This is a genomic window from Rhizobium sp. P28RR-XV (assembly GCF_012641385.1).
In the GTDB taxonomy this organism is placed as follows: Bacteria; Pseudomonadota; Alphaproteobacteria; order Rhizobiales; family Rhizobiaceae; genus Rhizobium.
Window position 1 is genome coordinate 225,261 of the sequence record NZ_JABAIG010000004.1, and the last position, 230,686, is coordinate 455,946.

Annotated in this window: 196 protein-coding genes, 1 tRNA gene, 1 pseudogene and 2 riboswitches (1 of these 200 running past the window's edge); of the genes and pseudogenes, 90 read left to right on the forward strand and 108 right to left on the reverse strand. The window is 61.2% G+C overall.

Translation table 11 applies throughout. The features are described 5' to 3' along the window. Positions 1-33 precede the first annotated feature (33 nt). Positions 34-168: a hypothetical protein gene (locus HGP12_RS34435; protein ID WP_281408222.1), complete on the forward strand. Its 135-nt coding sequence runs from the start codon at positions 34-36 to the stop codon at positions 166-168. A 69-nt stretch (positions 169-237) separates the two neighbouring features. Beyond that, complete coding sequence (gene leuC / locus HGP12_RS10510) at positions 238-1,647, forward strand: 3-isopropylmalate dehydratase large subunit (protein ID WP_168839865.1); 1,410 nt, start codon at positions 238-240, stop codon at positions 1,645-1,647. Between the two features lie 73 nt (positions 1,648-1,720). On the opposite strand, the gene HGP12_RS10515 is transcribed toward leuC, so the two are convergent. Then, positions 1,721-2,623 carry an EamA family transporter gene (locus HGP12_RS10515; RefSeq protein WP_168878741.1) on the reverse strand — a complete coding sequence of 301 codons (903 nt, stop codon included), beginning with the start codon at positions 2,621-2,623 and terminating at the stop codon, positions 1,721-1,723. An 83-nt stretch (positions 2,624-2,706) separates the two neighbouring features. Between HGP12_RS10515 and HGP12_RS10520 the strand changes: the two genes are divergently transcribed. After that, entirely contained in the window at positions 2,707-3,198 is a 492-nt protein-coding gene (locus tag HGP12_RS10520) for a MarR family winged helix-turn-helix transcriptional regulator (RefSeq protein WP_168839863.1), read from the forward strand. On the opposite strand, the gene HGP12_RS10525 is transcribed toward HGP12_RS10520, so the two are convergent. Further along, positions 3,172-4,098: a LysR family transcriptional regulator gene (locus tag HGP12_RS10525; protein WP_168839862.1), complete on the reverse strand. Its 927-nt coding sequence runs from the start codon at positions 4,096-4,098 to the stop codon at positions 3,172-3,174. The genes HGP12_RS10520 and HGP12_RS10525 overlap by 27 nt on opposite strands. A 137-nt stretch (positions 4,099-4,235) precedes the next feature. Between HGP12_RS10525 and HGP12_RS10530 the strand changes: the two genes are divergently transcribed. After that, the gene (locus HGP12_RS10530; RefSeq protein WP_168839861.1) at positions 4,236-5,696 is read left to right on the forward strand and encodes an MFS transporter; all 1,461 of its coding nucleotides are present in this window, start codon (positions 4,236-4,238) and stop codon (positions 5,694-5,696) included. 200 nt (positions 5,697-5,896) lie between these two features. On the opposite strand, the gene HGP12_RS10535 is transcribed toward HGP12_RS10530, so the two are convergent. Then, complete coding sequence (locus HGP12_RS10535) at positions 5,897-6,607, reverse strand: glutathione S-transferase family protein (RefSeq protein ID WP_168839860.1); 711 nt, start codon at positions 6,605-6,607, stop codon at positions 5,897-5,899. Between the two features lie 114 nt (positions 6,608-6,721). On the opposite strand from HGP12_RS10535, the gene HGP12_RS10540 reads away from it, so the two are divergent. After that, positions 6,722-7,645, forward strand: coding sequence for a LysR substrate-binding domain-containing protein (locus HGP12_RS10540; RefSeq protein WP_168839859.1), 924 nt, complete (start codon positions 6,722-6,724; stop codon positions 7,643-7,645). Positions 7,646-7,723: 78 nt separating this feature from the next. Here the strand turns inward: HGP12_RS10540 and HGP12_RS10545 are convergent, their stop codons facing one another. Further along, positions 7,724-8,554 (reverse strand): aldo/keto reductase, encoded by an 831-nt coding sequence (locus HGP12_RS10545; RefSeq protein WP_168839858.1) that lies wholly within the window; start codon positions 8,552-8,554, stop codon positions 7,724-7,726. Positions 8,555-8,697: 143 nt separating this feature from the next. Then, positions 8,698-9,246 carry a L,D-transpeptidase gene (locus HGP12_RS10550; RefSeq protein ID WP_168839857.1) on the reverse strand — a complete coding sequence of 183 codons (549 nt, stop codon included), beginning with the start codon at positions 9,244-9,246 and terminating at the stop codon, positions 8,698-8,700. A 148-nt stretch (positions 9,247-9,394) separates the two neighbouring features. Between HGP12_RS10550 and HGP12_RS10555 the strand changes: the two genes are divergently transcribed. Both HGP12_RS10555 and HGP12_RS10560 read left to right on the forward strand, forming a co-directional pair. Then, entirely contained in the window at positions 9,395-10,078 is a 684-nt protein-coding gene (locus tag HGP12_RS10555; protein WP_092717256.1) for a response regulator transcription factor, read from the forward strand. 9 nt (positions 10,079-10,087) lie between these two features. Continuing rightward, complete coding sequence (locus HGP12_RS10560; RefSeq protein ID WP_168839856.1) at positions 10,088-10,543, forward strand: cyclic nucleotide-binding domain-containing protein; 456 nt, start codon at positions 10,088-10,090, stop codon at positions 10,541-10,543. Between the two features lie 116 nt (positions 10,544-10,659). Here the strand turns inward: HGP12_RS10560 and HGP12_RS10565 are convergent, their stop codons facing one another. From HGP12_RS10565 to tesB, 6 genes are all read right to left on the reverse strand, one after another. Continuing rightward, entirely contained in the window at positions 10,660-11,463 is an 804-nt protein-coding gene (locus HGP12_RS10565) for an exodeoxyribonuclease III (protein ID WP_168839855.1), read from the reverse strand. A gap of 196 nt (positions 11,464-11,659) precedes the next feature. Continuing rightward, complete coding sequence (locus HGP12_RS10570; protein ID WP_168839854.1) at positions 11,660-12,322, reverse strand: outer-membrane lipoprotein carrier protein LolA; 663 nt, start codon at positions 12,320-12,322, stop codon at positions 11,660-11,662. A gap of 137 nt (positions 12,323-12,459) precedes the next feature. After that, a complete protein-coding gene (locus tag HGP12_RS10575) occupies positions 12,460-15,132 on the reverse strand; it encodes a DNA translocase FtsK (RefSeq protein WP_168839853.1) in 2,673 nt (890 codons plus the stop codon). A 274-nt stretch (positions 15,133-15,406) separates the two neighbouring features. Then, the gene (locus HGP12_RS10580; protein WP_168839852.1) at positions 15,407-16,774 is read right to left on the reverse strand and encodes an ammonium transporter; all 1,368 of its coding nucleotides are present in this window, start codon (positions 16,772-16,774) and stop codon (positions 15,407-15,409) included. 27 nt (positions 16,775-16,801) lie between these two features. Then, the gene (locus tag HGP12_RS10585; RefSeq protein WP_034509110.1) at positions 16,802-17,152 is read right to left on the reverse strand and encodes a P-II family nitrogen regulator; all 351 of its coding nucleotides are present in this window, start codon (positions 17,150-17,152) and stop codon (positions 16,802-16,804) included. Positions 17,153-17,366: 214 nt separating this feature from the next. Next, a complete protein-coding gene (gene tesB / locus HGP12_RS10590; RefSeq protein ID WP_168878742.1) occupies positions 17,367-18,251 on the reverse strand; it encodes an acyl-CoA thioesterase II in 885 nt (294 codons plus the stop codon). An 80-nt stretch (positions 18,252-18,331) separates the two neighbouring features. Here tesB and HGP12_RS10595 point away from each other — a divergent pair. After that, a pseudogene (locus HGP12_RS10595) lies at positions 18,332-19,549 on the forward strand (ubiquinone biosynthesis hydroxylase); the annotation flags it as partial. 44 nt (positions 19,550-19,593) lie between these two features. On the opposite strand, the gene HGP12_RS10600 reads toward HGP12_RS10595, so the two are convergent. Next, positions 19,594-20,536 (reverse strand): IS630 family transposase gene (locus tag HGP12_RS10600; protein ID WP_168843334.1). Its coding sequence is split into 2 segments (ribosomal slippage): positions 19,594-20,199 and positions 20,201-20,536, totalling 942 coding nucleotides; the frame shifts between segments, so codons are not numbered across the junction. 134 nt (positions 20,537-20,670) lie between these two features. Here HGP12_RS10600 and HGP12_RS10605 point away from each other — a divergent pair. Together HGP12_RS10605 and HGP12_RS34440 are read left to right on the forward strand one after the other, a co-directional pair. Beyond that, the gene (locus tag HGP12_RS10605) at positions 20,671-21,069 is read left to right on the forward strand and encodes a hypothetical protein (protein ID WP_246703314.1); all 399 of its coding nucleotides are present in this window, start codon (positions 20,671-20,673) and stop codon (positions 21,067-21,069) included. Further along, positions 21,066-21,191 (forward strand): hypothetical protein, encoded by a 126-nt coding sequence (locus HGP12_RS34440; protein WP_281408215.1) that lies wholly within the window; start codon positions 21,066-21,068, stop codon positions 21,189-21,191. The genes HGP12_RS10605 and HGP12_RS34440 overlap by 4 nt, the downstream gene beginning before the upstream one ends. 44 nt (positions 21,192-21,235) lie before the next feature. Here HGP12_RS34440 and HGP12_RS10610 read toward each other — a convergent pair whose 3' ends face one another. The 4 genes from HGP12_RS10610 to HGP12_RS10625 form a co-directional block, all read right to left on the reverse strand. Continuing rightward, positions 21,236-21,424, reverse strand: a complete 189-nt coding sequence (locus HGP12_RS10610; RefSeq protein WP_069614795.1) for a Trm112 family protein — start codon at positions 21,422-21,424, stop codon at positions 21,236-21,238. Positions 21,425-21,434: 10 nt separating this feature from the next. After that, the gene (locus HGP12_RS10615) at positions 21,435-22,094 is read right to left on the reverse strand and encodes an LON peptidase substrate-binding domain-containing protein (protein WP_168839849.1); all 660 of its coding nucleotides are present in this window, start codon (positions 22,092-22,094) and stop codon (positions 21,435-21,437) included. Between the two features lie 237 nt (positions 22,095-22,331). Next, on the reverse strand, positions 22,332-23,306 hold the full coding sequence (gene trxA, locus HGP12_RS10620; protein WP_168839848.1) for a thioredoxin: 975 nt from the start codon (positions 23,304-23,306) through the stop codon (positions 22,332-22,334). Positions 23,307-23,465: 159 nt separating this feature from the next. After that, on the reverse strand, positions 23,466-23,975 hold the full coding sequence (locus HGP12_RS10625; RefSeq protein WP_168839847.1) for a prolyl-tRNA synthetase associated domain-containing protein: 510 nt from the start codon (positions 23,973-23,975) through the stop codon (positions 23,466-23,468). 244 nt (positions 23,976-24,219) lie between these two features. Here HGP12_RS10625 and HGP12_RS10630 point away from each other — a divergent pair. Both HGP12_RS10630 and HGP12_RS10635 read left to right on the forward strand, forming a co-directional pair. Then, a tRNA-Gly gene (locus tag HGP12_RS10630) sits at positions 24,220-24,294 on the forward strand. A gap of 199 nt (positions 24,295-24,493) precedes the next feature. Further along, on the forward strand, positions 24,494-25,135 hold the full coding sequence (locus HGP12_RS10635) for a DUF1007 family protein (RefSeq protein ID WP_168839846.1): 642 nt from the start codon (positions 24,494-24,496) through the stop codon (positions 25,133-25,135). 36 nt (positions 25,136-25,171) lie between these two features. On the opposite strand, the gene HGP12_RS10640 is transcribed toward HGP12_RS10635, so the two are convergent. Continuing rightward, on the reverse strand, positions 25,172-25,915 hold the full coding sequence (locus tag HGP12_RS10640) for a phosphatase PAP2 family protein (RefSeq protein ID WP_168839845.1): 744 nt from the start codon (positions 25,913-25,915) through the stop codon (positions 25,172-25,174). Between the two features lie 410 nt (positions 25,916-26,325). Here HGP12_RS10640 and HGP12_RS10645 point away from each other — a divergent pair, with 410 nt between their 5' ends. Continuing rightward, positions 26,326-27,123, forward strand: a complete 798-nt coding sequence (locus HGP12_RS10645; RefSeq protein WP_246703315.1) for a MipA/OmpV family protein — start codon at positions 26,326-26,328, stop codon at positions 27,121-27,123. On the opposite strand, the gene HGP12_RS10650 is transcribed toward HGP12_RS10645, so the two are convergent. The 12 genes from HGP12_RS10650 to HGP12_RS10705 all read right to left on the reverse strand — a co-directional run bounded on the left by HGP12_RS10650 (position 27,064) and on the right by HGP12_RS10705 (position 38,216). Continuing rightward, on the reverse strand, positions 27,064-28,398 hold the full coding sequence (locus tag HGP12_RS10650; RefSeq protein WP_168839843.1) for an SAM-dependent methyltransferase: 1,335 nt from the start codon (positions 28,396-28,398) through the stop codon (positions 27,064-27,066). The two genes, HGP12_RS10645 and HGP12_RS10650, sit on opposite strands and share 60 nt — an antisense overlap. Further along, positions 28,398-28,823 carry an EamA family transporter gene (locus tag HGP12_RS10655; RefSeq protein WP_205926411.1) on the reverse strand — a complete coding sequence of 142 codons (426 nt, stop codon included), beginning with the start codon at positions 28,821-28,823 and terminating at the stop codon, positions 28,398-28,400. The genes HGP12_RS10650 and HGP12_RS10655 overlap by 1 nt, the downstream gene beginning before the upstream one ends. After that, complete coding sequence (locus HGP12_RS10660; RefSeq protein WP_168839841.1) at positions 28,823-29,971, reverse strand: GNAT family N-acetyltransferase; 1,149 nt, start codon at positions 29,969-29,971, stop codon at positions 28,823-28,825. Before HGP12_RS10660 ends, HGP12_RS10655 begins: the two co-directional genes overlap by 1 nt. Beyond that, positions 29,952-30,764, reverse strand: coding sequence for an alpha/beta hydrolase (locus HGP12_RS10665; RefSeq protein WP_168839840.1), 813 nt, complete (start codon positions 30,762-30,764; stop codon positions 29,952-29,954). Before HGP12_RS10665 ends, HGP12_RS10660 begins: the two co-directional genes overlap by 20 nt. Further along, positions 30,754-31,626, reverse strand: coding sequence for a fatty acid desaturase family protein (locus tag HGP12_RS10670; protein WP_168839839.1), 873 nt, complete (start codon positions 31,624-31,626; stop codon positions 30,754-30,756). The genes HGP12_RS10665 and HGP12_RS10670 overlap by 11 nt, the downstream gene beginning before the upstream one ends. After that, the gene (locus tag HGP12_RS10675) at positions 31,623-31,976 is read right to left on the reverse strand and encodes an EamA family transporter (RefSeq protein ID WP_168839838.1); all 354 of its coding nucleotides are present in this window, start codon (positions 31,974-31,976) and stop codon (positions 31,623-31,625) included. The genes HGP12_RS10670 and HGP12_RS10675 overlap by 4 nt, the downstream gene beginning before the upstream one ends. Then, positions 31,973-32,926 carry an arginase family protein gene (locus tag HGP12_RS10680; RefSeq protein WP_168878743.1) on the reverse strand — a complete coding sequence of 318 codons (954 nt, stop codon included), beginning with the start codon at positions 32,924-32,926 and terminating at the stop codon, positions 31,973-31,975. Before HGP12_RS10680 ends, HGP12_RS10675 begins: the two co-directional genes overlap by 4 nt. 4 nt (positions 32,927-32,930) lie before the next feature. Further along, positions 32,931-34,349 carry an aspartate aminotransferase family protein gene (locus HGP12_RS10685; RefSeq protein WP_168839836.1) on the reverse strand — a complete coding sequence of 473 codons (1,419 nt, stop codon included), beginning with the start codon at positions 34,347-34,349 and terminating at the stop codon, positions 32,931-32,933. Positions 34,350-34,369: 20 nt separating this feature from the next. After that, positions 34,370-35,053 carry an MtnX-like HAD-IB family phosphatase gene (locus tag HGP12_RS10690; protein WP_168839835.1) on the reverse strand — a complete coding sequence of 228 codons (684 nt, stop codon included), beginning with the start codon at positions 35,051-35,053 and terminating at the stop codon, positions 34,370-34,372. A 103-nt stretch (positions 35,054-35,156) separates the two neighbouring features. Then, positions 35,157-36,533 (reverse strand): sensor histidine kinase, encoded by a 1,377-nt coding sequence (locus tag HGP12_RS10695; RefSeq protein WP_168839834.1) that lies wholly within the window; start codon positions 36,531-36,533, stop codon positions 35,157-35,159. Beyond that, complete coding sequence (locus HGP12_RS10700) at positions 36,530-37,186, reverse strand: response regulator transcription factor (RefSeq protein ID WP_168839833.1); 657 nt, start codon at positions 37,184-37,186, stop codon at positions 36,530-36,532. Before HGP12_RS10700 ends, HGP12_RS10695 begins: the two co-directional genes overlap by 4 nt. Positions 37,187-37,358: 172 nt before the next feature. Further along, positions 37,359-38,216 (reverse strand): LysR substrate-binding domain-containing protein, encoded by an 858-nt coding sequence (locus HGP12_RS10705; RefSeq protein ID WP_168839832.1) that lies wholly within the window; start codon positions 38,214-38,216, stop codon positions 37,359-37,361. Positions 38,217-38,322: 106 nt separating this feature from the next. Here HGP12_RS10705 and HGP12_RS10710 point away from each other — a divergent pair, with 106 nt between their 5' ends. After that, the gene (locus tag HGP12_RS10710; protein WP_168839831.1) at positions 38,323-38,751 is read left to right on the forward strand and encodes a VOC family protein; all 429 of its coding nucleotides are present in this window, start codon (positions 38,323-38,325) and stop codon (positions 38,749-38,751) included. Positions 38,752-38,828: 77 nt separating this feature from the next. On the opposite strand, the gene HGP12_RS10715 is transcribed toward HGP12_RS10710, so the two are convergent. Then, positions 38,829-40,289, reverse strand: coding sequence for a PLP-dependent aminotransferase family protein (locus tag HGP12_RS10715; RefSeq protein WP_246703316.1), 1,461 nt, complete (start codon positions 40,287-40,289; stop codon positions 38,829-38,831). A 109-nt stretch (positions 40,290-40,398) separates the two neighbouring features. Between HGP12_RS10715 and HGP12_RS10720 the strand changes: the two genes are divergently transcribed. The 4 genes from HGP12_RS10720 (at position 40,399) to HGP12_RS10735 (ending at position 43,950) form a co-directional block, all read left to right on the forward strand. Further along, entirely contained in the window at positions 40,399-41,262 is an 864-nt protein-coding gene (locus HGP12_RS10720) for a DMT family transporter (protein ID WP_168839829.1), read from the forward strand. Positions 41,263-41,348: 86 nt separating this feature from the next. After that, positions 41,349-41,813, forward strand: a complete 465-nt coding sequence (locus tag HGP12_RS10725) for a nuclear transport factor 2 family protein (protein WP_168878745.1) — start codon at positions 41,349-41,351, stop codon at positions 41,811-41,813. 1 nt (position 41,814) lies between these two features. Further along, on the forward strand, positions 41,815-42,378 hold the full coding sequence (locus tag HGP12_RS10730; RefSeq protein ID WP_168839827.1) for a TetR/AcrR family transcriptional regulator: 564 nt from the start codon (positions 41,815-41,817) through the stop codon (positions 42,376-42,378). Between the two features lie 246 nt (positions 42,379-42,624). Then, entirely contained in the window at positions 42,625-43,950 is a 1,326-nt protein-coding gene (locus tag HGP12_RS10735) for a glucoamylase family protein (protein WP_168878746.1), read from the forward strand. A gap of 329 nt (positions 43,951-44,279) precedes the next feature. On the opposite strand, the gene HGP12_RS10740 is transcribed toward HGP12_RS10735, so the two are convergent. The 3 genes from HGP12_RS10740 to HGP12_RS10750 form a co-directional block, all read right to left on the reverse strand. Continuing rightward, the gene (locus HGP12_RS10740; RefSeq protein ID WP_168878747.1) at positions 44,280-45,269 is read right to left on the reverse strand and encodes an Ldh family oxidoreductase; all 990 of its coding nucleotides are present in this window, start codon (positions 45,267-45,269) and stop codon (positions 44,280-44,282) included. 86 nt (positions 45,270-45,355) lie between these two features. Next, positions 45,356-46,891, reverse strand: a complete 1,536-nt coding sequence (locus tag HGP12_RS10745; RefSeq protein ID WP_168878748.1) for an aldehyde dehydrogenase family protein — start codon at positions 46,889-46,891, stop codon at positions 45,356-45,358. 36 nt (positions 46,892-46,927) lie between these two features. Continuing rightward, entirely contained in the window at positions 46,928-48,211 is a 1,284-nt protein-coding gene (locus tag HGP12_RS10750) for an NAD(P)/FAD-dependent oxidoreductase (protein ID WP_168839823.1), read from the reverse strand. A gap of 318 nt (positions 48,212-48,529) precedes the next feature. Between HGP12_RS10750 and HGP12_RS10755 the strand changes: the two genes are divergently transcribed. Then, positions 48,530-48,766: an Lrp/AsnC ligand binding domain-containing protein gene (locus HGP12_RS10755; protein ID WP_069614817.1), complete on the forward strand. Its 237-nt coding sequence runs from the start codon at positions 48,530-48,532 to the stop codon at positions 48,764-48,766. 436 nt (positions 48,767-49,202) lie between these two features. Beyond that, positions 49,203-50,405: a glycosyltransferase family 4 protein gene (locus HGP12_RS10760; protein ID WP_168839822.1), complete on the forward strand. Its 1,203-nt coding sequence runs from the start codon at positions 49,203-49,205 to the stop codon at positions 50,403-50,405. Here HGP12_RS10760 and HGP12_RS10765 read toward each other — a convergent pair. After that, on the reverse strand, positions 50,372-51,226 hold the full coding sequence (locus tag HGP12_RS10765) for a glycosyltransferase family 2 protein (protein WP_168839821.1): 855 nt from the start codon (positions 51,224-51,226) through the stop codon (positions 50,372-50,374). The genes HGP12_RS10760 and HGP12_RS10765 overlap by 34 nt on opposite strands. 186 nt (positions 51,227-51,412) lie before the next feature. Between HGP12_RS10765 and HGP12_RS10770 the strand changes: the two genes are divergently transcribed. The 4 genes from HGP12_RS10770 to HGP12_RS10785 all read left to right on the forward strand — a co-directional run bounded on the left by HGP12_RS10770 (position 51,413) and on the right by HGP12_RS10785 (position 56,868). After that, entirely contained in the window at positions 51,413-52,927 is a 1,515-nt protein-coding gene (locus tag HGP12_RS10770; protein WP_168839820.1) for a lipopolysaccharide biosynthesis protein, read from the forward strand. A 10-nt stretch (positions 52,928-52,937) separates the two neighbouring features. Continuing rightward, a complete protein-coding gene (locus HGP12_RS10775) occupies positions 52,938-54,731 on the forward strand; it encodes an alpha/beta fold hydrolase (protein WP_168878749.1) in 1,794 nt (597 codons plus the stop codon). 63 nt (positions 54,732-54,794) lie between these two features. Further along, complete coding sequence (locus tag HGP12_RS10780) at positions 54,795-55,463, forward strand: response regulator (protein WP_168839818.1); 669 nt, start codon at positions 54,795-54,797, stop codon at positions 55,461-55,463. Then, positions 55,453-56,868 (forward strand): sensor histidine kinase, encoded by a 1,416-nt coding sequence (locus HGP12_RS10785; protein WP_168839817.1) that lies wholly within the window; start codon positions 55,453-55,455, stop codon positions 56,866-56,868. The genes HGP12_RS10780 and HGP12_RS10785 overlap by 11 nt, the downstream gene beginning before the upstream one ends. A gap of 136 nt (positions 56,869-57,004) precedes the next feature. Here HGP12_RS10785 and HGP12_RS10790 read toward each other — a convergent pair whose 3' ends face one another. From HGP12_RS10790 to HGP12_RS10805, 4 genes are all read right to left on the reverse strand, one after another. Next, a complete protein-coding gene (locus tag HGP12_RS10790; protein WP_168839816.1) occupies positions 57,005-57,886 on the reverse strand; it encodes an ABC transporter permease in 882 nt (293 codons plus the stop codon). 13 nt (positions 57,887-57,899) lie between these two features. Continuing rightward, positions 57,900-58,718: an ABC transporter ATP-binding protein gene (locus HGP12_RS10795; RefSeq protein WP_168839815.1), complete on the reverse strand. Its 819-nt coding sequence runs from the start codon at positions 58,716-58,718 to the stop codon at positions 57,900-57,902. 109 nt (positions 58,719-58,827) lie between these two features. After that, complete coding sequence (locus tag HGP12_RS10800; protein ID WP_149636032.1) at positions 58,828-59,841, reverse strand: ABC transporter substrate-binding protein; 1,014 nt, start codon at positions 59,839-59,841, stop codon at positions 58,828-58,830. Between the two features lie 250 nt (positions 59,842-60,091). Further along, positions 60,092-61,105 (reverse strand): ABC transporter substrate-binding protein, encoded by a 1,014-nt coding sequence (locus HGP12_RS10805; RefSeq protein WP_168839814.1) that lies wholly within the window; start codon positions 61,103-61,105, stop codon positions 60,092-60,094. A gap of 253 nt (positions 61,106-61,358) precedes the next feature. On the opposite strand from HGP12_RS10805, the gene HGP12_RS10810 reads away from it, so the two are divergent. From HGP12_RS10810 to HGP12_RS10820, 3 genes are all read left to right on the forward strand, one after another. After that, on the forward strand, positions 61,359-61,667 hold the full coding sequence (locus HGP12_RS10810; RefSeq protein WP_168839813.1) for a hypothetical protein: 309 nt from the start codon (positions 61,359-61,361) through the stop codon (positions 61,665-61,667). 207 nt (positions 61,668-61,874) lie between these two features. Continuing rightward, positions 61,875-62,333 carry a helix-turn-helix domain-containing protein gene (locus HGP12_RS10815; RefSeq protein ID WP_168839812.1) on the forward strand — a complete coding sequence of 153 codons (459 nt, stop codon included), beginning with the start codon at positions 61,875-61,877 and terminating at the stop codon, positions 62,331-62,333. A gap of 350 nt (positions 62,334-62,683) precedes the next feature. Next, positions 62,684-62,923 carry a hypothetical protein gene (locus HGP12_RS10820; RefSeq protein WP_168878750.1) on the forward strand — a complete coding sequence of 80 codons (240 nt, stop codon included), beginning with the start codon at positions 62,684-62,686 and terminating at the stop codon, positions 62,921-62,923. A 105-nt stretch (positions 62,924-63,028) separates the two neighbouring features. Here the strand turns inward: HGP12_RS10820 and HGP12_RS34445 are convergent, their stop codons facing one another. Continuing rightward, a complete protein-coding gene (locus tag HGP12_RS34445; RefSeq protein WP_281408214.1) occupies positions 63,029-64,000 on the reverse strand; it encodes a TetR/AcrR family transcriptional regulator in 972 nt (323 codons plus the stop codon). Here HGP12_RS34445 and HGP12_RS10830 point away from each other — a divergent pair. Together HGP12_RS10830 and HGP12_RS10835 are read left to right on the forward strand one after the other, a co-directional pair. After that, entirely contained in the window at positions 63,914-65,110 is a 1,197-nt protein-coding gene (locus tag HGP12_RS10830) for an efflux RND transporter periplasmic adaptor subunit (RefSeq protein ID WP_168839810.1), read from the forward strand. The genes HGP12_RS34445 and HGP12_RS10830 overlap by 87 nt on opposite strands. A 9-nt stretch (positions 65,111-65,119) precedes the next feature. Continuing rightward, positions 65,120-68,266: an efflux RND transporter permease subunit gene (locus HGP12_RS10835; protein ID WP_168878751.1), complete on the forward strand. Its 3,147-nt coding sequence runs from the start codon at positions 65,120-65,122 to the stop codon at positions 68,264-68,266. A 241-nt stretch (positions 68,267-68,507) separates the two neighbouring features. On the opposite strand, the gene HGP12_RS10840 is transcribed toward HGP12_RS10835, so the two are convergent. From HGP12_RS10840 to HGP12_RS10855, 4 genes are all read right to left on the reverse strand, one after another. Further along, complete coding sequence (locus HGP12_RS10840; protein WP_168839808.1) at positions 68,508-71,615, reverse strand: efflux RND transporter permease subunit; 3,108 nt, start codon at positions 71,613-71,615, stop codon at positions 68,508-68,510. Then, on the reverse strand, positions 71,612-74,731 hold the full coding sequence (locus HGP12_RS10845) for an efflux RND transporter permease subunit (protein WP_168839807.1): 3,120 nt from the start codon (positions 74,729-74,731) through the stop codon (positions 71,612-71,614). The genes HGP12_RS10840 and HGP12_RS10845 overlap by 4 nt, the downstream gene beginning before the upstream one ends. Beyond that, positions 74,728-76,236 (reverse strand): efflux RND transporter periplasmic adaptor subunit, encoded by a 1,509-nt coding sequence (locus tag HGP12_RS10850; protein ID WP_168839806.1) that lies wholly within the window; start codon positions 76,234-76,236, stop codon positions 74,728-74,730. The genes HGP12_RS10845 and HGP12_RS10850 overlap by 4 nt, the downstream gene beginning before the upstream one ends. Before the next feature lie 211 nt (positions 76,237-76,447). Beyond that, positions 76,448-77,557 (reverse strand): RHE_PE00001 family protein, encoded by a 1,110-nt coding sequence (locus HGP12_RS10855; RefSeq protein WP_168839805.1) that lies wholly within the window; start codon positions 77,555-77,557, stop codon positions 76,448-76,450. A gap of 173 nt (positions 77,558-77,730) precedes the next feature. Between HGP12_RS10855 and HGP12_RS10860 the strand changes: the two genes are divergently transcribed. Both HGP12_RS10860 and cueR read left to right on the forward strand, forming a co-directional pair. Further along, positions 77,731-80,229: a heavy metal translocating P-type ATPase gene (locus HGP12_RS10860; RefSeq protein WP_205926412.1), complete on the forward strand. Its 2,499-nt coding sequence runs from the start codon at positions 77,731-77,733 to the stop codon at positions 80,227-80,229. An 11-nt stretch (positions 80,230-80,240) separates the two neighbouring features. Next, a complete protein-coding gene (gene cueR, locus HGP12_RS10865) occupies positions 80,241-80,627 on the forward strand; it encodes a Cu(I)-responsive transcriptional regulator (RefSeq protein ID WP_168839804.1) in 387 nt (128 codons plus the stop codon). 258 nt (positions 80,628-80,885) lie between these two features. Here cueR and HGP12_RS10870 read toward each other — a convergent pair whose 3' ends face one another. Next, positions 80,886-82,076: an acetyl-CoA C-acyltransferase gene (locus HGP12_RS10870; protein ID WP_168839803.1), complete on the reverse strand. Its 1,191-nt coding sequence runs from the start codon at positions 82,074-82,076 to the stop codon at positions 80,886-80,888. A 172-nt stretch (positions 82,077-82,248) separates the two neighbouring features. Here HGP12_RS10870 and HGP12_RS10875 point away from each other — a divergent pair, with 172 nt between their 5' ends. Together HGP12_RS10875 and HGP12_RS10880 are read left to right on the forward strand one after the other, a co-directional pair. Further along, a complete protein-coding gene (locus HGP12_RS10875) occupies positions 82,249-82,476 on the forward strand; it encodes a type II toxin-antitoxin system VapB family antitoxin (RefSeq protein WP_168839802.1) in 228 nt (75 codons plus the stop codon). Further along, the gene (locus HGP12_RS10880) at positions 82,476-82,871 is read left to right on the forward strand and encodes a type II toxin-antitoxin system VapC family toxin (protein WP_168878752.1); all 396 of its coding nucleotides are present in this window, start codon (positions 82,476-82,478) and stop codon (positions 82,869-82,871) included. The genes HGP12_RS10875 and HGP12_RS10880 overlap by 1 nt, the downstream gene beginning before the upstream one ends. 123 nt (positions 82,872-82,994) lie before the next feature. Here the strand turns inward: HGP12_RS10880 and HGP12_RS10885 are convergent, their stop codons facing one another. The 3 genes from HGP12_RS10885 to HGP12_RS10895 all read right to left on the reverse strand — a co-directional run bounded on the left by HGP12_RS10885 (position 82,995) and on the right by HGP12_RS10895 (position 85,710). Further along, positions 82,995-83,300, reverse strand: coding sequence for a hypothetical protein (locus tag HGP12_RS10885; RefSeq protein ID WP_168839800.1), 306 nt, complete (start codon positions 83,298-83,300; stop codon positions 82,995-82,997). A gap of 103 nt (positions 83,301-83,403) precedes the next feature. Beyond that, a complete protein-coding gene (locus HGP12_RS10890; protein ID WP_168839799.1) occupies positions 83,404-84,843 on the reverse strand; it encodes an MFS transporter in 1,440 nt (479 codons plus the stop codon). 204 nt (positions 84,844-85,047) lie between these two features. Further along, positions 85,048-85,710, reverse strand: a complete 663-nt coding sequence (locus HGP12_RS10895; RefSeq protein WP_168839798.1) for a sulfite oxidase-like oxidoreductase — start codon at positions 85,708-85,710, stop codon at positions 85,048-85,050. A 138-nt stretch (positions 85,711-85,848) separates the two neighbouring features. On the opposite strand from HGP12_RS10895, the gene HGP12_RS10900 reads away from it, so the two are divergent. Next, positions 85,849-86,403, forward strand: a complete 555-nt coding sequence (locus HGP12_RS10900) for a hypothetical protein (protein ID WP_168839797.1) — start codon at positions 85,849-85,851, stop codon at positions 86,401-86,403. A gap of 170 nt (positions 86,404-86,573) precedes the next feature. Here the strand turns inward: HGP12_RS10900 and HGP12_RS10905 are convergent, their stop codons facing one another. The 4 genes from HGP12_RS10905 to hutI are packed head-to-tail and all read right to left on the reverse strand — an operon-like array spanning position 86,574 to position 91,620. Beyond that, positions 86,574-87,143 carry a HutD family protein gene (locus HGP12_RS10905; protein ID WP_168839796.1) on the reverse strand — a complete coding sequence of 190 codons (570 nt, stop codon included), beginning with the start codon at positions 87,141-87,143 and terminating at the stop codon, positions 86,574-86,576. Position 87,144: 1 nt separating this feature from the next. Next, entirely contained in the window at positions 87,145-88,830 is a 1,686-nt protein-coding gene (gene hutU / locus HGP12_RS10910) for a urocanate hydratase (RefSeq protein WP_168839795.1), read from the reverse strand. Between the two features lies 1 nt (position 88,831). After that, on the reverse strand, positions 88,832-90,367 hold the full coding sequence (gene hutH / locus HGP12_RS10915; RefSeq protein WP_168839794.1) for a histidine ammonia-lyase: 1,536 nt from the start codon (positions 90,365-90,367) through the stop codon (positions 88,832-88,834). Next, positions 90,364-91,620 (reverse strand): imidazolonepropionase, encoded by a 1,257-nt coding sequence (gene hutI / locus HGP12_RS10920; RefSeq protein ID WP_168839793.1) that lies wholly within the window; start codon positions 91,618-91,620, stop codon positions 90,364-90,366. The genes hutH and hutI overlap by 4 nt, the downstream gene beginning before the upstream one ends. Positions 91,621-91,721: 101 nt before the next feature. Here hutI and HGP12_RS10925 point away from each other — a divergent pair, with 101 nt between their 5' ends. Both HGP12_RS10925 and hutC read left to right on the forward strand, forming a co-directional pair. Next, entirely contained in the window at positions 91,722-93,065 is a 1,344-nt protein-coding gene (locus tag HGP12_RS10925; protein WP_168839792.1) for a formimidoylglutamate deiminase, read from the forward strand. 79 nt (positions 93,066-93,144) lie between these two features. After that, positions 93,145-93,864: a histidine utilization repressor gene (hutC, locus tag HGP12_RS10930; RefSeq protein ID WP_168840075.1), complete on the forward strand. Its 720-nt coding sequence runs from the start codon at positions 93,145-93,147 to the stop codon at positions 93,862-93,864. 21 nt (positions 93,865-93,885) lie between these two features. Here hutC and HGP12_RS10935 read toward each other — a convergent pair whose 3' ends face one another. After that, positions 93,886-94,038, reverse strand: coding sequence for a hypothetical protein (locus HGP12_RS10935; protein ID WP_168839791.1), 153 nt, complete (start codon positions 94,036-94,038; stop codon positions 93,886-93,888). A 323-nt stretch (positions 94,039-94,361) separates the two neighbouring features. Here HGP12_RS10935 and HGP12_RS10940 point away from each other — a divergent pair, with 323 nt between their 5' ends. Then, positions 94,362-94,976, forward strand: coding sequence for a hypothetical protein (locus tag HGP12_RS10940; protein ID WP_168839790.1), 615 nt, complete (start codon positions 94,362-94,364; stop codon positions 94,974-94,976). 104 nt (positions 94,977-95,080) lie between these two features. Here the strand turns inward: HGP12_RS10940 and HGP12_RS10945 are convergent, their stop codons facing one another. Next, complete coding sequence (locus HGP12_RS10945) at positions 95,081-98,239, reverse strand: efflux RND transporter permease subunit (protein WP_168839789.1); 3,159 nt, start codon at positions 98,237-98,239, stop codon at positions 95,081-95,083. Next, entirely contained in the window at positions 98,239-99,408 is a 1,170-nt protein-coding gene (locus tag HGP12_RS10950) for an efflux RND transporter periplasmic adaptor subunit (RefSeq protein WP_168839788.1), read from the reverse strand. Before HGP12_RS10950 ends, HGP12_RS10945 begins: the two co-directional genes overlap by 1 nt. A gap of 201 nt (positions 99,409-99,609) precedes the next feature. Here HGP12_RS10950 and HGP12_RS10955 point away from each other — a divergent pair, with 201 nt between their 5' ends. Further along, entirely contained in the window at positions 99,610-100,233 is a 624-nt protein-coding gene (locus HGP12_RS10955) for a TetR family transcriptional regulator (protein WP_168839787.1), read from the forward strand. On the opposite strand, the gene HGP12_RS10960 is transcribed toward HGP12_RS10955, so the two are convergent. Beyond that, a complete protein-coding gene (locus tag HGP12_RS10960) occupies positions 100,230-100,700 on the reverse strand; it encodes an Lrp/AsnC family transcriptional regulator (protein WP_168839786.1) in 471 nt (156 codons plus the stop codon). The two genes, HGP12_RS10955 and HGP12_RS10960, sit on opposite strands and share 4 nt — an antisense overlap. Before the next feature lie 150 nt (positions 100,701-100,850). On the opposite strand from HGP12_RS10960, the gene HGP12_RS10965 reads away from it, so the two are divergent. The 5 genes from HGP12_RS10965 to HGP12_RS10985 all read left to right on the forward strand — a co-directional run bounded on the left by HGP12_RS10965 (position 100,851) and on the right by HGP12_RS10985 (position 106,648). Next, a complete protein-coding gene (locus HGP12_RS10965) occupies positions 100,851-101,600 on the forward strand; it encodes a tryptophan 2,3-dioxygenase family protein (protein WP_168839785.1) in 750 nt (249 codons plus the stop codon). A 417-nt stretch (positions 101,601-102,017) separates the two neighbouring features. Further along, entirely contained in the window at positions 102,018-103,376 is a 1,359-nt protein-coding gene (locus HGP12_RS10970; protein WP_168878753.1) for an Nramp family divalent metal transporter, read from the forward strand. 147 nt (positions 103,377-103,523) lie between these two features. Continuing rightward, on the forward strand, positions 103,524-105,350 hold the full coding sequence (locus tag HGP12_RS10975) for a M23 family metallopeptidase (RefSeq protein WP_246703318.1): 1,827 nt from the start codon (positions 103,524-103,526) through the stop codon (positions 105,348-105,350). Between the two features lie 25 nt (positions 105,351-105,375). Continuing rightward, positions 105,376-106,155 carry a TetR/AcrR family transcriptional regulator gene (locus HGP12_RS10980; RefSeq protein ID WP_312862869.1) on the forward strand — a complete coding sequence of 260 codons (780 nt, stop codon included), beginning with the start codon at positions 105,376-105,378 and terminating at the stop codon, positions 106,153-106,155. A gap of 115 nt (positions 106,156-106,270) precedes the next feature. Beyond that, complete coding sequence (locus HGP12_RS10985) at positions 106,271-106,648, forward strand: DUF427 domain-containing protein (protein WP_168839782.1); 378 nt, start codon at positions 106,271-106,273, stop codon at positions 106,646-106,648. On the opposite strand, the gene HGP12_RS10990 is transcribed toward HGP12_RS10985, so the two are convergent. The 4 genes from HGP12_RS10990 to HGP12_RS11005 form a co-directional block, all read right to left on the reverse strand. After that, on the reverse strand, positions 106,645-107,715 hold the full coding sequence (locus HGP12_RS10990; RefSeq protein ID WP_168839781.1) for an ABC transporter ATP-binding protein: 1,071 nt from the start codon (positions 107,713-107,715) through the stop codon (positions 106,645-106,647). The two genes, HGP12_RS10985 and HGP12_RS10990, sit on opposite strands and share 4 nt — an antisense overlap. 21 nt (positions 107,716-107,736) lie before the next feature. Continuing rightward, on the reverse strand, positions 107,737-108,585 hold the full coding sequence (locus HGP12_RS10995) for a carbohydrate ABC transporter permease (protein WP_168839780.1): 849 nt from the start codon (positions 108,583-108,585) through the stop codon (positions 107,737-107,739). Next, positions 108,578-109,516, reverse strand: a complete 939-nt coding sequence (locus HGP12_RS11000; protein WP_168839779.1) for a carbohydrate ABC transporter permease — start codon at positions 109,514-109,516, stop codon at positions 108,578-108,580. Before HGP12_RS11000 ends, HGP12_RS10995 begins: the two co-directional genes overlap by 8 nt. A gap of 72 nt (positions 109,517-109,588) precedes the next feature. Then, entirely contained in the window at positions 109,589-110,890 is a 1,302-nt protein-coding gene (locus HGP12_RS11005) for an ABC transporter substrate-binding protein (RefSeq protein ID WP_168839778.1), read from the reverse strand. A gap of 220 nt (positions 110,891-111,110) precedes the next feature. On the opposite strand from HGP12_RS11005, the gene HGP12_RS11010 reads away from it, so the two are divergent. From HGP12_RS11010 to HGP12_RS11055, 10 genes are all read left to right on the forward strand, one after another. Beyond that, positions 111,111-112,313 carry an ROK family transcriptional regulator gene (locus tag HGP12_RS11010; protein ID WP_168839777.1) on the forward strand — a complete coding sequence of 401 codons (1,203 nt, stop codon included), beginning with the start codon at positions 111,111-111,113 and terminating at the stop codon, positions 112,311-112,313. A gap of 102 nt (positions 112,314-112,415) precedes the next feature. After that, positions 112,416-113,516: a Gfo/Idh/MocA family protein gene (locus tag HGP12_RS11015; RefSeq protein ID WP_168878754.1), complete on the forward strand. Its 1,101-nt coding sequence runs from the start codon at positions 112,416-112,418 to the stop codon at positions 113,514-113,516. Positions 113,517-113,540: 24 nt separating this feature from the next. Further along, on the forward strand, positions 113,541-114,182 hold the full coding sequence (locus HGP12_RS11020; RefSeq protein WP_068389995.1) for a ThuA domain-containing protein: 642 nt from the start codon (positions 113,541-113,543) through the stop codon (positions 114,180-114,182). A 755-nt stretch (positions 114,183-114,937) separates the two neighbouring features. After that, on the forward strand, positions 114,938-116,020 hold the full coding sequence (locus HGP12_RS11025) for an ABC transporter ATP-binding protein (RefSeq protein ID WP_168878755.1): 1,083 nt from the start codon (positions 114,938-114,940) through the stop codon (positions 116,018-116,020). A gap of 9 nt (positions 116,021-116,029) precedes the next feature. Beyond that, a complete protein-coding gene (locus HGP12_RS11030; protein WP_168839774.1) occupies positions 116,030-117,100 on the forward strand; it encodes an ABC transporter ATP-binding protein in 1,071 nt (356 codons plus the stop codon). Between the two features lie 2 nt (positions 117,101-117,102). Continuing rightward, positions 117,103-117,975, forward strand: coding sequence for a carbohydrate ABC transporter permease (locus HGP12_RS11035; protein WP_168839773.1), 873 nt, complete (start codon positions 117,103-117,105; stop codon positions 117,973-117,975). A 47-nt stretch (positions 117,976-118,022) separates the two neighbouring features. After that, a complete protein-coding gene (locus HGP12_RS11040; RefSeq protein ID WP_246703326.1) occupies positions 118,023-118,895 on the forward strand; it encodes a carbohydrate ABC transporter permease in 873 nt (290 codons plus the stop codon). 32 nt (positions 118,896-118,927) lie between these two features. Beyond that, positions 118,928-119,194: a DUF2160 domain-containing protein gene (locus tag HGP12_RS11045; RefSeq protein WP_168840073.1), complete on the forward strand. Its 267-nt coding sequence runs from the start codon at positions 118,928-118,930 to the stop codon at positions 119,192-119,194. Between the two features lie 68 nt (positions 119,195-119,262). Continuing rightward, positions 119,263-120,993, forward strand: coding sequence for an ABC transporter substrate-binding protein (locus HGP12_RS11050; protein ID WP_168878756.1), 1,731 nt, complete (start codon positions 119,263-119,265; stop codon positions 120,991-120,993). 212 nt (positions 120,994-121,205) lie between these two features. Next, the gene (locus HGP12_RS11055) at positions 121,206-122,066 is read left to right on the forward strand and encodes an HAD family acid phosphatase (protein WP_168878757.1); all 861 of its coding nucleotides are present in this window, start codon (positions 121,206-121,208) and stop codon (positions 122,064-122,066) included. A 243-nt stretch (positions 122,067-122,309) separates the two neighbouring features. On the opposite strand, the gene HGP12_RS11060 is transcribed toward HGP12_RS11055, so the two are convergent. Continuing rightward, positions 122,310-123,605, reverse strand: a complete 1,296-nt coding sequence (locus tag HGP12_RS11060; protein ID WP_168878758.1) for an ABC transporter substrate-binding protein — start codon at positions 123,603-123,605, stop codon at positions 122,310-122,312. A gap of 151 nt (positions 123,606-123,756) precedes the next feature. Here HGP12_RS11060 and HGP12_RS11065 point away from each other — a divergent pair, with 151 nt between their 5' ends. From HGP12_RS11065 to HGP12_RS11080, 4 genes are all read left to right on the forward strand, one after another. Then, the gene (locus HGP12_RS11065) at positions 123,757-124,779 is read left to right on the forward strand and encodes a LacI family DNA-binding transcriptional regulator (protein ID WP_168839768.1); all 1,023 of its coding nucleotides are present in this window, start codon (positions 123,757-123,759) and stop codon (positions 124,777-124,779) included. Between the two features lie 42 nt (positions 124,780-124,821). Next, entirely contained in the window at positions 124,822-126,678 is a 1,857-nt protein-coding gene (locus tag HGP12_RS11070; protein ID WP_168878759.1) for a DUF2264 domain-containing protein, read from the forward strand. Further along, entirely contained in the window at positions 126,675-127,700 is a 1,026-nt protein-coding gene (locus tag HGP12_RS11075) for a hydroxyacid dehydrogenase (protein WP_168878760.1), read from the forward strand. The genes HGP12_RS11070 and HGP12_RS11075 overlap by 4 nt, the downstream gene beginning before the upstream one ends. Before the next feature lie 217 nt (positions 127,701-127,917). Then, positions 127,918-128,505 carry a transglycosylase SLT domain-containing protein gene (locus tag HGP12_RS11080; RefSeq protein ID WP_168878761.1) on the forward strand — a complete coding sequence of 196 codons (588 nt, stop codon included), beginning with the start codon at positions 127,918-127,920 and terminating at the stop codon, positions 128,503-128,505. Positions 128,506-128,536: 31 nt separating this feature from the next. Here the strand turns inward: HGP12_RS11080 and HGP12_RS11085 are convergent, their stop codons facing one another. The 4 genes from HGP12_RS11085 to HGP12_RS34450 form a co-directional block, all read right to left on the reverse strand. Beyond that, positions 128,537-129,802 (reverse strand): Gfo/Idh/MocA family protein, encoded by a 1,266-nt coding sequence (locus tag HGP12_RS11085; protein WP_168878762.1) that lies wholly within the window; start codon positions 129,800-129,802, stop codon positions 128,537-128,539. 244 nt (positions 129,803-130,046) lie between these two features. Beyond that, a complete protein-coding gene (locus tag HGP12_RS11090) occupies positions 130,047-131,468 on the reverse strand; it encodes a mandelate racemase (protein ID WP_168878763.1) in 1,422 nt (473 codons plus the stop codon). 377 nt (positions 131,469-131,845) lie between these two features. Further along, a complete protein-coding gene (locus HGP12_RS11095; RefSeq protein ID WP_168878764.1) occupies positions 131,846-132,541 on the reverse strand; it encodes a TetR/AcrR family transcriptional regulator in 696 nt (231 codons plus the stop codon). After that, positions 132,513-132,641: a hypothetical protein gene (locus HGP12_RS34450; protein WP_281408213.1), complete on the reverse strand. Its 129-nt coding sequence runs from the start codon at positions 132,639-132,641 to the stop codon at positions 132,513-132,515. Before HGP12_RS34450 ends, HGP12_RS11095 begins: the two co-directional genes overlap by 29 nt. Before the next feature lie 81 nt (positions 132,642-132,722). Here HGP12_RS34450 and HGP12_RS11100 point away from each other — a divergent pair, with 81 nt between their 5' ends. The 6 genes from HGP12_RS11100 (at position 132,723) to HGP12_RS11125 (ending at position 139,157) form a co-directional block, all read left to right on the forward strand. Beyond that, entirely contained in the window at positions 132,723-134,006 is a 1,284-nt protein-coding gene (locus tag HGP12_RS11100; RefSeq protein WP_168839761.1) for an ABC transporter substrate-binding protein, read from the forward strand. A 61-nt stretch (positions 134,007-134,067) separates the two neighbouring features. Further along, complete coding sequence (locus HGP12_RS11105) at positions 134,068-134,979, forward strand: carbohydrate ABC transporter permease (RefSeq protein WP_205926429.1); 912 nt, start codon at positions 134,068-134,070, stop codon at positions 134,977-134,979. Further along, positions 134,972-135,856 carry a carbohydrate ABC transporter permease gene (locus tag HGP12_RS11110; RefSeq protein WP_168878766.1) on the forward strand — a complete coding sequence of 295 codons (885 nt, stop codon included), beginning with the start codon at positions 134,972-134,974 and terminating at the stop codon, positions 135,854-135,856. Before HGP12_RS11105 ends, HGP12_RS11110 begins: the two co-directional genes overlap by 8 nt. A 73-nt stretch (positions 135,857-135,929) precedes the next feature. After that, positions 135,930-136,955: a Gfo/Idh/MocA family protein gene (locus HGP12_RS11115; RefSeq protein ID WP_168839758.1), complete on the forward strand. Its 1,026-nt coding sequence runs from the start codon at positions 135,930-135,932 to the stop codon at positions 136,953-136,955. 7 nt (positions 136,956-136,962) lie between these two features. Continuing rightward, on the forward strand, positions 136,963-138,033 hold the full coding sequence (locus HGP12_RS11120) for a Gfo/Idh/MocA family protein (RefSeq protein ID WP_168839757.1): 1,071 nt from the start codon (positions 136,963-136,965) through the stop codon (positions 138,031-138,033). A gap of 44 nt (positions 138,034-138,077) precedes the next feature. After that, positions 138,078-139,157 (forward strand): ABC transporter ATP-binding protein, encoded by a 1,080-nt coding sequence (locus tag HGP12_RS11125; RefSeq protein WP_168839756.1) that lies wholly within the window; start codon positions 138,078-138,080, stop codon positions 139,155-139,157. Between the two features lie 32 nt (positions 139,158-139,189). On the opposite strand, the gene HGP12_RS11130 is transcribed toward HGP12_RS11125, so the two are convergent. From HGP12_RS11130 to epmA, 7 genes are all read right to left on the reverse strand, one after another. Then, positions 139,190-141,661, reverse strand: coding sequence for a glycoside hydrolase family 2 protein (locus HGP12_RS11130; protein WP_168878767.1), 2,472 nt, complete (start codon positions 141,659-141,661; stop codon positions 139,190-139,192). Between the two features lie 76 nt (positions 141,662-141,737). After that, complete coding sequence (locus HGP12_RS11135) at positions 141,738-142,697, reverse strand: DUF1839 family protein (RefSeq protein WP_168878826.1); 960 nt, start codon at positions 142,695-142,697, stop codon at positions 141,738-141,740. An 8-nt stretch (positions 142,698-142,705) separates the two neighbouring features. After that, positions 142,706-143,614: an amino acid--[acyl-carrier-protein] ligase gene (locus HGP12_RS11140; protein ID WP_168878768.1), complete on the reverse strand. Its 909-nt coding sequence runs from the start codon at positions 143,612-143,614 to the stop codon at positions 142,706-142,708. A gap of 5 nt (positions 143,615-143,619) precedes the next feature. Continuing rightward, positions 143,620-144,813 (reverse strand): acyl-CoA dehydrogenase family protein, encoded by a 1,194-nt coding sequence (locus HGP12_RS11145; RefSeq protein WP_168878827.1) that lies wholly within the window; start codon positions 144,811-144,813, stop codon positions 143,620-143,622. Then, positions 144,813-145,064: an acyl carrier protein gene (locus tag HGP12_RS11150; RefSeq protein ID WP_112336202.1), complete on the reverse strand. Its 252-nt coding sequence runs from the start codon at positions 145,062-145,064 to the stop codon at positions 144,813-144,815. The genes HGP12_RS11145 and HGP12_RS11150 overlap by 1 nt, the downstream gene beginning before the upstream one ends. 356 nt (positions 145,065-145,420) lie before the next feature. Beyond that, the gene (locus tag HGP12_RS11155) at positions 145,421-146,473 is read right to left on the reverse strand and encodes a lysine-2,3-aminomutase-like protein (RefSeq protein WP_168878769.1); all 1,053 of its coding nucleotides are present in this window, start codon (positions 146,471-146,473) and stop codon (positions 145,421-145,423) included. Beyond that, complete coding sequence (gene epmA, locus HGP12_RS11160) at positions 146,470-147,534, reverse strand: EF-P lysine aminoacylase EpmA (protein ID WP_168878770.1); 1,065 nt, start codon at positions 147,532-147,534, stop codon at positions 146,470-146,472. Before epmA ends, HGP12_RS11155 begins: the two co-directional genes overlap by 4 nt. Positions 147,535-147,685: 151 nt before the next feature. On the opposite strand from epmA, the gene efp reads away from it, so the two are divergent. Continuing rightward, the gene (gene efp / locus HGP12_RS11165; protein ID WP_168839751.1) at positions 147,686-148,255 is read left to right on the forward strand and encodes an elongation factor P; all 570 of its coding nucleotides are present in this window, start codon (positions 147,686-147,688) and stop codon (positions 148,253-148,255) included. Positions 148,256-148,362: 107 nt separating this feature from the next. On the opposite strand, the gene HGP12_RS11170 is transcribed toward efp, so the two are convergent. After that, positions 148,363-150,213 (reverse strand): ABC transporter ATP-binding protein/permease, encoded by a 1,851-nt coding sequence (locus HGP12_RS11170; RefSeq protein ID WP_168878771.1) that lies wholly within the window; start codon positions 150,211-150,213, stop codon positions 148,363-148,365. 165 nt (positions 150,214-150,378) lie between these two features. On the opposite strand from HGP12_RS11170, the gene HGP12_RS11175 reads away from it, so the two are divergent. The 8 genes from HGP12_RS11175 to HGP12_RS11210 all read left to right on the forward strand — a co-directional run bounded on the left by HGP12_RS11175 (position 150,379) and on the right by HGP12_RS11210 (position 158,850). After that, positions 150,379-151,224 (forward strand): MoxR family ATPase, encoded by an 846-nt coding sequence (locus tag HGP12_RS11175; RefSeq protein WP_168878772.1) that lies wholly within the window; start codon positions 150,379-150,381, stop codon positions 151,222-151,224. 158 nt (positions 151,225-151,382) lie between these two features. Then, positions 151,383-151,460: riboswitch (SAM riboswitch) on the forward strand. Between the two features lie 50 nt (positions 151,461-151,510). Continuing rightward, entirely contained in the window at positions 151,511-152,437 is a 927-nt protein-coding gene (gene metA, locus HGP12_RS11180) for a homoserine O-succinyltransferase (protein ID WP_168839748.1), read from the forward strand. 3 nt (positions 152,438-152,440) lie between these two features. Continuing rightward, positions 152,441-153,634 carry a VWA domain-containing protein gene (locus HGP12_RS11185; protein WP_168839747.1) on the forward strand — a complete coding sequence of 398 codons (1,194 nt, stop codon included), beginning with the start codon at positions 152,441-152,443 and terminating at the stop codon, positions 153,632-153,634. A 357-nt stretch (positions 153,635-153,991) separates the two neighbouring features. Next, positions 153,992-155,017 carry an aldose epimerase family protein gene (locus HGP12_RS11190; RefSeq protein WP_168839746.1) on the forward strand — a complete coding sequence of 342 codons (1,026 nt, stop codon included), beginning with the start codon at positions 153,992-153,994 and terminating at the stop codon, positions 155,015-155,017. Positions 155,018-155,139: 122 nt separating this feature from the next. Beyond that, complete coding sequence (locus HGP12_RS11195; RefSeq protein ID WP_168839744.1) at positions 155,140-155,913, forward strand: GntR family transcriptional regulator; 774 nt, start codon at positions 155,140-155,142, stop codon at positions 155,911-155,913. After that, a complete protein-coding gene (locus HGP12_RS11200) occupies positions 155,910-156,941 on the forward strand; it encodes an SIS domain-containing protein (RefSeq protein WP_168878773.1) in 1,032 nt (343 codons plus the stop codon). The genes HGP12_RS11195 and HGP12_RS11200 overlap by 4 nt, the downstream gene beginning before the upstream one ends. Then, complete coding sequence (nagA, locus tag HGP12_RS11205; protein ID WP_168839742.1) at positions 156,941-158,098, forward strand: N-acetylglucosamine-6-phosphate deacetylase; 1,158 nt, start codon at positions 156,941-156,943, stop codon at positions 158,096-158,098. The genes HGP12_RS11200 and nagA overlap by 1 nt, the downstream gene beginning before the upstream one ends. Positions 158,099-158,121: 23 nt before the next feature. Continuing rightward, on the forward strand, positions 158,122-158,850 hold the full coding sequence (locus HGP12_RS11210; RefSeq protein ID WP_168839741.1) for an SIS domain-containing protein: 729 nt from the start codon (positions 158,122-158,124) through the stop codon (positions 158,848-158,850). A gap of 94 nt (positions 158,851-158,944) precedes the next feature. Here HGP12_RS11210 and HGP12_RS11215 read toward each other — a convergent pair whose 3' ends face one another. The 5 genes from HGP12_RS11215 to HGP12_RS11235 form a co-directional block, all read right to left on the reverse strand. Next, positions 158,945-162,121, reverse strand: coding sequence for an efflux RND transporter permease subunit (locus tag HGP12_RS11215; RefSeq protein WP_168878774.1), 3,177 nt, complete (start codon positions 162,119-162,121; stop codon positions 158,945-158,947). Next, positions 162,118-163,299 (reverse strand): efflux RND transporter periplasmic adaptor subunit, encoded by a 1,182-nt coding sequence (locus tag HGP12_RS11220; protein WP_168839739.1) that lies wholly within the window; start codon positions 163,297-163,299, stop codon positions 162,118-162,120. The genes HGP12_RS11215 and HGP12_RS11220 overlap by 4 nt, the downstream gene beginning before the upstream one ends. Positions 163,300-163,614: 315 nt before the next feature. After that, the gene (locus HGP12_RS11225) at positions 163,615-165,444 is read right to left on the reverse strand and encodes an ABC-F family ATP-binding cassette domain-containing protein (RefSeq protein WP_168878775.1); all 1,830 of its coding nucleotides are present in this window, start codon (positions 165,442-165,444) and stop codon (positions 163,615-163,617) included. 2 nt (positions 165,445-165,446) lie between these two features. Next, positions 165,447-166,100, reverse strand: a complete 654-nt coding sequence (locus HGP12_RS11230) for a thiamine diphosphokinase (RefSeq protein WP_168878776.1) — start codon at positions 166,098-166,100, stop codon at positions 165,447-165,449. A gap of 72 nt (positions 166,101-166,172) precedes the next feature. Next, positions 166,173-166,700, reverse strand: a complete 528-nt coding sequence (locus tag HGP12_RS11235; RefSeq protein ID WP_168839736.1) for a MarR family winged helix-turn-helix transcriptional regulator — start codon at positions 166,698-166,700, stop codon at positions 166,173-166,175. Positions 166,701-166,867: 167 nt separating this feature from the next. Between HGP12_RS11235 and HGP12_RS11240 the strand changes: the two genes are divergently transcribed. The 5 genes from HGP12_RS11240 to HGP12_RS11260 all read left to right on the forward strand — a co-directional run bounded on the left by HGP12_RS11240 (position 166,868) and on the right by HGP12_RS11260 (position 173,956). Further along, on the forward strand, positions 166,868-168,406 hold the full coding sequence (locus HGP12_RS11240) for an MFS transporter (RefSeq protein ID WP_168878777.1): 1,539 nt from the start codon (positions 166,868-166,870) through the stop codon (positions 168,404-168,406). A gap of 70 nt (positions 168,407-168,476) precedes the next feature. Then, positions 168,477-168,594, forward strand: a riboswitch (TPP riboswitch). Positions 168,595-168,755: 161 nt separating this feature from the next. Further along, the gene (thiB, locus tag HGP12_RS11245) at positions 168,756-169,784 is read left to right on the forward strand and encodes a thiamine ABC transporter substrate binding subunit (RefSeq protein WP_168839734.1); all 1,029 of its coding nucleotides are present in this window, start codon (positions 168,756-168,758) and stop codon (positions 169,782-169,784) included. Between the two features lie 10 nt (positions 169,785-169,794). Then, positions 169,795-171,432, forward strand: a complete 1,638-nt coding sequence (gene thiP / locus HGP12_RS11250) for a thiamine/thiamine pyrophosphate ABC transporter permease ThiP (RefSeq protein WP_205926413.1) — start codon at positions 169,795-169,797, stop codon at positions 171,430-171,432. Next, a complete protein-coding gene (locus HGP12_RS11255) occupies positions 171,425-172,153 on the forward strand; it encodes an ATP-binding cassette domain-containing protein (RefSeq protein WP_168839733.1) in 729 nt (242 codons plus the stop codon). Before thiP ends, HGP12_RS11255 begins: the two co-directional genes overlap by 8 nt. Before the next feature lie 375 nt (positions 172,154-172,528). Further along, on the forward strand, positions 172,529-173,956 hold the full coding sequence (locus HGP12_RS11260; RefSeq protein WP_168878828.1) for a M48 family metalloprotease: 1,428 nt from the start codon (positions 172,529-172,531) through the stop codon (positions 173,954-173,956). 39 nt (positions 173,957-173,995) lie between these two features. On the opposite strand, the gene HGP12_RS11265 is transcribed toward HGP12_RS11260, so the two are convergent. The 5 genes from HGP12_RS11265 to HGP12_RS11285 all read right to left on the reverse strand — a co-directional run bounded on the left by HGP12_RS11265 (position 173,996) and on the right by HGP12_RS11285 (position 180,316). Beyond that, positions 173,996-174,859, reverse strand: coding sequence for an RNA polymerase factor sigma-32 (locus tag HGP12_RS11265; RefSeq protein WP_168839732.1), 864 nt, complete (start codon positions 174,857-174,859; stop codon positions 173,996-173,998). Positions 174,860-175,270: 411 nt separating this feature from the next. Further along, positions 175,271-175,843, reverse strand: coding sequence for a CarD family transcriptional regulator (locus HGP12_RS11270; RefSeq protein ID WP_168839731.1), 573 nt, complete (start codon positions 175,841-175,843; stop codon positions 175,271-175,273). A 397-nt stretch (positions 175,844-176,240) separates the two neighbouring features. Next, positions 176,241-176,579, reverse strand: a complete 339-nt coding sequence (fdxA, locus tag HGP12_RS11275; protein WP_149636119.1) for a ferredoxin FdxA — start codon at positions 176,577-176,579, stop codon at positions 176,241-176,243. A 206-nt stretch (positions 176,580-176,785) separates the two neighbouring features. Then, a complete protein-coding gene (locus tag HGP12_RS11280; protein WP_168878778.1) occupies positions 176,786-177,190 on the reverse strand; it encodes an RNA-binding S4 domain-containing protein in 405 nt (134 codons plus the stop codon). 3 nt (positions 177,191-177,193) lie between these two features. Beyond that, positions 177,194-180,316 (reverse strand): helicase-related protein, encoded by a 3,123-nt coding sequence (locus HGP12_RS11285; RefSeq protein WP_168878779.1) that lies wholly within the window; start codon positions 180,314-180,316, stop codon positions 177,194-177,196. Between the two features lie 1,232 nt (positions 180,317-181,548). Here HGP12_RS11285 and HGP12_RS11290 point away from each other — a divergent pair. From HGP12_RS11290 to HGP12_RS11300, 3 genes are all read left to right on the forward strand, one after another. Then, entirely contained in the window at positions 181,549-181,704 is a 156-nt protein-coding gene (locus HGP12_RS11290) for a DUF3309 family protein (RefSeq protein WP_075853478.1), read from the forward strand. 46 nt (positions 181,705-181,750) lie between these two features. After that, positions 181,751-182,005 (forward strand): YMGG-like glycine zipper-containing protein, encoded by a 255-nt coding sequence (locus HGP12_RS11295; RefSeq protein WP_112341591.1) that lies wholly within the window; start codon positions 181,751-181,753, stop codon positions 182,003-182,005. A gap of 148 nt (positions 182,006-182,153) precedes the next feature. After that, positions 182,154-182,327: a hypothetical protein gene (locus tag HGP12_RS11300; protein ID WP_168878780.1), complete on the forward strand. Its 174-nt coding sequence runs from the start codon at positions 182,154-182,156 to the stop codon at positions 182,325-182,327. 154 nt (positions 182,328-182,481) lie between these two features. Here the strand turns inward: HGP12_RS11300 and phbB are convergent, their stop codons facing one another. Next, the gene (phbB, locus tag HGP12_RS11305; RefSeq protein ID WP_168839727.1) at positions 182,482-183,207 is read right to left on the reverse strand and encodes an acetoacetyl-CoA reductase; all 726 of its coding nucleotides are present in this window, start codon (positions 183,205-183,207) and stop codon (positions 182,482-182,484) included. Between the two features lie 99 nt (positions 183,208-183,306). After that, positions 183,307-184,488 carry an acetyl-CoA C-acetyltransferase gene (locus tag HGP12_RS11310; RefSeq protein WP_168878781.1) on the reverse strand — a complete coding sequence of 394 codons (1,182 nt, stop codon included), beginning with the start codon at positions 184,486-184,488 and terminating at the stop codon, positions 183,307-183,309. A gap of 240 nt (positions 184,489-184,728) precedes the next feature. Here HGP12_RS11310 and phaR point away from each other — a divergent pair, with 240 nt between their 5' ends. Further along, complete coding sequence (phaR, locus tag HGP12_RS11315) at positions 184,729-185,301, forward strand: polyhydroxyalkanoate synthesis repressor PhaR (RefSeq protein WP_168839725.1); 573 nt, start codon at positions 184,729-184,731, stop codon at positions 185,299-185,301. Positions 185,302-185,477: 176 nt separating this feature from the next. On the opposite strand, the gene rpmF is transcribed toward phaR, so the two are convergent. The 3 genes from rpmF to mtgA all read right to left on the reverse strand — a co-directional run bounded on the left by rpmF (position 185,478) and on the right by mtgA (position 187,393). Continuing rightward, complete coding sequence (gene rpmF, locus HGP12_RS11320) at positions 185,478-185,663, reverse strand: 50S ribosomal protein L32 (protein ID WP_006724402.1); 186 nt, start codon at positions 185,661-185,663, stop codon at positions 185,478-185,480. Between the two features lie 178 nt (positions 185,664-185,841). Beyond that, the gene (locus HGP12_RS11325; protein WP_168878782.1) at positions 185,842-186,489 is read right to left on the reverse strand and encodes a glutathione S-transferase family protein; all 648 of its coding nucleotides are present in this window, start codon (positions 186,487-186,489) and stop codon (positions 185,842-185,844) included. A gap of 154 nt (positions 186,490-186,643) precedes the next feature. Next, positions 186,644-187,393: a monofunctional biosynthetic peptidoglycan transglycosylase gene (mtgA, locus tag HGP12_RS11330; protein ID WP_409527206.1), complete on the reverse strand. Its 750-nt coding sequence runs from the start codon at positions 187,391-187,393 to the stop codon at positions 186,644-186,646. A gap of 179 nt (positions 187,394-187,572) precedes the next feature. On the opposite strand from mtgA, the gene HGP12_RS11335 reads away from it, so the two are divergent. Together HGP12_RS11335 and HGP12_RS11340 are read left to right on the forward strand one after the other, a co-directional pair. Next, the gene (locus HGP12_RS11335; protein WP_168878783.1) at positions 187,573-188,487 is read left to right on the forward strand and encodes a polyprenyl synthetase family protein; all 915 of its coding nucleotides are present in this window, start codon (positions 187,573-187,575) and stop codon (positions 188,485-188,487) included. 276 nt (positions 188,488-188,763) lie between these two features. Beyond that, positions 188,764-189,405: a LysE family translocator gene (locus HGP12_RS11340; protein WP_168878784.1), complete on the forward strand. Its 642-nt coding sequence runs from the start codon at positions 188,764-188,766 to the stop codon at positions 189,403-189,405. Positions 189,406-189,455: 50 nt separating this feature from the next. Here HGP12_RS11340 and ispG read toward each other — a convergent pair whose 3' ends face one another. After that, positions 189,456-190,709, reverse strand: a complete 1,254-nt coding sequence (gene ispG / locus HGP12_RS11345) for a flavodoxin-dependent (E)-4-hydroxy-3-methylbut-2-enyl-diphosphate synthase (RefSeq protein WP_168839721.1) — start codon at positions 190,707-190,709, stop codon at positions 189,456-189,458. Positions 190,710-190,836: 127 nt separating this feature from the next. Further along, complete coding sequence (locus tag HGP12_RS11350) at positions 190,837-192,036, reverse strand: MFS transporter (RefSeq protein WP_168878785.1); 1,200 nt, start codon at positions 192,034-192,036, stop codon at positions 190,837-190,839. Positions 192,037-192,291: 255 nt separating this feature from the next. On the opposite strand from HGP12_RS11350, the gene HGP12_RS11355 reads away from it, so the two are divergent. After that, a complete protein-coding gene (locus HGP12_RS11355) occupies positions 192,292-193,164 on the forward strand; it encodes a DMT family transporter (protein WP_168878786.1) in 873 nt (290 codons plus the stop codon). A gap of 81 nt (positions 193,165-193,245) precedes the next feature. Here the strand turns inward: HGP12_RS11355 and HGP12_RS11360 are convergent, their stop codons facing one another. Both HGP12_RS11360 and HGP12_RS11365 read right to left on the reverse strand, forming a co-directional pair. Continuing rightward, the gene (locus HGP12_RS11360; RefSeq protein ID WP_168839718.1) at positions 193,246-194,280 is read right to left on the reverse strand and encodes an acyltransferase; all 1,035 of its coding nucleotides are present in this window, start codon (positions 194,278-194,280) and stop codon (positions 193,246-193,248) included. A 31-nt stretch (positions 194,281-194,311) separates the two neighbouring features. After that, on the reverse strand, positions 194,312-195,292 hold the full coding sequence (locus HGP12_RS11365; protein ID WP_168878787.1) for an SGNH/GDSL hydrolase family protein: 981 nt from the start codon (positions 195,290-195,292) through the stop codon (positions 194,312-194,314). A 491-nt stretch (positions 195,293-195,783) separates the two neighbouring features. Between HGP12_RS11365 and HGP12_RS11370 the strand changes: the two genes are divergently transcribed. From HGP12_RS11370 to HGP12_RS11385, 4 genes are all read left to right on the forward strand, one after another. After that, positions 195,784-196,557: an amino acid ABC transporter substrate-binding protein gene (locus HGP12_RS11370; protein WP_168839716.1), complete on the forward strand. Its 774-nt coding sequence runs from the start codon at positions 195,784-195,786 to the stop codon at positions 196,555-196,557. A gap of 85 nt (positions 196,558-196,642) precedes the next feature. After that, positions 196,643-197,323 (forward strand): amino acid ABC transporter permease, encoded by a 681-nt coding sequence (locus HGP12_RS11375; RefSeq protein WP_168839715.1) that lies wholly within the window; start codon positions 196,643-196,645, stop codon positions 197,321-197,323. Beyond that, on the forward strand, positions 197,320-198,081 hold the full coding sequence (locus tag HGP12_RS11380) for an amino acid ABC transporter ATP-binding protein (RefSeq protein ID WP_168878788.1): 762 nt from the start codon (positions 197,320-197,322) through the stop codon (positions 198,079-198,081). The genes HGP12_RS11375 and HGP12_RS11380 overlap by 4 nt, the downstream gene beginning before the upstream one ends. Before the next feature lie 256 nt (positions 198,082-198,337). Continuing rightward, positions 198,338-199,591: an MFS transporter gene (locus HGP12_RS11385; RefSeq protein WP_168878789.1), complete on the forward strand. Its 1,254-nt coding sequence runs from the start codon at positions 198,338-198,340 to the stop codon at positions 199,589-199,591. A 203-nt stretch (positions 199,592-199,794) separates the two neighbouring features. On the opposite strand, the gene pyc is transcribed toward HGP12_RS11385, so the two are convergent. Together pyc and HGP12_RS11395 are read right to left on the reverse strand one after the other, a co-directional pair. Continuing rightward, entirely contained in the window at positions 199,795-203,256 is a 3,462-nt protein-coding gene (gene pyc / locus HGP12_RS11390; RefSeq protein ID WP_168839712.1) for a pyruvate carboxylase, read from the reverse strand. 117 nt (positions 203,257-203,373) lie between these two features. Then, entirely contained in the window at positions 203,374-204,114 is a 741-nt protein-coding gene (locus tag HGP12_RS11395; RefSeq protein ID WP_168878790.1) for a helix-turn-helix transcriptional regulator, read from the reverse strand. 377 nt (positions 204,115-204,491) lie between these two features. Here HGP12_RS11395 and HGP12_RS11400 point away from each other — a divergent pair, with 377 nt between their 5' ends. Next, positions 204,492-206,261 carry a glucan ABC transporter ATP-binding protein/ permease gene (locus HGP12_RS11400; protein ID WP_168878791.1) on the forward strand — a complete coding sequence of 590 codons (1,770 nt, stop codon included), beginning with the start codon at positions 204,492-204,494 and terminating at the stop codon, positions 206,259-206,261. A gap of 507 nt (positions 206,262-206,768) precedes the next feature. On the opposite strand, the gene HGP12_RS11405 is transcribed toward HGP12_RS11400, so the two are convergent. The 14 genes from HGP12_RS11405 to HGP12_RS11470 all read right to left on the reverse strand — a co-directional run bounded on the left by HGP12_RS11405 (position 206,769) and on the right by HGP12_RS11470 (position 229,706). Further along, a complete protein-coding gene (locus HGP12_RS11405; protein ID WP_168878792.1) occupies positions 206,769-207,860 on the reverse strand; it encodes a porin in 1,092 nt (363 codons plus the stop codon). Positions 207,861-208,201: 341 nt separating this feature from the next. After that, the gene (locus HGP12_RS11410) at positions 208,202-209,419 is read right to left on the reverse strand and encodes an OpgC family protein (RefSeq protein ID WP_168878793.1); all 1,218 of its coding nucleotides are present in this window, start codon (positions 209,417-209,419) and stop codon (positions 208,202-208,204) included. Positions 209,420-209,510: 91 nt separating this feature from the next. After that, complete coding sequence (locus HGP12_RS11415) at positions 209,511-218,021, reverse strand: GH36-type glycosyl hydrolase domain-containing protein (RefSeq protein ID WP_168878794.1); 8,511 nt, start codon at positions 218,019-218,021, stop codon at positions 209,511-209,513. A gap of 882 nt (positions 218,022-218,903) precedes the next feature. Further along, positions 218,904-219,062 carry a hypothetical protein gene (locus HGP12_RS11420; RefSeq protein WP_168839706.1) on the reverse strand — a complete coding sequence of 53 codons (159 nt, stop codon included), beginning with the start codon at positions 219,060-219,062 and terminating at the stop codon, positions 218,904-218,906. 162 nt (positions 219,063-219,224) lie between these two features. Continuing rightward, positions 219,225-219,413, reverse strand: a complete 189-nt coding sequence (locus HGP12_RS11425) for a hypothetical protein (RefSeq protein ID WP_168839705.1) — start codon at positions 219,411-219,413, stop codon at positions 219,225-219,227. 161 nt (positions 219,414-219,574) lie between these two features. After that, complete coding sequence (locus HGP12_RS11430) at positions 219,575-220,324, reverse strand: ABC transporter ATP-binding protein (protein WP_168839704.1); 750 nt, start codon at positions 220,322-220,324, stop codon at positions 219,575-219,577. Next, positions 220,321-221,154 (reverse strand): ABC transporter ATP-binding protein, encoded by an 834-nt coding sequence (locus HGP12_RS11435; protein WP_168839703.1) that lies wholly within the window; start codon positions 221,152-221,154, stop codon positions 220,321-220,323. The genes HGP12_RS11430 and HGP12_RS11435 overlap by 4 nt, the downstream gene beginning before the upstream one ends. Further along, positions 221,151-222,083, reverse strand: a complete 933-nt coding sequence (locus tag HGP12_RS11440) for an ABC transporter permease (protein ID WP_168878795.1) — start codon at positions 222,081-222,083, stop codon at positions 221,151-221,153. Before HGP12_RS11440 ends, HGP12_RS11435 begins: the two co-directional genes overlap by 4 nt. Continuing rightward, on the reverse strand, positions 222,080-223,147 hold the full coding sequence (locus HGP12_RS11445) for an ABC transporter permease (RefSeq protein ID WP_168878796.1): 1,068 nt from the start codon (positions 223,145-223,147) through the stop codon (positions 222,080-222,082). The genes HGP12_RS11440 and HGP12_RS11445 overlap by 4 nt, the downstream gene beginning before the upstream one ends. A gap of 21 nt (positions 223,148-223,168) precedes the next feature. After that, positions 223,169-224,809, reverse strand: coding sequence for an ABC transporter substrate-binding protein (locus tag HGP12_RS11450; protein WP_168839700.1), 1,641 nt, complete (start codon positions 224,807-224,809; stop codon positions 223,169-223,171). Between the two features lie 48 nt (positions 224,810-224,857). Continuing rightward, a complete protein-coding gene (locus HGP12_RS11455) occupies positions 224,858-225,916 on the reverse strand; it encodes a dipeptidase (RefSeq protein ID WP_168878797.1) in 1,059 nt (352 codons plus the stop codon). A gap of 189 nt (positions 225,917-226,105) precedes the next feature. Further along, positions 226,106-227,131, reverse strand: coding sequence for an ABC transporter permease (locus tag HGP12_RS11460; protein ID WP_168839698.1), 1,026 nt, complete (start codon positions 227,129-227,131; stop codon positions 226,106-226,108). Positions 227,132-227,163: 32 nt separating this feature from the next. Next, positions 227,164-228,705, reverse strand: coding sequence for a sugar ABC transporter ATP-binding protein (locus tag HGP12_RS11465; RefSeq protein WP_168839697.1), 1,542 nt, complete (start codon positions 228,703-228,705; stop codon positions 227,164-227,166). 71 nt (positions 228,706-228,776) lie between these two features. Next, positions 228,777-229,706 carry a sugar ABC transporter substrate-binding protein gene (locus HGP12_RS11470; RefSeq protein ID WP_168839696.1) on the reverse strand — a complete coding sequence of 310 codons (930 nt, stop codon included), beginning with the start codon at positions 229,704-229,706 and terminating at the stop codon, positions 228,777-228,779. 372 nt (positions 229,707-230,078) lie between these two features. Here HGP12_RS11470 and HGP12_RS11475 point away from each other — a divergent pair, with 372 nt between their 5' ends. Continuing rightward, positions 230,079-230,585 (forward strand): DUF1993 family protein, encoded by a 507-nt coding sequence (locus tag HGP12_RS11475; protein ID WP_168878830.1) that lies wholly within the window; start codon positions 230,079-230,081, stop codon positions 230,583-230,585. A gap of 69 nt (positions 230,586-230,654) precedes the next feature. Here the strand turns inward: HGP12_RS11475 and HGP12_RS11480 are convergent, their stop codons facing one another. Further along, a protein-coding gene (locus HGP12_RS11480) for an alkaline phosphatase family protein (protein ID WP_168878798.1) crosses the window boundary here: on the reverse strand, positions 230,655-230,686 show its 3' end. Its footprint extends 1,537 nt past the window's final position; only the last 32 of its 1,569 coding nucleotides appear in the window; its start codon lies off the right edge, out of view — the gene reads right to left on this strand; it ends in the stop codon at positions 230,655-230,657.

A 230,686-nucleotide genomic window follows, 5' to 3' on the forward strand; every position in this document is an offset into this window, starting at 1 on the left:
TCGTCACCATTGCCGAGACTTCGGAAAATTGATATGAGCATCGCCATGAATAAGATCATGAGCAAAGACGGACGATACGTCACGGCTTTCGTGCTGCAGGACCACAAGCGCCTGCCGGCACGTTTCTTTGCGATGATTTCGGGCGCGCTCAACAGCCGACTTCGCTGATCACACCCGAGGCCGGCGGTCCTGATCCGCCAATCCCCATTTTCGCAATGCCAATATGGATCTATAGCCATGAGCGCTCCACGCACACTGTACGACAAAATCTGGGATGACCACCTGGTCGACGCCCAGGATGACGGCACCTGTCTTCTCTATATCGACCGTCACCTCGTTCACGAGGTGACATCGCCGCAGGCCTTCGAAGGCTTGCGCATGACCGGCCGCAAGGTTCATGCCCCGCAGAAGACGCTGGCTGTCGTCGACCACAACGTGCCCACCTCGCCGGATCGCCATCTCGGCATCAAGAACGAGGAAAGCCGCATCCAGGTCGAGCAGCTCGCCAAGAATGCCGCCGAATTCGGCGTCGAATATTACTCCGAAAACGACAAGCGTCAGGGCATCGTCCACATCATCGGCCCCGAGCAGGGCTTCACCCTGCCCGGCATGACCATCGTCTGCGGCGACAGCCATACCTCGACGCACGGCGCCTTCGGCTCGCTGGCCCATGGTATCGGCACCTCCGAGGTCGAGCATGTGCTCGCCACGCAGACGCTGATTCAGAAGAAGGCGAAGAACATGCTGGTGCAGGTCGACGGCCAGTTGCCACCGGGCGTCACCGCCAAGGACATCATCCTTGCCATCATCGGCGAGATCGGCACCGCCGGCGGTACCGGCTATGTCATCGAATATGCCGGCGAAGCCATTCGCTCGCTGTCGATGGAAGGCCGCATGACCATCTGCAACATGTCGATCGAAGGCGGCGCCCGCGCCGGCCTGATCGCTCCGGATGAGACCACCTTCGAATACATCAAGGGCAAGCCGCGCGCGCCGAAGGGCGAAGCGCTGGAACAGGCGATCGCTTACTGGAAGACGCTGCAGTCCGACGAAGGCGCGCATTACGACCGCATCGTCAAGCTCGATGCCGCAAGCCTGCCGCCGATCGTCTCCTGGGGCTCCTCGCCGGAAGACGTCGTCTCCATCCAGGGCATCGTTCCGAACCCGGATGAAATCCAGGACGAGACCAAGCGTGCCTCCAAGTGGCGCGCGCTCGACTATATGGGCCTGAAGCCCGGCACGCCGATGACCGAGATCAACGTCGATCGCGTCTTTATCGGCTCCTGCACCAACGGCCGCATCGAAGACCTGCGCGCCGTCGCCAAGGTCGTCGAAGGCAAGACCGTCGCTTCAACCGTCGACGCCATGATCGTTCCGGGCTCCGGCCTCGTGAAGGAACAGGCGGAAGCCGAAGGCCTCGACAAGATCTTCAAGGCTGCCGGCTTCGATTGGCGCGAGCCTGGCTGTTCGATGTGCCTCGCCATGAACGACGACCGCCTGAAGCCCGGCGAACGCTGCGCTTCGACCTCGAACCGCAACTTCGAAGGCCGCCAGGGCTTCAAGGGCCGCACCCATCTGGTCTCGCCCGCCATGGCCGCAGCCGCCGCAATCACCGGTCACTTCGTCGATATCCGCGAGTGGAACTGATCCGTTCGAATACATGAATGACAAAGGGCGGCTCGATGGCCGCCCTTTTTGTTTGTGGACGTACTCGCTCATCCTATCGCTTCGATAGGACGGGCTGGCTCCCGGTCTGTGCCGAACTTCCCACCTGCGGAACCTGCTGCGCCCGCTGGCTGAGCCAGACGCTGCCGATGACGACGATGATGCCGAACATCTGCATCGGGCTCAGCTGCTGGCCGAGCACCGCCCAACCCAGGATCACGGCAGTCGTCGGGCTGAGGAAGCCGAGCGGTGAGACCACCGAGGGCTCAAGCCGCGACAGGCCCCGGAACCAGAGAATGTAAGTCAGCGCCGCGCCGATCAGCCCGAGATAGATGAAGCCAAGAAGATTTGCGCCGGTCAGATGCGGCAGCGGCGGCTCGAGCAGCAGCGCGAACGGCAGCAACAGCATGCCGCCCGCCGTCAGCTGCCATGCCGTAAAGGTCAGCGGCGAAACATCCGGCCGCCAGCGGCGGCTGAGCACGGTCCCGGCCGCCATGGAGAAGGCGCCGGCGATACCGGCGGCGATGCCGATCGGATCGAGCGTCGCCTTTGGCGTCAGGATCAGCAGGGCGACGCCGCCGATACCCGTAACGGCGGCGACAATGGAAAGACTGCGGATCGGCGAACCCAGCAGCAATCGCGCCAGCACGATGACGATCAGCGGCTGAACGGCGCCGACAGTCGCCGCCACGCTACCCGGCAGCCGGTAGGCGGAAATGAACAGCAGCCACCAGAAGACGGAGAAATTCAGCGCGCCGAGGACCAGCGACTTCAGCCACCAGACGCCGTGCGGCAGCCGCCGCACGATGGCAAGCAGCAGCAGCCCGGCAGGCAGGGCGCGCAGCATGGCGACCGTAAGAGGGTAGCCGGCCGGCAATAACTGCGTCGTCACCAGATAGGTGCTGCCCCAGATCGCCGGCGCGATGGCGGTCAGCAACAGGTCGAAATTGCGATTCATGGTCTTGATTCCGAAATTTATCTTGACCTCAAGATAATCCGAAATGCCTTGACGTCAAGATAAATTCATGGCGAGGTCTCGCCATGGATCGCATCGACAAAATTCTCGCCCAATGGCGCCGCGAACGGCCGGAACTCGACACAACGGCCATGGGCCTCTTCGGGCGCATGCGTAATCTCACGCTTCATCTATCCCGCGAGATGGACAAGACCTTCGCCCGCTTCGACCTGAATTCGGCGAACTTCGATATGCTGGCAACGCTGCGCCGCTCGGGCGAGCCCTATTCTCTCTCCCCTAGCGACCTGATGGAGACGATGATGGTGACATCGGGCACGATGACCAATCGCATCGACCAGCTGGAAAAAGCCGGCCTCGTCGCCCGCAGCCAGAACCCGAATGACGGTCGCAGCTTCCTGATATCCCTGACGCCGAAGGGCTTCGAGCTGATCGATGCAGCGGTAACGGCGCATGTGGAAACGCAGACGCGGCTGGTTTCGACCCTCTCGGACAAGGAGCGAACGGCGCTTGACGGCCTGCTGCGCAACTACTTAGCCGACTTCGAGCCCCATTCCTGAGCTTGCGCGCCGCTCGGCGCAGACATCGCGGATAGAGCCGCGCAGCCAGCGATGCGCCGGATCCGCATCCAGCCGGGGATGCCAGAGCAGCGAAATCGTCACATCCGACGCCGGCACTGGCAGCGCGAAACTATGCATGCCGACGCGCAAATTGCCCGTATACCGCTCCGGCACGCTGACGATCAGATCGGAAGCGCGCGCCAAGGCCAGCGCCGCCGAAAAGCTGCCGACGATCGTCGCGATCTGCCGCTCCAGTCCCAGCGCGTCGAGCGCCTCGTCGATCTGGCCCTTCTGCAATCCGCGCCGAGAGACGAGGATATGCCGGCCGGCGGCATAACGCTCCGGCGTCATCAACCCTTCGCTCAACGGGTGCCCGCTTCGCACCACTCCGATGAAGCGATCATGGAACAGCGCCTGCGTCCGCAGCTCCGGCCCGGTATCGTCGCCCACCACGCCGGTCTCGAGATCGATCGTGCCGTCCCGCAGCGGCGTGCTGTCCTTGTCCAGTTTCTGCGTGAAATTGAGCCGCACGCCGGGTGCCTGCTCGGCGATGCGGGCGATCAGCGCAGGCCCGAAATTCTCCACGAAACCCTCGCGGGTACGGATGGTGAAGGTCCGGGCGAGCTGTTTCAAACTCAAGGTCTCCGCCGGGCGCAAGGCCGCTTCCACCTCCTGCACGAGCCGGCCGACGCTTTCGCGCAACTCCAGCGCCCGCGGCGTCGGCACAAGCCCGCGCCCGGCCCTGACCAGTAGCGGATCTCCCGTCGTCTCGCGCAGGCGGGCGAGCTGCCGGCTCATCGCGGATGGGCTCAGCCGCAGTCGCCGGGCGGCGCGCGCAACGCTGCCTTCGGCAAGCAGGACATTCAGGGTGACGAGCAGATTGAGATCGGGCGTGGACATGGCGTGACCATAGCACGGCTTTTCCAATATATGGCGGCAAACGCACGAATGAAGTGCAAACGATGCGCCTTCCGCCACATCAGCAGCAAAGCTACCTTCTGCCGAGACCTTTTAAGATATCGCCAGAAACGGAGTTCATGTTGAAACCGATCATTGAAAAGCCGGACGGGACCGGATCCGAACCCATCAAAGCCACTGCCTCGGTTCGCTGGGCGCTCGCCAGCCTCTCGCTCTCCATGCTGATGCCATCGCTCGATACCAGCATCGCCAATGTCGGCCTGCCGACGCTCGCCGAGACATTCGGCGCCTCCTTCCAGCAGGTGCAGTGGGTCGTGCTCGCCTATCTGCTCGCCATCACCACGCTGATCGTCAGCGTCGGGCGGCTCGGCGACATTTTCGGCCGACGGCGCCTGCTGCTGATCGGCATAAGCCTCTTTACGCTCGCCTCGTTCTTCTGCGGCACAGCCCCAACGCTTTCGCTCCTGCTCATCGCCAGAGGCCTGCAGGGCCTCGGCGCCGCCATGATGATGGCGCTGACGGTGGCGATGGTCGGAGAGACCGTGCCGAAGGAAAGGACGGGCAGCGCCATGGGCCTGCTCGGCACCATGTCCGCGATCGGCACCACGCTCGGCCCGTCGCTCGGCGGCGTCCTGATTGCGAGCTTCGGCTGGGAAAGCATCTTCCTGGTCAACGTGCCGCTCGGAATTGCGAACGTCCTGCTCGCCGCCCGTTTCCTGCCGGCGGACCGTCCGCGCGGGAAAGCTGCCCAGGGACGCCCCGATGCGATCGGCACCTTGCTGCTGGCCCTGACGCTGGCCGCCTATGCCCTCGCCATGACCACGGGATACGGCCGCTTCGGCGCGCTGAATTTCGGCCTGTTGCTGGCCGCCGCCTTCGGTATCGCCCTCTTCGTCTTCACCGAGGCGAAGGTGAAGTCGCCGCTGCTGCGCCTCTCCATGTTCCGCGAAACCTCGCTGAGCGCGGGCCTTGCCATGAGCACCCTCGTTTCCACCGTCATCATGACGACACTCGTGGTTGGCCCCTTTTATCTCTCCCGTGCCCTCGGGTTCGATGCTCTCCATGTCGGCGCCATCATGTCGGCTGGCCCATTGGTCTCCGCGCTGACAGGCGTGCCAGCCGGCGGCATCGTCGACTGCTTCGGCGCCCATCGCATGACCGTGACAGGTCTTGTCGGTATGATTATCGGCCTGTCCCTGGTAGCTGCGCTGCAAGGCAGATTTGGTGCTGCCGGCTATATCGGTCCGCTCGTTATCGTCACCGCGAACTACGCGCTCTTTCAAGCGTCCAACAACACCACAATCATGAAGGACATCAGCCCCGATCAACGCGGCGTGATTTCCGGCATGCTGAGCCTGTCGCGAAATCTCGGACTCATCACCGGCGCCTCCGTCATGGGTGCGATCTTCACATTCGCCTCTGGAACTGCCGACATCAAGGCGGCACATCCGGAGGCGGTGGCGGCGGGGATGCAGATAACCTTCATCGCCGCCGCTCTGCTGATCGCCGTGACGCTTGGCGTCGCGCTGACAAGCCTTGCCTTTGCCCGGCGCGCCAATCTCCTTAAAGACATGCCATGAGAGAATGGGCAGTTGGACGGCGAGAGCAGCCTCGCCGTCCCGCTTAAGCTTAGGCCCGACTATCGATCGACGGCGTCAGGGAGCGTGCGACAGCCCGCCAAGACGACTGAGCCCGGCGGGCTGGAATGAACGCCCTCCTCCAACCCGGATCGACAAGCGGAAAAAAAGCCTGCAGTATCGACTTCAGGCTTTCAGAAAGCTCAAGCGTTCGGCCGGACGCGCTTCAGCGCGTCGTCGACGCTGATGCCGCCGAGATAACCGCCGGCCGAGGTCGCCGGCTTTCCGTCCTCGATGGCATGGGCGAATTTCACGGCCGAATCATCCTCCAGCTGCCGGTATAGCCGGGCGATATTGGGATAATCGACGCGATCCACTACGTCGTGGTAGTCGACCCAGCGGGCAATACCGACGAAATAAGCGTCAGCCAGCGACTTGCGATCCCCCAGCAGCCATTGCCTGTCACCGAGCATCCGGTCGAGATCCGCATGAGCCTTGCGCACCTTGAAGCCTCCATATTCGCGCAATGCCGTCTTTGCCGCTTCGTCTCCGCCATGCTCATACACATACCAAAGCGGAGCAAACGAGCTGAAGAAGCTGGTGTTGAGATAGGCAAGCATCCGGTTGAGCCGGTCGAACTCCTCGGTTCCCTGCGCAAAAGCCAAACCCGTATCGATGCCGCCTGCCCCTAAATGGTTGAGGATCGCCATGCTTTCCGTCAGCACTGCGCCGCTGCTGGTGATCAACGCAGGCGTCTCGCCAACGGAATTGATGAAGCGATAGCCGCCGCTCATGAAGTCCTCTTTGACCATCTCGACGCGTGATAGCTTGTAGGGCTTTTTCAGCCATTCGAGTGCGACGATCGATCCGAAGGAGCATCCCGAGGGGACACCGTAAAACAGTACCGGTTCCATATTTTTCTCCTGATGTAACGAGGCACAACCTCGATGCCAGCAATATGGATTTGTGGACTTTGATCGAGTAGACCGTTAATTTTGAACCAAAAGTCTCATTACATGGACATTGCGATGTCGCTTAACCTCAATGATCTGCAGATCTTCGTCCAAGCCGTCGATAATGGTGGTTTCGCCGCGACGGCACGGCGGCTGGGCATGCCGAAATCGACGATCAGCAAGCGCATCGCCGCGCTGGAAGCCGATCTCGACACGCGCCTGCTGCATCGCACCTCGCGCAGCTTCATGCTGACCGATCCGGGGCGGGCCTTTTATGAGCACGCGACGGCCGCGCTGGTCGAAGCTGAGGCGGCTGAAAGCGCAGTGCGGCAACGTCATGCGGAGCCGAGCGGCATCGTTCGCATCACCGCCTCCGTACCTGCCGCGCAATTCGTCCTCTCCGATCACCTTCCGTCGCTCGCCGCTGCCTATCCCAAGCTGACATTGCAGCTTCATGCCACCGACCGATTCGTGGACTTGGTCCAGGAAGGCTTCGATATCGCCGTGCGCAGTCACTTCTCGCCCCTGCCGGATTCCGAACTGCTTCAAAGACAGGTTTCGATCGACGACGTGATTCTGGTGGCCGCCCCTGCCTATCGTGAAAGGCATGGATCACCGGCCGATCCGCAGGCACTGCAGGATCATGACGGCCTGCTCGTTTCGCAGACGGCGAAGACCTGGCAGCTTCAGCACCCGGAACGTGGTTCACTCGCCGTTTCACCCCGCCGCCGCTTCGTCGCCGACGAGACGCTTGTCCTGCTCCGGGCCGCGATCTCCGGCCTTGGCATCGCCTGCTTGCCGGGAGCGAGCTGCAAGGCGGCAATCGAAGCCGGACAGATCGTTCGGGTTCTGCCAGGCTGGACAGCAGGCAGCGTCACCACCACGATCCTGACCACCCACCGCCGCGGCCAGCTACCGGGTGTGCGTGCCGTCGTCGAGTTTCTCGCAAGAGGTTTGCAGGCTAACCGCAACGACAGAGATGGCCCTGGTAGAGCGTGATACCGAAAAGACAAAAGCCCGATGCTGCGCACCGGGCTTTCTTTTGAAATCGCGGATTATCTGAGTCTGAGCCCGATATCAGAAGCTTGCGGTCATCGGGTCCGGGCCGATGCGTCCGCCGGCCGAATCGAGCTTGGCGATCTCAGCCAGATCGTCGCTGTCGAGCTTGAAATCGAAAACCCTAAGGTTTTCCTCGATACGGCTCGGCGTCACCGATTTCGGGATGACGATCAGGCCGTTATCGATATGCCAGCGGATGATGACCTGTGCCGGCGTGCGGCCGTGCTTGGCGGCGACCTTGCCGATGACGGCATTGGTGAGGAGCTTGCCCTGCCCGAGCGGGCTCCAGGATTCCGTCTTGATCCCCAGCTTGTCATGCACTTCGCGAAGCGCCTTCTGCTGGAAGGTCGGATGCAGCTCGATCTGGTTGAGAACGGGCGTCACGCCGGTTTCGCCGATGATGCGGTCCAGATGCTCCTTGGCGAAGTTGGAAACGCCGATCGAATGGGCGCGGCCTTCTTCCTTGAGGCGGACGAAGGCCTTCCAGGTGTCGAGGTAGCGGTTGCGATGCGGCGACGGCCAGTGGATGAGGTAAAGATCGACATAGTCAGTGCCGAGACGCTTCAGGCTTTCGTCGAAGGCCTTCAGCGTCGAGTCGAAGCCCTGCGCCTCGTTCCAGAGCTTGGTGGTGAGATAAATGTCCTTGCGGGCGACGCCGGACTGGCGCATGCCCTCGCCGACACCGTCCTCATTGGCATAAATGGCTGCGGTATCGACATGGCGGTAGCCGGCTTTCAAAGCCGTGCTGACGGCCATCGGCGCGACGTTTTCCGGCGTCTGCCAGACGCCGAGGCCGACCTGCGGAATGGAATTGCCGTCATTGAAAGTGATTGTTGGTTGCGTGGTCACGATAAGTCTCCAAAGGATGAAAAGCGGGCGGAGTGAAGGCGTAATTTAAATTCGGAAAGGAAGGATCCGGGCCAAGCCCCGCGCGGGCGGCCGGTAAAACCCATATAGTGGAGGATGCTGGCATTTTAACCCCCGGCAACCGCTCAGACAACCCGGATAGTCGTTCCCTTGTGCAGCAGGGGGAGGATACGCCGCATATCGCGAAAGCTGATCGCGACGCATCCCGCCGTCGGCTCGTAGCCCGGCCTGATCAGATGGAAGAAGATCGCCGAACCGCGATGACGCCGACGCGAACGCACGTTCCAATCCATCACCAGGCAGACATCGTAGAGACTGTCCTCCCGCCGCATTTCCTCATGGCTCGGCTTGAACGGAGCCTTCACCAGCCTGTTGTAGTTGGCATTGTCGGGCTGGTCGCACCAGAGCATGTCCTTGCGGATGCGCTGCATCGGCAGGGAGGTCCGCAGGGAGCGGACTTGATCGCCCCGCGTGAAGCCGTAAAGCAGCTTCATGTCAGCAATCGGCGTCGCGCCGTCCCCTTCCCGCTTCAAGATGCTGCGCCCCGATCTGCCGATTGCCGCCGGCATGATGAGTGGCCCCACCTGCACCAGCGCCCGCGTTTTCTTACCCGGCGCAGGGCGCACGACGATGGTGGAAGCGGTCCGCCTCGCCGCCGCCCTTGTCTTTTGCATTTTTCTCACATGTTTTTGCTTTGCGTGTGATTTCATTTGAAATCATAGCAGTTTCAGCCAAACGACCAAGCCTGGGCTGCGGCGCGACTTGCTAAAAATGCAATTTGGCGTAGGACTTAGGTGGGATTAGAACGAGGACCCGAACGGCATGACCGCACGCACCATTCTCCTGGTGGATGATGACAACGACCTTCGCGAGATGCTGGTCGAGCAATTGTCGCTTTACGAGGAATTCAACGTCCTGCAGGAAGCGACCGCCGGGAAAGGCGTGCAGACCGCGCGCACCGTGCCTGTCGATCTCCTCATCATGGATGTCGGGCTGCCCGATATGGACGGCCGCGAAGCCGTGAAGCTGCTGCGCAAGAACGGCTTCAAGGCGCCGATCATCATGCTGACGGGCCATGACACCGATTCCGACACTATCCTCGGCCTCGAAGCCGGCGCAAACGACTATGTGACGAAGCCCTTCCGCTTCGCCGTGCTGTTGGCGCGCATCCGCGCGCAGCTGCGCCAGCACGAGCAAAGCGAGGACGCGACGTTTACCGTCGGCCGCTATCTCTTCAAGCCGAGCCAGAAGCTGCTGACCACGGAAGACGGACAGAAGATCCGCCTGACGGAGAAGGAAGCGGCCATCATCCGCTATCTCTATCGCGCCGACCAGAAGGTCGTGACCCGCGATATCCTTCTCGAAGAAGTCTGGGGCTATAATTCCGGCGTGACCACCCATACGCTCGAAACCCACGTTTACCGTCTCCGCCAGAAAATCGAGCGCGACCCTTCCAATGCCGAGATCCTGGTGACGGAAAACGGCGGCTACAAGATCATTCCGTAGGCCGCACATATGGCACTGAACGACGATATCCGACTGCTATCGCAACTGCCGCTGTTTCACGGCATGGGCGATGAGCCGCTGCGGCTGATCGCCTTCGGTGCCGATCGCCGCCATGTGAACGAAGGCCAGACGCTGTTCAGGGAAAAATCCCCCGCCGAATGCGCCTATGTCGTAACACGCGGCAGTTTTGAGCTGAGCACCATCGATGCGGGCGGGCAGAAGCAGGTCGAAGCCGTCGTCCAGGCCGGCACAATGCTTTCGGAACTCGCGCTGGTGACACTGGTGGAGCGGAAATATACGGCTGTTGCCGCCGAGGATTCCGACGTGATCCGCATCACGCGCGCCCTCTTCCACCGGTTGATCGAGGAATACCCCGATGCCGGCCTGCTGATCCAGAATCGCATTCGCGAAAACTTTGCAGCACTTGCCCGGCAAGCGGCCGCATTGCTCGGCCGCTTCTCCTAGAGCAATTTCAGGAAAAGTGCATAGCGGTTTCCCGTCCGGAATTGCGAGGAAACAAAAGGCTAAAGCGTTTTCGCGATTCGAAGAAAAGCGGAAACATCTAGCCCGCGCCCAATCCCCTAGAGATTGAAATGCGCCGTGACAGGCACATGGTCGGACGGACGATCCCAGCCGCGCGCCGCCTTCAGGATCTCGATCCGCTGCAGATGCGGACCGAGATCGGAGGATGACCAGATATGGTCGAGGCGGCGGCCACGGTCGGCGGCCTCCCAATCCTTGGCGCGATAGCTCCACCACGTATAGAGCTTTTCGTTTTCCGGCACGTGCTGCCGCATCAGGTCGAGCCAGGCGCCGCGCTTCATCACCTCGATCAGCCCGTCGGTCTCGACCGGCGTATGGCTGACGATCTTCAATAGCTGCTTGTGCGACCAGACGTCATGCTCCAGCGGCGCGATATTGAGATCGCCGACGAGGATCGCGGAGGTGTTCTGCTCGGCATTGGCATGCAGCCGCTTCATTTCCTCGATGAAATCGAGCTTGTGGCCGAACTTCGGATTGATGGCCCGATCCGGTTCGTCGCCGCCAGCCGGAACATAGAAATTATGCAGGCGGACGCGCCGGCCGCCGCGCTCGAAGATCGCCGAAATATGTCTGCTATCGCCGACATTGCAATAATCCTGCCGGTGATCCTCGCTCAGCGGGATGCGCGATGCGATCGCAACGCCATGGTAGCCCTTCTGGCCGTGAACGATAATGTGTTCGTAGCCGAGGGCGCGGAGGGGAGCATAGGGAAAAAGCTCGTTCGGAACCTTGGTTTCCTGCAGGCAGAGGATGTCGGGCCGGGCTTGCAAGACGAACTGCTCGACGATGGGCATGCGCAGCCGCACCGAGTTGATGTTCCAGGTCGCAATCGATAAACCCATGCCCAAAGCCTTTCCCCAAGAACAATTCCAGGAAAAGTGCGCAGCGGTTTTCCGTCCGGAATTGCGTCAAAACAGACAGCTGGAGCGGTTCGGCGATTCCGCGAAACGCCCCAGTCAGGCTAAGGCTTTAGACCGGCGGCAACGGAAAGGAAAGCACCATTCGGCACTTACCCGCGGCAGAATGTAGAGAGGGCGATCAGCGGGTATAATCGATGCGGAAAACGCTGTCGTCGAAAGCGACATTGGTCTTCACGTTGTTGATGATCACATCGGTCGTCTTGCCCTGCGGATCGATCACGGTCCATTGGCGCAAGTCGTAGGACTTCGAATCGAAGATCATCGTGATGGTGGAATCGCCGAAGACGGTGCGGTTGCCGAGCGTGATCTTGGTGAGATCCGGCTTCGAATCGACATCGCGGACCATGTCGGCGGAAAGATCGATCTTGTTGGCAAGCAGCAGGCTCAGAGGCGTCTTCGACAGCTGATACATGTTTCTCGTCTGCGTCTGGTCGTTGATGACCTGCACGTTGTTGCCGTCACAGATAACGCGCATGCGGGACGGCGGATCGTAGTTGAAGCGCATCTTGCCCGGCCGCTGGATGAAGAATGTGCCGCTCATCTGATCGCCGCGCGGACCGATCTGCAGAAAGCCGCCCTTCATCGATTTGATGGACGAGAAATGATCGGCAATGGCCTGGGCGATACCGGGATTGAGGGTGGCTGCAGCCGCCTCGGCCTGGGCCTGGGCAAGGGCCGAAACCGGTAGAGCGCCTGCCGCGCCGACCGCGACCACGGCGCCGAGGAAATGCCGGCGGGTCAGGGAAAATCGGCTGGACGGCTGCGCATCGAACTTTGTCATCGAATTCTCCTTCATGCTGTGTCCATGGCGCGCAAAATCGGCGTCTTCATGGCGCAACGGCCCATGTTCGGTTGTGGGCCGCGATCAAATTTCCCTGAGCATAGCCGGGACATGCGACGCGAAAAGGACCTGTGGCCTCAGCGATCCAGAATATCGGCCTTGGTGGGAACGAGAATCTCGCGCTTGCCGGCATGATTGGCCGGACCGATCACACCTTCCTCCTCCATGCGCTCGATCAGCGAAGCGGCGCGGTTGTAGCCGATGCCGAGACGGCGCTGGATGTAGGAGGTCGAGGCCTTGCCGTCGTTAAGAACGATCGCGACCGCCTGATCGTAAGGGTCTTCCGAATCAGCGAGATTCGCGGTGCCTGCCGGACCATGGCCGTCATCGTCTTCATCGTCATCGGCGGTGATGGCATCGAGATATTGCGGCGCGCCCTGCGTCTTCAGATAGGCGACGATATCTTCCACCTCTCCATCGGCGACGAAGGGGCCGTGGACGCGCTGGATGCGGCCACCGCCGGCCATGTAGAGCATGTCGCCCATGCCGAGCAGCTGTTCCGCGCCCTGCTCACCGAGGATGGTGCGGCTGTCGATCTTCGACGTCACCTGGAAGGAAATGCGGGTCGGGAAGTTCGCCTTGATCGTGCCGGTGATGACATCGACCGACGGACGCTGCGTTGCCATGATAACATGGATGCCGGCAGCACGCGCCATCTGCGCCAGGCGCTGCACCGCGCCTTCGATATCCTTGCCGGCGACCATCATCAGGTCGGCCATTTCATCGATGATGACGACGATATAGGGCATCGGCTTCAGGTCGAATTCTTCCGTCTCGTAGATCGCCTCGCCGGTCTGGCGGTCGAAGCCGGTCTGCACCGTGCGGCTGATCGCCTCGCCCTTGGCAACGGCCTGCTCGACGCGGGAATTGAAGCCGTCGATGTTGCGCACACCGATCTTCGACATCTTCTTGTAGCGCTCTTCCATCTCGCGGACGGTCCATTTGAGCGCGACGACGGCCTTCTTCGGATCGGTGACGACGGGCGACAAGAGGTGCGGAATGCCGTCATAGACGGAGAGTTCCAGCATCTTCGGGTCGATCATGATCAGGCGGCACTGTTCAGGCGTCATGCGGTAGAGCAGCGACAGGATCATGGTGTTGATGGCAACGGATTTGCCCGAGCCGGTGGTGCCGGCGACAAGCAGATGCGGCATCTTGGCAAGATCGGCGATGACGGGCTCGCCGCCGATCGTCTTGCCGAGCGCCATGGCCAGCTTGGCCTTCGAGCTTTCAAAATCGCGGCTGGCGATGAGCTCCCGCAGATAGACCGTTTCGCGCGTCGAGTTCGGCAGCTCGATGCCGATTGCATTGCGGCCGGGAACGACGGCGACGCGGGCGGCGATCGCGCTCATCGAGCGGGCGATATCGTCGGCAAGGCCGATGACGCGCGAGGACTTGATGCCGGGCGCCGGCTCCAGCTCGTAAAGCGTGACGACCGGGCCGGGACGGACATGGATGATCTCGCCCTTGACGCCGAAATCCTCCAGCACACCTTCGAGCATGCGGGCATTCTGCTCCAGCGCATCGGCCGAAAGCGTCGCATCGCGGGCGACGGCCTTCGGTTCGGCCAGCAGGTGGACGGCCGGAAGTTGGAAGCCATAGGGACGGATGAAGGAGGTCTGTGCCTCGCGCTCGGCCCGCGCGCCGGGCTTCGGCCGCGGCGCGGTCGGAGTGACGCGATGACCGGCGGCAGCTTCCCTCGGTGAGGTCGCAGTCAACGGCCAGTCATCATCCTCGTCGTCGGGCAGGATGCCGGCCGGACGCGGCGGATCACGATCATAGATCGAATCCTCGTCTTCATCCTCGTCATCGCCGAGGCTGATCGACGGCGCGGAAACCACGCGGCGTGCCGCCGGACCATCCATGGACGGCTCGAGACGATCGCCGCGAGCAACCGGCGCCTTGGCGCGCACAGGCTCGTTCAACGTCCCGAATTCGTCGTCGTTGAAATCATAGGGCGCATCGAAGGCGTGGTCGCGGCGCTTGCGCGGACCCATGCCGAACAGGCGGCGAAGGCGGGCCTGGGTATTGTACCAGGCATGCATGACGGCACCGAAGGCCAGGAAATTGCTGAGGAAGCCGCCGCGATCGTCGTCCTCGTCTTCATCGCCCACCCGGCGGGCGCGGCTGCGCGTTTCCTCGTAATCCTCCTCGCCCTCTTCATCCTCGACCAGGCTTTCGCCGATCACGCCGGAGGCGAAGAGCATAAGCCAGAGGGCCGGAACGGCGAGAAGCGAGCCGATGATCGTGGCCACGACGCCGCTCGGATAGGTACCGATGAACAAGGCGGGAAAACGCAGGAGAAGATCGCCGACCACACCGCCGATGCCGTTCGGGATCGGCCAGGTCGGCGGAGCCGGAAAGCAGGCGATCGAGCCGGCCGCGACGATGCAGCCGCCGAACCAGGCGCCGAGCCGCGACGGCACGCGGTGAAGCTTGCGATTGGAAATCAGCGCGAAGGCCCAGGCAACGGTCGGCAGCAGCGCCAGCACCGAGGCAAGGCCGAGCGACTGCATCATGATGTCGGCAAAGGCAGCACCAGGAAAACCGAGAAGATTGGTCGGCGCATTGGCCGTTGCGTAGGAATAGCTGGGATCCATGACGTTCCAGGTCGCCAGCGCCGCCACGGCGAGCGCCGATAGGAACAGCAATGCGAAGCCCGCCAGGCCCTTGACCTGACGCCAAACCACACTCGATAGCGATAAACGGTCAGGCCGACCGCTCAACGCCGCCGAATTGCTTCTGCCCATGATATCCAGCCCCGTTCCTTGTCGATAGCGCAAGCGAATCGGTCTAATGCCCACTCGCCGGCAGGTTAGAGCTACCTAATCAGAGGAGGGTTAATGGCATGTTAACCATGCGCTCCAGCTCGATATATCGCCGATTTTTTACCGCCCGCTGAGCTCTACAAACAAAAAAGGCCCGAACCGGGGTTCGGGCCAAAAGCGGCCTATTTGCAATGAAACAGGTCGCGACGGGACGTTTAGCGATGCCGGAGCCTTGCCCCGGCATCGCAAGCTCCGATCAGGAATTGTGGTAGGCGGCTTCGCCGTGCGAGGCGAGATCGAGACCCTCGCGCTCGGCTTCCGGAGCGACACGCAGGCCGATGATGACGTCGACGACCTTATAGAGGATTGCGGAGCCGATGCCGCACCACAGGATGGTGGTGACGACGGCGGTCAGCTGGACCATGACCTGGCTGCTCATGGTGACACCTTCGGCATAGCCGACACCGCCGAGCGAGGCGCTGGCGAAGATGCCGGTTGCGATGGCGCCGAAGATGCCGCCGATGCAGTGTACGCCGAAGACATCAGCCGTATCGTCGTAGCCGAACTTGTTCTTCACGACCGAGACGAAGAAGTAGCACAGCGGCGAAACGATGAGGCCCATGACGATCGCACCCATCGGGCCGGCGATGCCGGCGGCAGGCGTGATGGCGACGAGGCCGGCAACCATGCCCGAAGCGCCGCCGAGCATGGAGGCCTTGCCGCGGGTGAAGGTTTCAACCAGCGACCAGGAAATGATGGCGGCGGCTGTTGCGATGAAGGTGTTGACGGTCGCGAGCATCGCGCCGCCTGACGCTTCGAGGTTCGAGCCGGCGTTGAAGCCGAACCAGCCGACCCAGAGCATGGATGCGCCGACCATGGTCAGCGTCATGGAGTGCGGAGCCATCATGTCCTTGCCGAAGCCGACGCGCTTGCCCACGAGAATGGCGCCGACGATGCCTGCAATACCGGCATTGATGTGAACGACGGTGCCGCCTGCGAAGTCGAGAGCGCCCATCTTGAAGAGCATGCCGTTGGAATCCCAGACCATGTGAGCGATCGGGAAGTAGACGAAGGTCGCCCACAGCGCGCAGAAGAGCACGGCCGCGCCAAACTTGATGCGCTCGGCAAAGGCGCCGATGATCAGGGCCGGCGTGATGGCGGCAAAGGTCATCTGGAACAGCATGAAGATGAATTCAGGGATGACGACGCCCTTGGAGAAGGTCGCAGCCGTCGTCGAGGTCGAAACGCCCGACAGGAACATCTTGGCCGTGCCGCCCCAATAGGGGCTGGTGCCGCCGCCGAAGGCGAAGGAGTAGCCGTAGAGAACCCAAATGATCATCACGACGGCGCCGATCATCGTGCATTGCATGAGGACCGAGAGCATGTTCTTCGCACGGACGAGACCGCCGTAGAACAGCGCAAGACCCGGCACGAGCATGAAGAGCACGAGAATGGTGGAGATGAACATGAAGGCGGTGTCGCCCTTATCGGGAACCGGAGTGGCAGCAGTCGCAGCGGCTGCGGCCGGAGCGGCCTCCTGCGCGAAGGCGATCGCCGGCGCAAGCAGCGCCGCAGAAAGCGCGCCCACCCGTGCGAAGGTGGAGGAAAGCTTAGAAAATGACATGCAAATAACTCCCTGATCGGCCGTGTCTTACAGCGCTTCTGAATCGGTTTCGCCCGTACGGATGCGCACGGCATGGTCAATGGAATAGACAAAGATCTTGCCGTCGCCGATCTGGCCTGTCTTGGCGGCCGACGCGATGGCCTCGACGGCCTTGTCGACGATTTCGGATGCGACTGCGACCTCGATCTTCAGCTTCGGCAGGAAGCTGACGGCATATTCGGTGCCGCGATAGATCTCGGTATGCCCCTTCTGGCGCCCGTAGCCCTTCACTTCGGTCACAGTCAGGCCCTGGATGCCGACAGCCGTGAGGGCCTCACGGACCTCATCGAGCTTGAACGGCTTGATAATGGCCATCACAATTTTCATCTGGTTTCCCATCCTTTGTTTACCCTCGGCACGGAGCCGACTCTCCTTGCCGCCGACGAGTGTTTCTGCAGCGACTGGGCATACACATTCAAAGGACGTGCCAGATTCGTGACACATTTATAACCTGTTGAAATATAATGGATTTATTACACAAAGCCAATAAAGCGGCAATTTGCGCGACGTCAATCGCACAAATAAGGTGCAAATTTATAAATTTGCCTTTTATTTAATCATTTGCCTTTTTACGAATCAGGCCTTCCTGCGCCACCGACGCAATCAGGACACCGGAGCGCGTAAACAGGCTGCCGCGGGTAAATCCGCGCGCGCCGGAAGCGCTGGGGCTTTCCTGGCTATACAGCAGCCAGTCGTCGAGCTTGAACGGGCGATGAAACCACATGGCATGGTCGAGGCTCGCCACCTGGATGCTTGGATCGAGAACCGATGTGCCATGCGCATTGAGGGCAACGTCGAGCAGCGTCATGTCGGAGAGATAGGCAAGCACGGCATTCTGGTTGAGCCGGTCGTCCGGCACCGGCCCGGTCGGGCGGATCCAGATATTCTGCCACTGGCTTGGCTGCGAGCGGGAGAAATAGCTCTCGATCGAAACGGGCCTGATTTCGATCGCCCGCTTGCGCTCCCAGTAACGGCGCACGTTCTCGGGCGCGTGGGCGAGATAACGCTGCTTCACCTGCTCCTCGTCCATCAGTTCCTCCGGCATCGGCACATCAGGCATGTCGCCCTGGTGATCGAAACCGGGCTCGTCGAGCTGGAAGGAAGCCGTCAGCGCAAAGATCGCCTTGCCGTGCTGGATTGCGAGGACGCGCCGCGTATTGAAGCTGGAACCGTCGCGCAGGCGGTCGACCTGATAGAGGATTGGAACCGAAGGGTCGCCCGGCAGCATGAAATAGGCATGCAGCGAATGCGCGAAGCGATCGCCATCCACGGTTCTCTGCGCCGCCATCAGCGCCTGGCCGATGACCTGCCCGCCGAAGACGCGCTGCCAGCCAACCTGCGGACTATTGCCGCGAAACAGGTTCATCTCGATCGTTTCCAGATCGAGCGTCGCAAGCACGGTTTCCATCGGGGTGGGCTTCTCGCTCTCTCGCGACATTTTGCTTGAACTCCAATGGTAGGAACCACGAATAGGATGTTCTATATAGAGCAGGAAGTGACAGTAAGACACGGGGAAGCGTCATGTTGGACATGCTGGTAGTGGGTGGCGGATATGTGGGTCTTGCCGCGGCGGTCGCAGTCAAGCAGGCAGCCCCCCACCTCGACGTGATGATCGTGGAGGCGGCGCCCGAAACCGCCTGGAAGAAGGACATGCGGGCATCGGCGGTCATTGCGGCCGCCTCGAAGATGCTGGCTGTTCTCGGCGTCTGGGACGAGATCGCGCCGGAGGCCGAACCGATCACCCGCATGATCGTCACCGATTCGCGCACCGGCGATCCCGTACGCCCGGTCTTCCTCACCTTCGACGGCGAAGTGGCCGAAGGTGAGCCCTTCGCCCATATGGTGCCGAATCTGACCATGGTCGGGGCGCTCCGCGGCGCCTGCGAGCGTCTCGGCATCCCGATCCAGCATGGCCTCAGCGCCACCGGATTCGTCACCGACGACGCCAAGACCACCCTCACCCTATCCGATGGCAGCACGCTGGAAACGCGGCTCCTGGTCGCCTGCGACGGCGTGCGTTCCAAGCTGCGCGACATGGCGGGCATCAAGACCGTCAACTGGGAATACGGCCAGTCTGGCATCGTCGTCACCGTCGAGCATGAGCGGCCGCACGGTGGCTGTGCCGAGGAGCATTTCCTGCCCTCCGGCCCTTTCGCCATCCTGCCGCTGAAGAACAACCGCTCCTCGCTGGTCTGGACGGAGCGCACGCCGGACGCCGAACGGCTGATCGCCTCCGACGACCTCCTTTTCGAGGAGGAACTGGAACGCCGCTTCGGCCATAAGCTCGGCGCGCTGCGCACGGTCGGCGAGCGCCGCGCCTTCCCGCTCGGCCTGACGCTTGCCCGCGCCTTCGTCGCGCCGCGCTTTGCGCTGGCGGGCGACGCCGCCCACGGCATCCACCCGATCTCCGGCCAGGGCCTCAATCTCGGCTTCAAGGATGTGGCGGCGCTTGCCGAAACCATCGTCGAGGCCGATCGCCTCGGCCTCGATATCGGCTCGATCAATATCCTCGAGCGCTACCAGACCTGGCGCCGCTTCGACACCTTCCGCATGGGGGTGACGACCGACGTGCTGAACCGGCTGTTCTCCAACGATAACACGCCCCTGCGCATCGCCCGCGACTTCGGGCTCGGGATCGTCGACCGCCTGCCGAACCTCAAATCCTTCTTCATCGGCCAGGCAGCCGGGACCACTGCCAAGGATAATCCGCGACTGCTTGCGGGCGAGGCGATTTGAGGGGCGAGGACCGAAATCGACTGATTCGCTAGAGCCTGCTGCTTTCATACGGAAGCATATCCTGAGTTTGTGAGATAGTTAGCGCATTCGGCTGGCGAGAAGCAGTCGAGCATTTCACCAGCCTTGCGCCATGTCGCTTCGACTGTGCGAGGTTGTTCTCTCCTGATCAGGTGCTTGAGCTTCGCAAAGACTTGCTCGATGGGATTGAGATCCGGGCTGTAAGGCGGCAGGAAGAAGAGGTGGGCGCCTGCGGCCCGGACGGCACGACGGACGGCTTGGCCCTTATGGCTGCCGAGATTGTCGAGGATGACGATGTCGCCCTTGGCGAGCGTGGGTACGAGGATCCTCTGGATATAGAGGGTAAAGAGCTCGCCGTTGATCGGCCCATCGATGACCCAAGGGGCATCGATGCGATCGCAGCGCAAGGCGGCAATGAAGGTCAGGGTTTTCCAATGCCCGTGCGGGACCGCAGCACATAGGCGTTGGCCACGCGGTGCCCACCCCCTGAGGGGCGCCATGTTGGTCTTGATCCAGGTCTCATCGAGAAAGACCAGCCGCCGCGCTTCGATCCGCCGTTGATGGATCTTCCAACGCAACCGTTTCCTGGCGATATCCACCCGCGTCTGCTCGGCCGGCAGAACCGTTTTTTTTGAAGCTCAGGCCCTCGGCCCGGACGAACACCCAAACGGCGCGTCGCTCGGTCTTGATGCCGCGTTCGGCCAGTTCCGCCACAAGGCCCCGCGTCGTGAACGGGCCGGATCGACAGCGTTGGCGCAGCCAGTCGGCCCGCTCGCCGGACAAGGTCCGCTGCTTGCGCCCGCCGACGCGGCCTGGAGTGAGAGCGCCGGTCTCTGCAAGGCGCTTCTTCCACTTCGAAACACACGAGGGAGCGATCGCAAGTGCTGCTGCGATCGATCGTATCGTTTCTCCGGCATTCAAGCGCGCCATCGCCCGTTCGCGAAGATCTTCGGAATATGGTTGGGTCATCCCTGCCGACCGTCCTTTCCCGGTAGGAACAGAGAATCATATCTCAGCTGATTTGCGAACCTGCGATTCTGAGAAATCGAAGCGTGCTCTAGGCACGTATTTCAGCGGTCCACTGCGATCATGGCCGTTGCAAGATGGCAGCGAATGCCCTGACGGTCATCATTCTGTTTGAGGCCGCGGGTCTCGATCACGCCAATGCGCTGACAGCCGCGGCCTTCATCGGGATTGCACAATGGGCGGGGCGGATGGCCGATTTCCTCGGCGGCCGGCGCTGGTCAGGCTTCGTCACCGGCCTTGCCGCCGCGGCCCTTTTTCCGCTGAGCTTCATCGTTCTTCTGCTGACCGGCAGCTTCGGCGGCGCCATGCTTTTCGCTATGCTCTCCGGCATTGCTAGCGGCATCACCGCCGTCACCCGCGCCACGCTGCCGCTGCAGATTTTCCCTGCCGGCGCCTATGCTCGCGCATCGGCGCAGCTGGCCGTCCCCTCAACCTCTCCTTTGCCGTCGCACCGCCTGTATTCAGCGCCATCATGACGTCTGCCGGTCCCGGTGCCGCCCTATGGCTGGCCTTTGCGATCTCGATCTTCGCCTTCTGCGCGCTTCTCGGCCTCTTGCTGCGACAACGCCGCATGCATCGCGACAAAACTGATCTCTGAGAAAATGGGTAACCTCTGCTTCGAATTCCAAAAGAAAACCAGCCTCAATCCTCGATGCGGCGCGCTTCTGAAATCAGCATGATCGGAATGCCATCGCGGATCGGATAGGCGAGCCGCCCCTTTTCCGAGATCAGCTCGTTCTTTTCCCGGTCATAGCTCAGCCGCCCCTTGGTGAGCGGGCAGACGAGCAGATCGAGCAGTTTCGGATCCACCTTGCTGACCGTGACATCCATCGCCAGGCTCCTATTGCATCACGGAATCGGTGTCGCCGGCGCCGGCCAGCACGATCTTGACGATGGCGATGAAGGTTTCGGCGCGGGTCTTCAGGTCCGGCGCCTCCAGTAGAGCCTGCTTTTCCGCCGGATCGAAGGGCGCCATGATCGACAGCGAATTGACCAGCATCATATTGTCGGCCCGTTCGACGCTTTCCCAATCCGCCTCGAGCTTGTTGGCTTCTAGATAGGCCCGGAAAGCCGAAAGCAGCGCCGTGCGATCCACCGTATCCTCCTCGTGATGGGATTTGAGGTCGGAGATGAAGGGCGTGATGCGGAATGTGCGATAGGGCTGGTGTCCGGTGATTTCATCCATCAGGCGGAAGCGGCATATGCCGGTCAGCGCGGCGATATAGCGTCCGTCGCCGGTTTCAGCGATGGACGTGATGCGCCCGAGACAACCGACATGCGAGAGATTGGAGGACTCGGCCGGTTCGGAAAGAGCGGGCTGAACCATGCCGATCAGCCTGTTGCCGGCGATGGCGGCATCGAACATGGCGAGATAGCGCGGCTCGAAGATATTGAGCGGGAGTTGCGCGCCGGGCAGCAGCAGCGCACCGGACAGGGGAAAAACAACCACCGATTCCGGCAGATCGCTCGGCTTCAGATATCTGGCATTACCGACTTGCATCTCTTCCATCCCGCTAGATCACTGCGCTGCCCGCCGCAGTGGGCCGCACAGGAACGACACACTCGCGGTCGCGCCTATCCCGCGCCGCGTCAGCTGACAATGTGGGCTCATCTGCCGAAAACACAAGAGCATTCTAGCCGCGCCGCGACCGATGACGCCTCCGGGTTGCTTTCGTCTAACAAGCGATCGCGCGAAAGGTTTCGCGCGATCGTCATGGTCATCCGCAAAATAGGCCTATCAGGAAAAAAGGATCGAAGACAGCTTGCGGCGAGCCGCGATCGTGGCCGGATCCTTCGGACCCCAAACCTCGAAGAATTCCAGGAGCTGGCGCCGCGCGCCGTCATCGTCGAAGCCTCGGTCCCTCCGCATGATCGTCAGAAGGTGCTCTGCCGCCTCTTCGTGCTTGCCTTCGACATTGCGGATCTTGGCGAGCTTGACGCGCTGCTCGTGATTGTCGGGATTGGCGGCCAGTTCCTGCTCGATCGCGACGGGATCGCCGAGCTTGCGGGCCTCGTCGATCTGGTCGAGCTTTTTGACCACGGCCTGGATGCCGGCATCGTTGGCGAGCGTCTCCGGCAGATCGGCAAGCGCCTCGCGGGCGCGCTGGTTCTGGCCGGCGGCGATCATGCATTCCGCCATGCCGGCAAGCGCCTTGGCATTTTCGGGGTCGGCCTGCAGCACCGCGCCGAAGAGTTCGGCAGCGCCATTGACGTCGCCGGCGGCGAGCAGGCCGCTTGCCTCTTCGAGAACAGCGGCAATCTCCGCCGCCTGATCGTCGGCACCGCCGGCGGGACCGCCGAGACGATCGATGAACTGGCGGACCTGGCTTTCGGGAACCGCACCCATGAAGCCGTCGGCCGGACGGCCGTCGACGAAGGCGATAACAGCCGGGATCGACTGGATGCCGAGCTGGCCGGCGATCGACGGATGGTCATCGATGTTCATCTTGACCAGCTTGACGCGGCCCTGGGCTTCGGTGACGACCTTTTCGAGAACTGGCGTCAGCTGCTTGCATGGACCGCACCAGGGCGCCCAGAAATCGACGAGCACCGGCTGCTTGCGCGACTCTTCGATGACGTCCTTGGCGAAGGTCGCCGTCGTGGTATCCTTGATCGGCGCAGCGCCGCCTGCGGCGGGCGTGGCGCCGTAGGATGCCGTGGCCGACATCTGTCCGCCGAAGGAAGCGTTATAGGGGTTGTTCGGACCGCTCATGAGTGTCTCCCGCCTGCCGGCATCCTTGATCTTATGAATGGCATGCTTCCCAAACGGTCCCGCAAGGTCCGCCCGGCAGCACGCCCGATGGAATGGTCAAGACGATCGGACAATCCGAGGAGAAGCCGCCCGCCATGATCTTAGCGCTAAAATCGTACGTTAGTTCGTCACTTTCAAGACTAGCGGCGCATGACCCGTCGCCTCCATGAAGCGAAGCAGATCGGCGCTGGCAATCGACGTCGTCGCATCGTTCGACAGGGGATGGCAATTGACGATGTCATGCGCCATCAGATCGGCATCGAGGACGAAGGTCACGTTGCTCGCCGTATCGTTGATCGCGCCGAAGGCCGTCACAGAACCAGGGATGACGCCGAGATATTCCATCAGCTTTTCCGGCTTGCCGAAGGATACCTTGCTCGCCGCGCCGATCAGCGTATGCACGGTCTTCAGATCGACACTGGCGTTTTCCTCGACGGTCAACAGGAAGAAATTGTCCTTCTTGTCCTTCACGAACAGGTTCTTCGTATGGCCGCCGGGGATCTCGTCACGCAGCGACACCGATTCGGCGACGGTGAAGACGGGAGCGTGGTCCTTGGTCGTATGGGCAATGCCGAGTCCATCCAGGAATCGGAGAAGATCGTCGCGGGTTTTCGGGCTGGTCTCGGTCATGACGTCTCGCAATCAAAAATGGTTCGCCCCTGATACGTCGCCCACAATTTCATTGCAATCTTCCAGACGACAAAGCCCGGCGTTTCCGGGCTTTCAGGCAATCGCGGCAAGGGCATCGGAATTTTTCTTCGCGAACTCGTCATTTCCCTGTTGCATTTGAAAAACGGTTAGGCCATATAGCGCCCGTCGCCGCAAGACGACGCCCAGCGGTCCAACACACTACCCCGGATCGCGACGGGAATGAGCGGGTGTAGCTCAGGGGTAGAGCACAACCTTGCCAAGGTTGGGGTCGAGGGTTCGAATCCCTTCGCCCGCTCCAGTTTTCCAAAACGCCGTATTTGAAAAGAAGAGGCCACAGCCCAGGCTAAAGGCTGCCTGTTCCGAAAAGACAGGTTTCGATATTCCTGTTTCCTTCCCGAATCCATGCCTTGCCCAACGCGCGCCGGGGTCTCAAATCAGTCTCATTTGGCGTTCAGGTCTGAGCATCAAATGGGCTGATGGAGCGTGGTATTGCGCGCATGAAAACAAAGATTTCCCTGCTGATTGCGATGCTGTCGCTTCTGCCGGCGCCTGTGCTTGCCCATCCGCATATTTTCATCGACGCCAAATTCGAGGTCATCGCCGCGCCTGACGGCTCGCTCAGCGAATTGCGCAACGTCTGGAACTTCGACGAGGTATTCTCCTCCTCCGTGCTTATGGATTACGACAAGGGCGGCAACCAGACGCTCACCGCAAGCGAACTCAAGGCCGTGGGCAAGACGGTCAGGGATTCGCTGGCGCAATACGGTTACTATACAAACGTCACCAGCAACGGCAAAGCCGTGCCGATGGCCAAGCCGGACGTGGTTGAGGCCGACTACAAGAATGGTTCGCTGATCCTCACCTTTTCGCTGAAGCCGCAGCAGAAGACCTTCCTCAAGGGGACGACGATCTTCGGAATCTACGACAAGACGCTTTACACAGCGGTCGATTTCGCCACCGACAACGATATGACCATGTCGGGACCGGCCCTCGGCCGCTGCAAGCGCAAGGTGATCAGGCCCAATCCCAAGGAAGTCATGGCGGAGAACCAGGCCGCTCTCACCAGCATGTTCTTCAGCGATCCGAAGGGCACGGACTATTCGCTGCTCGTGGCGACGCGGCTGGAAGTCGACTGCTGATCCCGCGTTACGGCGCGCCGGAAGCGCCGCCTTCCCTCATTCCGGCGGCGGCGCATCGCTTCGCGTGCCCTCACCGTTTCGTGAGGGCGATATGGAGCGGCGGGCGATGATCCAGCAGCCGAGCGCCCAGGTAGCGCCGGCGCACCAGCCGCCGAGAACATCGGTCGGATAATGCACGCCGAGATAGACCCGGCTCGCGCCGATCATCAATGTCAGCAGGATGCCGGCCGCGACGGTGAAGGTGCGCGTCGACCGATTGGTGCGCGTGCTTGAGATCAAGGCGGCAAGGGTCAGATAGGTCACCGCCGACACCATCGCATGGCCGCTTGGAAAGCTCAGGTCGTGAACCTCGACCAGATGCGGCACGATATCGGGCCGAGACCGCGCGACATCGATCTTCAAGGCCCTGCTCAGCGCCCATCCGCCCAGCACCGAAGCGAGGATGAAGATGGCAATCGCCCGCTGGCGGTCCAGCAGCAGATAGATCGTCACCAAAACCGTCATCAGCGCCAGCACGGTCGTACCACCGAGGCTGGTAATGTCCCTGACGGCATGGGTGAGCCATCCCGGCCCGATCGGCACGGAAAGGTTGCCGGGCTGGCGAAGCGCCAGCAGTATCGCCTCGTCGAACCCCCTCGTGCTTCCTTCGAGAACCTCGTCCGTCAGATAGATGAACAGAAGAATTCCGCCCGAAAGAGCAGCGAACATTAAGAGCAGAAAAGGCTCGTAGCGGTTCAGCCACCCAGGTATGCCCGACGTGTCAAATGGCCGATTCTTCATGCGCTGAAACCTGCCTGTCGTGCTTTCACATCGCCTCTTTCACGGGTCAAAGTCCAAAATGGGACAAAGCCTATCTAGGAATAAAATTTGTCGCTTCCAAGCTTGGTGAAAACGAACGTCGGGCGTTGGCGCGGCAAGCGCTTCAGGTTCATGAAATGTTTTTCATCTATCCCAGCACGTATTTCTCGCTCACGTGGCAGCGGGCCGAAGGAGCGCAGCACCCACGCCTGCACAAGCGGTGCAAAAACCCTCGGGCCGCAAGCTGAGCGTAATATTTGCTCGTTAATTTTCTGCTGTTTTCGGAAGCTTGAGCTGTGTTAGTAGTGCGTGAGGGCGATCAGAGATCAGGTGTGGTCAGAGTGTTAAGTGTTGGGACATCTTTCTCCGCTCGCTTGTCGATGCTGGCCGGAATGGGGCTGCTGGCCGCGTCCGTAGCCGCGGCATTTCCTGCATCGTCCAAGGCGGAAGACGCCGCGAAATCCTCATCCGATACATGGGTCGTCACCCTTGGGGCGACGGTGGAATACGGTCCCAATTATGAGGGATCGAAGCGCTATTCCTTCAGTGCCCTGCCGTCCTTCGATTTCCACCGCCTCGGGGAAGCCCAGGAATACAGCGCCCCGGATGATAATTTCGACTATCAGCTCTTCGATCTCGGCGGCCTCGAAATCGGTCCCGTGGTGGGCCTGCGCGATGACCGCTTCGACCTCAACGACCTGCACCTGCAGAGCCAGCGAAAAGTGCGTTGGAATTTCGATGCCGGCGGCTTCGCCCAATATTGGCTGATGGAAAACAAGCTGCGGTTTCGCACGGAACTGCGCCAGTCGCTTTGGGGCGGAGATGGCCTGGTCGGCGATTTCGCACTCGACTGGTTTCAGCCGGTCGGCGACAAATGGCTCCTGTCGGCCGGACCTCGGCTGTCGATGGCAAACGACGTCTATATGCACGCCAACTTTGGTATCTCGCCGAGCGAGGCTGCGAGACATGGCCATGTCAACGCCTTCAACGCTGGGGCCGGCGTGAAATCCGTCGGCTTCACGGTGGCGGCGACCTACACCATCTCGCCCGAATGGAACGTGCAGGTCTATGAGAAGTATAATCGCCTGGTCGGCGACGCAGCCGATAGTCCGATCACCTCGCGGTTCGGCTCACCCAATCAGAACATCATCGGCTTTACGCTGAACCGAAGCTTCAACGTCAACTTCTGAGGCGCCGCGCGCTTCATTCTCGGCTATGTAGTTGCGCGTCAGCGGAATGATGTTGTTTCGCTTGGTCATCTGGATCTGGAAGACGACGAGATCCTCATAGCGGAAGGCGGCTTCCGCCGTCGAAAGATAATATTCCCACATTCGGCAGAAGCGCTCGTCATAGAGCTTGGCGGCATCGTCCCAGCGCGCCATGAAGCGCTCCCGCCAGTTCTCCAGCGTTATTGCGTAATGCAGCCTGAGCACTTCGACATCGGTGATGGCAAGCCCCGCCGCCTCGATCTCGGGCACGATTTCGGAAAGTGCCGGAATATAACCGCCGGGGAAGATATATTTGTCGAGCCACGGTGTCGTGAAGCCGGGCGTCGCCGAACAGCCGATGGTATGCAGCACCATGATGCCGTCATCCTCGAGCAATTCAGCGCATTTGCGGAAGAAGGTGCGATAGGATGCCAGCCCGACATGCTCGAACATGCCGACGGAGACGATCCTGTCGAAAAGTCCGGTGAGGCTGCGATAGTCCCTCAGCGCGAACTGAACCTCTGCCGGCGTTCCCCCGATCTTGCCGGCCAGGCGCTTCGAAGCATAGTCGTGCTGTTCCTCGGAGAGGGTGACGCCAAGCACGTAACCGCCCGGCGCGTGCTCGGCCATATGCAGCGCTAGGCCACCCCAGCCGCAGCCGATGTCGAGGATGCTGTTGTTCGGCTCGATCAGGAGCTTGGCGGCGAGATGGCGTTTCTTGGCAATCTGCGCGTCATCGAGCGATTGGCCGGCATGTTCGAAATAGGCGCAGGAATATTGCCGGTCCGGATCGAGGAAGAGTTCATAGAGCCGCCCGTCGAGATCGTAGTGATGGGCGACATTGGCCTTGGAACGTCCCGGCAGATTGCGGTGGCGGAAAATCCGCAGCTTCGTTCGGGCATGATCGATGAGGCGGGCGATCAGCGGGTGGCTGCTGTTCTGTGCCTCGCGCAGCATCATCGCCACGAAATCGTAGAGCGTGCCCCGCTCGACGATGAAGCGCTCATCCATATAGAGTTCACCAAGCCGCATATCGGCATCGATGAGCAACGCCCATTGCGCGCGGTCATCGGCAAAGCGGACGTGGACCGGCTCGCCGGTGCCATCACCGAATGTCAGCACCCGGCCGCTCGCCGTCGTCACGGTCAGAGCGCCCCGCGTGACGATCGAAGACAGTGCGCGCTTCACGCACCAGTCCACCAGGCCGGAGAAAACAGCATTGCCCCTGGGGCGATTTTCAGCGTGAGAATTGGACATTATCGATCCTTACCGGCACCGCTGTGCAGGCCACCCTGTTTGGCCTGCCAGTCGTCTTGCTCCTCCGGCGCCGCATCGGCGCCTGCAATCAGCCAGACCCCCAGGAGGATCAAGCCGCTGCCGATCACCTGCAGGGCGACGATCCGCTCGCCGAAAACGAACCAGCCCGTCGCGATGATCAGCACGTAGCTGACGCCGGAAAGCGGAAAGGCGCGGCTGAGGTCGAGCTCCGCAAGCACGTTCATCCAGATGAAGAAACAGGCGATCTCGACGGCGATGGCTGCCAGAATCCAGTAGGACGAGAGCGCCTGCCAGAGCCAGCCATCAATGCTGCCGTCGGCCAGTTGCTCCGCCCCATGCTTGATGAAGAATTGAAAGAGGGTGTTCAGCACCGGCACCACAAGCCAGGAAAAGCGCATCGGCATCACGCGTCCGCCTCGTCTGTCGAGAACATCGGCGACACCAGCCGCAGCAATCCCTGGAGGAAGGGATTGCGATGGCGGAAATACATCGCATTGGCGGTCAGCTTGCTGCCGAGACGCACCTTGTTCTCATAATAGGCTTGACCACTCTGGTAACGGCTCAAGCCATTGTCTAGGCAATAGCGCAGATTGGTGAACCAGCTCAGGAAATAGAGATTGTAGGGCCGGCCCTTCTCTCCATCCATGCAGAAGAACTTGTCGATCGCCGCGCGCTTATCGTGGACGATGAGATTGGCGGCCAACAGTCTGTCTTCGACGAAATAGAAGGCGCAGAACGAGCGGCCGCCCATGCCGCTGAGAATACCCTGGAAATAGTCCGGCGTCAGTTCTTCGAACTGCCATTCGCTGCGATTGCGCGTGTCGTGATAAAGCGCCATGACCTCTGGCAGGAACTCGCCGAAATCGGTGCGGATCTCCACCCTCACCTGTTCGAAGGACTTCATCTTGCGGCGCATGTCCTTGCGGGTGCCGGAGGAAAGCCTGGCGAGATATTCGTCGATCGTCTTGAAATCGATGTCGAGCCAGGCCGTCGGAAGGCCGCTGATCGACGCATAGCCACGGGCGGCAAACAGCGCCCCGAATTCGGCAGATACCGGTTCGGGAATGTCCTTGAGACCGATCAGCCCGCAATGCTCCGTTGCGGCGACCTGCTCGAAAAAGGACAGCATCTCCGCCAGCAAAGCACCACGGCGCTCGCCTTCGACATCGGGATGGAAGCCGATCGCTCCCGTCTCCGTGCAGGGCGATCCGAGGCAGGCAAGGCGCAGCTTCAGGAACTTCGGAAAATAGCGCTGGACCTTGCGCACGGATCTCCGCAGAAATCCCTCCTCCAGCGTCGTATCGAGCGCATAGAGGCAGAGAAAAGCCGGCATGGCGGCGCTGACCCGCCCATCTTCGACGATGGTGATATAGCGCCATTCAAAGCCTTCGAGGCCGGCCTCTTCGATGGCGAGCAGGCAATCATAATCCTCGACCTGGCCCTGGAAGCAGGCATTCCATGTATCGCGGCCGATGGCGCGGATGCTGACATGAACCTCGGCCACCGGCTTGCCGACCAGCTGCGGCATCACTTTAAGCAGCGGCTGCGACATGGCGCGCCTCAAAGAAATCTGCCGTGAAATCGGCGACCTGGCGATGCTGACGGTCGACATGGATCATGTGATAGCTGTCCGTGATCCACTTCAGTTCGTGCGGAGCGCCGATATGCTCGGAAATGTAACGGGCATGTTTCGGACTGGCGAGATCGTCCTCCTCCGCATGGAGGATCAGCGTCGGCGTCTGCATTTTCGGCAGCATGCCGCGAAGGGTGTGGCCCAGCCGATGCATCTCGACCAGACCCTTGCCGGGGAATTTTTCCAGAATGCCCTCGCCCGCCATACCCTCGACAAGCCGGCGCATCCGCTCGTCCTTGATCCCCAGCGACGTCGTCTCGCTGAAGCTCAGACGGTCGAGGAAGGGAATGCGCGACAGCCATCCGATCTGCGATGCCAGCAGCGGATAGTAGAAGGGAACATCCCAGCCGTCATAGCTGAAGCAAGGAGAATAGATCGCCACGGCGTTGATCGCCCTCTTCTGCTCGGCAGCCAGCATCGCCAGCTTGCCGCCGACGCAGATGCCGGCCGCAAAGACTTCCTGCGTTCTCGATGCCAGCAGCGCCGACGCCTCGACGACCGAACCGAGCCAATCCTCCCAGCGTGTCCCGCGCAACGTCTTCGCATCGACACCATGACCGGCCAGCAGCGGCGCATAGATGCTGTAGCCCCTGCGGTTGAGGTGGCGGGCAACCAGCTTCATTTCGGCGGGCGCCCCTGTCAGGCCATGGATCAGAAGAACGCCTTTGCCGTTTGAGCCCTCCATGAAGAAGCTCAATTCGTCATGCTTCATGAGTGAGCTCCGACTGCCGGTTTTCCTTGGCCATGAAGCCAAGCGCATGGCAGGTGCTGATCACATGCGTACCGTTCTTCTCCTGCTCGTCCTTGATCTGTTCGTGCAGCGCCTGCAGCTTCGTCCAGTGCGTGCGCGGCCGGTAATGATGTTCGGCATGATAGCCGTTGCCGAACCAGAGCCAGTTGTAGAAGGACTTGTGGCTGGAAACGCCCCAGGCGATCGGCTCGTCGGGATCGCCGTTCAGATGCTCGTAATACCCGTTCAGCGACGATAGGCAGTTGCCGATATAATAGAACGGCACGAAGAACAGCACCGCCTTCCAGTCGTAAAGCAGCGCGAGCGCCGCAAGACCGAGGAAGAAGTAGAGTTCGAACCGCCCCCAGGCCGCATCGAACGGACGATTGCGGGCAATCGCCTTGTGAATATCGCCCAGGCTGTCGCGGAAGAAGCTCAGGAACGTGTAGGACCAGACGTTTTCGGGTTGACCATCACGTCCGTGGCGATAGATCGACAGCAGATCGATGGTATCGCCTTTTTCATCCGGCCGGTCGCTGTTGCCCGAATGATGGCGCATATGCACCCAATGATAATAGGTCTGCGAGAAGCCGATCGCGACCGACTCCAGCAGACTGAATGCATAATTCATCCAGCGCGGCTTGAAGTAGGGCGTATGGATGAAATTGTGCGATATGCTATTGATGTTCCAGGAGATCGAAACGGCATAAAGGCAGCCGAGAACGGCCGAGAGCCAAAGCGGCCGGCTTTCGAAGCCGACGATCAGATAGACGTCGAAGGCGAGATGAGCGACGGCCGCCAGAACCGGCGCGAGATCCCATCGGGTGTGCGCGAAGATTTTCATAATCCTGTAACTCCCACACAAGCCACGCCGGCGGTCACGAGAAACACGCCGGTCGCATGGCGCAGGTTGATGTTTTCCTTGAAGATGACGGCGCCGGCGAGCACGATGACGACATAGCTCAGCGCCATCAGCGGGAAGGCGATGGTCAGGGGGACGCGCTCCAGAACGGCCGTCCACGCGAAAAGCTCCACAGCCCAGAACAGAATGCCGAGCCAGGTGATCGGCTTGGCCAGCGTCGAAAGCAGAGCGCCCTCGCTGGCCGATTGCTTGAAGCAGACCTCGCGGGCGGTCTCCGCGAGTACGCAGAACAGGATGAGCCCAAGCATGGGAAGTGTCAGGCTGCCGGTCATTCCATATACTCCGCCAGAACTTCCAGCAGCGCGTGATTGGCGGCGCTGTTGATGTTCCTCGTCGTTTCCGCGCCCTGACGCATGCGCGGCTGATCGATGAAGATCTCCGCGCGCTTCATGAACTGGGTCCGCAGGCTGCCAGCATAGCTCGGGGTCGAATAATCCCCGATGACATCGGCGCCGATGATACGGTAGCGGCTGCCGATTTCGCTGAGCAGAGCCAGCAGATAGGGCAGCCGCATGCGGCCCTGATCCCAATTGGTCACGGCATCGTCGACCGCCAGCACATCCTTGTCGATGGTGACATAGACGGCCTCGGTGCGAATGCGGCTGAGCATGCGGTCGATGAAATTTTCCTCGCCGATCTCGGCGATCGATTTCCAGTGCAGCGCGCCCTTTTCCTGCTGATAGCTGGCGCCGTTGCCGTAATCAGCCAGCACGCGGCTCGGCGGATGTTCGTAAGGGTAGAGTTCCAGCTTGCCTTCACCGAGCCAGTGCAGGTTCGCTCCCTTGCGCTCCGGGCTGCGAAGATCGCTGCTGCAGACCCCGATCGTGATGACCTTCTGGATATTGCGATTGGCAAGCGCCCTGTTGACCCAGGAGCCGCAATGCATGCCGCCGTCGAATTTCACCCAATCCGGATGATTGTCGAAATGGATCAGCGTCGCCGGACCGGGCTGCCGTTCCAGCGCGCTTTCAAGCAGCAGTGCCGTGATGTGATGGAAATCGCCGGAGCCCATGAAGCACAGCTGCGGGGCCTTGCCCATCGCCGGCCCATTCCTGACGATCTCCCGGCTGAGGTTATCAAGGGCGCTCTGCTTGCCCCATAGCCGGACCAGCTGCCCGGCATCCTTGCCGAAATACTGATGCGCGCCCGCAAATTTGCAGGCACGCACGAAGTCTGGCTGCAACTCCAATGCATCGTCGAGATGGAGAAGCAGGAGCTGCACGGTCTTATCTCCGGGCAGCGCGCGTCAGGAGCTGGTCGAGCAGGGCAAGCGCCAGATCGATCTCCTCGCGGGTGATGAGCAGGTTGGGCGCAAAGGTGATGACGTTCTTGTGATAGCCGCCGACGTCGAGCACGAGACCGTAGGTCTTGGAGCCGACCTGCATGTCGCCCTTCATGCCTTCGTCGCACATCCAGTCCATCGTCGCCTTGTCGGGCGTATAGCTGTCGTCCTTGCAGATCTCCATGCGCAGCGCCAGGCCGAGACCGTCGACTTCGCCGACGATGGCATGGCGCTTCTGCAGCTGCTTCAGTCCGTCGAGGAAATGCGCGCCCTTCTCCATGATCGCAGCACCGAAATCCTGCTCTTCCAGCATCTTCATCGCTTCGAGCGCGACGGCAGTCCCCATTGGGTTGCTGGCGAAGGTCGAATGCGTGGAGCCGGGCGGGAAAATCTCCGGATTGATCATCTCTTCGCGGGCCCAGACGCCGGAAAGCGGATTGAGGCCGTTGGTGATCGCCTTGCCGAAGATCAGCGCATCGGGCGAAACGCCGAAATGCTCGATCGACCAGAGCTTGCCGGTACGGTAGACGCCCATCTGGATTTCATCGACGATGAGCAGGATGCCGTGATCATCAAGCACCTTCTTCAGCTCGACGAAGAAGTTCATCGGCGGGATGACGTAGCCGCCGGTACCCTGGATCGGCTCGATGTAGAAGGCGGCATATTCGGACTTGCCGGCCTTCGGATCCCAGACGCCGTTATATTCGCTCTCGAACAGGCGGGCGAACTTCTGGACGCAATAGTGCCCGTATTCTTCCTTCGACATGCCCTTCGGGCCGCGGAAGTAATAGGGAAACTCGACGAACTGCGCCCGGTCGCCGAAATGGCCGTAGCGGCGGCGATAGCGATAGCTCGACGTGATCGCGGAAGCGCCGAGCGTACGGCCGTGGTAGCCGCCTTCGAAGGCGAACATCAGGCTCTTGCCGCCGGTGTAATTGCGCACGAGCTTCAGCGAATCCTCGACCGCCTGCGAGCCGCCGACGTTGAAGTGGACGCGGCCCTTGTGGCCGAACTTGCGCTCGGCGTCCTGGGCGATCATCGCGGCAAGCTCCACCTTTTCACGATGCAGATACTGCGAGGCGACCTGCGGGAGACGGTCGAGCTGGCGATGCGCGGCCTCGTTCAGGCGCTCGTTGCGATAGCCGAAATTGACGGCGGAGTACCACATCTGAAGATCGAGGAATGGCGTGCCGGTCCGATCGTAGACGTAGGAACCTTCGCATTCCTCGAAGAACTTGGGCTTGTCCGTGTAGTGAACCGTGTCGCCGTGGGAGCAATAGGCTTCCTCGAGGGCGCGCAATTCTTCTTCCGAGCGGACGGACTCGGTCTCGCCGGTGAAGGCTTCGGCTACATTCGTTTTCATTCAATGCCTCTCGGTCTGTTTCACGCCGTCTTGAACTGCGGCAGTGCACGGGAGCGTCGCTCGACGCTCGGGAGAACGGCTTCCATCTTCGGAAGCAGGTCGGAAAAATCGTCGAAACCGACATAGGGAATGCCGTTTTCCTCGCAGTAATCGACAAGCTTGGCCTTGGCGAAAACGAGGTCGACCTTGTCGGAAACGCAGAAGTCGCTGCGCCCGTCGCCGATATAGACCTGCAGGTCATTGCTATCGACAACGCGGCATTTGCAGACGCCGGCACCGGACACGCAGCCGGTTGCCGTAAATGGCGGAAACAGCGAATAGGACTCGCGGCCCTGAGAGACGCTGCAGGTGAGCACATTGGCGACGATAGGCAGGCCGTCTATGCCATGACGCGCCAGAATGCGGCGGATGAAGTAATCGACGCCATCGCTGACGATGGTGACAGGCAGGTCGCTGCGGCGGCAAAAGGACAGGAAGCCTTCGAAACCCGGATCGATCGACAGCGTGTCGAGAAACCGGTCGAGTTCGGGTCTGGCGGCTTCAATGAGAGCGATCTGCCGACGCATGCATTCGCCGGAGCCGATCAGCCCCTGCTTCCACAGCCGTTCTATGTCTTCCCATTCGGAACCGGCGAAACGGGACAACACCATATCCGTCGCGTCTTCGATGGATATGGTTCCATCAAAATCGCAAAACACCCGCATGAACTACCCTTTCGCCTTATCCCAAGTTGCGTCTAACAACCTCAGATGAGCCGTGCATGAGGGGAAAATGATGCGAAAATGAAAAACGGGGTTGTGTTGGTTTTTAGCTCAATGGCAATCTTAGATCGACCTGAAGGCCATTGCCCCAACGCGGCGTGGAAAGCTCCACCGCGGCCGCGAGGCGATCGGCCGTATCCGCGACGATGGCAAGGCCGAGTCCCGCCCCTTCGGTATGAAGGGTGTTGAGGCGATAGAAGCGCTGGAAAACAGCCTCCCTCTCATGCGGCGGAATGCCGGGTCCGCTGTCGCTGATCGAGATGCGGCCGAAGCTCTCCTCCGATGAAATCGAAACTCTGATCTCGCCGCCGACCGGCGTGTATTTGATGGCATTATCAAGCAGATTCGTCACCATCATGCGCATCAGCGATTCATCGGTCCTGACCTGGATCTTTTCGTCCCCTTCCAGCACCACGTCGAGCTCGCGATCGGTGATAATGTTGCCGAATTCGGCGATCAGCGACGCGACCCAATGGTAAAGCGTCACGGACGTCAGATTGAGAGGGTGATGGCTGACCCTGGCAAGCCGCAGCAACTGTTCGATCAGGTGAATGGCGCGGTTGTTGCTGGCGACGAGATCGGAAATGATCGCTTGCCGCTCATGGTCGCTGTCGCTGTTTTCGAGCATGCGCAGCAGAAGCTTCACGCTTGCCTGGGGCGTACGCAATTGATGCGCGGCAAGATCGGAGAAGCGGCGCTCCAGCGTCAGAGACTGACCGAGCTTTTCCAATAGCTGGTTGATCGACCGGCCGAGCGGCAGGAGATCGCGTGGCAGCGCGTCCACCGGAATGGCCGAGAGATCGTCCGGCGATCGCGTGCGAATCTGCCGCACCAGCCCATGGATCGTGCGCAGGCCGCTGTTGATGCCGAGCCAGATGAGAAAGGCGATGACGGGCACCAGCATCAGCAGCGGAAAGAAGAGATTAAGGAGTATGTTGGAGACGAGCGTTTCGCGAAGCGCGATCTTCTCGCCAAGCTCGATCACGATGGTGGTGTTCGGGATCGGCAGCGAATAGACGCGCCACTCGTCCCCGCCATAGGTCAGGGTCGTGAAGCCCACCTTCTGCTGCGGGACGTCGGACAGGAAGGCCGTGCTGCTGTAGAAACGGATATTACCGTCGACCCAGGCCCGAAACATGTGGGCATCGGCATAATCGTCGGCATCCTCGTTGAAGGCCAGCTGGTTGTCCATGTTGAAATCGATGTCGTCGATCTGCTTGGCCGTACGGTCCGGCGTCTTTTCCAGAGGGTGTCGCAGCAGGCTCCAGATCACGTTCGCATCGTCGATCAACTGGGCGTCGTAGATATTGTTGATCTCCCGCGTCGCGCTGTTGAAGGCGAAGGCGGCGATGACGACGATCGTCACCACGACAACAGGCGCGATGCGCAGAAAAAGCTTGCGGGTAAGCGTGGAATTGTTCATCGCTCGATCATGTAGCCGACGCCGCGGATCGACTTGATGAAATCGGTGCCGAGCTTCTTGCGCAGATTGTAGATCGTCACTTCGATCGTGTTGCTCTCGACGGTGTTTTCGGCGTCATAGAGCGCATATTCGATATCGTTCTTCGTCACGTAGCGGCCGCTGCGCTCCATCAGAAGCTTCAGCAGATGGAATTCCTTGGCCGTCGTGTGCACCTGGGCACTGCCCTTGCGGGCGACCATGGCCGATGGATCGACCTCGACATCGCCGCAGCGGATGACGCTTTCGGTCCGTCCGTCGCGGCGGCGGATGAGCGCGCGCAGGCGCGCCAGCAGCTCATCCAGATCGAAGGGCTTCACGAGGTAATCGTCGGCGCCCTCGTCGAGGCCCTCGACCTTCTGGCGCACGGAATCCATCGCCGTCAGCAGCAGCACGGGCACGGAATTCCCCCGCTGACGGATGCGCCGCAACACTTCCATGCCGCTCAGCTGTGGCAGATTGATATCGAGGACGATCGCCGCGAAATGCGAATTCTCCGCCGCCTCCAGGCCGGATTCGCCGTCGCGCATCCAGTCGACGCCATAGGCGTGCTTTTCCAAGGCCTTCTTGAGCGATGATCCGAGGATATTGTCATCTTCAACAAGCAGAACCCGCACGACCAACCTCACTTAACCGAATTTCATAGCCGATGTGAGCCGCAATTGAAGCGGCCATGTGGCAAAGCTATGACGGATCATTTCCACCTGGCAAGAGCCGCGGGAAAAGCCCGCCGGCCCGTCGGATATCGCACTGCCAAGCCGGAAGGGCGAAACCGCCTGGCCGGCAACGTCAAGGCTGCGCATCGATCAGGCATTCGGCGAGGTGCATTTTGGCTGGATTTCGATCGGGCGACTGCAATATGCCGATCTCGCGATAGAAGGTTTCCCCGGCGAGCGACACCATGCGCACCGGCGTGGCGGAAGGCGGGCTGCCATCGACGATCGGCAGGAGCGCCACCCCAAGCCCGCATGCGACCAGAGCCGATATCCCGGCGATGTCGTCGATCTCGATCGCCTCGTTGGGATCGATCGAATGTGCCCGCAGAAACCGGTCAACCTGCCGCCCTCCAAAGGAGCCGCGGTCATAACGGATGAAGGATTGCTCTTTCAACAATGTCCGCCAATCGTCGCCCTCCAGCCATTCGGGAACCGCCAGTCCATAGGGCTCGCGCAGCAGCGGCTGCCATTCGAGGTTCTTCGGCAAACCAAAAGGAGGCTCGATAAGGACCGCCAGATCGAGCTCGCCCGCATCGATCAAATCGAGCAAGTGAAGGGAAACGCCGGGAACGATACGAACGCGGGTGTTCGGAAACCGCTGCCGAAACGGCACGAGCGCACGCGCAAGGATCGCCGACTGAACCGAGGCGATGGCGCCAATATGCAGCTGGCCGCCGGATGCGTCATCGGCGGGATCAGCGAGATGGTCGAACATCGCGATAATGGTCTTGGCGCGTTCGAGCGTTCTCAAGCCGGCGGCGTTTAACATCGCGGAACGGCCTGTCCGCTCGAACAGCGTCATGCCGAGCCTTTCTTCGAGCCGTTTCATCTGGCCGCTGACCGCTGCCTGGGTGAGTCCGATCCGCTCTCCCGCGGCGGCAAATGTCCCAAAGCGAGCGACCGCAACCAGGGTTTTAAGTTCCGGAATCATGATTCATAATTTTTCCTATGCCTCAGCCTAACGATATACAGTTTTTCATAGGAAAAAATGTACCTTATTCATGACTGCATCGAGTTCGCACTTCAGGGAGACGATCATGAGCGCAGCACCCCTTCACCCGTTTCATCTTGCATTCCCCGTCAACGATCTTGCCGCGGCCCGAACCTTCTACGGCGGCCTTCTTGGCTGCCCCGAGGGCCGGAGCTCGCCCGACTGGATCGATTTCAACTTCTATGGCCATCAGATCGTTGCCCATCTGGCGCCGAGCGAAACCGGGGAAGTGGCCGCAAATGCCGTCGATGGCCATGGTGTCCCCGTCCGCCATTTCGGCGTGGTTCTATCGATGGAGGAATGGGAAGCAGCGGCCGAGAAGCTGACGAAGGCCAACATTGATTTCGTCATCAAGCCCTATATCCGCTTCCGCGGCGAGCCCGGAGAACAGGCGACCATGTTCTTCAAGGATCCCAGCGGCAATGCCATCGAGATGAAGGCCTTTGCCGACATCAACAGCCTGTTTGCAAAATAGCGCCGAGCGCTGAGGATAGGAGCATCATCCGGCGACGATAAGCGGCCGCCGACAGGGCGCGATGCTCATATTCTCCATTAATTGCCTAAACCGCGGTCGAAACTGATGGCGTCGGCTGCCTGATCACGCATCCTCAACTTGCCCATGGCCGCCTGCAGCACGGCAAAGATGCGTGCATCCGTCGATTGGGCGACATTGAAGCGCATGAAGCGACCCGCTGTGTCGGAAACGCTGAAGGCATTGCCGGGCGCGAGAATGATGCCTTCGGCAAGGCAGGCGCGGGCGACATCGGCCGCATCCAGCCCCTCCGGTAATCGGCACCAGAGAAACATGCCCGCCTGGGGCTTGAGCCAGGGAACGATGCCAATGGCCTCAAGACGGGCTGCCACCTCGGCCATGGTCTTTGCAAGCCGGACACGCAGCGCTTCGACATGCTTGCGATAGCTGCCGTCCTTCAATGCAAGGTAAACGAGCTCCGCCGACAATTGCCCGCAGCTGAAACTGCTTGCGACCTTGAGATCGACGAGACCGTCGATCCAGTCCGGCTTGGTGGCGATAAAGCCGCAGCGCACGGAGGCAGAGAGCGTCTTCGAAAAACTGCCGATATGGATCACCCGGTCGAGCCCGTCATAGGCTGCGAGACGCGGCACCGGCACAGCCTCGAAATCGGCGAAGATATCGTCCTCGATGATGATCAGCCCGAAAGCATCCGCCAGCTTCAATAGCCGATGCGCTGTCACCGGCGAAAGCGCGGCACCGGTCGGGTTATGAATAGCCGAATTGGTGATGTAGAGCCGAGGCTTATGTCGTTCGAGGGCCTGACCGAACAGCTCGATATCCGGCCCCGTGGGCGTGAAGGGCACGGAGACGACATTGGCGCGATGAGCCCGCAGCAGCGCATGGAAATTGAAATAGCAGGGGTCGTCCACCAGCACGGTATCGCCGCGTTCAAGCAGAAAGCGGCAGAGGAGGTCGATCGCCTGCGTACCGGACTCCGTCAACATGATCTGGTCCGGAGGCGCATTGATGCCATGCTCGCCGAGACGCCTGGCAAGAAGCTGCCGCAGCGGCGGCAGGCCGAGCGGCGTCCCGTAATTGGCGAGCACGCCGATATCGCCCCGCGCCAATGTCCGCATCGCGCGGCGCAGGGCCGCCTGCGGCAGCCAGGACGGCGGAAGCCAGCCGCAGCCTGGCTTCAAAGCATCATCACCGACCTCCAGCGATTGCCGCGAGATCCATAGCGGATCGACATTGCGATCCGACGTTGCTCCGGTTTCGGTGAGCGACAACGGCGGCAACTGCCCGCAGACATAAAAGCCGGATCCCGGGCGCGAACGGATCGTGCCCTCGGCGGCAAGCCGCTCATAGGCCTCGACCACGGTGGAAACCGAGACCTGCATCGTCTTGGCGAAGCTGCGCACCGAAGGAAGCCGCGCACCCGGCGCCAGGCTGCGACTGGCAATGCGGTCGGAAATCGCCGCCATCACCCCTTCGATCCGCGTACTCCCGCCAATGCCGGCCGTCGAGAGATCGCTCATCCGTACTGCACCTTCAACCATAACAGTTTGCGCAAATTGTACTGTACCGTATCTGGCTTGACCAGACAAATGCACCGATATCTGCGAGCATCAAGAAGGAGCATGCACGATGGATAAAACGACGACGGGATGGATCTACGGTTTGACCGGAGTAGTGATTTTCAGCGGCTCCCTGCCGGCGACGCGGGTGGCCGTCATGGATTTCGATCCGCTGTTCCTGACCGTCGCGCGCGCCGTGATCGCCGGTCTGCTGGGTCTCTGCCTTCTGCTTGCCTTTCGCGAGAAGCGCCCGGCCCGCGGCGATATCACCGCGCTCGCCATCGTCGCGCTTGGCTGCGTGGTCGGCTTTCCGCTGCTGACGGCGCTGGCGCTCAAGCACGTCACCTCTGCCCATTCGATCGTCTTCATCGGCCTGCTGCCGCTGGCAACGGCCATCTTCGGCGTGCTGCGCGGCGGCGAGCGGCCACGGCCGGCCTTCTGGATATTCTCCGCCCTCGGCAGCGCGCTCGTCAGTGGCTATGCCTTGGCACAGGGCGTATCGGCCTCGCCGGTCGGCGATCTCCTGATGCTTGCAGCCGTTCTCGTCTGCGGCCTCGGCTATGCCGAAGGCGCGGTGCTCTCGCGCCGGCTCGGCGGCTGGCAGGTCATCTGCTGGGCACTGGTCCTGTCCCTGCCAGTCACGGTCGCGCTCTGCGTCATGACCATGCCGCACAGTATTGACGGCATCGGCCGCCCGGCCTGGCTCGGCCTCACCTATGTCTCGCTCTTCAGCATGCTGATCGGCTTCGTCTTCTGGTATCGCGGCCTGGCGCAGGGCGGCATCGCAGCCGTCGGCCAGCTGCAATTCCTGCAGCCCTTCTTCGGCTTCGCGCTTGCGGCAGCACTGCTCAAGGAAAGCGTCAGCTGGTCGATGCTCGCCGTCACGATCGCTGTCGTCGGCTGCGTCGCCGGCGCCAGGAAATTCGCGCACTGAGCCATCGAGCCGAGCAAGGGCCTTGCCGCTTGACCTCCTAAACTGATCGGTCTATTAAAAACCCATCGGTTTAGAAGGAGTTTATCATGCCGACCCCTCTCGTCCCACCTTTCACCCGCGAAACCGCCATCGCCAAGGTCCGCTTGGCCGAGGACGGCTGGAACAGCCGCGATCCGGAGCGTGTTTCCAAGGTCTACACGGAAGACAGCCAATGGCGGAACCGCGCCGAATTCCCGCGCGGCCGCAAGGAGATCGTCGAATTCCTGACGCGCAAATGGGCAAGGGAACTGGATTATCGGCTGATCAAGGAACTCTGGGCCTTCGACGGCAATCGCATTGCGGTGCGCTTTGCCTATGAATGGCACGACGACAGTGGCCACTGGTTCCGCTCCTACGGCAACGAGAACTGGGAGTTCGATGCCGACGGCCTGATGCAGCGCCGTTTCGCCTCCATCAACGACATGCCGATCAGGCAAGAGGACCGGAAATTCCATTGGCCGCTCGGCCGCCGGCCCGACGATCATCCAGGCCTCTCCGAACTCGGCCTTTGAGATGGTGCGCACCGTCTTCGAAAAGCCCGACGCCATAGCCCTTGTCGCCGAGGTCTTCCGCGAACTCGGCTACGAGGGTGCGTCGATGAGCAAGATCACCGCCCGCACGAAACTGTCCAAGGGCAGCCTCTATCACTTCTTTCCTGGCGGCAAGGAGCAGATGGCGGCCGAGATCATGGCCCATATCGACGCCTGGTTCGTGACGGAAATGTTCGAGCCGCTCGAGGGGGAGAAACCGCGCGCGGCAATCGCCCGCATGTGGGAGACGACGGATAGCTATTTCCGCTCCGGCCGCCGCGTCTGCCTGATCGGCGCCTTCGCGCTGGATGAAACGCGCGATCGCTTCTCCGCCGCCATCCGCGGCTATTTCCATCGCTGGATCGAGGCGCTCGCTGGCGCTTTGCTCAAGGCGGGGCTGTCGGGCACGAAGGCAAGAGCGCTTGCGGAAGAAGCCGTCATCGGCATTCAGGGCGCATTGACGCTTGCCAGGGCACTTGGCGATGAGACGATTTTCGGCAGATCCCTTGCGCGGTTGAAGCAAAGGCTTGAAACTGCGCTCGATTAGCCTCTTTGGCCGGTGCGAATCACTGGCAGTCGCTCGACAGTCCGGACGGATGATGCGCTCGCTCCGACGACGGAAAGCCGCCGAAACCGGTATTTCTGGTGGCGGGAATGGGCACGCAGGCATGATAATGCCCTGATCTTAAACAATCCTCCATAAATGCACGGCATTGTTAACCATGTTTGATTTGCAACTATCCAGGCTCCTGTGCTCAGCAGGGAACGGGAGCGCCGAGGAGACGGATAGAAGATGCTGCAACAGGTACACGACATCGATGACGCGCTGATCGATCAACTGCAACGGTCGGCGTTCGAGTATTTCATGCTTTACACCAATCCGGAAAACGGACTGGTGGCGGACACGTCCATCAAGACGAGCCATTGCAGCATTGCCGCAGTCGGCTTTGCGCTGTCGAGCTACCCTGTCGCCGTCGAGCGTGGATGGATCAGCCGTGCCGATGCCGCCAAACGAGTGCTCGCCGCACTCGATTTCTTCGCCGACAGCCAGCAGGGCGACGAGCGCGGCGCCACCGGCCATCGCGGCTTCTACTACCATTTTCTTTATATGGCGACCGGCAAGCGCGCCTGGAACAGCGAGCTTTCGACCATCGATACCGGTCTGTTGTTGCTCGGCGTCCTGACGGCTGCCGCCTATTTCAATGGCGCCAGCCAGGCCGAGCGCGATATCCGCAAGCAGGCAAAATTCCTCTACGAACGGTGCGACTGGCATTGGGCTTTGAACAAGGGCCAAACCATGAGCATGGGCTGGAAGCCGGCGAGCGGCTTCCTGCGCTGGCGCTATCAGGGCTATGACGAGGCGATCTTCCTCTATGTGCTGGCGCTCGCCTCGCCCACGCACGCGGTCCCGTCATCGAGCTACGATGCCTTCGCCTCGACCTATACCTGGATGATGTTCAAGGACACGCCCTTTCTCTATGCGGGGCCGCTGTTCATCCACCTTTTCTCGCATGCCTGGATCGATTTCCGCGGCATCCGCGACAAGCATGTGACCGATAAGGACACCGACTACTTCCGCAACACGCAGACCGCAATTGCCGTGCAGCGCGACTACACGGAACGCAATCCCGGCCATTTCACCGGCTATACGAAGGATATCTGGGGTCTTTCCGCCTGTGATGGCCCGAACCCCACAGGCACCAAACATAGCCTTCGCTATGCCCCGAAGGTCTTCGGCTATGCAGCCCGCGGCGCTCCGCTCGGCCCCGATGACGGCACCATCGCCCCCTGGGGACCACTGTCCTGCCTGGCTTTCGACCGCCAGGCTGCGCTCGACGGCACGAGGGCGCTGCTGTCAACCTATCCCAACCTGCTGCTCGACGGCCGTTTCCCCGGCGGCTTCAATCCGAGCATCAAGGGATCCGGTCCGGAAGGCTGGGTGGATGACCGCTCGGTCGCCATCGATCAGGGGCTACTGGTCATGATGATCGAAAACGCCCGCACGGGCATGATCTGGGACCTGATGCGTCGATCTCCGATTCTCCGCAACGGCCTGGAACGCGCCGGCTTCACCGGCGGCTGGCTGGACGAGAAGAAGACAACGCCGGCCATCGCTTGATTTCATATCGTGAGTGACCGTCAGGCGTCATCGTCAACGTAGCGACTGCCTGCCTTGTCCCTCACCCTAGCCCTCTCCCCGCAAGCGGGGCGAGGGGACGACCGAGCGGACCAACTAGCCTCTCACCCCCACAGCGTCTTGTTTTGCACGATCATTCCCCGTCTCTGCTTGCGGGACAAAGGAATAATCGAACCGAGCAACTATCCTGGATTTTCTACGGCAATGCATTGCTCTGCGCCCTCTCTACCCGCTTGCGGGGAGAGGGCTGGGGTGAGGAGCCGTGCACAAGGACGCGGCGAAAACACACTCCCCCGACAATCTTCAGCACCTCAAACCTTCTCTATCGCCGCAATCACCTCATCCTCGACGGAGATGCCCTCCGTTAGCGCAAGGCGCCGTGCACTCTGGCCACGCCGGCCCGGCAGGCGGACATTGGGATCGCGGGTGATTTCCCCCGCCAGCAAAGCCAGCCGCTGCGCCGTATCCGTCGCACTGGTCGCGGCGGGATTGATGGCGATGATCGTATGACCGAGCGCCGGCGGCGCGCCCTTGTCGTCGAAGAGCGAAGAGGATTCGAAGGCGTAGTTGGCACCGGTCAGGCCCGCCGCCAGTATTTCGACCATGAGGGCGAGCGCCGCGCCTTTCGAATCGCCGGCCGGGATCATCGTGCCGGCGAGAGCCTCTTCGGCATTGGTGGTTGGCTTTCCCTCGCGGTCGAAAGCCCAGTCGGCGGGTATCAAGGCGCCCTGCTGCCGCGCGGCCATCACCTTGCCGCGCGCCACTTTCGAAAGCGCCAGATCGATCACGATCGGCTCGTCATCCGGAAGCGGCGCGGCAAAGGCGATTGGATTGGTGCCGAAGATCGGCGTCTTGCCGCCCCAGGGCGCCATCGCCGCCGGCGCATTGGCGACCATCAGTGCCACCAGTCCCTGATCGGCGAAACGTTCCACGGTCAGGCCCATGACGCCGGCATGATGCGAGCGGCTGATGGCAACAAGCGCAATTCCCTGCTCGCGGGCGACACCCGGAATCTCGGCAACAGCAAGGTCGAGGGCGGGATAGGCATAACCATTGCCGGCATCGATGCGCAGCACGGCCGGAAAAGGCCGGCTCATCCGCGGCGTGGCGAAACCGTCGGTCTTGCCGGCCTTGGCCTGTCCGGCGTATGCGGGCACGCGGCGCAGACCGTGGCCGCTTTGCCCGGCAGCCTCCGCCGCGACAAGCGCCACCGCGACCGAGCGGGCATTCTCAGCGCTCACCTTGCTTCGCCGCAACGCCTCCACGACCAGCGTTTCGGCTTCGGCGAGCGACAGGTGCATGAGGCGGAACCTTGAAACATACGTAGAGGATAAAGGCTTTCTACGCCTTCATCCCTCCCATCGCAATGCAGCAAGGCTCTGGTGTTTTACGCCACGTCGAACTTGACACCCTGGGCCAATGGCAGCGTGCGTCCGTAGTTGATCGTGTTGGTCGCCCGACGCATATAGGCCTTCCAGGCATCGGAACCGGATTCGCGGCCGCCGCCCGTTTCCTTCTCGCCACCGAAAGCGCCGCCGATCTCGGCGCCGGAGGGACCGAGATTGACGTTGGCAATGCCGCAATCCGAACCGCGCGCGGAGACGAACGTCTCGGCTTCCCGCATGTCGTTGGTGAAGATCGAGGACGACAGGCCCTGCGGCACGGCATTATGCAGCGCAAGCGCCCTGTCGAAATCGCTGTACTTCATGACATAGAGGATCGGCGCAAAGGTTTCCTGCTCGACCGGACCGGTCTGCGCGGGCATTTCGACGAGCGCCGGGCGAACGTAAAAAGCGTCGGCGGAGCCGTTTTCGACTCGCTCGCCACCGGTGATCGTGCCGCCGGCCGACTTCGCCGCGGCAAGCGCTGCCTGCATGCGCTCGAAAGCCTGCCGGTCGATCAGCGGCCCGACAAGGGTTCCCGCCTCAAGCGGATTGCCGATCGTCACAGAACCATAGGCATTCTGCAGACGGGGAACGAGCTGGTCGTAGACGCTGTCGTGAACGAAGAGACGGCGCAGCGTCGTGCAGCGCTGGCCGGCCGTGCCCATCGCGGAAAAGGCGACTCCGCGCAAGGTGAGGTCGAGATCGGCCGTCGGGCAGACGATCGCCGCATTGTTGCCGCCGAGCTCGAGGATGGCACGGGCGAAACGACCAGCGAGGCGCGGACCGACGGCGCGGCCCATGGCCGTCGAGCCGGTCGCCGAGACCAGCGGCACCTGTGGATGATCGACCAGCAACTCGCCGAGATCGCGGCCGCCGATCAACAGCGTCGAGAGATTGGCCGGTGCTTCGCCACCCTCGGCGACATAGCGCTTCAGCGCCTTTTCGAACAGAGCCTGTACGGCGAGCGCCGTCAGCGGCGTCTTTTCCGACGGCTTCCAGATGGTGGAATTGCCGCAGACGATGGCGAGCGCCGCATTCCACGACCACACGGCAACGGGGAAATTGAAGGCCGAAATGATGCCGATCGCCCCCAGCGGGTGCCAGCTTTCCATCATTCGATGTTCGGAGCGCTCGGTGGCGATGGTCAGGCCGTAAAGCTGGCGGGAAAGGCCGACTGCGAAATCGCAGATATCGATCATCTCCTGCACTTCGCCGAGACCTTCGGACGTAATCTTGCCCACTTCAATGGACACGAGGCGGCCAAGGCCGGCCTTGCCGGCGCGCAGCTCCTCGCCGAGCAGGCGGATCAATTCGCCGCGCTTCGGCGCCGGCACGCTGCGCCATGCGAGAAACGCCTCGTGCGCCGCCGCGATCGCCCCCTTCGCCTCTTCGGCCGAATGCTCCTTCAGCCGCCCGATTTCGGCGCCTGTCACCGGGGACCTGACCACGAGCGTTCCGCCGGTATAGCGATCGGCCGATACGCCAAGCTCCGTCAGTATTGCCTTGGTTTCGGCAGCAAGATCTGATGTCGCGGTCATCCTGTTTCCTCTTCCCGTAATGCTGGTTCGATGTTTTCAGACTCTAGCGCCAACGAAATGCGCGGCCTGGGCGCCGGCCTCGTACCACATTTCCTTCGCTGCCCTGAAACTCGGCTCGACGATGTCGGTCACCGGCAGCGGCAGGTCGGCCTCGGAAATCTGCCCCAAGATATGGCCGGCAAGCACCTTACCGAACACGGTGCCCGGCGCGATGCCACGACCATTATAGCCCGAGAAGCCGACGACGTTCTGCTCGAGCTTGTGGAAGCGCGGCAGCGCATTGTCTGTCATGCCGATCTTGCCATACCATTCGCATTCGAACGGAATATCGCCAAGCTGTGGAAAAAGCTTCCTGATCGACCGCCGCGCCCAGTTTTTGTGAATGGCAAGACCAGTGTTGCGCAACGCACCGACACTGCCGAAGACGAGCCGGCCAGCCTGATCCATGCGGAAGGACGAGAGCACCTCCTTGGTGTCCCAAGCGCCCTCGCGCCCGGGCAGCACGGAATTCTTGAGGTTGTCGCCGAGCGGGATGGTGGCAAAATTGAAATAGGGCAGATGCACCTGTTCGTTTCGCACCGCCTCCCAAGGACCTGTACTATAGGCATCGGTCGCAACGACGATCCAGTCGGCGCTGACCTTGCCGCCATCGGTCGTAACAACCCATTTCGCACCGTTTCTTTCCGTCGACGTCACGCGGCTGCCGGTATGAACGACAACGCCGACTTTCACCACGGCATGGGCAAGTCCGCGCGCATAGGCAAGCGGCTGCAGCGTGCCGGCGCGCATGTCGAGCAGCGCGCCGGCATAAGCCGAGCTGCCGACCCTGCGTTCCGTCTCCCGCGCGTCGAGCACCGTGACCGGCGCGCCGCGCTTGCTCCATTGCCGGGCGCGCTCCTCGATTTCCTTCAGCCCCTCGGGGCCAACGGCGCAATGCAGCGTGCCGTTGCGCTCGAGTTCGCAGGCAATGCCATGCTTTTCGATCAACTCCATGACCAGCTTCGGTCCATTGCCGAGCAGTTCGAGAAGCCGCTCGCCATGGACGGCACCGAGTTCGCCCGGCAGATCGTCCGGCATCACCCACATGCCGGCATTGATCAGGCCGACATTGCGTCCCGCGCCGCCAAAGCCGATTTCATTGGCTTCGAGCAGCACGACACTGGTGCCGGCCTCGGCCAGATGCAGCGCCGTCGAAAGACCGGTATAGCCGCCGCCGACCACCACGACATCGGCTGATGCCGCGCCGGAAAGCGGCTTCGTTGCCGGCGGCGGGGGAGCGGTCTTTTCCCAAAGACCATGGGAGCGCGGGTCATTCAGCATGAAATCGGTCCAATCGACAGAGATAATCGTGCCAATCTAGCGCTATGCTCTAAATTGCGGAAGCGGCAAGAACGACATCCGGTGGACAGAGCATGATGCCGAAAAGTGTGATCGGTTTTCGGACGACATCATGCTCCACTTCTTTGGTTCCAGAGCGGATTCAGATTCTAGGTCGAACAGACCTAAAATCATCCGCTCTGGAGAAAAACTTGCATGGCGACGGCGCTTTCGACCATTATAGAGGAAACGCCGGTCGCCATCGTGGCCGCAGACAAAGTACGCCGCCATCGCGGCCGCGGATAAAAGCAGGACACTCTCATGAAGCCCATTTTCGTTCAGCTCCAATGCGCCCCCGGCAAGACCTACGAGGTCGCCGACGCCATCTACCAGACGGAGCTGGTTTCGGAGCTGTATTCCACCAGCGGCGACTACGACCTGCTGATGAAGGTCTACATCGCCGAAGAGCAGGATATCGGCAAGTTCATCAACGACCACATCGCCAACATCCCCGGCATCATCCGCTCGCTGACGACGCTGACCTTCCGCGCGTTTTAAGATATCCGGATCTCGGGTCGATACATCATCGCTAAGGCCAAGTTCCTGGGATTGCCCCTCACCCCAACCCTCTCCCCGTTTTTGACGGGGAGAGGGAGTCTATTGAGTCTTGTGAGCGGGACAAAAAGCGCGCAACAAACACCGGACCAGTCCCCTCTCCCCGCAATGCGGGGAGAGGGTTGGGGTGAGGGGCCAGGCACGAGAGTGACGGCCGGACAAAACCGCCCGGCGTCAACCACACTCCCCTGACAAGCTCATACCTCCCTCGCAAATCGCTCCGACATTAACCCTTTTGTCCGAAACATAACGCTCGCCGACCCGCGATTAAGCCCTTTTTAACCGCCCCGATGATCTGCTTTGCCAACTGATCAACGGGAGGCGCGCTGTAGCGCCTGATTGCCGACGCGTGGTGCGGCATAGGGTCGAGGGTGGATCGATGACATCGGCGGTTGCGGATATTCAGGCAAACAAGCAGGCCGGGCCGCTGATCGTACATGTCGTGCGCCAGTTCCTGCCGAACAAGGGCGGCCTGGAAGACGTTGTTGCCAATCTCTGCCGTCAACTGGTCTCTCGCGGCTATCGCGTGCGCGTCGTCACCTGCAACAGCCTGTTTTCCGATCCTGGCCGAAAACTCGCGGAACACGAAACCATCGACGGCATCGAGATCGTGCGCATTCCCTGGTCCGGCTCCAGCCGCTACCCGCTGGCTCCAAAAGTCTTCCGCCATTTGGCCGATGCCGATCTCGTTCATGTCCACGCGGTCGATTTCTTCTTCGACGCGCTGGCCTGGGGCAAGCTGATGCATGGGCGCCCCATGGTCGCCACCACGCATGGCGGCTTCTTCCACACGCAGAAATATGCCGCCATCAAGAAGGTCTGGTTCAATACGGCAACGCGGCTTTCGGCGCTTGGCTATGCTTCTCTCATCTGCTGCAGCCAGTCCGATGCGCGGCTCTTCTCCCAGATCGCCGACAGCCGCGTGCGCCTGATCGAGAACGGCGCCGACGTCAGCAAGTTTTCCAATTGCGCAGCGCTGGAAGCCCGCCGCCGCGTCGTCACCATCGGCCGCTTCTCAGTCAACAAGCGGCTCGACCACCTGCTCGATGCCATGAAGGTGCTGGCCGCCCGCGATACTGAATGGCATCTCGATATCATCGGCGCCGAGTCGGATCTCGATCGCGCGACGTTGGAAAAGGAAATCGCCGCGCGCGGCCTGGAACACAATGTCGCGCTGCATGTCTCGATCGACGACGGCTCGATCCGCAATATCATCGCCCGCGCCTCGCTCTTCGCGTCGGCCTCCGAATATGAAGGCTTTGGCCTGGTGGCGATCGAAGCCATGAGCGCTGGCCTGCTGCCGGTGCTGAATGCCAACGAAGCCTATAAGGCGATGGCAGAAACCCATCCGGCTCTCATGCTCTCGGATTTTTCCGATCCGGAAGCAGCCGCCGATACCCTGACCGCAGCGTTCAAACGCCTAGAGGCCGACGACCTGACCTTGCGGGAGGAGCTGCTGCGCGATGCCCGTGCTTACGCGTGGGACGAAGTCGCCCAGCGTTACATGGAGGTCTATGCGGAGACCCTGACCCCGAAAGGCAAATCGCCTCAGTTCCTGCGCCAGCGCGGCCAGGTGGCATAACCTTCCAGAATGCCCATGAGCCAGGCCCGCTTGTAGCGAGCTGCATCGCGGTTGAAGCGCGCCAGCGCCGCCAGCCAGCCGGCGACCGGCCGCAGCAAACGATAACAGACATAATACAAGGGAAAGGCCTGCTTGCGCATCAGCGCGCCGAAACCGCGCCCGTATTTGCGTGCACGCTCCACCTGCCGTGGGCCATATTCGCTGGTGACCTGATCGTGATGGACGATGAGCTCGGGAAAAAACATCGCTTGTCTGCCGGCGGCAAGGGCGCGCAGCAGAAAATCCGCCTCCTCGCCGCTCTGGAACGGTGATCCTGAGCCGACGCCGAGATCCTCGTCGAAACCGCCGATATCGGCCAGTGCGGCCCGGCGCACGAAGATGCCGTTGGAATTGCCGCATTTCAGATAATTCCAGCGCGTCAGCGCAAGCCGCCTTTCGCCGGTCGGGCTGACCGAGGCCAGGCCTTCGGCATCGAGCGTGCGCCCCGTGACGATCGCCAGCTCAGGATGGGCTGAAAACAGCGCCTCGGCAGTCGCAAGCGTCTCGGCCTCGTACCAGCAATCGTCATCGGGAAAGCAGACATAGTCGCCCCCGGCAACCGCCATGCCGTTGTTGCGTGCCCGCGAAAGCCCTTTTGGCGAACGGATATGACGGATGGCGAAGTGAGGCGAAAAACGGTCGATGAGTTCGCATAGCCGGTCATCCGCATTTTGGTCGACGACAACGGCCTCGAAATCCCGGTGACGCTGTTCGACGAGCGACCGGAACAAACGCTCGAGCTGATCAAAGCGATCGACCGTACAGACGATCAGGCTGAACAATGAAACCCTCCGGACAAGCCCCAGACGACCAACATCCGAAGGAATGAATATTAGCCGAAGTAAAAAATGAACTTATGGCAGCATTAAACTCTAAATATTAAGGCATATGAAATAGAGCTGACGGTATCCCACGAAGAGCCGGATATGTGCGGTAAATTCCGGCAATTTGAGGAGCGGTCTACCTTCATGACCAAGGGCATAATGGCGAATTCGGTGTTGAACGCGGCGGCGGGATTGACCCTGCTCGCGACCGGTTTTGCCTGTTCGATCATTGCTGCCCGCCTGCTCGGACCCGAGGCCAACGGCATCATCGCCTTCTCGCTCTGGCTGACGACGACGGGCGCGCTCATCGCCGAGCTCGGCGCCGGCGTCACGCTGCTGCGCATCCTGCCGCAATTGAAAGGCAACGGCTATTCGGCCGAAGAACGACTTGGCTTTGCCGCCTATCTCCTGCAGCCGACGATCCTCGCAACAGTGATCCTGCTTGCCGGCTATGCCGCCTATTATTGGGATGCGGAGCGTTTGCATTGGGCGGGCGACGCGTCTGAAGTCATTGCCATAACTGGCGTATTCTTCGTACTTCAGTCTCTCGGCGCCTACAGCAAGAACTATCTGATCGGCGAGCAGCAAGTCGGCGCCTTCCTGCGCATCACCGTGGCAAGTTCGGTGCTGCAGCTCGCGACCGTGCTCGCAGGCGCCATTTTCTTCGGCGTCAGCGGCGCGCTTGCCGGCTTTGCAATCGGCCAACTGCCGATGTTCATCGCAACCCTCAGGATCGCGATCGCGCGTAAAAACAGCTGCGGCGTCGGCCTTTCCGCCCTCATCAGCTCATCGCTCGTTCTCTCGATCGAGCTCATCAACAGCTCGATCTTCCTCAATCGCATCGAGCTCCTGTTCCTGCAGCGTTACTGGGGTATCGAAGCGGTCGGCTTTTACGCCGTCGGCCTGTCGCTCGCCAATCTGGCGCTGCAGTTGCCCGTACAATTGAGCGGCAGCCTGCTTCCCTATTATTCCGAACAGATGCATGCGCGCGCATCCGACAAGCTGCCCGTCGAAGTCTTTGCCGGCGTGGCGCGCAGCATAGCCTATATCACGCTGCCGATGAGCTTCGGCCTTGCGGCGATCGCGCCCGAGCTTGTCGTGACGATTTTCGGCCAGCCCTTCGCCCCGAGCGGCGGCATGGTGGCGCTGCTGTCCCTGACCGCGGCGCCCTACGTCTTCATGCAGATCTGCACGCAATATCTCTATTCGCTCGATCGCGCGCGCGAGCGTACCGTCATCGGTGTCATCGCCAGCTTTATCATGGTTGTCGGCTGCCTGGTCGCAGTACCCCTTTACGGAGGTGAAGGTGCTGCACTGGTGCGTTTCCTGGCTTTTACGGCCATGTGCCTTCTGATGGTCCGCCGCATGGAATTCGAGGGCTCGACGCGGGGCATGCTCATCAACCTTGCAAAAGTTACGGTTGCCGCCATTCTCTGCGCGATTACAGCCTATGGTTTCGTTCAGGCATTGAACGGCGTCGCCGGCCTCGTAAGCGCCATCATTGCCGGCGCCCTGGCCTACGGCGTCGCGCTCAGACTGCTGAAAGCCGTTCCAGCCGAGGATATCGAGGTGTTGCAGAAGATCGCGGCGCGGCTGCCCGCACGTATCAATCCGATTGCCACTCAGGCTCTGGCTCTACTGGCGCCACGCCGAATGTGAGGAGACTATCATGGCTGGTTGGGGAGCCGCCGAAGAAGAACGGAACGAAGGCAAACAGATAAGATCGGCGGCGATGCCGGTAACCTTCGCCGGCACGGTCGGCCTGTTTACATCGGCTGAGGTATCCTCGCGCAATATTGCGGTGCTGTTTCTCAGCCCGTGGGGTTTCGAGGAAATGTGCGTCCGCAAGTTCTGGCGGATCTTGGCTGAGGATCTTGCCGATATCGGCATACCAAGCCTCCGTTTCGACTATGCCGGCACCGGCGATGCGCTTGATATCGCGGACGAAGGCGATGGCCTGACACCATGGCAGGAGACCGCATTTGCCGCCGCTGCCGAGCTCAAGAGGCTTTCCGGCTGCGAGCGCCTGATCCTCGTCAGCCAGGGTCTCGGCGGCACGATCGCTGCCACGCTCGCCGAACGGCTGCCCGACATCGACGGCATCGCCTTTCTTGCGCCCGTCATCTCCGGCCGGGCCTACCTGCGCGAACTGACCGTCTGGTCGAAGATGATCGATGAAAGCATGGGGCTGCCCGAGGCGCAGCGCCAGACGGAAGGCGTCACCGTCGCCAGCCTGCGCATGCCGGATCGCGCCGCCGATGCGGTCAAGAAGCTGAACCTGATGACGCGCGACCGGCTCGGCGCTGCGAACTGCCTTGTGCTGACGCGGCCCGGCCGCCCGGGAGATGCGGACTTCGCGCGTCATCTCGAAACGCTCGTCCCGCATGTCGAGCAGTCCGCCTATGACGGCTATGACGATCTTGTATCGAACCCCACCATCGCCGTCATGCCAGCCGCAGCCGGCCGAAAAATCGTCGCCTGGGTGCAGTCAATCGCCACCCAGCCCGGCACGGTAGCATCAGCGGGGCTTACCCCGCCTGTTGCGGAACCCCTCTCCGGCGACGGCTTTAGCGAGTTGCCGCTGCGGTTTGGCGCTGGAAACCGCTTGTTCGGCGTTCTCTGTGAACCCGAGGGTGCCCGCACCGGGGCAACCGCGCTGCTGCTGACAACAGCCTATGACAGACATGCCGGCTGGGGCCGGATGTCGGTCACCATGGCGCGTGCGCTCGCTCGCGACGGCATCGCATCGCTGCGTTTCGATACGGCCAACGTCGGTGACAGCCCACCGCTTTCCGGCGCTCCCGAGCAGGTGCTCTATTCTCGCGAACAGCACCGGGATGTCGAAGAGGCGCTGGACCTTCTGGAGCAGCGAAATCTACTGCCGGCCTATGCCGTGGGACGTTGCAGCGGCGGCTACCTCGCATTCCAGGTGGCCGTGCGCGATGCGCGGTGCCGGGGCCTGATCACCGTCAACCCCTACAGCTTCCATTGGGATGAGAGCCGATCGGTCGATGAGTCACTGCGCTTTGCGCCCCGATCGCTGGAAACCTATGGCCGAAAGCTCCTGCAGATGGAGACGCTGAAGCGGCTCCTCGACGGCCAGATCGACGCGAAAAGCGCCGTCCTCAACATGGCGACGGGCATCGGCCGGCGCATGGTGCGCGCGAGCCGCCAGCTGCTCGGCGCCCTTCCCTTGTTCGCCGCCGCGCAAGGACCTGTGCTCGGCGGTTTCCGCGCACTCGCCAAGCGCGGCGTCGACATGTCGCTGATTTACAGCGCCCATGATATCGGCCTCGATCATCTGCATGATCAGTTCGGCGAGAACGGCGCCGGCTTGAAATACTTCCCGGACATACGCCTGATCATCATTCCCGAGGCGGACCACAACCTGACTCCCCCCTATGCCCGCAAGGTCTATCTGAGAGAGGTCAGGGAGATGGGTCTGAGGCTCGCCAATCGATGACGCCCTGACTGGAAAGCTGCCGGAAATGTTCGCCCTGTCCGATACTTGCTGTATAGTCGCTTCATGAGGCTCCTGATCGTCGAAGACAACCGCGAACTGGCGTCCTGGCTCGGCAAGGCGCTGCGTCAGGCGCAATATGCCGTCGACATCGCCTATGACGGCGAGGACGCCGAACATATGCTGAAGGTTGCGGGCTACGCCGTCGTCATTTTGGATCTGTCACTGCCGAAGATGGATGGCTTGACGCTGCTGAAACATCTGCGCCAGGGCGGCAACAAGGTGCCTGTCATCATTTTGACGGCCAATGCCAGCCTCGACGGACGGGTTGCCGGGCTCGACAGCGGCGCTGACGACTATCTCGCCAAACCCTTCGAGATTGCCGAACTCGAGGCGCGTATCCGCGCCGCCGTGCGCCGCGGCCATGACCGTGCCGCCCCCGAGATCGCAGTCGGCGACCTGCTGTTCGACGGCGGAACGCGGCAGTTCTATCTGGCCGGAGAATCCCTGGCGCTGACGCCCCGCGAACACGCCGTGCTCGAACATCTCATCATGAAGGCGGGTACGACCGTCACCAAGACGACGCTGTCGGAAAGCGTCTTCGGCTTCGACGATCTCGCCGATACCAGTGCCATCGAAATCTATGTGCATCGCGTGCGCAAGAAACTCGAAGGCAGCACGGTACAGATCGCCACGCTGCGCGGCCTGGGCTATCTCCTTCGCCATGCGCAGTGATGAAGCCTCCCCGTCCGAAGGGGTGTTGGGTCGCGTCGCCGGCGCGCTGACGACCAGCCTTCGGGCGCAATTGTTCGCCTGGGTGGTGCTGACGCTGATCGGCGCGATCTGCATCAATCTTTATCTCAGCTTTCGCTCGGCCGATGCGACGGCCAATCTCGTCACCGATCGCACGCTGCTCGCCTCCGCCCGCGTGATCGCGGAGGCCGTGCATGTCGACGCCAGCGGCACGGTTCAGATCGACATTCCGCCGGCCGCCCTGGAAATGTTCGATACCGGCTATGGCGACCGCGTCTTCTACCAGGTCGTGACCGCATGGGGAAATCTCGTCGCCGGCTTCCCCGATCTGCCGCGGCCGAAGCGGGATCTGATCGGAGAAGACAGGACCTTCCGGACCGACGGCGTCCGCGTGCTCATGCTGAGCCATCCGGTGGTCGGCCTCGATCAGGACAGCACGATCTCGGTAACCGTCGCCGTCACGCACAACAGCCAATACGCCATGCGCCGCAGGCTTTGGCTCTCGGACTTCACCAAGCAGCTCGCCCTTGTCCTCCTTGCCGGCGTGGTGACCATCATCGGCCTGCAGCGTGGCCTCGCCCCTGTGCTGAGGCTGCGCGATGCCGTGCGCGAGCGCGGCCGACAGCGCCTGGATCCGCTGGATCCCCACATGGTGCAGAACGAGCTTAGGCCACTCGTCCATGCGCTGAACGATCACATGGAGCGCGTGCAGAACCAGATGGCGGCGCAACGACGCTTCGTCTCGAATGCCGCCCATCAGTTGCGCACGCCGCTTGCACTGATTTCGACACAGGCGAGCGTGGCCGCACGCGAAGCCGACAACGGCAAGCGCGACGAGGCGCTGACCGCATTGCGCTCGAGCACGCGGCAGGTGACGCGTCTTGCGAGCCAGCTCCTGACGCTTTCGCGCGCCGAGCCCGGCAGCCGCCGGCCACGAAGCGATACGATCGATCTGGCGGAAACCGCCCGGCGGGTCCTGGAAACGCTCGCCGAGGAAGCCTTGCGCCGCAATATCGACCTTGGGCTGGAAGCGGACGAAACGCCGGTGCATGTCGAAGGCGACGGCACCATGCTGCGCGAGATGCTGGTCAATCTCGTCGACAATGCTCTGCGCTACACGCAGGCGGGCGGCCGAGTGACGGTCGGCGTCGGCCGGGACGACGATACGGCCCTTTTATGGGTCGAAGACAACGGCCCGGGCATTCCCGAAGCGGAACGCGCCCAGGTCTTCGAACGCTTCTATCGTGTCATGGGGACAGAGTCGGAGGGCAGCGGCCTGGGGCTCGCCATCGTCCGCGAAGTCGTCGACGGCGCCGGCGGCTCGGTCACGCTGGGCGAGGCGGCGGGCGGCGGACTGCTGGTCAGCGTGCGGCTGCCGGCTGTTTGAAGATGGAGAGTGCAGTTGTTGCGAGATAGTCCCCTCTCTCCGCGTGCGGGGAGTGGGGACTTCCTGCATCCGTAAAACAAAAGGGCCGGGCAAAATGCCCGGCCCCTGGCCTTGGGAGGTACCAGAAAACCAACGCTTAATGCGTATCGAGGCTCTGCTGCGGGCGCCAGCGGGTGATGCGGTTCTCTATGAGCGTCATCACGTATTCGGCGCCGAGCGTCACCAGCATCACCAGGATGATCGCGGCATAGAGGCCGGCTGCGTCATAGGTGCCCTTGGCGATCGAGATCAGGTAGCCGATACCAGCCAGCGATCCGACGAATTCGCCGACGATGGCGCCGATGATGGCGAAGGAGAAGGAGATGTGCAGGCTTGCAAAAATCCAGCTCATCGCCGACGGCAGGATGACGTTCCGGGTCACCTTCCAATTGGAAGCGCCGAGAATACGGGCATTGGCGATCATGTTCCGGTCGGCTTCGCGAACGCCCTGGAAGGCATTGGCGAACACGACGAAGAACACCATGATGAAGGCGAGCGCGACCTTGGAGGCGAGGCCGAGACCCATGATCATTACGAAGATCGGCGCGAGAACGACGCGCGGGATCGAGTTGATCGCCTTGATGTAGATCGACAGGATATCGGAGGCGAGCTTGTTGCGGCCGAGGGCGACGCCGACAAGAACGCCGGTCACCGAGCCGATGACGAAGCCGATCAGCGCTTCTTCCATGGTGACGCCGAGATGATACCAGAGCGAGCCGCTCTCGGTGCCCTCGGTGATCCAGTCCCACAGGCGCAGCGCAATGCCGTAGGGGCTCGAATAAAAGAACGGATCGATCCAGTGCAGGTCGGAGGCGAGCTGCCAGAGGCCGAGAATGGCAAGGAGAATGCCGATCTGCCAGGCCACGACGACGTACTTGCGGCGGGTAAGCGCCTTCAGCGCTGCGGCTTCGATTTCCGCGTCCGAGGTGCCGGCACGGAAAATCGGGGCATTGCCTGCTTCGAGAGCTGTGTTTGCCATGATCAATCCTCCCTTATGCCGCTTCCGCGGCACGGCGATAGCTGGTTTCGACCTCTTCGCGCAGGTCGTCCCAGATCGTCTTGCAATAATCGATGAAATTCTGCTCGTAACGGATTTCCGAGACGACGCGCGGGCGCGGCAGGTCGATGGTATAGACCGATTTCACCGTGGCCGGGCCGGCGGTGAGAACATAGACCTTGTCGGCAAGGGCGACGGCTTCTTCGAGATCGTGCGTCACGAAGACGACGGACGCCTGGCGTTCAGCCCAGAGCTTCAGCAGCTCTTCATGCATGACCGTGCGGGTCTGCACGTCGAGGGCCGAGAACGGTTCGTCCATCAAGAGGATTTCCGGCTCGTTGATGAAGGTTTGCGCCAGCGAGACGCGCTTGCGCATGCCACCCGAGAGCTGATGCGGATAGTGATGCAGGAACTTCGAAAGGCCGACGCGGGCAAGCCAGTCCTTGGCGATCTTTTCAGCCTCGGCGTTCGACTTGCCGCGGAACAGCGGGCCGGACATGACGTTTTCGATGACATTCTTCCAGGGGAAGAGCGCATCCGTCTGGAAGACGAAGCCGACGCGCGGGTCGATGCCGTTGACCGGGCCGCCCATCAGACGGACTTCGCCGGCGCTGGGCTTGGCAAGGCCGGTGACCAGGTTGAGCGTCGTCGATTTGCCGCAGCCCGTCGGTCCGACAACGGCGACGAATTCGCCGCGCTCGACGGTCATGTTGAAATCGCGCAGTGCGGTCAGCGATTTGCCTGTCGGCGATACGAAACGGCGGCTGACATTGATGAGCTCGATCGCCGGAGTGCGGCGTTCATCCTGTTGCATGGTGCTGATCCTGACGCGTGCCTTCAGGGCGTGCACGCAAAGCCCAGTGAACTGCAAAGTCTCTTGAACTGCCGCTTCCGGAACCGGCCGGAAGCGGCGTTATGACTGCTTACTTGACGTTCTTGACGAACTCCGTCGTGTAGGTCTTCGACAGGTCGATGGTCTTGCCCTTGACGTTCTTAGAGAACTGCGAGAGCACGGCGAGAACGGTCTTCGGGCCATCTTCCGGCATCACGCCGTCGGCCGTGAACATTTCCTTGCCCGCGTCGAGAGCCTTGATGTAGCCGTCCTTGTCGCCGACGTAGAAGTCCTTCGGCATCTTGTCGGCGATCTCGGCGCCGGAATGGGTGTTGATGAAGCGCAGCGTCTTGACGAAGGCGTTTGCAAGCTTCTGCACTTCTTCCTTATGGGCGTCGACCCATGCGGCATCCATGTAGAGCGAAGCGGCCGGATAGGTGCCGCCGAGCGCTTCCTCTGTGCCCTTCAGCGTGCGCAGATCGACAAGGATCTTGGCTTCGCCCGTCTTCAGCAGGCGCGAGATCGTCGGTTCGGTGGTCATGCCCACCTGGATAGCGTCCTGCTGCATGGCGGCGATGAAGGTCTGGCCGGCGCCGACCGGAACCGGCGTGACGTCGGCAGGCGAGAGCCCAGCCTTCGATGCCATGTAGAGCGTCAGGAAGTTGGTGGAGGAACCGAGGCCGGTGACGCCGGCACGCTTGCCCTTGAGATCGGCGAAGGACTTGATATCAGGATACTTGGCCGAGACCAGCTCGACTTCGCCGGGCGCCTGGCTGAACTGCACGACCGACTTAATGAACTTGCCCTTGGCCTGCAGGTCGACGCAGTGATCGTAGAAGCCGACGACGCCCTGAACGGCGCCTGCCAGCAGCTGGTTTTCGGCGTCGACACCGGCGGATTCGTTGAGAAGCTCGACGTCGAGGCCTTCGTCCTTGAAGTATCCGAGGGATTCGGCGAGCTTGGCCGGCAGATAGATCTGCTTTTCGTAGCCGCCCACCATGATGGAAATCTTGTCAGCGGCATTGGCTGCCGTGGCTGCAAGCGAAGCAGCGGTCATGACGAGGGAAAGGGCTACGGTATGAAAAAACGCGCGCGATGGACGCATCAATGTCTCCTCCTGTTTTATTTCTTGCGCCACATGACGCTTTAGAAAGGCGCTTCCTCCACGAAGCTCAGCAAATCTAGCGTGGGCAACCTTTCAGCCAGCTTTCAGTGCGCGATTTCCGTAAGGCGACATTGCAATTTTATTTTATCGGTGCCGGCAGCACCAATATGGCCGCCGGCACTTCTCTTCTACTTCGGGATCGGAAGTGAAACCCGAAGTGCCCGGTCAATGCCGGGAACGATACTGCACGCTATTTGGCGTTCTTCACGAACTCAGTCGTATAGGTCTTCGACAGGTCGATCGACTTGCCCTGGACGTTCTTGGAAAACTCGGAGAGAACGGCGAGAACGGTTTTCGGGCCATCTTCCGGCATAACACCGTCAGGCGTGAACATGGCCTTGCCGTTTTCGAGCGCCTTCACATAGCCTTCCTTGTCGCCGACATAGAAATCTTTCGGCATCTTGTCGGCGATCTCGGCGGCCGAATGGGTGTTGATGAAATGCAGCGTCTTGACGAAGGCGTTCGCGAGCTTCTGGACCTCCTCCTTGTGGGCATCGACCCAGTCGGCACTCATATAAAGCGACGCGGCCGGATAAGTGCCACCAAGGACGGCCTTCGTGCCCGCCATCGTGCGCATGTCAATGAGAACGTTGGCTTCGCCCGTCTTCACCATTCGCGAGATTGTCGGCTCCGTCGTCATGCCGGCCTGGATGGCGTCCTGCTGCATGGCGGCGATGAAGGTCTGGCCGGCGCCGACAGGAACGGACGTGAATTCCCCGAGCTTCAGGCCGCTCTTGACGGCCAGATACTGCGTCAGGAAATTGGTCGAGGAACCGAGGCCGGTGACGCCGAGGTTCTTGCCCTTGAAATCAGCCGGGGATTTGATTTCCGGGTGCTTGGAGGACACCAGCTCGACCTCGCCCGGCGCCTGGCTGAATTGCACGACGGATTCCACGAACTTGCCTTTGCCCTGCAGGTCGATGCAGTGATCGTAAAAGCCGACGACGCCCTGAACGGCGCCGGCGAGCATTTCGTTCTCCGCATCGACCCCCGCAGGCTCGTTGAGAAGTTCGACGTTGAGACCCTCGTCCTTGAAATACCCGAGCCCTTCCGCAAGCTTGGCCGGCAGGTAGATTTGCTTTTCGTAACCGCCCACCATGATCGATATCTTGCCTGCTGCTTGTGCGGCCGTTGCCGCAAACGCGGCTGCAGCCATCGCAAGGGACAAGGCCGTCGAATATCTTAGAATGCTCGATGCACGCATGAAGTCCTCCTCTCCATTATGTATCGCGCCGATTGATGACAGCACGGCACGCGCTTCCTCTTGAAGCGGGAAAGACATGCACATCCAACCTTTCATTGAGCTGAAAGCAGCTTCCTTCCCGGTCCACAAATCGCAAGGAGGAGCATTTGCGGATGGGAAGCCGGATCATCCTACAACGAGAAGCGTCGCCGCATCTTGGCATTTCCCGTAGCGCCACTATTTTGGATTGAGCGCTGTCACCGGGGGACCATCCATGAGGATCATTGCCACAGCCTTAGTTCTGGCGACCATCTCGATGGCCGGACCCGCTTCGGCCATCTCGCGCTACGAATCGTCGAGCAAAACTTGCACGTCCGTGCAGCAGCTGATCGCCGGCGAGCGCGCCGCAATATTTCGCTATCCTTCGCGAGGCGGACGTATCGTGCTGTATGACCGATATGTCGCCGATGACGGCCAATGTGGTTTGGGCGATTATGCAGCGCGCGCCTACATTCCCGCGAAAGACAATCCGCTTTGCCCGGTCCGCAACTGCAAATCGTCTTCCGTTTTCAATCCGCATTAACACGTTGATCTGCATTGACGCGCATCGGTTTTTTCTGTGGTCATGTAACAGTGGGATTACAATATATTACAGAAAATGACTCTTGGTTGAATTCTACTCATATTTAACGCACATTTTGCGGGCAGATAGAGCTCGCGAACTTGACTCCCGAGTCTCGGGAGCGGGGCCATGTCCGCCAGGTCCCCTATTTGATAAGGAGATTGCGCAGTGAGTGCAAAAGTACCTAACCCGATCGATGCCTATGTTGGCTCTCGCGTGCGCACGCGCCGACTTATGCTCGGCATGAGTCAGGAGCGACTCGCTGAGCAGATTGGCGTCACCTTTCAACAGGTACAGAAATACGAAAAAGGCACCAATCGCATCGGTGCCAGCCGGCTGCAGGCGATAGCTGGCGTGCTGGCTGTGCCGGTCGCCTTCTTCTTCCAGCAGGACAATACGCAGCCGCTGAACACGGACGGCCTCGGCGCATTCAACGGCCTCGAGGATCTATCGGATTTCCTGACCTCGAAAGAGGGCCTGAATCTCAACAAGGCGTTCATGAAGATCAACGATCCCGGCGTTCGCCAGTCCGTGCTGACGTTGGTGAAGTCGCTGGCGAATGCGTCCGATTCCCTGCCGGACCATGTACCGCAGACAACGAACGTGTCGGCAAGCCTTCGCAACTGACCTGTAGCCTCCCGGAAATCGGGCTGACGGCATAGTGCTGGCGCTAGCCCGAAACATGCCGCAAGGCCCGACATCCTCACCCGATAATGCCGAACCGACCTGTGGACGGCAGCATGGGCCGAGGTCGGGCCGGGCATCCAGCGCGGGGATATTGCTTGCCCACCCTTTCACCGATCGCATTTCAAGCCGTTTCGCGTCCTGAAGTTGCAAAGGCAAGATTCTGCCGCAGTCAAGCCTCGTGTCACGCTGCATGTCACGCGCCAAGCTGTAAAACATCCGTTACGGTTTGCTCATGTTCCTGAGCCAGACACGATTCGTCTGCCGGGAACGGGGGCAATAGAGGGCATGAAATGACAGCGGCACTTCCGATCGGAGCAACACACCAGGATCCAGATTCGCTCAAGGAACTGGCGTCAATCGCTCGGCTCATTACCTATGCGCGGCAGAGCGCCAAGAACCTGAATGCGGAATTCCCGGTCTGGTGTCTGGATCTGGCGCTTGGGGCCGTGCTGCAGGAAATGTATGCAAATGGCCTGCGGAATCTCTTTTTCGACGAGGGTACGGACGTAGCAAACGTGGTGGCACACTGAGCTAATCGATTCCGGCTTCTGTCGGGATCCCGAACGATGCCGATATGGGTCGACGGACCATATCGGCATTGTCGTTTTGCGCAGGAAGGTGGCCGGACAAGCAGGCTAACGAGCATCCTTGCGCGGCTGCACGCCCGCGACAAAAATCGAGATGCATTGGCGCAGATGGCGCAGCCGTGTTTCACGGTCCGGCCAGTCGCTCGGACGACCCGGTTTGGAAATCATGGCACCGAAGATCACGGTCATCAGCATGCGCGCCCCGCTAGCAACATCGGCAATCTCGATCAGGCCACGTCTTTGCTGCTGGCTTAGCCAGTCGGCAAGCATCTGTTGCGATTGCTTTGCGCCATAGGTGTGCATCAATGTTGCCACCTCCGGAAATTGCTGCGATTCGCTGATCGAGAGATGGATAAAAGCCTCGCGTTCGCGCTCCTGGGCTTCATCCATATTGATCATGAAGATCTGCTCAAGCGCCTCGGCAAGGGGTAGATTCTCGTCAGGATCGCGCGGGAGGGCCAGCATGGACGAGCGATGCTCAGCAATGATCGCCGTGAACAAATCAGCCTTGCTCGGAAACAACTTGTAGAGGGTCTGCTTTGAAATCCGGCATCGGGCGGCAACGAGATCCATCGTCGTACCGCCGTAGCCAAGTTCATAGAAAGTGGTGCGTGCCACACTGACGATCTCCGCGCGGCGCGCGGCGTCATTCGCGGTTTTGGGGCGTCCTCGCGGCCGTCGCTTGGCGGCCTGATCAGCCCTGCCTGCTCGTTCTTTTGTCAGCACTTCCGTCTTGACCCCAACAGCCGAATGCGATTGACATTTGAAGCAGTATAAATATTTTCTGTACGACTTGGTACTGTAAATAAGGCAACAGGAAATAGCAACGTGCGAAAGCTCGCCATCCCCACTTCTGCGCCCACATATACGATAGTATCCAACCGCTTTTCGGCCGGCCGCGCGTCGATAACCGTCGCGGGGATTGCACTCGCGATGTTGCTGGCCGGCTGCAACCAGCAGAATACCGCCCAGAACAATGCGCCGGCCGTCAAGACGGAAGTCAGCGCGATGTCGCTGCATCCGCAATCCGTCGCGATCACCGCGGAACTGCCGGGCCGCACCAGCGCCTATCTCGTTGCTGAAGTGCGGCCGCAGGTCGGCGGCATTATTCGCAGCCGCAATTTCAAGGAAGGCAGCGAGGTCAAAGCGGGCGATGTGCTCTATGAAATCGATCCTGCCTCCTATCAGGCATCCTATGACAGCGCCACCGCAGCCCTGCAGAAGGCGGAAGGGGCCGTTCCGAGCGCACAGTCGAAAGTAGATCGCTATAAGAGCCTGACGGCGCAGGATGCGGTCAGCAAGCAAAATCTGGATGACGCACTTTCCACTTTGGCTCAGGCGACCGCCGACGTGGCGTCCGCAAAAGCGGCCCTTGAAACAGCGCGCATCAATCTCGACTATACCAAGATGCGCGCGCCGATCGGCGGCCGCGTCGACGCTTCGGCGGTTACCGTCGGCGCCCTCGTCACCGCCGAACAAACGACAGCACTGACCACCATTCGTCAGCTCGATCCGATCAATGTCGACGTCACGCAGTCGAGCACCAACCTGCTCGAATTCCGTCGTGCCGTTGCCGACGGTCGGCTGAAGACCAGCGGCGACAATGTCTCCGTGCATCTGACGCTCGAAGACGGCAGCCAGTACAAGGAAACCGGCAAGCTGGAATTTGCGGAATCCTCCGTCGCTGAAACCGTCGGCACCATCACGGTGCGCGCCGTCTTCCCCAATTCCGATCGTGTTCTGTTGCCCGGCATGTATGTGCGTGCAACTATTCAGGAAGGCATTGCCGAAAACAGCTTCCTGGTGCCGCAGCGCGCCGTGACGCGCAACACGAAGGGCGAACCGATCGCCATGTTCGTGACCACCGACGGCAAGGTGCAGCAGCGGGTGCTGAAAGTTCAGCGCAGCATCGGCAACAGCTGGCTCATCGCCGAAGGCGTCAAGGATGGTGATCGCGTCATCGTCGAAGGCATCCAGCGCGTCCGCGACGGGCAGGAAGTCACTGTTTCTCCGGTGACGATCGACGATGCCACCGGCGAGGTGAAGCAGGCTGCCGCCGACGGCAAGTCTACGGAGCAAGCCGAATTGGAAAAGACAGATACCAAAGCCGCCTCCGGCGCTCAGAAGTGAGGTGGTTTAATGTCTCGTTTCTTCATTGACCGGCCGATCTTTGCCTGGGTTATCGCCATCGTCATCATGCTGGCGGGTGCGCTTTCGATCCTCACGCTGTCGATCTCGCAATATCCGCAGATCGCACCGACCACGGTCAGCATCTCGGCCAGCTATTCCGGTGCAGATGCCGCAACCGTCGAAAACTCGGTGACCAAGGTCATCGAACAGGGCATGACGGGTATCGACAACCTCGATTACATGACGTCGACCTCGACCTCCACGGGCCAGGCCTCGATCTCGCTGACCTTCAACAACAAGGCGGATTCCGACGTCGCGCAGATGCAGGTGCAGAACAAGCTGCAGCTCGTCACCGCGCAATTGCCGACAACAGTCCAGACCAGCGGTATCGTCGTTTCCAAGTCGACGTCGAACTTCCTGATGGTCGTCGGCTTCGTATCGACGGATGGCAAACTCAACTCGAACGACCTTGCCGACTATGTTTCGAGCACGCTCAACGATACGCTGAAGCGTATCGAAGGCGTCGGCAATACGCAGATCTTCGGTTCCGGCTATGCCATGCGCATCTGGGTGGATCCGGACAAACTCGCCAAGTACCAGCTGATGGTGAGCGATGTCACGACCGCGATCCAGGCACAGAATTCGCAGGTTTCCGCCGGTCAGCTCGGCGCTCTGCCCCAGCGCAAGGGTCAGCAGCTCAACGCGACGGTGACGGCCAAAAGCCGCCTGCAGACACCTGAGCAATTCGAAAACATCATCCTGAAGAGCCAGTCCAATGGCTCGCTGGTACGGCTCAACGATGTCGCCACCGTCGAGCTCGGGGCAGAAAGCTACACGACGTCGAGCACTTACAACGGTCATCCTTCGGCCGGTCTTGCCGTCATGCTCGCCTCGGGCGCCAATGCCATCAACACGGCGGAGGCGGTGCGGACCACCATCAACAATCTGAGCCAGACCCTGCCACCGAATGTCGAGGTGGTCTATCCCTACGACACGACGCCGTTCGTGAAGCTGTCGATCGAGGACGTGGTCAAGACGCTGTTCGAAGCCATCGTGCTCGTCTTCATCGTCATGTTCGTCTTCCTGCAGAACATCCGCGCCACGCTGATCCCGACGCTCGCCGTCCCCGTCGTCCTGCTTGGCACTTTCGGCGTGCTCTCCCTGTTCGGCTATTCGATCAATACGCTCACCATGTTCGGCATGGTGCTCGCCATCGGCCTTTTGGTCGACGATGCCATCGTCGTCGTCGAAAACGTCGAGCGCGTGATGGAGGAAGAGGGATTGTCGCCGCGCGAGGCGACGATCAAGTCGATGCAGGAAATCACCGGCGCGCTGATCGGCATCGCGACGGTCCTGTCGGCCGTGTTCATTCCGATGGCCTTCTTCTCCGGTTCGGTCGGCGTCATCTATCGCCAGTTCTCTGTGACGATCGTCTCGGCGATGGTCCTCTCGGTCATCGTTGCCTTGATCCTGACGCCGGCTCTTTGCGCGACCATTCTGAAAAACCCCGAACACGGATCGAAGGAAAAGGGTGTTTTCGGCTGGTTCAACCGCAACTTCGAACGGGCGACGCATCGCTATCAGCGCAGCGTCCACGGCATGATACGTCTCACCATGGTTTTCCTGCTGGTGTTCGTCCTGATCGGCGTCGGTGTCGGCTATCTCTTCAACCGCCTGCCGAGTTCCTTCCTGCCGGAAGAGGACCAGGGTATCCTGTTGACCGCGATCCAGCTCCCTCCGGGTGCGACGGACTCCCGTACCTGGACCGTGCTCAACCGGGTGAAGGACTACTATCTCAACAACGAGAAGGATTATGTGGAAGGCGCGTTCGCGGTTGCCGGTTTCGGCTTCAGCGGTCAGGGCCAGAATGTCGGTATCGTCTTCGTCAGGCTGAAGGACTTCGACCAGCGCAAGACGCCGCAATCGAAAGCGCAGGCAATTGCCGGTCGCGCCATGAGTGCCTTCTCGAAGATCAAGGACGGCAGCGTCTTCGCGCTGGCGCCTCCGGCGATCCCCGGCTTCGGCAGTTCGAGCGGCTTTGACTTCTTCATCAAGGATATCAACGGCGCCGGCCATGCCGCATTGATCCAGGCCCGCAACCAACTGCTTGGCGCCGCGGCAAAGAACCCGAAGCTGTTCGGCACCCGTCCGAACGGCCAGGAAGACACGCCGCAATATTCCTTGAACATCGACCAAGAAAAAGCGAGTGCATTGAATATCGCCCTTTCCGACATCGACACGACCTTGTCGACGGCCTGGGGCGGCACATACGTTAACGACTTCATCGATCGCGGTCGCGTGAAGAAGGTTTACGTGCAGGCGGACAAGAATTTCCGCATGCAGCCGGAGGATTTCGGCCGCTGGTACGTGCGCAACTCCGGTGGCGACATGGTGCCGTTCTCGGCCTTCTCGAACGGCGAATGGAACTACGGTTCGCCGCGCCTCGAACGCTATAACGGCTCGTCCGCCGTCGAAATCCAGGGTTCGGCCGCGCCGGGCGTCTCCTCGGGCGATGCCATGAACGAGATCGACAAGATCATGGCGGGCCTACCGCCGGGCTTCAGCCACGAATGGACCAGCCTGTCCGCTCAGGAAAAACTGTCAGGCAACCAGGCAAGCCAGCTCTATGCCATCTCCATCCTGGTCGTCTTCCTGGCGCTTGCTGCCCTCTACGAGAGCTGGTCGATCCCGCTTGCCGTCATGCTGTCGGTGCCGATCGGCATCTTCGGCGCTTTGCTGGCCGCAACCCTGTTCGGCCAGTCGAACGATGTCTACTTCAAGGTCGGTCTGCTGACGACCATCGGACTGGCCGCCAAGAACGCCATCCTGATCGTCGAATTCGCCATCGAGCAGCAAAATCAGGGCAAGAACCTGATCGACGCGACATTGGTGGCATCCCGCCAGCGCCTGCGACCGATCCTGATGACCTCGCTCGCCTTCATCCTCGGCGTCATGCCGCTGGCGATCGCCAACGGTGCCGGCTCAGGCAGCCAGAACTCGATCGGCATCGGCGTGATGGGCGGCATGATCTCTGCAACGGTGCTCGGCATCTTCTTCATCCCGCTGCTCTTCGTCTCGGTGCGCCGCATCTTCAAGGGCAAGGTCGTATCGACAGCATCGGACACTCCAGCGACGGATGCCGGGCCTACGCACTGACGAACGATCCATCCGCTCTCGATTGAATCAAAGGGCTGCCGTGATAACGCGGGAGCCCTTTAGCTTTATAAGTTCCTCTCCGCGCTAGCGGCATGGCAATCGCATTGGAGGCACATCGGGGCCGCACATTCCTTCTTCCCTCGGGGAGAAGGTGGCCCACCCTTCGACAAACTCAGGGGGCGGATCAGGGGGCTGACGGTTTGAAGATCGCGATCTGCGATCCGTGAAACAGAGTTTCTCGTCAGCTCGACGAAGCTGGAACTGGCGCCGCGGTCTGCGCCTTCGGCGACCATCTTGCATGCAGCTTGGCAAGCATCAGGTAGATGATCGGCGTGGTATAGAGCGTCAGCACCTGCGACACGACAAGGCCGCCGACGATGGTGATGCCGAGGGGGCGGCGCAGCTCCGAGCCCGGGCCGGTGGCGATGATCAGCGGGATGGCGCCCATCAGCGCCGCCAGCGTCGTCATCAGGATCGGCCGAAAACGCTTGAGGCATGCCTGATAGATGGCCTCCTCCGAAGACAGGCCGAGTGTCCGCTCGCCATGCAGGGCGAAGTCCACCATCATGATGCCGTTCTTCTTGACGATGCCGATCAACAGGATGATGCCGATGAAGGCGATAAGCGTCAGCTCCGTGCCGCTGATGGCGAGCGCCAGCAGCGCGCCGAGACCGGCTGATGGTAACGTTGAAATGATCGTCAGCGGGTGTGCGAGGCTTTCATAGAGAATGCCGAGAACGATATAGACCGTCAGCAGCGCCGCGAGCAGCAGCAGTGGCTGACCGCCGGACGATTGAGTGACGCTCGCCGCATCGCCGGCGAAATCCGCATGCAGCGTGTCGGGCAGATGCATGTCCAGAACCGCTTTCTGGATGGCATCGTTCGCCACCTGCAACGGCGTATTGAGCGCCAGATTGTAGGAGATGGTCACGGACGGATACTGACCCTGATGATTGACCACCAGCGGCGCAAGCGTTCGATCGATCGACGCGACGGCGCTCAGCGGCACCTGCGTGCCACCGGAGGCCGGCACATAGAGCTTGGAAATATCATGGGGGTCGAGCGCATAGTTCGGATCCGCCTCCAGCACGACGCGATACTGGTTTCGCTGCGTATAGATCGTCGAGATCTGCCGCTGCGCGAAGGCGTTGTTCAGGGCGGCATCGATGGACTGGATGTTGACGCCAAGCTGCGAGGCTATGCTGCGGTCGATATTGACGGTCGCCTGCAAGCCGTTGGGCTGCCTGTCAGTCGCGACATCGGTGAGCTCGTGAAGGGCCTGCAGGCGCTGCATCACCTTGGGCGCCCATTCGACCAGCTCATCATAATTCGCGCCCCAGACCGTGAACTGGTACTGCGATTGCGACTGGCGCGCACCGGCGCGGATATCACCGGGCGAAAACAGGAAGGTGCTGAGGCCCGGGACGGCCGTCAGCTGCTTGCGGAGGCGGTCTATGACTTCGGCCGTCGGCGCACGCTCAGACTCCGGTTTCAGCGAGATAAAGAGCTGCCCGCGATTGACGGAGCTGGAGAAGCCTCCACCACCGACGGAGGAGCCGAGACCCGAAACCGCCGGATCCTTCGCCGCAATATCGGCCGCCTGCTGCTGCAGCTTCACCATGGCCGGATAGGAGATGTCGGTCGCCGCCTGCGTGCCGCCCTGGATGAAGCCGGTATCGTCCTGCGGAAGGAAGCCCTTCGGCACCTTGACGTAGAGATAGCCCGACATGACCACGCAGGCGACGATGACAAGCACCGAAAGAACCCGATGGTGCAGCACCGCTTTCAGCGTGCGGCCGTAAAATCCGATAATCGCGCCCAACGTGCCCTCGACGAAGCGGCCGAATGGACCAGGCTTCGCGTCGATATCATGCGAACGCAGGCGATGGCCGCAGATCATCGGCGTCAGCGTCAGCGACACCAGCGTCGAAACGACGATGGTAAAGCCGAGCGTCAGCGAGAAGGTCTGGAAGAAGCGACCGACGATACCACCCATGAAGAACAGGGGTATGAAGGCGGCAAGCAGCGACAGGCTGATCGAGATGACCGTGAAGCCGATCTGTTTCGCGCCTTCGAGCGCCGCCCGCATTGGCTTCATGCCGGTTTCCAGATTGGCATAGATATTCTCGATCATGACAATGGCGTCATCGACGACGAAGCCGACGGAGACGGCAAGCGCCATGAGGGAGAGATTGTCGATCGACAGCCCGAAGAGCCACATCGCCGCAAAGGTTCCGGCAAGCGAGAGCGGCACGGTGACGCCGGCGGCAAAGGTCGGCGTCGCGCGTCGCAGGAAGATAAAGACCACGGCCATGACCAGGCAGATGGTGGCGAGCAGTGTCCATTGCATGTCGTTGACGCTGGCGTGAATCGTCGTAGTGCGGTCGGAGAGGATTGATATTTTCACCCCGGCAGGGATCAGCCGCTGCAGCTCGGGGATCAGCTGCTTGACGCCGTCGACGGTGGCGATGACGTTCGCATCCGCCTGCTTGGTGATGTTGAGCAGCACGGCCGGCTTGCCATCATACCAGGCATCGGAGCGGCTGTTGCGCACGCCCGGCTCGACGGTGGCGATATCGGAAAGGCGAACGGCCGTCCCGTCGCCGCTTTGCACGATGATCCGTCCATAGGCTTCCGGCGTACGAAGCTGGCTGTTTACCGCAACGGAGAAAGCGCCGCTGGCGCCATCGATCGAGCCGAAGGGACCGAGCACATTGGCGTTGACGATCGCCGTGCGCACGGCATCGAGCGACAGGCCCATTGCGGCGAGCCTGTCAGGATCCAGGCGAACACGTATCGCCGGCTGATCGGCACCGCTCACCGTTACGCCGCCGACGCCATCCACCTGGGAGATGCGCTGCAACACCACCGTGTCGGCGGCATCATAGATGGCACTTGCAGGGACATTGTCGGACGTCAGCGCCAGGATGATGACGGGCGCCGCGGCCGGATTGATCTTGCGGAAAGACGGCAAGGTCGGCAGATCGCCCGGCAGATCGGTCGCCGCCGCGTTCAGTGCCGCTTGCACGTCCTGGGCGGCGCCATCGACGCTGCGCGAGAGGTCGAATTGCGCGATGATGGTGCTGGATCCGAGCGAGCTGACGGAGGTCAGTTGCGTGATGCCGGCAATCGTGCCGAGATGACGTTCGAGAGGGGCGGCAACGCTTGCCGCCATGCTGGCGGGATCGGCGCCGGGACGGCTGGCGGAGACGACGATCGTCGGCAGGTCCACGGTCGGCAGGCTTGCGACCGGCAGGAAGCGATAGGCGACGATGCCGAGGATCATCAGCCCGATCGCCAGAAGCGTCGTCCCGACCGGGCGTTTGACGAACGGCTCGGAGATGTTCATGTCTCGCCACCCGCCATTTCGTCCATCTCGGGACTTGGCGTTCCACTGGTACGGCCGACGACGCGGGCACGCAGCCGTTCGAAAGCCAGGTAGATCACCGGCGTCGTATAGAGCGTCAGAAGCTGCGAAAGCACGAGGCCGCCGATAATGGTGATCCCAAGCGGAATGCGCAGCTCGGCGCCCGTGCCCTGCGCCAGTGCCAGCGGCAAGGCGCCGAAGAGCGCCGCCAGCGTCGTCATCATGATCGGCCGGAAACGCAGGATCGAGGCCTTAAGGATCGCCTCGCGCGGTTCGAAACCTTCCTTGCGCTCCGCCTCCAGCGCGAAGTCGATCATCATGATCGCATTCTTCTTCACGATGCCCATCAAGAGCACGATGCCGATCAGGGCGATGATCGACAGATCCTGCCCGAACAGCATCAGCGCCAGTAGTGCGCCGACACCGGCGGAAGGCAGCGTCGAAAGGATCGTCACCGGATGAACGGCGCTCTCGTAGAGCAGGCCGAGCACGATGTAGATCGTCACGACCGCCGCCAGGATCAGCCAGGGCTCGCCCGCAAGCGACGAGGCAAATTCCTCGGCATCGCCGGAATATTTGCGCTGGATGGTGTCAGGCATGCCGATGTCCAGCTCCGCCGCCTTGATCTCGGCCACGGCGTCGCTGAGCGACGCGCCCTTGGCGAGATCGAAGCTGAGCGTCACGGCCGGAAACTGCTCGTCATGGCTGATGACCAGCGGCGCGGTCGTGAAGCTCGCCGAGGTGAAGGCGTTGAGCGGTACCTGCGTGTCGCTGGCGCCGGCGACATAGAGCTTGTCGAGCGATTTCGGATCGGATTGATATTCCGGTGCAGCCTCCAGGATGACGCGATATTGGTTGGCCTGGCCATAGATCGTCGCGATCTGGCGCTGACCGAAGGCATCGTTCAGCGTATCGCCGACGGCCTGCATCGATACGCCGAGCCGCGAGGCGGTCTCGCGGTCGACATCGACGAAGATGCGGCCGCCGCCCATTTCGACTTCGGAGGCGACATCGATGAGCTTCGGACTCCGTTGCAGACGCTGCGCCAGCTTTGCCGACCACTCGACCACGGTCGCCGTATCCGTCGCCGTCAAGGTGTACTGATAGGGCGCGCGGCTTGCCCGGGTGCTGATCGAGATGTCGCGCACGCTCTGGAAGGTGACGTGGATGCCTGGCATGCCGGCGACCTCGTCGCGCAAGCGGTCGATGATCTGATCTGCGGAAGCGTCACGCCGGTTTCTCGGCTTCAGTACGAGGCTGAGATTGCCCGTGTTCAGCGTCAGATTGCTGGCGCTGGTGCCGATGACGGAGACGACGCCGCTGACATCCGGGTCCTTGCGCAGCCGGTCGGCGACATTGGCCTGTATCTGCTTCATCGTCTCGAAGGACGTCGTCGGCTCGGCCTCGATGACGGCGGTGATCAGCCCTGTATCCTGAGCCGGCAGGAAGCCCTTGGGGATGACGACATAGAGCGCGATCGTCGCGGCCAGCGTCACGACCGTGATCATGAGCATCAGCGCGCTGCGATCCACCGCCCAGACAAGGCTGCGCCGATAGCCCTCGATCAGCCATTCCGTGAAACGATCGGCACCGGCAAGGAAACCGCCTTGTCGTTCCCTAGGCTTGCGCAGGATACGCGCGCACATCATCGGCGTCAGCGTCAACGAAACCACGGCCGACACGACGACGGCAATGGTGAGCGTCAGCGCGAATTCGCGGAACATGCGCCCAACGATCCCGGTCATGAATAGCAGCGGAATGAATACAGCAACCAGCGAGACGGTGAGCGAAATAATGGTGAAGCCAATCTCGCCGGCGCCCTTCAGCGCCGCCTGCATCGGGTTCTCGCCTTCTTCGATATGGCGGGCGATGTTCTCGATCATCACGATGGCATCGTCGACGACGAAGCCGGTGCCGATGGTCAGCGCCATCAGCGAGAGATTGTCGAGGCTGAAGCCGGCGAACCACATGACGCCGAAGGTCGCGATCAGCGACAGCGGCAGCGCCACACCGGCAATGAAGGTCGCCGTCATCGTTCGCAGGAACAGCAGAACCACAAGGATGACGAGACCAATACTGATGACCAGCGTCCATTGCACATCATGGATCGAAGCCCGGATGGTCTCGGTGCGGTCATTGACGATATCAAGCGAAATACCGGCCGGCATCGCCTGCTTCAGCTTCGGAAGCTGCTTCAGCACGTTCTCGACCGTCTGGATGACGTTGGCGCCCGGCTGGCGCATGATGTCAAGAATGACGGCCGGTTGCCCCTGATACCAGGCGCCGACGCGGTTGTTTTCCAAGCCCTCGACGACGGTTGCCACATCCTTCAACTGCACCGGCGCACTGTTGCGATAGGCGACGATGACGGACTTATAGACGTTCGGATCGACGATCTGGTCGTTGGCGGCAAGCGTGAAGCTCTGTTGCGTGCCGTCGAGCGCCCCCTTGGCGCCGGCGACGCTCGCATTCGTGATCGCCGAGCGTATGTCTTCCAGCGCAAGACCATAGGAGGCGAGACGCGGCAGGTCTACCTGGATGCGGATGGCGGGCTTGACCCCGCCCTGGATATTGACGTCGCCGACTCCGGAAACTTCACTGAGGCGCTGGGCCATCATCGTATCGGCGAAATCGCTGAGCTCGCGGATCGAATAGCTGTTGGAGCGCAGGGCGAGCGTCACGATCGGCGTATCGGCCGGGTTCACCTTCGAATAGGTCGGCGGATATGGAAGCGTGCGTGGCAGGGTCGAGCCGGCGGCATTGATCGCCGCCTGCACGTCTTGCGCGGCGCCATCGATATCGCGGCCGAGATCGAACTGCAGCGTGATCTGGCTGATGCCGAAGGCGCTCGATGAGGTCATGGAGGCGAGCGACGGGATCTGGCCGAGCGGCCGTTCCAGAGGCGCGGTCACCAGGGCGGCCATCGTATCGGGATCGGCCCCCGGAAGCTGCGTCGTCACCTGGATCGTCGGAAAATCCACCTGCGGCAGCGGCGCGACCGGCAGGAAGAGAAAACCGAGAATGCCGCCCAAGAGAACCGCCACCCCGAGAAGCGAGGTGGCGATGGGCCGGCCGATAAAGAGCGACGAAACGTTCATTGTTGCTGTGTCGGCGCGGCGGACGAATTATTGGATGCCGAGCCGCCGCTCGTATCCGCACCCTGCTCGGTGCCGGCGGCAGGCTGGCCATCTTGACCGCGATGGCCGCTATGACCACCGGCACCGCCCTGACCATCTTGGCCGCCTTGATCACCTTGGCCGTTGTGCCGGCGGTGCGGCCGCTCGCCGCCATTGGCATTGTCCTGGCCCTTCTGCGGGTCGTTCTCCGCAACCGGCTGTCCTTGATCCTTCGATGCGGGCGCGCTTGGCGCCACCTGATCCGGGTTGGCCGAAATCTGCACTTTCGACCCATCCTGTAGCCGCGCGAAGCCCGTGGTCACCACCTTGTCACCCGGGGATACGCCATCGGCAATGACGGCCAGCGTGTCGTCCTGCTGACGCACCTTCACCGACTTCATGGCCACGGTCTGACCCTGACTGACGATGTAGACGAACGTGCCGTTCGGCCCGCGCTGCACCGCCCCGCTCGGAATGACGGTGACGCCCTTCAGCGTCTCCACCAGCAGGCGGGCATTGATGAAGGCTCCCGGCCAAAGTGCCAGCTTCTCGTTCGGAAAATTCGCCTTCAGCTTGACCGTACCGGTGGTCGGATCGACCTGATTGTCGACCACCGCCAGCGTGCCGTTGTCGACCACCGTCTGGCCATCGCTTCCCATGGCCTGGACGGCGAGCGTTCCGGCCGAACTTGCTGTATTGATGCGGGCAAGCTGCTGCTGCGGAATGGAAAACAGCACGGAGATCGGCCTGATCTGCGATAGCGTCACGATGCCTGTCGCATCCGACGAGCTGACGAGGTTGCCGATATCGACGTTGCGGATACCGGTGCGCCCGTCGATGGGCGCCTTGATGGTCGTATAGTCGAGCGTTGCCTGCGCGCTTTCGATGGCAGCCACATCGACCTGGATCTGCGCGGTATACTGCGCCACCAGCGAGATCTGGGTGTCGACCTGCTGCTGCGTGCCCGAAGCGCTTTTCACCATGAGCTGAAAGCGGGCAAGGTCACGTTGAGCGCCGGCAAGCAGGGCTTCGTCCTGCGCCTTCTTGGCAACCGCCTGATCACGCTGTGCCTTGTAGACGCCATCATCGATGCGGGCGATGACATCGCCCTTCTTTATATCCTGGCCTTCCACGAAGTCGATTTCGACGATCTTGCCGCTGACCTGCGCCCGCACGGTGACGGTGTTCAGGGCCTTTACCGAACCCACGCCATCGATATAGACGGGCACATCGGCGGCCTTGGCATCGGCGACCAGCACCGGAACGGGGCCGCTGAACTCCGAAAGGCTACGCCGTCCTCCGCCACCGCCTTGACCTCGTCCGCCGCCCCGGCGCTCGCCTTGCGCCTGCTCGGCAGGTGCTGCGGCATTCTGATAGCCGAGCAGCTTCTCCGCCGGCCCAAGCCAGCGATCACGGGTCGCATAGGCGACGTATCCAACCGCGCCGATGACCGCCAACCACACTGCGACCCGAAACGTCCGAGCCATCAACATACCTTCCTTCAAAGCCTTCGGTGATCTGCGATCCCGATATCGATGGCGCGACTCTAGCTTGCATCGTGCCGCTTAGGAATTTGGTATGGCCATTAAATTTTGTCCATTTTAGCGCGACTTAGCGTAACAAACTGTTACATTGGACAAAAACCAGGGTTGTAGTGGCAAAGATGAGATATGTACGCGTGCTGCCCGGCGGAACGGGTCAAAGCACGCCCCAGCCGCGGTAACGCCCGCGACCCGTCATCTCGCGCAGGCCGAGTTCGGCTACCAGATTGAGTGCCCCTCTCGAGGTAACGCCGACATGCCGTGCGATCATCTTCGCTGAAACGATCGGCCTCGACAGCACGATATCGATGACCTCGGGCAGGCTGCTGTTCGACCGCCGGTCCTTGAGCCTCAACTGCATTTGGAGCTTGGCGAGCGACAGGCGATCGAGCTCCTTCAGGCCTGAATCGGCCGAAAGCGCCATCGCCTCCAGGAACGCCGTCAGGCGCGTGATGCGGTCCGACGCGCGCCGCCGGTCATGCCGGACCGCTTTCAGGCCGACATTCAGGCAGAAGAGATGCGAGGTGATCTTGCCGCGGCTGCGCAGATAGGCACTCACCAGCAAGCCGCCGAGCCAGTGCTGCCGCCGCAGCGGTTCGATCCGCTCCCAGGCATCGAAAAGCACGGCGGCGCCGAGAACCGGCGGCAGCTGATCCGCATCGCGAATAGTGGCGCGCCACCGTTCCAGGCGCTCGTCCTCATCCCAATCCTCGTCGCGAACGAGCGCAAGCGGATCATGGACATCGACCGTCGCTTGACGGGCTTCCGGGACACCGCCATTCAGGACCTTGTCGGATCGGGCGAGGATGGCGTCGATCTCAGCGAAATCGACGCCAAAATCGTCTTCCTCATCCTCCTGCACCGCGGGCTCCAATGTTTCAGCGGGTGTCGGACGTAGTACAATCGCGTCTTCCGCCTCCCCCACATCACCACGCAGGACCGCAAGGCCCATCGCCTCCAGCCCCCAGGAAGGATCGGCGGTCCAAAGACGGCGCCGCGTCCGTAGCACGGCATGAGCGATGGTCAACTCGTGGGTCGGCGTGCGCGTATCCATGCGCGCATCATGCAATACGAGATCCTCGATATGTACCAGTTCGCCGCTGACCCAAAGCGCGCCCGCGGCATCGAAGAAATGCCCGCGCTCGCGAAAACCATCTGCCACGCCATGCCGCAGAACACGCTCGTCGAGACGCGCCAGCATGTCCTCCGCCTTGATGATGGCGGGCAGAAGCGTCGGTATCGGGAGTGTGGTCAAATCATATCGCATTGGAATCGCTTCATTGAATCGGCCTTACGGAACTTATCACCGCCCAGTGCGATGCGATAGGAAAGGAACCCTGTGAACTGTGGACGACAATCATTATTTTTCATCTTGACCTTCCAGTAACAGGAAGGTTCATAAACCTATCCAACGCCCTATCCCGGGCAATGGAGTTTGATATGGCATTGCATGACAAAAATGATCACAGCCATCACGGTCACGATCATCATCACGATCACTCGCAAGAGGCGGTGACGCGCGATCCCGTTTGCGGCATGACGGTTGATCCGAACGCTGGCAAACCGTCGCTGGACTATCAGGGCCGTACCTTCCATTTTTGCTGCAATGGCTGCCGCACGAAGTTCGAAGCCTCGCCGGAAAGCTATCTCACCGCCACGGACCCGACCTGCGGCATGACGGTGGATCGAGCCACCGCGCGCCATTTCCTGAAGCACGAGGGCGAGAAATTCTATTTCTGCTCGGCCGGCTGCAAGGCGAAGTTCGAAGCGGAGCCGTCGGCCTATCTCGACGGCAACAAGCCCACGCCGAAGCCAGTGCCGAAGGGCACGCTCTACACCTGCCCGATGCACCCGGAGGTCGTCAGCGATCATCCAGGCGATTGCCCGAAATGCGGCATGGCGCTGGAGCCCATGGGCGTGCCCGCCGCCGATGAAGGCCCGAACCCGGAATTAGTCGATTTCACGCGCCGGCTCTGGATCAGCGCCGCGCTGTCGCTGCCGCTGCTTGTCATCAGCATGGGGCCGATGCTCGGCCTGCCCTTCCGCGACTGGATCGGCGAACCGATCGCCACATGGATCGAACTCGTGCTCGCGACCCCGGTCGTGCTTTGGGCCGCCCTGCCCTTCTTCCGCCGTGCCTGGAATTCGCTCGTCAATCGCAGCCCGAATATGTGGACGCTGATCGGCCTCGGCGTCGGTACCGCCTATATCTACAGCATCGTCGCCACGCTGGCGCCCGGCCTCTTTCCCATGAGCTTCCGTGGGCATGGCGAGAGCGTGCCCGTCTATTTCGAAGCGGCTTCCGTCATCGTCGCGCTGGTCTTCGTTGGCCAGGTGCTTGAATTGAAGGCGCGCGAACGCACCGGCTCGGCCATCCGCGCGCTTCTCGATCTTGCGCCGAAAACGGCGCGGCGCCTCGGCGCCGACGGCAGCGAGACCGATGTACCCGTCGATGAAATCCAGGCCGGCGATCGGCTGCGCGTCCGCCCCGGCGAGCGCGTTCCGGTGGACGGTTCCGTTGTCGAAGGGCAATCCACCATCGATGAATCGATGATCACAGGCGAGCCCCTGCCGGTCGAAAAGACCAATGGCGACGCCTTGACCGGCGGCACGATCAACAGGAACGGCACGCTCATCATGCAGGCCGAAAAAGTCGGCGCCGACACGACGCTGTCGCGCATCGTCGAGCTCGTTGCCAAGGCACAGCGCTCGCGCGCGCCGATCCAGACGATGGTCGATGGCGTCTCCGCCGTCTTCGTGCCCGCCGTCGTCGCGGCCGCCATCATCGCCTTTGCCGTTTGGGCCTTTGTCGGGCCGGAGCCGCGCCTTGCGCATGCGCTGCTGGCCGCCGTCGCCGTGCTGATCATCGCCTGCCCCTGCGCGCTCGGCCTGGCAACGCCCATGTCCATCATGATCGCCACGGGCCGCGGCGCGCAGGAAGGCGTGCTGGTGCGCGACGCAGAAGCATTGGAACGCTTCGCGAAGGTCGACACGCTGATCGTCGACAAAACAGGCACGCTGACCGAGGGCAAGCCAAACCTCACCGACATCGTCACCGTAACGGGCGCCGATGAGGCACGCCTGCTCTCGCTCGCCGCCAGCCTGGAGCGCGGCTCCGAACACCCTCTCGCCGAAGCGATCGTTGCCGGCGCCGAGGAGCGCGGCGCGCAGTTCGTCGAGATCTCCGGCTTCTCGGCGGTAACAGGCAAGGGCGTCGAAGGCCGCAGCGGTGATGCCGCGATCGCACTCGGCAATGCCGCGATGATGGCCGATCTTGGCGTCGCGACCGACGCCTTGAAGGCGGAGACCGAGCGCCTGCGCGGCGAAGGCAAGACCGTCATGTTCGTCGCCGTCGACAGGAAGCTCGCCGGCCTCGTCGCCGTTGCGGACAGGATCAAGCCGACGACGGCCGCCGCCATTAAGGCGCTGCACGGGAGTGGCCTGAAGATCGTCATGGCGACCGGCGACAATGGCAAGACCGCCGCCGCCGTCGCCGGAAAGCTCGGCATCGACGAGGTGCGCGCCGACATGCTGCCCGAAGGCAAGAAGGCGCTAATCGACGAACTGCGCGCCAAGGGCCGCGTCGTCGCCATGGCCGGCGACGGCGTCAACGATGCACCGGCACTCGCATCAGCCGATGTCGGCATTGCCATGGGCACGGGCGCCGATGTCGCCATGGAGAGCGCCGGCATTACGCTGGTCAAGGGCGATCTCAACGGCATCGTGCGGGCACGCCACCTGTCGGAAGCAACCATCCGCAACATCAAACAGAACCTCGCCTTCGCCTTCGGCTACAATGCCCTCGGCGTACCGCTGGCGGCCGGCGTCCTCTATCCGGTCTTCGGCCTGCTGTTGTCACCGATGATCGCGGCGGCGGCCATGAGCCTGTCCTCGGTCTCGGTCATCGGCAACGCCCTCCGGCTGCGGCTGGCAAAATAGGGAGAACAGAGATGAATATCGGCGAAGCATCGGGCCGTTCCGGCCTGCCGGCCAAGACGATCCGCTACTACGAGGATATCGGCCTGATCCGCCCGGACCGCAGCGACAACGGCTACCGCGATTACGGCGCCGACGACGTGCACAAGCTGCGCTTCCTGCACCGCTCGCGCAGCCTCGGCTTCTCGGTGGAGGAGTGCCGGCAGTTGCTGGCACTCTACGAGGACAAGAGCCGCGCCAGCGCCGACGTCAAGGACATCGCCGCCACGAAACTCACGGAGATCGACCGCAAGATCCGCGAATTGACGGAACTGCGCCGCACGCTGGAGCATCTCGTCCACGCCTGCCACGGCAACGAGCGGCCGGACTGCCCGATTTTGGAGGAGTTGTCGGAGGGGTGAGGACGCTGCCTCGGTAGGTCGGGCGAATGCCTTGATGCCGGAACGATGTGCCTGACCCCTCACCCCAGCCCTCTCCCCGTAAGCGGGGTGAGGAAGCTCAAAGTGCCCCTGCACGGCCCTCGAGTAAAATGAAGAGGCTGGTTGTTTTGCGCGGTTGTCCCTTCTCCCCGCATAAGCGGGAAGAAGGCCAGGATGAGGGGCCATGCCCACAACCACGGCATCAACAGGCCCGCCTGACCAGCCCTTATATCGCTCCAGTTACCCTACCCGTTCCACAGCAATCGCCGTCGCCTCGCCGCCGCCGATGCAAAGTGCTGCAACACCGCGCTTCGCGCCCCGGCGCTCTAGGGCATGCAGCAAGGTGACGATCAACCGTGCCCCGGTGGCGCCGATCGGATGGCCAAGCGCGCATGCGCCGCCATTGACGTTGAGCCGATCGCGCGCAATGCCGAGTTCCTTCGCGGCCGCCATGGCGACGACGGCGAAGGCCTCGTTGATCTCGAAGAGATCGACATCGCCGATCTTCCAGCCGGTCTTGTCGAGCACCTTGCGGATCGCCGGGATCGGCGCGGTGGTGTACCACGCCGGCTCCTGGGAGTGCGTGGCATGCGCCTTGATCTCAGCGAGAATGGGCAATCCCTCGCGCTCGGCCACCGAGCGGCGCGTCAGGATCAGGGCCGCGGCACCATCGGCATTGGCCGAGGCGCTGGCAGCCGTGATCGTTCCGTCCTTGCGGAAGGCGGGCTTGAGCGTCGGGATCTTTTCCGGCGAAACCTTCTGCGGATGCTCGTCCTTGGAGACCGTGACCGCGCCGCCCTTGGCCATCACCGAAACCGGGGTGATCTCAGCCTCGAAAGCGCCGGTCTCAAGAGCGTTCCGCGCGCGCAATAGGGTCTCCACTGCATAGGCATCCTGATCGTCGCGGCTGAATTGATAGGCCTCGACCGCCATCTCACCGAAATCGCCCATCGAGCGACCCTTCTCATAAGCATCCTCGAGCCCATCAAGCATCATATGGTCGAAGATGCGGTCATGACCCATGCGATAGCCGCCGCGCGCCTTGGCAAGCAGGTAAGGCGCATTCGACATGGATTCCATGCCACCGGCAACCGCGATGGAGGCCGAACCGGCGAGAAGCAAGTCATGCGCCAGCATGGTCGCCTTCATGCCCGAACCGCAGACCTTGTTGATCGTCGTGGCGCCGACGGCATCCGGCAGACCAGCCCCGCGGGCAGCCTGCCGCGCCGGCGCCTGCCCCTGCCCCGCGGGCAGGACGCAGCCGAACAGAACCTCATCCACCTTCTCTGCCGAAAGACCGGCACGCTCAAGCGCGGCGCGGATGACATTCGCGCCAAGCTCCGATGCCTGCAATGACGAGAGCTCTCCCTGGAAACGGCCAAGCGGCGTGCGCGTGGCGGAAACGATAACGACGGGATCGATAGTGGGCATGACATCTCCTCGCGGTCAGCAAACAGTATCTTCAGCTGTCATTGCTAGCACGTTAGATGATGTTCGTCATCTAAATATCGCGCGCGCGGGGAACACAAAACTGCCAGCGAATGCAATTGCCATCACGATAGATGCGTCCTAAGGATATCCAAAACACCAAGAGGGATATTCCATGCCGCTTTATATCAAGGACGACGCCATCGATCGATTGGCACGGCGCTATCAGGCGCTGACTAGGGCCTCCACCAAAACCGAAGCCGTCCGTCTCGCCTTGCAAAAAGCACTTGATGAGGAGCTGACGAAACCAGCCCTGGCCGACGTCGCCGTCGCCTTCTGCCGCAATCTCAAGCAGAAAGCTACCGACAAGGGCGCAAGCGCCGGCACGGCGGGAGAGGCTTGATGTTTATCGATGCTTCGGTGCTGTCGGCAATGATGACCGACGAGGAGGAGGCGCGTGGCTTCGCCATCCGCATGCAGCCGTCAACGGCACGAATGACCTCGCCGCTTGTAGCGGCAAACGCCGCAATCCAGATTTCAGACATCTTGGAATTATCGCCGACCGAGGCCGGCGACGCCGTCCGCACGTTTCTGCAGCTCATGAACATTCAGCTGCTTGCCGTACCGCCCCGCGCCGCCGCCTTAGCTACCGAAGCCTACGAGCGCTATGGCCAAGGCGGCCATCCGGCGCGCCTAAGCCTTGACGATTGCGTGACCTATGCCTGCGCTCGCTATTATCGCCACCCGCTATTGTCGAAAAGCGACCGGTTCAAGCAGACGGATATCGAGCTGGCCTGAGCATGTCGCGTAAAAGTGTGCAGCGGTTTGCGACAACGACATGCACGAGATCAAAGACCTAAAGCGCGGCAGCGAATCTGAAAGATCGCGACGCGCTTTAGGCCGGCTTTAGCCATCAAGCCGTTACGGGCAAAGCGAAGCGGAGCCCGCACTATACGTGCTCGAACGAGCGCCCACGGAATTGGGGGCAGCGGCGCATTGCAGGCGGGAAATGGAGTCGCCGGCGCGGATCGGGCCGGTCACCGACGGGTCAGTGTTGATGGTGCCATCCGGGAGGATTGCGTCCTTGGAATGATCGACGCTGCCAACATCGGCCTGGAACGCCTCGACATTGACGCGCTTGGGATGATGCTTGTGAGCCTGCTCCGCCATGGCGGCGCTGGACATGCCGACGACGAGAGCGGAGATGGCGAGGGTTCTGAGCAGCATAAGACTGCCTCCTATGGGAGTTGAAGCAACATTCATATGGGAAGGACGAGCCATTTTTACAGCGGCTAGCGTCTCGATATCGTTAAGAATTTGAAGGTTTTGATCAGGTCTTCACTTTATGGCGGGACACCTCTGCGCCGGCATCGTGCGGCAGGCTGACAAAACGCAACGCGGAGATGGCACCGATAAGCCCAACGACGAGGAAAGCCCAGCGAAAATCGACAAGCGAGAGCGTTTCCCCACCATGAATGGTGCGCGAGAGATTGAGAACGGCAGCGGCAACGGCAACGCCGAGCAGCAGCGAAACCTGCTGCAGCATGCTCGACAATGTCGAGGCGGAACTGCGCTGTGCGGCATGGATGTCGGCAAACCCCAGCGTATTCAGCGCCGTGAAGTTCATCGACCGCGAAAGACCGGCGATGAATAGCAGGCAATATATCAGGAGGTCCGGCGTTGCCGGGGACAGGAACGCGCATCCGCCGATGGCGGCCGACGAGATCAGGCCATTGATGACGAGCACGTTGCGGAAGCCGAAGACCTTCAGCATCTGCGTCGTGATCGCCTTCATGCCGAGATTGCCGGCGAAATAAAACAGCAGATAGGTGCCGGCGTCGATCGCCGTGCGGCCGAAACCGACCTGGAAGAGCAACGGGATCAGGAAGGGAGTGGCGTTGATCGCGACCCGGCTCGCAGTGCCTGCCGAAAGCGTCGACATTGCGAAGGTCTGTACCTTGAAGGCGGAGAGATCGAGCAAGGGCGCATCGACCCTCATGAAGTGCCGGGTGGCAATGACGGAGAAAACCACGCCGGCAGTAATAAGTGCAATGCTGGGCGCCAGCCCCGTTGTCCCCTGGACGACGAATTCCAGACCGGCGAGCAGGAAGGTCAACCCAGCCGCCGATTGCAGGAAACCGATGAAATCGAGCCGCACGACCTTTTCCTCCCGCTGATCCGGCACGAAGCGCAGAACGAGCCCGAGGCCGATAATGCCGATCGGGATATTGATCAGGAAGTTCCAGTGCCAGCTGAGATAGGTGGTGATGAAGCTGCCGAGCACCGGACCGATGACGGGCGCCGTCAGCGCCGGCCAGGTGATCATCGACATGGCATGCACCAGATCGGACTTGCGTGCGTTTTTCAGCACGATGATGCGTCCGACGGGCGTCATCAGCGCGCTACCGACGCCCTGAACAGCACGGGCAATGATGAACTCGGTCAAGTTGCCCGAGAGACCGCAAAACAGCGATGCCACGGTGAAGATGGTGATCGACGCCAGGAACACCCGCCGCGCGCCGTAGCGATCGCCCATCCAACCGGCCAGCGGCACGAAGGCCGCCATGGTCAGCAGATAGACCGTGATGCCGATGCTCATCGACACCGGCTCGACGCCGAATGTCCTGGCCATCTGCGGCAGCGACGTGGTGACGATGGTGCCGTCCAGGATCTGCATGAAGAAAGAGACGGCGACGACCAGGGCGATGATGCGGGACTGCCGGCCGAAGCTTGCTTCGGAAGGCTGATCTGTGGTCCGGGCAACGGTCATGACATGAAATTTCAGAGAATGGCGTTCAAGGAAACCGAGCGCGCCCGGCAACAATCATACGATCATTGAATACGCCTATGATGCCGGCTTGCAAAGCCGTAAACCTACGCCGGCCCCATCAAAAATTGGCACGGTGACATAAGAAATCGCGATCTCCCCCGGATTGCTTTGGCGGCATCCTACGCCCGCAACGACCTGTCGGCGTCAATCGTCCGAGTAGCGCTGTTCTCGCCAGGGATCGCCGTACATATGATAGCCGTTCTTCTCCCAGAAGCCGGCTCTGTCGGCGCCGATGAGCTCGATGCGGTTCAGCCACTTGGCACTCTTCCAGAAATAAAGATGCGGCACGACGAGACGCATAGGCCCGCCATGCTCGCCCGACAGCGGCTGGCCTTCCCAGGCAGTGGCGAGGATCGCGTCTTCGGCCGCGAAATCCGCAAGCGGCAGGTTGGTGGTATAGCCGTCATAGCTCGTCAGCAGCACATGATGCGCCTCGGCCATCGGCATGGCGAGATCAAGGAGATCGCGCGTCGAAACCCCTTCCCAGCGATTGTCGTAGCGCGACCAGGTCGTGACACAATGAATATCGCTGACGCGGGTGCCTCGCTCGATCGCCTGGAAAGCGGCCCAATCGAGGCTGAGCCGCGTTTCTACGAAGCCAATCACATCGAGCCGCCAGCTCGACAGGGACACCTGCGGCTGCACGCCGAGATCGAGCACCGGCCAGTTCTTGACGAGATGCTGCCCCGGCGGCAGCCGCTCGGTCTCGGACCGGCTAATGCGCCCCGTCAAAAACTTGCCCTCCGCCGCCCAGCGGCGCTTGGAGGTGGTGAGCTTGCTATCGGCGGGGATCTGGTCGTCGCTCATACAGGTATCCTCTCTGCTGCGCAGAAATAGGATAGTCGAGTCGGGTGAGTGTCAAGCCAGAGATACGCTGATCAATCGGCTGATGGCATCTTGCCAAACACAATGCTATGGCTCGGCAAATCACGATGAGGGGCAAGCTTGAATACCGATATCACATCCATTCGCGAAATCAGGTACTCCAGATCCAGCTTCAAAATCATACTGGTAACCTATTGCTTCCTTGCCGCAGGGCTTGCGGCCATGTTGACAATGGAAGGCCCAGCACGCGTCCTGGCGATGATCCTGTTGCCGATGCTGATTTTCTTCATCGCCTTTGCCGTATACGAGTATTTTCGCCGCGACTTTGTAACTCCAGTGATAACGATAGGCCCCCAAGGCATTCAGGACATCCGGATTGCCGTCGGTTTCATTCCTTGGGAACACATGGATGGTGTGATCTTCGCTACCATGGATCCAAGAACGGCGAAGGCCGCTACCATATTCGTCAATATGGAAAGCAAGAGCAGCCTGAGCGAAGGCCTAGTCGCAAAGATTTGGAAGCGATCAAAGCGCCCGCGGCCAGTTTTGATCAGGCGCGGCCAGTTCGATACTCAGTTCAGGGAAATAGCTGCTGCCATCGATCTCTACTATCGCGCATACAAGACAAGGGCTGGGAATACCGAAAACGGCTCCCCACAACGCATGCCCGCGTAAATTGCCACGATCTCGATCGGAAAAATCGAGTCGATCGCTTCGGCAGGCTGTCTTTGCCTAGAGCGTGATGCCGAAAAGTGCAGGCGGTTTTCCGACGACATCACGCTCTACTTCTTTGATTCTAGAGCGGATTCAGATTTTAGGTCGACTCGACCTAAAGTCATCCGGCTCTAGCGTCGACCATTGGGATGAATATCAATCTGAAACAGCTCGGCTTTTCCGGAAACGGCTATGTCAGTCCAGACCGCTTCCAGAAGCAGGCAATCGCCTGCCGAAAGCGAAAGCCTGGCAGTTTTGGCGTGGCCGCGATGACAAAGGATAAGGCTCACACCACCACGAGGCGCAAGCTGGACTGTCCCATCGACCGAAACGCGCCGTACCGAATGCGTGAAGCTTCCACGCCGCGTCATCACGTTGAGATCGGTGATCGTACCGTCGATCAAAGTCGCTGATGTCGGCGCATCGGCGGCAAAGGGTAGCGGCTCGCTCGCCTGCGTCAGGCGTTCGGGCGCGCGCCCCTCGATGAAGAGGGTCATGCCCTCGCCATCGAGAATGGATAGCGTACGATCGATGCCCGGAAAGACCGAGAAGGGTCCGTCCGTGGCAACGGTCGCCATGCTGACGCGCCAGTCGAAGTCGGCAAGCCCCACGCCGTCGGGCGAAACGGCGATTTCCACCGTCTCCCCGCCGCCGTTTTTCCAGGGCATGCGCTTGTGATCACTGGCGCGCAGCAGCTTCATCTCAGTTCCCCAGGATGGCCGGCAAGCGCAAGCCCTGCTTCTTGGCCCAATCGAGGGCGATATCATAGCCGGCATCGGCGTGGCGCATGACGCCGGTTGCCGGGTCGTTCCAGAGAACGCGCTCCAGGCGTCGTGCCGCATCATCCGTGCCGTCGGCGCAGATGACCATGCCGGAGTGTTGGGAAAAGCCCATGCCGACGCCGCCACCGTGGTGCAGCGATACCCAGGTGGCACCCGATGCGGTGTTGAGCAGCGCGTTGAGCAGCGGCCAGTCGGAAACGGCATCAGAGCCGTCCTTCATGGCTTCCGTCTCGCGGTTGGGCGACGCGACCGAGCCGGAGTCGAGATGGTCGCGGCCGATGACGACAGGCGCCTTCAGCTCGCCATTCCTGACCATTTCGTTGAAGGCCAGGCCGAGGCGGTGGCGATCACCGAGACCGACCCAGCAAATGCGGGCCGGCAGGCCCTGGAAGGCGATGCGCTCGCGCGCCATGTCCAGCCAGTTGTGCAGATGGGTGTTGCCGGGAGTGAGTTCCTTCACCTTGGCGTCGGTCTTGTAGATATCTTCCGCATCGCCAGAAAGTGCGGCCCAGCGGAAAGGACCGATGCCGCGGCAAAACAGCGGGCGGATGTAGGCGGGTACGAAGCCGGGGAAGGCGAAGGCATTTTCAAAACCTTCATCCTTGGCGACCTGGCGGATGTTGTTGCCGTAGTCAAGCGTCGGTACGCCGGCATCCCAGAAGGCGACCATGGCTTCCACATGCACCTTCATCGAGGCGCGAGCAGCAGCTTCAACGGCCTTCGGGTCGCTCTCGCGCTTTGCCTTGGCTTCTTCCACGGTCCAGCCGAGCGGCAGATAGCCATTCAGCGGATCATGCGCCGAGGTCTGGTCGGTGACGATATCGGGGCGCGGGCCACCGGCCTTCATGCGCTTGACCAGTTCCGGGAAGATCTCGGCGGCATTGCCGAGCAGGCCGACGGACTTGACTTCGCCAGCCTTCGTCCACTTGTCGATCATGGCAAGCGCTTCATCGAGCGTCTTGGCCTTCTCGTCGACATAGCGGGTGCGCAGGCGGAAATCGATGCGGGTCTCGTCGCTCTCAACAGCGAGGCAGCAGGCGCCGGCCATGACGGCCGCCAGCGGCTGTGCGCCACCCATGCCGCCGAGGCCGCCAGTCAGGATCCACTTGCCCTTGAGGTTGCCGTTATAATGCTGGCGACCAGCTTCGACGAAGGTTTCGTAGGTACCCTGCACAATGCCCTGGGTGCCGATGTAGATCCACGAGCCGGCCGTCATCTGGCCGTACATGGCAAGGCCCTTCTTATCCAGCTCGTTGAAATGATCCCAGGTCGCCCAGTGCGGTACGAGGTTGGAATTGGCGATCAGCACGCGCGGCGCATCCTTATGGGTGCGGAACACGGCGACGGGCTTGCCGGACTGTACCAGCAGCGTCTCGTCTTCGTTGAGTGTCTTCAGCGTCGCGGCGATACGGTCGAAATCGTCCCAGGTGCGGGCGGCGCGGCCGATGCCGCCATAGACGACCAGCTCGTTCGGGTTCTCCGCAACGTCCGGATCGAGGTTGTTCATCAGCATGCGCAGCGGCGCTTCGGTCAACCAGCTCTTGGCGTTGAGCTCTGGACCACGAGGAGCGCGGATTTCGCGGATATTATGGCGTGGGTTGGTCATGTCACATCTCCAGGGAGGGCAGGATGTCGGTTGAAATCGAGGCATTGAGTGCGCCGGAGGCAATGAGGTCTGCGGCGGCTTTCAGGTCGTTTGCCATGTAGCGGTCCTCTTCCAGCGAAGAGACGGCGGCGCGGATCGAAGCAATGGCCAGGGTCAGTTCCGGGCTGGTCGTCAGCGGTGCGCGCAGCTCGACGCCCTGCGCGGCGGTCAGCGCCTCGATGCCGATAATGCCGAAGAGGTTTTCAGTCATTTGAAGCAGGCGACGTGCACCGTGGCAGGCCATGGACACATGGTCTTCCTGGTTGGCGGAGGTCGGCGTCGAGTCGACCGAAGCCGGGTGCGACATCTGCTTGTTTTCGGACATCAGGGCCGCCGAGGTCACTTCGGCAATCATCAGGCCGGAGTTCAGGCCCGGCTTCTTAGCGAGGAAGGCGGGGAGGCCATAGCTCAGCGCCGGATCGACCAGCAGTGCGATACGACGCTGTGCGATCGCGCCGATTTCGCAGACGGCGATGGCGATCTGGTCGGCGGCGAAAGCGACGGGCTCGGCATGGAAGTTGCCGCCGGAAACGACGGAATTGTCCGAAAGCACGAGCGGATTGTCGGTGACGGCATTGGCTTCGATTTCGAGGGTGCGGCCGACGGAACGCAGAAGGTCGAGGCAAGCGCCATCCACCTGCGGCTGGCAGCGAATGCAATAGGGATCCTGCACGCGCTCGTCGCCTTCTATATGGCTCTGGCGAATCACGGAGCCGGCGAGCAGGCCGCGAAGGGCGGCGGCAGTATCGATCTGGCCCTTGTGGCCACGCAATGTATGAATGTCGGGATGGAACGGCGCCGAGGAGCCCATGGCCGCATCCGTCGACATGGCGCCGGTGATGAGGGCGGACTGGGCGGCGCGATGGGCGCGGAAGAGACCGGCAAGCGCAAGGCCGGTCGACACCTGCGTACCGTTGATCAGCGCAAGCCCTTCCTTGGCGGCAAGCACGACCGGCGTCAGGCCGGCCTTTTCGAGCGCTGCCGCGCCGGAGAGCTGCTCTCCGGCGTAGAAGGCCTCGCCATGGCCCATCATCACGGCGGTCATATGGGCGAGCGGCGCGAGATCGCCCGATGCGCCGACGGAGCCCTTTTCGGGGATGACGGGCACGACGCCCTTTTCGAGCATGCCTTCGATCAGCCGCACCAGCTCCAGCCGCACGCCGGACGCACCCCGACCGAGCGAAACGAGCTTCAGCGACATGATCAAACGAACGACATTCTCAGGCAGCGGCTGGCCGACACCGCAGCAATGCGAGAGGATGAGATTGCGCTGAAGCGTGGCGACATCGGCGCTGTCGATCTTGATCGACGCCAGTTTGCCGAAGCCGGTATTGATCCCATAGACCGGCGCGTTACCAGCCGCGATTTCAGCAATGCGGGCTGCGGCCTTAGCGATACCAGCGTCGAAAGAAGCGTCAAGTTTAGCCGGCTCACCAGTCCAATAGATTGTCGCCAGTTGCTGCAGCGTCACGGAGCCGGGATGGAGAACGATAGTCATCGGTTGAACCTTTTTCCCTTGAAGACATGAGCATGAAGGGGATTGAAGCCGATGCGGTAGACGAGCTCCGCAATGCTTTCGACATCCCAGATGGCGAAATCAGCCGACTTGCCGGCTACGAGCGTGCCTGTCTCGGCGAGCTGCCCAAGTGCACGCGCGCCTTCACGCGTTGCGCCGGCAATGCATTCTTCCACGGTCAGACCAAAGAGCGTCGCGGCCATGTTCATGGTCAGAAGCATCGAGGTCAGCGGCGACGTGCCGGGATTGCAGTCCGTCGCGATCGCGATCGGCACGCCGGCATCGCGCAACGCCTGGACCGGCGGCTTCTGTTTTTCATGGATAGCGTAGAAGGCACCGGGAAGAAGCACGGCAACCGTGCCGGAAGCAGCCATTGCCTTGACGCCATCCTCGTCGAGATACTCGACGTGATCGGCCGATAGCGCGCCATAGGAGGCAGCAAGCTTGGCGCCGCCGAGATTGGAGAGCTGCTCGGCGTGCAGTTTCATGGGGATGCCGAGGGACTTGGCCAGATCGAAGACGCGGGCGATCTCCGCCGTCGAAAAGGCAATGCCCTCACAGAAGCCGTCGACGGCATCGACGAGCCCTTCAGCATGGGCTTGGCTGAGACCGGGCAGCACGACATCAGTAATATAGTCGCCGTTGCGGCCCTTGTAGTCGCCCGGCGTGGCGTGCGCGCCGAGATAGGAGGTGATGACGCGAACCGGGCGAGCTTCGCCGAGCTTGCGCGCGGCGCGCAGCATTTTCAGTTCGGATTCGATGCTGAGACCATAACCCGACTTCACTTCGATGGTCGTCACACCTTCCGAAAGCAGTGTATCGAGACGCGGCAGCGCAACGGCGACGAGTTCGTCCAAAGAGAGCGCGCGGGTCGCATTGACAGAGGAGACGATGCCACCGCCGGCACGGGCGATTTCTTCATAAGTGGCACCCTCCAGCCGCATTTCGAATTCGCGGGCACGATTGCCGCCATAGACGATATGCGTATGGCAGTCGACGAGCCCCGGCGTCACCCAGCGTCCCTCGAGATCGATCGTTTCGGCACCGGAGGTATCGGGCAGGTCGGCTTCATGGCCGGCGAAGACGATACGGCCGTCCTTGGTCACGATCGCACCCGTCTCGATCGTGCCCAGCCGGACCTCGCCCTCTTTCAAGGTTGCGAGGCGGGCATTGCGCCACACGCAGCTTACCGCGCCGCTTTCCCTGCCGTCTTCGGAAAAATTGTTCCCACCCATCAGCTTTACGCCTTTCCTCGCTGGCTCATAATGTATATACATAATCGAAAGGCTGACAAGAGGGATTTTGGACTCCGTGTCCGAAAGGAAAGAGTGAGACCATGACGATACTTCATGCACGCACGGCTTTGCTTGGCGACGGATGGCACGAGAATGTGCGATTGACCCTCGAGGGCGGCCGGATCGCCGAGATCGCAACCGACGTCGCACCCGCAAGCGGCGACAATAGACAAGATATTCTCGTCCCCGCCATGCCGAACCTGCACAGTCACGCCTTCCAGCGCGCCATGGCCGGCCTTGCCGAAGTCCGCGGCCCGGCCAACGACAGCTTCTGGAGCTGGCGCACCGTCATGTACAAATTCGCCCTGTCGATGACCCCCGATCATGTCGAGGCTGTCGCCGCGCAGCTTTATATGGAGATGCTGGAAGCTGGTTTCTCTCGCGTCGGCGAATTCCACTATCTGCACCATGACAAGGACGGCAGCCATTATGCCAATATCGCCGAACTGGCGGAACGCATCGGCGCCGCCAGCGCCGAAACCGGCATTGCGCTGACGCTGCTGCCCGTCTTCTACGCTCACTCCGGCTTCGGTGGTGCCGCTCCTATCGACGGCCAACGCCGCTTCATCAATTCGATCGAAAGCTTCGAAGCGCTGATGGCCGGCTGCCGTACGGTCACCAGCCGCTTGCCCGGCGCAGAGCTCGGCATTGCGCCGCACAGCCTGCGTGCAGTCACGCCGGAAGAGCTCGCAAAGCTCGTGCCGATCGCCGGCGACGGGCCGATCCATATCCATGTCGCCGAGCAGGTGAAGGAAGTGGAAGACTGCATCGCCTGGTCGGGTGCCCGCCCGGTGCAATGGCTGCTCGATAACGCGCCGATGAATGAGCGCTGGTGCCTGATCCACGCCACGCACATGACCGAGGACGAAACCCGGCGCATGGCCAGAAGTGGCGCGATTGCCGGCCTCTGCCCGATCACTGAAGCCAATCTCGGCGACGGCGTCTTCGCGGCACCTCTCTTCCTGGAAGAAGGCGGCCGCTATGGCGTCGGCTCGGATTCCAACATCCTGATTTCGGTGCCGGAAGAGTTGCGGCAGCTCGAATATTCGCAGCGCCTGGCGCTGCGCGCCCGCAACGTCATCGCAACGACCGGCGGCTCCACCGCCCGCATGCTGTTCGACGGCGCATTGGCTGGTGGCGGCGCGGCTCTGAAAGCGCCAACGGGCCTTGCCGTCGGCAATCATGCCGACATCGTTTCGCTCGATGCGAGTGCGGCACCCTATCTCTCCGGCGACCGCATTCTCGATCACTGGACATTTGCCGGCGGCGTCAAGGTCGATGGAGTCTGGGCGCTAGGTCGCAAGCATGTCGAAGGCGGTCGTCATATCAAGCGCGAGGCAATCTCGGCGCAATTCCGCAAGACGATGGCTGAACTCATTGCGTAAATACCGCTTTTCCTCCCATTGATTGCCCCCTAAATAACTTGCGGGAAATTCCATGTCTTTCACGGAACAGATGGGCGGTATGACCACGAGCAAAGATGCGACCCTGCATCAGCGCATCCTCACCGATATCGAGGGCCAGATCGTCTCCGGCGCCTGGCCGCCGGGACATCGCATTCCATTCGAACTGGAATTGGCGGATCAATATGATTGCTCGCGCATGACGGTGAACAAGGTGCTGACCCAGCTTGCGCGCGCCGGCTTGATCGAGCGGCGCAAGCGTTCGGGCAGTTTCGTCACGCATCCGCAGGCCCAATCCGCCGTGCTTGAGATCCACGACATCGAATCCGAGGTCCTGTCGCTCGGCCTGCCCTATTCGCATCGGCTGATAAAGCTAGCGGAGCGGCGCGGACGGCCTGAAGACGCGCATCGGCTGCAATTCGTCGGCTCAGTCTCCGTGGTGGAGATCACCTGCATCCATTACGCCGGCCCACGCCCCTTCTGCCTGGAAGATCGCGTTATCAATCTCGATGCTGTGCCGGATGCGACGAAGGCGGATTTCCAGACCCTGCCCCCCGGTCCCTGGCTGTTGAACCAGGTGCCGTGGAGCACCGCCGAACACCAGATCCGCGCCATATCGGTCGAGGGCGACGCTGCCGCAAACCTTGACGTTCAGAAAGGCACGGCCTGTCTCGTGGTCGAACGACGCACCTGGAGCGCGGCCGGCCCGATCACCCATGTCCGCCTCACCTATCCCGGTGACCGTCACAGCCTGGTCGCTCGGTTTACGCCGGCAAGCTGACCCTTTTTCCCGGCATTGCCCTTAAGGGCGCGGCGGGGATTCCGTCGGCGGCGGAATGAGGCTTTCGGATTGACGGACGGGCTGGGCGGGATCGACCAGCAGGATGCTGAGCGCAATCAGAACCAGTGCCAGAATCAGGAGGATTCCGATCAAAAGTGGACGAATCGCGGTCATTTCGTTCTCCAATCTCCCCAGCCCAGCGCAAAAGCGCGATAGGGAATTCGAGATAACCAGCGCAGTCTAACGGTAAATGTTAAGCAATGCTTGATGTTCCGGGAAATATCCGGCCTTTTCCAAGAATTTCTGGCCGCGCCGGAGGACATGACCATCTCACGCTTGTTTGAGTGGCGAGTGATGAAAGCGGCGCCTAGCATCGTGATGCAGATGGCGCAATCTCATTGCGCAGCCTGCTGCCGATCAATTTCAACCCTCCATAGTCTCCATACCAAAGACGACCGATAGATCGCTCGGCCGGTATATCAAGGGAGTTAATACCCATGCATCGCAAACGTCTGATCACGGCTGCGCTGACGCTTTCCGTCGCCATGCTTGCCGCGCTGCAAAGTGCCAATGCCGCCGAGCGCGTGAAAGTGCGCGGCACCGTGGAAAGCCTCGATGGCGACACTCTCAAGGTGAGGTCTCGAGATGGTAGCGACGTGACGGTCGCGCTGAAATCCGGTGGCAACGTCGGCGGCGTCGTCCAGGCGGCCGTCGGCGACATCAAGCCCGGCGATTTCGTCGGCATCGCCTCGCAGCCGACCGACAGCGGCATCAACGGCGCCATAGAAGTGGTTATCTTCCCGGCCTCGATGAAGGGAACCGGCGAAGGCGACCGCCCCTGGGATTCGGCGCCGAACGGCTCGATGACCAATGCCACGGTCGCCAATGCCGTGACCTCCGTCGACGGTCCGACATTGACGCTCACCTACAAGGGCGGCGAACGCAAGATCAACATTCCCAAGGGCACGCCCGTCGTGACGCTGACATCGGCGACGAAAGCCGATCTGAAGCTCGGCGCCGGCGTCTTCATAACAGGCGAACGCAACGCCGATTCCACAGTCTCTGCCGACCGCATCGCCGTCGGCCTCAACGGCACCGTGCCGCCGATGTGATGGCCGCAGGGTCATTGGCTGACTTTATCACTTAACGAAAACAGGCGGACCGCAATGCTGCGATCCGCCTGTTTTCTTGATACGTGGCGAATGGTCGGGAAACCCTATTCTGCCGCCTGCGCATGCGGGCGATGATCGATCGCATCATCCTCGTCATCTTCCACCGGCTTCGGCTGCTTCCAGGCGATCAGGCGATAAAACATCGGAATGAAGAAGGTGGCGATGAAGGTCGCCGCCAGCATGCCGCCGATGACGCCGGTGCCGATCGCATGGCGGCTGGCCGAGCCGGCGCCGGTGCTGATCGCCAGTGGCACGACACCGAGGATGAAGGCGAGCGAGGTCATGACGATCGGGCGGAAGCGCAGCCGCGCCGCCTCGAGCGCCGCCTCGGCCGCACTCATGCCATCCTTGCGCTTCAGCACGGCGAACTCGACGATCAGGATGGCGTTCTTTGCCGCCAGGCCGATCAGCGTCACCATACCGATCTGGAAATAGACGTCGTTGGTGAGCCCGCGCAGATAGGTGGCAAGCAATGCACCGAACAGCGCAAACGGGATCGCGGTGATGACGGCAAGTGGCAGGCTCCACTTTTCATACTGCGCGGCGAGGATCAGGAACACCATGATGATGCCGAAGATCATCGCCTGCGTGCCGGCGCCGCTGGTTTCCAGCTCCTGGTAGGCGGAGCCAGTCCAGGCGATCTGGAAGCCCTCCGGCAAGGTCTCGGCCGCCACCTGCTGCATGGCCTTGATCGCATCGCCTGACGTATAGCCGGGCGCCGGGTTGCCGGTGACCTTGGCGGCGTTGAAGGCGTTATAGCGTTCGAGCTGATCGGGACCGATGGTGCGCGTCACCTTGATGAGCGTATCGAGCGGAATCATCTTACCGCTGTCCGAGCGCACGAAGACCTGGCGCAGATCGTCAGGCGATTCGCGGAACGGCGCTTCCGACTGCAGGTTGACCTGATAGTTACGGCCGTAGAGCGTGAAGTCGTTGACGTAGAGGCTGCCGAAGGTCGCTTGCATGGCATCGAAGACCGAGTTGATCGGCACGCCGAGCGCCTTGGCCTTCTCGCGGTCGAGATCGGCGCGGAACTGCGGCACGTTGGTGTCGAGCGTGGTGCGCACACCCGCAAGCTCCGGCCGCTTGGAAGCGGCCGCCACAAGCTTCTGCGCCTGTTCGGAAAGCCCTGCGACGCCCTTGCCGCTGCGATCCTGCACATAGACTTCGAAACCGCCCGTTGTCGACAGACCCTGGATCGGCGGCGGGTTAAAGGCAAGCACCATGGCATCCTTGATGCCCATATTGGCGCCGATCATCGGGCCTGCGAGATTGCGGGCGTCGAGCTCGGGCGTCTTGCGCTCGCTCCAGTCCTTCAGCGTCACGAAGGCGACGCCGGCGCTGCTCTTCAGGCCCCCCGACAGCAGGTCGAAGCCAGAGACCGCAAAGACGTTCTCGACGCCGGGCAGCTTCTCGGTGTTGACGAGCGCCTCATCCATGACGGCCTGCGTGCGCGTCAGCGAAGCGGCCGGCGGCAGGATGGCGATCTGGAACAGCGAGCCCTGGTCCTCGTCCGGCACCAGCGATCCCGGCAGCGTATAGAAGAGATAGCCGGTCACGCCGAGCAGGCCGGCAACCAGCACGCAGCCGACGATGACGCGCTTCAGGAAGAAAGCGACGCCTGCGGCATACCCCTCCGTCAGCCGCTCGAAGGCGCGGTTGAAGATGCGGAACGGCAAGGCTGGCTCATGATGGCCGGGCTTCAGGATCAGCGCGCAGAGCGCCGGTGTCAGCGTCAGCGCCACGATGCCGGACAGAATGACCGAGATCGCGATGGTGACGGCGAACTGCTTGTACATCTGGCCCGCCAGCCCGCCCATGAAGGAGACCGGGATGAAGACGGCGCAAAGCACCAGCACGATGGCGATGACCGGACCAGTCACTTCGCCCATCGCCTTGATGGCCGCCTTTCTTGGCGACAGTTTCTCGGTCGACATCAGGCGCTCGACGTTTTCAAGCACCACGATGGCGTCGTCGACGACGATACCGATCGCGAGCACCAGCCCGAACAGCGTCAGCAGGTTGATCGAGAAGCCGAGTATATACATTCCGGCAAAGGTGCCGATGATCGAGATCGGCACGGCGATGACGGGGATCAGCGTCGCCCGCCAGTTCTGCAGGAAGACGAAGACGACGATGATGACGAGCAGGATAGCTTCGATGAAGGTCTTGACCACTTCCTCGATCGATACCTGGATGAACTTCGTCGTGTCATAGGGGATCTGGTAGGCGACACCCTGCGGGAAGGACTTCTGCAGCTCGTCGAGGCGCGACTTCAGCGCAGCCATCGTATTCAAGGCATTGGCGCCCGGCTGCAGATAGACGGCGATCGGGATCGCCGGCGTGCCGTTCAGGCTGCTCTGCACCGAATAGCTCTTGGTGCCGAGCTCGATGCGCGCCACGTCCTTCAGCCGGAGCGTCGCGGCGTTGGCGGTCGAACGCAGGATGATTTCGCCGAAGGCATCGACATCGGGCAGGCGCCCTTGTGTCGTCACCGTATAGGTAAAGGCCTGCGGATTGTTGCTGGGCTGATCACCAAAACGGCCGGCGGCGAACTGCGAATTCTGCTCCTGAATGGCGGTCGCGACATCGCTTGGCGTCAGATTGTATTGCGCCAGCTTGTCCGGCCGCAGCCAGATGCGCATCGAATAGTCAACATCGCCGAGCAGGTTGACGTCGCCGATGCCGGGAATGCGCTTAAGGTCGTCGATGACGTTGAGCAGGGCGTAATTGCCGACATAGGCGCGGTCATAGCGGCTGTCGGTCGAATACATCGCCACGAAGCCGAGGATCGAGGTCGAACGCTTGGTGACGACGACGCCGAGGCGCGTCACGTCCTGCGGCAGGGTCGAAACCGCCCGCTGCACGCGGTTGTTGACGTTGATCGCCGCCTGGTCAGGATCCGTGCCGAGCGCGAAGGTCACCGTGATCTGCATCGCGCCGCTGTTGGAGTTCGTCGACTGCATGTAGAGCATGTTTTCGACGCCGTTGATCTGCTGCTCGAGCGGAGCGGCAACGGTCTGCGCCACGGTCTCGGCGCTGGCGCCCGGATAGGTCGCGGTGACCACGACCTGCGGCGGCGTCAGTTCCGGATATTGTGCGATCGGCAGGATGCGCAGGCAGACGGCGCCTGCGAGCAGAATGACGATCGAGATCACCGCCGCGAAAACGGGGCGGTCGATGAAGAATCTGTTGCCCAACATCAGTTCTGCGCCACCTTCTTCGCGTCCTTAGGCGTTGCATCCGCCGTCGCCTGCACCGGGGCGCCGGGGCGCACCTTGATGATGCCTTCGGTGATCAGTCTGTCGCCGGCCTTGAGACCGGACAGCACCAGCCAGCTGCTGCCGATCTTCTGGCCGAGCGTCACCGGATTGACGTGCGCCTTGCCTTCCTGATCGATCGTATAGACGAACTGTCCCTGCGGGCTCTGCATCAGCGCCACTTCGGGGATCGTGATGGCGTTATCGAGCGAAACGCCCGTCACCTTCGCACGCACGAACTGGCCCGGCAGCAGCCGGCGGTCGGGATTGTCGACCACGGCGCGGGCCTGCAGCGTGCCGGTCGACACGTCGATCGTGGAGGAGGTGAAGTCGACGACGCCGTCATGATCATAGGACGTGCCGTCGCCGAAAGAGATCTTGACGCCGAGATTGGGCGCCTCGCCCTTGGCCTTTTTCATGTCGATCAATCGGCGCACTTCTGCCGCCTCGGAATCCGAGAACGAGAAATTGACGTAGACCGGATCGAGCTGCGTGATGCTGGTGAGCAGGCCGGTATCGCCCGTCGTGCCGATCAGGCTTCCCTCGGACACCTGCTCGAGGCTGGTGATGCCGCCGACCGGTGCGGTGACCTTGGTATAGTCGAGATTGAGCTGCGCCGTCTGGACCTGCGCCTGCGCGGCGGCAACGGCCGCCTCCGCCAGCTGCCGCGTGGAAATCGCGTCGTCGCGCGCCTTCTGCGTGACCGCGTTCTGCTCGAACAGCGTGACGTTGCGCTTTTCCTCGCGCTGCCCTTGCGCCAACTGAGCCTGGCTTTGCTGCAATTGTGCCTGAGCCTGGGCCAGCGCTGCCTGGTAGGTCGCCGGATCGATCAGGAAGAGCACATCGCCCGCCTTGACCTCGGCGCCCTCAATAAAGTTCCTTTTCAACAGGATACCGCCGACACGTGCCCGCACATCGACTTGCCTAAAGGCGGAGATGCGCGCAGCATATTCGTAGGTCAGCGATACGGTCTGCGGCTTGACGTCAATGGCTGTCACCTGCGGCGGCGGCATCTGTGCGGCCTGTTGCGCGAGGGAGGGGAATGCGCTGAAGATAAGCAGTCCGGCGACAACGAGGCTGCTGCGCAGGAGGAGGGAACGATGCGTCGTCATGGGAAAATCACCGCGAGATTCAACATTTTTTATTGCGCCGCAATATACAAACATACATGAATGATTGTAAACATCAAATCGACGTGACTTTCGTGCCGAATATCGCGAACCGCATGCAGGTTTCAGATATTACCGCATGAAATCAGATATATAGCGCGCGGCGAAATACCCCTTTTCGCCCGCGGAAGTTCGAGGAGGCGCATGCGCAGAACCAAGGAAGATGCGGCCAGGACCCGCGAGGAAGTCCTCGCCGCCGCCGCCGAGATTTTCTACGAAAACGGCGTCAGCGGCTCGAGCCTCGAAAAGATCGCCCAGCGCGCAGGCGTAACGCGCGGTGCGATCTACTGGCATTTCAAGGACAAGGCCGAGGTCCTGACGGCACTGCATAGGGAGATCCGCCTGCCGCAGGAGACGATCGTCGATTATGCGATTGCTCATGGCCATGACGATCCCCTCGGCCTGATCGAGAACGCCACAATCGAAGTCCTGCAGATTCTGGTGAATGATGAGCATCAGCAGCGCGTCTTCGCCATCATGATCCTCGGCTGCGAGTTTACGGAACACCTGTCCGACGCGGCCCAGCGGATCGTCACGGCCAATGCCGAAATGTTCGGCAAGTTGCAGAAACTGATCGAGATGGCGGATGAACGGAGCCGGCTTGCGCCGCTATGGACCGCCGATGCCGCCGCCCGGGCCATCCAGTGCTCGATGAATGGCCTTCTTGCCGAATGGCTTCGCTCGGGGAAATCCTTCCCGCTGGTCGACGTGGGCGAGCGGCTAGTCCGCAGCCTGATCCACTCCATGCGCGGTGAAACCTCTAATTAGGCGCCTGCGTGCCGCGTGGCCTCGGCCAGAGAAATGTCCGACTTGATTTCCCGCGTCGACATCGAGGTCACCGTATGCCTGACGCCGGGCAGCCTGTTCAGCTCCTGCCGCAACAGCCGATCGAGGGCAGCCATGTCTGTGGCCAGGATATGAAGGAGATAATCCGCCTCCCCCGTCGTCGCATGGCAGCGCCAGATCAGTGGATGTCGGCGGACGGCGGCTTCGAAAACATCGAAGCGCTCGACATCGATCGAAACCTGCACGAAAGCCTCCAGGCCGAAGCCGAGACGGGCGGGGTCGAGAAGCGCCCTGTACCCCCTGATCACGCCAGCCTCCTCCAGCGCCTTCACCCGTTTCCAGCAAGGCGTCTTGCTGAGACCGGCGAGATCGGCAAGCGCCGCGAACGAAATGCGGGCATCGGCCTCGAGGGCGGCGATGATCTTGTGATCCAAAGCGTCTAAATCCATCGTTCTCTCCGTCGCGTAAAAACTTGTCGATCGTACTCTATTTCCGCGATTTTGGATGACAAATAGGAACAATGTTCAAGCCGAAATTTCGTATCCTGCAGGAAGAGCAAACATGCTTGGCGGTCGAGGGCCGGAACAAAGGGAACGAGGATGCAGAAGAAAGACTATTACGCGCGCATCGAAGCGCCCGAAATGCGCGACTATGGCGTTTACCTGCAATGCGACAAGCTGCTCGCCTGCCAGAAGCCGCTCGGCGGCATGGTCAACGGCGACGAACTGCAGTTCCAGATCGTGCATCAGGTGGAAGAGCTCTGGATGAAGCTCATGGCCTACACGCTGGTCGACGTCATCGCCTTCATGGAGGAGCGCAACACGCATCGCGTCGTCACGCTGATGGGCCGCGTGCACCGGATCATGCGCATGATGACGGCGCAGCTCGACCTTCTGGAAACCATGTCGCCGAAGGAATATCAGCAAATCCGTCTGCAGCTCGGCAATGGCAGCGGACAGGAATCGCCGGGATTCAAATTCCTGCTGCGCATGCCGCCCGATCTCTGGCACGCCTTCAAGGCGAACTATCTCGACGCCGCCGGCCTGACGGTCGCGGACATCTATGATGGGAAATACGATCATGGCGACAGCTACGTGGTCGCCGAGGCGCTGGTGGAATATGACGAGCTGTTCCAGAAATTCCGCGCCAACCATATCTACCTGATCCAGCGCTCCATCGGCCTCGGCTCGAAATCGCTGAAAGGCCGCCCGGTCGACCTTTTGCAGGCCGGCACGCGCCATCGCTTCTTTCCGGATCTCTGGGACATCCGCGCCGAAATGACCGATCGCTGGGGCAGCGAATACGGTGTCGTCCGCGATTCCATTTCCAACCACGACGCCGCCGAATAGGCGCTGAATGGAAACTGCCTTCCGCTGCCGCCGATTTCAAGCGGAAGGCCTTCGATGACTGGTAGACCCAGGTTCCTCGGATAGCCCCATGGTCACTATCCGCTCGGCAAACGCTGCCGAGGATGTTGCGATCCCGATCCCTTGCAAGCATTCGGCCCGCAATCGGTTGATGCGCGGGGCGACCGGGGCACCGTCTTCCCCGTCGTAACGGTCAAGCCGGACGGACTCCTTTCCCCATCGAGCAAATCACCCGGTTGCCTCCGACACTGGCCCCGACGCCCTGCCACAAGGGCCAGGAAATTGGCATTTTGGTCCTATGAAATGTAAAAACCATGAAATATAGCCTATTGCATAAATTTGTTACCTGGCATATTTAATTAGTAACTTCAAAATCCGATCCTCCCCCCGGAGCCCCGCATGACGCAATTTCAGGAAGCCGCCACGCAGGAACGCACATGGAAGTTCGCGAGCCGTGACGAGGACGACCGCCCGAGCCTTCCGGAAGTCAATTCGACTGTTAAGGTTCCTGATGCCGGCAGCTGGATCCGGCGCCTGATCGCCTTCCTCGGCCCAGGCTATATGATCTCCGTCGGGTACATGGACCCCGGCAACTGGGCGACGGATCTCACCGGCGGGGCGCAGTTCGGCTATACGCTGCTTGCCGTCATCATGCTGTCGAACCTGATGGCGATCCTGCTGCAGGCACTGTCGGCCAGGCTCGGCATCGCCACCGGCCGCGACCTCGCCCAGGCCTGTCGCGATCACTATCCGCGACCCGTCAACCTGGCGCTCTGGTTCGCCTGCGAACTCGCCATCATCGCTTGCGACCTTGCGGAAGTCATCGGCACGGCAATCGCGCTGCAGCTGCTTTTCGGAATTCCGCTGATCGGCGGCGCGCTGATCACCGCGCTTGACGCCTTCCTGCTGCTCCTCCTGATGAACAAGGGCTTCCGCTACCTCGAAGCCTTCGTCATCGCGTTGCTGATCGTCATTGCCACCTGTTTTGCCATCCAGATTGCCGCCGCCGCCCCGCCGGTTGCAGCGATCCTCGACGGCTTCATCCCCTCGCCCGAAATCGTCACCAATCACCAAATGCTCTATATTGCCATGGGCATCATCGGCGCGACAGTCATGCCGCATAACCTCTACCTGCACTCCTCGATCGTGCAGACGCGGGCCTACAAGCGCACGGAAGAAGGACGCCGCGACGCCATCAAATGGGCAACCGTCGACAGCACCGTCGCACTGATGCTGGCGCTGTTCGTCAATGCCGCCATCCTGATCGTTGCAGCAGCCGCCTTCCACACCACCGGCCACTCCGATGTCGCCGAGATCGGTCAGGCATATGAGCTGCTGTCGCCACTGCTCGGCCTCGGCATCGCATCGACACTGTTTGCTGTGGCGCTGCTGGCCTCCGGCCTCAACTCGACCGTCACGGCGACGCTTGCCGGCCAGATCGTCATGGAAGGCTTTCTCCGGCTGCGAATTCCGCACTGGGCAAGACGGCTTTTGACGCGCGGCCTCGCAATTATTCCGGTTGTGTTCGTAACCGCCATCTATGGTGAAAAGGGCACCGCGAATCTCCTCGTGCTGAGCCAGGTTGTCCTGTCCATGCAGCTGCCTTTCGCGGTCATCCCGCTGGTCCAGTTCGTCACGAACCGTGAGAAAATGGGCAGTTTCACCGTATCCAGAAACATTGCCGTCCTTTCCTGGGCGGTCGCGGCAATCATCCTGCTGCTGAACTTCAAGCTGCTCTACGACACCATCTTCGGTTGACGAATCATTTTGAACGCGCGAATCTGGATCTGTGGATGATCACGACAATTAACTGACTCGTAATACTTGCCTAGATTTCGCCACGATTTGCCCTAGTTTGGGCCCACCGCAGTCTGCAGGGTTCCTCACTTCATGGCCGAAAGTCCATTGCGCGTTCAATTTCCTGCAGAGGCTGCCATCCAGGCGCGGCCGCATCATGATTTTCACATTCCATTTCTGCCGCGCTCCGCCCATCTGCGCCATCTGATCGCCATCGGCCTGGCGGGCACCGCATCCTTTGGGCTGCTTGCCACCGTGCTCTATCCGCTGCTGGCGCGTCATACGATCGAACAAGCCGTGCCCATGCGCACGGCGGAGCTCGCCCATCCCCAGCCTGCAATGCCCAAGGGCAGCCGGTTGGCGGCAAAACAGCGTTTCGACGGCGCTCGCTTCGCTCAGGTTGCGGAAAAGCTCTCCAGCGGCGAAACCCGCATCTTCACCTACCATCGCACCACGCTCGTCTTCAAATCCGACGAGTCCGAAAGTGCGCGCAACGGTGCCGAAGCGATCAATGTCGCCTATGGCGGCGAGCGTGCCGACAATGAGATGTTCTCGCCACCGTCGCTTTCGGATATCCGCGACGGCATCTACCCGCAAACGACGCATTACGACACCGTGCGCCGCTCGCGCTTCCCCGTTCGCGGCGTCCCGCTGAACGTCAGCGTATCGAAGGCGACGACCGGCGAGCAGGGCCGTGAATTCCACCGACTGGTCTCCATGCCGAAGGACAAGCAGGATCTGCAGGACATCCTGGCTTCCGCGGGCCTCGGCAGCGACGCCGGCGACGAGCTGCAGCGCGCCCTGGAGACCGATACGGTTTCGCCCGGCGACAGCCTGGAACTGCTGCTCGAGAAGACGGGTCCGCACGCACGCCCGAAACTGATCATGGCCCGCCTCAGCGGCGACAAAACGCCGGAGCGGGTCGTTGCCCGCGACGATGCCAACGGCTTCGTGCCGATGGCCAACGACAGCCTGTTTTCGACCCTCTATAGCGAAAGTCAGGCCGAGGCGCCGTCCTCTTCGGAAGTAGCGGCGGTCGATCTCAGGAACGTCGACGGCAATGACGAGGCTGCGGTCAGCGCCAAGCTGGAGAGATCCGGCCTGAGCAAGGAATATGCCTTGCAGCTCATCAAGCTCGCCAAGACCAAAGGCGTTTCGCTGACGAGCATCGAGGACGCTCCCGACAGCGTCGACCTCCTCTTCCGAAAGTCGGATGACGGCCGCAACGAGCTTATGTTCATCGAATTCCATGCCGATGGCGACACGCATCGCTTCTATCTGCATAGGGACGGAGGCGACGGTTCCTCGGAATTCTACGATGAAAGCGGTCACTCGGTCGCTAAGTCACTCGTACACCGCCCCGTGCCGAACGGCACGCTCGGCGATGGTTTTGCCTGGCGCATCCATCCCATTCTCGGCGTGAAGAAATTCCACAACGGCGTCGATTTCCGCGCGCCGATGGGTAGCCCCATTCAGGCGGCCGGCGACGGCATCGTCGAGAAGATTTCCTGGGAAACCGGCTACGGCAAATATGTCCGCATCCGTCATGACGGCGGCTATGAAACCACCTATGCCCATATCTCCGCAACGCCGCAGTCTTTACGCGTCGGCCAGCGCGTCACGCAGGGGCAAGTCATCGCCTATGTCGGGTCGACCGGCTACTCCACCGGCCCGCATCTCTATTATGAACTGCGCGTCAACGGCCGCTATGAAAACCCGCTGACGGCGCAATTGCCGGCCGGCACGAATCTCACCGGCAAGTCGCTCGACAGCCTGCGCTCGCAGGTCAGCCACGTCGAAAACATCATGAGCTATCTCGATGTTCCGCCGGCCCGCGACAATCCGCCCGAACCCTTTTCCAGCTTCGATCAGGGGCCGAATTTGGGCGCGAGCCTCGGACCCAGTTTCGGGCCGAACCATTTCGGCACGCCGTAACCGTAAACCAGCCAGAAGCCGGTCTATGCGCCGCCATTTCGCGCTCCGCGCGGGTGGCAATGGCGCGTCGGTGCCGAATGCGATAACAATCCTCCGATACATCGCCATAGAGACGGTATCGCCGCGTGCCTATGACAGGCATGCCGAAATCGTCCACAAGACAATCTGTAAGGAGCAGACATTGGCGCGCAAGCCGTTGCCGGAACCGAAGGATCGCTTGCCAAGCGAAAGCAGGCGTCTGCGCGCCGATGCGCAACGCAACCGCGACATGCTGATCGAAGTCGCGGCGCATGCCTTCGCGAGCCACGGCACCGCCGCCTCGCTGGAGGATATAGCACGACAGGCGAATGTCGGGATCGGAACGCTCTATCGCCATTTCCCCAGCCGCGAGCATCTCGTGGAGGTGGTCTATCGTCACGAAGTCGAGGCGCTATGCGCGGCGGCCGAGACGCTCTCCGGCGAACTTGCCCCCGATCAGGCCCTGGAGGAATGGATGCATCGCTTCGTCGGATATCTTGCCACCAAGCGTGGCATGGCCGATAGCCTGCGCATTCTTGTCAACAGCAACTCCAAGCTCTTCGCCGACAGCTACGGCAAGGTGCCCGTCGCACTTGCCGGCCTGATCGAAAGAGCGGTCGCCGCCGGTTCGATCCGCGCCGATGTCGACAGCACGGACGTGCTGCATGCCCTGACGGGGGCCTATTCCATGCCCAATTCGCCGGAATGGCACGATCGCGCCCGGCGTCTCGTGCGCCTGTTGATGGATGGATTGCGCTGGGGTGCGCCGAAATTGCCGACGCCATAGGGCCTGATAATCGGCGGGATGCTTCCTATATGTTTTTTTGAACGCGAATCGTCAGGCGCGTCTACCGCCGTCGTAGCCTTGTGCCTGGCCATTATCAAAGCTGCGGAGAGCAAAAATGTCCGAAAAGCTGGTCAAAATCCCCGGTCCAGATCACCCCATCACGATCGAAGAGAAGTATGCCCATGTCACCGTCTCCGTCGCCGGCAAGATGATTGCCGACACGCATGAGGCGCTGTCGCTCAAGGAGGCATCCTATCCGGCCGTCCTCTACATTCCCCGTAGCGATGTCGACATGTCCTTGCTGCAAAGGACCAGCCACAAGACCTACTGCCCCTACAAGGGCGAATGCTCGTATTACAGCATCCCGGCCGGCGGCGAGCGTTCGGTGAACGCGATCTGGACCTATGAAAATCCCTATGCGTCCGTCAGCCGGATCAAGGACCACATGGCCTTCTATCCGGATCGCGTCGATTCGATCGATATCATCACCTAAAGAGCAAGGCCGCTCGACGCGTCGAAGACATAGACCTGCTCCGGGCTCACCGAGACATTCAGCGGCTGCCCGTAGCGCACCGGCGCCTCGCCATCGACCACGGCCGTCACCTGCTCGCCCGCGAGGTCGAAGAGCACATGCATCTGCGCGCCCGTCGGCTCGACCAGCAAAGTCTGGCCGGTGAGCGGCGAGCCGTTGCTGGCAAGGCTCAGATGCTCCGGCCTGAGGCCGATCTTCACGCTCTGGCCCGCCTTCACCTTGCGTTCTCCGGCAATGCGCACCGGCGTACTGTCCTTCAGCCGCACGGCAGGGGAGCCCTCGATACCTTCGACCACGCCGTCGAGGAAATTCATGGCCGGCGAGCCGATGAAGCCGGCGACGAAGAGATTGGCCGGTTTGCGGTAAAGTTCGATCGGCGTGCCCTGCTGCTCGATCCGGCCCTGGTTCAGCACGACGATGCGGTCTGCCAGCGTCATCGCCTCGATCTGGTCATGGGTGACGTAGATCGAGGTGGTCTGCACCTTCTGATGCAGCGCCTTGATTTCCGAGCGCATCTGTACACGCAGTTTCGCATCGAGGTTGGAGAGCGGCTCGTCGAACAGGAAGACGGCGGGATTGCGCACGATGGCGCGGCCCATGGCGACACGCTGGCGCTGGCCGCCGGAAAGCTGCGCCGGCTTGCGGTCGAGCAGCTTGGTGAGATCGAGCATGCGCGCAGCTTCGTTGACCCGCTGCTCGATGACCGGCTTGGTCTCGCCCGAGAGCTTCAGGTTGAAGCCCATATTCTCGGCGACCGTCATATGCGGATAAAGTGCGTAGGACTGGAAGACCATGGCGATGTTGCGCTCGCGCGGCGTCATGGCGTTAACCACCTGCCCGCCGATCGACACGTCGCCATCGGTGATTTCCTCAAGCCCGGCGATCATCCGCAGCAGGGTGGACTTGCCACAGCCGGAGGGACCGACGAGCGCGATGAACTCGCCGTCCTCGATCGCCAGTGAGATATCGTGGATGACGGTCAGCGCCCCATAGGCCTTGTGGATGTTGTGCAGTTCGACGGATGCCATTTGTTTGTGCTCCAATAAGGCTCAGGATTTCACCGCGCCGGCGGTGAGGCCGGCAATGATGTGCTTCTGCGCCAGGAAGAAGACGATGACGGTGGGCAGGATGGTCAGCGTGATGAAGGCGAGCACCAGCTCCCATTCCGTGCCGAATTCGCCGCTATAGACCATCATGCCGAGCGGCCAGGGATAGATCGAGTCCGAGTTCAGCATGATCAGCGGCAGGATGTAGCTGTTCCAGCTGCCGACGAAGGAAATGATGCTGACGGTCGCGATGATCGGCCGCGAGAGCGGCAATGAAATATGCCAGAAGAAACGGATATAGCCGCAACCATCGACAAAGGCCGCCTGGAACAATTCTTCCGGAAGGTTTCGAAAATAGTTCCGGAAGAGAAGGATGCTCATGCCGAGACCGAAAGCCACCTGCGGCAGCACTACGCCCCAATAGGTGTTGAGCAGGCCGAGATCGCGGATGCGGATGAAGAGCGGCAGGATGGCGGTGGCGGCCGGGAACATCAGGCCGATGAGGAAATAGTTCAAGAGGAAGTTCGAGCCGAAGAATTTTACATGCGCGAAGGCGAAGGCGGCCATGGCCGAGACCGACAGCGTCAGGAACACGGTGAGAACGGCGATGATCAGGGAATTCATCATCTGCCGCCAATAGCGGTCGCCGAACAGGATGCCGGTATAATTCTCGAAATGCCACTCGACCGGCAGGCCGAACGGATTGGTGCGGAGATCGCCGAGCGTCTTGAAGCCGCCGAGCGCAGTCGTCAGCAGCGGGATCAGCACGATGGCGGCAATGAGGGTCAGCGACACATAAAGATAGATCTTCGTGCCGGTGGTCAGTCGAACGGATGAAGCGATATCAGTCATTGCGCATAAATATCCGTTTGTAGCCGAAGGCGAGGGTGACGCAGATCACGAACAGCACGACGCCGACGGCGCTGCCGAGGCCGACCTGCATGCGCGTAACGCCGAAATTGTAGAGGAAGGTCACCATCGTCTGCGTCGAGTTGAACGGGCCGCCGCCGGTGAGCGGCATGATCATGTCGAAAAGCTGCAGCGATCCCACGACTGCGAAGAAGACGGAAAGACGCAGCGTCGAGCCGAGCAGCGGCAGCGTCACGTAACGGAACTTCTGCCAGCCGGTCGCGCCGTCGATCTCGGCCGCCTCCAGCACGCTCTTGTCCAGCGACTGCATGCCGGCGATGAACAGCATCATATGGAAGCCGAAATATTTCCACACGATCACGCCGAGCACGGCATACATCGCCAGGTCCTTGTCGGCGAGTACATAGGGCGTCGGCGTGCCGAGGAATTGCGCGATCGCGGCAAACAGGCCGTAATCGCCGTCATAGACGAAGCGCCAGATCAGGCCGGCGGCCACTTCGGCCAGCACGTAAGGCAAGAAGAAGATCAGCCGGAAGAGCACGACGCCGCGAATGCGGTGCGCCAGCATCGTCGCGAGCCAGATGGCAAGCGGCACCTGGATGGCGATCGAAATCAGGATGATGAGCGCATTGTTCTTCAGCGACGTCAGGAAGGCGCCGTTCTTGAAGAGCACCTGGAAATTGCGCAAGCCCACGAACTCCGTCGGCGGGCCGTAGCCGTTCCAGCGATAAAGGCTGTACCAGGCCGCCTCCCCCATCGGCAGGATGACGAAGATGGTAAAGAGCAGCAGCGCCGGCGGCAGGAACAGCAGGATGACGGGCAGGCGGCCGCGCGCGGCCGGCGATTTTCGTTTTGCAGCCGGCCTCGCTCTTGCGACGGAAGGCATGGCGGTCGTGGCGCTGACATCGGTCATGGGCGGTCTCGACAGTTACAATTCAAGGAAAAACCGGCGCCGGCACAAGGGAGCGGCCGGCGCCGGATGCCGCTAGAGCTGGTCCTGTTCGAAGGCGTCCTGGACCTGCTGCGCGCCATCCTTCGGCGAAATCTGGCCGGAGACGATGCCGACGGCCACATCGTTGACGACGCGGCCGACCGAGGGGCCGAGATCCTGGTCGAAGAAATTCTGGTGCCAGGTCGAATGCGCCAGCTGGTCGGCAGCTTCGTGCATCAGCGGACCCTTGACGCCATCTTCGGCGCCGACGGCGACCGGGATGATCATGCCGGCCTGCGCCATGGTGCGCTCGTTTTCGGCATTGGTCAGATAGGCAAGGAAATCCAGCGCCTCGGGCGGGGCCTTCTTGGTGACGGCCCAGCCGTTCAGGCCACCGAGCGTATCGGTCGGAAGGCCAGCGCCGCCGGTCACGGCCGGGAAGGCGAAGCGGCCGATATTGTCATTCGTCAGACCCTTGCCGTCGCCGGAATTGGTGCGCTGGTTGGCAACCGTATTTTCGAAGCCGAGGATCATCGCGGCCTTGCCGTCGCCGAAGACGCCGAGCGCCTGCGGCCAGGTGGTGCCGAGATAGCCGGGCTGGAAGGGTTCGAGCTTGCCAAGCTCGGCAAGCTGTTCGCCGGCCTTGATGATGGCCGGGTCGTTGAAACCGTTGCCCTTGCCGTTCTTGGCGTCGCTGAAGACCTGCTGACCGCCGTCGCGCATCACCAGATAGCTCCAGTAGAAATGGATCGGCCATTTCTCGCCGCCACCGCCCGCGATCGGCGCGATGCCGGCAGCCTTGATCTTCTTGACGGCGGCCAGATAATCGTCCCAGCTCTTGATGGCATTGGCGTCGACGCCGGCCTTGGCGAACAGCGCCTTGTTATAGAAGAAGGAAACCGTGCCGAGCTTGTAGGGTACAGCGCTGATCTTGTTGTCGAAGGTCAGGCCCTTGACGGCCGCCTGATTGTAGCTTTTCAGCCAGGCGCCATCCTTGGCGTTCATCGCCGCGGTCAGATCCAGCAGCGTGCCGGTCTGCTGCTGCTGCTTCAAGACGCCGCCGCCCCAGCTGAAGAAGAAATCGGGCGCGTCCTTCGATTGCAAGAGCGTCGGCAGCTTCGCCTTGAAGGCCTCGTTGGCCAGAAACTGCATCTCGATCTTCGTGCCGGGATGCTTGGCCTCATACTGATCCGCGATCTTGCGCCAGACGGCGACATAGTTCGGATCGGTTTCCAGATGCAGCCATTTGACGACGGTGTCGGCGGCAGCGCCCGTCGCGCCGGCCAGGATCGCCAAGCCGGTCGTGGCGGCGACAGCTGCGATGCGAAGGGCCTTGGCCCCACGTAGATGGATCATGATTTTCTCCTCCCAAGGGAACCAAGAGCCTCAATATTTTTTCCCTTATGCGGAATAATTCAACGGAGCTTTGCTGAAATGTCAACCACCATCGCTAAATTTTCGGCATATTGCTGGCAAAATGGCTTGACATTGGGCGATGACCATAGGTTATTTAATTCGCATTCCGTCAAAAATACCAGGCCGCAGCCGAGCGGGTCCGTCATTCGGCGCCATTCTCATGAAAACAGCAGATCCCGAGCTTATGCGGGCGATAAACCGCTTCAACGTGCTGGATACGATCCGGCGGGCGGGCTCGATCGCACGTATCGAAATCAGCGACCGCACGCAGCTTTCGACCACCACCGTGTCGGCGATCACAGCCTCATTGCTGGATGACGGCTTGATCCTAGCGCGGACGGAGGGCGACCTGCGCGAGGCGGCCACTCGAGGCCGGCCGCGCGTCATGCTGGAGCTCAATCCGGATGCCGCCCGCGTCGTCGGCGCTAAAATCGCCGCCAACCGCATGGTTTTCGTCGTGACGGACTTTCGCGGCGAGGTTCTTTCCACGCTGACGCTGGCGCTACGCGTCGACCGACAGCCGATCGGTGTCATTGCCGATCTGATCGAGGATGGCGTGCGCCGCTGCGTTGTCGACGCCAATCTGGCTTTGGACGAGATCGATTCCGTCTGCCTCGGCCTGCCCGGCGTCATCGAACATCGCACCGGCCATGTGCGCACCAGCCCGATCTTTCGCGAAACCGGCGTCGATTTCGCCAAGGAAATGTCCGAGCGGTTGGGCGTGATCACCATCGTCGAAAGCGACGCGCATGCGATCACGCTCGCCCATCACTGGTTCGGCAAGGCGAGAGACCTGGACGACATGGTGCTGGTGTCGCTGGAACAGACGCTGGGGCTCGGCGTGCTGCATGGCGGCCAGCTCTTTCGTGGCGCCGGCGGCCTCAGCCACAATCTCGGCGATCTCGTGCTCGGCATGGGTCCGCAAGGCATCATCCGCCTGGCAAGTCTTGCCGGCGAAAGCGCCATTCTCGGCGATCAGCCAAGCGGCCGTTTTGCCGAAGCCATCCGTCTCGGTCGGGGCATGGCGCATGCCAAGACGCTGATAGACGCCGAAGACATCTCGCTGATCAATGCGGCAATCCGCGCCGGCGAAGCCTGCGGCATGGCGCTTGCCAATATCGTCACGCTGTTTGCCCCACCGCGCGTCATTCTTGTGGGATCGAGCCTGGCGCTCGGCCAGCCCTTCCTCGACAGCCTGCGGGAGGCCTATTCGCTGGCCATTCCGCCATCGATCAAAGGGGTAACCGAACTCGTTTTCGACCAGTCCACCGACGAGACCTGGGCACAGGGCGCCGCGGTCGTCGCGCTGCGCGAACTCTACGAATCGCCCTGGGGGACGACGGGACCGGCACCGGCCCTCTGATCACTGGAATTGCGTCGAAACAACAGGATAGAGCGGCTCAGCGATTCCGTGAAACGCTGAGCCGCTCCAGGACAGCAAAGACAATTCATCTGGAGGAAATCTATGAACAAGGTCGGCATCGGCATTATCGGCTGCGGAAACATTTCCGGCGCCTATCTCACCGCCATGAAATCCTTTCCCGTTCTCGACATCAAAGGCGTGGCCGATCTCAATCGCGAGCTCGCCGAGGCGAAGGCTGCCGAATTCGGCCTGAAGGCCGTGGATATCGCAACCCTGCTTGCTGATCCCTCGGTCGAGATTATCGTCAACCTGACCATTCCCAAAGCGCATGTTGCCGTGGGCCTGCAGGCGCTGGACGCCGGCAAGCACACCTATTCGGAAAAGCCGCTCGGCATCAATTTTGCCGAAGGCAAGAAACTCGCGGATGCCGCGGCGGTCAAGGGCCTGCGCATCGGCGCGGCCCCCGACACCTTCCTTGGCGGCGGCCATCAGACGGCGCGCGCCATCATCGACGAGGGCGCGATCGGCATCCCGGTCGGCGGCACCGCCACCTTCATGTGCCCCGGCCACGAGCGCTGGCATCCGAATCCGGCTTTCTATTATGAAGTCGGCGGCGGCCCGATGCTCGACATGGGTCCCTATTACATCACCGACCTCGTTAACCTGCTCGGTCCCGTCTCCCAGGTCGCCGGCTTTGCCGTCACGCCGCGCAAGGAGCGCATCATCACCAGCGAGCCGCGCAACGGCGAGCACATTCCGGTGCACGTGCCGACGCATGTTGCCGGCGTCATGGCCTTTGCCAATGGCGCTGTCGTCCAGATCGGCATGAGCTTCGATGTCGCCGGCCACAAGCATGTGCCGCTCGAAGTCTATGGCACGGAAGGCACGCTGATCGTGCCTGATCCGAACCATTTCGGTGGCGCTGTCGAATATCTGAAAAAGGGCGGCCAGTTCGAGGGGCGCGAGGTCACCGCCCCCTATGCCGACGGCAACTACCGCTCGCTCGGTGTCGCCGATCTGGCGCACGCCATCCGCTCCAACCGGCCCCACCGCGCCGATGGCAGCCTAGCGCTGCATGTGCTCGAGGTCATGGAAGCCTTCCAGACGGCCTCCGACACCGGCCGCACGGTCACGATTACTACCAAAACCGAACGTCCGGCCCCTCTGTCCGAATCCCTGGTGGACGGAAAAATCGGCCGCTAATCGAAAGAGTTCAGGAGATACATCATGCGTGAAGCACTTATTGTCTGGGGCGGCTGGAGCGGCCACGAACCGCAGGAATGCGCCCATATCATCCGCGATATGCTGGAAGAGGACGGCTTCAAGGTCTACCTCGAAAACAGCACCGAAGCCTTCGCCGACCCCTCGATCCACGATCTCAGCCTGATCGTGCCGATCGTCACCATGTCGAAGATCGAGAAGGAAGAGGTGAAGAACCTTGCCGATGCGATCGAAAGCGGCGTCGGCATCGCCGGCTATCATGGCGGCGCTGGCGACTCGTTCCGCGAAAGCGTCGAGTATCAGTTCATCATCGGCGGCCAGTGGGTCGCCCATCCCGGCAACATCATCGACTATACGGTCAACATCACACGACCGGACGATCCGATCATGGAGGGGATCACCGATTTCCCCTATACGTCGGAACAATATTACATGCATGTCGATCCGTCGAACGAGGTGCTGGCGACCACGACCTTTACCGGTGACCACGCCTACTGGATCGACGGCGTCGTCATGCCGGTCGCCTGGAAGCGCAAATACGGCAAGGGCCGCGTCTTCTATTCCTCGCTCGGCCACCAGGCCAAGGAATTCGACGTGCCGCAGATGAAAACCATCTTCCGCCGCGGCGCCAATTGGGCGGCACGCTGAGCGCTGCCCCTTTCGAAAAAACCGCTCCTCATATCATTTGAGGGGCGGCTGATTATCGGGCTCGGCCGCCGCCGCAGCCTCATTGCTTCGAGCAAATCGCAGCCGGAGCAGCCCGGACGGGCCGCCGCTGGAATCTCCCGCGAAAACGCGGTGCAGCCTTCACTCTTTCGGCCGTTTGCCAGCCCATTCCCAGACATTCCAAATTTTCGTCTCATAGTCGGCGGCAAACCCGATGCCGGATCGCACGCGCCGCCGACGCCAAGGAGCGGCCGCGGGCCTCAAGAGACGCGGAGCGCGAGACCTCGCCGGGAGGCCTGTTGGGTTTCATTTCCAATGCCGATCAATCGGTTACCGGTTTTGTTATTTATCCCTGAAATAGGCCTCCAGCGAGATTCATGAAGCGAAACTGAAACGCGACCAGTTTTCGTTTGACATTCCTTTATCTTCATTTATCGTCATTCTTGTTTCGGTTTTCGCGTGAGGGATGCAAATCGAAACAAGGGGAGGAATAATTGTCCGAAAATCAGATCAACACGGAAAACGGCATGGTTTGCGGCATCGGCCGCACCGCCACTGACGTCGCGCGACGCAATTCTTGCCGACGCGATGTTTCCGCAGGCAAATCGGCACAATCCACCTCCCGACAACCATAATCTCAGCAACAGACACCGCCCGGCGACGGCATTTCCGGACGGATCAGTCTCTTCGCGATCCTCGCGGCAGCATCGATATGCGACGCATGGAAGGAATTTATCGTGCTTGAACTTAGAGGCGTATCGAAGTCGGTCGGCGGCGAGACGCATATCGCAGAAACGAACCTGACGCTGCAGCGTGGCACGCTGAATGTGCTGCTGGGACCGACGCTTTCGGGCAAGACATCACTGATGCGGCTGATGGCCGGGCTCGACAAGCCGACCGCGGGAACCATTCATGTCGACGGCGCCGACGTCACCGGCCAGCCGGTGCAGCGCCGCAACGTCGCGATGGTCTACCAGCAATTCATCAATTATCCCGCGATGACCGTCTACGACAATATCGCCTCGCCGATGCGGCTGGGCGGCAAAAGCGCCGCGACCATCGACAAGGAGGTCAAAAAGGCAGCCGACCTTCTGCGCCTTGGCCCCTTCCTCGACCGCCTCCCGTTGAGCCTTTCCGGCGGCCAGCAGCAGCGCACGGCACTCGCGCGAGCCATCGTGAAGAATGCGGGGCTGGTGCTGCTCGACGAGCCGCTTGCCAATCTCGACTACAAGCTGCGCGAGGAGCTGCGCGCCGAATTGCCGAAAATCTTCGCCGAATCCGGCGCGATCTTCGTCTACGCCACGACGGAACCGTCCGAGGCCCTGCTCCTCGGCGGCAATACCGCAACCTTGGCGGAAGGCCGCATCACCCAGTTCGGACCGACGATCGAGGTTTTCCGCAACCCGAAGGACCTGATCACCGCCACCACTTTCGCCGATCCGCCGCTGAACACAATTACGCTCGACAAGCGCGGCGGCGAATTCGTGCTCGATGGCAATATCCGCCTGCCCGTGCCGAAGGATCTCCAAAGTCAGCCGGATGCCCGCTACACGATCGCCTTCCAGCCGCATCATCTGGCGCTTGCGCCGCAGACGCCGGAAGCCGTCGCCGCGTCGGCAACAGTGAGCGTCTCCGAGATCACCGGTTCGGAAAGCTTCATCCATATCGACGTTTCCGGCCGGCGCTGGGTGATGCTGACCCAGGGCGTGCAGGATATCGATGTCGACGATGCGATCGATGTCTATATCGATCCGCGCCATATCATGGTCTTCGACACTGAAGGCGCCGCCGTCACTCCCGCCCTGCAACAAGCCGCCTGAGGAGAGACAATGGCCCGCATCGATCTTGATCACATCAGGCACGCCTACAACGACCATCCGAAATCCGACGCCGACTATGCGCTGAAGGAAGTCAACCATAGCTGGGAAGACGGCAGCGCCTATGCGCTGCTCGGTCCCTCGGGCTGCGGCAAGACCACCCTGTTGAACATCGTGTCCGGTCTGGTGCAAGCCTCCGAGGGACGCATCCTCTTCGACGGCAAGGACGTGACCCGGCTGTCGACCCAGGAGCGCAACATCGCGCAGGTCTTCCAGTTCCCCGTCGTCTACGACACGATGACCGTCTACGACAATCTCGCCTTCCCGCTGCGCAACCGGCATGTTCCGGAAGCCGAGGTCAAGCGCAAGGTCGATGAGATCATCGAGATGATCGGCCTTTCCGACAGTGCCCATCGCAAGGCGCGCGGGCTCACCGCCGATGCCAAGCAGAAGATCTCGCTCGGCCGCGGCCTCGTGCGCTCCGATGTCAACGCCATCCTGTTCGACGAGCCGCTGACCGTCATCGATCCGCATATGAAATGGGTGCTGCGCTCGCAGCTGAAGCAGCTGCACCGCCGCTTCGGCTTCACCATGGTCTATGTGACCCACGACCAGACGGAGGCGCTGACCTTCGCCGACAAGGTGGTGGTCATGTACAATGGCGAAGTGGTGCAGATCGGCACGCCGAACGACCTGTTTGAGCGCCCGCGCCATACCTTCGTCGGCTATTTCATCGGCTCGCCCGGCATGAACGTCATGCCCGTCGAAATCGAAGGCAGCAGCGCGCGCATCGGCAGCCGCACGATCGCGTTGCCCGGCGCGCCGCTGGAAAAGCGCACCGGCCGCTCCGAACTCGGCATCCGCCCCGAATTTGTCCGCATCGGCCGCGAGGGCATGCCCGCGACAGTGACCAAGGTCGAAGATCTCGGCCGCCGCAAGGTGGTCCGCGCCAAGCTGGACGGCCAGGATATCGTCGCCGTCATCGGCGAGGACCAGACGGTGCCGGCCGAGCCGCACATCGCTTTCGACCCGGCCGGCATCAATATCTACGCCGACTCCTGGCGCATCGAGATGGGAGCCTGACGATGGAGAAGACCTGGAACAACAAAGCCTGGTTCATGCTCATTCCGGTTCTGCTGCTGGTCGGCTTTTCCGCCGTCATTCCGCTGATGACGGTGGTGAACTACTCGGTGCAGGACACGTTCGGCAACAACGTCTTCTTCTGGGCGGGCACGCAGTGGTTCGAAGAGATCCTCCATTCCGGCCGCTTCTGGGATTCGATGATCCGCAACCTGATCTTCTCCTTCGTCATCCTGGCGATCGAAGTGCCGCTCGGCATCTTCATCGCCCTCAACATGCCGAAGAAGGGCATCGGCGTTCCCGTCTGCCTCGTGCTGATGGCCTTGCCGCTGCTGATCCCGTGGAACGTCGTCGGCACGATCTGGCAGGTCTTCGGGCGCAGCGACATCGGTTTGATGGGCTATGTCCTCGTCAATCTCGGCATCGACTATAATTACGTCTCCGATCCCGCCGACGCCTGGGCGACGATCATCATCATGGACGTCTGGCATTGGACGAGCCTTGTCGTACTGCTCTGCTATGCCGGCCTCGCCTCCATCCCCGACGCCTTCTACCAGGCCGCCAAGATCGACGGCGCCTCGCGCTGGTCCGTCTTCCGCTACATTCAGCTGCCGAAGATGAACCGCGTCCTGCTGATCGCCGTGCTGCTGCGCTTCATGGATAGCTTCATGATCTATACCGAACCCTTCGTCGTGACCGGCGGCGGCCCCGGCAATTCGACGACCTTCCTGTCGATCGATCTCGTGAAGGTGGCGCTCGGCCAGTTCGACCTCGGCCCGGCGGCAGCCATGTCGCTGATCTACTTCCTGATCGTGCTCCTGCTGTCCTGGGTCTTCTACACCGTCATGACCAATTACGATGCGGGAGAACGCCGATGAGCGGCAAATCCTTCTCCACCACGGCCGATGACGCCGCGATGCACAAGATGGCAGCGTCGGATGCCGCCGCAAATGTCGTTGCCGCGGCGGGCGCGCAGGTCAGCCGCCGCCAGGGCGAAAAAGGGCGCTGGTCCTGGCTGGTGCCGGCAATCTACATCGTCTTCCTGCTGCTGCCGATCTACTGGCTCGTCAATATGAGCTTCAAGACGAATGAGGAGATCATCGGCGGGTTGACGCTCTATCCGCATGAGCCGACGCTGCGCAACTACGCGATCATCTTCACCGATCCGTCCTGGTACAAGGGCTACATCAACTCGATTACCTATGTCGTCATGAACATGGTGATCTCGGTTGCGTGCGCTCTTCCGGCGGCCTACGCCTTCTCGCGCTACCGCTTCCTCGGCGACAAGCATGTCTTCTTCTGGCTGCTGACGAACCGCATGGCGCCACCGGCGGTCTTCGCCCTGCCGTTCTTCCAGCTCTATTCGGCCTTCGGCCTGATCGACACCCATATCGCCGTAGCGCTGGCGCATTGCCTGTTCAACGTGCCGCTGGCGGTCTGGATCCTCGAAGGCTTCATGTCCGGCGTGCCGAAGGAGATCGACGAGACGGCCTATATCGACGGCTATTCGTTCCCGCGCTTCTTCATCAAGATCTTCATTCCGCTGATCGCAAGCGGCATCGGCGTCGCCGCCTTCTTCTGCTTCATGTTCTCCTGGGTGGAGCTGCTGATCGCCCGCACCTTGACGACGACCGACGCCAAGCCGATCGCCGCCATCATGACGCGCACGGTCTCGGCTGCCGGCATGGACTGGGGCCTGCTTGCCGCCGCCGGCGTGCTGACGCTGATCCCAGGCGCGCTCGTGATCTATTTCGTCCGCAACTACATCGCCAAGGGCTTCGCGCTCGGCCGCGTCTGAAGGAAACCGCTGTGAATACTGACTTTTCCTGGATGGCCTGGACACTGCCGACGGCGCTCTTTTTCGCGACGATCCTGCTGCTTTTGATCGGCATGGCGGTCTGGGAATATTTTTCGCCCGGCGGCAATCCGCGCCTCGGCATCCTGCGCTTCGAAACAACGCGCGGCGACCGGCTGTTCATCTCGCTGCTCGGCGCCGCCTTCATCCATCTCGCTTGGCTGGGCCTGGGAGGCCCCAGCCTGTGGTGGGCTCTTGCTCTCTCCGTGGTCTACGCCGCCGGCGTTTTCCGTCTGGTCTGAAGCAACCGATACGGCGGCCGGTAATCCGGCTGTTCCGAAATGCACTCGCAACCTGTAGGGAGGAATATATGCGAAGACATCTCTTGACGACGACGGCTGTCGCCCTGCTGGCCTTGGCCGGCACGGCCAACGCCGGCATGAACGAGGCCAAGACATTCCTGGACAAGGAGATCGGCGATCTTTCGACGCTCTCGCGCGCCGACCAGGAAAAGGAAATGCAATGGTTCGTCGATGCGGCCAAGCCTTTCCAGGGCATGGAAATCAAGGTCGCTTCGGAAACGCTGACGACCCACCAGTATGAATCGCAGGTTCTCGCGCCGGCCTTCACCGCCATCACCGGCATCAAGGTCACCCACGACGTCATCCAGGAAGGCGACGTCGTCGAGAAGATCCAGACGCAGATGCAGACCGGTCAGAACCTCTATGACGGCTGGGTCAACGATTCCGACCTGATCGGTACGCATTGGCGCTACAAGCAGGTGCGCAACCTGACGGATTGGATGGCTGGCGAGGGCAAGGACGTCACCAATCCCAATCTCGATGTCGCCGATTTCATCGGCACCAGCTTCACCACCGCTCCCGACAAGAAGCTCTATCAGCTCCCGGACCAGCAGTTCGCCAACCTCTACTGGTTCCGCTACGACTGGTTCAACGACCCGAAGAACAAGGCGGACTTCAAGGCGAAATACGGCTACGAACTCGGCGTGCCGGTCAACTGGTCGGCCTATGAGGATATCGCGCAATTCTTCACCGGCCGCGATGTCGACGGCAAGAAGGTCTTCGGCCATATGGACTATGGCAAGAAGGACCCGTCGCTCGGCTGGCGCTTCACCGACGCCTGGCTTTCCATGGCCGGCAACGGCGACAAGGGCCTGCCGAACGGTCTGCCGGTCGACGAATGGGGCATCAAGGTCGATGCCAATTCGCGTCCTGTCGGCTCCTGCGTCGCACGTGGCGGCGATACCAACGGACCAGCCGCCGTCTATTCGATCCAGAAGTATCTCGACTGGCTGAAGGCTTACGCTCCGGCGGAAGCACAGGGCATGACCTTCTCGGAATCCGGTCCGGTTCCGTCGCAGGGCAATATCGCCCAGCAGATCTTCTGGTACACGGCCTTCACCGCCGACATGGTCAAGCCCGGCCTGCCGGTCATGAACGCCGATGGCACGCCGAAATGGCGCATGGCGCCGTCTCCGCATGGCGTCTACTGGAAGGACGGCATGAAGCTCGGCTATCAGGACGTCGGTTCCTGGACGCTGATGAAGTCGACCCCGGTCGACCGCGCCAAGGCCGCGTGGCTCTATGCGCAGTTCGTGACGTCGAAGACGGTGGATGTGAAGAAGAGCCATGTCGGCCTCACCTTCATCCGCGAATCCACCATCCGCGACAAGAGCTTCACCAAGCGCGCGCCTGAACTCGGCGGCCTGATCGAGTTCTATCGCTCGCCGGCCCGCGTGCAGTGGTCGCCGACCGGCACCAACGTTCCTGACTATCCGAAGCTGGCTCAGCTCTGGTGGCAGGCGATCGGCGATGCCGCATCGGGCGCCAAGGACGCCCAGGGCGCCATGGATGCACTCTGCGCCGACCAGGAAAAGGTAATGCAGCGCATCGAACGCGCGGGCGTTCAGGGCGATATCGGCCCGAAGCTCGCCGAAGAGCACGATCTTGCCTACTGGAACGCCGATGCCGTCAAGAACGGTCATCTCGCTCCGCAGCTGAAGATCGCCAACGAGAAGGAAAAACCGGTCACCGTCAACTACGACGAGCTGGTCAAGAGCTGGGCTGACGCGGCGAAATAAACCAGGCTCATCGACGCTATACGAATGCCGGGGCTCGAAGGAGCTCCGGCATTTTTCGTCAGAATCAAGACTCCGCAAAAATAAAGCCGCGATGATTGTCACAGCCTTGACACATTTCCCGCGAGCGCGAACTATCCTTATCCGGGTCACAACACCTGCGTACGTCAGAACTCATTGATATACTTCGTGGATTTCTGGATAAGGAGAGCAACGTGAGAAACGGATTTTTTGGGCGCCGAACGCTCGTCACCGCCATTGGCCTTGTCGCCGCCCTGCCGGCCCTGGGCGCCGATCTGCCGGCACCGTCGCCCGACGACAATCTCAATGCGGTTCTCTGGGACCAAACCTCGGTCGAGGCGCAGGCCAACGCGCTCGGCGCCTATACGCTCGGTCGCATCAGGCTCGACGAAGCATTGGCCGACAAGAGCTGGACCGCCGCACCCGTGGAGCAGACGGGCAGTTTCCAGGACTTCCCGCCAGCCATCATCCTCGATGTCGATGACACCATCCTCAACACCTCGCCCTACCAGGCGCACAATATTACGGGGGGCACCAGCTTCACCCCGCAGAGCTGGACGCAATACGTCAATGCCCAGCAGGACAAGCCGATCGCTGGTGCGGTAGAATTTACCCAATATGCGGCTTCGAAAGGCGTGAAGGTCTTCTACGTCACCAATCGCACCGCCGATGAGGAAGGCCCGACCGTCGAGGAAATGAAGCGCTTCGGCTTTCCGATGGGCGACAATGTCGACACCTTCCTGAGCGCCAAGGAACAGCCGGATTGGGGCTCCGCCAAGGGCACGCGCCGCGCCTTCATCGCCAAGAACTATCGCGTTCTCCTGATGTTTGGCGATAATTTCGGCGACTTCACCGACGACTACAAGGGTACCGTCGAGGAGCGCCAGAAGGTCTTCGAAGCCAACGCCGCCCATTTCGGCCACGACTGGATCGCCATCGCCAACCCGACCTATGGCTCATTCGAGAGCGCACCGTACAAGGGCGATTACAAGCTTCCGCCGGAAGAACAGCGCAAGATGAAGCAGGATGCTTTGACGCCTTGGGATGGGAAGTGACTCTCTTCGACAAAAGACTGTCAGGCGAATTCGCGCTTATGGCAATTCTTTGCCTCGCCCCTCACCCCGCAGAGCGGGGGAGGGAGCTCTGCATGCCAAACGCTGCTGCTAGACGAGGCCAATTACGTTGCGCAGTCATCCCTCGCCCCGCTTGGCGGGGAGAGGGCTAGGGTGAGGAGCCAGGCACAGGAGTTGCCGCAAAGCCGAGCTCACTTGGTCTTCACCCATATAGCCAACTATCAATCAACTCTTCCGCTTCAGCTTCGTCGCACCCTCTTCCACGAGCCGCTTCGCCGCTTCGGCGACCGTGATCTTGCCGAAGGCGAGCTGGTCGGCGACGGGGCGGGCGACGTTCTGATCGAATTCTCCGGAGCCGAGCGGCGCCGGCACGGGATAGGTACCGACCTGATCCTTCAGCAGCTCGATATAGTGCACCGTCTGCTGCTCCACCGGATTGAGCGTGGGCAGGAGGGCGGCGCGCACGGTAGGCGACATCGGCACACCACGTTCCACACCGAGGATCTTGCCGGCATCGATGTCGTTGACGAAGAAATTGATGAATTTCGCCGCCGCTTCGCCGTTCTTGCTGGTGGCGCCGACACTCCAGATCAGCGCCGGACGATAGTAATGACCGGAGGGACCGTCCTTCTTCTCGCGCGGCAGCATGGTGACGGCAAGCTTGCTCTTGACCACGAGCTGGTAGCCGACGAGCTGGTTGGAATAGGCCATGCCGATGGCCGATTTGCCAAGCGCCAGGCAGTTGCTCTCGATGACGTTCTGGTCGAGCGTCTGCACATCGGCTGAGACCGTGCCGCCGCGTTTGCGCAGGTCTTCCCAGTAGCTATACCATTCCTTGGCATCGTCGACGCCGAAGCCGAGCCCACCCTCCTCCGTAAAGAGGCTCTTGCCGCGCTGGCGCAGCCAGACGTCGAGCACATAATTGTAGCGTGCGCCATAAGGACCACCCCAATAGCCGCGCTTGCCGGCGGCCTTGGTCATTTCCACCGCGAGATCGGCATATTCGGCCCATGTCGTGGTCGGACCGGGCGGCGTCAAGCCGGTCTTCTTGAACATGTCCTCGTCATAGAACATCGCAAAGGAGTTAAGCCCGAGGCCAACGCCATAGAGCTTGTTGTCGACCGTGGTCAGCTTCAGCACGTCCTTGCCGAAACTGTCGATATTCAGCGTCGAGGGCACGAACTGGTCGAGCGGCATGCAGGCGCCGCGTTTGGAATAATCCGAGATCGTGCTCGGTTCGAGCTGGAAAACGTCCGCGATATTCTGGCTCGCCATTCCCGTCGCGAGCTTGGCCCAGTAGCCGTCGCCGCTGATGCTCTCGCCGACGATGGAAATATCCGGGTTCTTGCCGTGGAACAGCTCGGCGACGGCGACCGTGCGCTTGCCACGATCGGGCGAGCCCCACCACATTGCCCTGAGCTGCGTCGCATCGGCAAACGCCGGCATCGCTCCTCCGCCGAAGGCAAGCCCGGCCGCGGCCCCAGTGGCCCCGATCATGAATGAACGGCGATTCATGCGCATGAGATTCCTCCTTCTCTTGCGTTGCCATCCGCGGCGATCTCCCCGACGCTTTTCGCGGATGAAGTGGGTCGAAGATATGCAACTTCATTGCACTGCGCAATAAAAAATCTTTCTATTGCAAATTTGCATAATTTTGCATAGCGTTTGCACCATGAACGATATTCGCTCCAAACGCATCCGGCAGGCTGATATTGCCACAGCCGCCGGCGTCTCCGTTTCGACGGTGTCGCGGGTTCTCACCAACGAGCCCGGCATCAGCGAGACGATCCGTCAGCATATCTTCAAGGTCGCGAGCGATCTCGGCTATCCGCTGAAAACGGCGACCGAGACGATCTCAGGTGGACTGGCGCTGATTGCAAGCGACAGCGTCACCGGAGGCTTGAGCGTTTTCTATGAAGGCATTCTGGAAGGCCTGCGCGCAGGCGCCGCCGAGCGCGGCATGCGCTTCGACATCCGTCTCATCCGCGAGGCAAGGACCGAGCCGGAGCTGGTAAAGGAATATCTGCAGGCCGCCGGCGCCGAAGGCCTCTTTCTCGTCGGCATCGACCCTTCGGAAGAGCTATGCCGCTGGCTTGAGGCAAGCGGCACGCCAACGGTGCTCGTCAACGGCACCGACCCGAAGCTGCGCTTCGACGGCGTTTCGCCCGCGAATTTCTTCGGCGCCTACAACGCAACCCGGCGCCTGCTCGATGCCGGCCACCGCCGCATTCTGCATCTGACCGGCTCGCATCGCCAGACGATCCGCGAACGCATCCGCGGCTTCGAGGCGGCGATCGCTTCAGTGGAGGGTGCTGACGGCCGCATCGTGCCGATGAACTTTCGCGGCAGCTCCAGCCAGGAAGCCCACGACACCACGACTGCGATCCTAGCCGAGAAAGGCGGCTATACCGCCGCCTTCTGCATGAACGATTTCATTGCCGTCGGCGTGCTCGACGCCGTGACCGAAGCTGGCCTGCGCGTACCGGAAGATTTCGCCATCGTTGGCTTCGACGACCTTCCCTGCGCCCTGATGACCAATCCCCGGCTGGCAACCATGCGCGTCGACCGCGCAGCGCTCGGCCGGGAAGCCATCGGCCTGATGATCGCGCGCTTCCGCGACCGCGATGCGCCGGCACGCCAGATTTGCCACGGCGTTCCGCCGGTCGTTGGGGGCACGCTGCCACCCGAAACCTAAAGTCCAATCCCGCCGCGGAAAACGATCGAGAAAGCCGAACCGATGATCTATGACCCCGCCAGCACCAATCCGCTCGCCGGCAACCCGCTGAAGACCCCTCCGGACATGCGTCGGGCGCTGACTGACCTGTTCGATCCGCTGCTGCCCTATTTTTCGCAAGGCAATGCCCGCGTCCGCATCGATGCCGCCGGCGCGCATTTCGATCGCGCCGCCGCCGATCTCGAAGGTTTCGCCCGTCCGCTCTGGGGCCTCGCGCCGCTCGGCGCCGGCGGCGGCGACTTCCGCCATTGGGACCGCTACGCCGAAGGCCTCGCAAACGGCGTCGATCCGAAACATCCGGAATATTGGGGCACGGTCAACGGCCGCGATCAGCGCATGGTCGAGCTTGCAGCCCTCGGCTTCACGCTTGCCCTCGTGCCTGAAAAGATCTGGGAGCCGCTCGATCAACGCGCGCGCGACAATCTGATCGCCTATCTCAAGCATGCTCGCACCTTCGACTATGCCGATAACAACTGGAAGTTCTTCCGCATCTTCGTGGATATCGCGCTCGACCGGCTCGGCGCCTCCTTCGACCGCAGCCTGACGGAAAACTACCTGAACGAACTCGACGGCTTCTACATCGCCGATGGCTGGTATCGCGACGGCAATATCAGGCGCATCGATCACTACATTCCCTTCGCCATGCATTTTTACGGGCTGATCTATTCTAAGCTCGTCAATGACGACCGCGCCAAGCGTTATCGCGAACGTGCAATCCTCTTCGCCAGGGATTTCCGCCATTGGTTCGCACCCGATGGCGCCACTATCCCTTTCGGCCGCAGCCTGACCTATCGCTTCGCCTGTGCCGGCTTCTGGTCGGCGCTCGCCTTTGCCGATGTCGAGGCGCTGCCATGGGGCGAGATCAAGGGCCTGTGCCTGCGGCACCTGCGCTGGTGGGCCGACAAGCCGATCGCCCATCGCGATGGCACCCTGCCGATCGGCTTTGCCTATCCCAACCTCCTGATGTCGGAAAACTATAATTCCGCTGGCTCGCCCTACTGGGCTTTCAAGGCCTTCCTGCCACTGGCTCTGCCTGAGACTCATCCGTTCTGGGCCGCCGAAGAAAAGCCGCCGGAAAATGAGCCGGCTATCATCCCACAGAAGCATCCCGGCATGGTGCTGATGCGCAGCAAGGCGGATGTCATCGCACTTTCGTCCGGCCAGGAAAACCAGCAGATGCGCTTCGGCGCGGAGAAATATTCGAAATTCGCCTATTCCGCCCGCTATGGCTTCAGCGTCGAAAGCGACGAGCGCATCTTTGCCGGCGGCGCCTTCGACAGCATGCTTGCCTTCAGCGACGACGGCCTGCACTACCGCGTGCGCGAAACCAATGAAGAGGCAAAGCTTGCCGGCGATACGCTTTATGCCAAATGGTCGCCCATGCCCGACGTGACCGTGGAAACATGGCTCGTCCCGGCCTCGCCCTGGCATATCCGCCTGCACAAGATCACCACGCCGCGGCCGTTGCAGACAGCCGAAGGCGGCTTTGCTATCGCCAGACGTGATTTCGAGGCCGATACACTCTCTTCCGAAACCGGGGCCGCCTACGCCATCGGTGAAGCGGATTTCAGCGGTATTCTCGATCTCGGTTCGACGATCGAGCGTCAGGGTGTCGCGCAGAAAGCACCGCCGAACACCAATCTCATCGTCTCGAAGACCTTGGTGCCGCAGCTGCGGGGCGCGATCCCGGCCGGCGAGACCACTCTCGTCTCGGCCGTACTTGCGGAGAAGGATCCAGCTGCCGTCGATCACGCCTGGACGAAGCCGCCTGCGCGGCCCGATATCGACGCCTTGCGCACCCTCGTGAAAGACAAGGGCATCACGGTGAGCGCCATCGAGGCGCCGGGTCGCCTGCCATGACGCAATCTCTCTCCGGCCGTCCGGCCGTCGCCTTTGCCATGCAGCCATCGCGCACGCAGCATGTCTTGCCGGAGGCGCTCATTCAGCGTCTCGCTACCATCGGACGCGTGCTCGATGCAGCGCCGATGCAGCGCTTCGACGACGAGCGCGCGACAAAGCTGCTTGCGGAAACCGAAATCCTGATCACCGGCTGGGGCTCTCCGACGATCGATACCGCCGCGCTTGCCCAGGCGCCGCATCTGAAGCTGGTCGTTCACGCAGCCGGCACGGTGAAAGGACTGCTCGGAGACGGCCTATTCGATCGCGGTATCCTGGTCAGCCATGCCGCCCAGGCCAATGCCCTGCCGGTCGCCGAATTCACTCTCGCCGCCATCATCTTCGCCGGCAAGAAGGTCTTTCGGTTTCGCGATCTCTATGTCGCCGATCGCAACCGCAAGCGGACGCAGCCGATCCAGGCCGAAGCGATCGGCAATTACGGCCGCACAATCGGGATCATCGGCGCCTCGCGGATTGGCCGGCGCGTGATCGAGCTGCTCTCGCCCTTCGACTACCGGATTTTGCTTTACGACCCCATGGTCAGCGACGCCGAGGCGGCCGGGTTGGGCGTGGAGAAAACCGAACTGGGCGCCCTGATGGCATCAGCCGACATCGTTTCGCTGCATGCGCCCTCGCTGCCGGCGACGCGGCACATGATCGATGCCCAACGCCTTGCACTGATGAAAGACGGAGCAACCTTCATCAATACCGCGCGTGGCGCGCTTGTCGACGAAGCCGCCCTGATCGCCGCGTTGAAGACCGGCCGCATCGATGCGATCATCGACGTCACCGATCCGGAAATTCCGGAGGCTACCTCGGCCTTCTACGACCTGCCGAACGTCTTTCTGACGCCGCATATCGCCGGCGCTGTCGGGCTGGAACGGACCCGCCTCGGCGAGATGGCGATCGACGAGGCCATCCGCTTCATCGATGGCAGGCCGCTGCTCTATGAAATCCGCCGCGAGGACATGGCGCTGATGGCATGACGCGACGCAGCAAATCCATGAAAACACCCTGAAATCGCCCCATTTCGGCACAGGCGAACAACCCGTTTTTAATCATTCCGCTCTAGCAATCTCTATGCGCATGACCGCAAAACGTTCGGCCTCGAATTTTTGCAAAGGATCATGCGCCAACAAAGTTGTTGCTGTGTCCTTTGCGCGCCCGGAAGACGCGCGGCGCAGCAATGAAGAGGTTCTAGTAATGCGTACCCGCGTCCTTTCCATTCTGGCCGTGATGCTGCTCGGCGTGCTGGCAGGCTGCGCAACGGCGCCGTCGCGCACCCGCAACATCTGCGCGATCTTCGACCAGCGCGACGGCTGGTTCAACAATTGGCAGCGGGCGGCGCAACGCACCGAGCGCAAATACGGCGTGCCGGTGCCGATCTTGATGGCGACGATCTACACCGAATCCGGCTTCCGGCCGCGCGCCCGCCCGCCAAGGCGTTATCTGCTCGGCTTCATTCCCTGGAAACGTCCGACGACGGCCTATGGCTACTCACAGGCCCTCGACGGCACATGGGATAAGTACAAGCGCGAGACCGGCAACTGGACGGCAAGCCGCACCAACTTCTCCGACGCCGTCGATTTCGTCGGCTGGTATCACTACCAGACCCACCTGCAGACCGGCATTGCCCTGAACGATTCCTACGATCTCTATCTCGCCTATTATTCAGGCGCCAAGGGCTATCTGCAGGGATCATGGCGCGGCAATGGCACGGCTCTGGCCGGTGCCAAGCGCTTCAACGGCATGACGAGGATCTACGCACAGCAGCTTCCGAGCTGCAGCTGATTTCGACGCTGAAAAGCATAAAACTGCGGCCTTAGGGCCGCGGCTCCAACAAGTTCAAACCGCCATCCTCGCCCCATATATCGGCAATCGACACCTGCTGGCCGGTGCGGCTGCTCTGCAGCGCGGCGATACCGCACAGGACCGACATCGCCCCCGCGCGCGAGCCGGCGCGCTGCTTCAGCTCGTCGTTCGGGCCGGAACGCAAGATCATGTTCCGCAGCCGGTCGTCGCCGCCATAGTGCCCGCCGGATGAATGCGGCACCCATATGCGCTCGACATCACCGAAATTCTTCATCACGACGATCTCGTCGGCGGGGGGCGTCGTCCAATCCTGCTTCTCGTATTGCCGCAGCTCGATGCGGCCCTTGTGGCCGTTGAAGGCAATGTGATGGCCTTCGATCGGCATATAGGTATTAAGGGAATAGGAGACGTTAACGCCACTGCGATAGCGGATCGACGCGACCATCGTATCAGGAATGTCGATTTCCTCGCGGAAGACGCAGGCATCGCGGACATAGCCGTCGACCGCCGATGGCTCCTCGTAAAGGCTTTCGAGCAATGGCGTTGCGCTGATGTCGAGATAATAGTTGCACTCGTGCTTGTATCGACAGGTGCGACAGCGCTCGCCGCGGAACGGGCCTTTGCGGCCGTAATGCTTGAGATCGGCAAAGGCTGCCACGGTTTCCGGATCGGAATCCAGATACCAGTTCAGAAGGTCGAAATGGTGTGTCGCCTTATGGACGAAGAGACTGCCGGAATTTTCGACGAAGGCATGCCAGCGGCGGAAGTAATCGGCGCCATGGCTGGTATCGAGATACCAATGGAAATCGACCGACGTAACCTCGCCGATCACGCCGGAATTGATCAGCTCCTTGATCTTCGCAGCCGTCGGCGCGAAACGATAGTTGAAGGAAACATCCAGCCGTTTGCCGGTGCGCGCCTCGGCATTGAGAATGCGCTTGATCTTGTCGACGGTCGTCGTCATCGGCTTCTCGCTGATGACATTGGCGCCGGCCTCCATCGCCTTGACGATCAGCTCGTCATGGGTGGAATCGCGGGTGCAGACGATGACGAGATCCGGCTTCTCGACGCGCAACAGCTCATCGAAGTCAGTATACACCGGCACCGATGCGCCGATATACTCCAACGCCCGCTTCGCGCGCATGGCATTGAGATCGCACACTGCGACGAGTTCCACCTCATTGCTCCAGCGCTCGACCAAATCCTTGCCCCACATGGTCGCGCCACGATTGCCCGTGCCGACCAGAACGTAACGTTTCTTCGATGACGATTGCATGTCTCTTCCTCCGGAGTCTGCAAATGATGATGCAAGGCCTCAGCGACCTGAATTTATCTCGGTGGTATGCCCCTCACCCCAACCCTCTCCCCGCTCGCGGGGAGAGGGGCTTTTCCACTAAACCCGTGACGCGATCCAAGCGGCAAATTCAAATGTCTTACTCCGTCGTTCCCTCTCCGCGCGCGCGCGCGAGGGCTAGAGTGAGGGGCCAAGCTCGCCAGGACGTCAAAATCAAAACTCAATCCTAAGCCGGCGACCTCTCCATCGCCGTCCAGTCCGGCGTGACCGACGAACCGAGACCGACCGCGCTGATAACGGAACCGATGGCGAGTTGTCCCGCCTCGATCCGCAGCCGCGTGCGGCCATTGCTGACGCGGTAGAGATCGGAATGCGCGTCAGCGAAAACCGCCTGCTCCGCCTCCGGCGCGCCGGCCATGCCGTCGACATAGTGATGGCCGTTGCGCTCGATATGCGTCATGCCGATCAGCGAAGCGAGCGCCAGGTCCTGCTGCACGGCAAGCCCCCCTTGAGTCGTCAGATCCTCCGCCGACATAAAATAGGGAATGCGGTCCTCGGCGCTCCACTTGGCGACGCGGGCACGGTTCAATAGCGAGCGATAGAACCCCTTGCAGGATTTCGAGGAGATGCCGGTATAGCCGAGCTCCCTGGCCGTGACGAAAGCATTGATATCCGCATCGGATTCGTCGATCTCCACCGGCTTGAAGGCAGCAAGGGCTTTGACCGGCTTCTCGAAGGCATGGGCACGGGCGATCGGTTGCTCGACAAACAGGATCGAGGCTGCAAACCGCGCCAGCCTGGGCTCATCCTTCACGCGGGCAAGCAGATCGGCGACGGCCTCGGCGGAAGAAAATTGCTCGTTGCCGTCGAGCGTCACCGAATAGCTGGGCACCTTGGCGTCGATGACGGCAGCAACGCGGCAGAGACGATCGATATCGGCCTCCGGTGCGCCGGAAACCTTGACCTTGAAGAAGGTGAGGCCATAGGCGTCGATCGCCTCCTCGAAACTCTCCGGCAGGCCATCGTTCAGGCGCTCGCTTGCCGGAATATCTCCGGGCACGATGGCATCGACCAGGCCGACCGTATGGCGGGCGGCAAGGCGTGTGGCAGGTTCCAAAGTTGATAGGAAGCCCGGGAGATCGAAGCCGGATAGATCGCGTACTGTCGATGCATCGATGCCGGGACGGTTCGCCTTGATCGCCTGCGAAACCGTCAACCCTTCCAACCGGCAGAGAGCATCGAGAACAGCCCGGTTGGCAAGCGCCAGGCCGAAGGAGGCGACGAGCCCGTTCAGCTTTTCCGCCGCTGCCCGGGCATGGTGCGATGCCTCGACGGCCGCGTGCAGCCCGAAAGCCGTTGCCGAGCCGGCACTCCTCAGCGCATCGAGCGCCAGAGCCAGCGAACGGCGCAGCTGGTTTTCATTGTCGGCATTGGAAAGCTCGGGCGATTTGTCGAACCATTTCGGCACCATCAGCTCGGCCGCCATCCCCTCAGCCGAATGCCCCAGCGCATCCTCGATGCGCACGCGCAGGAAAATCTGCCGCGCCTCCCGCAAGGTCGCCGCCCCGAAACGGAATGGAAGCCGCAACTTCACCGGGCGCTCGAATGCCTCAGCCTCGACAAGCCTGATTTTCAATGGATCGGTCATGATGTTAGGCGGCTCCTGTGATTGTCAGGCAAGTCGATTTGCATAGGGATCAATGTGCATGGCCCATCAGCCCTCTCCCCGCCCTGAGCTTGTCGAAGGGGCGGAGAGAGGGCCGGGGTGAGGACTATTTAGTTCACTGCAGAAGCAGTTGTACCGTCAGCCAGTTGCATCGCCTTGTGGCAGGCGATGAGTCGTGTCGATACGACAGGCTTCATGATTATCCTCCGTGCCCGACTCCCTCCAGAATCAGGAAAAGCAAATGCTTGCTCTCTCAAGCAATGTAACCATATGGTTACAAGATCGCGCGTTACCTCCGGCCTTGTCAATCATCTTTTGAAAATTTCTCGAAAGCGCCGAAGCCTCTGTTTCTGGGCACCTTACGCCCGGATCGAAGCGAGCGTGACCGCAACGATGTGTTCGCCCCAGGCATTGAGCGCATCCTGGCTTGCCAGCTTGCGCGCAAAAATCGTCGACAGCGTGTGCCGGTTCGACAAATAGAAGAAACCGAGCGCGGCGATCGTCAGATAGACGGATACTGGATCGATCGCTGGCCGAAAGATGCCGTCCGCCTCGCCTCGGCGTAACACGTCCGAGAGTTCGTCAATAAGATGCGAATGCATGGCCGAGACCTTCTCGGACCGTTGCAGGTAATGGGCGTGATGCAGATTTTCGGTAGCAAGCAGGCTGAGAAACTCGGGATGCGCGAGGAAATGCCGCCAGGTGAACAAGGCGAGTTCCCGCATTCCCTCCTCCGGATGGCGACGCGCGAGGTCGAGCTGCTTCTCGGCATTGCGGATCGTCGCATAGGTCGCTTCCAGCACGGCGAGATAGAGCCCCTCCTTATCGCCGAAATAATGATAGAGCATCCGCTTGTTGGTCTGCGCCCGCGCGGCGATCGCATCCACCCGGGCACCGCCGAAGCCATGCGCGGCAAATTCTTCCGTCGCCGCTTCCAGGATCGAAGCATGGGTGCGTTGCGGGTTGCGCGATACCTTCTCCGGCCGTGTCTTTACGGTCTTGTCGGCGTCGGCTTGTGCTGTATTTTCAGTCTGTTGCCTCGCCCTGGCCGCCATGGACGATCTCCTTCACGATCGGGGTTGCAACGATGGATGCCACCAGCGCGCCTGAGCCCCGTTTTTGATTGTAACGCGATTGGCGCTTGACAGCGGTCACGTTTCTATCCAACTTGTAACCAAATAGTTATATCATGCAAAGCAGTTCGTAAATCATCGGTTCACTGGGGAGGAGACCAGGATGAGTTTGACGATCGACCGCCGCCAATTGCTTGCGGGCATGGCAGCCACACTCGCTTTCAGCAGTATCGGGCTTTCACGCGCCAATGCGGCAACCGCGATGCGCCTTCTTTGGTGGGGATCGAAGGAGCGGAGCGACCGTACGTTTGCAGCCGTAAAGGCCTATCAGGCGAAGAACCCGGATATCACCATCGCCGGCGAATCCTTCGGCTGGGACAGCTACTGGACGCGCCTCGCCACGCAGACCGGCGGCGGCAATGCGCCCGACCTCATCCAGATGGATTATCGCTATATCTTCGAATATGCCCGCCGCGGCGCGCTGCTCGATATGACGCCCTATCTCGGCAAGAGCCTGGCGATCGAGGACTTCGGTACCGCCAACATCGATTCCGGCAAGGTCGACAACAAGATCTACGGCGTCAGCCTCGGCGTGAATTCCTCGATGGTCGTCGTCAATACGGCCGCCTGGAATGAGGCCGGCGTCGAGCCACCGCAGGATGGCATGAACTGGGAACAGCTCGGCGATGCCTGCGCCAAGGTGACGGCCGCCAAGAAGCGGCGCGGCTTCTACGGCACGGCGGATGCGAGCGGCGGCGAGCCGGCCTTCGAATGCTGGCTGCGCCAGCGCGGCAAGGCGCTTTACACGGCCGACGGCAAGCTGGCCTTCGAGGCCAAGGATGCGGCCGAATGGTTCGATTTCTGGGGCCATATGCGCAAGATCGGCGCCTGCGTGCCGGCCGACGTCCAGGCGCTGGATCAGCAGACCCTCGAAACCGACATGCTCGTGACCAAGAAGGCGGCCGTCAGCTACGCTCATTCCAACCAGTTCGTCGCCATTCAGGGCCTCGTCAAGGAAAAGATCGATCTGGTCTCCTATCCGGTCGACGCCGGCGGTAAACCCGGCCAGTACCTGAAACCCTCGATGCTGATGTCGGTTTCGGCAACATCCGCAAACAAGGACGCCGCCGTCGCCTTCGTCAATTACCTGGTGGAGGATCCGGAAGGCGCAAAGACGCTCGGCGTCGAGCGCGGCGTTCCCGCCTCACCGAAGATCCGCGATCTCCTGACGCCTGCTCTGGATGAGACAAGCAAGAAGGTGGTCGATTATATCGGCCGGCTGACGCCGCGTGTCGGAGCACTGCCGCCGTCTCCGCCGAATGGCGCCGGCGAGAACGCATTTCTGCTGAAAAAGATCGCCGAGGAAGCGGCATTCGGCAAAACCAGCACACAGGACGCTGGCGCGAAATTCACCGAACAGGCAGCAGCAAACATTACGCGAGGCTGATACCGTGGGTACAAACAGCAAGAGCGTTGCCGGCGGCTTGGCCGTCGGCGCGCGCGCGCCGTTGCGCGTGGAAACCGCCTATAAGGCGCCGAGCGCGTTTTCGCGCAACGCACCCGGCTATCTCTTCCTTCTGCCGTGGTTCATCGGCTTCTTCGGACTGACCCTCGGACCGGCGATCGCCTCGCTCTATTTGTCCTTTACCGACTATAATCTGCTCCAGGCGCCGAACATGGTTGGACTGGACAACTACATGCGGATCGCCACGGCGGACGACAAATTCCTGTCGTCGATGAAGGTGACGTTGTTTTACGTCGTCTGCTCCGTGCCGCTGAAGCTTGCCTTCGCGCTCTCGGTGGCGCTGCTGCTCAACCGCGGCATCCGGGGACTTCCGGTCTACCGGGCCATCTTCTACCTGCCGTCGCTACTCGGCTCCAGCGTTGCGATCGCGGTGCTGTGGCGGCAGATCTTCGATGCCGACGGCATCGTCAACACCCTGCTCTGGTACACTTTCGGCATCAACGGGCCGAGCTGGATATCCAATCCGGACTATTCGCTCTATACGCTTGTCATTCTCGCCATCTGGCAGTTCGGCTCGCCGATGATCATCTTCCTGGCCGGCCTCAGGCAGATACCGACCGATCTCTACGAGGCCGCCAGTCTCGACGGCGCCTCTAAGGCGCGGATCTTCTTCAAGATCACCCTTCCGCTTCTGACGCCTGTGATTTTCTTCAACGCCGTGGTCCAGACGATCGACGCCTTCAAGGCCTTCACGCCGGCCTATGTGATTTCGTCAGGCACCGGCGGACCGATCGATTCGACGCTGTTCTACACGCTCTATCTCTACCAGGAAGCCTTCGGCTATTTCCGCATGGGCTATGCCTCGGCACTGGCCTGGGTTCTGGTTGTTATCATCGCGATCTTCACCGCCTTCTCCTTCCTCTCCGCTCGTTATTGGGTCCACTACGATGACTGACGCGAAGCTCACCCATTTTGCCGAGGATATGAAGCCGCCGCGCGAGCGCCCGTGGTTCCTCTCTGTCCTCATCCACATCGCCCTCGTCGCCGCATCGATCGTGATGCTCTATCCACTGCTTTGGATGCTCTCCGGCTCGATCAAGGACCAAAACGAGATCTTCGGCACGGCATCGCTGATCCCGTCGCATTTCGATTTCAGTTCCTATGCCCGCGGCTGGTTCGGCGGCCAGGTGACCTTCGGCAAATTCGTCTGGAATTCGGTCGTCATCGCCGTGCTCTCGGTCATCGGCAACGTGATTTCCTGCTCGCTGGCGGCCTATGCCTTCGCGCGGCTGAATTTCTGGGGCAAGAATTTCTGGTTCGCCCTCATGCTGGGTACGCTGATGCTGCCCTATCACGTCACGCTGATCCCGCAATATATCCTCTTCCTGAAGCTCGGCTGGGTGAAGACGATGCTGCCGCTCGTCGTGCCGAAATTTCTCGCGGTCGACGCCTTCTTCATCTTCCTGATGGTGCAGTTCTTCCGCGGCATTCCGCGCGAGCTGGACGAGGCTGCGATGATGGACGGCTGCAGCGCGTGGCGCATCTATTGGCGCATCATGCTGCCACTGTCGCTTCCCGTTCTGGCAACAGCCGCCATCTTCTCCTTCATCTGGACATGGGACGATTTCTTCGGGCCGCTGATCTACCTTTCGGACATCAACACATACACGGTGCAGCTCGGCTTGCGCTCCTTCGTGGATTCCACGGGAAGTTCCGACTGGAGCAGCCTGTTTGCCATGTCGAGCCTGTCGCTGATCCCGGTCTTCCTGATCTTCCTCTTCTTCCAGAGACTGCTGATCGACGGCATCGCAACCGCCGGCCTCAAACGCTGACTAAGAACCAACAGTCCCGAATACCCAAGATTTGGGGCTGTGAACCAACAAACCTATTGAAAGGAAATGTCGCATGAGCGCGCTGCGTTTTGCCGCCATCGGCCTCAATCACGATCACATCTACGGCCAGGTCAACGTCATGCTGCGGGCCGGCGCCGAACTCGTCGCCTTCCATGCGGTGGAAGACGATCTCGCCGCCGCTTTCGCCGGGCGCTTTCCGCAGGCCAAACGCGTCACCGACAGAAGAGAAATCCTGGAGGACAGCTCCATCGCGCTGATCGTCAGCGCCGCAATCTCCAGCGAGCGGGCCGGCCTTGCCATCGAGGCCATGCGCCACGGCAAGGACGTGATGCTCGACAAGCCCGGCATGGTGACGCTGGATCAGCTTGCGGAAGTCAAAAAGGTGCAGGCCGAGACCAAGCGCATCGTCTCCATCCTCTATTCCGAGCATTTCGAGACGGCATCCACGGTCAAGGCCGGCGAACTCGTCAAGGCCGGCGCCATCGGCAAGGTCATCCACACGACGGGCCTCGGCCCGCACCGTCTGCGCAAGCCGACCCGGCCGGACTGGTTCTTCGACCGCAAGCGCTATGGCGGCATCATCACCGACATCGCCTCGCACCAATGCGAGCAGTTCCTATTCTTCGCAGATTCCCTTGAAGCCGAAGTGCTGTCTGCGACGGTGTCCAACCGCGCCAATCCCGAAACGCCCGGCCTGCAGGATTATGGCGATTTTCATCTGCGCACGCCTGACGTGACAGGCTATGTCCGCGTCGATTGGTTCACGCCGGACGGGCTTTCCACCTGGGGCGACGGCCGCCTTTTCATTGTCGGCACCGAGGGCACGATCGAGCTGCGCAAATATATCGACGTCGCTGGCCGCCCTGGCACCGATCACCTCTTCCTCACCGATCGCAAGGGCATGCAGCATATCGACTGCACCGGCTTCGACCTGCCCTACGGCCGCCAGCTTGCCGCCGACATAAGAGACCGCACCGAAACGGCCATGGGTCAGGAACATTGCTTTAAGGCCATGGAGCTCGCGCTGAAGGCGCAGGCGCTCGCCGAGGCAACATCGCTCAACAGCATTCAAAGGTAATTGCGATATGTCCGACATCAAGAAAGTCGCGATCATCGGCCTCGGCATCGGCCGATCCCACATCGTCGAAGGCTATCTGCCGCATTCAGACCGTTTCGAGGTCGCCGTTCTCTGCGATCTCAATGAGGAGCGCCTGAACGCCGTCGGTGACGAATTCGGCATCCGCAGGCGCCTCAAGGATTTCTCCGAAGTCCTGAACATGCCCGATATCGACATTATCGACATCTGCACGCCGCCCGGCTCGCATTTCCAGCTGATCATGCAGGCGCTTGCCGCCGGCAAACATGTGGTCTGCGAAAAACCGCTCGTCGGTTCGCTCGCCGATGTCGACGCCGTCATCGCGGCCGAGAAGACAGCCAAAGGCCGGCTGATGCCGATCTTCCAGTATCGCTATGGCGACGGCATCCAGAAGGCCAAGCGCATCATCGCTTCAGGCATTGCCGGCAAGCCCTATGTCGCGACCTCCGAGACCCATTGGGTTCGCGGCGCCGATTATTATGCGGTTCCCTGGCGCGGCAAATGGGATACCGAACTCGGCGGCGTGCTGATGACGCACTCCATCCATCTGCATGACATGTTGACCTACCTGATGGGGCCGATCGCGGGCCTTTTCGGCCGCGTTGCGACAAGGGTCAACGATATCGAGGTGGAGGACTGCGCCAGCGCCAGCCTACTGATGGAAAACGGCGCGCTTGCCACCATCAGCGCCACGCTCGGCTCACAGGAGCAGATCAGCCGCTTGCGCCTCGCCTTCGAAAACGTCCTGATCGAAAGCAACCACGAGCCCTACAGCCCCGGCCAGGACCCTTGGAAGATCGTCCCCGCCAATGACGAGATCGGCGCGAAGATCGATGCGCTGCTCGCCGATTGGTCGGCGATTCCGAATCGTTTCAATACGCAGATGAAGCTGTTCCACGAAGCACTGGTATCGGGCGGACCGCTGCCGGTGACGACGGCCGATGCCCGCCAGGCGCTGGAACTGGTCACCGCATTCTACGAATCGTCGGAAACCCGCGCCGAAGTCCGCTTTCCCGTCGGGCCGGAAGCCAAGAAATACAAGAGCTGGAGGCCGTCATGAACGTTGCCCCGCGAGCCATCAGGACCAATAAGGAGGAAGCACCCATGGCGACAAGCGTATCGCTGCAGAAAGTCATCAAACGCTATGGCGAGCTTCAGGTGGTTCACGGGATCGATCTGGAAATCGAACCGGGGGAATTCACCGTCTTCGTCGGCCCCTCCGGCTGCGGCAAGTCCACGCTCTTGCGCATGATCGCCGGGCTGGAGCCGATTTCCGGCGGCGGGCTCTATCTCGATGGCAGTCGCATGAACGATGTCCCCGCCTCAAAGCGGGGCATCGCCATGGTCTTCCAGTCCTATGCGCTCTACCCGCATATGACCGTCTACAAGAACCTTGCTTTCGGCCTCGAAACCGCCGGCATGAAGAAGCAGGAGATCCATCCGCGCGTCGAAAAAGCGGCGGAGGTCCTGCAGATCACCCAGCTTCTCCAACGCAAGCCGAAGCAGCTTTCCGGCGGCCAGCGCCAGCGTGTCGCGATTGGCCGCGCCATCGTGCGCGAGCCCAACATCTTCCTCTTCGACGAGCCGCTTTCGAACCTCGACGCCGAGCTGCGCGTGCAGATGCGCGTCGAGATCGCCCGCCTGCACCAGCGGCTCGGCAACACCATGATCTACGTCACCCACGATCAGACCGAAGCCATGACCATGGCCGACAAGATTGTGGTTCTCAACGGCGGCAAGATCGAGCAGGTCGGCGCACCGCTTGAGCTCTACAACAAGCCGACGAACAAGTTCGTCGCCGGCTTCATCGGCTCGCCGAAAATGAACTTCCTCGATGCGAAGGTCGTCGCCTCCGATGATGGGTCCGCCGTCATCGATCTCGCCGGCCAGACGGTGCGCCTGCCGCGCCGGCTGGGCAGCCTCCAGCCCGGACAGCCCGTGACCCTCGGCGCACGCCCGGAACATCTGAACGTTGGCGATCGCGGCCTGGCGCTCGGCGATGCCCGCGTCGATCTCGTCGAGCATTTGGGCGGCCAGACGATCCTCTACGTCACGCTGCACGGCGGTCAGGCGCTGACGGTCGCGCTGGAGGACCAGCAGGCCATCCGCGCCGGAGAAGCGGTCAGCATCCATATCGATCCCGAGCGCTGCCACCTGTTTGGCCCGGATGGCGTGACTTTGTAGTTGGAGCTAGCGCGGGACCTATCTCGCCCCAATCAAACCTCGACGATCCGCCGGCTGCCGATGGTGCGGATCTGGCCCATCGGAATGGCATCGGCCGGAATACCGTCCCGCCGATCCAGCCGAATGCGCCGGCTGCTGCCCGGTGCAAGATGGAACCAGTCATCCTCCGCCCGATAGGCCTCCAGATCGATCTGCACCGATTGCGCCAGCCTATCGGTGCTGAGATCGAGGAACCAGTCCTCGCCCTCCTGCACCGCCGACGCCGTGATCTCGGCATCGTGAAACGCCCTGGCTCGTCCCAGCGGAAAGTAAAAGGCCTGAGCGATCACCATGCCGGTCGCTGATGTCGTCAGCCGCGCCACCGTAACATCATGCGACGGCGGGCCGAAGCGGAAGGCATAGGTCGTGTCGAAGAAGGCGCCGAAAAGATCAGTGCAGGCTATCTTTTGCTTGCCGCGGGCTTCGACGACCAGATCGCGGCCACCGCCGACGACGATCTGATGGCCGTCGCGCAGGCAGGAGACCTCGACCGTCAGCTCAAGCACCGCATCGCTTTCGTTGATGATATGCGCGTCGAGACCGTTCGTGCCCTCGTCCACGAGCAGCACCTGCACCGGCCGGAAGGCACGGCGCAGCGCATACCAGACCGGCTTCGGCTCCCCGGTCGAGTCGATCACGCCCCAGCCGGCGCCGGGAAGCAGGTCCTGCAGCGTCCAGACGAGCGCCCCGTTGCAGCCGGAACCGTGGCGGCGCCACTCGGCATAGGTCTCCTCGGCCACTTCGCCGGTCACAGCGCGGGAGAGGTTAAGATAGAGATCGGGATCTTCCCGCCGCAGCCGATTGGGCTCGAAACCATAAAGCTCGTGAAGATAATGGTCGCGCACATCCTCGAAATCCCAGGAAGCGCCGCGATCGCGCGGCACGCGTTCCTTCCATAGCGGGCTATGGACCGCAGGAACAGGCAGATGCCGGCCGAGCGTGCGCGGCTGCGGCACATGCGCGAAAGCGAGACTCTCGGCGGCAAAGCGGACATCGGCGCGGCGCGCATCGGCAAGCGGCCGCATATAGGCGCCGACGCCGTAATAATGCGTGACACCGGCATTCGGCGAAAACGGCATAGGGCCGCCGGAGGGTGAATTGACGACATAAGGCACATCCGGCCGGAGCGATTGCACCAGTGGAGGAATGATCTCCTCGACAACAGGACTTTTCCAGAACTGTTCGGGCAGGCCCATCATCGCCGCCTGCTGGTGGATCTCGCTGCCGCCGCAAAGGACAGCCAGCGAAGGCGACAGGCGGGTACGGTTCAGAAGCTGCGAAACCTCGACCTCGACATGGGTATTGAAGGCCTTGTCGTTCTTCGGATAGTCGAAATTGGCAAACATGAAATCCTGCCAGACGAGCAGGCCGAGTTCGTCGCAGAGGCGGAAGAAGTCCGGCGTCTCATAGGCCATGGTGCCGCCGATGCGGATCATGTTCATGCCGGCCTCGGCCGCCAGCCGTAGCCAGCTCAGGTAATCGTCGCGGCCGCCCGGCAGGCGCACGATGTCAGCCGTGGTCCAGACTGCGCCACGGCAGAAAATCCGCTCGCCATTGACAATCAGTGCAAAATCCTGCCCGTCGGTCCCGCGATCGACCGACAGCCGGCGAAAACCAGTCTGCCCAAGCGCGTGCTCGACCCCATCGATGACGAGCGTGACATCATGGAGATGCGGCACACCATGCGTATGCGGCCACCAGGGCGCCACATCGGGAATTTTCAGGATTGCGGTATAGCGGCCGGCACCATCGTTCTCGAACGCCTGCTCCGTCTCGCCGCATCGCAGCGCCAGCTCTTCGACATCGCCCTCGATCGCAACCGAGGCATAGAGTCGGCCCTCGCCATTTTCGAGCAGGTCCGGCCGCAGGGAAAGATCACGAACAACAGGCGCGCTCGGCCGCAGCAGTGAAATCGGCCGCCAGGGGCCGACGGCCTGAACCTCGGGGCACCAGCCGGGCATATGGCCGAGCAGCGTCGTGCGCACCATCCGCAGGCCCTGCGGCGTAATCATCTGCGGTCGCCAGCGGGCGCGCGGCCCTGGCTCGGAAAGCTTCGGCTCCAGCGCGCGGAAACAGAGCGCCAGCTCGTCGCCGCCAAGCAGGGTGACGTCGACGTCATGCGCTTCGAACATGCTTTCGGAGACAAGGATTTTCTGGCCGTTGAGAAAAACTTCACAAAGCGTCGCAAGTCCCTCCAGCCGCAAAACCGCCTCTCCCGCCCCCGCATCCACCAAACGGCAGATGTACCAGGCATCGCGGTCCTGAAGAAGCTGCGGCTTCGTCCGGTCGAAACGCCCGGCCTTTTCCAAGGCCTCCGCCACCGTGCCCGGCACGGGCGCCGGGATGAAGCCAGACGTCAGCGGCACATCGGAGGGCGCAATGCAGGTGCCTGCATCCGTGAACACCAGATTCCAACCCTCGCTCAGCCGCATTCCACCGCCGAGATCCGCCAAGCGCCCGCCCATGACATTTTCGGAGGATTTCCCCCGCCCCAATATGTTCAGAAATAACCCAGCCGTATCGCGATCGAACGGAAGCCGGTCAAAGCTTCCGTTCGAGCTCGCTCATCATGGAATCCCACGCATCTGCAGCCGGATCAAGCGCTGTCCGCAACGGCTCGAATTTCTTGCGCGTGACGGCGCGGGCGAGTTGGAACTGCACCGACTTCGCCGTCTCGGAAATTTTCCGCGCTTCTCCGGCCGCATCGGACAAGTCGGCTGTCAGCCAGTCGAAATGACTGCCGGCTAGCTCGAAATTGGCGCCGAGCTGACGCAGCGTGTTGAAAGCGTATTTATGGAAGAAACCGAAAGGCCGTTCGGCGATCGCTTCCACCTGCGCGGGGAAGAATTCGGCAAAGGCGCGGATCGGATTGGCGCGTGGCCGGCGGCGGAAATGGAAGGACAGAAGCTGCCGCGCCGTCTGACGGATTGCGGCTTCGCCCGGTGACTTCTCCGGGAATTTCGCAAATTCCGTGTAGGGCAGGAAGGGCAGGTCCTCATCTGTCAAATGCAGCTGGAAGAGCCCATCGAAATCCTCGCCCGACAGTTGGAAGAACCCGCCATTGTGGAAGTAATCGACTGTGCGGCCTTCCATGTCGAGCCGGTTGATCGCCACCGTCGTCTTGCCGTGTTCGCGGCGATAGCCGACGCCCTGCGTATCGGGCATGAAGAAGGAGTCCATCTCGACCAGGCAGAGCCGGCCGCGGCCGATCTGCTCGACGACATGGTTCTGCACCTTGTCGTAGATTGCAAGCTCGGTGCAGCGCACACCATAGAGCGCTTCCAGATCTTCGAGCGGCACCTTGAAGAAGGTGAACTGGTCGCCTTCGAAATCTTGTGTCACCGTGAAGCCGAGCATGGCTTCCGGCGGCAGCTTCAGGCTTGAGAGCACCTCGATCCAGAGATCGATGTAGCAGTTGGTCTCGGGCCACATGCGCTCGCTGTCGTGCAGCGCATGTGGCTTGTAGGCGGTGGGATCCAATCCCTGAAACACGGCAGCCATGGAAGCGATCAGCCCCACAGCGCCTTGCGCACGCTCTCGGGCCATTCCCTAGCGTCGAGACCGTGGGTGTGGAACAGCGCCAGCGCGATGCGCTCCAGGCCGAAGCCGACGCAGGCCGTGTGCACGACGCTGCCGTCGGCAAAGTTCAGGCCCCACTTCGTGCCGAAGGCATCCTGATGGTAGTTGAAGCTCATGCAGGCGGTCGGCTTGGCGGCAGACGTGATCGGGATCAGCAGCTCGAACTTCAGGTTCTGGTCGCGCTGGTTATTGGCGAGCATCTTGCCGGCGCGGCCGAAGAACGGGTCGTTGGCGACGTCGATGGTCACGTCGAGGCCGACGGCCTTCATCATCTCGACACCGCGATCCATCCAGCTCTGCCGGAAATCCGTCACATGCTTTTCGCTGCCCATGCAGACATATTCGCGCATGCGGAAGAGCTGCTGGCGGGCCGGGTCCTTCGAAGGCTCATGACGGAAGCAATAGGATTGCAGGTCGAAGAGCGCGCCGGTGTCAGGCAATGCGCCGCGCTTGGCGACCGTCGGATAAAGCGGATAGCAGGCTGCTGGCGTCAGCACGATATCGGTCGCCTGCTGGTCCTTGGTCCAGTCGTCGCCGACTTCCATGCACTTCAGCAGGCTCATATGATCGAGCTCGTTGCCGCAGAAGCTGTGCACCGTACCGGCGAGCTGCGGGAAGCTCTTCATGTAACCGCTCGTTTCGAAGAAGGCGCGGTTCATGCCGGGCGGAAAGCGGATGGCCTCGGCGCCATCGGCGCCGCCGAACGTGTCGATCAGGCGCTCGAAAGCGGCAATGACGTCTTCGAACTGACCGCTGCGGCCGTAAAGGCCGTCAACGCCGGTGTCGATCAGAAGACCGGATTCGAAAAGGCGGTCGAGAAACGAGGTCTGCATATCCATGACGATTACCCCAACAGGCTGGTATCTTGTTTGTGGACGAGCAGCATGGTCGACGTATTGCCGAGGATGCGGTCGTTCGAGATCATCAATTGAGCTGAGTGCGCGTCGCGCAGGTGGCGGCCGAGGCTATAGGGCGTACCGTTCTTGTAGCCCATGATGCCGCAGATCAGCATCGCGTGGTTGATGATCGGCAGGATCATCTCCGAGGAGGCGATCTTGACGTTGTTCATCGCCACGGCAAAACCCATCGACGACAGGCGGTCCGCATCGAGCTTCGCCTCTTCATAGGCTTTGAGCCCGGCAACGACGTTGGACTTCACCATCTGCAGCATGCTGGAGGCTTCGGCCAGGCGCAGCGCGCCGGGCGGCGGCGCACCGGGAGACTTGCGGGCCGCGGCGCGCACGAAGGCCTGCGCGCGGGAAACCGCGTCGGCGGCAATGCCGTACCAGACGCCGCTCCAGAGAAGATGCGAGCTTGCCAGCATCGATTGCGCGGCAATTTCGGCAAACGGCTTCGGCAGGATCTGCCTGGCCGGAGCCTGGCCCTTGAACAGGAAGCCGTCGGAGCAGGTGCCGCGCATGCCAAGCGTGTTCCACTCGACCGTGCGCTTGATATCGTATTGGTCCTTCAGAAAGCAGGTCAGAACCTGATCGGAGGACGCCGCCTCGGCATGGCTGCGCGAGGTAATCAGGATGGCGTCGGCATGGGCGCCGTAGGAAATGACGGTCGCATCCTTTTCGAGGTAGCAAGTATCGCCTTCGACCTTGATGGCGCAGATGCTGTTGCGCAGGTTGCCGCCGATCCCGCCTTCGGTCGTCGCCGAAGCCAGCAGCAGCTGTTCCCTCGCGATGCTGCGCATGAAGTCGCGGTGCCAGTCACTATCGGCGCCATGCTCGACTAGGCTCGAAAGCTTGATCTGATGCATGGCGAAGACCATGGCGCTGGCGGCGCAGGCCTGACCGAGGATCGAGCAGATCTCGGCAATCTCGGTGATCGACGCGCTCTCGCCGCCGAGCTCGGCGGGGATCTGTATGGAGAGCAGCTTCTCGGCGCGCATCGCGTCGACGGCTTCGTGTGGGAACCGGCCCTCGGTATCGACGGCATCGGCATGTTGGCTGGCGATTACAGCGACACGGGCGGCGCGCGCCGCCGCCCCCTCGCCCGTCCCAACCTCAAGCAGAGCGACCGCCGCACTCATCATGCGACCTTTCTGCTGTCCAGGATCATGCCGACGGTTCTTTCGATTGCGGCGATACTGGCGAAGGACTTGCGGTTCAGCAGGTTATCGGGAAATTCGATGTCGAAGGCTTCCTCGATGCCAAGCATCAGCTGCACGGAAGCGAAGGAGGACAATCCCGCAGCATAAAGATCGGCATCGTCTTCGATCTGGTCGACAGCAACGGGAAGCGTACCGAACTTGGCCAGCAAATCGCGAATCGTCTTATTCATAGTCTAGTCCCTTCTGGCAATGGAAAGCACGACCGAAGTCATGCCGTCTTATCGTTCGCCAAGAAGTAACAGGTAAAATAGAACATTCCGCTAAGCGACGTGGTAAATACAACTAACTTATACTTTGTGGAAAATTGCTATATACAACACTTGTCTGATTGAAATTTACCATGCGTAAGCCATCTAACTCACGGCCCGCGCATTAATATCATGAATAACTAATATTGTGGAACGACGATTTTGGGAACGTTGAAATGCACAAGAAGGTTAACGCGCCAAAATTCGCCGCCACGTTTTATTCAAAAAACCTCATAACAATCATAGCGTCAGTGATAACATAGGCCGGACAGAGGTCTCTAGGCTTCCGGCGGATAGATGTGCTCGCCGCCGCGGTAGTCCGAAATCGAATAACAGCCTTCCCCCAGCGCGCGAACCGAACTCCCGCCGATATCCGCCTTGCCGTAACCACCGGGAATATCGAGAATATAGGTCGGTTGGCAAAGGCCGGAAATACGGCCGCGCAGTGCCGCGACAATCGCCTGCCCCTCGGCGATCGTCACGCGGAAATGGCTAGTGCCGGGGGCAAGGTCAGGATGGTGCAGGTAATAGGGCTTCACCCGCGTCTCGACGAAAGCCTTCATCAGCGCCGCCAGCACATCCGGATCGTCATTGACGCCCTTCAGCAAAACCGACTGGCTGACGAGTACGATCCCGGCATCGACCAGCCGGGCGCAGGCCGCGCGCGCCTCGTCCGTCATCTCACGCGGATGATTGGCATGCAGCGCCACGTAGAGGGTCTTGCCGCTCGCCTTCAGAGCCGCGATCAGCGCCGCATCGATCCTCGAGGGATCGACGACCGGAATGCGGGTGTGAAAGCGGACAATCTTCACATGATCGATATCGGCAAGCTGCCTGAGAATCTCTTTCAGCCGCCGCGGCGAAAGCACCAGCGGATCGCCGCCCGTCAGGATGACCTCCCAGATCTCTTTTTGGTCGCGGATATAGGCGAAGGCACCGTCAAGCGCGTCGCCATCCAGCGTCCCGAGCCCCTGCGGCCCGACCATTTCGCGCCGAAAGCAGAAGCGGCAATAGACCGGGCAGACATGCACGGCTTTCAGCAGCACACGGTCCGGATAGCGATGCACGATGCCTTCGACCGGGCTATGCGCGTGATCGCCGATCGGATCGGCGCGCTCTTCGGGCGTGACGACCAACTCGGCCATGTCGGGAACGAACTGCCGGGCGATGGGATCGACGGAATCGGCGGGGTCGATCAAGCGCGTAACGGTCGGCGTCAAGGCGACGGCATAACGCTCTGCCACCGCTTCGAGCGCGATCGCCTGATCGGCATCGATCAGCCCGGCACGCTCAAGCTCGCCGATGTTCCGGATCGGACGTATCGCATTCATGCGTCATACTCCGCGACCGGCGCCCACAGCACCTGCTCGATCCGCGAGGCGCCGGTCGCCAGCATCACAAGCCGGTCGAGGCCGAGCGCAATGCCGCTTGCCTCCGGCATGACGGCAAGCGCCTGCAGAAAATCCTCGTCCAGCGGATAGGTCTCGCCATAGACGCGTTGCTTTTCCGCCATCTCGATCTCGAACCGGCGTCGCTGCTCCTTGGCATTTGTGAGCTCGCCGAAAGCATTGGCAAGCTCGACGCCACAGGCATAGAGCTCGAAACGCTCCGCAACGCGGTGGTCCCTGGCCGAAGGCCGGGCAAGGGCTGCCTCGGAAACGGGATATTCATCGAGGATCGTGACGCGGCCGAAGCCAAGATTAGGTTCGATCTTCTCGACCAGTACCCGGCTGAAGAGATCCTGCCACAGATCGTCGCCGGCAACGCGAATGCCGGCCCGGCGCATATCCTCCGCCAGGCGCTCGCGATCCGTCGATCCGTCGCGGCCGATGGAGGCAAAAAGATCGATACCGGCATAGCGCTCGAAGGCGGCGGCGACGCTGATGCGCTCGGGCGCAAGAAACGGATCCGTCTCGGCACCGCGATAGCTTAGCTTCTTCGCCCCGACCGTCTCGGCCGCGAGTCTCAGCAGCGCTGCGCAATCGGCCATTAGGCTCTCGTAGCTTTCGCCTGCCCGGTACCATTCGAGCATGGTGAATTCCGGATGGTGCAGCGGTCCGCGTTCGCGATTGCGGTAGACATGGGCGAAGCAGGCGATGCGCTCCTCGCCGGCCGCCAAGAGTTTCTTGCAGGCGAATTCCGGCGAGGTGTGCAGATAAAGACGCGATGCCCTGCCGTCGGTCGTCACCACCTCGGTCTCGAAGGCATGCAGATGCGCCTCATTGCCGGGCGATACCTGCAGCGTCGCCGTATCCACCTCGATGAAGTCGTTGCGCGCAAAGAAAGTCCGCAGCGCCGCCTGAATGGCATTGCGGCCGATGAGGAACGGCCGCCGGTCCGCATGGACATTGCGGGTCCACCAGGGGGACGCTTTGCTCGACTTCGGCTTCATTCCTAGCTTTCTTCAGGACACCAGCCGCCTTAGGGGTGGCAATTTCCATTAATTTAGGGTAGTTGCGCCCCCAAGCAAACAATTGCTGCGTCTCGGAGAGCATTTCGACAGTCCCTCTACGACGCAAAACGCAGCGTTACAAGGAAGTCTTATGGTCAAGGTCATCGCCTCTTCCGTCCGCAAGGGCAACGTTCTCGACGTCGACGGCAAGCTCTATGTCGTTCTTACCGCCGCGAACTTTCATCCGGGCAAGGGTACGCCGGTTACGCAGGTCGACATGCGCCGCATCGTCGACGGCGTGAAGGTCTCCGAGCGCTGGCGCACCACCGAGCAGGTCGAGCGCGCTTTCGTCGAGGACGTGAACTTCCAGTATCTCTATGAGGACGGCGAAGGCTTCCACTTCATGAACCCGTCCAACTACGACCAGGTGGTCGTCGACGTCGAAACCATGGGCGACCAGAAGGCCTATCTGCAGGAAGGCATGACCTGCGTGCTGTCGATCCACGAAGGTATTCCGCTGGCGCTCGAACTGCCGCGCCACGTCACGCTCGAGATCACCGAGACCGAGCCGGTCGTCAAGGGCCAGACGGCATCGTCCTCCTACAAGCCCGCCATGCTGTCGAACGGCGTACGCACCATGGTGCCGCCGCACATCAACGCCGGCACCCGCGTCGTCATCGCTACGGAAGACAATTCCTACGTCGAGCGCGCCAAGGACTGAGAATCGGCTTCTTTCCGCATTGAAAAACGCCTCGTCTCCATGACGGGGCGTTTTGCATTTCGAGCGAATGGACTCAAATCAAGCTCGCCAAAGCACGCGAGATGGCGTCATGGCGCATTGGCCTTTTTCTGATTCTTCTGTACCGCGCTGACGGTTTCCGGCGGCGTATCAATCTCGATACTATGCTCATGCGGAGCCAAATTCTGCAAATGCAGGAGGCGCGGCGACATGGCCTGCATGAAGGCCTCGGAGCGGCCGATATAGATCAGGGTCGCATCGGGTAATTCGGCCAGCAAGGCACAGGCCTTGGCCTGAACTTCGGCCTCCAGCCCTTCCAGGGCATCGTCCAGGATGACCCATTTCGGCTTTGCCAGCAGCAGATGCGCAAAACCGATGGCTTTTTGCTCTTCGGTATCCAGCAATCGATCCCAGCGGGCTTGCGTGTCGAGGCGACTCTTGAGGCGACCGAGCCCCACCGTGTCCATGACGGCATTGACGGCGGCATCGTCATAAGCGTCGCGATCCTCGGGGAAGCAGATCGCCTCTCTCAACGTGCCGCTCGGAACGTAGGGCGTATGCGGCATGAACAGCATATCGTCCATCGGCGGCAAGCTCACCGTGCCGGAGCCGCTGTACCACTGGTGCGCCAGCACCTCGAACAGCAGCCTGCGGTTCACGCCGTGATCGCCGTTGATCATAACATGCTCGCCGGCATGAATGGTGACGGTGCCCTCGGCAACCGAGAAACCGTTCTCCGTGGCCTCGTCATTGGTTTTGGTGGAAACTTCCAGATCGGTCCATACCATCGTGCCCGGCGCCGCCTTGTCGAAGACGAGCGTATGCGGCATCGGCGTCCTGTCGTCCATTTCCGTCAGTGCCTTGCGGAAATCGGTGACGCGCATCAGCGTGGCGCGCCATTCGGCAATCGGGCCGAAATTGGCGACATACCAGCGCAATGCCGAATTGACCTGATTGAAGGCGCCGACAGCCACCATAAGCTGCCCGAAGGTCAGCCCGCCGGAAAAATAGGCGGGTGCGGCAACGAGGATCGGAATAATCAGCACCAGCCAGCCATAACCTGCCGAGACCCAGGTCAGGTTTGTATTGGCGATGGCAAGCTGGCGGATGACGCCAAGGACCGCGGAGATATCGAGATTGATCCGCCGCCGCTCGTTCTCTTCGCCACCAGCAATGGTGATCGCCGCCATATGCTCGTTGGCATGCATGAGCGCAAAGCGCAGCTCGGCTTCCTTCGAATAGCGGTCCGCATTCAATCGCACCAGCCGGCGGCCGACGAACTGGCTGAGGAACGAGGCCGAGCCGGCATAAAGGATCGCCGCCCAGACCATATAGCCGGGGATCGCAAAGCTCGCGCCGTTGACCTTGAACACCATGCCGCTGGACAGTTCCCAGAGCACACCGATGAAGCTCAGCAGCAGTATCGTCGCCTGCACCAGGCCGATGGCAAGCCCCGTCGTGCTTTCGGCGAGATTGCGGGCATCTTCATGCAGGCGCTGATCTGGATTGACGCCGATCAGCCCGGACGAGGCGAGCCGAAGCGCGCGCTTGGCCTGTAGCCACTGATTGACCAGATCCCGCGCCAGACCCTCGCGCATATAGAGCGCGGTCATCTGGCTGAGCCAGGCTTGGATGACATTGAGGAACAGAAGCGAGCCGGCGATGATGCTGAAGACGCCGAGCTGATGGAAGAAGGCGGCGATATCGCGCCTTGCTAGCGAATCGTAAAAGGGCGCATTCCAGCTGTTGAGCAGCACCTGAACATAGGCCGTAACCAGGATGATCACGAAGAGCGCGACGGTAAGCGAAATGATCTTGATGCGGACGGGCGAATTCCAGAAAGCGGAAAACATCATCCTCAGTCGAAAGAAGATGCTCAAATCGTATCCGACCTGTTCGTTCCCTTGGATATTCGGCTTGGCTTGCATTTCAACTGCCATCAGCACTTCCCTGCGACGCACATCTCGTCAGTTAACCATGACCCGCCCCCATGTCCATCCTTGCAATAGATCAGTGCGATCACGTTCGTATATACACGGTTTCGCGCCTTGAACCGAATTAGGTCAGCAATTAGCTTGCCCTTGAGAAATTGAGAAAGCCGTCCGATGCAATTTCAGGGAACTGCGGACTACATCGCCGACAAGGACCTGATGGTCGCCGTCAATGCCGCCATTCAGCTTGAACGCCCTCTCCTCGTCAAGGGCGAACCGGGGACGGGCAAGACCGAGCTCGCCCGGCAGGTGGCCACGGCCCTCGGGCTCGATCTCATCGAGTGGAACGTCAAATCGACGACGAAAGCCCAGCAGGGCCTCTACGAATATGATGCCGTTTCACGCCTGCGCGACAGCCAGCTCGGTGACATCAGAGTTCACGATATCAGCAACTATATCCGCCGGGGCAAGCTCTGGCAGGCCTTCACCTCGCAGCAAAAATGCGTGCTGCTGATCGACGAGATCGACAAGGCCGATATCGAGTTCCCGAACGACCTGCTGCAGGAACTCGACCGCATGGAATTCCATGTCTACGAGACGAACGAGACCATCCGGGCCGCTATCCGCCCGATCGTCATCATCACCTCGAACAACGAGAAGGAACTGCCGGACGCCTTCCTGCGCCGCTGCTTCTTCCACTATATACGTTTTCCCGACATGGAGACGCTGACCCGCATCGTCGAGGTGCACTACCCCGGCATCAAGCAGGCGCTCGTCCGCGCGGCGCTGACACAATTCTTCGATATCCGCGACGTGCCGGGCCTGAAGAAGAAGCCATCCACCTCCGAAGCCCTCGATTGGATCCGCCTGCTCGTTGCCGATGATGTCGATCCGGCCACCCTGCGTGTCGATGCGAAAAGCGTACTGCCGAAGCTGCATGGGGCGTTGCTGAAGAATGAGCAGGATGTGCACCTCTTCGAACGGCTGGCCTTCATGGCGCGAGGGCAGCAGAAACAATGACCCTCGCCGTGCTTTCCGCCCAAAAAATTGCGGAAACCTTCTCCAACAGACAACGGGGTCTATCAGCCGCCCCCGTGCTTCGAGGCTCCGGAGTTCAGGCCTACGCGTGTCTGGGTTTGGAGTTGCCCCATTGACCCGCAGAGACAGCAGGTTTATGCATTTCTCCTTGTGGTGATTTGGCCGGCCGGCTTGCAGCCACGTTAAATAAGTCGCTAAAGGGCCGCGTGCGGACCGGTAGCGATTCATGATCGCGGCCGGTTTTTTTGTATTTGGTCGAGTGAAAACAATGCCCATCAAGATTCCCGATACGCTGCCCGCCTTTGAAACCCTCCAGAACGAGGGCGTGCGGGTGATGACCGAAACGGTGGCGTTCCGTCAGGATATCCGCCCCCTTCAGATCGGGCTTCTCAACCTCATGCCGAACAAGATCAAGACCGAGGTCCAGATGGCGCGCCTGGTCGGCGCATCGCCGCTGCAGGTGGAGTTTTCGCTGGTGCGCATCGGCGCGCATAAGGCCAAGAACACCTCCGAAGAGCATCTCCTCGCCTTCTATGAGACCTGGGAAGAGGTGAAGCACCGCAAGTTCGACGGCTTCATCATAACAGGCGCGCCGATCGAGCTGCTCGAATACGAAGATGTCACCTACTGGGAGGAGATGCAGCAGATCTTCGACTGGACGGCCACCAACGTCCATTCGACGCTAAATGTCTGCTGGGGCGCGATGGCGGCCGTCTACCACTTCCATAAGGTGCCGAAATACACGCTGACAGAGAAGGCGTTCGGTGTCTATCGCCACCAGAACCTGAAGCCCTCTTCGGTCTACCTCAATGGCTTTTCCGACGATTTCGCCATTCCAGTCTCGCGCTGGACTGAGGTGAAGCGCGCCGACATCGAAAAAGTGCCGGGGCTGCAGATCCTGATGGATTCGAGCGAGATGGGCGTCTGCCTCGTGCACGAACAGGCCTGCAACCGGCTCTACATGTTCAATCACGTGGAGTACGATTCCACCTCGCTGGCGGACGAGTATTTCCGCGATGTGAATGCCGGCGTGCCGATCAAGATGCCGCACAATTACTTCCCGCATAACGATCCGGAGATTGCCCCGCAGAACCGGTGGCGAAGCCACGCGCATTTGTTCTTCGGCAACTGGATCAACGAGATCTACCAGACAACGCCCTATGATCTGGAGGAGATCGGCCAGGAAAGGACCTGAGGCTTGTTCATTCCCTTCTTCCTGAAACTGAAGGAAGCGAAGGTTCCGGTAACGCTCCGGGAGTTCCTATCGCTGCTCGAGGGGATGGAAGAAGGGATTGCCGATTATGACGTCGAGGCCTTCTACTATCTCGCCCGCGCGGCGCTGATCAAGGACGAGCGCTTCATTGATCGCTTCGACCAGATCTTCGCCGATTATTTCCGCGGAGTCGAAGCTATCGGCGGCAATGCCGATGGAGAAGCGGTGGAGCCGACCGCCATTCCCGACGAATGGCTGCGCAAGCTCGCCGAGCGGCATCTGACCGAAGAAGAGCGAAAGCAGATCGAGGCGCTCGGCGGCTTCGACAAGCTGATGGAGACACTGCGTGAGCGGCTCGCCGAACAGAAGGGCCGGCATCAGGGCGGCTCGAAATGGATCGGCACGGCCGGAACCTCGCCCTTCGGCGCTTATGGCTATAACCCGGAAGGCGTGCGCATCGGCCAGGAAACTTCGCGCCATCGCCGTGCGGTCAAGGTCTGGGATCGGCGCGACTTCAAGAATCTCGACGACCGCGTCGAGCTCGGCACCCGCAACATCAAGGTGGCGTTGAAGCGCCTGCGCCGCTGGGTGCGCGAAGGGGCAGCCGAAGAGCTTGACCTATCCGGCACTATCCGCGCCACCGCCGAACATGGCTATCTCGACGTCCAGACGCGGCCGGAACGCCGCAACGCCGTCAAACTTCTCATGTTCTTCGATGTCGGCGGCTCGATGGACGACCATGTCCGCATCGTGGAGGAACTCTTCTCTGCCGCCCGCGCGGAGTTCCGCCACATGGAATATTTCTACTTCCACAACTGCCTTTACGAGGGCGTTTGGAAGGACAATCGCCGGCGGCGGGTCGATATCACGCCAACGACGGACCTGATCCGCACCTTCGGCCCCGATTACCGCGTCGTCTTCGTCGGCGACGCCTCCATGAGCCCCTACGAGATCACTCAGGCCGGCGGCTCGGTGGAGCATTGGAACAAGGAGGCGGGCGAGACCTGGCTCGGCCGCGTGACCGGCCATTTCCGCAAATGCATCTGGATCAACCCCGTGCCGGAAAACTATTGGGGCTATACGACCTCCATCTCCATCATCCGCCGCCTGATGACCGACCGCATGTATCCGCTGACGCTCGGCGGGCTGGAAAAGGCGACAATGGAATTGTCGCGCTAAGCCCTAGCTGTCTGCACCCTTAGCCCCTCACCCCAACCCTCTTCTCACTGGCAGCAGGCAGTCCCATATGAGGCACGTCGGCGCCGTATGTTCCTTCTCCTCTCGGGGAGAAGGAATGCGCGCCAACGACCTCATTTCACATGCGGTTACCCCGCCCCTATAAGGAAGGCCGTCAGCGAAACTGGCCGCTCTGTCATAGGCATTGCACACTTCCGGCGCAGCGTAGCGCTCGAAAGCCAGACCGAGCCTTGATCCCCTTCCGCCCGCCCCTAAATTTCGCCATCGAACCGGTTGCGGAACGGCGCGATTGGGGGCAGGGTCTGGCCTCGCATTTCGATAGGGAGTGGATGAGCTGATATGACGGAAAGCAATTTGCAGCGGGAACATTTTGGGACGACGGCCGATGGGGATACCGTCTATCGCGTCAAGATCGTTGGCGGCGGCCTGACGGCACATATCATGTCCTGGGGGGCGGTCATCCAGGATCTGCGCCTCGACGGCCATGAGTCTTCGCTCCTGCTCGGTTTCGACGATTTTGCCGATTATCCCGCCCATTCCTCCTATTTCGGCGCCACGCCCGGACGCTGCGCCAACCGCATCGGAGCCGGCCGCTTCACGCTGGACGGCAAACAATACCAGCTCGAGCTCAATGAAAAGGGCGTCAACCACCTGCACGGCGGCAAAGACAATATCGCCAAGCGCAATTGGACCATCGTCGAGCACGACACCGACCGCGTCGTCCTGAAGATCGTCGATCCAGACGGGCGCGCCGGCTATCCCGGCAATTGCACCATCCACGCGACCTATCGGGTGCATGGCAATGGTGAACTCTCGGTGACCTACGAATCGACCACCGACCGGCCGACGCTCGCCAATGTCTGTCAGCATGCCTATTTCAACCTCGACGGCCGTGACGATGCGCTCGGCCATGACATCATGATCGCCGCCGATCACTACACGCCAACCGACGACAAGCAGATTCCGACAGGCGAAATCCGCTCCGTCGAAGGCACGGTCTTCGATTTCCGCGAGATGGCGCCGATGAGGCGCTTCGAGGGAAGCGAGCAGGCGCTCTACGATCACAATTTCTGCCTGTCGAGCGAACGCACCGCCAAACGCTCCGTCGTGCTTGCCCGCAGCGTCAACTCCGGCGTCTCGCTCGAGGTGCGCACCACCGAGCCCGGCGTGCAGTTCTATGCCGGCTTTAAGCTCGACGTACCGGTTCCCGGCCATGACGGCCGCAAGATCGGCCCATTCGCCGGCTTCTGCCTGGAAACGCAGGTCTGGCCCGATGCCATCAACCACGAAGGCTTCCCCAATGCCGTGCTCCGCCCAGGCGAGGTATTGCGGCAGGAAACGGATTATATCTTCACCAAGAACTGAGCAGGACATGCTCTGCTCAGTTGAAAATCGGCCGGGCGTCCAAAGCGCCCGGCCGATTCTTTTTTGCGCTGCGACCAGATTCACCTTGTGAATTGGTTCTAAATAGGTTCTAAATATACACCATGGATAGAACCAGTTTGATCGCCGAATTGAACAATCGCGGCCTCAGCAACGGAACCGGCAGCGGGCCGCTTTATAAGCGCCTGGCGCAGGCGCTGACCGGTCTCATCCAAGAAGGGCTGCTGAAACCAGGCACGGCGCTGCCGGGAGAGCGCGATCTTGCTGGTGCCCTGCAGATCGGCCGCGTCACGGTGCGAACAGCCTATCGCGACCTGCTCACCTCGGGCGTCATCGAATCGCGCCATGGCAGCGGCACCTTCGTTTCGCAGCATGTCGAGCGTATCGAGCAGCCGCTCTGGCGCCTCTCCTCCTTTTCGGCCGACATGCGCTCGCGTGGTCGCGAGCCGGCGGCGCGCATCCTCCAGCGCACGGTCAGCGCGCCGGCTCCGGAAGAATCCTTCCTGCTCGGCCTCGGCCTCGACGAGCCCGTGCTGCGGCTCGACCGACTGCGGCTGGCCGACGGCCAGCCGCTTGCCATCGAGCGCGCCGTCGTGCCCATCAAATTCCTTGGCGAGGAAGCCATATCCGAAGGATCGCTCTATGATGCGCTGTCCGCCAGGGGCTTCAGGCCCGTGCGCGCCCAGCAAAGGCTGACCGCCGTGACGCTCGACCCCACCTCCGCATCGATCCTGACCGTCAAGGCCGGGGCGCCCGCGCTGCTGATCGAACGCGTCTCGCGCCTCGCGGACCAGCGCGTCGTTGAATACACACGTTCGCACTATCGCGGCGATGCCTATGATTTTGTTGCTGAATTGAGAATTGGAGATGACCAATGAGCGAGACCCAATCCCTGATGTTGACGGAAGCCGGACAATCGCCGGAGGTTGTCGCAACCCTGCTTGAGAAGGAAAAGCCCGCCTTTGCCGAGATCGCGAAGCTCTTCGCCTCCGGACCCCCCTCGCTGATCACGACCGCGGCGCGCGGCTCTTCCGACCATGCCGCGACCTTCTTCAAATACCTCTTCGAAATTTCCTGCGGCATTCCGGTCGCCTCCGTCGGCCCGTCGATCGCCTCGGTCTATGGTGCACCGCTTCACCTGAAGGGAGGCGTCCACTTCACGGTATCCCAGTCCGGCGGCAGCCCGGATATCATCGCGCTGCAGGCCGCGGCCAAGAAGGGCGGCGCAACCACGATCGCCGTCGTCAACGTCACCGACAGCCCGCTCGCCAAGGAAGCCGACATCGTGCTCGGCCTCAACGCCGGACCGGAAAAGAGCGTTGCGGCGACGAAATCCTTCATCGCCTCCGTTGCCGCGCTCGCGGGCGTCACCGCAACGATTTCGCAGGACAAGACGCTGTCTGCTGGTCTCGCGAAGCTGCCGGAAGCCCTTGCGGCGACATCAGGCATCGACGGCAAAGCCGCCGAGGACGTGCTTTTCAATGCCTCCTCGCTCTATACCGGCGGGCGCGGTCCTGCCTTCGCCATTGCGCTGGAGGCAGCGTTGAAGGCCAAGGAAACCGCCGGCCTGCATGCGGAGGCCTTCTCGCTGGCCGAACTCATGCATGGCCCGATGCGCCTCGTGCAGCCGGGCTTCCCGATCGTCGCCTTCTCGCCCGACGATGCCGCCTTTGCCAACAATGCGCAGGCGCTGGAGCGCTTGCAGAAGCTCGGCGCAACCGCCGTCTCCTTCTCGACCGCGCCGCTCGCCGGCATCAACCTGCGCATGCCGAGCACCGGCAACGGCCTGCTCGATCCGCTGGTGTCGCTGCTGTGCTATTATCGTCTCATCGAGTCGGTCACGCGGCGGAAGGGCTTCGACCCTGACAAGCCGGCTAATCTTCTCAAGGTAACGGAGACCATGTGATGGACTACAAGGTCTTTACCGGCGCCCGCATCTTCGATGGCGACCGCTTTCATGAAGACAGTGCGCTTGTCATCGGCAATGGCCGCATCCATGCCATCACCGGTGTCAACGATGTGCCCGATAATGCCGCAATGATCCAGCTGAAGGGCGGCGTTCTCTCTCCGGGCTTCATCGATGCGCAGGTGAACGGCGGCGGCGGCCGCATGCTGAACGACGCGCCATCGCCCGAATCCATGTATATGATTGCCGCGGGACATCGCCCCTACGGCACGACATCGCTGCTGCCGACCCTCATCACCGATGTGGCAGCCGCGACCACGGCGGCGATCGAAGCGGCCGTTGAAGCCGTGAAGGCCAATCGCGGCGTCGCCGGCCTGCATCTCGAAGGTCCGCATCTGGCGCCGGCCCGCAAGGGCGCGCATCTCGCCGAGCTGATGCGTCCGGTCGAAGACAGCGATGTCCGAACTTTCATCCGTGCCCGCGAGGCGATCGGTACGCTGCTGGTCACGATCGCGGCCGAGCAGGTGACGGAGCGGCAGGTGCAGGCGCTCAGCGAAGGTGGTGTCATCGTCAGTATCGGCCACAGCGATTGCACGGCGGAGGCGGCCAATGCGCGTTTCGATGCCGGTGCGCGCGGCGTCACTCACCTTTTCAATGCCATGAGCCAAATGGGTCATCGTGCCCCCGGCCTCGTCGGCGCGGCGATCGATCATTCCGCCCCCTGGTGCGGCATCATCGCCGATGGCCATCACGTCGAGCCGATCGCGCTTAGAGTCGCGCTGCGCGCCAAGCGCGGCGAAGGCCGGCTGTTCTTCGTCACCGACGCCATGTCGCTCGTCGGCACCGACCTTCCGGGCTTCACGCTGAACGGCCGCACGGTCTATCGCACCAAGGGCGGCTATTGCTCCAAGCTGACGCTCGACGACGGCACGCTTGCCGGCTCCGATGTGGATATGGCGTCCACGATCCGCTATGGCGTCAACATCCTCGAGCTGCCGCTGGCCGAAGCCCTGCGCATGGCGACCTCCTATCCCGCCCGCTTCCTGCGGCTTGCCGATCGCGGCCACCTGACACCAGGAGCCCGGGCCGACCTCGTTCACATCAACGACGGCATCGAAGTCACGGAAACCTGGATCTCCGGTCAGCCTTCGGCCTGACACAGCATACAAGGACGTTCGGCATGAGCGCAGTCACGGACAATTATTTCTCCGCCCTTATCGGACGGCTGCAAACCCTGCGCGAGGTGCTTGCCGAACCCATGTCCAGGGCTTCCGCCGCCATTTGCGCGGCCGCACGCGCTGATCGCCGCGTCTATGTCTTTGGCACCGGCCATTCGCACATGCTAGCGGAAGAGGTGCATTATCGCGCCGGGGGACTTGCCTTCACCATTCCCGTGCTTGTGGGATCCGCCATGCTGCACGAAGGCGCCGTCATCAGCTCTGTCTATGAGCGCACCGAAGGCCTCATCCGCCCGATCTTCGAGCGTTACGGCATGCAGCCGGGCGATGTGCTGATCATCGCATCCAACTCCGGCGTCAACGCGGCACCGCTCGAGGCGGCGGATTATGGCCGCGAAATCGGCGCGACGGTGATCGCCATCACCTCGCTTGCCTACTCGGCGGCCATCGCCAACGGGCGCAGGAAACTTGCCGATATCGCCGACATCGTGCTGGACAACGGCCTGCCGCCGGGCGACGCGATGATCGACCTGCCAGGCACCGGCCTGAAGGTCGGACCGGCATCGACGGCCGTCGGCGCCAGCGTGCTGAACGCCATCTTCGCCGATGTCGCCGCCGAACTCTGCAAGGATGGCGATCCGCCGGTCTACCTCAGCGCCAACATGCCGGGCGCCAAGGAGACCAATCAGCGGCTGGTCAAGAAATACCGGCCGCGCAATCCACATCTCTGAAGTAATGAGCGTCTTTTCGCGTTTAGCTGCGTAGAAGCGGAAACATGGATCGACCGAGCGTTTCACGGGAAACGCGCGGTCGCTCTACTGAGCATTATTGCGCCGCGGCGTCGGTAGCCGAGGACTCCTGCGCAGCCTCCTCCTGCTTGCGCCGCCGGCGCAGGACGACGTAGAAGACCGGCGTCAGAAAAAGGCCGAACAACGTCACGCCGAGCATGCCGGAAAAGACGGCCGTACCGAGCGACTGGCGCATTTCCGCGCCCGGGCCGGTAGCGATCATCAGCGGCACGACACCGAAGATGAAGGCGAAGGCCGTCATCAGGATCGGACGCAGACGCAGATGGCTGGCCTCGATCGCCGCCTCTACCGCGCTTTTTCCCTCGAGCTGCGCCTGCCGGGCAAACTCGACGATCAAAATCGCGTTCTTGGCCGCAAGACCGATCAGCACGATGAGCCCGATCTGTGTCAGGATGTTGTTGTCCATCCCTCGCAGATGCACGCCGATCAACGCCGCCAGAACCGCCAGCGGCACGATGAGGATGATCGCGAGCGGGAGGATCCAGCTTTCATACTGCGCCGACAGCGCCAGGAACACGAAGATGACGGATAGGGCGAAGATATAGATCGCCGTATTGCCGGTATGCTTCTCCTGATAGGCGAGTTCCGTCCATTCGAAAGTCGTGCCCGAAGGTAAGAGGTTCTTCGCCAGCCCCTCCATGATGTCGAGGGCCGAGCCGGTGGAAACCCCCGGCCCCGGATTGCCCTGCAGGGGGACCGAGACATACATGTTATAGCGCTGCACGAGCGTCGGCCCGGTCGTATCTCGGATATCGACCAGCGTGCCGAGCGGCACCAGAGCCCCGGTCGCCGAACGCACCTTCAGCGCCAGAATGTCCTCGCGATCCATGCGATATTGCTGATCGGCCTGCGCCCGCACTTGGTAGACGCGGCCGAAGGCGTTGAAGTCGTTGACGTAAGACGTGCCGAGATTGATCGACAGGGTCTCGAAGATATTTGGGATCGGCACATTGAGCGCACGTGCCTTGTCGCGGTCGATCGCCAGGAAATATTGCGGGCTGTTGGCGGAAAACGTCGTGAAGACGCCGCTGACGCCCTTGTTCTGCGCGGCAGCACCCATCATCTGGTAGGCGAGCGGCAGGATGCGGCGCATATCCGGATTTTCTCGGTCCATGATCTGCATCTTGAAGCCGCCGGAATTGCCGACGCCGCGGATCGACGGTGGCGGAATGGCGATGATGAAGGCCTCCTGGATGCCCTGGAGGCTGCCGAAGAGCTGACCGATGATCTTGGTGGCCGAGTCCCCGGTTTTCAACCGCTCCTCGAACGGCTTGAACGGCGTGAAAATCACGCCCGAATTCGAAGCATTGGTGAAGGTCGCGCCATTGAAACCGGCAAAGGCGACGGCATTGGCAATACCTGGCGTCTTGTTAATGATATCGGTCGCCTTCTGGATGACGGCATTGGTGCGCGCGAGCGAGGCCCCGTCAGGCAATTGGACGACGACGATCGCGTAGCCCTGGTCCATTGTGGGAACGAAGCCCTGCGGCACGATCCGGCCCATGTACCATGTGCCGGCGAGCAGCCCGGCAAAAACGAGAAGCGCGCAGGCAAGCGCCGCCCACGTCGTCACCAGATGGCGGACGATCCAGGAATAGCCTCCGCTCATCCGCTCGAAACCCCGGTTGAATCCATCACCCAAACCACGGCCGAATCGCGCGAAGATATTGTTGGATTTCTCGTGACTGTGCGGGCGCAGCACGATCGCGGCGATCGCCGGCGAGAGCGTCAGCGAGTTCAGGCAGGAGATCGCCGTCGCGACCGAAATCGTCACCGCGAACTGCCGGTAGAATTGCCCGGAGATACCGGGAATGAAGGCGGTCGGCACGAAGACGGCGATGAGCACCAGCGAAATTGCCAGAACGGCGGTGCCCACCTCGTTCATCGTCACATGTGACGCCTCCTTCGGCGTCATGCCGAGCGAGAGGTTGCGCTCGACATTCTCGACCACCACGATCGCATCGTCGACGACGATGCCGATCGCGAGCACCAGGCCGAACAGCGTCAGCATGTTCAGCGAAAAGCCGAAGGCAAGCAGGAAAGCGAAGGTGCCGATCAGCGACACGGGGATGGCGACGATCGGGATGATCGCCGTCCGCCACGATTGCAGAAAGACCAGCACGACGATGGCAACGAGAATCGCCGCCTCGAAGATGGTCTTGTAGACCTCGTGGATCGACTCGGCGATGAATTCCGTGGGGTTATAGATGATGCGATATTCGAGCCCCTGCGGGAAATCCTGAGCCAGGCTCTCCATCGTTTTCTGGATATCGGCAGCGGCGGCGAGCGCGTTGGTGCCGGGCCGGGCGAACACGCCGAGCGCGACCGCCGGGCTGCCGTTCAGATAGCTATTGGTGACATAGTCCTGCGCGCCGAGCTCGATACGCGCGACATCCTGCAGCTGCACGAGGCGGCCATTGCCCGTCGCCTTCACGATGACGTAGCGGAATTGCCGCGCATCGGAGAAGCGCCCTTGCGTCGTCACCGTATATTGGAAGGCATTGGTGCCCGAAACCGGCGGCCCACCGATCGCACCGCCCGAGACCTGCACGTTCTGGTCCCGAAGCGCCTGCACGATATCGCCTGCGGTCATGCCGTAGGCGGCAAGCTTTTCCGGATCGAGCCAGATGCGCAGCGAATATTGCCGCTCACCGAACAGCTGCACATCGCCGACCCCGTCCAGTCGGACGAGAATGTCGCGGATGCGCGTGCGTGCGTAGTTGGAAATATAGAGCTGGTCGTAACGGTTGTTCGGCGACAGGAGATGCACGACCATCATCAGGTCCGGCGAACTCTTGACCGTGGTGATGCCGATGCGGCGGACATCGTCGGGCAGACGCGGCTCGGCAATGGCGACGCGGTTCTGCACCAGCACCTGCGCCTTGTCGAGATCGGTGCCGAGCTTGAACGTAATCGTCAGCGACATCGAGCCATCGGCACTGGAATAGGAGGACATATAAAGCATGTCCTCCACGCCGTTGATTTCCTGCTCGATCGGAGTCGCCACCGTATCGGCAATGGTCTGCGCATCGGCGCCGGGATAGGAGGTGCGAATTACGATTGTGGGAGGCGCAACCTCGGGATATTGCGCCACCGGCAGCTGGAAATAGGCGATGCCGCCGACGATCAACAGCACGATGGATAGAACCGATGCGAAAATCGGTCGATCGACGAAGAAATGGGAAAACCTCATTGGTTCGTCCCCTGTACATCGGCCTGGGCCGGCGGCTCGTCATTCGTCGCCTGCTGCGGCAGTTCGATCAGCTGCGGCGTCACCTTGGCGCCCGGCCGGATGCGCATCAGCCCGTTGACGACGATCGTTTCGTCACCGGTCATGCCGTCACGGATGACGCGATAGCCATAGAGCTTCGGCCCGAGGCGCACCGGCTTCGGCGTGATATTGCCGGCGGTATCGGCGACATAGACGACGCGCTGGTTCTGGTCCGAGCCGATAGCTTCGTCTGGCACCAGGATCGCCTTATAACTGTTCGAGCCTCGCACCTGAACGCGTCCGAACAGGCCGGGCTGCAGGGTGAGATCGGGATTCGGGAAGCGGGCGCGGACGCGGATCGTGCCCGTCTCGTTGTCGACGCGGTTTTCGGCGAAGTCGAGCTTGCCCTTGAATGGCTTCTGCCGCTGATCGGCAATCGTCACGGTCACGTCGAGCCCGCCGCCGCCCTGCTGCAAGGCGCTGCCGTTCTTGCGGGCCTCATCGGCATAGGAAAGCAGCCGGCGCTCATCGACGTCGAAGTAGAAATCGATGGGATCGAGCGAGACGATGGTGGTCAGCACGGTCTGATCGGCCTGCACGAGGTTGCCGACCGAAATCAGCCGACGGTCAATCCGACCGCTGAGCGGCGCAGTGATCTTGGTGAAATCCATGTCGAGATTAGCGCGATCGACGGCTGCCTGCGCACCACGCACATTCGCCTGCGCGGAAAGGAGGTCGCGACGGCGGTCATCCAGGGTCGAGGCCGACTGGCTGCCCGTCGTCGACAGGGATTCCGTCCGCTTGAATTGTGCATCGGCTAGCGTCAGCGACGATTTCGCCACCTCGAGCGAGGCCGTCGATTCGTTCAGCGTTGTGATGAACGGCCGTTGGTCGATGACGAAAAGCAGGTCACCCTGCTTGACCATGGCGCCATCCTTGAAATGCACCTCCTGCAGATAGCCACCCACCCGCGAGCGCACGGAAACTTCATCGACCGCCTGGAAGCGCCCGATGAACTCATCGCTGTCGACAACATCGCGAACGATGGGTTTGGCGACCGTCACCGGCGGGGCCGGCGGCGCACCCTGCGCCAGCGCCTGGGCGCCTGAGAAAACGGCAAGAACACAGCTGAACAAAACGGCACGCGGCAGCATCGGCATGAAGCCCCCCTCGAAAAACCGCATACGGCAAGAGGCGCCGTCATCACGGTAAGCGCTCACGAAATTTGTCTGCAACTTTCCGCGAAGGACCTGCCGCCAGCAGGCGCATTCCAATCAGGTCTCTTCGGACTTCCCCAACATGCGCCTCGGGCCGCTGCGGCCCGAGCATTATCCAGCCCTCGGGGCCGGCATCACGCGTTAATGTATAAACGGTTTATCGAATTGGACAACAGGGAATGACGCGGACGCGACCAAACGCAACCGTTTGTTTTCATTATATGGAAGGACGCTTATAAGATGCGTCGGCCGAGGCGATCAGCCCTCCAATTCCTCGCGCAGCATTTCGAGTTCGAACCACTCTTCCTCCATGCTGACAAGGCTTTCCCGCAGCTTTTCCATCTCCGCCGCGAGGCGATTGAAGGTTGCAGGATCCTTGGAAAAAAGGTTCGGATCGGCCATTTTCTGCTCACGGGCGGCAATCTCGGCTTCCGCCTTGGCCATCTCCTTCGGCAGGTTTTCCAGCGCAAATTTCTGCTTGTAGGACAGCTTGCCCTTGCCCTTCGAGCCCTCGCCGCCCGACGATGAAGCTTCGGCCGCCTTCGGCTTTTCGGCCCCCTTTTCCGCTCGCCTGCGTTCCTCGATCGCGCCCTTGCGCTGAGCGAGCATGTCGGAATAGCCGCCGGCATATTCGATCCAGCGTCCATCAGGCTCTTCCGGGTTGGCGGGCGCGATCGTCGAGGTCACGGTGCGATCGAGGAAATCGCGGTCATGGCTGACGAGGATGACGGTACCGGAAAAACCGGAAACGATTTCCTGCAGCAGATCGAGCGTCTCGATGTCGAGGTCGTTGGTGGGTTCGTCGAGGATCAGGAGATTGGTCGGCCGCGATAGGATGCGCGCCAGCATCAGCCGGGCCCGTTCGCCGCCGGAGAGATTCCTGATCGGTGTGCGCGCCTGCTCCGGCTGGAACAGGAATTCCTTCATGTAGCCGGTCACATGCCGCTGCTCACCATTGACAAGCAGGTTCTCGCCGCGACCGTCGGTCAGATAGTTGGCGAGCGTATCTTCCGGATTAAGCTCCTCGCGCTTCTGATCGAGTGTCGCGATTTCCAGATTGGTGCCGAGCTTCACCGTGCCGCTATCCGGCTCGAGCTGACCCGTCAGCATCTTCAGAAGTGTCGTCTTGCCGGCGCCGTTCGGGCCGACGAGACCGATGCAATCGCCGCGATGCACGCGGATCGAAAACGGCGCGACGATAGCCCTGTCACCATAGGTCTTGGTGATCTTGTCCGCCTCGATCACCAGCTTGCCGCTCTCCTGCGCATCAGACGCGGCGGCCTGCACGGTGCCCAGAGCGCCTTTATGGCCGCGATAGCGGGAACGCATGTCGTGCAGCTCGCCAAGACGACGCATGTTGCGCTTGCGCCGCGCCGTCACGCCGTAGCGCAGCCAGTGCTCCTCGCGCTCGATCTGCTTGCCGAGCTTGTGCTGCTCCAGCTCCTCGGCCTCGAGCACCTGATCGCGCCAGGCTTCGAAATGGGCAAATCCCCTGTCTAGACGGCGTGAGGTGCCGCGATCGAGCCAAACGGTCGCGGTCGAAACCTTTTCGAGGAAACGGCGGTCGTGCGAGATCAGCACGAGCGCGCTGCGGCTCTTCTGTAACTCGCCTTCCAGCCATTCGATGGTCGGCAGGTCCAGGTGGTTCGTCGGCTCGTCGAGCAGCAGAATATCCGGTTCCGGCGCCAGAACGCGCGCAAGAGCCGCGCGGCGGGCCTCGCCGCCCGAGAGATTGTTCGGGTCCTCCTCGCCGGTCAGGCCGAGATGCGAGAGGAGATAGGTGACGCGATAGGGGTCATCGCCAGGTCCGAGGCCGGCCTCGGCATAGGCGGCAACCGTCTTGTAACCGACGAAATCCGGAGCCTGTTCGAGATAGCGCACGGTCGAAGACGGATGGCGGAACACTTCGCCCGACTGCGCCTCGACAAGGCCGGCCGCGATCTTCAAAAGCGTCGACTTGCCCGAACCGTTGCGGCCGACAAGGCAGATCTTGTCGCCTGACTCCACCTGCAGCGCGGCACCAGCAAGCAATGGCGCGCCGCCAAAGCTCAAAAAGATGTCGTCGAGTTTCAGAATGGGAGGGGCCAAAGTCAGACTCCACTGAGATCATAGGGGCGGGCAAGAACGATCGCCCTGCCGCTGCCAAGCGAAAAGCGCACGTCGCCTTCCGCCACATTGGAAATGGTGCGCGATACGCCGAAGGGCAAATGGAAATCACGCAAGGGATAGCGGGCATTGCCGATGAAAAGGCCCGTCAGGTCGCTAAAACCGAGGACTGAGAACAGCGAGCCGGCCGGGAGCGCCAGCGTGAGGCCGCCTGGCGGCAGCGGCACCGCCTCCTCGTCACCCGATGTCAGCAGGACATCGAAGCCTTTCTCGGCCAAGCGGATGCCATAAAGCAGATGCTGGATGGCATGATCGGAGCGTTCACCGCCCATGGCGCCCGCGAGAATCAGCCTCGTGGCACCGCGATCGATCGCTTCTGAGACGGCAATCTCGCCGTCGGTCGCCGCCTTTGCCGCTGGATAAGGCTGCTTGGGCACATTGGGAAACGCAGCTTGCAAATCGGCCGGCGTGGAATCGAAATCGCCAACCCACAGCTCAGGCTGCACCTGGAGCGCGACCGCATGGCGCATGCCGCCATCAGCTGCGATGAAACGGCTGCCGGAAATGGCGGCGCGCAACCGCTCCGTCAGGCGAAGCTCGCCGCCGAGCAGGATGGTGAAGGTGGTGGACTGGCTCATGAGGCATGCCCATAGCGCAAACTCATATCCCTAGGGAAGAGCGCCATGGGTAAGAACGGCAGCAACGACGGTTCAGTCGTCCGTTTCCTTGAGGCGCGCCTGGAAAACCTGCTCGTAACCACTGACGTAGCGATCGAACAGCAGCGAGAAACTCTCGATCTCCTCCGGCGTCCAGTCGGCGAAGATGCTGCCGATGACGGAATATTTCTGTGCCTGGATCTCCGACAGCAGTCTTTGCCCGAGCGCGGTCAATATCACGACAATGCGCCGCGCATCCGCCTGCGATGCCTTGCGTCGCAACACGCCGCGCGTCACCATGTCGGCAACGATGCGGCTCGCCCGCGAGGGATCGATGCGCAGCATCTCGGCGATCGTGCCGACGGTGACTTCGCCCGTCGCCTCCGCCCGCCGCACGACATCGAGCACGTCGAGATGCGAAAGCTCGAGCCCCGGCGCAACACTCTGGATGGCAAGCCTGCCGATCATGCGGCGTCCCGTCAGGAGACGCATGCGCGTCATGGCATGGCCGATGCGCAGGAGATTCTCGTCATCGGTCAGGGCCTGGGCTTCAACTTCACGTGTATTCGTCGCAGATGTCATCTTTCCACCATACCAGAGGCGGAAAAGAAATAAAACATGCAAACAGCATTCACCTGTCGTTGACATTTATATGCTAATGGCACATATGTATCAAGTATGAAAACCGGGGCGTCCCGCGCATTCGATCGACCGCGCAGCGTTTCGGGCAAGCTCGGATTTTTTACCCCATGGACATGCAGACAACGTTCGCGCCGCTCGTGGCGGATCATAAACGGCGGCTTATACTCTTCCTGTTTCTGATGACTGCCATGTTCATGGCCACGCTCGACAACCAGATCGTCTCGACGGCGCTTCCGACGATCGTCGGCGAGTTCGGGCATCTGGAACGCTTCGGCTGGATCGGATCGGCCTATCTTCTCTCGCTCTCCGCCGTCATGCCCGTTTACGGCAAGCTCGGTGATCTCTTCGGCCGCAAATATGTGATGATGATGGCGATCGCGATCTTCACGATCGGCTCCGCCGTCTGCGGCCTTGCCGTTTCGATGAATACGCTGATTGCCGCCCGCGTCCTTCAGGGGCTGGGAGGCGGCGGCATCCTCGTGTCGATCTTCGCCGTCAATGCCGACCTGTTCGAGCCGCGGGAACGCGCCCGCTATCAGAGCTATTCGAGCCTCGTGCTGATGGCCTCCGGCGCCATCGGCCCCGTTCTCGGCGGCACGATGAGCGACCTCTTCGGCTGGCGCTCCATCTTTCTCGTCAACGTGCCGATCGGCTTTGTCGTGCTGGCGGGTCTCGCCACCATGCTCCCCTATCGCAAGCCGCCCCGCCGCCCGAAGATCGATTATGCCGGCGCAATCGTTCTTGCGCTGACGACGACGAGCATCGTGCTTGCCGCCGACGGCACCGAACTCTTCGGATCACTGCTGTCGCCACAGTGCCTCGGCATCATCGCCTTCGGCATGATCTGCGCCATCGCCTGGGTCTTCATCGAGCGCCGCGCTCCTGAGCCGATCGTGCCGATGACGCTGTTCCGCAATCCGACATTCGGCCTCCTGCTGATCATTTCGATCACCAGCGGCGCCGTTGCCATCGGGATGGTCAATTATTTCGCGCTCTTCCTGCAGACGACGACAGGCCTTTCGCCCTCGATGGCCGGCCTGCTGTTCATTCTCCTGACTGGCGGTATCGTCTGCGGCTCGCTATCGGCCGGCAGGCTGATCGCGGCCAGAGGCCGCTACAAGCCCTTTGCCATCGCAAGTGCTGCCTGCAGCGCCATCGCATTTGGCTCGTTCGCCTTCCTGCCTGCCGGCACGCCCATCGTCTTCATCGGCGGCCTGATGCTGCTGCACGGCATCGGCATCGGTCTTGCGCAGCAGGTGCCCGTCATCGGCGTGCAGAACGCAGCCGCTGCCCGTGACGTCGGCGCTGCAACCGGCGCCGTCACGCTCTCGCGCATGGGCGGCGCCTCGATCGCCATTTCCATCTACGGCGCCATCATCGCCGCCAAGCTCGGCAATGTCGGCATCTCCATCGCGGGCGTATCCGACATCGAGCAGCTGACGCCGAAAATGATGGCCGCATTGCCCGAGGCGACCCGCGAGGCCGTCGCCACCGCCTATGCAAGCGCCTTCAGCCCGCTGTTCTTGACGGCTGCCGGCATCTGCCTCATCGGCCTTCTGACCTCACTGTCGTTGAGAAACGTGCAGCTTCCGGGCGCCGTGAAGAAAATCGAAAGCCCGACGGCGGCCGCTCACGCGGCCGAGTAAGATCGCCCGCCTGCAATCGACAAGGGAATCATTTTCCTTGTCATCCCTTCGTCGCAAGGCTAAATCTGCCGACGCTCTAACGGGGTGCCTTATGTCCTTCCGGACATCCGGCTGAGAGGCTTTTACCGGGCCAACCCGCGGAACCTGATCCGGCTAACACCGGCGGAGGGATTAGACGCGTGACGAAATCATGGCGCCCTTTCCCCTTCAAGACGAAACCTAAAGCATGATGCCGAAAAGTGTAAACGGCTTTCGGGCAACATCATGCTCTAATTATTTGATTTTAGAGCGGATTCAGATTTTAGGTCCATAGACCTAAAATCATCCGGCTCCAGGAGGAGGCGCTGTCATGCAACACCGTTCGCTATTGTCATTCTTCACCGGCCTGGCCCTTGCCGCCGGAACAAGCTTTTTCGCCGCACAGCCTGCTGCAGCGGCCGACAAAGCTCTGACCATCTACACCTATGAGAGCTTCACCGCCGATTGGGGGCCGGGCGCCAAGGTCAAGGCCGCCTTCGAAAAGACCTGCGGCTGCACGGTCAACTATGTTAGCGTCACAGATGGCGTCGCGCTTCTGTCGCGCCTGAAGCTGGAAGGCGCGGGCACCAAGGCCGATGTCGTTCTCGGCCTCGACACCAATCTCGTCGACGAAGCCAAGGACACCGGCCTTTTCGATGCAAGCGGCGTTGACACTTCCGCGCTTAAGGTCCCCGGCGATTTCAAGGATGACGTCTTCGTGCCCTACGACTACGGCCATTTCGCCGTGATCTACGACAGCCAGACGGTCAAGAATCCCCCGAAGAGCATGAAGGATCTCGTCGAGGGCGATCCCGCGCAGAAGATCGTTATCGAAGACCCGCGCACCTCGACGCCGGGCCTCGGGCTTCTGCTCTGGGTGAAGTCGATCTATGGCGACAAGGCGGCCGATGCCTGGACGAAGCTCAAGGGCCGCATCCTGACGGTCACCCCCGGCTGGTCGGAAGCCTATGACCTCTTCACCAAGGGCGAGGCACCGCTGGTGCTCTCCTATACGACGTCACCGGCCTATCACATGATCGAGGACAAGACCGATCGTTATCAGGCGGCCGCCTTCTCGGAAGGACACTATATCCAGATCGAGGTCGCCGGCCTCATCAAATCCTCGCCGAACAAGGACCTTGCCCGCGACTTCCTGAAGTTCATGATCTCCCCCAGCTTCCAGGACATCATCCCGACAAGCAACTGGATGATGCCGGTCTCGGCCACCTCCGAGCCGCTGCCGGATGCCTTCAGCAAACTCGTCGTGCCGTCGAAGACCTTCCTGATGAGCCCGTCCGACGTCGACAAGAACCGCAAGGCCTGGATCGACGAATGGCTGGCCGCCACCAGCGGCAATTGACGCGCTGATCATGCTCGCGGCACCCGAACGAAGACGCGCCATTTCCGGCGGGGCGCTTAGCCTCGCCGGCATCGTGCTCTTCGTCGGGGTCGCCGTTTTTGCCCTCTTGGCCGCCAGCATCGAATCCGGCGGCGACACCACGCTGACCGATCCCTATCTGCTGCGCGTCCTGCGCTTCACGCTGCTGCAGGCGGTGCTCTCGACGCTTCTCTCCGTGGTGCTCGCCCTACCGGTCGCCCGGGCGTTGGCGCGCCAGCCGCATTTTCCCGGCCGGTTGTGGCTGCTCCGGCTGATGGCGGTTCCGATGGGATTGCCGGTGCTGATTGGCGCGCTCGGCCTGCTCGGCATCTGGGGCCGGCAAGGGCTCATCAATCAGGCGCTTACTACGCTTGGCCTATCGCAACCCGTCAGCATCTATGGTCTCGCCGGCATCCTGCTGGCCCATGTCTTCTTCAACATGCCGCTCGCCTGCCGGCTGATGCTGGCCGGGCTGGAGCGCGTACCGGCGGAATACTGGCTTGTCGCCGGCGGGCTCGGCATGCGGCCCGCCTCGGTCTTTCGCTTCATCGAATGGCCTGTCCTGCGCGGCCTCATCCCCGGCATTGCCGGCCTGATCTTCATGCTCTGCGCCACCAGCTTCACGCTCGTCCTGATTCTCGGCGGCGGACCGGCCGCGACGACGCTGGAAGTGGCGATCTATCAGGCGCTGCGCTTCGATTTCGACCCCGGCCGCGCCGTAATGCTGTCGCTGCTTCAGATCGCCGTCACTCTCCTCGTCCTTAGCGCCATGACGCTGTTTCGCGCGCCAGACGATCACGGGCTGACCAGCGGCCGCGCGCTCCACCGCATCGATGGGCAAAGGACAGCCGCACGGTGGACCGACGCCGGCGTGCTGTCGGCCGCCACGCTCTTTCTCGGTCTGCCGCTCGCTTCCGTCGTCGTGACCGGCTTTGAGGCGAATCTTCTGAAACTCGCCGGCCAGCCGATCTTTTTGCAAGCGGCCGTCACGAGCCTGGCAATCGCGCTCTCCGCCGGCCTTCTGGCGGTCTTGTTATCCTTTGCCATCATCCGCGCCCGATCGGCGATATCGGTCGATCGCCGCAAGACCGTCAGCCTGCGCGGCCTGGCGCTCGCCTTGAGTGCAAGCTCGTCCCTTATTCTGCTGATCCCGCCGATCGTGCTGGCAACGGGCTGGTTTCTGGCGCTGAGACCATTGGGTGATCCCAGCCGCTTTGCCGCCATCCTCATCGTTGTTATCAATGCGCTGATGGCGTTGCCCTTCGTCATCCGCGTCATCGAACCGGCCTATGCAGTCCATCGCCGCCGCACCGAACGGCTGGCCGCAAGCCTCGGCCTTTACGGCATCGCCCGTCTTCGCCTGATCGATTGGCCGGGTCTGCGCAAGCCGCTCTTCACCGCGCTCTCCTTCGCCATGGCGTTGTCGCTCGGCGACCTCGGCGCGGTGGCGCTCTTCGGCTCGGACAGCCTGATGACCCTGCCATGGCTGGTCTACAGCAAGCTCGGCAGCTACCGCACGAACGACGCCGATGGGTATGCCTTGATCCTCGGCCTGGTCTGTCTTCTTCTGACCATCGCCGGCACGGCGGGCCAAGGCGCGCGCGATTCCGAAAGCAAGAGAAATGACTGACGGCAACGACATGAAGCAACAGGGTATCGCCATGGCCGGAGTCGAGCTGCGCCTCGGCACGCATGACTTTCGCTTTGACTGCGCATTGCCGCAGGGCAGGATCGTCGCCATTGCCGGACCGTCGGGGTCTGGCAAGTCGACCTTTCTCAATTTGTTGGCCGGCTTCGAACAGCCCGATCGCGGCCGCGTGCTGCTGGCGGGGCAGGATGTGACCGGCCTCCACCCTGCGGAACGGCCCGTGTCGCTGGTCTTCCAGGACAACAACCTCTTTGCCCATCTCGATCTCTTCACCAATGTCGGTCTCGGCATCAGCCCATCATTGAAGCTTTCTGCACAGGACCGGCAAAGGGTCTCGGAGGCCTTGGCGCGCGTCGGACTGCCCGGCTTCGAGAAGCGCAGGCCGGGAACGCTCTCCGGCGGCGAACGGCAGCGCGCCGCTTTCGCAAGGGCGCTCGTGCGCGACAAGCCGATCCTGCTGCTGGACGAACCTTTCGCCGCCCTCGATCCCGGCCTGCGCTCCGGCATGGTCGAACTTTTGAAAACCCTGCATCGCGAGAGCGGCAATACGGTGCTGATCGTCTCGCACGACCCGGCCGAGGTGCGGCGTCTTGCCGACCATGCCGTGTTTATCGATGGCGGCACGATCAGGCTTGCCGCCCCCATAAAGACCTTCCTCGAGACAGGCGACATTCCGGCACTGACCACATTTCTGCAGCATTGATTGCGCTGCAGCATCTTGTTGCCCGCTCTGCCTTAATTTCGTCGTGCGAAGCGGCTGAAAGTCCTGGGAAATGCTTGCTAAAATACAACGCTGCCACATTTAAACGGAGTCTCGCTATGCAACCGGTGCCAAAATCGGCTACAGCAAGGGCTGGAGACCGTCCGGGCAGACGCGGATCGAAGGGGATGCAGGCAACCTCTATCGGCGCGCGACGATGATCAGCCCGGTAACGATCAACCGGATTTGGCGCCGAGCCGGCATGGCAGCGAAATGAGTGGGACACTGGTACTGAAGCAGAGCGAATTAGCAGCACGTAGGATCAGCGTGACCGTCGCAGCCCGTTTGCGCCGCCTAGCCCCGCTCCTTGTCGCTGCCATGGTGCTGGACAGCTGCCAGACGGTGATGGATCAATCCTATCAGCCAAGCGTCTCGCCCTCCGCTAATCCGCAGATCGTCTCCGAGGTGCAGAAAAACGACCCGCGCGCGCAGATGGGCGCACGCGAGCATCCGCGCATCCTCGCAAGCTATGGCGGCGAATACAAGGATGCCAAAACTGAGCGCCTCGTTGCCCGCATCGCCGGCGCCCTGACCAGCGTGTCGGAAAATCCGCAGCAGTCCTACCGCATCACTATCCTCAATTCGCCCTCGATCAACGCCTTCGCGCTTCCGGGCGGCTACCTCTACGTGACGCGCGGCCTTCTGGCGCTTGCCAATGATGCTTCCGAAGTCGCTGCCGTGCTGTCGCACGAAATGGCGCACGTGACAGCCAATCACGGCATCGAGCGGCAGAAGCGCGAGGAAGCCGAAGTCATCGCCAGCCGCGTTGTTTCGGAGGTTTTGTCGAGCGATCTGGCCGGCAAGCAGGCGCTCGCGCGCGGCAAGCTGCGTCTCGCCGCCTTCTCGCGCCAGCAGGAACTCCAGGCCGACGAGATCGGCATCCGCACGCTCGGCCAGGCCGGCTACGATCCGTATGCCGCCGCCCGCTTCCTCAACGCCATGGAAGACTACAGCCGCTTCATGTCGGCCAATTCCGATGCCGACCAGAGTCTGGACTTCCTTTCGAGCCACCCGAGCACGCCGCAGCGCATCGATCTTGCCAAGGCGCATGCCCGCGAATTCGGCGAGGAAGGCAAAGTCGGCGACATCGGCCGCGATTATTACCTGAACGGCATCGATGGCCTGCTCTATGGCGACAGCCCCGAGGAAGGCTATGTCCGCGGCCAGACCTTCCTGCATGGCGGCCTCGGCATCCGCTTCGACGTGCCGCCCGATTTTCGCATCGACAACAAGGTCGAAGCCGTGATGGCAACCGGCCCAGGCGATATCGCCATCCGTTTCGACGGTGTGGCCGACAGCCAGAACCAGAACCTGACGAACTATATTTCCAGCGGCTGGGTGACGGGCCTCGATCCCTCCTCAATCCAGTCGATCACCGTCAACGGCATGCCGGCCGCCACCGCGCGCGCTTCCGCCGATCGCTGGGATTTCGATGTCACCGTCATCCGCGACCGCACGCAGATCTTCCGCTTCCTGACGGCCGTGCCGAAGGGGAATATCGCCCAGCTCAACCAGACGGCGGACGTGCTGCGGTCGAGTTTCCGGCATATGACGCAGGAAGAGGCGGCATCGCTGAAGCCGCTCAGGGTCCGCGTCGTCACCGTCAAGCCCGGCGACACGATCACGACGCTTGCCGCCCGCATGATGGGCACCGACCGCAAGCTCGATTTGTTCAAACTGATGAATGCCCTACCGACCGGGGCAACGATTGCACCGGGCGACAAGGTCAAGATTATCTCGGAATAGTAAGCGTTCTATCTTCTCCCGGACGGGAGAAGATCCGTCTTAGGCGTAGCTCGCCATGCGGGGATCCGCATCCACCAGCGCGTTGCGGAGCTTGTCCATTGCACGGCTTTCGATCTGACGCACGCGCTCCTTGGAGATTCCAAGATCGGCGCCGAGTTCCTCGAGCGTCGCTCCATCTTCGACGAGGCGTCGTGCCTGGATGATCTTCATCTCGCGTTCGTTGAGATGCTTCAGCGCCGAGGCAAGCCAGATGCGACGGCGCTCGCCATCGATCATGTCGGATACCTGCTCGTCCGGAAGCGGCTCGTCGCTGATGAGAAAATCGATACGCTCGGCGCTTTCGGAATCGCTCGATATCGACGGCGCCTGCAGGGACGTATCGTTGCTGGAAAGGCGCGCATCCATGGTCTGCACGTCGGAAAGGCTGACGCCAAGCGCAACCGCGATTTCCTCGTGGATAGATTGGACGGTAACGCTCGAATTGCTGCGAGCGAGCTTGGCGCGCAGGCGGCGAAGATTGAAGAATAGTGCCTTCTGCGCTGAACTCGTGCCACCACGCACGATGGACCAATTGCGCAAAATATAGTCCTGGATCGAAGCGCGGATCCACCAGCTTGCATAAGTCGAGAAGCGAACTTCCCGTTCCGGTTCGAAGCGGGCAGCTGCCTCAAGGAGGCCGACATAGCCTTCCTGTACGAGATCGCTCATCGGTAGTCCGAAATTGCGAAACTTGCCCGCCATGGAAATGACGAGGCGCATATGCGCGGTTGCTATCTGGTTGCGGGCGCCGCGATCATCGTGATCCTTCCAGCGTATGGCAAGATTATGCTCTTCGTCGCGATCGAGATAGGGAGCAGCCATCGCGACTTTGATCATACGTCGATCTGCAGACATGTTCGTCATACGCATCTCCTAAGGTTCGGCCTCAAATCGTCTCTAATCCCGCGGTCGACGAAAAGGGCAGCAAGTATCGTTTCCGAACATCGCTGCTCGGATGGAAATCAATGAATGAAATTCAAATTGGAAACCGATATCCGGTTCGCCGGATAATCGATGACTAGTCTTGTTCGATCTCAGCGAATGGATCTGGCGATTGAAGCATGTTCAGATCGCCGGGGGGTTTCGGATGAAAACGCATAGGCCGGTCCTCGTGAATGTCGATAAATACGGCCTGCTTGGAAACCCCTCCCCACAGGAGAGCACCCACACCGACCGCTAACACGAGGCTTAAACGCGGCAGAAGCAAAAAGGTTCCAAAGAAAAAACCCGGCACGAAGGCCGGGTTTTTTGAAGCTAGAATTGGCGCACTTAGCCTTATGCGGCTTCGTCCTGGGAATCGTCGTCGTCGACGACCTTGCCGCGCTTGGGACCCTTGTTGAGATTGACCTCGACAAGGCGAACGGCTTCGGTTTCCGACATCTTGTTGACGGCTGCAATTTCGCGCGCCATGCGATCGAGCGCAGCTTCATAGAGCTGGCGTTCGGAATAGGACTGCTCCGGCTGGTTCTCGGCGCGATAAAGATCGCGAACCACCTCAGCGATGGAAAGCAGATCGCCGGAATTGATCTTGGCATCATATTCCTGGGCGCGACGCGACCACATGGTGCGCTTCACGCGGGCTTTGCCCTGCACGACCTTCAGCGCCCGCTCAACGAAATCCGTCTCGGAAAGCTTGCGCATGCCGATGCTCATGGCCTTGGCCACCGGTACCTTCAGGCGCATCTTGTCTTTCTCGAAGTCGATTACGAACAGCTCGAGCTTCATGCCTGCGACTTCTTGTTCTTCGATGGCAGTGATCGTGCCGACACCGTGGGCCGGATAAACGATCGCTTCACCAGTCTTGAAGCCATGGCGTGCTGCTGAAGGTTTTTTCTGCTGGGTCGTCATTCTTTTCAAAAACTCCCTGTTATGCGCCCGGTTGGGCCGGGTGCCGGGTCAGTCAGGCCCGGATGAGACGGACGAACCGTCGGGTCACTTCATCCTGGTCCAGCCAGACTTATGCAAACAGAAACCCACCCATCGCGATCTAGGACCCGACAACACAAATCGTTGATATGTCAAGGAAACCGCGTACGGATTGGTGATTTGCTTTCGTGATGGTTTTGGGCATGCGTAATGCCGCTGTGGATCAGTGTGAGGAACCTATCACAAAAATCTGAGGAAATCAATAATTTGCTGCGTGCGCGCCAAAAACGCCACGTTGACCGCCATGCGACCCAACGGCAATGATTCGCTTTCTGCGATATCGACTACACCTTTATCGACGGCCTGTCACGGCCCTCGATCAGTCGCCGCTTCCGGGGTTCGCCGAGAAATACTTCTCGAACTTTCCTTCCTCGCCGTCCATCTCCTTAGCTTCCGGCAGCGGGTCGCGCTTGACCGTGATGTTCGGCCAGATGGCGGCATATTCCGTGTTGATCTTCAGCCACTTGTCGAGGCCCGGCTCCGTATCGGGCTTGATTGCCTCGGCGGGACATTCCGGTTCGCAGACGCCGCAATCGATGCATTCGTCGGGATGGATGACGAGAAAATTCTCGCCTTCGTAGAAGCAGTCAACAGGGCAGACTTCCACGCAATCAGTATATTTGCAGCGGACGCAATTATCGGTCACGACATATGTCATGAAGCACTCCAGGAATGTCTTTAGCCTTCGCGGATGCGCAACCTGGAACGTCGCGCCGTCCCGCGGAGCCGAACGGACAAACGCATGCGCCACACGCAAACGCGCCGCCCGGCTGGTTACCGGCAGGTTGATGGTGAGGTATCGACTTTATCGGCCAATTTCAAGGACAAACAATCTTGAAAGCGGCCCGACACAGGCAGAGTTTTCTAATCGTCGTCCGAGATCAGGCGATCGATTGCACGGCGATCGCGCTTGGTGGGCCTTCCGCTTCCCGGCGCGCGCAGCGCCTGCTCGAACGGGGTGAGGCGTTTTGTCTCATCCGGCGGCGGCGTCAGATCCTCATAGAGCAGCTTGGCTTCCTCGAAAGGTCCCCTGCGCTCGCCGGGCGAACGCACGATGAGGACGATATCCCGGCGCTCCAGCGAGAGCTCGATACGGTCGCCGGCCTTGACGCCGAAACTCGGCTGGGCGATCCGCTCGCCATTCACCCGCACGCTACCCTTCTGAACGTAAAGCTGCGCCAGCGAGCGGGATTTCACCATGCGGGCAAAGAACAGCCATTTGTCGATGCGCTGGCGCGAACCGGAAAATGGCTGTTTCTCGTCTGTCATGGGCTATTTCTTCATCTGCTCCTTGAGGGCAGCGAGCTTGGCGAAAGGAGAATCCGGATCGATCGGCTTTTCCTTGCGCGGCGGCTTGGCTTCGAAGCGCAACGGCTGCGACGCGCCGCGATTGTTGCGATCGTTCCGGTCGTTGCGTTCGCCACGCTCCTGACGATCGCCGCGGTTGCCCTGATGCTGGGGACGGCCGCCCTCGCGGTTGCCGCGCGGTGCCTTGTCGCCGCCGCGATTGTCACGGCCATCGCGACGGTCGCGTCCCTCACGGTTGCCTTCGCTGGCGTTTGCCTGCTGCTCGCCACCACCACGGCGATTGCCTTGCTGTCCGCGACCCTCGCCCTGCTGGCCGCGACGGTCACCATGACCACGGCCACCCTGACGCTGCTGATTGTCGCTGCGGCCACCCAGGCGCCAGAGCAGAACCGGCTTCGGCTCCGCGGGCTCGGCGGCATCCGCAACGGCATCGGTTTCCGTAGCCACCGGGGCGGCCTCAGCCGGCGCATCGGCCGGAGCACCTGCTTCCTGGGAAACGGTCTCTGCTTCCTTAGCCGGCTCTTCAGCTGCGGCATCGGCGTCGTCGTGATCGGCCTTCTCGGCAACGGTCTCCGCAGCCGGTGCCGCGGCGCTCGCCGTTGTATCCTGCTGAGCGAGGAACGCGGTTGCTTCCTCCGCCTTCACGGAATCGGCGCGATAGCCGAGCCCCTTGAGGATTTCCTCCATGTCCTCGAGCGTTGCGCCGAGGATGGAGAGCATGGCGGTCGTCGTGGTGAAGCGGCGGCCGTCATAAGCGCCTTCCGGGCGCGAAGCCTGGCCGGGCTTCCACTGCAAGAGCGGGCGGATGAGATCCGCCAGGCGCTCGAGAATGTCGATGCGGACCGCGCGCTTGCCGAGGAAGCGGAAGCCCGCAAGCTTGTAGAACATGCGCTCATAGCCCGGATCGGTGACGACCGAGGTGCGGCCGGCAGCAAGAACCGGGATCAAATCACCGTAGCCCGGCTTGTCCAGGCCATCGTTCTTCAAGGCCCATAGCAACGTGATGAGCTCGGCCGGAGCCGGCTTCAGCAATGCGGGCACGAAAATATGATAGGCGCCGAAGCGAACGCCGTAGCGGCGCATGGAGGCGCGCGCATCCTGATCGAGCGACTTCACCTCTTCGGTGACGTCGCGTCGGAACAGAACGCCGAGATTCTCCACCAGCTGGAAAGCCAGCCCCTTGGCGAGGCCCTGCAGATCCTCGGCGCGCTGGAGATCGTCGAGCGGCTTCAGGATCGTGCTGATATGATGGTTCACGAAGCGCTCGATGCGCGACGCGACATGATCGCGCGCATTGCCCGTCAGCTGCTCGTCGGCGAGCAGGATGACGCGCGGACGCATGACATGATCGCTCCCCGACAGACGCGCCACGGGATCGCCGAGCCAGCGCACGAGGCCATCGGCGCTGATCGCAAGATCGCTGTTGCCAGCCGCATGCATACGCGCGGCGCGCGCCTCGAATTCCAGCGACAGCGCCTTCTGGGAGGCTGTCTGGACGGCCTTGGCATCCGGCCCCTCGGTTCCCGCAACAGGCGTGAACCGGAATCCGGTCAACTGTCCCACATGATGCCCTTCGACGAAGACATCCCCATTCACACTGATTTCAGCTTCCAGCATCGCATTCTCTCTCAGGCGCTTCATGAGCACAGATGTCCTGCGATCAACAAAGCGTTTCGTCAACCTCTCATGTAACGCGTCGGACAATCGATCTTCGATTTCCCGCGTCTTTTCTTGCCAGTGTGTCGGATCGGCAAGCCAGTCGGGCCGGTTCGACACATAGGTCCAAGTCCTTATCTGCGCGATTCGCGCCGAAAGCGTGTCGATCTCGCCGTCCGTCCGATCGGCGCGATGCACCTGTTCGGCAAGGAAGTCCTCTTTCACCGTGCCATAGCGCACCAGGTCGGAAAAGAGGGTGGCAATGAGATCGGCGTGCTGGGCGGGCGTAATGCGCCGATAGTCGGGAAGCGCGCAGGCCTCCCATAATTTCTCAACCCGAGCCGGGTTGCTGGCAAGATCGACTATCTCCAGATCGCGTGACAAATATTCCAACGCCTGCTGGTCTACCGCAGGCAGCGCCCGCGTCAACCCCTGCACGCGAGGCGCGCCTTCCAAACTGGCGCGCAGCGCCGCGATTGAGGAAAAATCCAAGGCCTTGCTGCGCCACTGCAGCACCTTGACCATGTCGAATTCGTGTCCCTCGATCCGGCGCACCAGCTCGTCGTCGAAAGGATCGACCTGTCCGGTCACTCCGAAGGTGCCGTCTTTCAGATGGCGGCCGGCGCGGCCGGCCACCTGGCCGAGCTCGGCGGGGTTGAGGTTGCGGAATTGATAGCCGTCGAACTTGCGGTCCTGGGCAAAGGCGACATGATCGACATCGAGGTTGAGGCCCATGCCGATCGCATCGGTCGCGACCAGATATTCGACATCGCCGGCCTGGTAGAGCGCCACCTGCGCATTGCGGGTCCGCGGGCTGAGCGCGCCGAGAACAACAGCGGCGCCGCCACGTTGGCGGCGGATGAGCTCCGCGATCGCGTAGACCTCGTCAGCGGAAAAAGCCACGATCGCCGTGCGTTGCGGCAAGCGCGTGATCTTCTTCTGGCCGGCATAGAAAAGATGCGACAGCCGCGGCCGCTCCAGAACGGTGATCCCGGGCAGAAGCTGTTCGAGGATAGGCCGCATCGTGCCGGCACCCAATAGCAGCGTCTCGTCGCGGCCACGCAGGTGCAGGATGCGGTCGGTGAAGATATGGCCGCGCTCGAGATCGCCGGCAAGCTGAACCTCGTCGATGGCAACGAAGGAGGCACGCGTCTCGCGCGGCATGGCTTCGACGGTGCAGACCGAAAAGCGGGCGTTGGGCGGCGATATTTTTTCCTCGCCCGTGACAAGCGCGACATGCTGGGCGCCGACCTTTTCGACGACGCGCGTATAGACCTCGCGCGCCAGCAGGCGCAACGGCAGGCCGATCACGCCGCTGCCGTGCGCCACCATGCGTTCGATGGCATAATGGGTCTTGCCGGTATTGGTCGGTCCGAGCACCGCGGTCACACCGCGTCCGCTCAGGATCATGGGCTGCAAAGTCTGTGTCATTGGTCCGTGCATGGGCGAGAAACCACCGTCTTTCGATCAGCAAGTTCCCCAAGGAGGAAACGAAGAGATGACGACCATATGCGACAAAGGCAAGGCCTGAATAAAAAAACAGCCGTGGCAACAATCGATTTCACTATTGGCATCTTCAACCAGAAGTTACATGCGTCCTGCATCTCATGCGAGTCTTGACGATTCCGGAACAGCTTGAGAACGAATCGGAGACGAATCGCTGACTCACCACCGTTCTTTTTTTGTTCACTACAACATATGGATTTCAATGAAAAGATTCACACCAAATGCTGAATCTCGCTTCTACGCCTTTTCCACGAGAAAAGGAGTCAAGTGTTGAATCTGAAGTCGGCGAAAATCGGCGCTTTTCATGGTTAATTATCTGTAAATTATGTAATTTTTCGGAATGGCGCTATTTGCGTTAAGATTTGGGTCAAAGCCGGAACGAATCGGCGACGAATCGCTATTCCAGCTCAATTCTGTCTTTGTTCCATACAATATCTAGCGTTTCCTCGACCAAAACACATAGGACTCTGCATGGTTGAGCCCGCAAGTCCGGCCGAATCAGGAATTGCGATCAATCTTTTAATGGGCGCAGATATAATGAGTTTCCAAATACACGCATAAGCTGTTATCATCGTTATATCGATCGAGGCCGGAGCGAATCGGATTTCACGGCTACATAGTTGTATGTCGCCAGGACAGCATCGGAATACTGAAAGCGGCACGGGCCCAGAACGTTGTTCGCGGCCCATTCCGCGCGAGCCGATCGAAGCATGAAGGCCATTCTGCGCACACCCGCCTACCGCCGGATTTCGCTCGGCCCGCACGTCGGCACCCTATAGGAAGGCCTTAACGTTAACCAAAGTCCAAACGCAGAACGAATCGCCGACGAATCACGGACACGTTTCCTTTCTCGTTTCGTTCACCGCAACATATTGTATTTTAATCATATTTTAACCATAAGAATGGATCGCGACCCTCTCTCCGCCCCCGCATCGCGCAGTCGCGTTAACGTTTGGCCGATCGCGGCGCCGCCGAGATCCGAGCATTTTTATTTCTTAGCCGGAACAATTTTCGGCGATGCAAGTTTCTATCTGCAGAATTGAGAAACTCCGCGCATTTACTAGGGAACCGATTTGAGCTGGAGTCGCTGAAGCATGGTGCCGGATTGAACGACATTGCTGGTGCTATTCAAGCGATGGACATGGAGGAGACATATCATGCTTGGTACGGTATTGCTTGTCATACTGATTCTGCTGCTGATTGGCGCGCTGCCCAGCTGGGGTTACAGCCGGGCATGGGGGTACGGCCCATCAGGCGGTCTCGGGCTTGTTCTCGTCATTGTTCTCATTTTGCTATTGATGGGGCGGATTTGATCCGCGGGTCAATGTTCAAACGTCACAACACCAGGGAGCTAACACCATGAAGAAGATCATCGTCGCGATCGCCCTTGTCGGCGCTTTGGCGTCATGCACGGCAACGGAAAAAGGGACTGCCATCGGTGCTGGCACCGGCGCCCTGATCGGCGGCGTGGCCACCCATAGCTGGGGTGGCGCGGCAGTCGGCGCCGTCGCCGGCGGCGTCGTCGGCAATCTTATCGGACGCTCCCATGAGCGCCGTGGCTATTGCATCTATCGCGACCGGTATGGCCATCGCTACGAGGCCCGTTGCCGCTAAGGCTTGACCCGTTCGTGACCGACCGCACCGCGGCCGGTCACGAACATCGGGCCATTGGAGGCTCTGAAAGCCGGAGTTTCTGAAACAATCCTCCTCCCGCGCGTTTGGTTGCGGGAAGGAAGCAGTGTTTTGAGAAAGGAACGGCACCATGGCCGCAATCATCGCAAGCATTGCAGCACTCGCGCTCATCGGCACCACTTTTTACGCGCTTGGAAGCGCGGCAAGAGCGCGAGACAAGGAGAAAAAGCGGCTAGCATTGGAAGCCGTCATCCTGGAATTCAAGCCTCGGCAGCGACAGCAGGCAAACTCAGGCCGAGGATGATGCCGGGCCGGCACTTCCGTCTATCCGGCAATCCTGCCCATGATGCGAACGGCCAAGAGCGGAGCAGCTCTTTACGGAAGTTCCGAACCGCTCTCTCCCATTGTTTCTACGCAATTTCCGACGGAAAACTGCCGCGCACCTTCCTGGAACTGCTTTAGACGAAGAACTGGCCGCCGTTGGCTGTTATCGTCGATCCCGTGATGAAACCGGCGTCGTCACTGGCAAGAAAGACGGCTATGCGGGCGATTTCCTCGGGCTCGCCTAGGCGTCCCACCGGGATCTGCGGGATGATACGCTCGGTCAGCACCTTTTCCGGCACCGCCAGCACCATTTCCGTGCCGATATAACCGGGGCAAATGGCATTGACGGTGATGTTCTTGGCGGCCCCCTCTTGGGCAAGCGCCTTGGTGAAGCCGAGATCGCCGGCCTTGGCGGCGGAGTAGTTCGCCTGCCCCATCTGCCCCTTCTGACCATTGATCGATGAGATGTTGATCACGCGGCCGAAGCTGCGATCGCGCATGCCCTGCCAGACATGATGGGTCATGTTGAACAGGCCGCTGAGGTTCGTATTGATGACCTCGTGCCATTGCTGCGGCGTCATCTTGTGGAACATGGCGTCACGGGTAATGCCGGCATTGTTGACCAGGACCTCGACATGTCCGAGATCATGCTCGACCTTGGCGATGCCCTTGCCGCAGGCTTCGTAATCGGTGACATCCCATTTATGGACGGCGATGCCGGTCACATCGTGGAACGCCCGGGCTTTCTCGTCGTTGCCGGCATAGGTTGCCGCCACCTTGTAACCCGCATTATGCAGCGCCATCGAAATGGCCGCTCCGATGCCGCGTGTGCCCCCGGTTACCAATGCCACTCTGCTCATGTGCCACTCCCCTTTGTTGCTGCGGAGACGAGACGCCCGAAGGCCGGGTCGCCGGCTCCGCTTTCACCACTTCTTCTGGAAAACTCCTTTCAAGACGCCTTAAAGCGCCTCGAAGCACATGGCGACGCCCATGCCCCCGCCGATGCACAGCGTGGCGAGCCCCTTGCGGGCGCCGCGGCGCTTCATTTCGAACAGCAGCGTATTGAGAACGCGGGCTCCGGAGGCGCCGATGGGATGGCCGATGGCGATCGCACCGCCGTTGACGTTGACGATCGACGTATCCCAGCCGAGATCCTTGTTGACGGCGCAAGCCTGGGCGGCGAACGCCTCGTTGGCTTCGACGAGATCGAGGTCTGCGACGGACCAGCCCGCCTTTTCCAGCGCCTTGCGCGAGGCCGGGATCGGCCCGGTGCCCATGATCTGCGGATCGACGCCGGCGGTTGCCCAGGACACGATGCGCGCAAGCGGTTGAATGCCGCGGCGCGAGGCTTCCGCCTCGGTCATCAGCACGGCGGCAGCGGCGCCGTCATTGAGGCCGGAAGCGTTGCCGGCAGTGACCGTGCCTTCCTTGTCGAAGGCCGGGCGCAGCTTCGCCATGCCGTCCATCGACGCGCCATGGCGGATATATTCGTCGGCATCGACCGTGACGTTGCCCTTGCGCGCCTGGATGGTGAAAGGGATGATCTCGTCGGTGAACCGGCCGGCCTTCTGCGCGGCTTCCGCCTTGTTCTGGGAGGAAACGGCAAACTGATCCTGTTCCTCGCGCGAAAGCTGCCACTGCCGCGCGATGTTTTCAGCCGTAATGCCCATGTGATAGCCGTAAAAAGCATCCGTCAGGCCATCCTTGATCATGGTGTCGATCATCTTCATGTCGCCCATCTTGGTGCCGGAGCGAAGGTTTGCCGCATGCGGCGCCATCGACATGGATTCCTGGCCGCCGGCGACGATGATCTTCGCGTCGCCGGTGGCGATCTGCTGCAGGCCGAGCGCCACGGCGCGCAGGCCGGAGCCGCAAAGCTGGTTGACGCCCCAGGCGGTCGCTTCCTGCGGGATGCCGGCCTTCATCGCGGCCTGGCGGGCCGGGTTCTGTCCTTCGCCGGCCTGAAGCACCTGACCGAGGATCACTTCGTCGACTTCCTTGGCATCGACGCCGGCGCGCTCCAGCGCGCCCTTGATCGCGGCCGCGCCGAGCTCATGAGCCGGAACGGTCGCGAACGCGCCGTTGAACGAGCCGACCGCGGTGCGGGCCGCGCTGGCGACAACGATGGATGAACTGCTCATGGAAGCCTCCTCAGGAAATGAACGTGTATATGAGGCGAAACTGTCAAAGCTTTGCGCTGGAGTCAAATTGCAAGAATTTCCCGCGTACAGATTTCATGAAGCCGTCATTGCCCGCTGGAAATCCAACCAAGGATTGGGCTTGCCGCATCGCACAAAGCGATTGTCACCAAGCTTCTTTTGCGTCTACACTCAGCAGTGGAGGAGTATTCCATACAATCAGACGGGGCCAGGAGACTGATAATGGCAAAGACTGAGGGCCAGATCGTAATCAAGAAATATGCGAATCGCCGCCTATACAATACCGGTACCAGCACCTACGTGACGCTGGACGACCTGGCGGAGATGGTGAAGAAAGGCGAGGAATTCACTGTCCAGGATGCCAAGAGCGGTGAAGACATTACGCATTCGGTCCTGACGCAAATTATTTTCGAGCAGGAATCAAAGACCGGCAACACGCTGCTGCCGATTTCCTTCCTCCGGCAGCTTATCGGCTATTACGGCGACCAGATGCAGATGGTCGTCCCGAGCTTCCTTGAGCATTCGATGCGTTCCTTCACGGAGCAGCAAACGCAGATGCGCGAGCAGATCAATCGCGCCTTTGGCGAAACACCGCTCGGCAAGAATCTTCAGCTCCCTATACAGATGGTCGAGGAGCAGGTCCGCCGCAACACCGAAATGTTCCAGCAGGCCATGCAGATGTTCTCGCCCTTCATGAAGCCGCCGGCCAAGGAGAGCCGCAAGGCCGAAGCCAAGGATATCGACGAGCTGAAGGAACAGCTCCGCGCCATGCAGAGCAAGCTGGATAGCCTGTGAAATAAGGCAATGCGCCTATGAACGCTCGGAGATGGTTCATTCCCTCTGTTCCGAAAGGGACAGAGGGCATCAGAGCTTCAGCGCACAAACAGGCACCTTTTCATCCACCCCGATCACAACGAAAAAAGGCCGGCAAAACGCCAGCCTTTAATTCATGCCACCAAGGCAGCGCTTGATTATGCGCTTTCCTTGGGCGTCAGAACCTGGCGACCGCGATACATGCCGGTCTTCAGGTCGATGTGATGCGGGCGACGCAGTTCGCCGGAGTTCTTGTCTTCGACGTAGGTCGAAGCCTTCAGGGCGTCAGCAGAGCGGCGCATACCGCGCTTGGACGGGCTCGTTTTTCTCTTCGGTACAGCCATTCTCGTTACTCCATGTACGGACGAAACATATCCGCGGCCAGCAAGGCGGCCGAAACAGACATGCATCAATTTCGGAAATTGGGCCGGCTTATACATGGCTTACCGGGCTTTGACCAGTCCCTAGTAGCATTTTTTCCCGGGGCGCTTGATTTGGACATATCGACGCCGAATCAGGCGGTCAGGCCTCGTCCTCCGGCACCGTCCACGTTTCCATCAGCGCCGCTTCCTCCCATTTCTTCCAGGCAGGCAGGGCTTTCATGACAGCCATATAGTCCTTCGTATCGGCGGAGACGGCAATATCATACCGCTCCAGGCGACTGACGACCGGAGCGAACATGGCATCGGCTCCGGAGAATGTCCCGAACAGGAAGGGGCCGCCGGAGCGGGAATGCGCCTCGCGCCAGATGGCCTCGATGCGCGCCACATCCTCCATCACTCCCTCCGGCAGGTTGAGGGGACTCACGGGGCGACGCATGTGCATCGGACAGGCATTGCGCAAGGCGCTGAAGCCAGAAAGCATCTCCATGCTATAGGATCGCGCCAGCGCGCGGGCCTGCCGATCCCTGGGCAGAAGACCGGCATCGGGAAAAAGTTCGGCTGCATACTCGATGATGGCGAGCGACTCCCAGACCTTGAAGCCGTCATGCACCAGCATCGGCACCTTGCCCGTCGGCGAAACCTCGCGAATATTTGGATTGCCCGCCGGAAAATCGAAGGGGATAAGCACCTCCTCGAACGCTATGCCGCAGCCTTCGAGCGCGATCCATGGCCGAAACGACCAGGAGGAATAGTTCTTGTTGCCGATATAGAGTGTCAGCTTGCTCACGATCTTGTTCCCTTTTGGCGTCGGAACTCGAAGGTCAGGAGTTCCTCGAAATGGTTCTTGTCCTCGAACGCGCGGAAGGCCGGCGTCACCCGCCCATACGTCATGGCCGAGAATGCCAGACGATGGTCAACCAATCGAACGACAAGTGTTGATCTCAATCATAAAGGCATTTGATGTATGCGTCGGCATTCCTCGCGCGGCGCTGGATCAGCGAGGCGAGCTGGCCGAGCCCGCGCCCCGGCTTGCCCGCCACCCGATCGATCGGATTGGGAAGCGAGACGGCGAGAAGTGCTGCCTGGCGTGCCGTGAGCTTGGAGGCCGGCACCTTGAAATGGTAGCGCGCCGCGGCCTCGATACCGTAGATGCCCGGCCCCCATTCGGCGACGTTCAGATAGATCTCCATCATTCGGCGCTTCGACCATACGGCGGAAGCGGAGACCGCAAGCGGCAATTCCAACGTCTTGCGCACGAAGGAGCGGCTGTTCCAGAGAAACAGGTTCTTCACTGTCTGCATCGGGATCGTACTGCCGCCGCGCGTGGACTTGCCGCGCAGCGTCTCCTGGACCAGCATCCGCATCTCGCTCCAATCGACGCCGCCGTGGTAACAGAATTGTCCGTCCTCGGAGACCAGGACGGATTTCACCAGCACCGGCGCGATTTTATCCAGCGGCACCCAGCGACGGTCGTATCCCTGAAGGGTGACGGCATCCCCAATCATCAGGGTGGAAACAGGGTGGATGAACGGCAGCATATAGACGACGATGAAGAAGTACGGCAGCAGCAAAAGGCCGATCAGGACGAGGATGATGCGCTGCCAAAGCGGACGGTCTCTGAAGCGCGCCAACAGGGAGGAGCGTTGCGGCACCTCGGCTTCCTCCCCCTCATTGTCCGTCGATATGTCCAAATGTCTGACGTCCACAGCCGCTCCATCCCGGTACACCCCTTAATGTATCCGGGAAACGCTTCGATGCTGCATTCGTCATACCGTCTACACAAAGCGATGACCAGAGTGCGGCGCAATTCCTCATCCGGCTGTTGACAATTCCCGTTGCCAGCAACCGCCTCTCATGCCAAACAGCGGCCATGGACAGCACCGAAACCCCATTCGAACAGCGCCTCCGGCACAATGCTGGCAAGGTCGAAGCCATGCTGAACCGGCTTCTCGGCGATGCCGGCCTCGACGACGAGATCGTCCGCCCTGCCCGGCTTCTGAATGCGATGCGTCACGGCGTCCTGAACGGCGGCAAGCGGCTGCGGCCCTTCCTCGTCATGGAAACCTCGGCGCTTCTCGGCGGCAATGCCGAGGCCGCTCTAAGGGTCGGCGCCGCGCTCGAATGCGTGCACTGCTATTCCCTCGTCCATGACGATCTGCCCGCCATGGACGACGACGACCTGCGCCGCGGCCAGCCGACGGTGCACATCGCCTTCGATTACGCAACGGCGATCCTGGCGGGCGACAGCCTGCTGACCTATGCCTTCGACATCATCGCGGCGCCTGAAACGGAGCTGCCTGCGGACAGGAAAATGGCGCTCGTGCTGGCGCTGTCACGCGCCGCCGGCATCGGCGGCATGGCCGGTGGGCAGGCGCTCGATCTCGCCGCGGAGAAGGAGGCGCCGGATGAAAGTGGCATCACCACGCTGCAGGCGATGAAGACGGGCGCGCTGATCCGCTTTGCCTGCGAGGCCGGCGCCATCATCTCGGGCGCCCCAGCCGAAGACCGCAAGCGCCTTCGCACGTTCGGCGAAAAGATCGGCCTTGCCTTCCAGCTTGCCGACGATCTTCTCGACCTGACAGCCGACGCCGCCACCATGGGCAAGGCAACCGGCAAGGATGCCGCCCGCGGGAAGGGAACGCTCGTGGGCCTGCGCGGTCAGGAATGGGCCGAGGCGACGCTCGCAAGGCTGGTAATGGAAGCAGCCGAGCTGCTGTCCGGCTATGGCGACAACGCAAATATCCTGACAGAAACCGCGGGCTTCGTCGCAAACCGCAAGAGCTGAGGTTTGCCCATCAGGTACGGTACTGGCTGATGGCGGGCGGCTATCTTTCGCTAGGCATCGGCTCCTGGGCGCGGAAACCTGTCCAACCAGGATAGCGGCACGCGCCTGCCATCCATTCAGCTCGGGCCATCCATTCAGCTCTGGAATGTCACCATCACAAGAATCCATGGCGTTGCCGGGTGATTTCCGCTGCATTCTATGACACATTTCCGTGCCGTTTCGGCCTGTAGACGTGGAATTCTTCGCGCCGGGCCGACGACCCCAGGAATAGTCTCCATGCGCGAAATGCTTGCCTATCTGCCGCACATCCTGCCGGCCTATATCGCTTACATCGTTGCCGTCATCAGTCCCGGTCCCGCCATCATGGCCATTATCGGCACGTCAATGACCCATGGCCGCAAGGCCGGCATGACCCTGGCGCTCGGCATTTTCGGGGGATCGCTGACTTGGGCGACGGCTGCCGCGGCGGGCCTTGCCACGCTGCTGCAGACCTATGCGTTGGCGCTGGAGGTTCTGAAGATCTTCGGCGGCCTCTATCTGCTTTATCTCGCCTACAAGGCGTTTCGCGCCGTTCGTGCCAGCGACGAGCTGCCGACCGCTGCCGGGGGGCCGAAAACACCCGGCTTCAAATCGCTGATCCTGCGCGGCTACGGCATCCACGTCACCAATCCGAAGGCCATCTTCGCCTGGCTCGCCATCATCGCGCTCGGCATGCCGCAGGGCGCGCCGGGCTCGGTCGCGATGCTGATCATCGCCGTCTGCGGCGTGACCGGTTTCGTGGTGTTCATGGGCTATGCGATCCTGTTTTCGACGCCGCACGCGCTGAAAATCTATCGCAATGCGCGGCGCTGGATCGAGGGCGCCATGGCCGGCTTCTATTGCTTCGCCGGCATCAAGCTACTGACGAGCAATATATAATCCGAGCCTAGAGCTGTTCAGTTTTCACGGAATCTCTGAACTGCGGCGGATCACTCCGCCGCGACATTCTTCTGGCCGAACCGCTTCTCGATATAATCGGTCACAAGCGCCTCGAAATCGGAGGCGATGTTCGGGCCACGCAGCGTCATGGCCTTCTGGCCGTCGATGAAGACCGGGGCGGCCGGCGTTTCGCCCGTACCGGGGAGCGAAATGCCGATATCGGCATGCTTGCTTTCGCCGGGGCCGTTGACGATGCAGCCCATCACGGCGACGTTGAGCGCTTCCACGCCCGGATATTTCTCGCGCCAGACCGGCATGTTCTTGCGGATGTCGTTCTGGATGTTCTGCGCCAGTTCCTGGAAGACGGTCGATGTCGTGCGGCCGCAGCCGGGACAAGCCGCGACGACGGGGATGAACTGGCGGAAGCCCATAACCTGCAGCAGTTCCTGCGCCACCTGCACTTCGCGGGTGCGGTCGCCATTCGGCTCCGGCGTCAGGGACACGCGGATCGTGTCGCCGATGCCGTGCTGCAGCACATAGCCCATGGCGGCCGACGAGGCGACGATGCCCTTGGAGCCCATGCCGGCCTCGGTGAGCCCCAAATGCAGCGCATGGTCGGAACGCTCCGACAGCATGGAATAGACGGCGATCAGGTCCTGCACCTGGCTGACCTTGGCCGAGAGGATGATACGGTTGCGCGGCAGGCCGATTTCCTCGGCAAGATCGGCCGAGATCAGCGCCGACTGCACGATGGTCTCGCGCGTCACCTGCCGGGCCGACAGCGGCGAGCCTTCGGCGGCGTTCTTGTCCATCAGCGCGGTCAGCAAATCCTGATCGAGCGAGCCCCAATTGACGCCGATGCGCACCGGCTTGTCGTAGCGGATCGCCATCTCGATGATTTCGGCGAACTGCTTGTCCTTCTTGTCCTTGAAGCCGACATTGCCCGGATTGATGCGATATTTCGCCAGCGCCTCGGCGCAGGCTGGGTGGTCGGCGAGCAGCTTGTGGCCGATATAATGAAAGTCGCCGATCAGCGGCACGTCCATGCCGAGACGCAGCAGCCGCTCGCGGATCTTCGGCACGGCGGCGGCGCTTTCATCGCGATCGACGGTGATGCGCACGAGTTCCGAGCCGGCTTTGAAAAGGGCGGCGACCTGCGCCACGGTCGAATCGATATCGGCCGTGTCGGTATTGGTCATGGACTGCACGACGACGGGAGCACCGCCGCCGACGATCACGCCGCCGACATCGACGGCAACGGAGGAACGGCGCGGTTTCGGATCGAAATCGGTGGCGGACGACATGGAAAGCTCTCGCAGGCCTCGAAAATGGGTGCCTTTCAGGTGGATCACGAAACGGTCGTTGTCAACCGCCGCGGCAATCTCTTTTGATCGGACGGGACCCACCCGTTAGCGAGCAAAAGCGACGAAATTAATGCTCGCTCTCGCCGATGCCGTCGGCGTAGCGTGCGAGAGACGAGAACGCCAACACGACGAGCAGCAGCACCGGCAGCGCCATCAGGACCGGCGAGAAGCCGACATGCTCGGCGGCGAAGCCAATGGCCGAAGGTGCGACCAGCATGCCGGAATAGCCGAGCGTGGTCACGACCGAAATGCCGATGCCGGGCTGCAGCCCCGGAATGTTGCCGGCGGCGGAAAAGGCGATCGGCACCATGTTGGAGATGCCGATGCCGCAGAGCGCAAAGCCGAGGATGGCAATTTCAGCATTTGGCGCCAGCGCCGCCGTCAGCATGCCGATAATGGCAAAGACCGTGCAGACGCGCAGCGTGCGTACCGCCCCCAGCCAGTCGCGGACGAAATCGCCGGCAAAGCGCATAGTCGCCATGGTGGCCGAGAAGGCAGCGAAGCCGAAGCCGGAAAGCGCCACCGACGCTCCCTTTTCCTGGCCGAGATAAAGTGCGCTCCAATCGAGCACAGCGCCTTCCGGCACCATGCAGAACAGCGCGACGATGCCGAGCAGCCAGGGCAGCGGGATCATCGGCAGCTTTGCCTTCGGCTTGGCCTCGTCGGGATGCGGCTGATCGCCGAAAACCATCGGCCAGGCAACAACCAGAAAAAGAACAGCTAGAACCGTCGAGGCCTCGGCGTGGCCGAGAACGCCCACGCGCGAGATCAGCAGACCGCCGATCGCCGATCCTAACAGGCCACCCAGGCTCCAGAAGGCATGGCAGGAGGACATGATCGCCCGGCGCATGGATTTTTCCACCGACACGGCATTGGCGTTCATCGCCACGTCCATGGCGCCGATGAAGCCACCGAAGAGGAAGAGCGAGATCGCCGCAGTCCAGACATTCGGCGCCAGCGTAAGCGCCAGGATCATCGGCAGCAGCAGCACCGCAAACGCGCGCATGACGACGCGCGAGCCGCGCTCGGCGATCTGCGCACCGGCAAGCGGCATCATGACGAGCGAGCCGACGCCGAAGACGAGGATCATCAGGCCGAGCTCGAATTTCGTCAGTTGCAGCCGCTCGGCGAATTCGGGAATTTTCGGCGCCCAGCAGCCGACCATGAAGCCGTTCAGCAGGAACATCAACGACACGGCCGCGCGCGGTTTTGTGAAGAATCCGCTCCTTTTCGCCTCAAGACCCTCCAATCGCGTCATATCGTCCATGAAAATTCCTCCCAATCGGTGTCGCAGTCTATTTAAATCGATTGAAATCTCAACGACCGAAAACAGCCGGAACGGTCACATTTCGTCTCCGTCTGTTAAAGCGGAGGCAAAGACGTCACAACCCCGAATAAATAATTCGTGACCATACGTCCCTGGCGAAAAGCCCTATTGACGACGAAAAAACAGGCTCCTATCGCTTGAGGCCTGAAAGATTCTTCAGCCGGCCCAAGTCGGGTCATCCTCTGGTGCATCCCCGTGAAAAACTCCATCAGCTATGGCATCCTGCTTACGGTGTTTGCCTACATGCTGTTCACCGCCCACGATTCGGCGGTGAAGCTGCTCGTCGCTTCCATCCCCGTCTGGCAGGTCCTGTTCATCCGAAGCTGCACCATCCTTGCCGGCTGCTTCGTCTTCGAAGGCCCCTCGCTCATCCGCAAGGTGGCGCGCTCGCCGATCATCAAGCCGATGATCGTGCGCAGTATCATCATCCTGATCGCCTGGATTTCCTATTATTCGGCGGCGTCCTATCTGCAGCTCGCCGAGGTGACGACGCTCTACTACGCCGCACCGATCGTCGGCACTATCCTGGCGACCATCGTGCTGCGCGAAAAGGTCACCGTCGCCCGCTGGATGGCGGTCGGCGTCGGCTTTTGCGGCGTCGTGATCGCTTCCAATCCGGTGGGTCTGTCGATCTCCTGGCCGGTTTACCTGGCGCTGCAGGCCGCCGTCCTCTGGGCAAGCGGCATGGTGCTTTTGCGCAAGACAGCGCTGCACGAGAAGAGCCATATCCAGATGGCGGTCTCCAACCTCATGTTCATCATCCTGACCGCCGGCATGGCGATCGCCCATTGGCACACGCCGACGCCGTTCCAGATCGTCCTGCTTGCGCTCACCGGCATCATCGCCGGCGCCGGCCAGCTCGCTCTCTTCGAAGGCATGCGCCAGGCGCCCGTCTCGGTGCTGGCGCCGTTCGAATACACCTCGCTCGTCTGGGCTTTCCTGCTCGGCTACCTGATCTGGGGCGACATCCCCGGCCCCAACACCTTCATCGGCGCTATTTTGATCCTGAGCGCTGGGTTCATTATTATCATCAGCGAGCGGATGAAGCGGCGCGCGGCTGCGGCTTGAGGCGGATCAATGCGTTTCCTGCAGGTACAAGCCAAGCTTGCCCGGCAAGCAATGCTTCCAACCCACACCAAGGCGTTGAATTCACTCCACCACAACGACAGCCTGTTCGATGGGTTTCGGCTGCCGCATCAGAAGAGCCTGCATCGGCCGCTCGAAGAACTTGAGAAGCAGCACCGAAATCCCGATCGTGCAAAGCGTGACCAGCGCCAATATTCCCGTCACAAAGGGTAGCGAGAGGTGCTTGCCCAGCAGTTTGATCGGAAGCTGCAGCGTGTAGGGATGGATGAGGTAAAGCGAGTAGGATGCGTCCCCCAAGAGAATCAGAATAGCCCACGCTTTCCCGTACGGTATCCGCATGAGCAGGAAGCCCGAGACGAGCAGAACCGCAAGCAGGCTTGAGGCGAAAAGACTGGGGCCGGCGAATGTCACAATGAAGAAATGAGCCCCGCAGGCGAGAAGAATGAGCAGAGCGGCGGCGATATTCGATCCGTTCCTGAAGGCACTGTATGCCGAATATGCTTTATGAAGCATCATGCCGAGCACGAATTCGATCAATATCGGATTTGTATAGAACCGCCATTCGACGGATCCCTCCGGCCAAATCTCATGCAGCCCGATCAGGAAGAGGACGGCCGCGGAAGCGAACCAGGTTGCCCTGGCGCCAAAGATCAGACAGGCGCCATAGATTATGTAGAAAAACACCTCGTAACAAAGCGTCCAGCCCAGGAAAAGGATCGGCTGCATGGCGCCGCCGCTTTTCTGATAGGGGACGAAAAGAAGAGATTTGACGATCGTCTCCAAGGTCACGATCGTCGAATTGAGCAGGCTGGGTTTCACAAGCGCTATCAAGACGACCACGAATGTCAGCAGCCAGTAGAGCGGAACGATTCTGGCAATCCGCTTGCGTGCGAAATAGACAAGCCCACGCGCCGGATCGGACGAGTAGCTGATGATGAAGCCGCTGAGAACGAAGAAAACGTCGACGCCGGCCGCGCCCATGAAGAAATAATTGCGATCGAGATGGTATTCGATCGCAAGGCCGCTTCCGAAATGGAAGAGAAGGACAGAAAAAGCGGCCACGAACCGGAGGAACTGGAGAGAATCCAATTGTTTCAAGTTTGACCGTCGAATGGAAGGCATCTGCTCGTTAGTCATGAAGGCCCCAATCCGCTCTGATAGCTTGTTCCAACAAGGTTGCCATTGCCGCATTGGTGCTGCGGCTTGGATGCCAATCGCATCCGAAATCCTTCGGTTTGACGCGTAAATTCAGATATCGCAGGCGAGTTTCGCCTTTCGCGGCGCTCGTCTGGACGGCGGCCTCGATTGCTTTCTCGGCCACATCGAAGTCCTTTTGGGACATCATCGGACCGAGCGCGGCGTACAGATACGCCTTTGGAAACTGATATCTGAGCCTGAAGACGAGCTTGACGTATTCGTCGACGAAATCGCTGGGATTCCTATTGTCCGAAAAGTCGTTCGTCCCGAGATTGACAACCACTGCGGAAACGCGCTCGTCAGGAAGAGCCGGCGTTCCCTTTCTCAACGGCGTCACGCTGTCGATGACATCAAGCATGGTTTTCGCGTTCTTGCCGGCACGCGAAAGGCCGATTCCCGAAACAGCGAGCGTCGTAAGCTCCATCCCGAGGCTACGCGCCGCAACCGCGGCATATGTCAGGTATTGATTTTCCGTTCCGGGGCTGAATTTGCATCCGGGGCCGACACCCTCGAGGCCATAGCCTGCCGTAATGGAGTCTCCGATTGCCACCAGCTTTGCGGCTGGTGCTTCCGCGGGAAGGAACGACCCATCGGTTTCGGCGGAAACGAATATGGTATCGCCGATCCATCCCTCGGTGCGACGCGTCACGCGAACCTCATGGGCGCCTTGCGGCAAAGCGTCGGCAAGCTGGTATCGGTGCTGTCCCGCCTGTAGATCAAGGCGCTGGGGAACGCCGTCCAGTTCGACCTCAAGGCTATTCTTCCCGGTATCAACGAGAGTAACCGAGAGCGATGTACCTTCGAAACGCAACGCAAAACCACTGCCGGGCCAGCCGAAAGCCGCATCGCTGGCTGCAACGCGGCCGATCCATTTCGATGGCCGCTCGATCGTTTCTGCCGCGAAGCTCGGCATGAACGTACATAAACCCAGGAAAAGAGACGCAATCGCAACATCAAACCTCATGACCGGCCATGACCGGCGGCGCGCAATGATGGGCAATTCATCACCTCTTCGGCTGCGTCAGATCAATTTCTGCACTATAAATTTTCTAGTAGAATCGCAGTTTGATTGCCGCCCGCGTCTCCCGGCAAACCGCCAGGACACAGGATAACATGCACGCGCTGCGCGAATGCTGCCACACCAACCAACACTCATATGCTGCACCATGGCAACATTGGGACAAATAGGGCAGGATTGTGAATTGTCACTATGCCGCGCTGCACCATCGATCAGCAATTTTTGGTGGTGACGGAGGTAGTGGCTCCCTTGGCGGCCCGATCGCAATTCCTTGAGAAAAATATTCGCAATTGCCCGATTCTTTTGCAGTTTTCTACGCTTCCGCGCTGCAATTTTTCTGCGATGTATGCAACATTGAATGAACGCTCCAGAAACGGAAGAAAACGATGAACTGGTTGAAGACTGTTGCCGCCGCCGCCCTCGTGCAGGCGGCATTCCTGCTCCCCGCCCATGCAGGCGAAAACCTCAAGGCGATCCAAGCGGCCGGCGTATTCAAGGTCGGCACGGAAGGCACCTATGCGCCCTTCACCTTTCATGACGAAAGCGGCAAGCTGACCGGCTTCGACGTCGAGATCGCCGAAGCGATCGCCGGGAAGCTCGGCGTCAAGGCTCAGTTCCTGGAAGGCAAGTGGGACGGCCTGATCGCCGGCCTCGACGCCAACCGCTACGACGCCGTCATCAACGAAGTCGGCGTCACCGAAGCCCGCAAGAAGAAGTATGACTTCTCCGAACCCTATATTGCCTCCAAGGCCGTGCTGATCGTCAAGGACAGCAACACCGACATCAAGGATTTCGCCGATCTCAAGGGCAAGAAATCCGCACAGTCGCTGACCAGCAACTTCGGCAAGATCGCCACGGAAGCCGGTGCGGAGCTCGTCGGCACCGACGGCTTCGACCAGTCGATCCAGCTCGTGCTGACCGGCCGCGCCGACGCCACGATCAACGACAGCCTCTCTTTCCTCGACTTCAAAAAGCACAAGGCCGACGCGCCAGTGAAAATCGTCGCCCAGCAGGCCAATGCCGATTTCTCCGCCGTCATCGTCCGCAAGGGTGAGCCGGAACTGGTGGCCGCCATCAACAAGGCGCTGGCCGATATCAAGGCCGACGGCACCTATGACAAGATCTCGCAGAAATACTTCGGACAGGACGTTTCGAAGTAAGAAGGCATAGGCAGCGACATAAAACTGTGAAAAAGATGCGTCCGGGGTCACCTCCGGACGCATTCTCTTATCGAAAGGCTTCTTCGTGGAGCATTGGCTGCAACTGATGTGGGAATCATTGGGCACGCTGCTTTGGGCAGGGCTCGTCTTCACCATCCCGCTCACCTTAATTACCTTCGTCCTCGGTCTGTTGCTTGGCCTGCTTACCGCCGTCACGCGCCTATTCGGCCCACCGCCGCTGGTAGCCGTTGCGCGCTTCTATGTCTGGGTGATCCGCGGCACGCCGCTTCTGGTCCAACTCTTCGTCATCTTCTACGGCCTGCCGAGCCTCGGCATCCTGCTCGATGCCTTTCCGGCGGCAGTGATCGGCTTTACGCTGAGCGTCGGCGCCTATACGTCCGAAATCATCCGCGCCGTCATCTCCTCCGTGCCAAAGGGCCAGTGGGAGGCCGCCTATTCAATCGGCATGAACTGGCGCCAGGCCATGAGCCGCACCATCCTGCCGCAGGCAGCCCGCGTGGCCGTGCCGCCCCTCTCCAATACCTTCATCTCGCTCGTCAAGGATACCTCGCTTGCCGCCGCGATCACAGTGCCGGAGCTTTTCCAGGCCGCGCAGCGCATCGTGGCGACGACCTACGAGCCTCTGATCCTTTATGTCGAGGCTGCCCTTATTTATTTGGTCATGAGCTCCTTCCTGTCGGTGCTGCAGGGCTCGCTAGAGCGCCGTTTCGCCCGCTATGGCGGCACGCTGGAGGCCCGCGCATGATCGAGCTGTCCCACATCGAAAAGCGCTTCGGCGACAATGTCATCCTCAAGGACATCAGCCTGATGATCCCGGAAGGAACGGTGACGGCCCTCGTCGGCCCTTCCGGCGGCGGCAAGAGCACGCTGCTGCGCTGCATCAACCTGCTGGAAATCCCGACCGCCGGAACGATCCGCATCGGCGGGGAATCCACCTCCTTTACGCCCGGCAAGCGCTCTGTATGGCAGGATATCCAGAAGATCCGCCGCCAGACCGGCATGGTCTTCCAGAATTTCCAGCTCTTCCCGCATCGCACCGCCATCGAGAACGTCATGGAAGGCCTGACGACCGTGCTGCGCTGGCCACAAGACAAGGCGCGCGCCCGCGCCGTCGAGCTGCTGACCAAGGTCGGCATGGCGCACAAGATGGATGCCTGGCCCTCGACGCTCTCCGGCGGCCAGCAGCAGCGCGTCGCTATTGCCCGGGCACTTGCCCCCTCGCCGCGCGTGCTGCTCTGCGACGAGCCGACCTCGGCGCTCGATCCGGAACTGGCGGCCGAAGTGGTCGATGTGCTGGGCAAGCTCGCCAATGAAGGTACGACCATGGTCATGGCGACGCACGACCTGCGCCTCGCCTCGAAGATCGCCAACAACGTGGTGTTCCTCGAAGCTGGCGACATCGTCGAAACCGGCTCCTCACGCAGCATCTTCGCCAATCCCTCGCAGGAGCGGACCAAGCAGTTCATCTCGACGCTGAACTCGGGGCTCACGTACGACATTTAAGTTGACCGCAAGCACCCGTTTCGCGGGCAGGCCATGCATTGACGATGCAGGGCTTTGCGAATAGCGTTAGCGCCATGAACACAGCATTCGTTCTCGTAGTGGTAGGAAGGCGCATGGGCAGGATGGTGTAACCATCCGGCGAAAGCACCCATGCGCGATAAGCAGGCTCCTGACGGGGCCTTTTTTATTGCCCTGAAACAAGGGCGACGCCTCGTCAGATCTTCCTCGACTTCCCACTCACACGACGGACAAGGCCATGACGCGCACCGAGAGCCGCATCGAAGGTTCAGCCACGCAAGCAATCCAAGACACGGCCATCACGCAAGCGGCCCCGCCGCCGCGGCTGGCGACCCTTATCTTGCTTTCGGCCCTTGCCGTGCTGCCTGTTAATATGATCCTGCCGTCGCTGCCGAAGATCGCAGCGACATTCCACGCCGATTTCGCCCTCGTGAACCTTTCGGTCGCCGGCTTTTCCATTGTCACCGCCTGCCTTGAGGCGATCGGCGGCGCGATGTCGGACCGGTTCGGCCGCCGTCCCGTCGTCCTGACGGCGCTCGCGGTCTTCATCATCGCCTCGATCGGCTGCGTTCTCGCGCCCGACATTGGCACATTTCTCGTCTTTCGCTCGATGCAGGCATGCATCGGCCCGTGTTACTCCGTCGCCCTCGTTATCATCAAGGAAACATCAAACGAGCGCGAATCCGCCAGCAAATTCGGCTATCTTGCCATGGGATGGGCGTTGGCACCGATGGTCGGGCCGCTGTTCGGCGGGTCGCTGGACGAGTTTTTCGGCTGGCGCGCCAGCTTCGTCGTCCTTGCGGTCCTCGGCATCGCCGCCTTCCTCCTGTCCCTGCGCGAATTAAAGGGATCGAGAGCCCCCTTACCGGGGACGCGAAGGAACTACCTTGCCTCCTATGGGCTGCTTTTGTCTTCGGCGCGATTCTGGGCCTATACCCTCTGCATGGCCTGCTCGATGGGCGTGCTCTATATCTTCCTCGGGGGAGCGCCACTCACGATGGGCGATGTGCTCGGGTCGAGCGCCTGGCTCGGCTTCTATATGGGACTGGTTCCCGCCGGCTTCATCCTAGGTAGCTATCTGGCCGGCCGTTACGCCGCAAGAATCCCGCTCGGCACGATCCTTGTCATCGCGCGGCTTCTGACCTGCATCGGCCTGTCGATCGGCCTCGCCCTGTCGCTTTCGGGATTGACGCAGGTACTGGCACTCTTCGGCCCCTGCATCTTCATCGGCATCGGCAATGGCCTCACCATGCCGGCCGCCAATAGCGGCGCCATGTCGGTCCGTGCGGACATGGTCGGGACGGCTGCGGGGCTGGCGGCTGCCATGCGGATCGCAGGCGGCGCGCTCATCGGCTCTATCGGCGGGCTGTTCCTCGCGCGATCGGCTGATATTCATACTCTCTTCGCGCTGATGCTGATATCCGCACTGCTCGCGCTGCTGTCGGCACTTTGGGCCGCCTTGGTGGAGCGGCATGCCCATAAGCCGCGATAAAAGGCATTTCTACCGCAAAGCCGGCTGCAACAGTCAGGCCTTGCGGTAGAGAATTGTCTGCGTTCAGTTAGAGCAGTTTAGCTTTTCGCGGAATCGCAGAACCGCCCTCACTTCTTGTTTTCTCGCAATTCCGGACGGAAAACCGCTCAGCACTTTTCCTGGAATTGCTCTAGCGGCCAGGTTCGAAAACCGTCCCTTGCCGATCACGCACCATAGACGACGAGCAGATCCTTGGCGTCGATCTGGTCGCCGGCGCGCACCAACACCTCGGAAATCGTACCATCCTTCTCGGCGTGCAGCGCCGTCTCCATCTTCATCGCCTCGATGGAAACAAGCACGTCGCCGGCCTTGATCGCCTGGCCGGGCGAGACGAAGACCGTGGAGATGACGCCCGGCATCGGCGCGCCGACATGGGCGGCATTGCCAGTTTCGACCTTACGGCGGATAGCGCTGCCGGAAGCACCATGGGCGCGATCCGGCACCTTGATGCGGCGCGGCTGGCCGTTGAGCTCGAAAAAGACTGTCACCATGCCCTTCTCGTCGGTCGCCGTCATCGCTTGGTTGACGATGACGAGCGTCTTGCCCTTCTCGATTTCGGCGAACAGCTCGTCGCCTTCCTTCAGGCCGTAGAAATAGGCCGGCGTCGGCAGCACCGAGACTGGGCCGTAAGTGTCGGCCGCCTGCGCATAATCGGTGAAGACCTTCGGATACATTAGGTAGGAGGCAAATTCGAAATCATCGACCTTGCGTTCCAGCTTGGTTTCGATCGCCTTGCGCTCGGCGCCGAGATCGGCTTCGGCCAGCAGCGAGCCGGGGCGGACGACATAGGGCTTGTCGCCCTTCAGCGCCTTCTTCTGCAGGGCTTTAGGCCATCCGGACGGCGGCTGGCCGAGATCGCCCTTCAGCATGGAAACGACCGAATCCGGGAAGGCGATATCCTTGGCCGGGTTCTCGACATCGGCAACCGTCAGGTCTTGGGACACCATCATCAACGCCATGTCGCCGACGACCTTGGAAGACGGCGTCACCTTGACGATATCGCCGAACATCTGGTTGGCGTCGGCATAGGCCTGGGCCACCTGGTGCCAGCGGGTCTCGAGGCCAAGCGAACGGGCCTGTTCCTTGAGGTTGGTGAACTGGCCGCCCGGCATTTCATGCAGGTAGACCTCCGAGGCTGGTCCCTTGAGATCGCTTTCGAAGGCGGCGTACTGATGGCGCACCGCTTCCCAGTAGAAGGAGATGCGGCGGATCCATTCGGGATCGAGGCCCGGATCGCGCTCGGACCCTTTGAGGGCTTCGACGATCGAGCCGAGGCAGGGCTGCGAGGTGTTGCCCGACAGCGCATCCATCGCCGCGTCAACCGCATCGACGCCGGCGTCGACCGCGGCGAGCACGGTTGCGGCAGCAATGCCCGACGTATCATGCGTGTGGAAGTGGATCGGCAGCCCGGTCGCCTCGCGCAACGCCTTGAACAGCACCTTCGCCGCGGCCGGCTTCAGGAGGCCCGCCATATCCTTCAGCGCGATGATGTGGGCACCGGCCTTTTCCAGCTCGACGGCGAGATCCGTGTAATATTTCAGGTCGTATTTCGGACGGGCGGAATTGAGGATGTCGCCCGTGTAGCAGATCGCCGCCTCGCAGAGCTTGTTCTCCTCGGCAACGGCATCCATCGACACGCGCATGTTCTCGACCCAGTTCAGGCAGTCGAAGACGCGGAAGAGATCGATGCCACCCTTGGCCGCCTGGCGGACGAAGTACTTTACGACATTGTCGGGATAGTTGGTGTAGCCGACGCCGTTGGCGCCGCGCAGCAGCATCTGCAGGAGCAGGTTCGGCGCGGCCTCGCGGATCAGCGACAGACGTTCCCACGGGTCTTCCGTCAGAAAGCGCATGGAAACGTCGAAGGTGGCACCGCCCCAGCATTCCAGCGACAGCAGCTGCGGCAAGGCGCGTGCATAGGTGCCGGCGACGCTGGCGATATCATAGGTTCGCATGCGGGTCGCGAGCAGCGATTGATGTCCGTCGCGCATCGTCGTGTCGGTCATCAGCACGCGCTGTTCGCCGCGCATCCATTCGGCGAATTTCTGCGGACCGAGCTTGTCGAGCAGCTGCTTGGTGCCGTCGGGCACCTTGCCATCGATATAGGGCAGCACCGGCTCTGCCGCCTTCGGCGACGGTGACGGACGGCCGCGCGTTTCGGGATGGCCGTTGACGGTGACGTCGGCGAGATAGGTCAACAGCTTGGTGGCGCGATCCTGGCGCTTGACCTGCTGGAACAGCTCCGGCGTCGTATCGATGAAGCGCGTCGTATAGCTGTTGTCGCGGAATTTCGGATGCGTGATGATCGCTTCTAGGAAGGTGAGGTTCGTCGCCACGCCACGAATGCGGAATTCGCGCAGAGCGCGGTCCATGCGGGCGATCGCCTCCTGCGGGTTCGGCGCCCAGGCGGTTACCTTCACCAGCAGCGGATCGTAATAGCGGGTGATGATCGCGCCGGTGTAGGAGGTGCCGCCGTCGAGACGGATACCGAAGCCGGAAGCGGAGCGATAGGCGGTGATGCGGCCGTAATCCGGGATGAAATTGTGCTCCGGATCCTCGGTCGTCACGCGGCACTGCAGCGCATGGCCGTTGAGGCGGATATCCGCCTGCTTCGGAACGCCCGATTCTGCCGTCCCGATGGCGAAGCCGTCGAGAATGTGGATCTGCGCCTTGACGATATCGATGCCGGTGACGACTTCGGTCACCGTATGCTCGACCTGGATGCGCGGATTGACTTCGATGAAGTAGAATTTGCCGGTATCGGCATCCATCAGATATTCGACGGTGCCGGCGCCGACATAATTCGTCGCCTCGGCGATCTTCAGCGAATAGGCGGCCAGCTCCTGGCGCTGCGCATCGCTGAGATAGGGCGCCGGCGCGCGCTCGACGACCTTCTGGTTACGGCGCTGAACCGAACAGTCGCGCTCGAACAGGTGCACGACGTTGCCATGTGTGTCGCCAAGGATTTGGCTTTCGACATGGCGGGCGCGCTCGACCAGCTTTTCGAGATAGACCTCGTCCTTGCCGAAGGCGGCCTTCGCCTCGCGCTTGGCTTCCGTCACTTCCTTGGCGAGATCGGCCTTGGAGCGGATGACGCGCATGCCGCGGCCGCCGCCGCCCCAGGAGGCCTTGAGCATGACCGGATAGCCGATCTCCTCAGCCATCTTGGCAACTTCGGCCATATCCTCCGGCAGCGGCTCGGTTGCCGGCACGACGGGCACGCCGACCGAGATCGCCAGATTGCGCGCCGCAACCTTGTTGCCGAGCTGGCGCATCGTATCGGCCCTTGGGCCGATGAAGATGATGCCGGCGGCATCGCATGCATCGACGAATTCCGGGCTTTCCGACAGCAGGCCGTAGCCGGGGTGGATGGCATCGGCGCCGGAAAGCCTGGCGACACGGATGATCTCGTCGATCGACAGATAGCTCTCGATCGGCCCGAGATCGCGGGCAAGGTGCGGACCGCGGCCGACCTGATAACTCTCATCCGCCTTGAAGCGATGCAGCGCGAGTTTGTCTTCTTCGGCCCAGATGGCCACCGTTTTTATGCCAAGCTCGTTAGCGGCGCGGAATACGCGGATGGCGATTTCGGAACGGTTGGCGACCAGGATCTTGGAAATGGGCAATGCGCTCTCCTCACGGCATCGAAAACGGGCAATGCTGCACCCGCGAAGAAAATTCTTAACTTCTTGTCACGGGAAGTTCAATTTCTCCTGCGACATCCGACAGCAAAATAGTTGCCATTACGGAATAAGTCCGGTTCTGAAAGCGATGGCAACGATATGCTGCCTGTTTTTGGCATTCAGCTTGTCCTGAATACTGTTCATGTACCAGTCGACGGTGTGGTTGGAGATCGTCAGCAGCCGGCTGATCTCGATCGACGTCATGCCGTCGGCCAGGTGGTTCAGCACCTCCATTTCGCGCTTGGTCAGCTTCCGCTCGGTCCTTCCCAGGTCCTCCAGGGATTGCGCTCCGCCGTTCAGCTCCAGAAGCCGCCAGAAGGCCTTTTTGGCGACTGCATCGAATAGAGAAAGTTCCGTCGGAGAAAGATCGATCGCATCGCCACCGATCGTCATGCATCCAAGCAAGCCGCTTCGCCCATGAATCGGAAAAACATACCCGTCGACAAGCCCGTGGGCGCGGGCGTCCGCCATCATCTGCTCCATCCGCCGCCTCAGCGAATCCACCTTCAGGGCAATGACGGCGTCGCGCCAGCGGAAAGGACGCTGCGCCCGGCCAAGATAGCGCGCGACCGGATCGACGAGCATGTACCGCTTGCGAACATAGATAAGCGGCCACCGATCGGGCCAGCGGCCCGCGAGCATGAAGTTCGCGACGTCGACATTCGGCCGCGTCTGTTTCAGCAGCCCGTAGAATTCAAACTTGTAGGAACGGAGCACGCGCTCGAGCTCGGTCACGACGTCGTTTGCAAGCTTGCACTCTTCGATGACCACAAGCAATTGTAACAGCGAATGGATATTCACATCTACCCCTTGGCTTTGCAGCCTGACTTACCGGCGGAGGGGGGCATTACGACCATGCCCGTCTGGCCCCACGGCGCGCTCAATCGCCGGCAACATACTCATGTTGGCGCAAAATTGAACGCCCTTAGCGATTTTTTTACAGTTCAACCCTGACTGGCGATCTGTGCGCTGCTTGGGATACGCGATGCTGTCGCGTCCAAGTCTCCCTAAATTGTCATATTTCTGCGGCGACCGATAGCGTCATCATAATGCCATCGCGCGCATTGCGCGAAAAATTCCCTGAAAAAACAGCTGCAGATTCCGTTAATCGCCGGTTCAGGTAGCGATCTGTAGTGTCGCAGCATTCCTAGTTTTGCTTGTGCAAGAGGGTGCCAGACGTGTCGCTGTTCAAAGTCTATGCAAGAGCCCTGAAGTATCTTGGCGCGTATCGATATCGCGTCTGGATGGTCGTGATCGCAAACATCGCATTGGCGATGACAACGATCTATGAGCCGGTTCTATTCGGCCGCATCTTCGACGCCATTGCCAAGAAAGAGGCAGTGACGCCGACCATGATGCTGTGGGCCGGTTTTGCCGTGTTCAGTGCCGTGGCCTTCATCGTCGTGTCCCGCGAGGCGGATCGTCTCGCGCATGGCCGCCGCGCATCTTTGCTGACCGAGGCATTCGGCCGCATCATCTCCATGCCGCTTTCCTGGCATAGCCAGCGCGGTACGGCGAGCGCGCTGAACACACTGCTTCGCGCCTGCGAAGCGCTGTTCGGCCTGTGGCTGGAATTCATGCGCAATCACCTGACGACAGCCGTTGCACTCGTCGTCATGATCCCGACCGCCATGGCTATGGACCTGCGTCTCTCGGCCGTGCTGATCCTGCTCGGCGTCTTCTACTGGACCATCGGCCGCCTGGTGATGAACCGCACGAAGGATGGCCAGACCTCGGTCGAAAGCCATTACAATACCGTCTTCTCGCATGTCAGCGACTCGATCAGCAACGTTTCGGTGCTGCATAGCTACAATCGCATCGAAGCAGAGACCAAGGCGCTGAAGTCGTTCACCGAGCGGCTGCTGGCCGCGCAATATCCGGTTCTCGACTGGTGGGCCCTTGCCGGTGCCCTGAACCGCACGGCGTCGACCGTCGCGATGATGGCGATCCTGATGATCGGCACCGTCCTCGTCCAGGGTGGCAGCCTGAGCCTCGGTGCGCTGATCACCTTCATCGCATTTGCGAACGTGCTGATCGGCCGCCTTGAGCAGCTGCGCAACTTCGCCAACCAGATTTTCGAGGCTCGCGCCAAGCTCGAAGACTTCTATACACTGGAAGATTCGGTCCGCGAACGCGAAGAGCCGGCTGGTCTGGCGGAGATCAAGGACGTGAAGGGCGAAGTGGAATTCCGCAACGTTTCCTTCGGCTTTGCCAGCACCTCGCAGGGTCTGCACGACATCTCCTTCAAGGTGAAGGCTGGCCAGACCGTTGCTATCGTCGGCCCGACCGGCGCCGGTAAGACGACGCTCGTCAATCTGCTGCAGCGCGTCTTTGACCCGCAGTCCGGTCAGATCCTCGTCGACGGCAACGACATCACCAAGGTGACGCGCCGCTCGCTGCGCCGCTACATCGCCACCGTCTTCCAGGATGCTGGCCTGCTGAATCGTTCGATCAGCGACAACATCCGCCTCGGCCGTGAAGGCGCGACGGAGGAAGAAATGATCCGCGCTGCTCAGGCCGCCGCCGCCAACGACTTCATCGAAACTCGTGAAAGCGGCTACGAGACACGTGTCGGCGAGCGTGGCAACAAGCTTTCCGGTGGCGAACGCCAGCGTATCGCGATCGCTCGCGCCATTCTGAAGGACGCTCCGATCCTCGTGCTCGACGAGGCGACAAGCGCACTCGACGTGGAAACCGAGAACAGGGTCAAGGCGGCAATCGACAACCTGCGCCAGAACCGCACGACCTTCATCATCGCCCACCGCCTGTCGACGGTGCGCGAGGCCGATATCGTGCTCTTCCTCGATAATGGCCGCGTCATCGAGAACGGCAGCTTCACCGAGCTCAGCCAGAGCAATGGCCGCTTCGCCGCCCTGCTGCGTGCCAGCGGCATCCTGACGGACGAGGAAGTCCGCAAGGCACACACGACGGAAACCGAAGCCGCCTGATCTTCGCAAGGGGCCCAAGATCGAAGCCGGGAGAGCACCGCTCTCCCGGCTTTTTCGTGCAAACATAAAAGACTCCCTTTCGCCAGAACGATAGGGCACTCTCATATGAAATGAGGTTGCTGCCGCGTCCACCTTCTCCCCTCGGGGAGAAGGTGCCGACAGGCGGATGAGGGGTGCTGCCAAGAGCACGAAAATCCCCGCATTCAAATCGGTCAACCTCCTCATCCGCCTCCCTGAGCTTGTGAAGGGCGGGCCGCCTTCGTTCCGAGGAGAGAAGGAACTTGTGGCGCATACGTGCCTCAAATGCGATTGCTCTGCCGCTTGCGGGGAGAGAGCTGAGTGAGGGACCATGCTCCCAAGAAGCCTGAGCATCGAGGTCCTTTCCTCGATCGGCTAACCAAAAACAAGAAAGGCCCGGCGGGAAAACCGAGCCTTTCCGTTTTCTGATCGGAGGTCAATTGGCTGGGGCGCACCAGGAGTTAAGATCGGCGCCCAACCGGTATCAGATCAGAACTTGCGCTCGAAGCGGAGTACGCCGGCCCACTGATCGCGGTCGGCAGCATCCCAGTTCGTGTAGGAAACTTCCGGCTCGACCAGCAGATCCTTGACCGGGCGCCAGGCAACGTTGGCGGTGGCGGCAAAGATCTCCGAGTCGGTGTAGGCGACCTGAGCATTGGCCTGCAGCTTCGGGTTCAGCTGATAGCTGGCGCCCGTCCAGAAGGCCCAGTCGCCCCAGCCGCAATCTGCGCCGTTGGTCGGGCAGGCGGAACGGTTGCTGTTCAAGTAGGAGCCTGCATACTTGTTCAGCTTGTCGCCGTCCGTGTTGTACCCGCCCATCAGGAAGGCCTTGAAGTCACCGAAATCGGCGTCGATACGAGCTTTGATTGCGCCTTCCTCGACGACGCTATCATAGCCGCCGATCACGCGAAGGGTCCATGCACCCGTCTTATAGCCGGCGCCGAGAACGACGTCCGGAGCATAATGGTTGCCCTTGCCGGTCTGCCATGCGCCGCCATAGGACGACGTATCGCTGGAAGAGTTGGAATCCTCGAGCGAGATGACTGCCGTGAAGCCGTTGCCGGCATCATACTTGTAGGTGAGCTGGTTAAGTTCCTTCGGGCCGTCATAGATGACGTCGTCGTTGATGACGTTGCCGGCGTAACCCATGTAGTAGTTGTACTGCGAATCGGCCTTACCGACCAGGAAGCCGCCGAGGCTGATATTGGCCCAGAGCAGCTTTGTGCTGGTCGCATTGCCGTCATTCCAGTCCCAACGGACGACCGTGTTGGTCTTCAGCGGGCCATATTCGGTGTCGGTCGCGGTGTCGACGCTCAGTTCCGCACGGGTGTGCCAGAGCGTGCCGTTCTTGCTGTTCGGGTTATAGGCATCATACCATTCGCCCTCGGTGCGGACGCGGCCGCCGACCTTCAGGCAGGTTTCGGTGCCCGGAATGAAAAAGTAGCCGGGGCCGTAAGCATCGCAGATGCGAACGTACTGGAGCGGTTCCGGCTCGGTAGCCACGATGGCGTCAGCCGCCTGTGCTCCCGATGCAGCTGCCAGAGCGGCGGCCGAACCGAGAAGAAGACTTCTGATATTCATAGATTACTCCAATTCAGTATCGATTGGACATGAGCCATCGCGCCGAGAATTCGACGTCCCTACCCATTCCCGATTTTGACAATCCCCGCGAAGGCGCGGCGATCCCCTTGGACAATGCCGGCAACGCGATGGCGGCGCTCCCCGAGCGTCGTCACATCGACCATATAACAATTAGATTTTGCACAACAAGATTTTGGGCACTCGAAATTCTGCTGCGACGCAGCGCAATCATGCCGCGTTGCAGAAAAATCACGTCACACTTCCTTCGCGAAAGTGTCACAAAAAGAAATAATAAAGAAAATCATGGGATTGAGCCGCGCATCGACGCGCAGCTCAGGAAGTCAGCGACGCTTCGCGATATGTGCGGGCATCGTGATCGCCCTTACGGCGGGCACTTTCGCCGCACGCGCGCCGGCAAGTTGCAGCCGCTTGTGTTCCAGATAATAGGCGTAGAGGAACTGCGCGGCGATGCCGATGACGACATAGATCGCGCCGACGGTCGGGCTCTTGTTCGTCACATATAGGATCACCTGACCAGTCATGGCGAGGATCGTGCCCGCCACGAAGATGCTGAGCGAATGCCGGCCAAGGATCGTCAGCGGATGATTCGCGGAGCGGCGCAGCAGCTGTGAGATGGAGGGTATGCTGACGATCAGATAGGCGAGCGCCAGCACGTGCAGCAGGCGCGGCAGCGACAGGAACGTCTTGTCGAAGCCGGTAATGACGGTAGGCAGGCCAAGCGTGGCTAGATAATCGCCGAGGATCCAGAGCTTGTCGGTCACCCAGATGAAGGAAAGGAGCACATAGGCGGACGCAAGCGCGATCAGCACTGGATGGACGGGGACGCGCCCGCCGCGCTTGACGTGCATGGTGGCCATGAAACCGATGACGAATAGGAGCTGCCAGGACAACGGATTGAGGAACCAGAAGCCATCGAGCAGCGTCGTATGCGGCGCGATATAGTAGATGCCCGACACCAGCCAGACGCCGACAGAAATCAACAGCAGGAGCAGCGGGTTTTTCGCCTCCAGCAGCATGATCAGCGGCAGCATCAGAAACAGGGCGCCATACATCGGCAGGATATTGTTGTAGCCGATCTGGTGTCCGAGCGTCAGCAGCGCAGGAATGCCGCGCGCCGGATCCATCAGCAACGCCAGGATGTTCACTTCGCAGAGCAGACCCTTCTGGTGAAAAATCCATGCCCCCGAGATGAACAGTACCAATGTCACGAAGGTCGTGATCATATGCGCGGTATAAAGCGTGAATGCCCGCTTGATCGCCTTCCACGCCATTTTCAAGCGATTGCCGGGTGAAAACTTCGTTCCATAGGCTAGACCAACCGAGATGCCGGAGATCAGCACGAAAGCTTCCGCCCCGTCGGAAAAGCCGAAATTCTTTGAGGTCAAATCCTCGAAAAACTGCCCTGGCACATGGTTGATGAAAATCATGATCAGAGCCAAGGCTCTGAGAACATCCAGTCGGGTATCCCTCTGAGAGACCGGCTTGGGCAGGCTTATATGTTGCACCGCCGCTGAGCCGATATTCGCCCTTGAATTCATAAAACTCTCCTGTTCCGACAATCAAATGCAATCGGGGCCAAAGAGTTCCCCCTTTGGCCCCGATCGTCGAAGCGAAACAGTGCAGGAGCCGCTACTGTCCGATCGGATGACCCTCTTCGGGATGGGCGATCGCCCTGTCATTGATGGTGACCGAGTATCCGGCCGCATCGGGCGCTTTTGAGACGGAAATGCGGTAATTTCCGCCCGGCAACTCGAGATCCGCCGTAAAGCCGTCCCAGTTCGAAGGCAGTGCCGGCTTGACGAAAAGTCGGCCGTTTTTCACGCGGATACCGAGAATACCTTCGACAGCGACACGATACAGCCAGCCGGCGGACCCCGTGTACCAGGTCCAGCCGCCACGGCCGGTCAATTGTCCTTCACCGTAAATATCAGCCGCGACCACATAGGGCTCTACACGATAGGTATCGGCCTGATCACGATCGCGTGCATGGTTGACGGGGTTCAGCATGTCGAAGCAATGCCAGGCATCGTCGCCGCGATTCATCTCCGCCAGCGCCATGACGACCCAGGTCGCGGCATGGGTATACTGGCCGCCATTCTCGCGCACGCCAGGCGGATAGGACTTGATGTAGCCCGGGTCTCGCGCCGACTTGGCAAAGGGCGGCGTGAACAGCCGGATGATGCGGTTTTCATCGTCCACCAGCTTGTCGAGAACGGCGTTCATTGCCTTCTCGCCGCGCGCCTTGTCCCCCTCGCCGGAGAGAATGTTCCACGACTGCGCAATCGAATCGATCTGGCACTCGAAATTCTCGCTGGAGCCGAGCGGGCTGCCGTCGTCGAAATAGCCGCGGCGGTAATGGCCGCCGTCCCAACCGGCCGCTTCCAGCGCCTTGCGCAGTTCCGGCAGGTGATCGGACCAGCGCTTGGCGCGCTCCTTGTCGCCGCGTGCTTCGGCATAGGGCAGGAAGGCGGTGAGCATGCCGGCCAGGAACCAGCCGAGCCAGACGCTTTCGCCGCGGCCCTGGATGCCGACGCGGTTCATGCCGTCGTTCCAGTCACCGCCAAGGATCAGCGGCAGGCCGTTGCCGCCCTTGCGCTTGATCGCGAGATCGAGAGCGAGAGCTGCATGTTCGTAGACACTGACTTTGTCCTGCGACACGGTGGGTTGATAGAAGACGTCATGCGTGCCGGGCATGAGCGCCGCACCTTCGACGAAGGCAAGCTCCTCGTCGAGGATCGACTTGTCGCCCGTCACGGTGCAGTACTGGTCGATCGCATAAGCCAGCCAGACGACGTCGTCCGAGATATGGGTGCGCACGCCGGCGCCGCTGCCGGGCAGCCACCAATGCTGCACGTCACCCTCGCGGAACTGACGCTGCGCCGCATTGAGGATCTGGTTGCGGGCGAGTTCCGGCTTATGCACCAGGAATGCCAGCGTATCCTGCAGCTGGTCGCGGAAGCCGAAGGCACCCGACGACTGGTAGAAGGCGGTACGCGACATGATGCGGCAGCCGAGGCTCTGATAGGGCAGCCAGGCGTTGATCATGTTGTTCATCGCCTTGTCCGGCGTCGAGATCTTCACATGGCCGGTGAAGCCGTCCCAGAACGCGCGGCCTGCAGAAAGCACGGTCTCGAAATCGGCCTTGCGGATTTCCGAAACCAGCGCGCGGGCCTCCTCGACGGTGGCCGTGTCGCCCATGTAGAAGCAGATTTCCTTCTGCTCGCCGGCCGCGATCGTCACGTCGAAAGCCAGAGCACCGCAGGGATCGCCGTCGAGATCGGTCGAGTTCGAGAGCGCAGCGACGGTAACGACGGCTTCCGGCATCTGAATCGTGCCATGGCGGCCGATGAACTCGCGGCGGCTTGCCGAGAAGCTCGAATGCGCCTCGCTCGCCGCCATGAAGGCGGTCCGCTTGAAATAATCGATGCTGTAGGGATTGTTGGCAAACAGCGCACCCGTCTCCTCATCCAGCGTCGACAGGATGAAGGGCCTGGTCTTGTTCTGATTGGTGCCGAGCACCCATTCCGCATAATTGTAGATCCGCAACCGCCGGCTGCCGGCACCGTTGTTGCTGAGCCGCAGGCGGAAGAGCTTGACCGGGCGGTCGCGATCGACCGTCTGCGTCAACTCCAGCGCGACGCCATCCTCTTCGCTCGAGAAGACGGAATAGCCGAGACCGTGACGGGCCTCAAAGCGGACCTTCGCATTGCGCGACAGGCCGGCATAGGGCGTCATGACCTTGTTGTTGTCGAGATCGGCCACGTAGAGCGCTTCGCCCGGACGGTTGACGACCATGTCGTTGGTCCAGGGTGTCAGCTGATAGTCACGCGAATTGTGGCTCCAGGTGAAGCCGCCGCCTTCGGCGGGCACATGGAAGCCGAAGCGCTCGTTCGAGATGACGTTGATCCACGGATGCGGCGTCGACTGCCCGCCAGGCAGGCGAACGACATATTCGCGGCCGTCCTTGGAGAAACCGCCATAGCCGTTCCAGAAATCGAGATCGTCCTGCGCCTCCAGGGCGTCGGCCGCAAAGACCGACGCCTGCAGCGCCGCCGGTACGGTAAGGCGATTGACCAGCGCCGGCGCATCGGACTGCGCCGAGGCGAATAACGTCGCCGCGCGGGCGATCTGGTCGACGAGCTTGCCGTTGCGGGCATGGAAGATCACCCGCGATGCGGCAAGGATCTCCTGATAGGTCTCGTTTTCGATCTGGTCCTTGCGAACTGAGAAGATGTTCTGCCGGAGACCGTCGCCCTGATTGTGACGAACGTGCTCGACGAGCTTGTCCAGTTCGCGCTGCATGTCCTGGGCCTGCTCGACAGCGCGTTCGTTGACGATCACCAGATCGGCAGTGATGCCGCGTGAACGCAGATATTCCGCCGCCATCAGCGCTTCCCTGGCGATTTCGAGGTCGATATCGTCGTTGATGCGCAGCGTGAAGATCGGGAAATCGCCCGAGATCGTCACCGGCCAGAGTGCGGATTGCGAATGCAGACCGGCCTGCACGGTGGCGCCATCGGCGCGCAGATGCATATCCGGATAGACCAGATAGCGCGCGAGCTTCTGGAAGGCCGCCGCCTGCTGCGAGGTGACGCCGACATGGCGCATCTGCATCTGCGTGCGCGTCCAGGCCTGCGTGAGTTCGATGCCGAATGTGTCGGGATTGCGGTAGCGCTCGACGGCCTTGTCGACCTCTTCGCGGTTCGGCGCGGCCATAGTCCAGAAGATCACGCTGACCTTCTTGCCCGCGGGCACGCGCACGACGCGACGCAGCGACAGGCAGGCATCCATGGTGAAGCCGTCGGTGCCGGAAAGGGTCGTGCCCGGATCGAAAGCAGCGGCTTCCGCAAGCGTGCGGCCGCGGCCGAGGAACTTGCGGCGATCCGTTTCGAATTCGGTCGGCCGTTCCGATCCGGCATTGTCGACGACCATGTGGGCGATCGATATATCCGGCTCGTTGAAGTCGCGCTTGTTGCGCTCGGCGCGGATCACGTCGCCGCTATTGCCGATCTCGGTGCGCACGAACATGCGCGCGAAGACCGGGTGACCGGAATCGACGTCGTCACTGGCAAGCGCCGGCTCGAGATAGGAGGTCACTTCGATGAAGCGATCTTCCGCGCCCATGTTGAGCAGCGTCACGCGACGGCCTTCGGCGTCATGTTCGGTCGCGACGATGCATTCGACGTCACTGGTGAGATCGCCGACCGTCTTGCTATATTCGGCCTTTTCATCGCTGAACGAGACCTTGGTCTTCTCGCCCTCGATGCTGCGCGGCTCTGCAGTCGCCGACCACCACTGGCCGGAGGCGGTGTCGCGCAGGAAGATGAAGGTGCCCCAACGGTCTTCCGTCGGGTCGGCGCGCCAGCGCGAGACCGTCAGGCCGTTCCAGCGCGAATAGCCGGCGCCGGTCGCCGTCAGCATGACCGAATAATGGCCGTTGGAGAGGAAGGCGAGCTCGCGATCCCGCGTCGCCGGATCGGCGATCTTGCGGATTTCCGGACGCAGCATTTCTTCCTGGATATTTGCCGGCTGGTCGCTCTCGTGCTTGGCGGCCATGACCGGAATATCGCGCGGCGCCTTTTCCTGCAGCAGCAGTTCGGCAGCCTCGATCACCGGATCGGCGTGGAAGAGTTCGCGCAGGCGGCCGTTGAAGGCGACGTTGGCGATCGCGGCGATCGACATGCCGTGATGGTGCGCATAGTAGTTGTAGACAACAGCGCACTTCTTGCCTTCGGGAACGCGGGTCGGCGTGAAATCGACGGCATCGTGGAAGCCGTAGATGCCAAGCGCGCCCACCTTGCGCAGCTTCTGCAGGTTTTCTAGCGCGGCGGCCGGACGATACTGGCTGGCGAGGATGGAGGCGTAGGGCGCGATGACGGCATTCTGGCCGAGACCGCGCTTCAGGCCAAGGGAAGGCACGCCGAAATTGGTGTACTGGTAATGCATGTTATGGTCGCGGGCATTGAAGGCCGCTTCCGAGATGCCCCAGGGGATGTCGGAGCCAAGGCGCTTGGCGTAGTTCATCTGTTCCTGGACGACCAGATTGTTCGTCTGGTTAAGAATGCCGCCCTGGCGCTCCTGCATGACGAGCGGCGGCATCAGATATTCGAACATCGAGCCGGACCAGGAGACCAGCGCACCGCGCGAGCCGACGGGCACGACCTGGCGGCCGAGACGATACCAGTGCTCGGTCGGCAGATCGCCCTTGGCGATGGCGAAAAGGCTGGTCAAGCGGGCTTCGGAGGCCAGAAGGTCGTAGCAGGCCGCATCGAGCTCATTGGTTTCGACGCGGAAACCGATGGAAAGCAGGCGACGTTCCGGGCGATAGAGGAAGGCGTATTCCATGCCGAAGGCGAGTTCGCGCATTTCATCGCGCAACTTCGCCAGGCGCTGGCGCAGCGAATCGACATTGGCAAGATCGAAGATGCTGTCGGCGATATGGCCTTCGCAGACCTTGACCAGCGATTGCGACCAGGTAAGCACCTCGCCGCTCAGCGTTGACTTCACTTCATGGTCGAGGTTTGCCGCCAGCTTCTGGATGTCCTGCGCCAGAACCGAAAGGTTGATGACGCGGATGGAGGCGAACTCATGCTCGCGCTTGACGGCGGCGAGCGCGTTCTGGAAGCCGACGATACGCTCTTCCAGGCGGCGACGCAGCGGCCGCACCGTCTTGCGGTCGTCCGGAAGCTCGGCAAGCATTTCGGCGAGAATGCCGGCGACGTCGCCGATACCGTCCAGATTGCCCTGCATATGCGCTGACGGCGCCTCCGCCCAGATACGGCAGGCGGAAGAAACCGCAATCAGGTGACCGGCGAAATTGCCGCTGTCCACAGCCGAGATATAGCGAGCGCCCATCGGCTTCATCGTATCGGTGTGATACCAGTTGCACAGGTGCCCGCGGAACTTTTCGAGCTTCGCCACGGTCGCCATGGTCTTTTCCATGCGATCGATGGTTTCCTCGAAGGACATCCAGCCGAAATGACGCGCGGAGATCACCGACAGCAGGTAGACGCCGATATTGGTTGGCGACGTGCGCGATGCCACGACGGCATTCGGGGTCTGCTGCACGTTGTCGGGCGGCAGATGGTTCTGCTGCTCGACGACGAAGGTCTCAAAGTAGCGCCAGGTGCGGCGGGCGATCTTGCGCAGCTCGAAGGAAACGCTTTCCGGCACCTCAAGCCTGTCTTCAGTCTCGGCCGACTGGCTGACATACCAGGCGATCGCCGGCGACAAGACCCAGAGTAGCGCAAAGGGAATGCCGACGAAGAAGGCGTTGTCGCCGGAGAGTGAGGCAAAGGCCAGAGCCAGTAACGCCAGCACAGGCGCATGCCACATGACACGGTAGTGGCCGAGGATCGTCGTCTGTGCCGCGGCCTGGGCGCTTGCGGCGGTTCGCCATTGCAGCATCAGCTTGCGGCTGACGAAGGCGCGGTAGAGCGAACGGCCGATGGCGTCGGCCATGATGCAGGCGCTGTCGGCGATGAAGACGATACGCAGCGCGACCTGGGCATTGGCGGCGCGGATATCCGACCAGACCGTATAGAGATGGGCCCGTGCGACGATATCGCTGGTGCGGGGAATGATGCCGTTGATGAGCGACAAGGTCGGGGCGACGAACAGGCAGAAGATCAAGAGGATTTGCCAGATGAGCGCCGCCAGCGGCTCCATGAAGTACCATCCGAGAACGGATGCGAAGAACCAGGCGATCGGCGTCAGCGAACGACGCAGATTGTCCATCATCTTCCAGCGGCCAAGGCCGGTGACGCCGCGCTTCGGATTAAAGAGATAGGGAAGCAACTGCCAGTCGCCGCGCGCCCAGCGATGCTGGCGCGAGACTTCAACTTCGTAGCGGATCGGGAAATCCTCGACGAGTTCGCAATCCGTGACGAGAGCGCAGCGCGCCATCGAGCCTTCGAGCAGATCGTGGCTGAGAACCGCATTCTCCTCGATCTTGCCCTTCAGCGACGCCTCGAAGGCGTCGACATGATAGAGGCCCTTGCCGGTGAACGTGCCTTCCTCGACCAGGTCCTGATAGACGTCGGAGACGGCGAAGACGTAAGGATCGAGACCGCGATTGACCGAGAAGACGCGCTGGAACACCGACGCATCCTTGCCCGTGGTCAGCGACGGGGTGACGCGCGGCTGCAGCACGCCGTAGCCGCGCACGACGCGCTTGCTCTCGGGATCGAAGACCGGGCGGTTGGTCGGGTGATGCAGCTTGCCGACGAGCTTCGTGACCGTGTCGCGCACAAGGCGCGTATCGGAATCGAGCGTCATGACATACTGCACGTCCTTCGGCACGATGTTGGCGCCGGGCAGGAAGGTGGTATCGCGGTCGCCGCGCAGCAGCATATTTAGCTCGTGCAGCTTGCCGCGCTTGCGCTCCCAGCCCATCCAGGCGCCTTCGGCCGGATTATAGAGACGGCGGCGGTGCAGCAGATAGAAGCGCTGCGTGCCATCCTCATCATAACGCGCAGCCAGATTGGCCACTTCGCGGCGGGCGTAATCGAGGATTTCCAGATCGCGCTCGCTCTCCTCTTCCTGGCTGTCGGGCCAGTCGCTGAGCAGGGCATAGTAGATCTCGCCGCCCGGATTGGCGAGATAATGAACCTCGAGATTGCGCACGAGTTCGTCGACGCTATCGCGATTGCCGATTAGCGTCGGCACGACGACAAGCGTGCGGGCCTCTTCCGGAATGCCTTCCTTGAATTCGTAGCCGACGAGGCGCGCCGGCGTCAGATACATGGTGACGAAGAAATTGAAGAGGCCGGTCGCGCCCTCCGATGCCGGCAGCGAGAACATCAACAGCAACAGGATGGTTTCTGCCCAGCCCATGCCGGCATGCAGCATGAAGTAGCCGACGATGGCGAGCGCGACGACGGTCAGGAACAGGACCGGTGCTGCGATCGACAGCCAGTTGAGCTTGCGCCATTGGCGCACAAAGCTCACCGACAGCGGCAGACGATAACCGATCGCCTTCTCCAGCTTCTGCGTCTGCTGGCCCATGATGAAATCGCCGATATTCGGCTCATGCGGATGGCCCTCGCCCGATATCTTGACCGCCTCGGTCATCGCCATGGCGACCTGGGCGATCTCCATTTCGGTCTTTTCGGAGCGGCGGGCGAGCTTTTCGATACGGCGGCGATAGCTGTTGCGCGAGCCCGGATCGAGCTTGGCATAGTCGGTCTCGTCCCAGAGCAGCTTGTCGACGGCGCTGACCTCTTCGACCCAGACGGACCAGTCGGTGTCGTCGATCAGGCGCAGGCTCTTGATGATGTTGCCCATCGTCACATTGCCGGACGAGAGGCGATTGTGCTCGGCCATCATGACGCTTTCAGCGTCGGTTCCGGCCTCGGTCAGCCGCTTCTCAAGCCAGGTGACGGCAAGGCCGGACGTATGCGAGCCATCGCGCAGCCGATAGAGGAACTGGGTGGCGAAGGTATTGTCGGACGTGAACGGCTCGAGCGTCTTCAGGAATTCGGCGACCTTGGCGTCGTCATTGAGACGGATCAACTCATCGACGGCGGCATTTGCCTTCTTGCGGGTGAGGCGGCTCTGCTCGACGCGACTCGAAATGCGACGCAGGTTTTCGACCAGAATGTAGCGCACCAGCGAGGGAACGGCCCAAAGCTCGCCGATCTTCAGCATTTCCACCGACTGGAAGCCTTCGACCAGCGCCAGCAGGCCCTGATTGGAAACGGTGCTGTGGGTGTGGGCGACATAGAGCCACGCCAGCGCCATGGTGCGTGGCATGACCATGCCGCCGATGGTCAGCGTCTGCAGCTGGTCGTAGAACTTCTTCGGAAAGTCACGGCGGACTTCCTGAATCGCCTCTTCGATGATGTAGTGGTTGTCGAGCAGCCATTCTGCGGCCGGCGTGATCGATTCCCCGGCATCAACGTCGGCATTGGCCGAGCGGTAGACGCGCAGGATCTCTTTCTCGTTTTCCTTGTGCCGGGCGAAGAAATCGAAGGGCGCAAAGCCCGGCAGCTTGGTTTTCGCGCCGTTGCGGGCAAAGGTCGCGCCGCATTCCTTTATCTGCTCGTTGGAGAAATAGGTGGCGCGGATCGCATCGTTATGATCGATCTGCTTGGCTTCAGAATCGCGCGGCGTAACGGTGGAGAGATTTTGAGATGTCATGGATTCGGGTTCTGGGTCCAAACAGAGTGAGTGGCATTGTCGCCTTTATCGTTTTTGTCCTGCCCGACACAAGAATTCACGCATTTGGACCCTTTTGCTTCGCTTCCCGGCGGGCGAAGGGGGTGAATTCGAAATGACGGCTTAGAACGAACATATAAAGGCGAAGATTTTCACGAGGCGTTTTTAAAGATTACGGCGACTAATTCGTCATCATCCAAAAAGGTGTCCGTGAAACTGGATACGCGGCCAAATGGTTCCGGCAGCGATCCGCACACGTCAGCGACAATCGATCAAGGTCATGAGGCATTCTCCCTGGGCTGATTCATCCCATTTTGGAAATTCAGCATGGTTCGGCATATTGAACCCTCAATATCCCGCAGAAGATGAACTTAAACTGAACCCTCTAAAAAGATTCGCAAATTCCTGTCGGGACGTCTGGTTTTCGAAACGGTTCACAAGCTGATTGCTTGGCTGCCGATCGCCTACGCACGAACATACAGAGCTCAAACCCCAACCGCCGCCCCATGGAACGGTCCTGTTCACAATCGAGGGAAATACGCGGCGCACAGGAGCCTTTTGGCTTCCTCCGCGCGCCAGACCATGAACGCGCCAACGGCCTCCCCAATGCCCTTCTATTTGCGTGAAGCTTACCGTTTCTGCGCGGCATATTCCATCGGCCGGGCAAATTTTCTTTGCCCAGCGAAGGTCTGTCAGCGGGAAAAGAGAGAGTTGCGATGAAACGGAACTGGGTTTCGGACAGGCCGGCCCGCGCAGGGGCGTCCGGCATTCCAGCTCCGCACGGCCCTCGGCAGCGCTATCAAAGCAGCAAGCAGGACCATCCTGTGCGGGTGGCATGGGTTGCCGCCCCGCAAAACATCGTACTTAGCCGACGATGCCGCAAACGATGGCCGCAACGAACAGGAATGCGGCGGAGAAAAGGACGACATGGATCGCCATCTGTATCTTCTGCCGCGTCTTAGCGGCGCGCTTGGAACCATCGAACTGATTCACATGCGTATTCGCAATACCCAAATTCGCCATGTGTCGCCTCCGTTCGTTTCTTATATGTCTCTCAGGTCGAGCCCGGGACGGATATTCATATATTTCCTATCAACTAGGTAGAGATGAATTTCCGTCCAGCACACGAGCTGAGAAAAATTAAACCACTGGATTTCGAGGACCCGAAAGATCGGCAATGCCAATTCAGCAGAGAATGCGGCGGGCCCAAATCAAACTGCGCTCGATGGCGCTGCTGTCGGCAGCCTGCTCTTCGGCGGGAGCCGACTGGCGGCGGCTGTTTTCATCGGAAAGAGAGGCGGACCGTGCACCTTCCTGCTTCACCGGCACCGGCGGATGAAGATAGCCCATGGTCATGCCACCCATGAAAAACATGCCTGCCTCCACTTAACATATGACCCTTGATCGGGATCACGAAAGTTAACTGCCATTAACGAGATCATGACAGAATTGCGGCGGGTGTCAATAGTCTATACGATTGGTCGTGTTTAACGGGCCTATTCGTTAACGCGCTGAAGGCATTAGGCGTCGCCCGCTCAGGCGCGGACGAACCCCTTGCTGGCGACCATCAGATTGCGCGTGTAGTCTTGCCTGACGTCGCCCGCCGCCAGCTCCTTCGCCGTCAATCTTTCGACGACGGCGCCATTGCGCATGACGGCCAGGCGCTCGCACATATGCGTGACGACGCCGAGATCGTGGCTAACCATCACGAATGTCAGATTGCGGTCCTTTCGCACCTGTTCGAGCAGATTGAGCACCTCGGCCTGCACGGAGGCATCGAGCGCCGAAGTCGGCTCATCGAGCAGCAGGATGGACGGCTCGACGATCAGCGCGCGGGCGATCGCAACGCGCTGACGCTGGCCGCCGGACAGCTGGTGCGGATAGCGGAAGCGGAAACCGGAGCCGAGGCCGACTTCGTCCAGCGCTCTCGCAATGCGCGTCTCGCCGTCGCCGATCCCGTGGATCGCCAGTGGCTCTAGGAGCAGCCGGTCGATCGTCTGGCGCGGATGCAGGGAACCGTAAGGGTCCTGAAACACCATCTGCACCTGACGATAGAAGGTCTTGCTGCGCTTGGCACCCTTCAACTGCTCGCCGCCGACGCGGATGGCGCCATCGGTGACGGGCGCAAGGCCGGCGACGGCGCGCAGCAGCGTCGATTTGCCGGAGCCGGACTCGCCGACTAGACCGAAGGATTCGCCCTTGTTCACCTCGATACCGACGGCATCGAGGGCATAGTAGCCATCATAGACGACGCTGAGGCCATCAACTGCAAGTGCCGCCGTCATGCCGCCCACTCCGGCTTGCGGTCGAGCACCGGCAGTGGATGCCGGCTTTCGCCGATGATGGGCATGCAGTTCAGCAGGCCGCGCGTATAGGGATGCTGTGCATTGCTCAATTCGGAAGCCTTCAGCTCTTCCACCACCTTGCCTGCATACATGACGATTACGCGGTCGCAGAAGGACGACACCAGCCGCAGGTCGTGCGAGACGAAAATCAGCCCCATGCCGCGCTCGGAGACGAGCTTGTCCATGATCTCAAGCACATCGAGCTGCACCGTGACGTCGAGAGCTGAGGTCGGTTCGTCGGCAATCAGCAGCTCCGGCCCGGCGATCAGCATCATAGCGATCATGACGCGCTGGCCCATGCCACCGGAGACTTCGTGCGGATGCAGGTCGTAGACGCGGCCGGGATCGCGGATCTGCACCGCTTCCAGCATGGCCATGGCACGATCGCGCGCCTCCGCCCTGCTCACCTTCTCATGCGTACGGAGCGTTTCGGTGATCTGCCGGCCGATAGTCATAACGGGATCGAGCGAGTATTTCGGGTCCTGCAGCACCATGGCGATGCGCTTGCCGCGCAGCGACCGGCGCTCCCTCGCCGAAACAGACAATAGGTCGATACCATTGAAATTCAGCCTGTCGGCGGTGATGAGCGCATGCGGCGGCGTCAGCCCCATGATGGCGCGGCCCGTTTGCGATTTACCGGAGCCGCTCTCGCCGACGATACCCAGCCGCTCGCGGCCGAGCGTGAACGAGACGCCACGCACGGCTTCGATGATACCCGTGCGTGTCGGATAGCGAACCCTGAGGTTCTCCACGGTCAAAAGTGTCGTCATTGCCCGCTCTCCTTCGGGTCGAGCGCGTCGCGCAGGCCATCGCCGAGCAGGTTGAAGCCGAGGCTGACGATGAGGATCGCGATGCCGGGCATGGCCGCCACCCACCATTGATCGAGATAGTATTTGAAGCCGCTTGCAATCATGACGCCCCATTCCGGCAACGGGGGCTGCGCACCGAGACCAAGGAAGCCGAGACCGGCAGCCGTCAGGATCACGCCTGCCATGTCGAGCGTGACGCGGACGATTACCGAGGAGATGCAGAGCGGCATGATGTGGCGGAAGATGATGCGCAGAGGCGAGGCGCCCATGAGCTGCACGGCGGCGATGTAGTCTGAATGCCGCACCGTCATCGTCTCCGCCCGCGCCAGACGCGCATAGGGCGGCCATGAGGTGATGGCGATGGCGATGACGGCGTTCTCGATCCCGGCCCCGAGCGCGCCGGCAAAGGCGAGTGCCAGCACCAGCTTCGGAAAGGCGAGAAAGATATCAGTGATGCGCATCAGGATCGTGTCGATCCAGCCGCCCGTATAGCCGGACACCATGCCGATGATCAGCCCGATCGGCGCCGATATGATCGCGACCAGGACGACGATATAGAGAGTCCAGCGCGAACCATAGATGAGGCGCGAAAGGATATCGCGCCCGAGGTCGTCGGTGCCGAGAAGATAGCCCGGCGTGCCGGGCGGCTTCAGATAGGCATTGGTGAGATCGCCGATGACGGGCGAATGCGGCGCGATGACATCGGCGAGCGCCGCCACGAGCACGAGCCCAACGATGATCAGAAGACCGATGACGGCCAGACGATTGGCGGAGAACTGCCGCCAGGTGACGTAGCTGCGCCCTAGTCTCGCCTGCCGGCGCGACTGCGGCCGGTCGGAGAGCAGCCAGTCCCTCAAGCTGGGTTGGGTGGTCTCAGCGGTCGCCGTCATTTACGTCGCGTCCTTGGGTCTAGGGTTCGATAGAGCAGATCGGAAAGCAGGTTGATGCCGATGAAAACCGTGCCGATGATGATGGTCCCGCCCAGAACGGCGTTCATATCGGCATTGCGCAGGGAACTGGTGATATAGAAGCCGATGCCCGGCCAGGAGAACACGATCTCGGTCAGCACCGACCCCTCCAGCAGCGATGCGTAGGAAAGCGCGATCACCGTGATCAGCGGCACCATGGCGCTGCGCAAGGCATGTCCCCAGATCACCCGCATCTCGGAAAGACCCTTGGCGCGGGCAGCAACGATATATTCCTGCCCCAGCTCGTTCAGCATGAAACTGCGCGTCATCCGGCTGATATAGGCAAGCGCGAAGTAGCCGAGCAGGGAGGCTGGCAGGATGATATGGCGAAACACGTCCCAGAAGACGTCCCATTGCCCCTGCATGGCGCTGTCGAGCAGGAAGAAACCGGTGATCGGCGTGAAGGTGTATTCATAGGCGATGTCGATGCGGCCGGGATAGGCCACCCAGCCCAGCTTCGCATAGAAGATGACGAGCGAAACCATCGCCAGCCAGAAGACTGGCACCGAATAGCCGACGAGGCCGATGACGCGCACGATCTGGTCGATGATGCTGTTGCGGCGCACGGCGGCAAGAACACCGAAGGGGACGCCGAAAACCGCGCCGATGATCGTGCCGACCGTGGCAAGCTCCATCGTCGCAGGAAAGACGCGCCGGATATCGTCCATGACCGGGTTGGTCGTCAGCACGGAGGTGCCGAAATCGCCGGTGAGCGCGCTCACCAGATAGAAATAGAATTGCAGATAGAGCGGCTGGTCGAGATGCATCTCGCGCCGCAGACGCTCCAGCACCTGCGTCGGCGCATGGTCGCCGGCAATCGCCAGCGCCGGATCGATCGGGATGACCCTCCCGATGAAGAAGGTGACGGCCAGAAGGCCGAGATAGGTCGTGGCGGCCACGACGAGGAATCGCAGCAGACCCATGAAAAAGGGAGCGGCACGGCCCTTCTTGGGCCGCACCTGCATTTTTCGTTCGACAGTGCTCAAAGAACTAGTCCCGCCGGATCATCACTTAGAGATCGGCCAGACGAAGTTGGTGTCGAAGCTCGGACCGAGCTTGAAATCCTTGATATCCTTGCGATACCCGGCGACTTCCGTCTGCTGGTAGAGGAAGACGAAGGGGCTGGCCTCCAGATATTTCTTCTGGATTTCCCGGTACATGGCTGCACGCTTGTCGGTATCGACCTCGAACAGCGCCGCCTTCGTTTCCTTGTCGAGCTCCGGCGTCGTCCAAGCGTTGCGCCAGGCAAGCGTCTTGTTGGTGCCCGCGTCGGAATTGTCGGGATTGTTCGTGAACGTATCGGCGTTGGAATGGGGGTCCCAATAGTCGTTGCCCCACTGGCCGTAGTAGATGTCGTGATTGCGTGCGCGGTACTTGGTCAGCTTCTGCTTGCCGTCGCCCGGAATGATCTCAACTTTGATCCCGGCCTGGCCAAGCGTCTGCTGGATCGCGGTGGCGATGCCGGTGTCCGGCTCGATGCTGCGCGCGTCCATGGTCACCGAGAAGCCGTTCGGCAGGCCGGCTTTGGCCAATAATTCCTTCGCCTTGGCGACGTCGAGCTTGAACGGATTTTCGTCCAGCGCGCCGAGCAGGCCCTTCGGCTCGAAGGTCTGGTGGATTTCGCCGACACCCTTAATCAGGGTCTTGCCGATGGCATCATAGTCGACCAGATACTTGAACGCCTGCTGCACTTCCGGCTTGGCAAGGTTCGGATTCTTCTGATTGAGGCTGATGTAATAGATCGTGCCCTTCGGCGCATTGGTAGAGGCAAGCTGCGGGTTCTTCTCGACGGCAGCAAGATCGGTCGGCGAGAGATTGCGGGCGATATCGATATCGCCGTTCTCCAGCGCCAAGCGCTGCGCCGAGCTTTCCTTCATGAAGCGGTAGATGACGCGGGCAAGCTTCGGCTTGTCGCCGTAATAATTGTCATTGCGCTCAAGCACGACGGCTTCGTTGGCGCGCCATTCGCGCAGCTTGAAGGGGCCGGAACCGGCAAAGCCGGTCTTCAGCCAGCTATTGCCGAAGTCGTTGTCATATTTGTAGTCGGCCGATGGCGTTGCCGGCTTGACGTGCTGCAGGACCAGCTTCTTGTCGACCACTTCGGCGACCGTCGCCGTCAGGCAGTTCAGCACGAAGCTCGGCGCATAGGGCTTGTCGACGGTGAAGGTGAAGGTGTTCGGGTCGGTCGCCTTGGCCTTTTCCGTCACATTGTCGCCGGTAAGGCCGAACTGGGTGAGAATGAAGGCCGGGCTCTTGTCGAGCTTGACGACGCGCTCGAAGGACCAGGCAACGTCCTCGGCGGTGACCGGATTGCCGGAAGCGAACTTCAGGCCGGGCTTCAGCTTGAACGTGTAGGTGAGGTGGTCGTCGGAGACGGACCAGCTCTCGGCAAGGTCACCCTTGATCTTCGAGGTGTCGTTGATGTCGAGGCGCACGAGCAGGCTGTAGGTGTTGCCGGTGATTTCGGCAGCGGACAATTCGTAGGCCTCGGCCGGGTCCATGCTCAGAATGTCATCGAAGGCAAAGCCTTCGACCAGCGTATCCTTGGGCGTCGCAGCATATGCGTTCGGCGTCGCCATCAGCAGAAGCGAAAGAGCCGCCCCGGCGGAAAGCGCGCGGAAACCGCGGTTCATCTTGGTAATCATCATTGTTTTCATTCCCCTTTTTTAAACTCTACGCAATATTCAGGACGCACTCTAACGGCTGCCTTCCTTCCAGGCGGACGCCAGGACGCGAAGCCAGTTCTCCCTACACAGCTTTACAAGATCGGCTTCACCATAACCAACGTTCCGAAGAGCGGCAATCAGGTTTTGGTTGCCGGCCGCATCGCCGATTTCAGCGGGAATCGTCGCACCATCAAAGTCCGATCCGAGGCCGACGCAGTCGATGCCGACGCGGCTGACCAGATGATCCACATGCCGCACCATCGCCTCGATCGGCGTATCCGCATCCGAGCGCGCATCCTCGCGCAACATCGCCGTCGCATAGTTGAGGCCGACAATGCCGCGGCTCTCCTTGATGGCGTCGAGCTGCTTGTCGGTGAGGTTGCGCGCGACCGGCGTCAGCGCATGCGCGTTGGAATGGCTCGCGACCAGCGGCTGGTCCGAGGTCTTCGCCACGTCCCAGAAGCCTTTTTCGGTGATGTGGGCAAGATCGATGAGGATGCCGAGCCGGTTGCATGCGCGCACCAGCGCGAAGCCGGCCTCGGTAAGGCCAGGTCCGGTATCCGGCGAGCTCGGATAAGCGAAGGGCACGCCATGGGCAAAGACGTTGTTGCGGCTCCAGACGGGACCGAGCGAGCGCAGGCCGGCGGCGTAAAAGGTTTCGAGTGCTGCGAGATCGGCATCGATGGCTTCGCAGCCTTCCATATGCATGACGGCAGCAAAGACACCGCTCTCCATACAGCGGCGGATTTCAGCGGTGGAGCGGCAGAGCTTCCAGGCGCCTTCGCGATCGAGTCGCAGCGCGATCGCCGCCATTTCCAGCGCGATATCGAGGGACGGCGCGCGCTCCAACGGCACCGCCAGTGGCGTGGCATAGTGGCCATTGCCATCCGGCTCGGCAAAGACGAGATCACCAGATGGAATGTAGATGGCGCAAAGGCCGCCGGCCAAGCCACCGGCCTTGGACCGGGGCGCATCGATATGGCCGCTCGTCGTCCCATCCCTGAATTCGGCGATCGGATCGGCGCCGTCGCGAGCATTATGCCAGAGTCTCAGGAGAACATCGTTGTGACCATCGAATACGGCTTGCATTTTCTATCCCGGGTGAAGCGCTCGGGTGGAGCGAATGGAAAGCGGCCAGAATAGAAAAGCTGACAGGATTCGCCATACCCAAATGAAAAAAATTTGCATTTGCATGGAATAGCATCGTCAAGCAGAAAAGGCGGGATAAAAATCCCGCCTTGAGAGCATGCTTTAGAACCTGACGATGTGTCGGGCATTTCAGCGCTTGGCCCGCTTCTTCTGGCGGTAGACGTCGATTGCCACGGCCGCAACGATGATGAAGCCCTTGGCGATTTCCTGGTAATAGGCATCGACGTTGAGGAAGGTGAAGCCGGAGATCATCACGCCGAGGATGACCGTGCCGATAACGGTGCCGGCGATGCGGCCGACGCCGCCGGTGAGCGACGTGCCGCCGATGACGGCAGCCGCGATCGCATCCAGCTCGTAGTTGACGCCCATGCCGGCCTGCGCCGTCTGCACGCGGGCGGCGGTGATGATACCGGCAAGACCGGCCAGAAGCCCTGCAATGGCATAGACTTTGACCAGATGTCCCTCGACATTGATGCCCGAAACGCGCGCCGCCTGCAGATTGGCACCGATCGCATAGGTAAACTTGCCGTAACGCGTGTAGCGCAGCACGATATGGAAGGCGATCGCGATGATCAGGAAGACGACGACGGGCCAGATGCCGGAGCCAATGAAATTGAACTGGTCGGTCAGGCCCGAGATCGGCTGGCCCTTGGTATAGAGCTTCGAAAGGCCACGGGCCGAGACCATCATGCCGAGGGTTGCGATGAAGGGAGGAATCTTCGTCTTCGTGATCAGCTGGCCGTTGATATAGCCGGCCAAAAGCCCGAGCAGCAGGCCGACACCGATCGGCACGAAGAAAGGCATGTCGGTCAGTGCCGGATAAACGGCCCTCGCCCATGTCGACGACTGAGCGAAGCTCGCCGCGACCATGGCGGTCAGGCCGACGACGGAACCCGATGACAGATCGATGCCGCCTGTTATGATGACCTGCGTCACGCCGACCGAGATGATGCCGATGACGGAGACCTGCAGAATCATGATCTTCAGGCGCTGCAGGTTCATCAGGAAGCTCTGCCCCACGAAGATCCAGCCAAGGATCTCACAGAGGAGCGCAATGCCGATCAGCACCAGGAAGATGCCGAGTTCGGGCGGCACACGGCGACGTCTTGGCCGTGTGACTGCAGGGGCGGTCGCATCTGCAACTTTGCTAACCATGGTTCAATCCTCCCTTGCGATGATTGGCGGCGTCACTGCGCGGCCAGCTCCATCACCTTTACTTGAGTTGCTTCTGCGCGATCCAGGAATCCGGTGACCCGCCCCTCGTGCATCACCATGATGCGGTCGCTCATGCCAAGCACCTCGGGCATTTCCGACGAGATCATGACGACGGCGACGCCGCTGCGCGCCATTTCGGTAACCAGGCGATGGATTTCCGCCTTGGCGCCGACATCGATGCCGCGCGTCGGCTCATCCAGGATCAGGATGCGCGGGTTGGTGAGCAGCCATCGGCCGATCAGCGCCTTCTGCTGGTTACCGCCGGAGAGGTTTTCGATGCGCTCGTCGAGATTCGGCGTCTTGACTCGCAATTTCCTGGCCATCTCCTCGCACGCCTGCTCAACCGCGCCCTCCTGCACGAAGCCGCCGCGCACGAAATTGTCGTGCAGCACGGCCACCTGCATATTTTCAAGCACGCTGAGGATGAGAAGACAGCCCGTGTCCTTGCGGTCCTCGGTCAGGAAGGCCATGCCATGGCGGATCGCCGCTGCCGGCGAGGAAATCTCGGCCTTTTTGCCGAAGAGCTCGATCGTACCCGACGAAGCGGGCGTCACGCCGAAGATCGTCTCGGCGACATTGGATCGGCCTGATCCCACAAGCCCGGCAACGCCGAGGATTTCGCCGGCCCTGACATCGAAGGACACATTGAAGAAGACGCCGTCGAGGCTCAGATCCTTGACCGAAAGGACGGTCTCGCCGATCGGCACCTCCTCCTTCGGAAACATCTGCGTGATCTCGCGGCCGACCATCATGCGGATGATGTCGTCGCGGGTCACATCTGTAGAGGCGTGCGTGCCGATATATTTGCCGTCGCGGAACACCGAAAACTCGTCGGCGATCTCGAACAGCTCGTTCATCTTGTGGGTAATGTAGACGATGCCGATGCCCTGTTCACGCAGCCCTCGGATAATCTCGAACAGATGCGCCACCTCGCGCTCGGTCAAGGCCGAGGTCGGCTCGTCCATGATCAGCACGTCGGAATTATAGGACACCGCCTTGGCGATTTCGACCATCTGCCGGCTGGCGACGGAAAGCTCGCGCACCTGGATTTCAGGGTCGATAGAGATGTTCAGGCGCTGGAAAAGTTCCTCGGTCTTGCGGCTCATCTCCGCGTGGTCGACGAAGCCGAAGCGGTTCTTCGGCTCACGGCGGATCCAAATATTCTCCGCAACCGTCATGAAGGGCATCAGGTTCAGTTCCTGATGGATCATGGCAATGCCGTTTTCCAGCGCGTCGAGAGGCGACTTCAGCTGGATTTCGACGCCCTTGAGGCGCACCTCGCCCTGGTCGGGGATGTAGATGCCGGCAAGGATCTTCATCAGCGTCGACTTGCCCGCGCCGTTTTCGCCCATCAGCGCGTGGACCGTTCCGCGCTTCAGGCGGAAGGAAACGTCGTCGAGAGCAAGCACGCCGGGAAATTCCTTGCGGATGCCTTCCGCGCTCAGCAGATAGGCCGCATTGGGGACAGCGCCGCTGGCGCGCACCGCCGCCATGGTGGATGGGCTCACAACCATTTTTCCCTCCCGGGCAGATCGGATTTCAAGGGATGCGGGCCTCCGGCCCGCATCCGTCGATCATTGCGTCATCAGTTCTTCTTGACGAAGTCCTTGACGTTGGCCGGCGTGACGAGCTGGAAGGGGATGTAGACCTTCTTCTCGATCTTCTCGCCCTTGGCGAGCTTGAGCGCGGCGTCGACCGCACCCTTGCCCTGGCCGGCTGCATCCTGGAACACGGTGACCTTCAGGTCGCCGGCCTGCATGGCGGCAAGCGCGTCCTGCGTCGCATCGACGCCGGCAACGACGATCTTGTCCAGCGGCTTGCCCGCGGCCTTCAGTGCCTGGATGGCACCGATCGCCATTTCGTCGTTGTTGGAGATGACGGCATCGAATTCGATACCGCTGGAGAGCCAGTTCGTCATCAGGTCGGCGCCCTGAGTACGCTGCCAGTTGGCGGTCTGCTCCTGAACGATCTGAATGCCCTTGCACTCGTCGGTCGCGACCACATCATGAACGTCCTTGGTGCGCATGCGGGCGGCCTGGTTCGAGAGTTCGCCCATCATGATGACAGCCTTGCCCTTGCCGCCCAGCAATCGGCACACTTCCTTGGCTTCCAGTGTACCGGATTCTTGCTCGTTGGAGGCGACGAAGGCCTGCTTGTCCGGCAGGCTGTCGACGTTGGCCGGCTCGCGGTTGACGTAGATAAGCGGGATCTTCGCTTCAGCCGCCAGCTTGGAGATGGCGGCGGTCGCATCGGTATCGACCGGGTTTACGATGATGGCATCGACCTTACTGGCGATGAAGTTCTGGATCTGGCTCTGCTGCTTGGCGATATCGTTCTGAGCGTCTTCCACCTGCAGCGTCACGCCGCTCATGCCCTTTGCATAATCCTGCATGCCGTTACGCAGGACGGTCAGGAAGTTGTCGTCGAACAGCGCCATGGAAACGCCGATGGTTTCCGCATGGGCGGCGGTCGACAGCATAAGCGCCATCGCAGAGCCAAGGATAAATTTCTTCATGTTTTCCTCCCAGATACGGTGCCCGGCCACACCCCTCCTAATGCCGGAGCCCTCAGTCTCGACCGCAGGGCCTATCATCAATTCGGCCGTCACTCCCATGATGGCGATATTGAAAAACGGAACAAACAAACCGTAAAATTCTTTATGCGGAATATTCATTCCATTTTTCAATGCAAAGGTCAACACCAAATTCTGGTCGCGTTGCGGGAGCCCGCAAAGACGGGTTTTATCGCTGCCACCGCTGTTAAGAATCGAAGGCCGAACCTACATACGGGCGCCCGGAATGACGGAACGGCTATTCCATCGACACGGGAAGAGAATAGAATGCTGACGACCAACCGGCCGCAACGCGGCAAGCAATGGAGAACCCGCATGCCCTCGATGTACAGTTTCTCGGTCCCCATCTTTCAACGCGGCCTCCAAAACCTCTCCGTCTATCTCGACAAGATCGAGGCCCATGCCGCGGAAAAAGGCATTGCGGCGGAGGAGCTCGTTTCCGCCCGCCTCATTGACGATATGCTGCCGCTCTCTGGCCAATATCAGCGCGCATCCGATACCGCGAAGCTCGCCATTGCGCGTCTTGCCGGCATCGATGCACCGCGCTTCGAAGACAATGAGGCGACCGTCGCCGATCTGCGCGAACGCCTGAACAAGACACAGGATTTCCTGGCGACGATCACGCCAGCGACGATGGAAGGCAGCGACACGCGGGAGGTGACGATCACACCCGGCGGCAACAAGATCGTCTTCAAGGGCGAGGATTATCTGGCGAAATTCGCGCTGCCGAACTTCTTCTTCCACGTCACGACGGCGCACGACATCCTGCGCAGCCGTGGGCTGGCAGTCGGCAAGAGTAACTATCTCGGCTCGTTCAGCTAAAGCAATACCAGGAAAAGCGCGCGGCGGTTTTCCGTCCGGAACTGCGTAAACGCAAGTGACAGAAACGACTCAGGGCCGGAGCGATACCGGCCCTTTTTCTG

Bases quoted from the DNA above. Each gene is read 5' to 3' on its own strand.
- HGP12_RS34435 (WP_281408222.1), top strand. From the start codon at position 34: ATGAGCATCGCCATGAATAAGATCATGAGCAAAGACGGACGATACGTC.
- leuC (WP_168839865.1), top strand. From the start codon at position 238: ATGAGCGCTCCACGCACACTGTACGACAAAATCTGGGATGACCACCTG.
- HGP12_RS10515 (WP_168878741.1), bottom strand. From the start codon at position 2,623: ATGAATCGCAATTTCGACCTGTTGCTGACCGCCATCGCGCCGGCGATC.
- HGP12_RS10520 (WP_168839863.1), top strand. From the start codon at position 2,707: ATGGATCGCATCGACAAAATTCTCGCCCAATGGCGCCGCGAACGGCCG.
- HGP12_RS10525 (WP_168839862.1), bottom strand. From the start codon at position 4,098: ATGTCCACGCCCGATCTCAATCTGCTCGTCACCCTGAATGTCCTGCTT.
- HGP12_RS10530 (WP_168839861.1), top strand. From the start codon at position 4,236: ATGTTGAAACCGATCATTGAAAAGCCGGACGGGACCGGATCCGAACCC.
- HGP12_RS10535 (WP_168839860.1), bottom strand. From the start codon at position 6,607: ATGGAACCGGTACTGTTTTACGGTGTCCCCTCGGGATGCTCCTTCGGA.
- HGP12_RS10540 (WP_168839859.1), top strand. From the start codon at position 6,722: ATGTCGCTTAACCTCAATGATCTGCAGATCTTCGTCCAAGCCGTCGAT.
- HGP12_RS10550 (WP_168839857.1), bottom strand. From the start codon at position 9,246: ATGCAAAAGACAAGGGCGGCGGCGAGGCGGACCGCTTCCACCATCGTC.
- HGP12_RS10555 (WP_092717256.1), top strand. From the start codon at position 9,395: ATGACCGCACGCACCATTCTCCTGGTGGATGATGACAACGACCTTCGC.
- HGP12_RS10560 (WP_168839856.1), top strand. From the start codon at position 10,088: ATGGCACTGAACGACGATATCCGACTGCTATCGCAACTGCCGCTGTTT.
- HGP12_RS10565 (WP_168839855.1), bottom strand. From the start codon at position 11,463: ATGGGTTTATCGATTGCGACCTGGAACATCAACTCGGTGCGGCTGCGC.
- HGP12_RS10570 (WP_168839854.1), bottom strand. From the start codon at position 12,322: ATGACAAAGTTCGATGCGCAGCCGTCCAGCCGATTTTCCCTGACCCGC.
- HGP12_RS10575 (WP_168839853.1), bottom strand. From the start codon at position 15,132: ATGGGCAGAAGCAATTCGGCGGCGTTGAGCGGTCGGCCTGACCGTTTA.
- HGP12_RS10580 (WP_168839852.1), bottom strand. From the start codon at position 16,774: ATGTCATTTTCTAAGCTTTCCTCCACCTTCGCACGGGTGGGCGCGCTT.
- HGP12_RS10585 (WP_034509110.1), bottom strand. From the start codon at position 17,152: ATGGGAAACCAGATGAAAATTGTGATGGCCATTATCAAGCCGTTCAAG.
- tesB (WP_168878742.1), bottom strand. From the start codon at position 18,251: ATGTCGCGAGAGAGCGAGAAGCCCACCCCGATGGAAACCGTGCTTGCG.
- HGP12_RS10605 (WP_246703314.1), top strand. From the start codon at position 20,671: ATGGCAGCGAATGCCCTGACGGTCATCATTCTGTTTGAGGCCGCGGGT.
- HGP12_RS34440 (WP_281408215.1), top strand. From the start codon at position 21,066: ATGACGTCTGCCGGTCCCGGTGCCGCCCTATGGCTGGCCTTTGCGATC.
- HGP12_RS10610 (WP_069614795.1), bottom strand. From the start codon at position 21,424: ATGGATGTCACGGTCAGCAAGGTGGATCCGAAACTGCTCGATCTGCTC.
- HGP12_RS10615 (WP_168839849.1), bottom strand. From the start codon at position 22,094: ATGCAAGTCGGTAATGCCAGATATCTGAAGCCGAGCGATCTGCCGGAA.
- trxA (WP_168839848.1), bottom strand. From the start codon at position 23,306: ATGAGCGGTCCGAACAACCCCTATAACGCTTCCTTCGGCGGACAGATG.
- HGP12_RS10625 (WP_168839847.1), bottom strand. From the start codon at position 23,975: ATGACCGAGACCAGCCCGAAAACCCGCGACGATCTTCTCCGATTCCTG.
- HGP12_RS10635 (WP_168839846.1), top strand. From the start codon at position 24,494: ATGAAAACAAAGATTTCCCTGCTGATTGCGATGCTGTCGCTTCTGCCG.
- HGP12_RS10640 (WP_168839845.1), bottom strand. From the start codon at position 25,915: ATGAAGAATCGGCCATTTGACACGTCGGGCATACCTGGGTGGCTGAAC.
- HGP12_RS10645 (WP_246703315.1), top strand. From the start codon at position 26,326: ATGGGGCTGCTGGCCGCGTCCGTAGCCGCGGCATTTCCTGCATCGTCC.
- HGP12_RS10650 (WP_168839843.1), bottom strand. From the start codon at position 28,398: ATGTCCAATTCTCACGCTGAAAATCGCCCCAGGGGCAATGCTGTTTTC.
- HGP12_RS10655 (WP_205926411.1), bottom strand. From the start codon at position 28,823: ATGCCGATGCGCTTTTCCTGGCTTGTGGTGCCGGTGCTGAACACCCTC.
- HGP12_RS10660 (WP_168839841.1), bottom strand. From the start codon at position 29,971: ATGTCGCAGCCGCTGCTTAAAGTGATGCCGCAGCTGGTCGGCAAGCCG.
- HGP12_RS10665 (WP_168839840.1), bottom strand. From the start codon at position 30,764: ATGAAGCATGACGAATTGAGCTTCTTCATGGAGGGCTCAAACGGCAAA.
- HGP12_RS10670 (WP_168839839.1), bottom strand. From the start codon at position 31,626: ATGAAAATCTTCGCGCACACCCGATGGGATCTCGCGCCGGTTCTGGCG.
- HGP12_RS10675 (WP_168839838.1), bottom strand. From the start codon at position 31,976: ATGACCGGCAGCCTGACACTTCCCATGCTTGGGCTCATCCTGTTCTGC.
- HGP12_RS10685 (WP_168839836.1), bottom strand. From the start codon at position 34,349: ATGAAAACGAATGTAGCCGAAGCCTTCACCGGCGAGACCGAGTCCGTC.
- HGP12_RS10690 (WP_168839835.1), bottom strand. From the start codon at position 35,053: ATGCGGGTGTTTTGCGATTTTGATGGAACCATATCCATCGAAGACGCG.
- HGP12_RS10695 (WP_168839834.1), bottom strand. From the start codon at position 36,533: ATGAACAATTCCACGCTTACCCGCAAGCTTTTTCTGCGCATCGCGCCT.
- HGP12_RS10705 (WP_168839832.1), bottom strand. From the start codon at position 38,216: ATGATTCCGGAACTTAAAACCCTGGTTGCGGTCGCTCGCTTTGGGACA.
- HGP12_RS10710 (WP_168839831.1), top strand. From the start codon at position 38,323: ATGAGCGCAGCACCCCTTCACCCGTTTCATCTTGCATTCCCCGTCAAC.
- HGP12_RS10715 (WP_246703316.1), bottom strand. From the start codon at position 40,289: ATGAGCGATCTCTCGACGGCCGGCATTGGCGGGAGTACGCGGATCGAA.
- HGP12_RS10720 (WP_168839829.1), top strand. From the start codon at position 40,399: ATGGATAAAACGACGACGGGATGGATCTACGGTTTGACCGGAGTAGTG.
- HGP12_RS10725 (WP_168878745.1), top strand. From the start codon at position 41,349: ATGCCGACCCCTCTCGTCCCACCTTTCACCCGCGAAACCGCCATCGCC.
- HGP12_RS10730 (WP_168839827.1), top strand. From the start codon at position 41,815: ATGGTGCGCACCGTCTTCGAAAAGCCCGACGCCATAGCCCTTGTCGCC.
- HGP12_RS10735 (WP_168878746.1), top strand. From the start codon at position 42,625: ATGCTGCAACAGGTACACGACATCGATGACGCGCTGATCGATCAACTG.
- HGP12_RS10740 (WP_168878747.1), bottom strand. From the start codon at position 45,269: ATGCACCTGTCGCTCGCCGAAGCCGAAACGCTGGTCGTGGAGGCGTTG.
- HGP12_RS10745 (WP_168878748.1), bottom strand. From the start codon at position 46,891: ATGACCGCGACATCAGATCTTGCTGCCGAAACCAAGGCAATACTGACG.
- HGP12_RS10750 (WP_168839823.1), bottom strand. From the start codon at position 48,211: ATGCTGAATGACCCGCGCTCCCATGGTCTTTGGGAAAAGACCGCTCCC.
- HGP12_RS10755 (WP_069614817.1), top strand. From the start codon at position 48,530: ATGAAGCCCATTTTCGTTCAGCTCCAATGCGCCCCCGGCAAGACCTAC.
- HGP12_RS10760 (WP_168839822.1), top strand. From the start codon at position 49,203: ATGACATCGGCGGTTGCGGATATTCAGGCAAACAAGCAGGCCGGGCCG.
- HGP12_RS10770 (WP_168839820.1), top strand. From the start codon at position 51,413: ATGACCAAGGGCATAATGGCGAATTCGGTGTTGAACGCGGCGGCGGGA.
- HGP12_RS10775 (WP_168878749.1), top strand. From the start codon at position 52,938: ATGGCTGGTTGGGGAGCCGCCGAAGAAGAACGGAACGAAGGCAAACAG.
- HGP12_RS10780 (WP_168839818.1), top strand. From the start codon at position 54,795: ATGAGGCTCCTGATCGTCGAAGACAACCGCGAACTGGCGTCCTGGCTC.
- HGP12_RS10785 (WP_168839817.1), top strand. From the start codon at position 55,453: ATGCGCAGTGATGAAGCCTCCCCGTCCGAAGGGGTGTTGGGTCGCGTC.
- HGP12_RS10790 (WP_168839816.1), bottom strand. From the start codon at position 57,886: ATGGCAAACACAGCTCTCGAAGCAGGCAATGCCCCGATTTTCCGTGCC.
- HGP12_RS10795 (WP_168839815.1), bottom strand. From the start codon at position 58,718: ATGCAACAGGATGAACGCCGCACTCCGGCGATCGAGCTCATCAATGTC.
- HGP12_RS10800 (WP_149636032.1), bottom strand. From the start codon at position 59,841: ATGCGTCCATCGCGCGCGTTTTTTCATACCGTAGCCCTTTCCCTCGTC.
- HGP12_RS10805 (WP_168839814.1), bottom strand. From the start codon at position 61,105: ATGCGTGCATCGAGCATTCTAAGATATTCGACGGCCTTGTCCCTTGCG.
- HGP12_RS10810 (WP_168839813.1), top strand. From the start codon at position 61,359: ATGAGGATCATTGCCACAGCCTTAGTTCTGGCGACCATCTCGATGGCC.
- HGP12_RS10820 (WP_168878750.1), top strand. From the start codon at position 62,684: ATGACAGCGGCACTTCCGATCGGAGCAACACACCAGGATCCAGATTCG.
- HGP12_RS10830 (WP_168839810.1), top strand. From the start codon at position 63,914: ATGTTGCTGGCCGGCTGCAACCAGCAGAATACCGCCCAGAACAATGCG.
- HGP12_RS34445 (WP_281408214.1), bottom strand. From the start codon at position 64,000: ATGCAGCGACATCGCGCTGACTTCCGTCTTGACGGCCGGCGCATTGTT.
- HGP12_RS10835 (WP_168878751.1), top strand. From the start codon at position 65,120: ATGTCTCGTTTCTTCATTGACCGGCCGATCTTTGCCTGGGTTATCGCC.
- HGP12_RS10840 (WP_168839808.1), bottom strand. From the start codon at position 71,615: ATGAACATCTCCGAGCCGTTCGTCAAACGCCCGGTCGGGACGACGCTT.
- HGP12_RS10845 (WP_168839807.1), bottom strand. From the start codon at position 74,731: ATGAACGTTTCGTCGCTCTTTATCGGCCGGCCCATCGCCACCTCGCTT.
- HGP12_RS10850 (WP_168839806.1), bottom strand. From the start codon at position 76,236: ATGGCTCGGACGTTTCGGGTCGCAGTGTGGTTGGCGGTCATCGGCGCG.
- HGP12_RS10855 (WP_168839805.1), bottom strand. From the start codon at position 77,557: ATGCGATATGATTTGACCACACTCCCGATACCGACGCTTCTGCCCGCC.
- HGP12_RS10860 (WP_205926412.1), top strand. From the start codon at position 77,731: ATGGCATTGCATGACAAAAATGATCACAGCCATCACGGTCACGATCAT.
- cueR (WP_168839804.1), top strand. From the start codon at position 80,241: ATGAATATCGGCGAAGCATCGGGCCGTTCCGGCCTGCCGGCCAAGACG.
- HGP12_RS10870 (WP_168839803.1), bottom strand. From the start codon at position 82,076: ATGCCCACTATCGATCCCGTCGTTATCGTTTCCGCCACGCGCACGCCG.
- HGP12_RS10875 (WP_168839802.1), top strand. From the start codon at position 82,249: ATGCCGCTTTATATCAAGGACGACGCCATCGATCGATTGGCACGGCGC.
- HGP12_RS10880 (WP_168878752.1), top strand. From the start codon at position 82,476: ATGTTTATCGATGCTTCGGTGCTGTCGGCAATGATGACCGACGAGGAG.
- HGP12_RS10885 (WP_168839800.1), bottom strand. From the start codon at position 83,300: ATGCTGCTCAGAACCCTCGCCATCTCCGCTCTCGTCGTCGGCATGTCC.
- HGP12_RS10890 (WP_168839799.1), bottom strand. From the start codon at position 84,843: ATGACCGTTGCCCGGACCACAGATCAGCCTTCCGAAGCAAGCTTCGGC.
- HGP12_RS10895 (WP_168839798.1), bottom strand. From the start codon at position 85,710: ATGAGCGACGACCAGATCCCCGCCGATAGCAAGCTCACCACCTCCAAG.
- HGP12_RS10905 (WP_168839796.1), bottom strand. From the start codon at position 87,143: ATGAAGCTGCTGCGCGCCAGTGATCACAAGCGCATGCCCTGGAAAAAC.
- hutU (WP_168839795.1), bottom strand. From the start codon at position 88,830: ATGACCAACCCACGCCATAATATCCGCGAAATCCGCGCTCCTCGTGGT.
- hutH (WP_168839794.1), bottom strand. From the start codon at position 90,367: ATGACTATCGTTCTCCATCCCGGCTCCGTGACGCTGCAGCAACTGGCG.
- hutI (WP_168839793.1), bottom strand. From the start codon at position 91,620: ATGGGTGGGAACAATTTTTCCGAAGACGGCAGGGAAAGCGGCGCGGTA.
- HGP12_RS10925 (WP_168839792.1), top strand. From the start codon at position 91,722: ATGACGATACTTCATGCACGCACGGCTTTGCTTGGCGACGGATGGCAC.
- hutC (WP_168840075.1), top strand. From the start codon at position 93,145: ATGACCACGAGCAAAGATGCGACCCTGCATCAGCGCATCCTCACCGAT.
- HGP12_RS10935 (WP_168839791.1), bottom strand. From the start codon at position 94,038: ATGACCGCGATTCGTCCACTTTTGATCGGAATCCTCCTGATTCTGGCA.
- HGP12_RS10940 (WP_168839790.1), top strand. From the start codon at position 94,362: ATGCATCGCAAACGTCTGATCACGGCTGCGCTGACGCTTTCCGTCGCC.
- HGP12_RS10945 (WP_168839789.1), bottom strand. From the start codon at position 98,239: ATGTTGGGCAACAGATTCTTCATCGACCGCCCCGTTTTCGCGGCGGTG.
- HGP12_RS10950 (WP_168839788.1), bottom strand. From the start codon at position 99,408: ATGACGACGCATCGTTCCCTCCTCCTGCGCAGCAGCCTCGTTGTCGCC.
- HGP12_RS10955 (WP_168839787.1), top strand. From the start codon at position 99,610: ATGCGCAGAACCAAGGAAGATGCGGCCAGGACCCGCGAGGAAGTCCTC.
- HGP12_RS10960 (WP_168839786.1), bottom strand. From the start codon at position 100,700: ATGGATTTAGACGCTTTGGATCACAAGATCATCGCCGCCCTCGAGGCC.
- HGP12_RS10965 (WP_168839785.1), top strand. From the start codon at position 100,851: ATGCAGAAGAAAGACTATTACGCGCGCATCGAAGCGCCCGAAATGCGC.
- HGP12_RS10970 (WP_168878753.1), top strand. From the start codon at position 102,018: ATGACGCAATTTCAGGAAGCCGCCACGCAGGAACGCACATGGAAGTTC.
- HGP12_RS10980 (WP_312862869.1), top strand. From the start codon at position 105,376: ATGCGCCGCCATTTCGCGCTCCGCGCGGGTGGCAATGGCGCGTCGGTG.
- HGP12_RS10985 (WP_168839782.1), top strand. From the start codon at position 106,271: ATGTCCGAAAAGCTGGTCAAAATCCCCGGTCCAGATCACCCCATCACG.
- HGP12_RS10990 (WP_168839781.1), bottom strand. From the start codon at position 107,715: ATGGCATCCGTCGAACTGCACAACATCCACAAGGCCTATGGGGCGCTG.
- HGP12_RS10995 (WP_168839780.1), bottom strand. From the start codon at position 108,585: ATGACTGATATCGCTTCATCCGTTCGACTGACCACCGGCACGAAGATC.
- HGP12_RS11000 (WP_168839779.1), bottom strand. From the start codon at position 109,516: ATGACCGATGTCAGCGCCACGACCGCCATGCCTTCCGTCGCAAGAGCG.
- HGP12_RS11005 (WP_168839778.1), bottom strand. From the start codon at position 110,890: ATGATCCATCTACGTGGGGCCAAGGCCCTTCGCATCGCAGCTGTCGCC.
- HGP12_RS11010 (WP_168839777.1), top strand. From the start codon at position 111,111: ATGAAAACAGCAGATCCCGAGCTTATGCGGGCGATAAACCGCTTCAAC.
- HGP12_RS11015 (WP_168878754.1), top strand. From the start codon at position 112,416: ATGAACAAGGTCGGCATCGGCATTATCGGCTGCGGAAACATTTCCGGC.
- HGP12_RS11020 (WP_068389995.1), top strand. From the start codon at position 113,541: ATGCGTGAAGCACTTATTGTCTGGGGCGGCTGGAGCGGCCACGAACCG.
- HGP12_RS11030 (WP_168839774.1), top strand. From the start codon at position 116,030: ATGGCCCGCATCGATCTTGATCACATCAGGCACGCCTACAACGACCAT.
- HGP12_RS11035 (WP_168839773.1), top strand. From the start codon at position 117,103: ATGGAGAAGACCTGGAACAACAAAGCCTGGTTCATGCTCATTCCGGTT.
- HGP12_RS11040 (WP_246703326.1), top strand. From the start codon at position 118,023: ATGGCAGCGTCGGATGCCGCCGCAAATGTCGTTGCCGCGGCGGGCGCG.
- HGP12_RS11045 (WP_168840073.1), top strand. From the start codon at position 118,928: ATGGCCTGGACACTGCCGACGGCGCTCTTTTTCGCGACGATCCTGCTG.
- HGP12_RS11050 (WP_168878756.1), top strand. From the start codon at position 119,263: ATGCGAAGACATCTCTTGACGACGACGGCTGTCGCCCTGCTGGCCTTG.
- HGP12_RS11060 (WP_168878758.1), bottom strand. From the start codon at position 123,605: ATGCGCATGAATCGCCGTTCATTCATGATCGGGGCCACTGGGGCCGCG.
- HGP12_RS11065 (WP_168839768.1), top strand. From the start codon at position 123,757: ATGAACGATATTCGCTCCAAACGCATCCGGCAGGCTGATATTGCCACA.
- HGP12_RS11070 (WP_168878759.1), top strand. From the start codon at position 124,822: ATGATCTATGACCCCGCCAGCACCAATCCGCTCGCCGGCAACCCGCTG.
- HGP12_RS11075 (WP_168878760.1), top strand. From the start codon at position 126,675: ATGACGCAATCTCTCTCCGGCCGTCCGGCCGTCGCCTTTGCCATGCAG.
- HGP12_RS11080 (WP_168878761.1), top strand. From the start codon at position 127,918: ATGCGTACCCGCGTCCTTTCCATTCTGGCCGTGATGCTGCTCGGCGTG.
- HGP12_RS11085 (WP_168878762.1), bottom strand. From the start codon at position 129,802: ATGCAATCGTCATCGAAGAAACGTTACGTTCTGGTCGGCACGGGCAAT.
- HGP12_RS11090 (WP_168878763.1), bottom strand. From the start codon at position 131,468: ATGACCGATCCATTGAAAATCAGGCTTGTCGAGGCTGAGGCATTCGAG.
- HGP12_RS11095 (WP_168878764.1), bottom strand. From the start codon at position 132,541: ATGGCGGCCAGGGCGAGGCAACAGACTGAAAATACAGCACAAGCCGAC.
- HGP12_RS11100 (WP_168839761.1), top strand. From the start codon at position 132,723: ATGAGTTTGACGATCGACCGCCGCCAATTGCTTGCGGGCATGGCAGCC.
- HGP12_RS11110 (WP_168878766.1), top strand. From the start codon at position 134,972: ATGACTGACGCGAAGCTCACCCATTTTGCCGAGGATATGAAGCCGCCG.
- HGP12_RS11115 (WP_168839758.1), top strand. From the start codon at position 135,930: ATGAGCGCGCTGCGTTTTGCCGCCATCGGCCTCAATCACGATCACATC.
- HGP12_RS11120 (WP_168839757.1), top strand. From the start codon at position 136,963: ATGTCCGACATCAAGAAAGTCGCGATCATCGGCCTCGGCATCGGCCGA.
- HGP12_RS11125 (WP_168839756.1), top strand. From the start codon at position 138,078: ATGGCGACAAGCGTATCGCTGCAGAAAGTCATCAAACGCTATGGCGAG.
- HGP12_RS11130 (WP_168878767.1), bottom strand. From the start codon at position 141,661: ATGGGCGGGCGCTTGGCGGATCTCGGCGGTGGAATGCGGCTGAGCGAG.
- HGP12_RS11135 (WP_168878826.1), bottom strand. From the start codon at position 142,697: ATGGCTGCCGTGTTTCAGGGATTGGATCCCACCGCCTACAAGCCACAT.
- HGP12_RS11140 (WP_168878768.1), bottom strand. From the start codon at position 143,614: ATGGATATGCAGACCTCGTTTCTCGACCGCCTTTTCGAATCCGGTCTT.
- HGP12_RS11145 (WP_168878827.1), bottom strand. From the start codon at position 144,813: ATGAGTGCGGCGGTCGCTCTGCTTGAGGTTGGGACGGGCGAGGGGGCG.
- HGP12_RS11150 (WP_112336202.1), bottom strand. From the start codon at position 145,064: ATGAATAAGACGATTCGCGATTTGCTGGCCAAGTTCGGTACGCTTCCC.
- HGP12_RS11155 (WP_168878769.1), bottom strand. From the start codon at position 146,473: ATGAATGCGATACGTCCGATCCGGAACATCGGCGAGCTTGAGCGTGCC.
- epmA (WP_168878770.1), bottom strand. From the start codon at position 147,534: ATGAAGCCGAAGTCGAGCAAAGCGTCCCCCTGGTGGACCCGCAATGTC.
- efp (WP_168839751.1), top strand. From the start codon at position 147,686: ATGGTCAAGGTCATCGCCTCTTCCGTCCGCAAGGGCAACGTTCTCGAC.
- HGP12_RS11170 (WP_168878771.1), bottom strand. From the start codon at position 150,213: ATGGCAGTTGAAATGCAAGCCAAGCCGAATATCCAAGGGAACGAACAG.
- HGP12_RS11175 (WP_168878772.1), top strand. From the start codon at position 150,379: ATGCAATTTCAGGGAACTGCGGACTACATCGCCGACAAGGACCTGATG.
- metA (WP_168839748.1), top strand. From the start codon at position 151,511: ATGCCCATCAAGATTCCCGATACGCTGCCCGCCTTTGAAACCCTCCAG.
- HGP12_RS11190 (WP_168839746.1), top strand. From the start codon at position 153,992: ATGACGGAAAGCAATTTGCAGCGGGAACATTTTGGGACGACGGCCGAT.
- HGP12_RS11195 (WP_168839744.1), top strand. From the start codon at position 155,140: ATGGATAGAACCAGTTTGATCGCCGAATTGAACAATCGCGGCCTCAGC.
- HGP12_RS11200 (WP_168878773.1), top strand. From the start codon at position 155,910: ATGAGCGAGACCCAATCCCTGATGTTGACGGAAGCCGGACAATCGCCG.
- nagA (WP_168839742.1), top strand. From the start codon at position 156,941: ATGGACTACAAGGTCTTTACCGGCGCCCGCATCTTCGATGGCGACCGC.
- HGP12_RS11210 (WP_168839741.1), top strand. From the start codon at position 158,122: ATGAGCGCAGTCACGGACAATTATTTCTCCGCCCTTATCGGACGGCTG.
- HGP12_RS11215 (WP_168878774.1), bottom strand. From the start codon at position 162,121: ATGAGGTTTTCCCATTTCTTCGTCGATCGACCGATTTTCGCATCGGTT.
- HGP12_RS11220 (WP_168839739.1), bottom strand. From the start codon at position 163,299: ATGCCGATGCTGCCGCGTGCCGTTTTGTTCAGCTGTGTTCTTGCCGTT.
- HGP12_RS11230 (WP_168878776.1), bottom strand. From the start codon at position 166,100: ATGAGCCAGTCCACCACCTTCACCATCCTGCTCGGCGGCGAGCTTCGC.
- HGP12_RS11235 (WP_168839736.1), bottom strand. From the start codon at position 166,700: ATGACATCTGCGACGAATACACGTGAAGTTGAAGCCCAGGCCCTGACC.
- HGP12_RS11240 (WP_168878777.1), top strand. From the start codon at position 166,868: ATGGACATGCAGACAACGTTCGCGCCGCTCGTGGCGGATCATAAACGG.
- thiB (WP_168839734.1), top strand. From the start codon at position 168,756: ATGCAACACCGTTCGCTATTGTCATTCTTCACCGGCCTGGCCCTTGCC.
- thiP (WP_205926413.1), top strand. From the start codon at position 169,795: ATGCTCGCGGCACCCGAACGAAGACGCGCCATTTCCGGCGGGGCGCTT.
- HGP12_RS11255 (WP_168839733.1), top strand. From the start codon at position 171,425: ATGACTGACGGCAACGACATGAAGCAACAGGGTATCGCCATGGCCGGA.
- HGP12_RS11260 (WP_168878828.1), top strand. From the start codon at position 172,529: ATGGTGCTGGACAGCTGCCAGACGGTGATGGATCAATCCTATCAGCCA.
- HGP12_RS11265 (WP_168839732.1), bottom strand. From the start codon at position 174,859: ATGACGAACATGTCTGCAGATCGACGTATGATCAAAGTCGCGATGGCT.
- HGP12_RS11270 (WP_168839731.1), bottom strand. From the start codon at position 175,843: ATGACGACCCAGCAGAAAAAACCTTCAGCAGCACGCCATGGCTTCAAG.
- fdxA (WP_149636119.1), bottom strand. From the start codon at position 176,579: ATGACATATGTCGTGACCGATAATTGCGTCCGCTGCAAATATACTGAT.
- HGP12_RS11280 (WP_168878778.1), bottom strand. From the start codon at position 177,190: ATGACAGACGAGAAACAGCCATTTTCCGGTTCGCGCCAGCGCATCGAC.
- HGP12_RS11285 (WP_168878779.1), bottom strand. From the start codon at position 180,316: ATGACACAGACTTTGCAGCCCATGATCCTGAGCGGACGCGGTGTGACC.
- HGP12_RS11290 (WP_075853478.1), top strand. From the start codon at position 181,549: ATGCTTGGTACGGTATTGCTTGTCATACTGATTCTGCTGCTGATTGGC.
- HGP12_RS11295 (WP_112341591.1), top strand. From the start codon at position 181,751: ATGAAGAAGATCATCGTCGCGATCGCCCTTGTCGGCGCTTTGGCGTCA.
- HGP12_RS11300 (WP_168878780.1), top strand. From the start codon at position 182,154: ATGGCCGCAATCATCGCAAGCATTGCAGCACTCGCGCTCATCGGCACC.
- phbB (WP_168839727.1), bottom strand. From the start codon at position 183,207: ATGAGCAGAGTGGCATTGGTAACCGGGGGCACACGCGGCATCGGAGCG.
- HGP12_RS11310 (WP_168878781.1), bottom strand. From the start codon at position 184,488: ATGAGCAGTTCATCCATCGTTGTCGCCAGCGCGGCCCGCACCGCGGTC.
- phaR (WP_168839725.1), top strand. From the start codon at position 184,729: ATGGCAAAGACTGAGGGCCAGATCGTAATCAAGAAATATGCGAATCGC.
- rpmF (WP_006724402.1), bottom strand. From the start codon at position 185,663: ATGGCTGTACCGAAGAGAAAAACGAGCCCGTCCAAGCGCGGTATGCGC.
- HGP12_RS11335 (WP_168878783.1), top strand. From the start codon at position 187,573: ATGGACAGCACCGAAACCCCATTCGAACAGCGCCTCCGGCACAATGCT.
- HGP12_RS11340 (WP_168878784.1), top strand. From the start codon at position 188,764: ATGCGCGAAATGCTTGCCTATCTGCCGCACATCCTGCCGGCCTATATC.
- ispG (WP_168839721.1), bottom strand. From the start codon at position 190,709: ATGTCGTCCGCCACCGATTTCGATCCGAAACCGCGCCGTTCCTCCGTT.
- HGP12_RS11350 (WP_168878785.1), bottom strand. From the start codon at position 192,036: ATGGACGATATGACGCGATTGGAGGGTCTTGAGGCGAAAAGGAGCGGA.
- HGP12_RS11365 (WP_168878787.1), bottom strand. From the start codon at position 195,292: ATGCCGAGCTTCGCGGCAGAAACGATCGAGCGGCCATCGAAATGGATC.
- HGP12_RS11370 (WP_168839716.1), top strand. From the start codon at position 195,784: ATGAACTGGTTGAAGACTGTTGCCGCCGCCGCCCTCGTGCAGGCGGCA.
- HGP12_RS11380 (WP_168878788.1), top strand. From the start codon at position 197,320: ATGATCGAGCTGTCCCACATCGAAAAGCGCTTCGGCGACAATGTCATC.
- HGP12_RS11385 (WP_168878789.1), top strand. From the start codon at position 198,338: ATGACGCGCACCGAGAGCCGCATCGAAGGTTCAGCCACGCAAGCAATC.
- HGP12_RS11405 (WP_168878792.1), bottom strand. From the start codon at position 207,860: ATGAATATCAGAAGTCTTCTTCTCGGTTCGGCCGCCGCTCTGGCAGCT.
- HGP12_RS11410 (WP_168878793.1), bottom strand. From the start codon at position 209,419: ATGAATTCAAGGGCGAATATCGGCTCAGCGGCGGTGCAACATATAAGC.
- HGP12_RS11415 (WP_168878794.1), bottom strand. From the start codon at position 218,021: ATGACATCTCAAAATCTCTCCACCGTTACGCCGCGCGATTCTGAAGCC.
- HGP12_RS11420 (WP_168839706.1), bottom strand. From the start codon at position 219,062: ATGGCGAATTTGGGTATTGCGAATACGCATGTGAATCAGTTCGATGGT.
- HGP12_RS11425 (WP_168839705.1), bottom strand. From the start codon at position 219,413: ATGTTTTTCATGGGTGGCATGACCATGGGCTATCTTCATCCGCCGGTG.
- HGP12_RS11430 (WP_168839704.1), bottom strand. From the start codon at position 220,324: ATGACGGCGGCACTTGCAGTTGATGGCCTCAGCGTCGTCTATGATGGC.
- HGP12_RS11435 (WP_168839703.1), bottom strand. From the start codon at position 221,154: ATGACGACACTTTTGACCGTGGAGAACCTCAGGGTTCGCTATCCGACA.
- HGP12_RS11440 (WP_168878795.1), bottom strand. From the start codon at position 222,083: ATGACGGCGACCGCTGAGACCACCCAACCCAGCTTGAGGGACTGGCTG.
- HGP12_RS11450 (WP_168839700.1), bottom strand. From the start codon at position 224,809: ATGATGATTACCAAGATGAACCGCGGTTTCCGCGCGCTTTCCGCCGGG.
- HGP12_RS11455 (WP_168878797.1), bottom strand. From the start codon at position 225,916: ATGCAAGCCGTATTCGATGGTCACAACGATGTTCTCCTGAGACTCTGG.
- HGP12_RS11460 (WP_168839698.1), bottom strand. From the start codon at position 227,131: ATGGTTAGCAAAGTTGCAGATGCGACCGCCCCTGCAGTCACACGGCCA.
- HGP12_RS11465 (WP_168839697.1), bottom strand. From the start codon at position 228,705: ATGGTTGTGAGCCCATCCACCATGGCGGCGGTGCGCGCCAGCGGCGCT.
- HGP12_RS11470 (WP_168839696.1), bottom strand. From the start codon at position 229,706: ATGAAGAAATTTATCCTTGGCTCTGCGATGGCGCTTATGCTGTCGACC.
- HGP12_RS11475 (WP_168878830.1), top strand. From the start codon at position 230,079: ATGCCCTCGATGTACAGTTTCTCGGTCCCCATCTTTCAACGCGGCCTC.